The organism is Brachybacterium avium, from assembly GCF_002216795.1.
GTDB lineage: Bacteria > Actinomycetota > Actinomycetes > Actinomycetales > Dermabacteraceae > Brachybacterium > Brachybacterium avium.
The window spans coordinates 1254803-1483990 of sequence record NZ_CP022316.1; the positions used below are offsets into that span (position 1 = coordinate 1254803).

At 70.2% G+C, this 229188-nt stretch carries 192 protein-coding genes, 2 tRNA genes, 8 pseudogenes and 1 riboswitch (2 of these 203 only partly in view); of the genes and pseudogenes, 92 read left to right on the forward strand and 110 right to left on the reverse strand.

Features of this window, described 5'->3' with window-relative positions:
* On the reverse strand, positions 1-302 hold the 5' end (the start) of the coding sequence (gene tgt / locus CFK39_RS05755; RefSeq protein WP_420836213.1) for a tRNA guanosine(34) transglycosylase Tgt. Its footprint begins 1036 nt before the window's first position; 302 of the gene's 1338 nt are visible here — the first part of the coding sequence; its start codon is at positions 300-302; the stop codon falls past the left edge of the window.
* 96 nt (positions 303-398) lie between these two features.
* Between tgt and CFK39_RS05760 the strand changes: the two genes are divergently transcribed.
* From CFK39_RS05760 to CFK39_RS05780, 5 genes are all read left to right on the forward strand, one after another.
* Positions 399-1379 (forward strand): hypothetical protein, encoded by a 981-nt coding sequence (locus tag CFK39_RS05760; protein ID WP_089064661.1) that lies wholly within the window; start codon positions 399-401, stop codon positions 1377-1379.
* A 386-nt stretch (positions 1380-1765) separates the two neighbouring features.
* Positions 1766-3979 carry an acyltransferase family protein gene (locus CFK39_RS05765; RefSeq protein ID WP_245822938.1) on the forward strand — a complete coding sequence of 738 codons (2214 nt, stop codon included), beginning with the start codon at positions 1766-1768 and terminating at the stop codon, positions 3977-3979.
* Positions 3980-4105: 126 nt separating this feature from the next.
* Positions 4106-6118, forward strand: a complete 2013-nt coding sequence (locus CFK39_RS05770; RefSeq protein WP_172805643.1) for a DUF6541 family protein — start codon at positions 4106-4108, stop codon at positions 6116-6118.
* Positions 6115-7485 (forward strand): M18 family aminopeptidase, encoded by a 1371-nt coding sequence (locus CFK39_RS05775; protein ID WP_089064663.1) that lies wholly within the window; start codon positions 6115-6117, stop codon positions 7483-7485. Before CFK39_RS05770 ends, CFK39_RS05775 begins: the two co-directional genes overlap by 4 nt.
* Positions 7486-7502: 17 nt before the next feature.
* A complete protein-coding gene (locus CFK39_RS05780; RefSeq protein ID WP_089064664.1) occupies positions 7503-9656 on the forward strand; it encodes an acyltransferase family protein in 2154 nt (717 codons plus the stop codon).
* A 7-nt stretch (positions 9657-9663) separates the two neighbouring features.
* Here CFK39_RS05780 and CFK39_RS05785 read toward each other — a convergent pair whose 3' ends face one another.
* The gene (locus CFK39_RS05785; protein ID WP_089064665.1) at positions 9664-9963 is read right to left on the reverse strand and encodes a hypothetical protein; all 300 of its coding nucleotides are present in this window, start codon (positions 9961-9963) and stop codon (positions 9664-9666) included.
* Positions 9964-10077: 114 nt separating this feature from the next.
* On the opposite strand from CFK39_RS05785, the gene CFK39_RS05790 reads away from it, so the two are divergent.
* The gene (locus tag CFK39_RS05790; RefSeq protein ID WP_089064666.1) at positions 10078-10467 is read left to right on the forward strand and encodes a hypothetical protein; all 390 of its coding nucleotides are present in this window, start codon (positions 10078-10080) and stop codon (positions 10465-10467) included.
* 43 nt (positions 10468-10510) lie between these two features.
* On the opposite strand, the gene CFK39_RS05795 is transcribed toward CFK39_RS05790, so the two are convergent.
* On the reverse strand, positions 10511-11995 hold the full coding sequence (locus CFK39_RS05795; RefSeq protein ID WP_089064667.1) for a glutamyl-tRNA reductase: 1485 nt from the start codon (positions 11993-11995) through the stop codon (positions 10511-10513).
* A 276-nt stretch (positions 11996-12271) separates the two neighbouring features.
* Between CFK39_RS05795 and hemE the strand changes: the two are divergent.
* The 8 genes and pseudogenes from hemE (at position 12272) to hemL (ending at position 20955) form a co-directional block, all read left to right on the forward strand.
* Positions 12272-13326: pseudogene (gene hemE, locus CFK39_RS05800) on the forward strand (uroporphyrinogen decarboxylase).
* Complete coding sequence (hemG, locus tag CFK39_RS05805; RefSeq protein ID WP_089064668.1) at positions 13323-14735, forward strand: protoporphyrinogen oxidase; 1413 nt, start codon at positions 13323-13325, stop codon at positions 14733-14735. The pseudogene hemE and the gene hemG overlap by 4 nt, the downstream one beginning before the upstream one ends.
* Positions 14732-15466, forward strand: coding sequence for a hydrogen peroxide-dependent heme synthase (gene hemQ / locus CFK39_RS05810; RefSeq protein WP_089064669.1), 735 nt, complete (start codon positions 14732-14734; stop codon positions 15464-15466). The genes hemG and hemQ overlap by 4 nt, the downstream gene beginning before the upstream one ends.
* A gap of 28 nt (positions 15467-15494) precedes the next feature.
* A complete protein-coding gene (locus CFK39_RS05815) occupies positions 15495-16736 on the forward strand; it encodes a ferrochelatase (protein ID WP_157697080.1) in 1242 nt (413 codons plus the stop codon).
* Positions 16733-17764, forward strand: coding sequence for a hydroxymethylbilane synthase (gene hemC, locus CFK39_RS05820; RefSeq protein ID WP_089064670.1), 1032 nt, complete (start codon positions 16733-16735; stop codon positions 17762-17764). Before CFK39_RS05815 ends, hemC begins: the two co-directional genes overlap by 4 nt.
* The gene (locus tag CFK39_RS05825) at positions 17764-18546 is read left to right on the forward strand and encodes a uroporphyrinogen-III synthase (protein ID WP_089064671.1); all 783 of its coding nucleotides are present in this window, start codon (positions 17764-17766) and stop codon (positions 18544-18546) included. The genes hemC and CFK39_RS05825 overlap by 1 nt, the downstream gene beginning before the upstream one ends.
* Positions 18546-19582, forward strand: a pseudogene (hemB, locus tag CFK39_RS05830) (porphobilinogen synthase). Before CFK39_RS05825 ends, hemB begins: the two are co-directional and overlap by 1 nt.
* 38 nt (positions 19583-19620) lie before the next feature.
* A complete protein-coding gene (gene hemL / locus CFK39_RS05835) occupies positions 19621-20955 on the forward strand; it encodes a glutamate-1-semialdehyde 2,1-aminomutase (protein ID WP_089064672.1) in 1335 nt (444 codons plus the stop codon).
* A 16-nt stretch (positions 20956-20971) separates the two neighbouring features.
* Here hemL and CFK39_RS05840 read toward each other — a convergent pair whose 3' ends face one another.
* Positions 20972-22534 (reverse strand): HNH endonuclease signature motif containing protein, encoded by a 1563-nt coding sequence (locus CFK39_RS05840; protein ID WP_172805644.1) that lies wholly within the window; start codon positions 22532-22534, stop codon positions 20972-20974.
* Between the two features lie 423 nt (positions 22535-22957).
* Between CFK39_RS05840 and CFK39_RS05845 the strand changes: the two genes are divergently transcribed.
* Together CFK39_RS05845 and CFK39_RS05850 are read left to right on the forward strand one after the other, a co-directional pair.
* A tRNA-Met gene (locus CFK39_RS05845) sits at positions 22958-23031 on the forward strand.
* A 63-nt stretch (positions 23032-23094) separates the two neighbouring features.
* Positions 23095-23757: a pentapeptide repeat-containing protein gene (locus CFK39_RS05850; RefSeq protein ID WP_089064673.1), complete on the forward strand. Its 663-nt coding sequence runs from the start codon at positions 23095-23097 to the stop codon at positions 23755-23757.
* Between the two features lie 70 nt (positions 23758-23827).
* On the opposite strand, the gene CFK39_RS05855 is transcribed toward CFK39_RS05850, so the two are convergent.
* The 6 genes and pseudogenes from CFK39_RS05855 to CFK39_RS05880 form a co-directional block, all read right to left on the reverse strand.
* Positions 23828-24337 (reverse strand): CoA-binding protein, encoded by a 510-nt coding sequence (locus CFK39_RS05855; protein ID WP_089064674.1) that lies wholly within the window; start codon positions 24335-24337, stop codon positions 23828-23830.
* A complete protein-coding gene (locus CFK39_RS05860) occupies positions 24334-25737 on the reverse strand; it encodes an O-acetylhomoserine aminocarboxypropyltransferase/cysteine synthase family protein (RefSeq protein WP_089064675.1) in 1404 nt (467 codons plus the stop codon). Before CFK39_RS05860 ends, CFK39_RS05855 begins: the two co-directional genes overlap by 4 nt.
* Positions 25734-26971: pseudogene (gene sfnG, locus CFK39_RS05865) on the reverse strand (dimethylsulfone monooxygenase SfnG). Before sfnG ends, CFK39_RS05860 begins: the two are co-directional and overlap by 4 nt.
* A gap of 77 nt (positions 26972-27048) precedes the next feature.
* Positions 27049-27900: an ABC transporter permease gene (locus CFK39_RS05870; RefSeq protein ID WP_089064676.1), complete on the reverse strand. Its 852-nt coding sequence runs from the start codon at positions 27898-27900 to the stop codon at positions 27049-27051.
* The gene (locus CFK39_RS05875; RefSeq protein WP_089064677.1) at positions 27897-28934 is read right to left on the reverse strand and encodes an ABC transporter substrate-binding protein; all 1038 of its coding nucleotides are present in this window, start codon (positions 28932-28934) and stop codon (positions 27897-27899) included. The genes CFK39_RS05870 and CFK39_RS05875 overlap by 4 nt, the downstream gene beginning before the upstream one ends.
* Positions 28931-29833, reverse strand: coding sequence for an ABC transporter ATP-binding protein (locus CFK39_RS05880; protein ID WP_089064678.1), 903 nt, complete (start codon positions 29831-29833; stop codon positions 28931-28933). The genes CFK39_RS05875 and CFK39_RS05880 overlap by 4 nt, the downstream gene beginning before the upstream one ends.
* A gap of 256 nt (positions 29834-30089) precedes the next feature.
* On the opposite strand from CFK39_RS05880, the gene CFK39_RS05885 reads away from it, so the two are divergent.
* Positions 30090-30827, forward strand: coding sequence for an MgtC/SapB family protein (locus CFK39_RS05885; RefSeq protein WP_089066305.1), 738 nt, complete (start codon positions 30090-30092; stop codon positions 30825-30827).
* A gap of 58 nt (positions 30828-30885) precedes the next feature.
* On the opposite strand, the gene CFK39_RS05890 is transcribed toward CFK39_RS05885, so the two are convergent.
* The 3 genes from CFK39_RS05890 to CFK39_RS05900 all read right to left on the reverse strand — a co-directional run bounded on the left by CFK39_RS05890 (position 30886) and on the right by CFK39_RS05900 (position 34265).
* The gene (locus CFK39_RS05890) at positions 30886-31890 is read right to left on the reverse strand and encodes a GNAT family N-acetyltransferase (RefSeq protein ID WP_089064679.1); all 1005 of its coding nucleotides are present in this window, start codon (positions 31888-31890) and stop codon (positions 30886-30888) included.
* A gap of 97 nt (positions 31891-31987) precedes the next feature.
* Positions 31988-33106 carry a glycosyltransferase family 4 protein gene (locus CFK39_RS05895; protein ID WP_089064680.1) on the reverse strand — a complete coding sequence of 373 codons (1119 nt, stop codon included), beginning with the start codon at positions 33104-33106 and terminating at the stop codon, positions 31988-31990.
* A gap of 10 nt (positions 33107-33116) precedes the next feature.
* Positions 33117-34265: an NAD-dependent epimerase/dehydratase family protein gene (locus CFK39_RS05900; protein WP_089064681.1), complete on the reverse strand. Its 1149-nt coding sequence runs from the start codon at positions 34263-34265 to the stop codon at positions 33117-33119.
* Positions 34266-34411: 146 nt separating this feature from the next.
* Between CFK39_RS05900 and folP the strand changes: the two genes are divergently transcribed.
* Positions 34412-35386: a dihydropteroate synthase gene (gene folP, locus CFK39_RS05905; RefSeq protein WP_089064682.1), complete on the forward strand. Its 975-nt coding sequence runs from the start codon at positions 34412-34414 to the stop codon at positions 35384-35386.
* Positions 35387-35687: 301 nt separating this feature from the next.
* Here the strand turns inward: folP and CFK39_RS05910 are convergent, their stop codons facing one another.
* Positions 35688-36497, reverse strand: coding sequence for a serine hydrolase domain-containing protein (locus CFK39_RS05910; RefSeq protein WP_089064683.1), 810 nt, complete (start codon positions 36495-36497; stop codon positions 35688-35690).
* Positions 36494-37354, reverse strand: a complete 861-nt coding sequence (locus tag CFK39_RS05915) for a serine hydrolase domain-containing protein (protein WP_157697081.1) — start codon at positions 37352-37354, stop codon at positions 36494-36496. The genes CFK39_RS05910 and CFK39_RS05915 overlap by 4 nt, the downstream gene beginning before the upstream one ends.
* 226 nt (positions 37355-37580) lie before the next feature.
* On the opposite strand from CFK39_RS05915, the gene CFK39_RS05920 reads away from it, so the two are divergent.
* From CFK39_RS05920 to CFK39_RS05955, 8 genes are read left to right on the forward strand one after another with little or no spacing between them, the layout of a single operon-like run.
* Positions 37581-38294 (forward strand): FhaA domain-containing protein, encoded by a 714-nt coding sequence (locus CFK39_RS05920; RefSeq protein ID WP_089064684.1) that lies wholly within the window; start codon positions 37581-37583, stop codon positions 38292-38294.
* Positions 38295-38301: 7 nt separating this feature from the next.
* Positions 38302-38823 (forward strand): FHA domain-containing protein FhaB/FipA, encoded by a 522-nt coding sequence (locus CFK39_RS05925; protein WP_089064685.1) that lies wholly within the window; start codon positions 38302-38304, stop codon positions 38821-38823.
* Positions 38820-40211, forward strand: coding sequence for a Stp1/IreP family PP2C-type Ser/Thr phosphatase (locus CFK39_RS05930; protein ID WP_089064686.1), 1392 nt, complete (start codon positions 38820-38822; stop codon positions 40209-40211). Before CFK39_RS05925 ends, CFK39_RS05930 begins: the two co-directional genes overlap by 4 nt.
* The gene (locus CFK39_RS05935) at positions 40211-41602 is read left to right on the forward strand and encodes an FtsW/RodA/SpoVE family cell cycle protein (RefSeq protein ID WP_089064687.1); all 1392 of its coding nucleotides are present in this window, start codon (positions 40211-40213) and stop codon (positions 41600-41602) included. The genes CFK39_RS05930 and CFK39_RS05935 overlap by 1 nt, the downstream gene beginning before the upstream one ends.
* The gene (locus CFK39_RS05940) at positions 41599-43044 is read left to right on the forward strand and encodes a peptidoglycan D,D-transpeptidase FtsI family protein (protein WP_089064688.1); all 1446 of its coding nucleotides are present in this window, start codon (positions 41599-41601) and stop codon (positions 43042-43044) included. Before CFK39_RS05935 ends, CFK39_RS05940 begins: the two co-directional genes overlap by 4 nt.
* Positions 43041-44639, forward strand: coding sequence for a serine/threonine-protein kinase (locus tag CFK39_RS05945; RefSeq protein WP_089064689.1), 1599 nt, complete (start codon positions 43041-43043; stop codon positions 44637-44639). Before CFK39_RS05940 ends, CFK39_RS05945 begins: the two co-directional genes overlap by 4 nt.
* On the forward strand, positions 44636-46804 hold the full coding sequence (pknB, locus tag CFK39_RS05950; protein ID WP_089064690.1) for a Stk1 family PASTA domain-containing Ser/Thr kinase: 2169 nt from the start codon (positions 44636-44638) through the stop codon (positions 46802-46804). Before CFK39_RS05945 ends, pknB begins: the two co-directional genes overlap by 4 nt.
* The gene (locus CFK39_RS05955; RefSeq protein WP_089064691.1) at positions 46797-47489 is read left to right on the forward strand and encodes an anthranilate synthase component II; all 693 of its coding nucleotides are present in this window, start codon (positions 46797-46799) and stop codon (positions 47487-47489) included. The genes pknB and CFK39_RS05955 overlap by 8 nt, the downstream gene beginning before the upstream one ends.
* A 17-nt stretch (positions 47490-47506) precedes the next feature.
* Here the strand turns inward: CFK39_RS05955 and CFK39_RS05960 are convergent, their stop codons facing one another.
* Genes CFK39_RS05960 through CFK39_RS05970 form a run of 3 tightly spaced genes read right to left on the reverse strand, consistent with a single transcriptional unit; the run spans position 47507 to position 49181 of the window.
* Positions 47507-47695 carry a hypothetical protein gene (locus tag CFK39_RS05960; RefSeq protein ID WP_089064692.1) on the reverse strand — a complete coding sequence of 63 codons (189 nt, stop codon included), beginning with the start codon at positions 47693-47695 and terminating at the stop codon, positions 47507-47509.
* Positions 47695-48444 carry a class E sortase gene (locus CFK39_RS05965; RefSeq protein WP_089064693.1) on the reverse strand — a complete coding sequence of 250 codons (750 nt, stop codon included), beginning with the start codon at positions 48442-48444 and terminating at the stop codon, positions 47695-47697. The genes CFK39_RS05960 and CFK39_RS05965 overlap by 1 nt, the downstream gene beginning before the upstream one ends.
* Positions 48441-49181 (reverse strand): DUF881 domain-containing protein, encoded by a 741-nt coding sequence (locus tag CFK39_RS05970; protein WP_089064694.1) that lies wholly within the window; start codon positions 49179-49181, stop codon positions 48441-48443. Before CFK39_RS05970 ends, CFK39_RS05965 begins: the two co-directional genes overlap by 4 nt.
* A gap of 115 nt (positions 49182-49296) precedes the next feature.
* Here CFK39_RS05970 and CFK39_RS05975 point away from each other — a divergent pair, with 115 nt between their 5' ends.
* The 3 genes from CFK39_RS05975 to CFK39_RS05985 all read left to right on the forward strand — a co-directional run bounded on the left by CFK39_RS05975 (position 49297) and on the right by CFK39_RS05985 (position 51068).
* Positions 49297-49752, forward strand: a complete 456-nt coding sequence (locus CFK39_RS05975) for a cell division protein CrgA (RefSeq protein WP_089064695.1) — start codon at positions 49297-49299, stop codon at positions 49750-49752.
* Positions 49753-49912: 160 nt separating this feature from the next.
* Positions 49913-50887, forward strand: coding sequence for an LppM family (lipo)protein (locus CFK39_RS05980; protein WP_089064696.1), 975 nt, complete (start codon positions 49913-49915; stop codon positions 50885-50887).
* Positions 50888-50995: 108 nt separating this feature from the next.
* A tRNA-Arg gene (locus CFK39_RS05985) sits at positions 50996-51068 on the forward strand.
* Between the two features lie 120 nt (positions 51069-51188).
* On the opposite strand, the gene CFK39_RS05990 is transcribed toward CFK39_RS05985, so the two are convergent.
* The gene (locus CFK39_RS05990) at positions 51189-51536 is read right to left on the reverse strand and encodes an ArsR/SmtB family transcription factor (RefSeq protein WP_089064697.1); all 348 of its coding nucleotides are present in this window, start codon (positions 51534-51536) and stop codon (positions 51189-51191) included.
* A gap of 206 nt (positions 51537-51742) precedes the next feature.
* Between CFK39_RS05990 and CFK39_RS05995 the strand changes: the two genes are divergently transcribed.
* A complete protein-coding gene (locus tag CFK39_RS05995) occupies positions 51743-52666 on the forward strand; it encodes a cation diffusion facilitator family transporter (protein ID WP_245822939.1) in 924 nt (307 codons plus the stop codon).
* A gap of 1 nt (position 52667) precedes the next feature.
* Here CFK39_RS05995 and CFK39_RS06000 read toward each other — a convergent pair whose 3' ends face one another.
* The 7 genes from CFK39_RS06000 to CFK39_RS06030 all read right to left on the reverse strand — a co-directional run bounded on the left by CFK39_RS06000 (position 52668) and on the right by CFK39_RS06030 (position 59381).
* Entirely contained in the window at positions 52668-53882 is a 1215-nt protein-coding gene (locus CFK39_RS06000) for a Gfo/Idh/MocA family protein (protein WP_245822940.1), read from the reverse strand.
* Entirely contained in the window at positions 53872-54648 is a 777-nt protein-coding gene (locus tag CFK39_RS06005) for a ThuA domain-containing protein (RefSeq protein WP_245822941.1), read from the reverse strand. The genes CFK39_RS06000 and CFK39_RS06005 overlap by 11 nt, the downstream gene beginning before the upstream one ends.
* A 188-nt stretch (positions 54649-54836) precedes the next feature.
* Complete coding sequence (locus CFK39_RS06010; protein ID WP_089064701.1) at positions 54837-55268, reverse strand: hypothetical protein; 432 nt, start codon at positions 55266-55268, stop codon at positions 54837-54839.
* Between the two features lie 25 nt (positions 55269-55293).
* Positions 55294-55896 carry a histidine phosphatase family protein gene (locus tag CFK39_RS06015; RefSeq protein ID WP_089064702.1) on the reverse strand — a complete coding sequence of 201 codons (603 nt, stop codon included), beginning with the start codon at positions 55894-55896 and terminating at the stop codon, positions 55294-55296.
* An 8-nt stretch (positions 55897-55904) separates the two neighbouring features.
* Positions 55905-57611, reverse strand: coding sequence for an FAD-binding oxidoreductase (locus CFK39_RS06020; protein ID WP_089064703.1), 1707 nt, complete (start codon positions 57609-57611; stop codon positions 55905-55907).
* Entirely contained in the window at positions 57608-58600 is a 993-nt protein-coding gene (locus tag CFK39_RS06025; RefSeq protein ID WP_245822942.1) for a lysophospholipid acyltransferase family protein, read from the reverse strand. The genes CFK39_RS06020 and CFK39_RS06025 overlap by 4 nt, the downstream gene beginning before the upstream one ends.
* Before the next feature lie 4 nt (positions 58601-58604).
* The gene (locus CFK39_RS06030) at positions 58605-59381 is read right to left on the reverse strand and encodes an SDR family NAD(P)-dependent oxidoreductase (RefSeq protein ID WP_089064704.1); all 777 of its coding nucleotides are present in this window, start codon (positions 59379-59381) and stop codon (positions 58605-58607) included.
* Positions 59382-59526: 145 nt separating this feature from the next.
* Between CFK39_RS06030 and CFK39_RS06035 the strand changes: the two genes are divergently transcribed.
* Both CFK39_RS06035 and CFK39_RS06040 read left to right on the forward strand, forming a co-directional pair.
* Positions 59527-61830 carry an HAD-IB family hydrolase gene (locus CFK39_RS06035; RefSeq protein ID WP_089064705.1) on the forward strand — a complete coding sequence of 768 codons (2304 nt, stop codon included), beginning with the start codon at positions 59527-59529 and terminating at the stop codon, positions 61828-61830.
* Between the two features lie 241 nt (positions 61831-62071).
* On the forward strand, positions 62072-63025 hold the full coding sequence (locus CFK39_RS06040) for a PDDEXK family nuclease (RefSeq protein WP_089064706.1): 954 nt from the start codon (positions 62072-62074) through the stop codon (positions 63023-63025).
* Positions 63026-63227: 202 nt separating this feature from the next.
* On the opposite strand, the gene CFK39_RS06045 is transcribed toward CFK39_RS06040, so the two are convergent.
* The 5 genes and pseudogenes from CFK39_RS06045 to CFK39_RS06065 form a co-directional block, all read right to left on the reverse strand.
* A complete protein-coding gene (locus tag CFK39_RS06045) occupies positions 63228-64055 on the reverse strand; it encodes an amino acid ABC transporter ATP-binding protein (protein WP_089064707.1) in 828 nt (275 codons plus the stop codon).
* Positions 64055-65041: an amino acid ABC transporter permease gene (locus CFK39_RS06050; protein ID WP_089064708.1), complete on the reverse strand. Its 987-nt coding sequence runs from the start codon at positions 65039-65041 to the stop codon at positions 64055-64057. The genes CFK39_RS06045 and CFK39_RS06050 overlap by 1 nt, the downstream gene beginning before the upstream one ends.
* Positions 65038-65967 carry an ABC transporter substrate-binding protein gene (locus CFK39_RS06055; RefSeq protein WP_245822997.1) on the reverse strand — a complete coding sequence of 310 codons (930 nt, stop codon included), beginning with the start codon at positions 65965-65967 and terminating at the stop codon, positions 65038-65040. The genes CFK39_RS06050 and CFK39_RS06055 overlap by 4 nt, the downstream gene beginning before the upstream one ends.
* A gap of 81 nt (positions 65968-66048) precedes the next feature.
* Positions 66049-68144, reverse strand: a pseudogene (locus CFK39_RS06060) (ABC transporter ATP-binding protein).
* Complete coding sequence (locus tag CFK39_RS06065; RefSeq protein WP_089064710.1) at positions 68144-69880, reverse strand: ABC transporter ATP-binding protein; 1737 nt, start codon at positions 69878-69880, stop codon at positions 68144-68146. Before CFK39_RS06065 ends, CFK39_RS06060 begins: the two are co-directional and overlap by 1 nt.
* A gap of 209 nt (positions 69881-70089) precedes the next feature.
* Here CFK39_RS06065 and CFK39_RS06070 point away from each other — a divergent pair, with 209 nt between their 5' ends.
* Positions 70090-70803, forward strand: coding sequence for a DUF6318 family protein (locus CFK39_RS06070; protein WP_089064711.1), 714 nt, complete (start codon positions 70090-70092; stop codon positions 70801-70803).
* 319 nt (positions 70804-71122) lie between these two features.
* On the forward strand, positions 71123-72160 hold the full coding sequence (locus CFK39_RS06075; protein ID WP_177348987.1) for an endonuclease domain-containing protein: 1038 nt from the start codon (positions 71123-71125) through the stop codon (positions 72158-72160).
* Positions 72161-72280: 120 nt separating this feature from the next.
* On the opposite strand, the gene CFK39_RS06080 is transcribed toward CFK39_RS06075, so the two are convergent.
* The 6 genes from CFK39_RS06080 to CFK39_RS06105 all read right to left on the reverse strand — a co-directional run bounded on the left by CFK39_RS06080 (position 72281) and on the right by CFK39_RS06105 (position 78974).
* On the reverse strand, positions 72281-73219 hold the full coding sequence (locus CFK39_RS06080) for a class I SAM-dependent methyltransferase (protein ID WP_157697082.1): 939 nt from the start codon (positions 73217-73219) through the stop codon (positions 72281-72283).
* On the reverse strand, positions 73216-75108 hold the full coding sequence (locus CFK39_RS06085) for an ABC transporter ATP-binding protein (RefSeq protein ID WP_089064712.1): 1893 nt from the start codon (positions 75106-75108) through the stop codon (positions 73216-73218). The genes CFK39_RS06080 and CFK39_RS06085 overlap by 4 nt, the downstream gene beginning before the upstream one ends.
* Positions 75105-77207, reverse strand: coding sequence for an ABC transporter ATP-binding protein (locus CFK39_RS06090; protein ID WP_089064713.1), 2103 nt, complete (start codon positions 77205-77207; stop codon positions 75105-75107). The genes CFK39_RS06085 and CFK39_RS06090 overlap by 4 nt, the downstream gene beginning before the upstream one ends.
* A complete protein-coding gene (locus CFK39_RS06095; RefSeq protein ID WP_245822943.1) occupies positions 77204-77713 on the reverse strand; it encodes a DUF456 domain-containing protein in 510 nt (169 codons plus the stop codon). Before CFK39_RS06095 ends, CFK39_RS06090 begins: the two co-directional genes overlap by 4 nt.
* Positions 77714-77863: 150 nt before the next feature.
* Complete coding sequence (locus CFK39_RS06100) at positions 77864-78190, reverse strand: branched-chain amino acid transporter permease (RefSeq protein WP_089064715.1); 327 nt, start codon at positions 78188-78190, stop codon at positions 77864-77866.
* Positions 78183-78974: an AzlC family ABC transporter permease gene (locus CFK39_RS06105; RefSeq protein WP_275094138.1), complete on the reverse strand. Its 792-nt coding sequence runs from the start codon at positions 78972-78974 to the stop codon at positions 78183-78185. Before CFK39_RS06105 ends, CFK39_RS06100 begins: the two co-directional genes overlap by 8 nt.
* A gap of 74 nt (positions 78975-79048) precedes the next feature.
* Between CFK39_RS06105 and CFK39_RS06110 the strand changes: the two genes are divergently transcribed.
* The 3 genes from CFK39_RS06110 (at position 79049) to CFK39_RS06120 (ending at position 83763) form a co-directional block, all read left to right on the forward strand.
* A complete protein-coding gene (locus tag CFK39_RS06110) occupies positions 79049-79522 on the forward strand; it encodes an Lrp/AsnC family transcriptional regulator (protein WP_172805645.1) in 474 nt (157 codons plus the stop codon).
* A gap of 75 nt (positions 79523-79597) precedes the next feature.
* Positions 79598-80269: a VanZ family protein gene (locus CFK39_RS06115; protein WP_089064717.1), complete on the forward strand. Its 672-nt coding sequence runs from the start codon at positions 79598-79600 to the stop codon at positions 80267-80269.
* A gap of 293 nt (positions 80270-80562) precedes the next feature.
* Entirely contained in the window at positions 80563-83763 is a 3201-nt protein-coding gene (locus CFK39_RS06120) for a chondroitinase family polysaccharide lyase (RefSeq protein WP_172805646.1), read from the forward strand.
* A 60-nt stretch (positions 83764-83823) separates the two neighbouring features.
* On the opposite strand, the gene CFK39_RS06125 is transcribed toward CFK39_RS06120, so the two are convergent.
* The 3 genes from CFK39_RS06125 to CFK39_RS06135 form a co-directional block, all read right to left on the reverse strand.
* Entirely contained in the window at positions 83824-84714 is an 891-nt protein-coding gene (locus tag CFK39_RS06125) for a beta-ketoacyl-ACP synthase 3 (RefSeq protein ID WP_089066310.1), read from the reverse strand.
* A gap of 187 nt (positions 84715-84901) precedes the next feature.
* Positions 84902-87970 carry an AAA family ATPase gene (locus CFK39_RS06130; RefSeq protein WP_089064719.1) on the reverse strand — a complete coding sequence of 1023 codons (3069 nt, stop codon included), beginning with the start codon at positions 87968-87970 and terminating at the stop codon, positions 84902-84904.
* A complete protein-coding gene (locus tag CFK39_RS06135; protein WP_089064720.1) occupies positions 87967-89130 on the reverse strand; it encodes an exonuclease SbcCD subunit D in 1164 nt (387 codons plus the stop codon). Before CFK39_RS06135 ends, CFK39_RS06130 begins: the two co-directional genes overlap by 4 nt.
* An 89-nt stretch (positions 89131-89219) precedes the next feature.
* A riboswitch (TPP riboswitch) is annotated at positions 89220-89312 on the forward strand.
* On the opposite strand from CFK39_RS06135, the gene CFK39_RS06140 reads away from it, so the two are divergent.
* From CFK39_RS06140 to CFK39_RS16175, 6 genes are all read left to right on the forward strand, one after another.
* Positions 89303-90985: a bifunctional hydroxymethylpyrimidine kinase/phosphomethylpyrimidine kinase gene (locus CFK39_RS06140; RefSeq protein WP_089064721.1), complete on the forward strand. Its 1683-nt coding sequence runs from the start codon at positions 89303-89305 to the stop codon at positions 90983-90985. It overlaps the preceding riboswitch by 10 nt.
* The gene (locus tag CFK39_RS16740; protein WP_245822944.1) at positions 90982-91446 is read left to right on the forward strand and encodes an MFS transporter; all 465 of its coding nucleotides are present in this window, start codon (positions 90982-90984) and stop codon (positions 91444-91446) included. The genes CFK39_RS06140 and CFK39_RS16740 overlap by 4 nt, the downstream gene beginning before the upstream one ends.
* Positions 91446-92360: an MFS transporter gene (locus tag CFK39_RS06145; protein WP_245822945.1), complete on the forward strand. Its 915-nt coding sequence runs from the start codon at positions 91446-91448 to the stop codon at positions 92358-92360. The genes CFK39_RS16740 and CFK39_RS06145 overlap by 1 nt, the downstream gene beginning before the upstream one ends.
* Positions 92357-93154 carry a hydroxyethylthiazole kinase gene (thiM, locus tag CFK39_RS06150; protein ID WP_089064722.1) on the forward strand — a complete coding sequence of 266 codons (798 nt, stop codon included), beginning with the start codon at positions 92357-92359 and terminating at the stop codon, positions 93152-93154. The genes CFK39_RS06145 and thiM overlap by 4 nt, the downstream gene beginning before the upstream one ends.
* Positions 93151-93861, forward strand: a complete 711-nt coding sequence (locus CFK39_RS06155) for a thiamine phosphate synthase (RefSeq protein ID WP_089064723.1) — start codon at positions 93151-93153, stop codon at positions 93859-93861. The genes thiM and CFK39_RS06155 overlap by 4 nt, the downstream gene beginning before the upstream one ends.
* Positions 93862-94215: 354 nt before the next feature.
* The gene (locus tag CFK39_RS16175) at positions 94216-95976 is read left to right on the forward strand and encodes a hypothetical protein (protein WP_157697083.1); all 1761 of its coding nucleotides are present in this window, start codon (positions 94216-94218) and stop codon (positions 95974-95976) included.
* A gap of 12 nt (positions 95977-95988) precedes the next feature.
* Here CFK39_RS16175 and CFK39_RS06165 read toward each other — a convergent pair whose 3' ends face one another.
* From CFK39_RS06165 to CFK39_RS17440, 8 genes and pseudogenes are all read right to left on the reverse strand, one after another.
* On the reverse strand, positions 95989-96741 hold the full coding sequence (locus tag CFK39_RS06165) for an alpha/beta hydrolase family protein (protein ID WP_089064725.1): 753 nt from the start codon (positions 96739-96741) through the stop codon (positions 95989-95991).
* Positions 96742-96827: 86 nt separating this feature from the next.
* Complete coding sequence (locus CFK39_RS06170) at positions 96828-97667, reverse strand: HpcH/HpaI aldolase family protein (RefSeq protein WP_089064726.1); 840 nt, start codon at positions 97665-97667, stop codon at positions 96828-96830.
* A complete protein-coding gene (gene hpaH, locus CFK39_RS06175) occupies positions 97652-98440 on the reverse strand; it encodes a 2-oxo-hept-4-ene-1,7-dioate hydratase (protein WP_089064727.1) in 789 nt (262 codons plus the stop codon). The genes CFK39_RS06170 and hpaH overlap by 16 nt, the downstream gene beginning before the upstream one ends.
* Positions 98441-98452: 12 nt before the next feature.
* The gene (gene hpaD / locus CFK39_RS06180) at positions 98453-99574 is read right to left on the reverse strand and encodes a 3,4-dihydroxyphenylacetate 2,3-dioxygenase (RefSeq protein ID WP_089064728.1); all 1122 of its coding nucleotides are present in this window, start codon (positions 99572-99574) and stop codon (positions 98453-98455) included.
* A 43-nt stretch (positions 99575-99617) separates the two neighbouring features.
* Entirely contained in the window at positions 99618-101129 is a 1512-nt protein-coding gene (gene hpaE / locus CFK39_RS06185) for a 5-carboxymethyl-2-hydroxymuconate semialdehyde dehydrogenase (protein ID WP_089064729.1), read from the reverse strand.
* A 44-nt stretch (positions 101130-101173) separates the two neighbouring features.
* Positions 101174-101881: a GntR family transcriptional regulator gene (locus CFK39_RS06190; protein ID WP_089064730.1), complete on the reverse strand. Its 708-nt coding sequence runs from the start codon at positions 101879-101881 to the stop codon at positions 101174-101176.
* Positions 101863-102558, reverse strand: coding sequence for an RraA family protein (locus CFK39_RS17435; RefSeq protein WP_420836214.1), 696 nt, complete (start codon positions 102556-102558; stop codon positions 101863-101865). Before CFK39_RS17435 ends, CFK39_RS06190 begins: the two co-directional genes overlap by 19 nt.
* Positions 102559-102779: 221 nt before the next feature.
* Positions 102780-103457: pseudogene (locus CFK39_RS17440) on the reverse strand (fumarylacetoacetate hydrolase family protein); the annotation flags it as partial.
* A 102-nt stretch (positions 103458-103559) separates the two neighbouring features.
* On the opposite strand from CFK39_RS17440, the gene CFK39_RS06200 reads away from it, so the two are divergent.
* The 6 genes from CFK39_RS06200 to CFK39_RS06225 all read left to right on the forward strand — a co-directional run bounded on the left by CFK39_RS06200 (position 103560) and on the right by CFK39_RS06225 (position 112119).
* On the forward strand, positions 103560-104984 hold the full coding sequence (locus CFK39_RS06200; RefSeq protein WP_089064731.1) for an MFS transporter: 1425 nt from the start codon (positions 103560-103562) through the stop codon (positions 104982-104984).
* 153 nt (positions 104985-105137) lie between these two features.
* Positions 105138-107072, forward strand: coding sequence for an FAD-binding monooxygenase (locus tag CFK39_RS06205; RefSeq protein ID WP_089064732.1), 1935 nt, complete (start codon positions 105138-105140; stop codon positions 107070-107072).
* Positions 107073-107117: 45 nt separating this feature from the next.
* Positions 107118-108602 carry an NAD-dependent succinate-semialdehyde dehydrogenase gene (locus tag CFK39_RS06210; RefSeq protein WP_089064733.1) on the forward strand — a complete coding sequence of 495 codons (1485 nt, stop codon included), beginning with the start codon at positions 107118-107120 and terminating at the stop codon, positions 108600-108602.
* Between the two features lie 107 nt (positions 108603-108709).
* On the forward strand, positions 108710-110293 hold the full coding sequence (locus CFK39_RS06215) for an FAD-dependent oxidoreductase (RefSeq protein ID WP_089064734.1): 1584 nt from the start codon (positions 108710-108712) through the stop codon (positions 110291-110293).
* A gap of 255 nt (positions 110294-110548) precedes the next feature.
* Positions 110549-111241: a hypothetical protein gene (locus CFK39_RS06220; protein ID WP_089066311.1), complete on the forward strand. Its 693-nt coding sequence runs from the start codon at positions 110549-110551 to the stop codon at positions 111239-111241.
* A gap of 71 nt (positions 111242-111312) precedes the next feature.
* Positions 111313-112119 carry a class I SAM-dependent methyltransferase gene (locus CFK39_RS06225; protein ID WP_089064735.1) on the forward strand — a complete coding sequence of 269 codons (807 nt, stop codon included), beginning with the start codon at positions 111313-111315 and terminating at the stop codon, positions 112117-112119.
* A 349-nt stretch (positions 112120-112468) separates the two neighbouring features.
* On the opposite strand, the gene CFK39_RS06230 is transcribed toward CFK39_RS06225, so the two are convergent.
* Both CFK39_RS06230 and CFK39_RS06235 read right to left on the reverse strand, forming a co-directional pair.
* Positions 112469-113134: an SRPBCC domain-containing protein gene (locus tag CFK39_RS06230; protein ID WP_089064736.1), complete on the reverse strand. Its 666-nt coding sequence runs from the start codon at positions 113132-113134 to the stop codon at positions 112469-112471.
* Between the two features lie 238 nt (positions 113135-113372).
* Positions 113373-114983 (reverse strand): 5'-nucleotidase C-terminal domain-containing protein, encoded by a 1611-nt coding sequence (locus CFK39_RS06235; protein ID WP_245822946.1) that lies wholly within the window; start codon positions 114981-114983, stop codon positions 113373-113375.
* Positions 114984-115147: 164 nt separating this feature from the next.
* On the opposite strand from CFK39_RS06235, the gene CFK39_RS16745 reads away from it, so the two are divergent.
* Both CFK39_RS16745 and CFK39_RS06240 read left to right on the forward strand, forming a co-directional pair.
* Positions 115148-115831, forward strand: a complete 684-nt coding sequence (locus CFK39_RS16745; protein WP_245822947.1) for a hypothetical protein — start codon at positions 115148-115150, stop codon at positions 115829-115831.
* A 490-nt stretch (positions 115832-116321) separates the two neighbouring features.
* Complete coding sequence (locus CFK39_RS06240; RefSeq protein WP_157697233.1) at positions 116322-117743, forward strand: NAD(P)/FAD-dependent oxidoreductase; 1422 nt, start codon at positions 116322-116324, stop codon at positions 117741-117743.
* Positions 117744-117815: 72 nt separating this feature from the next.
* Here the strand turns inward: CFK39_RS06240 and CFK39_RS06245 are convergent, their stop codons facing one another.
* Genes CFK39_RS06245 through CFK39_RS06255 form a run of 3 tightly spaced genes read right to left on the reverse strand, consistent with a single transcriptional unit; the run spans position 117816 to position 122727 of the window.
* On the reverse strand, positions 117816-120326 hold the full coding sequence (locus tag CFK39_RS06245) for a transglutaminase TgpA family protein (protein ID WP_089064738.1): 2511 nt from the start codon (positions 120324-120326) through the stop codon (positions 117816-117818).
* Entirely contained in the window at positions 120323-121684 is a 1362-nt protein-coding gene (locus tag CFK39_RS06250) for a DUF58 domain-containing protein (RefSeq protein ID WP_089064739.1), read from the reverse strand. Before CFK39_RS06250 ends, CFK39_RS06245 begins: the two co-directional genes overlap by 4 nt.
* Positions 121681-122727 (reverse strand): AAA family ATPase, encoded by a 1047-nt coding sequence (locus tag CFK39_RS06255; RefSeq protein ID WP_089064740.1) that lies wholly within the window; start codon positions 122725-122727, stop codon positions 121681-121683. The genes CFK39_RS06250 and CFK39_RS06255 overlap by 4 nt, the downstream gene beginning before the upstream one ends.
* A gap of 135 nt (positions 122728-122862) precedes the next feature.
* Here CFK39_RS06255 and CFK39_RS06260 point away from each other — a divergent pair, with 135 nt between their 5' ends.
* Positions 122863-124062 carry an LPXTG cell wall anchor domain-containing protein gene (locus CFK39_RS06260; protein WP_089064741.1) on the forward strand — a complete coding sequence of 400 codons (1200 nt, stop codon included), beginning with the start codon at positions 122863-122865 and terminating at the stop codon, positions 124060-124062.
* A 21-nt stretch (positions 124063-124083) separates the two neighbouring features.
* Here the strand turns inward: CFK39_RS06260 and CFK39_RS06265 are convergent, their stop codons facing one another.
* From CFK39_RS06265 to CFK39_RS17290, 5 genes are all read right to left on the reverse strand, one after another.
* On the reverse strand, positions 124084-125247 hold the full coding sequence (locus CFK39_RS06265; RefSeq protein ID WP_245822948.1) for an MFS transporter: 1164 nt from the start codon (positions 125245-125247) through the stop codon (positions 124084-124086).
* Positions 125248-125423: 176 nt separating this feature from the next.
* Positions 125424-125759 (reverse strand): type II toxin-antitoxin system PemK/MazF family toxin, encoded by a 336-nt coding sequence (locus CFK39_RS06270; RefSeq protein ID WP_089064743.1) that lies wholly within the window; start codon positions 125757-125759, stop codon positions 125424-125426.
* Positions 125756-125992 carry a hypothetical protein gene (locus tag CFK39_RS06275; RefSeq protein ID WP_089064744.1) on the reverse strand — a complete coding sequence of 79 codons (237 nt, stop codon included), beginning with the start codon at positions 125990-125992 and terminating at the stop codon, positions 125756-125758. Before CFK39_RS06275 ends, CFK39_RS06270 begins: the two co-directional genes overlap by 4 nt.
* 51 nt (positions 125993-126043) lie before the next feature.
* The gene (locus tag CFK39_RS17285; RefSeq protein ID WP_338027715.1) at positions 126044-126364 is read right to left on the reverse strand and encodes a TetR family transcriptional regulator C-terminal domain-containing protein; all 321 of its coding nucleotides are present in this window, start codon (positions 126362-126364) and stop codon (positions 126044-126046) included.
* Positions 126364-126708 carry a TetR/AcrR family transcriptional regulator gene (locus tag CFK39_RS17290; RefSeq protein WP_338027704.1) on the reverse strand — a complete coding sequence of 115 codons (345 nt, stop codon included), beginning with the start codon at positions 126706-126708 and terminating at the stop codon, positions 126364-126366. Before CFK39_RS17290 ends, CFK39_RS17285 begins: the two co-directional genes overlap by 1 nt.
* A 137-nt stretch (positions 126709-126845) precedes the next feature.
* On the opposite strand from CFK39_RS17290, the gene CFK39_RS06285 reads away from it, so the two are divergent.
* The 4 genes from CFK39_RS06285 (at position 126846) to CFK39_RS06300 (ending at position 130426) form a co-directional block, all read left to right on the forward strand.
* Positions 126846-127670 (forward strand): sugar phosphate isomerase/epimerase family protein, encoded by an 825-nt coding sequence (locus CFK39_RS06285; protein ID WP_089064745.1) that lies wholly within the window; start codon positions 126846-126848, stop codon positions 127668-127670.
* On the forward strand, positions 127667-128809 hold the full coding sequence (locus CFK39_RS06290; RefSeq protein ID WP_089064746.1) for a Gfo/Idh/MocA family protein: 1143 nt from the start codon (positions 127667-127669) through the stop codon (positions 128807-128809). Before CFK39_RS06285 ends, CFK39_RS06290 begins: the two co-directional genes overlap by 4 nt.
* A gap of 399 nt (positions 128810-129208) precedes the next feature.
* Positions 129209-129622 carry a hypothetical protein gene (locus CFK39_RS06295; protein ID WP_245822949.1) on the forward strand — a complete coding sequence of 138 codons (414 nt, stop codon included), beginning with the start codon at positions 129209-129211 and terminating at the stop codon, positions 129620-129622.
* A gap of 213 nt (positions 129623-129835) precedes the next feature.
* The gene (locus CFK39_RS06300; RefSeq protein ID WP_157697084.1) at positions 129836-130426 is read left to right on the forward strand and encodes a hypothetical protein; all 591 of its coding nucleotides are present in this window, start codon (positions 129836-129838) and stop codon (positions 130424-130426) included.
* Here CFK39_RS06300 and CFK39_RS16180 read toward each other — a convergent pair.
* On the reverse strand, positions 130413-130556 hold the full coding sequence (locus tag CFK39_RS16180; protein ID WP_157697085.1) for a hypothetical protein: 144 nt from the start codon (positions 130554-130556) through the stop codon (positions 130413-130415). The genes CFK39_RS06300 and CFK39_RS16180 overlap by 14 nt on opposite strands.
* Before the next feature lie 48 nt (positions 130557-130604).
* On the opposite strand from CFK39_RS16180, the pseudogene CFK39_RS17445 reads away from it, so the two are divergent.
* Positions 130605-130800: pseudogene (locus CFK39_RS17445) on the forward strand (IS1634 family transposase); the annotation flags it as partial.
* A 345-nt stretch (positions 130801-131145) separates the two neighbouring features.
* On the opposite strand, the gene CFK39_RS06305 reads toward CFK39_RS17445, so the two are convergent.
* Complete coding sequence (locus CFK39_RS06305) at positions 131146-132348, reverse strand: acetyl-CoA C-acyltransferase (RefSeq protein WP_089064748.1); 1203 nt, start codon at positions 132346-132348, stop codon at positions 131146-131148.
* Between the two features lie 225 nt (positions 132349-132573).
* Between CFK39_RS06305 and CFK39_RS06310 the strand changes: the two genes are divergently transcribed.
* Both CFK39_RS06310 and CFK39_RS06315 read left to right on the forward strand, forming a co-directional pair.
* The gene (locus CFK39_RS06310; RefSeq protein WP_245822950.1) at positions 132574-133650 is read left to right on the forward strand and encodes a patatin-like phospholipase family protein; all 1077 of its coding nucleotides are present in this window, start codon (positions 132574-132576) and stop codon (positions 133648-133650) included.
* Between the two features lie 271 nt (positions 133651-133921).
* Positions 133922-134770 (forward strand): helix-turn-helix transcriptional regulator, encoded by an 849-nt coding sequence (locus CFK39_RS06315; RefSeq protein ID WP_089064749.1) that lies wholly within the window; start codon positions 133922-133924, stop codon positions 134768-134770.
* A gap of 61 nt (positions 134771-134831) precedes the next feature.
* On the opposite strand, the gene CFK39_RS06320 is transcribed toward CFK39_RS06315, so the two are convergent.
* A complete protein-coding gene (locus CFK39_RS06320; RefSeq protein WP_089064750.1) occupies positions 134832-135542 on the reverse strand; it encodes a signal peptidase I in 711 nt (236 codons plus the stop codon).
* Positions 135543-135666: 124 nt separating this feature from the next.
* Here CFK39_RS06320 and CFK39_RS06325 point away from each other — a divergent pair, with 124 nt between their 5' ends.
* Positions 135667-136023 (forward strand): hypothetical protein, encoded by a 357-nt coding sequence (locus CFK39_RS06325; RefSeq protein WP_089064751.1) that lies wholly within the window; start codon positions 135667-135669, stop codon positions 136021-136023.
* A gap of 362 nt (positions 136024-136385) precedes the next feature.
* On the opposite strand, the gene CFK39_RS06335 is transcribed toward CFK39_RS06325, so the two are convergent.
* Genes CFK39_RS06335 through CFK39_RS06345 form a run of 3 tightly spaced genes read right to left on the reverse strand, consistent with a single transcriptional unit; the run spans position 136386 to position 138562 of the window.
* Complete coding sequence (locus tag CFK39_RS06335) at positions 136386-137393, reverse strand: hypothetical protein (protein ID WP_089064753.1); 1008 nt, start codon at positions 137391-137393, stop codon at positions 136386-136388.
* The gene (locus tag CFK39_RS06340) at positions 137390-137962 is read right to left on the reverse strand and encodes a hypothetical protein (protein ID WP_089064754.1); all 573 of its coding nucleotides are present in this window, start codon (positions 137960-137962) and stop codon (positions 137390-137392) included. Before CFK39_RS06340 ends, CFK39_RS06335 begins: the two co-directional genes overlap by 4 nt.
* A 42-nt stretch (positions 137963-138004) precedes the next feature.
* A complete protein-coding gene (locus tag CFK39_RS06345; RefSeq protein ID WP_157697086.1) occupies positions 138005-138562 on the reverse strand; it encodes an alternate-type signal peptide domain-containing protein in 558 nt (185 codons plus the stop codon).
* 254 nt (positions 138563-138816) lie between these two features.
* Here CFK39_RS06345 and CFK39_RS06350 point away from each other — a divergent pair, with 254 nt between their 5' ends.
* The gene (locus tag CFK39_RS06350; protein ID WP_089064756.1) at positions 138817-139326 is read left to right on the forward strand and encodes an Hpt domain-containing protein; all 510 of its coding nucleotides are present in this window, start codon (positions 138817-138819) and stop codon (positions 139324-139326) included.
* On the opposite strand, the gene CFK39_RS17450 is transcribed toward CFK39_RS06350, so the two are convergent.
* Together CFK39_RS17450 and CFK39_RS17455 are read right to left on the reverse strand one after the other, a co-directional pair.
* The gene (locus CFK39_RS17450; RefSeq protein WP_420836215.1) at positions 139319-139933 is read right to left on the reverse strand and encodes a winged helix-turn-helix domain-containing protein; all 615 of its coding nucleotides are present in this window, start codon (positions 139931-139933) and stop codon (positions 139319-139321) included. The genes CFK39_RS06350 and CFK39_RS17450 overlap by 8 nt on opposite strands.
* Positions 139922-140281, reverse strand: a pseudogene (locus tag CFK39_RS17455) (response regulator transcription factor); the annotation flags it as partial. The pseudogene CFK39_RS17455 and the gene CFK39_RS17450, both read right to left, overlap by 12 nt.
* A gap of 228 nt (positions 140282-140509) precedes the next feature.
* Between CFK39_RS17455 and CFK39_RS06365 the strand changes: the two are divergent.
* Positions 140510-142099, forward strand: coding sequence for a sensor histidine kinase (locus CFK39_RS06365; RefSeq protein WP_089064759.1), 1590 nt, complete (start codon positions 140510-140512; stop codon positions 142097-142099).
* Between the two features lie 50 nt (positions 142100-142149).
* Positions 142150-143847 (forward strand): ATP-binding protein, encoded by a 1698-nt coding sequence (locus CFK39_RS06370; RefSeq protein ID WP_172805647.1) that lies wholly within the window; start codon positions 142150-142152, stop codon positions 143845-143847.
* On the opposite strand, the gene CFK39_RS06375 is transcribed toward CFK39_RS06370, so the two are convergent.
* Positions 143848-144225, reverse strand: coding sequence for a response regulator transcription factor (locus tag CFK39_RS06375; RefSeq protein ID WP_089064761.1), 378 nt, complete (start codon positions 144223-144225; stop codon positions 143848-143850).
* Between the two features lie 206 nt (positions 144226-144431).
* On the opposite strand from CFK39_RS06375, the gene CFK39_RS06380 reads away from it, so the two are divergent.
* Both CFK39_RS06380 and CFK39_RS06385 read left to right on the forward strand, forming a co-directional pair.
* On the forward strand, positions 144432-146480 hold the full coding sequence (locus CFK39_RS06380) for an acyltransferase family protein (protein WP_245822951.1): 2049 nt from the start codon (positions 144432-144434) through the stop codon (positions 146478-146480).
* 106 nt (positions 146481-146586) lie between these two features.
* Positions 146587-147033, forward strand: a complete 447-nt coding sequence (locus CFK39_RS06385) for a hypothetical protein (protein ID WP_089064762.1) — start codon at positions 146587-146589, stop codon at positions 147031-147033.
* 99 nt (positions 147034-147132) lie between these two features.
* On the opposite strand, the gene CFK39_RS06390 is transcribed toward CFK39_RS06385, so the two are convergent.
* The 9 genes from CFK39_RS06390 to CFK39_RS06430 all read right to left on the reverse strand — a co-directional run bounded on the left by CFK39_RS06390 (position 147133) and on the right by CFK39_RS06430 (position 159795).
* Positions 147133-148224, reverse strand: a complete 1092-nt coding sequence (locus CFK39_RS06390) for an HTTM domain-containing protein (RefSeq protein ID WP_089064763.1) — start codon at positions 148222-148224, stop codon at positions 147133-147135.
* A complete protein-coding gene (locus CFK39_RS06395; protein ID WP_089064764.1) occupies positions 148221-148973 on the reverse strand; it encodes a DUF5819 family protein in 753 nt (250 codons plus the stop codon). Before CFK39_RS06395 ends, CFK39_RS06390 begins: the two co-directional genes overlap by 4 nt.
* 139 nt (positions 148974-149112) lie before the next feature.
* A complete protein-coding gene (locus CFK39_RS06400; protein WP_172805648.1) occupies positions 149113-153663 on the reverse strand; it encodes a choice-of-anchor G family protein in 4551 nt (1516 codons plus the stop codon).
* A gap of 896 nt (positions 153664-154559) precedes the next feature.
* Positions 154560-155102 carry a SipW-dependent-type signal peptide-containing protein gene (locus CFK39_RS06405; RefSeq protein ID WP_157697088.1) on the reverse strand — a complete coding sequence of 181 codons (543 nt, stop codon included), beginning with the start codon at positions 155100-155102 and terminating at the stop codon, positions 154560-154562.
* A 492-nt stretch (positions 155103-155594) separates the two neighbouring features.
* The gene (locus CFK39_RS06410; RefSeq protein ID WP_089064767.1) at positions 155595-156038 is read right to left on the reverse strand and encodes a hypothetical protein; all 444 of its coding nucleotides are present in this window, start codon (positions 156036-156038) and stop codon (positions 155595-155597) included.
* A complete protein-coding gene (locus CFK39_RS16750; RefSeq protein ID WP_089064768.1) occupies positions 156035-157396 on the reverse strand; it encodes a signal peptidase I in 1362 nt (453 codons plus the stop codon). The genes CFK39_RS06410 and CFK39_RS16750 overlap by 4 nt, the downstream gene beginning before the upstream one ends.
* Before the next feature lie 5 nt (positions 157397-157401).
* On the reverse strand, positions 157402-158070 hold the full coding sequence (locus CFK39_RS06420) for a SipW-dependent-type signal peptide-containing protein (RefSeq protein WP_089064769.1): 669 nt from the start codon (positions 158068-158070) through the stop codon (positions 157402-157404).
* A complete protein-coding gene (locus CFK39_RS06425) occupies positions 158067-158690 on the reverse strand; it encodes a SipW-dependent-type signal peptide-containing protein (RefSeq protein ID WP_089064770.1) in 624 nt (207 codons plus the stop codon). Before CFK39_RS06425 ends, CFK39_RS06420 begins: the two co-directional genes overlap by 4 nt.
* A 322-nt stretch (positions 158691-159012) precedes the next feature.
* The gene (locus CFK39_RS06430; RefSeq protein WP_089064771.1) at positions 159013-159795 is read right to left on the reverse strand and encodes a DUF6270 domain-containing protein; all 783 of its coding nucleotides are present in this window, start codon (positions 159793-159795) and stop codon (positions 159013-159015) included.
* Positions 159796-160007: 212 nt separating this feature from the next.
* Here CFK39_RS06430 and CFK39_RS16755 point away from each other — a divergent pair, with 212 nt between their 5' ends.
* The 5 genes from CFK39_RS16755 to CFK39_RS06450 all read left to right on the forward strand — a co-directional run bounded on the left by CFK39_RS16755 (position 160008) and on the right by CFK39_RS06450 (position 167251).
* On the forward strand, positions 160008-160223 hold the full coding sequence (locus CFK39_RS16755) for a hypothetical protein (RefSeq protein WP_245822952.1): 216 nt from the start codon (positions 160008-160010) through the stop codon (positions 160221-160223).
* An 8-nt stretch (positions 160224-160231) separates the two neighbouring features.
* Positions 160232-161932 (forward strand): glycosyltransferase family protein, encoded by a 1701-nt coding sequence (locus CFK39_RS06435; RefSeq protein WP_245822953.1) that lies wholly within the window; start codon positions 160232-160234, stop codon positions 161930-161932.
* A gap of 38 nt (positions 161933-161970) precedes the next feature.
* Positions 161971-163635, forward strand: coding sequence for a hypothetical protein (locus CFK39_RS06440; RefSeq protein ID WP_245822954.1), 1665 nt, complete (start codon positions 161971-161973; stop codon positions 163633-163635).
* Positions 163636-163820: 185 nt separating this feature from the next.
* Positions 163821-165074 (forward strand): UDP-N-acetyl-D-mannosamine dehydrogenase, encoded by a 1254-nt coding sequence (gene wecC, locus CFK39_RS06445; RefSeq protein WP_089064773.1) that lies wholly within the window; start codon positions 163821-163823, stop codon positions 165072-165074.
* Between the two features lie 245 nt (positions 165075-165319).
* Positions 165320-167251 (forward strand): glycosyltransferase, encoded by a 1932-nt coding sequence (locus CFK39_RS06450; protein ID WP_157697089.1) that lies wholly within the window; start codon positions 165320-165322, stop codon positions 167249-167251.
* A 93-nt stretch (positions 167252-167344) separates the two neighbouring features.
* On the opposite strand, the gene CFK39_RS16185 is transcribed toward CFK39_RS06450, so the two are convergent.
* From CFK39_RS16185 to CFK39_RS06490, 8 genes are all read right to left on the reverse strand, one after another.
* On the reverse strand, positions 167345-169090 hold the full coding sequence (locus CFK39_RS16185) for an asparagine synthetase B family protein (RefSeq protein ID WP_157697090.1): 1746 nt from the start codon (positions 169088-169090) through the stop codon (positions 167345-167347).
* Positions 169091-169239: 149 nt separating this feature from the next.
* Entirely contained in the window at positions 169240-173076 is a 3837-nt protein-coding gene (locus CFK39_RS06455) for a glycosyltransferase (RefSeq protein WP_089064775.1), read from the reverse strand.
* A gap of 20 nt (positions 173077-173096) precedes the next feature.
* Positions 173097-174269 carry a non-hydrolyzing UDP-N-acetylglucosamine 2-epimerase gene (gene wecB / locus CFK39_RS06460; RefSeq protein ID WP_089064776.1) on the reverse strand — a complete coding sequence of 391 codons (1173 nt, stop codon included), beginning with the start codon at positions 174267-174269 and terminating at the stop codon, positions 173097-173099.
* A 46-nt stretch (positions 174270-174315) separates the two neighbouring features.
* Complete coding sequence (locus tag CFK39_RS06465; RefSeq protein WP_089064777.1) at positions 174316-175341, reverse strand: ABC transporter ATP-binding protein; 1026 nt, start codon at positions 175339-175341, stop codon at positions 174316-174318.
* Complete coding sequence (locus CFK39_RS06470; protein WP_157697091.1) at positions 175325-176224, reverse strand: ABC transporter permease; 900 nt, start codon at positions 176222-176224, stop codon at positions 175325-175327. The genes CFK39_RS06465 and CFK39_RS06470 overlap by 17 nt, the downstream gene beginning before the upstream one ends.
* Positions 176217-177806 carry a glycosyltransferase gene (locus tag CFK39_RS06475; protein WP_172805649.1) on the reverse strand — a complete coding sequence of 530 codons (1590 nt, stop codon included), beginning with the start codon at positions 177804-177806 and terminating at the stop codon, positions 176217-176219. Before CFK39_RS06475 ends, CFK39_RS06470 begins: the two co-directional genes overlap by 8 nt.
* 1220 nt (positions 177807-179026) lie before the next feature.
* On the reverse strand, positions 179027-180424 hold the full coding sequence (locus CFK39_RS06485; protein ID WP_089064780.1) for an alpha-L-fucosidase: 1398 nt from the start codon (positions 180422-180424) through the stop codon (positions 179027-179029).
* On the reverse strand, positions 180424-180759 hold the full coding sequence (locus CFK39_RS06490; protein ID WP_089064781.1) for an ABC transporter permease subunit: 336 nt from the start codon (positions 180757-180759) through the stop codon (positions 180424-180426). The genes CFK39_RS06485 and CFK39_RS06490 overlap by 1 nt, the downstream gene beginning before the upstream one ends.
* 182 nt (positions 180760-180941) lie before the next feature.
* Here CFK39_RS06490 and CFK39_RS06495 point away from each other — a divergent pair, with 182 nt between their 5' ends.
* From CFK39_RS06495 to CFK39_RS06510, 4 genes are all read left to right on the forward strand, one after another.
* Entirely contained in the window at positions 180942-181160 is a 219-nt protein-coding gene (locus tag CFK39_RS06495) for a hypothetical protein (RefSeq protein WP_089064782.1), read from the forward strand.
* Entirely contained in the window at positions 181157-181810 is a 654-nt protein-coding gene (locus tag CFK39_RS06500; protein ID WP_089064783.1) for a DUF6338 family protein, read from the forward strand. Before CFK39_RS06495 ends, CFK39_RS06500 begins: the two co-directional genes overlap by 4 nt.
* A gap of 660 nt (positions 181811-182470) precedes the next feature.
* Positions 182471-183310: an Ltp family lipoprotein gene (locus CFK39_RS06505; protein WP_089064784.1), complete on the forward strand. Its 840-nt coding sequence runs from the start codon at positions 182471-182473 to the stop codon at positions 183308-183310.
* A gap of 323 nt (positions 183311-183633) precedes the next feature.
* Complete coding sequence (locus tag CFK39_RS06510; protein ID WP_218192267.1) at positions 183634-184119, forward strand: hypothetical protein; 486 nt, start codon at positions 183634-183636, stop codon at positions 184117-184119.
* 50 nt (positions 184120-184169) lie between these two features.
* On the opposite strand, the gene CFK39_RS06515 is transcribed toward CFK39_RS06510, so the two are convergent.
* Positions 184170-185072 (reverse strand): LysR family transcriptional regulator, encoded by a 903-nt coding sequence (locus CFK39_RS06515; RefSeq protein WP_089064786.1) that lies wholly within the window; start codon positions 185070-185072, stop codon positions 184170-184172.
* A gap of 72 nt (positions 185073-185144) precedes the next feature.
* On the opposite strand from CFK39_RS06515, the gene CFK39_RS06520 reads away from it, so the two are divergent.
* Both CFK39_RS06520 and CFK39_RS06525 read left to right on the forward strand, forming a co-directional pair.
* On the forward strand, positions 185145-186185 hold the full coding sequence (locus CFK39_RS06520; protein WP_089064787.1) for a YeiH family protein: 1041 nt from the start codon (positions 185145-185147) through the stop codon (positions 186183-186185).
* A 69-nt stretch (positions 186186-186254) separates the two neighbouring features.
* A complete protein-coding gene (locus tag CFK39_RS06525; RefSeq protein ID WP_089064788.1) occupies positions 186255-186695 on the forward strand; it encodes a universal stress protein in 441 nt (146 codons plus the stop codon).
* Between the two features lie 64 nt (positions 186696-186759).
* Here CFK39_RS06525 and CFK39_RS06530 read toward each other — a convergent pair whose 3' ends face one another.
* Entirely contained in the window at positions 186760-187380 is a 621-nt protein-coding gene (locus CFK39_RS06530) for an RloB family protein (protein ID WP_089064789.1), read from the reverse strand.
* Complete coding sequence (locus CFK39_RS06535) at positions 187370-188695, reverse strand: AAA family ATPase (RefSeq protein WP_089064790.1); 1326 nt, start codon at positions 188693-188695, stop codon at positions 187370-187372. Before CFK39_RS06535 ends, CFK39_RS06530 begins: the two co-directional genes overlap by 11 nt.
* A gap of 612 nt (positions 188696-189307) precedes the next feature.
* Here CFK39_RS06535 and CFK39_RS17295 point away from each other — a divergent pair.
* The 3 genes from CFK39_RS17295 to CFK39_RS06550 are packed head-to-tail and all read left to right on the forward strand — an operon-like array spanning position 189308 to position 190481.
* Positions 189308-189667 (forward strand): rhodanese-like domain-containing protein, encoded by a 360-nt coding sequence (locus CFK39_RS17295; protein WP_338027716.1) that lies wholly within the window; start codon positions 189308-189310, stop codon positions 189665-189667.
* On the forward strand, positions 189604-190065 hold the full coding sequence (locus CFK39_RS06545) for a helix-turn-helix domain-containing protein (protein ID WP_089064792.1): 462 nt from the start codon (positions 189604-189606) through the stop codon (positions 190063-190065). The genes CFK39_RS17295 and CFK39_RS06545 overlap by 64 nt, the downstream gene beginning before the upstream one ends.
* Complete coding sequence (locus tag CFK39_RS06550) at positions 190062-190481, forward strand: ribonuclease HepT family protein (RefSeq protein ID WP_089064793.1); 420 nt, start codon at positions 190062-190064, stop codon at positions 190479-190481. The genes CFK39_RS06545 and CFK39_RS06550 overlap by 4 nt, the downstream gene beginning before the upstream one ends.
* Before the next feature lie 35 nt (positions 190482-190516).
* Here the strand turns inward: CFK39_RS06550 and CFK39_RS06555 are convergent, their stop codons facing one another.
* From CFK39_RS06555 to CFK39_RS16535, 3 genes are all read right to left on the reverse strand, one after another.
* A complete protein-coding gene (locus tag CFK39_RS06555) occupies positions 190517-192064 on the reverse strand; it encodes an ATP-binding protein (protein WP_172805650.1) in 1548 nt (515 codons plus the stop codon).
* Positions 192065-192478: 414 nt separating this feature from the next.
* Positions 192479-193522 carry a serine hydrolase domain-containing protein gene (locus tag CFK39_RS06560; RefSeq protein WP_245822955.1) on the reverse strand — a complete coding sequence of 348 codons (1044 nt, stop codon included), beginning with the start codon at positions 193520-193522 and terminating at the stop codon, positions 192479-192481.
* A gap of 266 nt (positions 193523-193788) precedes the next feature.
* A complete protein-coding gene (locus CFK39_RS16535; protein ID WP_089064795.1) occupies positions 193789-194247 on the reverse strand; it encodes a hypothetical protein in 459 nt (152 codons plus the stop codon).
* An 86-nt stretch (positions 194248-194333) separates the two neighbouring features.
* Here CFK39_RS16535 and CFK39_RS06570 point away from each other — a divergent pair, with 86 nt between their 5' ends.
* Positions 194334-195173 carry an NAD-dependent epimerase/dehydratase family protein gene (locus tag CFK39_RS06570; RefSeq protein ID WP_089064796.1) on the forward strand — a complete coding sequence of 280 codons (840 nt, stop codon included), beginning with the start codon at positions 194334-194336 and terminating at the stop codon, positions 195171-195173.
* Positions 195174-195229: 56 nt separating this feature from the next.
* Here CFK39_RS06570 and CFK39_RS06575 read toward each other — a convergent pair whose 3' ends face one another.
* Positions 195230-195487 (reverse strand): metal-sensitive transcriptional regulator, encoded by a 258-nt coding sequence (locus CFK39_RS06575; RefSeq protein ID WP_089064797.1) that lies wholly within the window; start codon positions 195485-195487, stop codon positions 195230-195232.
* Positions 195488-195759: 272 nt separating this feature from the next.
* On the opposite strand from CFK39_RS06575, the gene CFK39_RS06580 reads away from it, so the two are divergent.
* Positions 195760-197202, forward strand: a complete 1443-nt coding sequence (locus CFK39_RS06580; protein WP_089064798.1) for an MBL fold metallo-hydrolase — start codon at positions 195760-195762, stop codon at positions 197200-197202.
* A 43-nt stretch (positions 197203-197245) separates the two neighbouring features.
* On the forward strand, positions 197246-197410 hold the full coding sequence (locus CFK39_RS16420; RefSeq protein ID WP_089064799.1) for a hypothetical protein: 165 nt from the start codon (positions 197246-197248) through the stop codon (positions 197408-197410).
* Positions 197411-197465: 55 nt separating this feature from the next.
* Here the strand turns inward: CFK39_RS16420 and CFK39_RS06590 are convergent, their stop codons facing one another.
* The 6 genes from CFK39_RS06590 to CFK39_RS06615 all read right to left on the reverse strand — a co-directional run bounded on the left by CFK39_RS06590 (position 197466) and on the right by CFK39_RS06615 (position 202505).
* Positions 197466-198236 carry a MurR/RpiR family transcriptional regulator gene (locus tag CFK39_RS06590; protein ID WP_245822956.1) on the reverse strand — a complete coding sequence of 257 codons (771 nt, stop codon included), beginning with the start codon at positions 198234-198236 and terminating at the stop codon, positions 197466-197468.
* Positions 198237-198297: 61 nt separating this feature from the next.
* Positions 198298-199140: a phosphonate ABC transporter, permease protein PhnE gene (gene phnE / locus CFK39_RS06595; RefSeq protein WP_089064801.1), complete on the reverse strand. Its 843-nt coding sequence runs from the start codon at positions 199138-199140 to the stop codon at positions 198298-198300.
* Complete coding sequence (phnE, locus tag CFK39_RS06600; protein WP_218192268.1) at positions 199137-199949, reverse strand: phosphonate ABC transporter, permease protein PhnE; 813 nt, start codon at positions 199947-199949, stop codon at positions 199137-199139. Before phnE (CFK39_RS06600) ends, phnE (CFK39_RS06595) begins: the two co-directional genes overlap by 4 nt.
* A complete protein-coding gene (gene phnC, locus CFK39_RS06605) occupies positions 199946-200767 on the reverse strand; it encodes a phosphonate ABC transporter ATP-binding protein (RefSeq protein ID WP_089064802.1) in 822 nt (273 codons plus the stop codon). The genes phnE (CFK39_RS06600) and phnC overlap by 4 nt, the downstream gene beginning before the upstream one ends.
* Before the next feature lie 36 nt (positions 200768-200803).
* On the reverse strand, positions 200804-201799 hold the full coding sequence (locus tag CFK39_RS06610; RefSeq protein ID WP_089064803.1) for a phosphate/phosphite/phosphonate ABC transporter substrate-binding protein: 996 nt from the start codon (positions 201797-201799) through the stop codon (positions 200804-200806).
* 1 nt (position 201800) lies between these two features.
* On the reverse strand, positions 201801-202505 hold the full coding sequence (locus CFK39_RS06615; RefSeq protein WP_177348989.1) for an HAD family hydrolase: 705 nt from the start codon (positions 202503-202505) through the stop codon (positions 201801-201803).
* Between the two features lie 290 nt (positions 202506-202795).
* Here CFK39_RS06615 and CFK39_RS06620 point away from each other — a divergent pair, with 290 nt between their 5' ends.
* Complete coding sequence (locus CFK39_RS06620) at positions 202796-203263, forward strand: DUF4383 domain-containing protein (protein ID WP_089066317.1); 468 nt, start codon at positions 202796-202798, stop codon at positions 203261-203263.
* 30 nt (positions 203264-203293) lie between these two features.
* Here the strand turns inward: CFK39_RS06620 and CFK39_RS06625 are convergent, their stop codons facing one another.
* Together CFK39_RS06625 and CFK39_RS06630 are read right to left on the reverse strand one after the other, a co-directional pair.
* Positions 203294-204121: a sugar nucleotide-binding protein gene (locus CFK39_RS06625; RefSeq protein ID WP_245822957.1), complete on the reverse strand. Its 828-nt coding sequence runs from the start codon at positions 204119-204121 to the stop codon at positions 203294-203296.
* Positions 204118-205209 carry a hypothetical protein gene (locus CFK39_RS06630; RefSeq protein WP_089066319.1) on the reverse strand — a complete coding sequence of 364 codons (1092 nt, stop codon included), beginning with the start codon at positions 205207-205209 and terminating at the stop codon, positions 204118-204120. Before CFK39_RS06630 ends, CFK39_RS06625 begins: the two co-directional genes overlap by 4 nt.
* Before the next feature lie 205 nt (positions 205210-205414).
* Here CFK39_RS06630 and CFK39_RS06635 point away from each other — a divergent pair, with 205 nt between their 5' ends.
* From CFK39_RS06635 to CFK39_RS06655, 5 genes are all read left to right on the forward strand, one after another.
* On the forward strand, positions 205415-206863 hold the full coding sequence (locus CFK39_RS06635) for an AI-2E family transporter (RefSeq protein ID WP_089064804.1): 1449 nt from the start codon (positions 205415-205417) through the stop codon (positions 206861-206863).
* A gap of 80 nt (positions 206864-206943) precedes the next feature.
* Complete coding sequence (locus CFK39_RS06640; protein ID WP_089064805.1) at positions 206944-207675, forward strand: CoA transferase subunit A; 732 nt, start codon at positions 206944-206946, stop codon at positions 207673-207675.
* 1 nt (position 207676) lies between these two features.
* Complete coding sequence (locus CFK39_RS06645; protein ID WP_089064806.1) at positions 207677-208318, forward strand: CoA transferase subunit B; 642 nt, start codon at positions 207677-207679, stop codon at positions 208316-208318.
* A 111-nt stretch (positions 208319-208429) separates the two neighbouring features.
* A complete protein-coding gene (locus CFK39_RS06650; RefSeq protein WP_089064807.1) occupies positions 208430-208948 on the forward strand; it encodes a gamma carbonic anhydrase family protein in 519 nt (172 codons plus the stop codon).
* A gap of 23 nt (positions 208949-208971) precedes the next feature.
* Complete coding sequence (locus CFK39_RS06655; protein ID WP_089064808.1) at positions 208972-210189, forward strand: adenosine deaminase; 1218 nt, start codon at positions 208972-208974, stop codon at positions 210187-210189.
* Between the two features lie 46 nt (positions 210190-210235).
* Here CFK39_RS06655 and CFK39_RS06660 read toward each other — a convergent pair whose 3' ends face one another.
* The 4 genes from CFK39_RS06660 to CFK39_RS06675 form a co-directional block, all read right to left on the reverse strand.
* Positions 210236-211546: a GHMP family kinase ATP-binding protein gene (locus tag CFK39_RS06660; RefSeq protein ID WP_089064809.1), complete on the reverse strand. Its 1311-nt coding sequence runs from the start codon at positions 211544-211546 to the stop codon at positions 210236-210238.
* Positions 211543-212346: a sugar phosphate nucleotidyltransferase gene (locus CFK39_RS06665; protein WP_245822958.1), complete on the reverse strand. Its 804-nt coding sequence runs from the start codon at positions 212344-212346 to the stop codon at positions 211543-211545. Before CFK39_RS06665 ends, CFK39_RS06660 begins: the two co-directional genes overlap by 4 nt.
* Positions 212343-213761: a phosphoglucomutase/phosphomannomutase family protein gene (locus CFK39_RS06670; protein ID WP_089064811.1), complete on the reverse strand. Its 1419-nt coding sequence runs from the start codon at positions 213759-213761 to the stop codon at positions 212343-212345. The genes CFK39_RS06665 and CFK39_RS06670 overlap by 4 nt, the downstream gene beginning before the upstream one ends.
* Before the next feature lie 136 nt (positions 213762-213897).
* Entirely contained in the window at positions 213898-215202 is a 1305-nt protein-coding gene (locus CFK39_RS06675; RefSeq protein WP_089064812.1) for an ROK family transcriptional regulator, read from the reverse strand.
* Between the two features lie 159 nt (positions 215203-215361).
* Here CFK39_RS06675 and CFK39_RS06680 point away from each other — a divergent pair, with 159 nt between their 5' ends.
* Positions 215362-217548 carry a potassium transporter Kup gene (locus CFK39_RS06680; protein WP_218192269.1) on the forward strand — a complete coding sequence of 729 codons (2187 nt, stop codon included), beginning with the start codon at positions 215362-215364 and terminating at the stop codon, positions 217546-217548.
* A 61-nt stretch (positions 217549-217609) separates the two neighbouring features.
* On the opposite strand, the gene CFK39_RS06685 is transcribed toward CFK39_RS06680, so the two are convergent.
* From CFK39_RS06685 to CFK39_RS06705, 6 genes are all read right to left on the reverse strand, one after another.
* Positions 217610-218896: a glycosyltransferase family 4 protein gene (locus CFK39_RS06685; protein ID WP_089064813.1), complete on the reverse strand. Its 1287-nt coding sequence runs from the start codon at positions 218894-218896 to the stop codon at positions 217610-217612.
* A complete protein-coding gene (locus CFK39_RS06690) occupies positions 218893-219312 on the reverse strand; it encodes a PRC-barrel domain-containing protein (protein WP_089064814.1) in 420 nt (139 codons plus the stop codon). The genes CFK39_RS06685 and CFK39_RS06690 overlap by 4 nt, the downstream gene beginning before the upstream one ends.
* 355 nt (positions 219313-219667) lie before the next feature.
* A complete protein-coding gene (locus tag CFK39_RS16760; protein ID WP_157697092.1) occupies positions 219668-219964 on the reverse strand; it encodes a hypothetical protein in 297 nt (98 codons plus the stop codon).
* Positions 219928-220449, reverse strand: a complete 522-nt coding sequence (locus CFK39_RS16765) for a TetR/AcrR family transcriptional regulator (protein WP_245822959.1) — start codon at positions 220447-220449, stop codon at positions 219928-219930. Before CFK39_RS16765 ends, CFK39_RS16760 begins: the two co-directional genes overlap by 37 nt.
* Before the next feature lie 82 nt (positions 220450-220531).
* The gene (locus CFK39_RS06700) at positions 220532-221629 is read right to left on the reverse strand and encodes an aspartate-semialdehyde dehydrogenase (RefSeq protein ID WP_089064815.1); all 1098 of its coding nucleotides are present in this window, start codon (positions 221627-221629) and stop codon (positions 220532-220534) included.
* Positions 221626-222993: an aspartate kinase gene (locus CFK39_RS06705; RefSeq protein WP_089064816.1), complete on the reverse strand. Its 1368-nt coding sequence runs from the start codon at positions 222991-222993 to the stop codon at positions 221626-221628. The genes CFK39_RS06700 and CFK39_RS06705 overlap by 4 nt, the downstream gene beginning before the upstream one ends.
* 670 nt (positions 222994-223663) lie before the next feature.
* Here CFK39_RS06705 and CFK39_RS06710 point away from each other — a divergent pair.
* Genes CFK39_RS06710 through CFK39_RS06720 form a run of 3 tightly spaced genes read left to right on the forward strand, consistent with a single transcriptional unit; the run spans position 223664 to position 227266 of the window.
* On the forward strand, positions 223664-224614 hold the full coding sequence (locus tag CFK39_RS06710; RefSeq protein ID WP_218192270.1) for an ABC transporter permease: 951 nt from the start codon (positions 223664-223666) through the stop codon (positions 224612-224614).
* Complete coding sequence (locus tag CFK39_RS06715; protein WP_089064818.1) at positions 224611-225594, forward strand: carbohydrate ABC transporter permease; 984 nt, start codon at positions 224611-224613, stop codon at positions 225592-225594. The genes CFK39_RS06710 and CFK39_RS06715 overlap by 4 nt, the downstream gene beginning before the upstream one ends.
* A 22-nt stretch (positions 225595-225616) precedes the next feature.
* The gene (locus tag CFK39_RS06720) at positions 225617-227266 is read left to right on the forward strand and encodes an extracellular solute-binding protein (RefSeq protein ID WP_089064819.1); all 1650 of its coding nucleotides are present in this window, start codon (positions 225617-225619) and stop codon (positions 227264-227266) included.
* A 106-nt stretch (positions 227267-227372) separates the two neighbouring features.
* Here CFK39_RS06720 and CFK39_RS06725 read toward each other — a convergent pair.
* A pseudogene (locus CFK39_RS06725) lies at positions 227373-229188 on the reverse strand (NAD(+) synthase); it runs 385 nt beyond the window's last position.

A 229188-nucleotide genomic window follows, 5' to 3' on the forward strand; every position in this document is an offset into this window, starting at 1 on the left:
CCGGGCTGGAGGTAGAGGTGGTAGGCGTTGGCCAGCAGCGCCTGCGCCCCGAGGTCGCTCATCGACTCCGGCAGCACGGCTTTGACCGTCGCCTTGGTGCCGACGGGGATGAAGGCGGGGGTGGCGATCTGTCCGTGCGGCGTGGTGATGACCCCGGCGCGCGCCTTCTCGCCATGCCGGGCGAGGACCTCGAAACCAGTCTCCGCCGCGTGCGCCGCGGAGGCTGCGGACGGGGCGGGGGCGGGGGTCTCGGCGCTCGGTGAGGTCACCGCGTCATGATCCCACGAAGGCCCTCGTTCCATGGAACCGACGGCCACAGGGTCGCTCGGCCTCTAGGATCGACCTCCTGCCCACCTGCTGCGTTCCGTGTCCTCACCACCCCTCGAAGGGCTCCTGCGATGACCACGCCTGGCACGCCGTCCGTCCCCTCCGCTGCGCCCGCCCCGGTCTCGGACGGGCCGCGGCTGCGCCCGCTCGCCCTCACCGTCGCGGTCCTCGCGACGGCCGATGTGCTGGTCTCGATCGTGCGCTCGCCGTCGCTCCTGCCGACGGGGGCGTCGGAGGTGGCCGAGCTCGCCGTGCAGGCGTTCGTGCTCGCGAGCACCGTGGTCTCCGTGCTGCTGGCCATCGCCGTGATCCTGCTGGTGCAGCGCGCGACCTCGCGCGATGGCCGCACCCCGCTCCCCGCCCTGCTCGCCCTGGGCCTGCTGACCCTCGCGCTGCTGCTGGATCCGCTGTGGACCGCGTTCTCGGCATTCCTCGTCCCGACCTTCGGGTCGGTGGGGGGATCGAGCACCTCCGTGCAGCTCCTCGCCCTGGGGACGCACGGCCTCGACCTCCTGTGCACCCTGGCCCTGGGTCTGCTCGCACTGCTGCTGGGGATCCGGGGGACGGCGGCGCCGAGGACCGGCCGCGCCCACGCCCGTCCGCTGCACCTCGCCCTCGCGCTGTGCATCCTGGCCGTCGTGGCCGCGGTGCTCCTGCCCGTGAACCTGGTCAGCGGCCGGTTCCTCATCTCCGGCTCCTCGGTGGTCGCTGCCCTCGCTGCGGTCCCGGGGCTGCTGGCCGGTATCGCCCACGTGCTCCTGGTCCCGATCGGCGGGCTCCTCATCGCGCGGACCATGGGAGCCTCTCGGTGGCTGACCTGGGCGGTGCTGGCTGCGCTGTGGACGAGCGCCATCGCGGCGAACCTCTTCATCCGGCTGCTGATCGTGCAGCTCACCCTCGGCGCCGGCCCCGAGGTGTTCTCGCTGTGGAACGGGCTGTCCGTCGCGGTGCAGGTGATCGCCGCGCTCGCGATCCTGGTGCTCGCGGTCCTGGTGCTGGTGCGGGTGCGTCGCCCCCGGCAGGCCGGTGTCGAGGCCGGGCCCACCGCCTGAGAGCGACCGGTCGGATCCACTAGGATCCACGCAGCGCCGGGACGCGGGGAGCAGACCGCCCACGGCCCGTCGACACCTGCCCTGCGGAAGGGGATCACGATCAGCTCGCCCAGTGATCCGCCGCGCTCCCGTCACGGGAGCCACCCGCCCCGACCGGCCGACGAGGAGGGGCGCCCCGCCTCCGCGGCCGAGGCCTGGGAGCAGCCGGCGACCCCGCCGCTCGCCGACGCGCTCGAGGACTGGACCCAGGAGCCGGACCCCGCCCCCGCACCGGAGGCCGCTCCCGAACCCGCCGCGCCCCGCGCGCTGCGGTACGGCCGGGGTCGGACCTGACCAGCTGGCTCACCGGCCCGCTGCCCTCGCAGACCTCGTCCCTGGGGGACTGGGTGCAGGGTCCCGTCGAGCTGCACGCCGAGCGCGAGGCGGAGGACGCCTGGTCCACCTCCGGCTCCGTCTCCGGCACCTGGGGCCTGCGCGGTGAGGAGCTCCGCTCCCGCAGCCCGGAGCCCGTGGCCGGCACCGCCGCGGATCCGTCGGCCGCCGAGCCGCAGCGCTCCCGCCCCGCCTTCCGCCGCGAGCTGCACGGCCTGCGGGCGGTGGCACTGGGCCTGGTCGCCGTCTACCACATCTGGCTCGGCCGGGTCTCCGGCGGCGTGGACGTCTTCCTGTTCCTCTCCGCCTTCTTCCTCACCGGCACCTTCGTACGCCGCCTCGAAGGGGGCCGGCCGCTGGGGATCCCGCGCTACTGGCTGCACACCTTCAAGCGGCTGATGCCCCCTGCCGCGGTGACGATCCTGCTGGTCCTGGCCGGGACCGCCGCCTTCCTGCCCTCCTCGATGTGGCAGGTGATCATGCAGGAGGCGGTGGCTTCGGCCCTCTACCTGCAGAATCTGCTGCTGGTGCTGCTGCAGGTCGACTACCACGCCCGTGATGCGAGCGGCTCCTCCCCGCTGCAGCACTTCTGGTCCCTCAGCGTGCAGGGGCAGGCGTTCGTGGTGTGGCCGCTGCTGTTCCTGCTGGTGGCGCGGCGGGCCCGGGCCGGGAGGTCGGTGCGGCGCCCCCTCATCGCCCTGGTCGCGGTGATCGGTGCGGCGTCCCTGACCTGGTCGATCGTCTCCACCCAGTCCCAGCAGCAGATCGCCTACTTCGACACCGCCGCCCGGATGTGGGAGTTCGCCGCCGGGTCCCTGCTGGCGCTCGTCCTGCCGGTGCTGGACCGGCTCACCGGTGCCCGCCGCCCGGAGGAGGGTGCTCCCCCGCGCCTGCGCACCGCGCGCGCCCTCACCGGCTGGGCCGGCATCGCCGCACTGCTGGCCTGCGGGATCCTGGTGGATGTCTCGGCGCTCTTCCCCGGGTGGATCGCGCTCTGGCCGCTCGCCGCCGCGGGCGCGGTGGTCATCGCCGGGCACTCCGGCACCCGGTGGGGGGTGGATTCGGTGCTGTCCACGCGCCCCGCCGCGTTCATCGGCGACATCTCCTACGCCCTCTACCTGGTGCACTGGCCGATCCTGGTGATCTGGCTGCACCACAGCGGGCAGGCGCGCGCCGGGCTGGCGGACGGCCTGGCCGTGCTGGCCGGTTCGGTGCTGCTGGCCTGGCTGGTGACTCGGGCGGTGGACTCCCCGGTGCGCCGCTCACGCTGGCTCGAGGCACGCCCCTGGCGGGCGCTGACCGCGATCGCGCTGAGCTTCGCCCTGGTGGCCGGCGCGGCAGGCGGCTGGTGGACGGTCCTGCACCGCACCGCGGCACAGCCCCCGGTGGCGGCGGGGCCGAGCCTGGCGACCGATGAGGTCGCCACCATCGCCCCGCCCGATATCCGTCCCTACGGCTGGCAGCTGGGGTCCCAGTGGCCCGACCTGCCCGAGCGCTGCGGCGGCCCCTGGAAGCCGGAGCGGAGCTTCCGCCACGTGAACTGCCAGCAGCTGCTGCCGGGCGATGCCGACGCTTCCGAGACCATCGTGGTGGTGGGAAGCTCCCACGCCCGCCAGTTCATCCCTGCGCTCATCCCCTGGGCGGAGGAGAACGACCTGCAGATCGTGAACCTCTCGATGGACGGGTGCGGCTACCTCGCCGGCACCGAGCGGTACCCGTACTGCGCGGGCTACGACGACTACGTCCTGGAATATCTGGAGGCGGTCCAGCCCTCGACCGTGCTGACCACGGTGACCCTCACCGATGCCGACAGCCCTGCGGAGACTCTCCCCGAGGGCACGGAGGGGGCGATCCAGAAGCTGCTGGACCGCGGCATCGACGTGCTCGCCGTCCGCGACACCCCCCGCTGGGAGGTGGACCAGTACCAGTGCGCGGAGGCGGTGATCGATGACGGCGGCACCCCGGCCGAGGCGGACGACGCCTGCGGGGCCGATGTCGAGGACAAGCTGGCCCCCGCGAACCCGGCCGCTCCGCTCGCCGCGCTCGACGGTCCGGACGCTGCGGTGACCCTGCTCGATCTCACACCGCAGATCTGTCCCGCCGAACGCTGCTCCCCGGTGCTCGGCGAGGTCTACGTCTACATGGATGACAACCATATGACCAGGCTCTTCGTCGAGGAGACGCTGGCTGCAGCGGTCACGGAGGAGCTCGAGCCGGCGGCCGGCTGATCCGGGCCCGTCCGCGCCCCGGGCCGCTGCGCACCGCGTCCATGGTTCCTGTGCACCGCGACGGCTACGATGTGCCCGTTCCCGGGGCGCTCGCGCCCGCTCGAGCAGGAAGCAGGTGCACACCGCGTGGACATCCTGAGGATCCTCGCGACCCTGGGCGCGGCGCTGCTGGTGCTCGGTGCTCCCGGGCTGCCGTCGGTGCTCGCGCTCCGGCTGCGGCCGCTGACCGCCGTCGCCGCGGCCGTCCCGTTCTCGCTGCTGATGGCCGCGATCGCCGCCGAGGTCGGGCACCTGCTCGGGATCCCCTGGACGATCGTCTCCCCGCTGCTGCTGGGGCTGGCGGTGGGTGCGGCGCTGTGGCTGCCGGGCCGCCGCCGGGCACGGGCGACGCCGGCCGATGACCCCTCGCCCGCACCGAACAAGGAGGCGACGCACCCGGCCACGGGCCTCCTGTCCCGCCGTCGCGGCCGCGCCGGCGCGCTGCTGATCGGCGCGCTGCTCGGCGGTGGCCTGCTGCTGGCGCGGGTGCTGCCGATGATGGGCGGGGTCTTCGCGGTCAACCAGACCTACGACAACGTCTTCCACCTCAATGCGGTGCGCCACATCCTGCGGCTCCAGGACGCGTCCGCCTGGATCGTCGGCGGGATGACCGCCCTGCCGGGCGAGGAGACCTATTACCCCGCGGCCTGGCACCAGCTGGTCAGTCTCGTCGTGCAGATCTCCGGCCAGGGGATCCCGCTGGCCTCCAACGTGGTGATGCTGCTGCTGGCCGCCGTGGTGTGGCCGGTGGGGCTGATGGTCCTGATGCGCACCTGCACCACGGCCGGGCCGGTGGGATGGATCGCCGCGGGCACGCTGGCCGGTGTCACCGGGGCGTTCCCGGTGGCGCTGATGTACTGGGGCATCGTGCTGCCGTACTTCCTCTCCATGACGATGATGCCGCTGGTGGTGGTCGTGGTGGCCCATCTGGCGGGGCTGGCTCCGCGCTCCGGGCAGCAGCTGAGCGGCGTCCAGCTCGCCGTGCTGCTGCCGGTGATCTGCGGGGCCGTGACGCTCGCCCATCCGCAGGGGGTGTTCGTGGGCATGGTGCTGGGACTGCCGATCCTGGTCTGGGGGACTCTGGCCCGGGCTCGTGAACGGTTCTCCCCCTCCGCCGTGCCGGGCCACCGCCTGTGGCCGCTCACGGTGCTCACGGTCGTGGCGCTGGCCGGCTCGGCGATGATCTGGCTGCGGTTCCGGCCCCCGGAGTCCTCTGCGGTCTGGGAGCCGAACGCCTCGCGGAAGGAGGCGATCGGGCAGGCGATCTCGCTGGCCCCCAACGCCACCCCCACCTCCATCCCGCTGGGCCTGGTGATGCTGGGCTGCGCTGTCGCGGTGCTGCTGCTGTCCCGTTCCCGCTGGCTGCTGGCCCCCTGGCTCGCGGCCGCGGCGATGTCCGCTCTGACCCGCAGCACCCCGGTGGGCGATCTGCGATACCTCCTGTTCGGCAACTGGTACACGGACAACAACCGGACCACGGCCATCATCGCCGTCGCCGCGATCCCGGTGCTGGCCCTCGGCATCGAGAGCCTCCAGCGCTGGGCGGGGCACCATCGGCCAGCGCTCTCCGGGCCCCCGGGGCAGGTGGCCGCGGCGGCGGTCGCCGTGTCGGTGCTGGCGCTGGGGATGCTCTCCCCCGGGGCCCGCGTCAACCAGTGGTTCTTCGAGTCGGCCTGGCAGACCAGCGGGCTGCTCTCCGCCGACGAGCGCGCGCTGCTCGAACAGCTGCCCGAGGTGGTCCCCGAGGATGCGGTGATCGCCACCAACGCCTGGAACGGCAGCTCGCTCGCCTATGCCATCTCCGATCGGCCGGTGCTCAACACCTATATGGGCTTCCAGGCGGAGCCCGAGGTGCACCTGCTCAATGCCGAGCTCGACGAGGCCCGCACGAACCCCGAGGTCTGCGACGCCGCCGAGGAGCTGAACGTCGAATACGCCCTGGACTTCGGCCCGCAGGAGATCCATGGACGCTCCGCCAGCTACACCGGCCTCAACGAGATCTCCGAGACCGGCGCCGCCGAGGTGGTGCTGCAGGTGGGCGAGGCGAAGCTGCTGCGCATGCTCCCCTGCCGCGGCACCGATGGTTCAATGAACCCGTGACTCCCCACTCTGCCGCCGCACCGTCCGCCCGCGCCCGGGCCACCACCCTCGACCTGGGCGACTTCGTCTCCGCCTCCCCCTCCTCCTTCCACGCGGTGCAGGAGGCCGCCCGCCGGCTGCGCGCGGCCGGCTTCTCCCCGCTGCAGGAATCCGCCGACTGGGCGGCGGCGGATGTCGCCGGGGCCCGGTACGTGATCCGCGACGGGGCGCTGATCGCCTGGGTCACCCCGGAGGGGGCCGACGCCACGACGCCGTGGCGGATCGTCGGCTCCCACACGGACTCCCCCGCGCTGAAGCTGAAGCCGAATCCCGAGCTGGGCCGCGAGAACCTCTCGCAGGTGGGGGTCGAGGTCTACGGCGGGCCGCTGCTGAACTCCTGGCTGGACCGCGAGCTGCGTCTGGCCGGGCTGCTCACGCTGCGTGATGGTCGCCGCGCCCTGGTGTCCACGCCGCCGGTGCTGCGGGTGCCGCAGCTCGCGGTCCACCTGGACCGGGCAGTGAACAAGGAGGGCCTGCAGCTCGATCCGCAGCGGCACCTGCAGCCGATCCTGGGGATCGGGGAGGTGGACGTGCGGGAGCTGCTGGCCGCGCATGCCGTGCCGCTGGACGGGACCGGGCACCTGGTCGAGGACAGCGCCGGGACGGATCCGGTCGACCCCGGCGACATCGTCGGCTTCGACGTGCTCACGGTCGACGCCCAGGCGCCGGCGCTGTTCGGTGCGCACGAGGAGTTCCTGGCCTCCGCCCGGCTGGACAACCTCAGCTCCGTGCACGCCGAGGTCCAGGCGCTGATCACGGTCGCTGACGGCGACGGTCTTCCCGCGCCCGCCGGGCCCGAGCCGATCGCCATGATGATCGCCAACGACCACGAGGAGGTGGGCTCGGCCACCCGGTCCGGCGCCGCCGGGCCGTTCCTCGAGGACGTGCTGGTGCGGATGCACGCCGCGCTCGGCGGGGACGAGGCCTCGCGCCGTCGTGCCTTCACCTCCTCGATGGTGCTCTCGGCCGATGCCGGCCATGCCGCCCACCCGAACTACCCCGAGCGCCACGACCCGGTGACCCGTCCGCGACTGGGCGACGGGCCGATGCTGAAGATCAACGCGCAGCAGCGGTACGCGACCGATGCGGTGGGCATCGCGGCCTTCGCGGCGGCCTGCGAGCGCGCCGGGGTGCCGCATCAGCATTTCGTCTCGCACAATGCGATGCCGTGCGGCTCGACGATCGGGCCGCTGACCGCGACCCGGCTGGGGATGACCACGATCGATGTGGGCCTCACCCTGCTGTCGATGCATTCGGCGCGCGAGATGTGCGCGACCGCGGATCCGCTGCTGCTGCAGCAGGCCTGCGCCGCGTTCCTGCGCGGCTGAGGGAGCGCCCCGGACCCGTGACCTCCGCTCCTCCTGCTGTCGGCGCGCCCGCCGCCGCCTCCGACCCGGCCCCCACCACCGGCGCGGGCCGCTTCCGCCCCGAGCTGCACGGCGTGCGCGGCCTCGCGATCGGCCTCGTGGTGCTTTACCACGTCTGGTTCGACCGGGTCTCCGGCGGGGTGGACGTGTTCCTGTTCCTCTCCTCCTTCCTGCTGGTGGGCACGTTCCTGCGGCGCGTGGATGCCGGACGGCCGACGGCACCGGCGGCGTACTGGGGGCGCACCTTCAAGCGGCTGCTGCCGCCCACCGCAGTGGTGGTCCTGGCGACCCTCGCCGGGGTCCGCCTGGTGCTGCCGCCCGAGCGCTGGATGACCGCGATCACCGACGCGATCGGCTCCCTCCTGCACGTGGAGAACTGGGTGCTGATCAGACGGGGCGTGGACTACTACGCCGCGGAGGAGGCCGGGCCCTCCGCCTTCCAGCATTTCTGGTCCCTGTCGATCCAGGGGCAGGTGTTCCTGGCCTGGCCGCTGCTGATCGCGCTCGCGGTGCTCCTCGCGCGCCTGCTGCGCCTCCGTGCCCGTGCCGTGCTCGCGCTCCTCTTCGCCGCGGTGCTGGTGGTGTCCTTCGCCTGGTCGGTCGTCTCGACCGCGTCCCAGCAGGAGGTCGCCTACTTCGACACCCTCGCCCGACTGTGGGAGTTCGCGGCCGGCTCCCTGCTGGGCCTCGCGCTGCCGTGGTGGGAACAGTGGGCGCAAGGGAGAGCCCCACACCGCGCCCGCCGTGGACGACACCGGGCCAGCGGGTCCGCTGCCGGATCGCTCTCGCCGTTCCCCCTGCCCCTCCGCGTGGTCGGGGCCTGGGTGGGGATCCTCGCCCTGGTCTCCTGCGGTCTGCTGGTGGACGTCCAGGGCGCCTTCCCGGGCTGGATCGCCGCCTGGCCGCTCGCGGCGGCCGCACTGGTGCTGATCGCCGGCACGACCGGGCATCCGCTGAGCGTGGACCGGGTTCTCTCGACCCGCCCCGCGGTGGTGCTCGGGGACATCTCCTACGGGCTTTACCTCGTCCACTGGCCGCTGCTGATCCTCTACCTCGCGTGGACGGGGAAGGAGCGCGCCGGACCGTTCGACGGGCTGGCGCTGATCTCGCTCTCCCTGCTCCTGGCCTGGCTGCTGACACGCCTGGTCGACACCCCGGTGCGGCGCTGGCCGTGGGCGAGCGCGAAGCCCTGGCGGGCCGGGGCCGTGGCGCTGACCTGCCTGGTGCTGTCGCTCTCGCCGGTGATCGCCTCCCAGCAGCACCTGCTGGCCGCCGAGCGCGAGGCGGAGGCCCGCGCCGTGGCCGACAATCCCGGCGCCCGGGTGCTGGATCCCGAGTTCACCGTGCATCCCGACGCGGACCCCGATGCCGAGCCGCTGCCGTCCCTCGCCGCTCTCCCCGGCGACTGGGTGCTGGGCGATGGTCTGTGCTCGGGCGATCGGGAGCCTCGGGCCGAGGTCGAGCCGAAGCGGAACTCCTGCGGCGTCGTCGAGGGGGAACCGGGCGGCAAGGTCGTGGTCAGCGTCGGCAGCTCGCGGATGGAGCAGTTCACCGGTGCCCTCATCCCGCTCGCCGAGCAGAACGGCTGGACCCTGATCACGCTCTGGAAGGGCGGCTGCCTCTACGCCCCGGACGCGCAGGTCTCCGAGGAGTGCGATGCCTGGAGCGCGAAGGCGCAAACCTATCTCGAGCGGATCTCCCCCGACGCGGTGGTCGTGCACTCCACCTTCCTGACGCCGGAGCGCGCGGAGGTGATCACTCCGGGCCTGGATGCCACGCTGGCGGACCTCACTGCCACGGGCATCGACGTGATCGCGCTGCGGGACATGCCCCGGATGGACCTGCACCAGGGCACCTGTGTGCGGGAGAAGGGCGCGGACTCTCCCGAGTGCGCGCCCCCGATCCCCGAGGACCTGACCGCCGAGCGGCCCGATGCGGCCCTGCTCGCCGCTCAGACCGAGGGCGTCCACCCGATCGAGATCAACGACCTGGTATGCCCCGAGGGCGTGTGCACCCCGGTGATCGGCAACGTGAGGGTCTCCATCGATCCGGACCACATCTCGGCGACCTACGCCGAGTCGATGCAGGACCAGGTCGACGCGAGGCTCCGCGAGGCGGGCTGGCGGTGGTGAGCGGCGCTCAGCCGGCGGTGCCGGCCTCACCGGCCGCAGCCTGGGCACGCCTCCCGATCGCCCGCACCGCCTCGACGGCCTCGACCGCCCGGGCCACGGCCGGATGGTCGGGTCCGTGCTCGCGCCGCGCGTCCTTGAGCAGCTCCTCGACCTGGTAGTACGAATCGTCGAGGTGCCCGGCCTCCGCTGTGGCCTCGGCCAGCTCGCAGCGCAGCTCGATGGCCTCGGGGCTGAGCGATTCGCCGTGCTCGAGCAGGTCCAGCAGGCGGCGGGTGGCGTCATGGACTCGCTGCTGAGGGGTGCTCATCGGGGGCTCCTGGGGATCTCGCGGGACGGTGACGCGGTGGGGCCCCGATCCTACGTCGGAACCTGCTGCGGGCGCGTCGTCGGCGGCCGCCCGGCGCAGTACTCTGAGCAGGATATGGAGATCAATCCCCTCGAGTCGCGTCTGCGCATGCTGCAGCAGATCGACGGGGTCCAGATGCAGCGCGAGGCGACTCCCGACGAGGAGACCGCCGGCTGTCCCGGCTGCCCGTACTTCTGGACCTGCCCGGTGCCGCATCGCGGCGAAGAGGTCCGCGCCCCGGCGGAGATCGAGGTCGAGGACGTCCAGGAGGCGCTGGGCCCGCGCCGTGCGTACAGCCCGCGCGATGAGTCCGATATCGGCTGGACCGACGTCTGGGTGGACGAGGAGGGTCTCCCGATCGACCCGGAGGACCTGCCCGCCGAGCAGGACAGCGAGGACGAGCAGGTCGCCGCGGACGAGGCCCCCGCTCCCCGCCGCCGGCGCGGCCTGTTCCGCCGCCGCTGAGCTCACGCCCGGTCCGCGGTGACCGCCGTCCGTCCGTGCCCGGTCAGTCGGCCGGAGTCTGCGCTCCCGGCCCGTGGCCGACCGGGCAGCGGTCGCCGCGCAGCGCCACCCGGGCGAGGTCCGAGGCGGAGAGGCGGCTGACGGGCGCGAGCTCGGGTGCGGGCTCGTCCAGCAGCCCCTCGCTGCGCGGCGGCACCGTGCGATCCACCCGCATCCAGCCGGCGGGCATCGGCGCACTGACGTCCTCGTCGGGCTCCTGGGTGCCCGAGGTGAGCTGCTGACCGGCGGAGATGTCGATGCCGAAGATGGTGTGGAAGGCCTCGACGTAGGCATCGGCGAAGCCGGTCTCCGCGAGGTGCCGGGCGCGTTCGGCGGGCTGGTGCATCACCCGGGCGAGGATGCGGCGCACCGAGCGCTCGAGCTGGTCGGCGGTCTCACCGGCGACGTCGCGGCGCAGTCGGTCGATCTCCCCGTCGGCCGCATCGAAGACCTCCCGGCGCAGGGCGGCCATCGCCGGGTCGATCCGGCGCACCTCCTGCTGCAGGCGGAAGGCCTCGACGTTCTCGGCGACGATCGCGCCGGCGGTGCGCAGTGCCGGATCGGCCTGCGCGTCGGTGCCGAGCTTGAGGTCCTGGAGCCCGAGCACGGTGACGCCCTTCAGGTGCCGCACCAGGGGGTGCAGATCCGAGTGCAGCGCGAGGTCGAGCACCACGGTGCGGCCGGCGCTGAGGAACTGCTCGGGGAACAGGGAGGTGCCGCGCCCGGAGCAGGCGAGCACCAGATCGGCCGCGTGCAGGGAGCGCTCGAGGTCGGCCGGTTCGACGACCTGGACGCCGTGGCGCTCCGCGAAGCCGGCGGCCCGGCCCGAGGGGGAGAACACCCGCACGTCGCCCACCCCGCGGCGCGCCAGCTCCGCGAGCCCGAGGCGGGCATAGGCGCCGGTGCCGACGATCAGCACGCTGCGACCGGCGAAGCCGCCGAGCTCGATCTCGGCCCGGTCCACCGCGACGGTGGCGCCGCTGCGCCCGGCCGCGCCGACCGGCGCCTGGGTGGCGACGGACTTCGCACAGCGGAAGCCGTGCTGGAAGAGGTCGTGGAGCATCGAGGTGGTGCGGCCCGCGCGGCGCGCCGTCTCGTAGGACTGCCGCACCTGCCCCGCGATCTCGGCCTCGCCGAGCACCAGGGAGCGCAGCCCGGAGGTGACCTCGTAGAGATGCTGGGGGACGGGGGCATCCATCGCCGCTTCGAAGCAGAGGGAGACCACCTCGCGGTCCAGCCCGCTGGTGCGGGCGACCGCATCGACGACCAGGTCCACCCCCTCGTGGAAGCGGTCGGTGTCGAGGTAGATCTCCAGCCGGTTGCAGGTGCTGACCACGACCTCGCCGGCGATGACGGGGTCGGTGCCCGCGGTGACGCGCTCGTCCCGGATCTCGTCGATGACCGCCGGCAGGGAGTCCGCGCCCCGGGTCAGGGCGTCGAGCACCTCGAGGTCGAGGTGCTCATGGGAGGCACGGAGAGCAGCGAGCATGAGCGCCAGTCTAGGACGGCCCGCAGCCGCTCCGGCCGACTCTCGGAACGCTCTCGGAGTTCATGTGCACAATGGAGCGTCATGACACAGAACCCCACGTCAGAGCCCACTTTTGCCGACAAGGCGTCAGATCGATCGCGACACCTGTCAGCTCCCGGGAACGCCGCAGGCCCCGGGCTCGCCACCACTGCCGCCGCCCCCTCCGCACCCCCCGTCGGCCCCTCCGCCGAGCTGCCCGTCGAGCACCCGGCACAGCGCCCGACGGCCGAGGGCGGGGTGTCCGACGCCTCGGTGCTGCAGGAGCTGCGCGGAGTGAGGAGCCTCACCCCGAGCGTGTGGTTCATGCGACAGGCCGGCCGCTCCCTGCCGGAGTACCGCGCCCTGCGCGAGGGCACCACGATGCTCGACTCCTGCGTGCGTCCCGACATGGCCGCGGAGATCACCGTCCAGCCGGTGCGGCGCCACCGCGTGGATGCCGGCATCTTCTTCTCCGACATCGTGGTCCCGGCCCGCCAGGCGGGGCTCGCGGTCGAGATCCAGCCGGGCGTCGGCCCCGTCTTCGAGCATCCCGTGGCCACCGTCGCCGATATCGACGCCCTTCCCGTGCTCGGCGATGACTACGAGGCGGCGCTCGAGCCGATCCGCGAGGCGGTGCGCCTGACCGTCGCCGAGCTCGGCACCACGCCCCTGATCGGCTTCGCCGGCGCCCCCTTCACCGTGGCCAGCTACATGGTCGAGGGCGGTCCCAGCCGCGACCACCTGCGCACCCGTGCGCTGATGCGCTCCGAACCCGAGGCGTGGGCGCGCCTGGCCGCCTGGGTGGCGGAGCTGTCGGGCCGCTTCCTGCGCGCCCAGGTGCTCGCGGGCGCCTCCGCCGTGCAGCTGTTCGACTCCTGGGTGGGCGCCCTCAGCGCCGAGCAGTACCTCACCCATGTCCAGCCGCACTCCGCGGCGGCCCTCGCCCACGTCGCCGACCTGCCGGTGCCGCGCCTCCACTTCGGCGTCGGCGCCTCCCACCTGCTGCCGCAGATGCACGCCGCCGGGGCCACCGCGATGGGTGTGGACCACCGGCTGCGGCTGGACCAGGCGCTGGAGATGCTGCCGGCCGGCACCCCGGTCCAGGGCAACATCGACCCGGCCGTGCTGTTCACCTCCGAGCAGGCGCGCTTCGCGGAGGCGAGATCGGTGCTGGAGGCCGGGGCCGCTGCGAGCGGCCATGTGGTCAACCTCGGCCACGGCGTCCCCCGACCACCGATCCGCAGGTCCTCACCGATCTGGTGAGCTATCTCCATGAAGTGGCCGGCGCAGAGCAGGACGTCCGCCCGGCATGAGCACCCGTGTCCTCGTGGTCGGCGGCGGCCTGGCCGGGCTGCTGGCCGCCCGCCGCCAGCAGCACGCCGGGCACCGCGTGGTGCTGCTCGAGGCCTCCCGGGCCGTCGGCGGCGCGATCGCCGACACCGTCCTCCCGGACGCCGGCGGTCTCGCACTGAACACCGGCGCCGAGGCGTATGCGACCGGTTCCGGGGCGGTCGACGCACTGGTCGCCGAGCTGGGCCTCGAGCAGCGGATCGTGGCTCCGCGCGAGGGCCTGGGCAGCCGGGTGGTCTCCTCCGCAGGCGTACATCGCGCCCCCGGCGCGAGCCTGCTGGGGATCCCCGCGCATCCGCTCGCAGCCGATGTGCGCACGGTGCTGGGCACGGCCGGGGCGCTGCGCGCGAGCCTCGAGCGGTTCCTGCCCGCCTCGTACGCCGCCCGGCCCGGAGCGACCGTCGCCGAGGTGGTGCGTCGCCGACTGGGCCGGACCGTGCTCGAACGGCTGGTCGCTCCCGTGATCGGCGGGGTGCTCTCCGCCGATCCGGCGACCCTCGAGTTCGCGGCCGCCTCCCCGCAGCTGAGCCGGGGACTGGCCGAGCACGGCTCCCTCACCGCGACGGTGCGGCGGCTGCGGGGGCGCGCCACGGCCAGTGCGGGCACTCGCGTCCACTCCCTGTCCCCCACCATGGCGACGCTCCCTGCAGCACTGCAGGCGCAGATCCTCGCCGCCGGTGGGATCCTGCGCACCGGCATCGAGGTGGTCGGCGTCGAGCGGAGCGGCGACCGGTGGCGGGTCCGCACCGCTCGCGACGAGCACCTGGAGGCGGACCACCTGGTCCTCGCCTGCCCCCCGGATACCGCCCAGGACCTGCTGCGCGAGGCGGCGCCCACGATCGCCCGCGCGATCCCGCAGGCCCCGTCGGCCGCCGTGCGCCTGGTGGCGCTGGTGCTCGACGCCCCCGCGCTGGATCCCCACCCCTGCGGCACGGGCGCGCTGATCGCTCCCGGCACCGCCGGGATCCGGGCGAAGGCCCTCACCCATGCCAGCGCCAAGTGGGAGCACGTGCAGCAGGCGCTGGCCGCGGCCCTGCCCACGGCCGGGAGCCCGCACCTGCTGCGGCTGTCCTACGGGCGCCCGGGAGAGCAGCTGCCGCCCCGCGAGGAGATCGTCGACCTCGCCCTGGCCGACGCCTCCCGCATCCTGGGCATCCCGCTGTCCCGGGCGCAGCTGCTGGCCGCGGAGGTGATCGACTGGGACCGCGCCATGCGCCAGGCCCTGCCCGGTCACCGCGCGGGGCTCGACGCCCTCACCGAGCTGCTCGACCAGCAGCCCCGCCTCGAACTCGTCGGCTCCTGGAGGGCCGGCACCGGCATCGACGCGATCCTCCGCGCCGAGAACACCTATCGGGAAGGAACCTCTTCATGACCAGCACGCCCGCACAGTCGGCGCAGTCCCTCGAGGACATCGCACAGACCACCCGCTATACCAGCTACACCGTGTTCCGTCGGCTCTCGGGCCTGACCGAGGACGGCGAGCTCACCACCGAGCAGATCCGCGACTCCCTGGCCGAGGTCACCCAGCTGGTCGAAACCGCCTCCGAGGGCGGCGTTCAGATCCTGGGCTTCTACGACGTCTCCGGCTTCCGCGCCGAGGCGGATCTGATGCTGTGGCTCGCGGCCGACGAGCCCGTCGCCCTGCAGACCGCGCTGCGCGAGTTCGAGCGCTCCGTGGCAGGGACCTGGCTGCACCGCGAATGGGCGGGCGTGGGCGTGCACCGCGTGGCCGAGTTCGCCAAGAGCCACACCCCCTCGTTCATGGTGCCGGGCACCGCGCGCAAGCAGTGGATCACCGTCTACCCCTTCGTGCGCAGCTACGACTGGTACCTGCTGGCCGATGACGAGCGCAACCGCATGCTGCGCGAGCACGGGATGCTGGGCCGCGACTACCCGCAGGTCAACGCCAACACCGTCGCCGCCTTCGCGCTCGGTGACTACGAGTGGTTGCTCTCCTTCGAGGCGGATGACCTCCACGATCTGGTCGACATGATGCGCCACCTGCGCTACTCCGATGCCCGTCTGCACGTGCGCGACGAGCTGCCCTTCCACGCCGGCCGACGTCTCGAGGATCTCGAGGCCGTCGCCGCCCTGCTCGCCTGAGCCCGGACCCCACCACCGAGGACCCACCATGACTGACTCCACCCTGTCGATGCCGAGCCCGCGCATCGTCGATCCCGCCTCCGCGACCCACACCCGGCGCGGAGAGCTGAAGCCCTTCGACGCGATCCTGTTCTCGTCCTTCGGCGGCCCCGACGGCCAGGACGACGTGATCCCGTTCCTGCGCAATGTCACGCGGGGGCGCGGGATCCCCGACGAACGCCTCGAGGAGGTCGCCGGCCACTACCGCGCCCTCGGCGGTCGCAGCCCCATCACCGCCCAGAACCAGGCGATGATCACCGCGCTGGAGCAGGAGCTCGCCGGCCGCGGCATCGAGCTGCCGATCTACTTCGGCAACCGCAACTGGGCGCCGTACAACGCCGAGGCGGTGCGCGCCCTGCATGCGGACGGTCGACGCCACGCGCTGGGCCTGGTGACCAGCGCCTACTCCTCCTACTCCTCGTGCCGCCAGTACCGGGAGGACTTCGGGATGGTGCTCGAGGAGACCGGCCTGGCCGGCGAGGTCAGCATCGACAAGGTCCGCGTCTACTTCAACCACCCCGGCTTCCTCGAGCCCGTGGTCGACGGCGTGGCCGGCGCCCTGGCGAGCCTCGCCGCGGAGGGCCACGATCCGGAGCGGGTCACGGTGCTGTTCTCCACCCACTCGGTCCCGAACTCGATGGCCGAGGCCTCCGGCCCCGAGGAGACCCGGGTCGAGGGCTCCGGCGGCTGGTACGTGGCCCAGCACCTCGCGGCCTGCCGCTGGGTGATGGAGCAGCTGCACGACGATGCCCCCGAGCTGCCCGACTGGCAGCTGGTCTTCCAGTCCCGCTCCGGCTCACCGCAGACCCCGTGGCTCGAGCCGGACGTGAACGACGTGATCGAGCAGCTCGCGACCGATGAGGCGGCCGACGCGGTGGTCGTGGTCCCGATCGGCTTCGTCACCGATCACGTCGAGGTCGTATGGGACCTGGACACCGAGGCCAAGGAGACCGCCGAGGAGCAGGGGCTCGCCTTCCGCCGCGTCGCGACCTCCGGGGAGGACCCCCGCTTCATCGCGGCCCTCGCCGATCTGGTCCAGGAGCGGTTGGATGCGCAGTTCCCGCGCCGCGTGGTCACCGACTTCGGCGGCACCCCGGACGTGTGCGGGGCGAACTGCTGCGTCGGCCGCCAGTGCCGCCCCACCACCAGCGCCATCGACTCCGAGCAGGACGTCCTGAGCGCTCGCGCGGACGCGACGGGCTCCCCGGCGGCGGCAGGAGCGTCGTCATGACGCCCGCCGACGTCACCGCCACCGGGACCGCCGCCTTCGTCGGCTCCTCCCTGCGGATCGGCACCCGCGCTTCCGACCTCGCCCTGACCCAGTCGGGGCAGGTGGGCGAGGCGCTGGTGGCCGGGACGGACCATCCCGTCGAGCTGGTGCACGTGAGCACCCACGGCGACCGCGACCGCATCAGCCCGCTCGCCCAGATCGGTGGCACCGGCGTGTTCGTCACCGCGGTGCGCCAGGCGCTGCTGGACGGGACGGTCGACGTGGTCGTCCACTCCTGCAAGGACCTCCCCACCGCACCGCTGACGGAGATCACCCTGGCCTGCTACCCGGCCCGGGAGGATCCGCGCGATGCGCTCTGCGCCCGCGACGGGCTCACCCTCGCCGAGCTGCCGGCCGGGGCGAAGGTCGGCACCGGCTCCCCGCGCCGCGCCGCCCAGCTGCTGCGAGCCCGGCCCGATCTCGAGGTGCTGGGGATCCGCGGCAACGTCGAGACCCGCCTGAACCGAGCGCAGGGCCCGGACGCGGACCTCGACGCCGTCGTGCTCGCCGCCTCCGGGCTGCGCCGGGTGGGACGCGAGGCGGCGATCAGCGAGCTGCTGGACGTCTCGGTGATGCTGCCCGCCCCCGCCCAGGGAGCCCTCGCGGTCGAGGCGACCACCGCCGCGCTCGCGGAGCGGCCCTGGTTCGCCCAGCGCCTGGACGCGGTCGACGACCCCGCCACGCGTGCCGCGATCGCCGCGGAACGAGCGCTGCTGGCCACCCTCGAGGCGGGCTGCTCGGCGCCGGTCGCGGCCTTTGCGGAGCTCGAGGCCGATGGCCAGGCGACCGCTGGCGTGCTGCGGCTGCGCGCGCTCGCGATCCGCACCGACGGCAGCCATGCCGTCGAGGGCGAGGCCCGCGTGGCGCTCGACCTCACCGAGGACCGGCTCTCCGGTTCGGGCTCGGTGCCCGCCGAGCTGGGTGAGGAGCTCGCCGCGGATCTGCTCTCCCGGGGCGCCGGCGAGATCCTCGCGGAGGCCCGCGCCTGATGGGTGCGGCGAGCGCTCCGCGCCCCGTGCTGGTCACCCGACCGGCCGGGCGCGGAGCGACGCTGCTCGAGCTGCTGCACACAGCCGGGATCCAGGCGGAGCATCACCCGCTGATCCGGCTCGTGCCCGGAGCCGACGCGGAGCTCGCTGCGGCCCGGGCGCTGCTCGCCGCGGGCGACTGCACCCACCTCGTGGTCACCTCCCGCACCGTCGCCGAACTGCTGGCCCCGGTGGAGGTCGCACCGACGGTCGAGATCGTCGCCGTCGGGGAGGGCACCGCAGAGGCGCTCCGCACCATCGGGCTCACCCCCGATCTGGTCGCCGCGGGCTCCGGCGCGGACCTCGTCGCTCAGATGCCCGCGGCGGCCGACGCGGCCTCGGTGCTGTTCCCGGCCTCCTCCGCCGCGGCCCGCACCGTGCCCGAAGGGCTGCGGGCCAAGGGATACCTGGTCCGCGAGCTCACGGCCTACCGGCCCGAGCCGTTGGATCCGCCCGACGACGTCCGGGCGGGCCTCGCCGCCGGACACTACGGCGCTCTGGTCCTCACCAGCCCGATGATCGCGCGCCGCGCCGCCGCCCTGGGCGTCCATCCCTCGACCCCGATCGTCAGCATCGGGGCACCCACCTCGCGAGCCGCGAAGGCTGCCGGGCTGACCGTCTCCCGGCAGGCGGCCGAGACGACCGATGCGGCCCTGCTCACCGCGGTGCAGGAGGTGCTGACACCGGCACCCCCCACCCCCCACCTCTTCCACCCCCACTCCCCCTCTCCGAAGGAGTCCTGATGACCCTCCCCGCACAGCCCGGCCCGAGCCTCCCGGGCCCGCTGGACCGGCCCCGCCGCCTGCGCACCAGCAGCGCGATGCGCTCCCTGGTGCGCGAGCACTCCCTGCGGCCTGCCGACCTGGTGCTGCCGATGTTCGTGCGTGAGGGTGCGCAGGAGAACCGCCCCATCAGCTCGATGCCCGGCGTCGAGCAGCACACGATGGACTCCCTGGTCCGGGCCGCGACCGAGGCCGTCCAGCGGGGCGTGGGCGGGGTGATGCTGTTCGGGGTCCCCGAGCACAAGGACGCCGCCGGCTCGGGTGCCAGCGATCCCGACGGGATCCTGAACCAGGCGCTGGCCCGGCTGCGCCGCGAGCTGGGCGATGCGACCGTGATCATGGCCGATCTGTGCTTGGACGAGTTCACCGACCACGGCCACTGCGGGGTGCTCGACGCCGCGGGCCGGGTCGACAACGACGCCACCCTGGTGCGCTACCGGGAGATGGCGCTGGCCCAGGCCGAGGCGGGTGCCCATCTGCTGGGTCCCTCGGGATGATGGACGGCCAGATCGCCGCGGTCCGCGAGGCGCTGGACGGCGCCGGGCATCTGGACACCGGGATCTTCGCCTACACCGCGAAGTACGCCTCCGCCTTCTTCGGTCCGTTCCGCGAGGCGGTCGGCTCCTCGCTGCAGGGCGATCGTCGCAGCTACCAGCAGGATCCGGCGAACGGCCGCGAGGCCCTGCGCGAGCTGGCGCTGGACCTCGCCGAGGGCGCCGACATGGTGATGGTCAAGCCCGGCCTGCCCTACCTGGACGTGCTGCGCGAGGTCGCCGAGGCTTCCCCGGTCCCCGTCGGCGCCTATCAGGTCTCCGGCGAGTACGCGATGATCGAGGCGGCCGCGCAGAACGGCTGGCTCGACCGCGACCGCACCGTGCTGGAGTCCCTGCTGGCCTTCCGCCGCGCCGGCGCATCCACGGTGCTGACCTATCACGCGAGCGAGGTCGCCGGCTGGTACCGCGACGGCCTGCCCGCCCACCTGCACGAATTCCTCTGAACCCGCTCCCTCCCGACGACCTCCAGGAGACTTCTTCGATGACCGGCACGATCTCTTCCACCGACCTCTTCTCCCGCGCCCAGCAGGTGATCCCTTCGGGCGTGAACTCGCCGGTGCGGGCCTTCGGCTCGGTGGGCGGCACCCCGCCGTTCCTCACCTCGGCGAAGGGCGCCCTGCTGCACGACGCCGACGGCAACGAGTACGTGGACCTGGTCGGCTCCTGGGGCCCGATGATCCTCGGCCACGCGCACGACGCGGTGGTCGAGGCGGTGCGGGAGGCGGCCGGTCGCGGACTGTCCTTCGGCGCCCCGCAGCCGGGCGAGGTCTCCCTCGCCGAGGAGGTCGTGCACCGCATCCGCCCCGTCGAGCAGCTGCGCCTGGTCAACTCCGGCACCGAGGCGACGATGAGCGCGCTGCGCGTGGCCCGCGCGGCGACCGGCCGGGACGTGATCGTGAAGTTCGCCGGCTGCTACCACGGGCATGTGGACGCGCTGCTGGCCGAGGCCGGCAGCGGGGTCGCGACCTTCGCGATGCCGGGCTCCGCGGGTGTGACCGCCGCGACCGCCCGGGACACCGTGGTGCTGCCCTACGGGGACCGGGCGGCGGTGCAGGCGCTGTTCGCCGAGCGCGGCTCCGAGATCGCCGCGATCATCACCGAGGCCGCGCCCGCGAACATGGGCGTGGTCACGCCCCCGGAGCAGGACGGGATCGGCTTCAACCGCTTCCTGTCCGAGACCGCGCATGCCGCGGGCGCCCTGCTGATCAGCGACGAGGTGCTCACCGGGTTCCGGGCCAGCGCCGAGGGCTACTACGGGATCGACGGTCCCGGCGCAGCCGGCGTCACCGGCGCCGACTGGGCCCCGGACCTGATGACCTTCGGCAAAGTGATCGGCGGGGGTCTGCCGGTGGGTGCCTTCGGCGGCCGCGAGGACCTGATGGGGCTGCTCGCCCCGGCCGGACCCGTCTACCAGGCCGGCACGCTGTCCGGGAACCCGCTCGCGACGGCGGCGGGCCTGGCCACCCTCGCGGGCCTGGACGCGGCGGCGTACGAGATCCTCGGCAGCGCCTCCCGCACCCTCCAGCAGCTGGTGGCCGACGCGCTCACCACGGCCGGGGTGCCGCATACGATCCAGCGGGCCGGCACCCTGTTCTCGGTGTTCTTCCGTGAGGAGCCCGTGCTCGGCTACCAGGACGCGAAGGCACAGGACACGGAGGCGTTCACCCGCTTCTTCCACGCGATGCTCGAGGGCGGGGTCTACCTGCCGCCCTCAGCCTTCGAAGCCTGGTTCGTCTCGACCGCCCACACCCCGGAGGTCCTGGACCGGATCGCGTCGGTGCTGCCCGCCGCGGCCGCGGCCGCGGCGCGGGGATGACCCGGTTCGGGGGAGATCAGGCGGGAGTATCGGGTGATCGGGTCGAGGGCGGCCGACGCCTCCTCCGGTGGACGGGTCTCCTGCGCGACGGAGCCGCGGGGATCACGGGCCGAGGCGGTGCCTGGGGCCGGATGAGGGCTCGCGGGCGGGTGAGGCGCCGGGTGCCGGCGCGGCTGGTCCATTCCACGATGTGACCGTCCGCGCCGGTGCTCTCCACGCGCCGGACGCTGCGGGTCTGCTGCTCCTTGCCGTTGCAGTGGGCGCAGAGCCCCTGTCCGTTGTCGAGGCAGGTATGACCCCCGGAGGCGTGGGGCCGGATGTGGTCGATCTGCCGGATCGGCGCGTCGCAGTGGGGCCCGCGACATACCTGGTCCCGCCAGCGGATGAATTTCGCCAGCGCTGCCGGGAAGGCCCGGGCGCGGGACTCGACCGCGACCAGCTCACCGGTGCGCGGATGGGTGAAGAGGCGTCTCAGCACGGCGCCCAGCGCAGGACCGTCGGGGCCCATCGCGTTCTCGTCCTGCTGGGCGAGCGCCGCTCCGCACGGACCGCGCAGCTCTTCGCGCAGCACCTCCGCCGGGGCGGTGCCGTAGCCCTCGATCTGGGCGAGATCTCCTGTCCCGGGGTGCAGGAGCGCGCGGTCGGTGATCATGACGCCGATGTCGAGGGTGGTCGGCACCATCGCCTCCTCCTGGCCGAGCAGGGTGTCGACGAAGGTGTCGGCCTGGATCGCCTGGTGGCCGCGGCGATCTCCAGCGGCGCGCAGACGCTCGGCCTCGAGGGAGAGCCGTTTGCGGATCTTCGCCCCGTCCAGCGCGGAGACCCGGGCGGAGATGGTGGCCATACCGTGCTCGGCGCGCCGCAGGGTGACGTGACGCTCCTGCATCGCCCGCCGGTGGCGGCGTCCCTGGCCGGCGGGGTCGGCCGCCGCGATCGCCGCGGCGGTGGCACCGTTCCAGGTCTCCGAGCCGGCGCCGTCGAGATCGGGCAGCCGCTCGCAGAGATACCGATCCGCCGCGGTGCGCTGGGCCGGTGACAGCGGGGCGAAGGAGCGGGCTGTCCTGTGGGCGACCGTGCTGGTGATCTGGGCCGTGGCGAGAGCGGTGAGCATCTCGGGCATATCCGCGACCAATCGGCGCTGGGACGCCAGGGAATGGCTGGCCGAGGCCGGGGACTTCCTGGTCAGCATCGAGACCTCCCGCGCCGCCTCGTTCGCCGCCTCGCGCAAGAGCTTCTTCGGGGGTGGGGCCTGGTCGCTCTCGTGCGCGGTGTGGGCCCGTGCTTCCGCCTGCCTCTCGCGGATGAGCGACTCGGCGAGGGCGACGACGGCGCGCGCTTCGAGCGCATCCATCGCGCTGCGCAGCTCGTGGATCATGCCGACCACGTTCGTGTACGCGCCGCCGAGCGCCTCATCGGGGACGAACAGCTCTCGGGGTCGCAGGGCGAGCTCCCGCAGCATGAAGCCCTGATCTCCCAGCGCTGCGGCGAGCGCCGCGACACCACCGGCGTGCACGGCATCGACGAGCGCCTGGTGGGGATCACCAGGTGCTGCACCGTTCTCTCGCACGCTTTCGAACATGACTCCATGATTCCCCTTGCCCCTGACAGATGAAAGGCCCCGAGCGAAATGTGGATAACTTTCGCTGTGGAGGAGAAGTAGAGAGCGAGACAAACATAGAGCCAGACATCACCCCAGAACAGCGGCACCTCGGGTGCGACCAGGACAAAATCCTGAAAATGTCTGACACCTCTTCTGTAGGCGACTTCGCAAGCCCGTCGTCGAGAATGTGGATGAATGCCGACTGTGGAGGAACGGTCCACAGCCCAGCCTGCGCCTCACCCTGCGCCGCCCGGGGCTCCAACCTCTCCTCGAGGCACCACCCCCGCGTACCGACGTGACCCCCGGGGACGCTGCACGACGCTCTGCGTCGGCCGATGACGGACGGCTCGACAGCACCGCTCCCCTGCCCCAGGCTGGTCCTCGTCGGCCCCGCCGGAACCGCGCTTCGTAGCTCAGCCCGGCAGAGCAGCTCCCCCATAAGGAGTGGGTCGCAGGTTCGAATCCTGCCGAAGCGTCCGCCGTCCCCCGCACCCCGTAGGCTCGACCAGCCCCATCTGACCCACTCTCCGAGGAGCCCCGTGCGCCGGTCGACCGCCACCAAGAAGCCCGTGCTGAGCCGTCTGGTCCTTCCGGGTCTCGAGCCCGCAGCGGCCGACGACCTCGCTGCGCATGAGCACCATGAGGGGCTCTCCCTCGAGGGCGCCGACCTCAGCGGCTGCGACCTCTCCGGTGCGACGTTCACCGAGTGCGAGCTGCTCGGGGTCACCGCCCACGCCACGATCCTGCAGCACGCCCGGCTCATCGAGACCCGGATCGAGCGGCTGAATGCCCCTGTCTTGGATGCGACCCGGTCCACCTGGCGCGACGTGGAGCTGAGCGGTTCCCGGATCGGGGCGCTGGACATCTTCGACGCCGGGATGCGCTCAACTCGGATCACCGGGAGCAAGTTCGACTGGATCAACCTGCGCTCCAGCACCCTCGAGGACGTGCTCTTCGAGGACTGCACGATCGAGGAACTGGATCTCGCGGGGGTCACCGCCACCCGGGTCGCTTTCGTGAACTGCCGCGCCGGCAGCCTCGCACTCGCCCACGCCACGCTGAAAGACGTGGATCTGCGGGGCCTGGAAATCGGGGCGATCAGCAACCTCGAGGGCATGGCCGGCGCCACGCTCAATACGCAGCAGGTCACGACGCTCGCACCGGTCTTCGCAGGCCATCTGGGGATCCGCGTCGAGGGTTGAGAGCGGGTGCCCGGACAGCAGAACGTGGGCCGGAGGAGCTCCGACCCGCGCCTGAGGAGTGATCGTACGCTCAGCCGCGTCCGCTGAGGCGCTGCTTCCTGGCGCTGATCTCTCCGGTGTTGAACCCGGCCAGGTGCAGGCCGCCGTGGAAGCGGGCGTGCTCGATCTTCACGCAGCGGTCCATCACCACCTCCAGCCCCGCACTCTCAGCGATCGCCGCCGCCTCCTCGTTCCAGGAGCCCAGCTGCAGCCACAGCGACTTCGCGCCCACCGCCACCGACTCCTGCGCAACGCCCGGCAGGTCGGCGTCCCTGCGGAACACGTCCACCAGGTCCGGCACCACGGGCAGCTCGGCGAGCGAGCCGTAGGCCGGGCGGCCCAGGATCGTCGTGGCCCGAGGGTTCACGAAGAACACCTCGTAGGGGGAGCTGGAGAGCAGGTAGGTCGCCACGAAGTAGCTGGCCCGCGCGGGATTCGCGGAGGCGCCGACGATCGCGATGCTCTTCGCGCGGCGCAGGATCGCGAGCCGGTCCGGGGCCGATGGGCCCTGCCAGGTGCGCGGGATCGTCTGCTCGCTCATCGTGCCTCCCCCGTCGCTGCGGTGATCGCCTGGTCCAGGTCCCACAGGATGTCCTCGATGTCCTCCAGGCCCACCGAGATCCTGACCAGATCCGCCCGCACGCCGCCCGCGGCGAGCTGCTCCGGGGAGAGCTGGCGGTGAGTGGTCGAGGCGGGGTGGATGACGAGCGTGCGCGCATCGCCGATGTTCGCCAGATGCGAGGCGAGCTGCAGGTTCGCGATCACCTGCTCGCCGGTCGCGCGGGCCGCTGTGGCCTCCTCCTCGGGCGAGTCGAACTGCCCCGTCGGCCGCACTCCGAAGGCGAAGACGGAGCCGGGACCCAGCGGCAGGTACTTCTGCGCCCGGGCGTGATGGGGATGGGATTCGAGCCCGGCCCAGGTCACGTAGGAGATCCGGGGATCTGCCTCGAGCCAGCGCGCCACGGCCTCCGTCCCGGCGAGATGGGCGTCGATGCGCTGCGGGAGCGTCTCCACGCCCTGGAGGAGCTGGAATGCGGACTGCGCCGGCAGGGACGGGCCGATGTCGCGCAGCTGCTCCGAGCGCAGCTTGGTGAGGAAGCCGTACTCACCGAAGTTGTCCCACCAGCGGATCCCGCCGTAGGAGTCCACCGGCTCGGTCATGGTGGGGAAGTTCCCGTTGCCCCAGTCGAAGCGGCCGGATTCGACGACCACCCCGCCGAGGGTGGTGCCGTGCCCGCCCAGGAACTTGGTGGCCGAGTGGATGACGATGTCCGCGCCGTGTTCGAGCGGGCGCACCAGGTAGGGGGTGGCGAGGGTCGCGTCGACCACCAGCGGCACGCCGTGCTCATGGGCGAGGGCGGCGAGCCCCTCGAGATCGGCGATCTCGCCGGAGGGGTTGCCGATGACCTCGACATAGAGGGCCTTGGTCTCCGGGCGGAACGCGGCGCGGTACTCCTCCGGGTCGGAGGAGGGCACGAAGGTGGTCTCCACCCCGAAGCGGCGCAGGGTGACGTCGAGCTGGGTGATGGTGCCGCCGTACAGCTGCGCGGAGGCGACGAGGTGGTCCCCCGCCCCGGCGAGCGCGGCGAAGGTGAGGAACTCCGCGCTCATCCCGGACGCGGTCGCGACCGCGCCGATCCCGCCCTCGAGCGAGGCGATCCGCTCCTCGAAGGCGGCGACGGTGGGGTTGCCGATCCGGGAGTAGATGTTCCCGTACTTCTGCAGTGCGAAGAGGTTCGCGGCGTCGGCCGCATCGTCGAAGACGAACGAGGTGGTCTGGTAGATCGGGACCGCGCGGGCACCGTGCTGGGCGTCCGGGGTGCCGCCGGCGTGCAGGGCGCGGGTGCGGAACCCGAAGCTCCGCTCCGGGCTGGACGCGGGCGCCGGGGCGGCCGACGGGGCCTGCTGGGTCTGCTGGGCCTGCTGGGTCTGGGCAGTCATACGGCGGCTCCCTGCTTGGCCGGGTGATCGTCCGGGAGGGTGGAGAAGGCGGCCTGCGCGGCGTCCTCGGCGGAGACTCCGGGAACGACGGGCAGCAGGTCGGTGTTCAGCTCGGTGCCGCGGGCGCGGGCGAGGTCAGCTTCCTTCTCCCGCAGGATCGGCAGCACGTCCCGGCCGAAGGCGGCGACCTCCTCGGTGAAGTGGAGGTAGCAGGTCAGCATGAGATTCACGCCCACCTTCTTGAACTCGATGATGCGGTCGGCGATCTCCTCGGGGGTGCCGATGAGGCGGGTCTTGAAGCCGTCGTTGTACTGCACGAGGTCCTCGAAGGAGGAGCCGGCCCACATGCCCTTGCCGTCCTTGGTGGAGGCGCCGGCCTCCTGCACGGATCGGCGGAAGCCCTCGACGGCGGGGCGGTGGGCCTTGGCGACGATCTCGCGCAGGGTCTCCTCCGCCTCCTGCCGGGATTCGCGGGCGATGACGAAGCCGTTCAGCCCGAACTTGGGGCACGACCCGCTGCGGCGGCGGAGGCGAGCACCCCGGCGACGTTCTCCTCATAGCCCTCCAGGGTGCGGCCGTTGGAGAAGTACCAGTCGGCGACGCGGCCCGCGGCGGACTGCGCGGCGGTGGAGTTGCCGCCGAAGAAGATCTCCGGATGGGGGCGGCCGGGTACGTCCACCGGCTTCGGGTTCAGGGTGAAGTCGTCGATCACGTAGTGGTCCCCGAACTGCGAGAACCCGTTCTCGGTGAGCAGCCCGCGCAGGGCGGAGATGAACTCCTCGGTGCGCACGTAGCGCTCATCGTGCTCGAGCCAGGGCAGGCCGAACTTCACGAACTCGTCCTTCAGCCAGCCGGAGACGATGTTCACCGCGGCGCGACCGCCGGAGAGATGATCGGCGGTGATCAGCCATTTGGCGAGCACGCCGGGATGCCACATGCCGGGGTGGAAGGCCGCGATGACCTTGAGCCGCTCGGTGGCGCCGAGCAGGGCGAGGGAGAAGGCGGAGGCCTCGTGCTGCTTGTCCGCGCCGTAGCTGGCGGCGTAGCGGGTCTGGGTCAGGGCGTAGTCGAAGCCGGACGCCTCGGCGACCTGGGCCAGGCGCGAGTTGTAGGGCAGCTGCCAGTCGGTGCGCTGCTCGATGGTGGAGACGACGAGGCCGCCGGAGACGTTCGGCACCCAGTACGCGAACTTCAGCGGCGTCTCGAAAGTCGAGGCGGGGACGGTGATGGGCATGGGTCCTCCTGGGGCGGGTGGTGGGTCAGGGCCAGCTGGGCGGTGGGTCAGGGATGGATGGGCGGTGGGCGCGAGGGTCAGGCCCACCTCTTCAGCAGCTTCTTCTCGGCGAGGCCGAGCAGGGCATTGGTGAGGCTGCCCAGCAGGGCCAGCAGCACGATCGCCAGCAGGATCCGGTCCACGCGGCCGGTCTGCTGGGAGTCGTTGAGGATGAAGCCGAGGCCCATCGAGGAGGCGATCAGCTCGGCGGCGACCAGGAACAGCCAGGCCTGGGCCAGTGCCAGGCGCAGCCCGGAGACGACCGAAGGGATCACCGCGGGCAGCTGGACGGTGCGCAGCAGGGACCAGCCGCGCCGGCCGAAGCAGCGGCCCGCCTCCACCAGGTGCGGGTCGATGTGGCGCAGCGCGGCGGCGACGGTGGTGAACACGGGGAAGAAAGCGCCGATGGCGATCAGGGTGATCTTGGATTCCTCGCCGATCTGCAGCCAGAGGATCAGCAGCGGCACCCAGGCCAGCGAAGGCACGGCGCGCAGGGCGGCCAGGGTGGGGTTCAGCAGCGCCTCCCCCGCGCGGGACAGTCCCACGATCGCGGCGACGGCGAGGCCCACGAGGGAGCCGGCCGCGAAGCCCAGCAGCACGCGCTGCACGGAGATCGCGATGTGCACCGCCAGCTCGCCGCGCTCGATCAGTTCGATGCCGGCCTGGACCACGGCCAGCGGGCCGGGCAGGCGATAGGCGGGGACGAGGCCGGTGGCCGTGGCGAGCTGCCAGGCGATGAGGATCAGCGCCGGGAGCAGGGCGCCGGCGGCCAGGCGCACGGCGGTGCGGTCCCACAGCGCTGGGCGACTGCTGGCAGCGGCGGCCGACGGGGCGCCTGCGGCGCGCTCGGGGGCGGCGGGCCCGGGCGCTGCGGCGACCTGCGCGCTCACTGCTCCTCCACCGCGGTGAGGGCGAAGGCGTCGTGGAGGAGCGAGCCGCGGGCCTTCTCCAGCGCCTCCGCGCCGCCGAGCACGTCCCCGGACTCCGCCAGCATGGGGGAGATCGCCTCGAGCACCGCGAGCTGGTCCTCGCCGGGGATGCCGGAGACATCGAGGTTCGAGCGCTCGGTGATCACGGCGGTGGCGACCTCCAGATCGATGCTCGCCGCATCGGCCAGCAGCTGCGCTGTCCCCTCGAGGTTCTCCAGCGCCCAGCTGCGGGCCTGCTCATAGGCGTCGACCACCACCTGGGCGACATCGGCGTGGTGCTCGATGAAGTCCTCGGTGGCGTTGAGGACGCCGTAGGTGTTGAAGTCGACGTTGCGGTAGACCAGCTGCACTGCGGACTCGACCTCGGCGGCGGCCATGATCGGGTCCAGCCCCGACCAGGCCTCGACGCTGCCGCCCTCGAGGGCGGAGTAGCCGTCGGCGTGCTGAAGGGGCTGCAGCTCGATGTCGTCGATGCCGAGATCCGCCTCGGCGAGGGTCTGGACCAGGAAGAAGTAGGGGTCGGTGCCGGGGGTGGCGGCGACCGGGCGGCCGGCGAGGTCCGCGGGGCCGGTGATGTCGCTGTCGGCCCCGACCACCAGGGCGGACCATTCGGGCTGGGAGTAGATGTCGATGATCTTGATCGGGGAGCCGTTGGCGCGGGCCAGCAGCGCGGCCGATCCGGCGGTGGAGGCGATGTCAGCGGAGCCGGAGCGCAGGAACTCGTTGGCCTTGTTCGACCCGGCCGACTGCACCCACGTCACGGTCACGGAGTCTCCGAGCGCGTTCTCGATGAGCTGCTGCTCGCGCACGACCAGGCTGAGCGGGTTGTAGGTGGCCCAGTCGACCGTGAGCGCGCCGGTGCTCCACTGCCCGGCACCGCCTGTTGCTGCCGTGTTCTCCGAGCCCTCTCCGGGCACACAGGCGGCCAGTCCCATCCCGGCCGCGGCCGTCAGTCCGAGGGTGGTGGCGGTGCGGCGGCTGAGGCGGTGGGTCATGAGAGGTTCTCCGAGGTGAGGTCTGCGATGCGGGAGGCGGAAGGGGCGGTCTGGTGGGCATGCACGCCGAGGCCCTGGAGGAGCTCGACGCGCAGTGCTGCGAGGGCATGATCGGCGCGGTCGCGGGGCCGGGCGCCGGGCACCTCGACGGTGCGGGCGAGCGATCCGGAGTGCGGGTGCTGGCGGAGGGAGCGCAGCAGCAGCACCCGGTCCGCGAGATACAGCGCCTCCTCCACGTCGTGGGTGACGACCAGGACGGTGGTGGGCTCGGCGGCATGGACCTCCAGCAGCAGGTCCTGCATGCGCAGGCGGGTCAGGGCGTCGAGCGCCCCGAAGGGCTCGTCCAGCAGCAGCACCTCGGGGCCGCGGGCCAGCGCCCGGGCGAGCGAGGCGCGCTGGGCCATGCCGCCGGACACCTCGCGGGGCCGCAGCGCAGCGGCGTGCTCGAGACCGACCAGCGCCAGCAGCTCCTGCACCCGCTGACGGCCCTCGCGTCGGCCGAGGCCGCGGGGCAGGCCGAAGGCGACGTTCTGGGCCAGGGTGCGCCAGGGCAGCAGGCGCGGCTCCTGGAAGGCGACCGCGGTGCGCGGATCGGTGCCGCGCAGCGCGGTGCCGCCCAGACGGATCACCCCGGCGCTGGGCCGGTCCAGCCCCGCGATCAGGCGCAGCAGGGTCGATTTCCCGCAGCCCGAGGGGCCGACGACGGCGACGATCTCGCCGGAGCCGAGCTCGATATCGAGATCCCGCAGCACCTCGTGGCGGCCCTGCGGCGTCTCGAAGGAACGGGCGATGGCGTCCAGCCGCACCCCGTTCGGGCGCCCCCGGGCGGGAGACGGGTCGACGTCGGCCGGCCTCCCGGGGGCAGGGCGCAGAACGGGTGCAGTGGCGGTGCTGGTCATGCCGACGATGATGAGGGCGCGTGTCGCGAAGGGGCCAGCACGCTGTCATAAGCCGTCATAGTCATGGCCAGTAGAGAGCCTCATGCCCGCAGGGGTGTCGCCTAGGATGTGCCAGACGTCACCATCGATGGTGCGCCGGATCGACGAGGCCATCGACAGGGCGTGCTCCGGGAATCCGCACCGGGCCGGAGCCGGCATCGGGGGCGCTCCGGTGGAGCCTCCGCCGAGCCCCTTCCCCACCCTGAGGAGCTACACCATGGATGCCTTCGTCGGGCTCCTGCACGATTCGAGCCTCGTGGAGGCTCAGCTGCTGCTGATCACCTTCGTCCTCTGCTCGCTGATCGGGCTGGAGCGCCAGATCCGGCAGAAGAGCGCCGGGTTCCGCACCCATGTGCTCGTCGGCCTGGGCTCCTGCGCGTTCACCCTGGTCTCCGCCTACGGCTTCTCCGCCGTCCTCGCCGACGACGTCACGCTGGACCCCTCCCGCATCGCCGCGCAGATCGTCTCCGGGATCGGCTTCCTGGGAGCCGGGGTGATCTTCAAGGGCCACAACGTCGTCCGCGGCCTCACCACCGCCGCCACCATCTGGGTGGCGGCGGCCGTCGGGATGACCGCGGGTGCCGGGATGCTGTCCCTCGCGGTGCTGCTGACGTTCCTGCACCTGCTGACCCTCTTCGCGATCGCCCCGCTGGTGCATATGCTCCCGAGCCGGGACCGCTACCGGATCCTGCGGGTCCGCTACATCGACGGCGCCGGCGTGCTGCGGGACCTGCTGTCCTCCGCCACGGCCATGGGCTTCTCCTCGTCGGTCGTCAGGAGCCGACGGCTCGAGGAGGACGGGGAGCGGCAATCCGTCGAGGTGGACGTCCGCTTCCACGGTCGCATCCCGCTGCGGGACCTGATCCCGGAGTTCATGGAGATCCGCGGGGTCCAGCGCGTCTCGCTCCGGGTGGACCATGACGACAGCGACGACCAGGAGAGCGACGAGATCTGAGCGCTCCGCCTACCGGCCCGCTCCGGGGCCGGGGTGATCACGGCCTGCGGTCGTGCCCTCATCCCGCGTGCAGCGGACCCTCCAGGATGCTCAGCACGTCCGCCTCCCGGAAGCCGAGCGCCCGGTTCAGCGCGAGCATCGGCGCGTTGTCCAGCGCGGTGTAGGTCTGGATCCAGCGAGCGGATCCCGCCTCGGGCACGCCGGCGAGGTTCTCCAGGTTCGCCAGCTTGAGGGCGCGGCCGATGCCGCGGCCGCGATGGGCGCGCTCCACCAGGGTGTCGTCCTGAGTGAGGATCTGCGGGTCGTGACGGTTCAGAAAGATCTCGGTGTACCCCACAGCCGTTCCGTCGGCGTGGGCGAGGCCGCGCACCAGGGTCCAGCCCTGGGCATCCATCCGCTGTTCGTTGCGGCGGATCTCGCTGACCTCCGCGCGGGAGGCCGGACGGGTGAGGTCCCCCATCGGCACGTCGGCCTCCATCTGGGTGGTCAGACGTGCCCAGTCCTCCACCAGGTCCTCGGGGCAGGCGCCCCGCCAGGTGCGCACCTCGATCCCGGGGGTGGGGCGGGCCTCGGCGCGCAGCGCCTCGAGGTCGAGGGGCCGGTCGACGGGCAGATCGAGCAGCAGACGGTGCTCCTGGTTGCCGACCCGCATCCCCTGCGCGAGCGCGAAGGCCACGCCCGCCTCGCTGTAGGTCTCCGCCTGGACCACCTCGGCCTGGCCGGCGAGCGTCTCGCGCAGGGCGGCGGCGAGTGCGGTGCCGATGCCCCGGCGGCGATGGGCCGGGAGCACGGAGATCTCGATCTCGGCCGGGTCACCGGGGTCGACGTCGGCGCCCGCTGCTCCGACCATCTCACCGTCGAGGTGCGCGACCAGCAACACGGAGAGCCGTTCCGGCCTCGGATCCCCGAAGCGCGCGAGGATCGTCTCCTCGCTCGCCCACCAGGCCGCCTCGCGCCCGGCATTGAATCCCTCCCCCAGCACGGCGTTCCAGGCGAGCAGCGCCCGACGGTCGGTGGGGTCGACGGGAAGGATCTGGGCAGAACAGGACTGGGCGGCGCTCATCACGCCATCCCATCACGCCCGGCCCGCACCCTCCATCGAATATTCCGGGCCTCCGCCCAGCGGCGCCCGCAGCGCGCCGAGGGGGCACGGGCACAGCTCAGCCGTGCTGCTCGATCGCCATCTCGTAGTAGCGCAGCAGGTCATCCGAGGCGTTCTCCCAGGAGAACTTCTCGGCCTCGGCCCGCGCGGCCTCGCGGATGCGCCCGCGCAGCTCTCCGTCCCCGAGCCGGGTCAGCGCCGCGTCCAGGCTCGCCTCGTCCCCGGAGTCGAAGATCAGCCCGTTCACCCCGTCGGTGACCTGCTCCATCGTCGGCCCCGAGCGGGCCGCGACCACCGGGAGCCCAGAGGCCATCCCCTCGAGGATCACCAGCCCCAGCGTCTCGGTGACCGAGGGGAACACGAAGGCGTCAGCGCTGGCGAAGGCGCTCGCGAGCTCCTCGCCCCCCATGAAGCCGGGAAACAGCGTGGAGGTGCCGGCGAAATGCTGCTCGAGCTCGCGCCGGTAGGGCCCGTCGCCCACGATCGCGAGCGCCACGTCGTCACGGCGCTCCATCATCGGGCGCAGCCGATGGATCTCCTTCTCCGCGGCCAGGCGGCCCACGAACACCAGCAGCTTCTTCTCCGGATGCCCCTGAGTGAGGCGCTCGCGCATCGCCGTCGAGGCGAAGCGGGGATGGAAGGTCTGCGTGTCCACCCCGCGGCGCACCACATGGAGGTTCTCGATGCCCTTCTCCGCGAGCTCCGCCTTCATCGTCTCGGAGGTGGCGATGTTGATGTCGGCCAGGGCGTGGTTGCGCTTGATCTGCCACCACACGGGCCGCTTCCCCCAGCGGTAGGCGCGGTAGAGGTCCAGGTAGCGGGGGATGTGCGTGTGGTAGCTGGCCACCAGCGGGATCCGCTGGCGGTGCGCGGCGTAGGCCCCGGAGGAGGCCAGCAGGATCGGCTGGGCGGCGTGGACCACATCCGGATGGAAGCCGCGGATGATCCCGTCCACGGTGGGATTGGGCAGGGTGAAGCGACGGTGCTTGTAGAACGGCAGGGTCACCGGCTTGATGCCCACCACCCGGGCCCCGTGGTGCTCCGTGACCCCGAGATCGGGGGCGATCACCATGACCTCGTGCCCGAGGTCGGTGAACCGCTCGACGGCGTGGCGCAGGCGTGTCACCACGCCGTCGACCGACGGCAGGAAGGTCTCCGTGACGATCGCGATCTTCACGGGTGCGAGCTCACTTCCAGGTGACGGTCGGCAGGACCAGCTCGCGCTTGACCCGATCGGTGTTGTTCATCGCGACCTTGAGGACCTCCGTGAGGTGCTCTTCGGTCAGCAGGTGCGGCTGCAGGCCGAGGTCCAGCAGGTTGGTGTTGACCGCGTTGTAGTAGTGGTCGTACTTCTCCACGCGCGGGTTCTCGGTGGTCGCGAGCTCGACGTCGTTGCCCAGGTCGCGGGCGACCTTCTGCACCTTCTCGGCGAGCTCCTTGACGGAGAACTGCTCGGTGAACTGGTTGTAGACGCGGAACTCGCCGACGTCGGCGGGGTTCTCGCAGGCGATCTCGATGCAGCGCACGGTGTCCTGGATGTCCAGGTAGCCGCGGGTCTGGGAGCCGTTGCCGTAGACGGTGAGGTCGTGGCCGATGGCCGCCTGGACGATGAAGCGGTTCAGCGCGGTGCCGAACACGGCGTCGTAGTCGAAGCGGTTGACCAGGCGCGGATCCCGGCGAGTCTCGTCGGTCTCCAGCCCGTAGACCACGCCCTGGTTCAGATCGGTCGCGCGGATGCCCCAGATCTTGCAGGCGAACATGATGTTGTCGCTGTCGTGCACCTTGGTGAGGTGGTAGAACGAGCCGGGCTGCTTGGGGTAGGGCAGGCGGTCCTTGCGGCCCTTGTGCTCGACCTCGAGCCAGCCCTCCTCGATGTCGATGTTCGGCTGGCCGTACTCGCCCATGGTGCCGAGCTTGACCAGGTGGCAGTCGGGGGCGAAGTCCTTGATCGCCCACAGCACGTTCAAGGTGCCCTCGACGTTGTTGCGGTGGTTCTCGATCGCGTGCTCGCGGTCGATCATCGAATACGGCGCGGAGCGGTGCTCGGCGAAGTGCACGAAGGACTCCGGCTGAATCTCCTGGAAGATCGCGGAGACGGCGTCATAGTCGGTGAGGTCGGCGATCTTCACGGCGATGTCCTTGCCGGAGACCTCCTTCCACACCGCGACCCGCTCCTCGAGCTCGAGGATCGGGGTGACCGAGTTCGAGCCGAGCTCCTCGTCGATCTCACGACGCACCAGGTTGTCCACGATCGTGACGTCGTGGCCCTTCTGCGAGAGGTACAGGGCAGTGGGCCAGCCGCAGAATCCATCTCCGCCGGCGACGACGATCTTCATCTCGTGAGTTCTCCCTAAGGTCCTGTGCCGGCGTGCGAGGTCCGCCGCAGCCGGATTGTGCAAGTTCGGGTCCGCTCATAACGTAGTGCAGGCCGGACACGCCTCAAAGCGGCGTGGACCCGGCCTGAACAGCGGAGGAACGGATCGTGAACCAGGTGTACGACGAGTGTGCGGCAGGCCGGACCCCCTGGTCGGAATCCACTGTATCCCGCGCCCCCGAGCCCGTGCTGGATGCTCAGGCGCCCTCGGCGGAGCGTGCGCTGCGCACGCCCCGTCCGCTGCCGGAGAGCTCCCGCCGGGTGCTGGTGATGGCGATCGTCAACCGCACCCGCGACTCCTTCTTCGACGAGGGCCGCACCTGGGACCTGGAGGCCGCGGTCGCCGCCGGGCTCGCGGCCGCGGGCGACGGCGCGGACCTCATCGATGTGGGCGGTGTGAAGTTCGCCCCCGGCGACCCGGTGCCGGCGTCGGAGGAGATCGACCGGGTGGCGCCGGTCCTCGCCGCGCTGCGAGAACAGCTGCCGGACCGCGTGCTGCTGTCGGTCGACACCTTCCACGCCTCAGTGGCCCGGGCCGCGATCGCGGCCGGCGCCGACCTGATCAATGACACCACCGGGCTCTCGGATCCGCAGATGGCAGGTGCGGTCGCCGAGTCCGGTGCCTCGCTGATCCTCACCCACTCGGCCGCCGAGCCGCGACGCCCCCTCCCCCGCCCGCAGTACGACGATGTGGTCGCCGAGGTGCGGGACTTCCTCGCCGCCCGGCTCTACCGCGCCCTTTCCGCGGGGATCCCCCGGGAGCGGATCGTGCTGGACCCGGGCCCGGATCTGAACAAGTCCACGCCGCAGACCCTCGAGGTGATGCGGGGCCTGGACGAGTTCGCGGGCTTCGGGCTGCCGCTGCTGGCAGCGCTGAGCCGCAAGGACTTCGTGGGCGAATCCCTGGGACTGGAGAAGCAGGAGCGCCTGGAGGGGTCCCTGGCCGCTGCGGCCTGGGCGGTGCAGCACGGCGCGAGGATGCTGCGGGTCCACGACGTGCAGGCCACGGTGCGCCTGGTACGGATGCTCGAGGTGCTCGCCGGCTGGCGCGAACCCACCGGCCCACTGGTCCACAACGCCTGAGCTGCGGAGCCGCCCCGCGGCGTGGCGTGGCGTGCCCGGCCGCGCCTAGCCGCGCCCGGCGCACCCAGCCGTGCCCGCCGCCCCTGGCCTCACCCGCCGCCGCCAGTCGCCAGGCGCCAGGCGCCAGGCGCCAGTCGCCAGGCGCCACGACGAGAAAAGTACCGCCCTGGTGGAACCTTTCTCGCTGCCGCAGCGCGACCCCCGCGCCACGACGAGGAAAGTTCCACGTCAATGGAACCTTTCTCATCGTGGCACCCCGCGGCGGGCGCGGCCGGGCTGGGCGAGCCGCGGCGGGCACCGCTCAGCCGGCGTGCTCGGCCAGCACCGCATCGGCCAGGCGGGGCATGACCTCGCGGTGGGCGTCGCAGAAGTCGTGCGAGGTGCCGATCACCAGCGCCAGGTCGGCCTCGGGGTCGACCCAGAAGGCGGTGCCGCGCATCCCGAAGTGGCCGACGGTCGCCGGGCTGTTGTCGCCGCCGGTCCAGTGCGGTGACTTGGTACCGCGCACCTCGATCCCCAGCCCGAAGGGGTTGGGGCTCTGCTTGCCGAAGCCGGGCATGATGCCCACCAGCTCGGGGAACTGCACGCAGGTCATCTCCGCGGACCATCGCGCCTCCAGCAGGGTCGGCCGCAGCAGCTCGGCGGCGAAGAGCGCGAGGTCGGTGAGCGGGCCGTGGGCGCCGACGGAGGCCGAGCCGCTCCACTCCAGCCCCGTCATGCCCAGCGGCTGCGCGATCCGCTCCTGCACCCAGTCGCCGAAGTCGCCTCCGATGCCCCGCTCCACGTGGCGGGCGGCTTCGTCGATGCCGAAGTTCGAGTAGTGGCGGCGCAGCCCCGGGGCCTGCAGCGTGTTCGCGGACTCGTAGAAGTATCCCGAGGCATGGGAGAGCAGATGGCGCAGCGTCGCCCCGGGCGGGCCCGCCGCGTCCTCGAGATCCACGTGGCCCTCCTGGATGGCGAGGGTCGCTCCGCAGCCGGTGAAGGTCTTGGTGACCGAGCGCCAGGGACGGACCAGGTCGACGTCCCCGCGCCGCGCCCGCTCGCCCTCGGGGCCGAGCACGATGGCGGCGGCCTCGAACCCGAACTCCTCCAGGACGTCCAGTGAGCTCACCGCGCGCCCCCGCTGCTGTGCTCCCGGCTGCTGTGCCCCGCGTCGCCGAAGCGCTCCAGCAGCGCATCGGTGAGGCCGGGCCAGACGCGCACGTGCTCCGGTCCGAAGGGCTGCTCGCCGAGGAATGCGGCGGCGAGCCCCGCCACCGGGTCCACCCAGAGGAAGGAGCCGGACTGGCCGAAGTGCCCGAAGGTCTCCGGGGAGGAGCCGGCACCGGTCCAGTGCGGCTGCTTCCCGTCGCGGATCTCGAATCCGAGCCCCCAGTCGTTGGGCTTCTGGCGCCCGTAGCCGGGCAGGATCCCGGCCAGTCCCGGGAACTGGACGGTCCTCGCCTCGCGCCAGAGCTCCTCGGGGATCAGGGTGGGCGCGAGCAGCTCGCGACCGAAGGTCAGCAGGTCGCGGAGCGAGCCGCGGTAGCCGGCGGCCGGGGAGCCCGTCACCTCGAGGTCGACGAGGTCCAGGCCGGCGACGACGGTCTGCTCCATCCAGTCGACGAAGTCGAAGCCGGTGGCCTCCTCGACATGCGCGGCGAGCACCTCGAAGCCGGTGTTGGAGTAGATGCGGCGGGCCCCGACGCCCCCCACCACCTCGTCGCCGTCGAAGGCGTAGCCGGCGGTATGGGCGAGCAGGTGTCGCACCGTCGCACCCTCCGGCCCGGCGGGCTCCTCGAGGTCGACCAGGCCGCGGTCCACGGCGATCAGGACGCCCAGCGCGGTCAGGGGCTTGGAGACGCTGGCGAGGTCCCACACCCTGGTCTGTTCGCCCTGGGTGTGCAGGGTGGTCTCCGCATCCGTCACCCCCAGTGCATGGGCGAAGTCCACGTCGACGGGGATCTCGGGCGCTCTGTCGGTCTCCACGCCCTCAATATCGCATACGGGTCCTCCGTCCCGGAGCGCCCGCCTCTTCACGAGGCCTGCACGAATCCCTCGCCGCCTCCCCGCTCGGCGGTATCGGTATCGACCTGCTCTCGCGATACGATCAGTGGGCGAGCAGCCGCGCCGCACGCCACTGATCGGTACTGATCGGCGGGGTCGGCCGACGGCCCGCCGCACCTGTCAGCCACAGCGAGAGCGAAGGACCACCGTGGGGATCTTGGATCGGATCGAGCGCGGCCTCGATCGCGGCGTGACGAGCGTCTTCTCAGGCCGTCGCGGCCAGCTGAAGCCGCTCGACCTCGCACAGGGGCTCAAGCGCGAGTGCGACGATCAGATCCAGGTGCTCGACCGCACGCGGACCCTGGCCCCGAACATCTTCGCGATCTACCTCCACTCCCAGGACTACGACCGTTTCAGCTCCTGGCAGGACACCCTGCTCGACGAGCTCCAGCGGGTGGTGACGGAGCATGCGGACAAGCAGCGGTACATGTTCGTCGGCGGTGTCACGGTGACCCTCGAACGCGATGACGAGGTGCGGGTGGGCCGGTTCGAGACCGAGTCCCGCACCGAGCGCGGCAGCGTCGCCCCGGCGACCGGCGCCGCCCAGGCCGGCTCCGGCGGCAGCCCGATCGTCGAGATCGACGGCCAGCAGTACCTGCTGACCGGCCCGGTCACCGTGATCGGTCGCGGCGGCGACGCCGACATCATCCTCGAGGACACCGGGGTCTCCCGCCACCATCTCGAGCTGCGCACCGACGCCGATTCGACCCTGGTCGCCACCGATCTCGGCTCCACCAACGGCACCTTCGTCGACGGGGAGCGGATCCGCACCCCGGTGGCCCTGCAGGACCGCTCGCTGCTGAAGATCGGCCGCACCCGGCTGACCGTGCTGCTCCCCACCGCCGGTCCGGCCGACTGGTGAGCCCCCGATGAGCGAACTGACCCTGGTCGCGCTGCGCCTCGGCTTCGTGCTGGCGCTGTGGATCTTCGTGATCGTCGTGATGCTGGTGCTGCGCAACGACCTCTTCGGCACCACCGTGGTCACCCGCTCCAGCCGCGACCCGCGCCGGGAGCAGCGCCCCGCCTCGGGCCCGCTCAGCGGGTCCTCCCCCGACGTCGATCCGGCGCAGCTGCGCACGGATCCCGAGGTCACCCAGGCGGCGATGGTGGTCACCGCCGGGCCGTTGCGCGGGACCTCCCTGTCCCTGGGCTCGACCCCGATCCTGATCGGGCGCGCCCCGGAGTGCACCCTGGTGCTCGACGACGACTACGCCTCCAACCGCCACGCCCGCGTGTTCCAGCGCGAGGGCGAGTGGATGGTGGAGGATCTGGGCTCGACCAACGGCACCCTGGTGTCGGGCAAGCGGATCGAGGGCTCCGTCCCGTTCCGTCCCGGGGCCCAGGTGCGGATCGGCCGCACCGAGATCGAACTGAGACGAGGTCCGCGATGAGCATCGCCCTGCGGTATGCCGCCCGCTCCGACGTCGGCCTCGTGCGGTCCAACAACCAGGACTCCGCCTATGCCGGCAGCCACCTGCTGGTGGTGGCCGACGGGATGGGCGGGCACGCCGGCGGCGACGTCGCCTCCTCCGTCGCGATCGGCCACCTGGCCCAGCTGGACTCCGAGACCCCGGCCTCCGACATCGTGGCCACCCTCGAGGAGAGCGTGCTCGAGGCCAATCAGGAGATCCTGCGCCGGGCCCGCGACGAGCCGCAGCTGCGCGGCCTGGGCACCACGATCACCGCCATGCTGCGGGCCGAGGGCAAGTTCGCCCTCGCCCATATCGGCGACTCCCGTGCCTATCTGCTCCGCGGCGGCGAGACCACCCAGGTCACCAAGGACCACACCTTCGTCCAGCGTCTGCTGGACGAGGGCCGCCTCACCGAGGAGGAAGCCGAGCGCCACCCCCAGCGCTCCGTGCTGATGCGCGTCCTCGGTGACGTCGACGCCGACCCCGAGCTGGATCTCTCCCTGCGACCGGCCCACCCCGGCGATCGCTGGATGCTCTGCTCCGACGGGCTGTCGGGCCTGGTCTCCCTGGACACCATCGACTCCGCCCTGACGGGCTTCGAGGATCCCGGAGAGTGCGCCGAGGAGCTGATCCAGCTCGCCCTCAAGGGCGGCGGCCCGGACAACATCACCTGCATCGTCGCCGACGTGGTGGATCTCGAGAAGCTGCCCCGCGGTGAGGAGGCCCCCTCCACCAGCCCGCAGATCGTCGGCTCCGCGGCACGCAACCGCCATGCCCCCACCGCCGCCTCCGGGCCCGCCGCGAAGGCGGCCGCGCTCACCCGTGAGGAGCCGGAGGCCCCCTACGAGGACGAGGACTTCTCCGCGGAGGAGCCCCCGCGTCGCAGCCCCTGGCCGGCGCTGGTCGCGCTGATGCTCCTGCTCGCGCTGCTCGGCGGTGCGCTGTGGGCCGGCTACGCCTGGTCGCAGCGACAGTTCTATGTCGGCACCGATGGCACCAATGTGGTGCTCTACCAGGGCCTGACCCAGGATCTGGGACCGATCTCGATGTCCGAGCCGGTGGAGGTCACCGATATCGCCCTCGAGGACCTGCCCGAGGTGACGCGCCAGCAGGTCCGGAACACGATCACGGCCTCCGACCGGGCTGGTGCCGAGCAGATCATCGACCGGCTCGAGCAGGTCGCGATCTCGAACCGGCCCCTACCCGTGGTCACCCCCGCGCCGTCCGACGGCGGCGGGGCGTCCGATGCGGGCGGTGACACCAGTCAGGAGACCGCCGTCGAGGAGAGCGCCGCCGAGGAGGCGAGCCCGCTGCCCTCCAGCACCGACGGCGCGATGCAGTCCCCCGCTGCGGGTGAGGGGACGTAGTGGCCACGATCGTGTCGTACACCGCGCGGCCGCGCAGGCTCACCCAGGCGCTGCTGCTGTCGTTCGCGGTGGTCACCGGTGTGGGCGCCTACGCCCTGGTGGGGCTCGGCCGGTTCCATGAGCTGCCGGAGAACCTGCTGGCGTACGGGGTCGGTGCCGCTGTGCTCGCGCTCGTGCTGCAGATCGCGGTGATGTGGCGGGCCCCCTACGCGGATCCCGTGATCCTGCCGCTGGTGGTGCTGCTGAACCTGCTGGGCATCGCGATGATCGAGTCCGTCCACTCCGCGAACCAGATCTTCGGGATCCGCAGCTCGGCGAGCGCGGACCGGCAGATGCTGTGGGCGGTGCTCGGCGTGCTGCTGTGCGTCGCGGTGCTGGTGATGCTGCGGGACCACCGCCGCCTGCGCCGCTTCACCTGGATCAGCGCCGTCGCCGGTGCGGTGCTGCTGCTGCTGCCGCTCGCGCCGGTGATCGGTTCGGCCCGCAACGGCTCGAAGATCTGGATCGATCTCGCGGGCTACAGCTTCCAGCCCGCCGAGCTGGCGAAGATCGCCTTCGCGATCTTCTTCGCCGGCTACCTGGTCTCCCGCCGGGACACGCTCGCCCTCGCCGGCCCGAAGGTGCTGGGCATCCACCTGCCGCGCTGGTCCGACTTCGGCCCGATCCTGGTGGCCTGGGGCTTCGCGATGGCGGTGCTGGTCTTCCAGACCGATCTCGGCACCTCGCTGATGTTCTTCGGCCTGTTCGTCGCGATGCTGTACGTGGCCACGGACCGGCTGAGCTGGCTGGTGATCGGGGCCGTGATGTTCCTGCCCCCGGCGATCTTCGCCGCCACCCAGATGAGCCACGTCCGCACCCGCCTCACCTGCTGGCTGGATCCGCTCTCGAGCGCGAACTACTCCACCTGCGAGCAGATCGCCCAGGGCCTGTTCGGCCTCTCCAACGGCGGCATCACCGGCGCCGGCCTCGGGGAGGGGCGGCCCGACGTGGTCCCCCATGCCGAGTCCGACTTCATCTTCGCCTCCTTCGCGGAGGAGCTCGGGATGGTCGGGGCCTTCGCCCTGCTGCTGCTGTACCTGCTGCTGGTGCAGCGGGCGCTGCGCGCCGCCGTCGGCATCTCCGACGGCTTCGGCACCCTGCTCGCGGGCGGTCTCGGCTTCGTGATGGCGCTGCAGGTCTTCGTGGTCGTCGGCGGGGTCACCCGGGTGATCCCGCTGACCGGCCTCACCCTCCCCTTCCTGGCCGCCGGCGGCAGCTCCCTGGTGTGCAACTGGATCATCGCGGGCATCCTGGTGCGCCTGTCCGACGCGGCCCGTCGGCCCGCCGCCCGGCAGGTCCCGGGCACAGGGTCGGCCGCTGCGCCGCGCCCCGCCCAGGAGGTGGGCGCATGAACCGGCCGCTGCGCCATGTCTGGCTCGTGATCAGCGTGCTGTTCGTGCTGCTGTTCACCTCGACCACCTATTTCCAGGTGATCGCCAAGGATCGGCTCAACGCCCACGGGCAGAACGACCGCACCCTCTACAACGAGTACGGGCGCCATCGCGGCCCGATCGTGGTGGACGGGCATCCGATCGCGGTCTCGCAGTCCTCGGACGACACCTACGGCTACCTGCGCACCTACGACCCCGGCGCCATGTACGCCCCGGTGACCGGGTACTACTCGGTGGTGTACGGCTTCACCGGCATCGAGCGGTCGCTGAACGACACCCTCTCCGGCGAGGCCGATGCGCTGTTCTACCACCGCATCTCCGACATCCTCTCCGGTCGGCAGGGACGGGGGGCGACCGTCGAGCTCACCCTCGACTCCGCGGCCCAGGAGGCCGCCTGGAACGCGCTGGACGGACGCCGCGGTGCGGTGGTCGCCCTGGACCCGGAGACCGGAGCCGTGCTGGCTATGGTCTCCGCCCCCAGCTATGACCCCAACCAGCTCGCCTCCCATGACCGGGCGTCCGTGCGCACGGCGTGGCAGGAGCTCAACGAGGACCCGGAGCGGCCGCTGGCCAACCGGGCGATCGGCGGGGATCTCTACCCGCCCGGCTCCGCGTTCAAGCTCGTGGTCGCCGCCTCCGCCCTCGAGTCCGGCAGCTATACCGCTGAGACGGAGATCCCCGGACCGGGCACCTGGGAGCTGCCGAACTCCACCGCCGTGATGAACAACCACGCCGGCGGCGGCACCGAGGCCTGCGGGCCCGACGACACCTCGACCCTGGCCGATGCGCTGCGTCAGTCCTGCAACACCTCCTTCGCGATGCTCGGCGTGGATCTGGGCGAGGAGCAGCTGCGCGAGACCGCCGAGGGCTTCGGCTTCGGGCAGCGGCTGGAGATCCCGCTGTCGGTGACCCCCTCGAGGATCGGCGAGGATCTGGACGACTCCCAGCTCGCGACCACCTCGATCGGGCAGTACGAGACCCGGGTGACGCCGCTGCAGATGGCGATGGTGGCCGGGACGTTCGCGAACGACGGGGTGGTCATGCAGCCGCAGCTGGTCAAGGCGGTGCGCACGAGCGACCTGACCACGGTCGCCGCCCTCACGCCGAAGGAGCTGGGACAGCCGCTGACCGCCGCGAACGCCGCCCAGATGCGCCAGATGATGGTGGGCGTGGTCGAGGACGGCACCGGCACCGCGGCGGCGATCGACGGCGTCGAGGTGGGCGGCAAGACCGGAACCGCGGAGTGGGGCGAGGGCCGCCAGGCCCACTCCTGGTTCGTGGGATATGCACAGCAGGGAGACCAGAAGATCGCCGTGGCGGTCGTGGTCGAGGAAGGCGGATACGGCTCGCGCACCGCGGCGCCGATCGCCCAGGACGTGATGGAGGCGGTGATCCGGCCATGAAGACCGAACCGGGGCTCGTGCTCGAAGGACGCTACGAACTGACGTCCCTGATCGCCACCGGCGGGATGGGGCAGGTCTGGAAGGGTCGCGATCGAGAACTCGATCGCGAGGTCGCGATCAAGGTGCTGCGAGAGGAGTACGCCGGCGACGACGGCTTCCTCAAGCGCTTCCGCGCCGAGGCCCGCCATACCGCCGCCCTCTCGCACGACGGCATCGCCGCGCTGTACGACTACGGCGAGCTCGACGGCCGCGCCTACATCGTCATGGAGCTGTGCCCGGGCCGCCCGCTCTCGGAGATCATCGAGGAGAATTCCGGCGGGCTGCCGGAGAAGCGCGTGGTCTCGCTGCTCATCGAGCTCGCCCGAGCGCTGGATGCCGCCCATTCCAAGGGCGTGGTCCACCGCGATGTGAAGCCCGAGAACGTGCTGGTCGACGAGAAGAACGACTGGTCCATGAAGATCACCGACTTCGGGATCGCCCGCAGCAAGGACCAGGCCCGGCTGACCAAGACCGGCCTGGTGATGGGCACCGCCCAGTACCTCTCCCCGGAGCAGGCGATGGGCAAGCAGGCCACCTCGCTCTCGGATATCTATGCGCTGGGCATCGTGGGCTACGAGATGCTGGTGGGTCGCCGGCCCTTCACCGGCTCCAGCCAGGTCGAGATCGCGATGGCGCAGGTCAAGCAGCAGCCTCCGGCGCTGCCCGAGATGATCTCGGCGGATCTGCGGCGGCTGATGATGATGATGCTCGCCAAGGCCCCGGCGAATCGTCCCCGCTCCGCGGCCGCGGTGTCCCGGATCCTTGAGGCGGTCCAGCGCGGCGTCGAGCCGCGCTTCAGCACCGGCGCGATCCCGGTGACCAAGGTTGCCGACCATGACTGGACCGGGGAGAACCAGGTCCGGCCCGGATCTGCGGCGGAGAGCTCCGGTGCCTCCCCGGCCTCATCCGACGGCCATCGCCCCGGGGCCTCGCCCACGGGGACCCGCACGGCCGCGATGCCGTTGCCGCTGTCCGGTCGCGGTCGCGGGATCCGGCACCGTTCGGGCACCTCGGGACCGTCGGCGCTGTCGGCCGCCTCCGCCGGTTCCGCGCCGCGCCGCGCCGCCCGCCCGACCCGGTCGGCGAACTCCGCGCTGTCGGCGAGCTCAGCGCTGTCGGCGAGCTCGGCACGATCGGCGAACTCGGCAAACTCAGCGAACTCCGGCCGGTCGGCGTCCTCTCCGTCGGCGGGGCCCCGCAAAGGCGCGGGAGCGACCGGTGCCGGGGCCGACCGGCCTGCGGCGTCGCGTCGGACCGGCGCCTTCGACGATGTCGACACCCCCACCTCCTCGCGGACGGTGCGCGGCACCTCCACCACCGGCCGGAAGCTCGCGGGCATGTCGTTCCCGGGACTGGTCCTGGTGGTCCTGGTGATCCTCGCGATCATCGCGGCGATCGCGGGCGGGCTCGGCCTGCTCCCGCTGGGGGCGATGGACGCGCTGGGGACACCGGGCGGTGCGGAGATGGCTCACGTCGCCTCAGCCGACCCGGTCTCAGCAACTACGATGGTCGGATCGGTCGGTGTCGACCACGGCACGAGGACAGGTGTGGAGTGAGCGAAGAGAACGTGGTCCTGGGCGGGCGCTACCGTCTGGGACGGATCCTCGGCACCGGCGGTATGGCGGAGGTGTTCCTCGCGGAGGACACCCGGCTGCATCGCACCGTCGCCGTCAAGGTGCTGCGCTCCGACCTGGCCCGGGACTCCAGCTTCCAGGAGCGGTTCCGTCGTGAGGCGCACAGCGCCGCCTCCCTGAACCATCCCTCGATCGTCGCCGTGTACGACACCGGCGAGGAGCAGCAGACCACCATCACCGGGGCGGAAGTCACCATCCCCTACATCGTGATGGAGTACGTCCAGGGCAAGACCCTGCGCGAGTACATCGACCCCGAGCATCCGATGCCCGCCGCGCAGGCCGGCGAGATCATGGCGGCGCTGCTGAGCGCCCTGGAGTACTCCCACCGCGCCGGGATCGTGCACCGGGACATCAAGCCCGGCAACATCATGATCAACGAGGCCGGCGCGGTGAAGGTGATGGACTTCGGCATCGCCCGTGCGATCGCCGATGCCACCAGTGCGATGACCGCGACCCAAGCCGTGATGGGCACCGCCCAGTACCTCTCCCCCGAGCAGGCCCGCGGCCAGCTCGTCGACGCCCGCTCCGATATCTACTCCGCCGCCTGCGTGATGTTCGAGATGCTGACCGGGCGTCCCCCGTTCACCGGCGACACCCCGGTCTCGATCGCCTACCAGCACGTGCGCGAGGAGCCGCATCCGCCCTCGGCCTACAACCCGGCGATCACCCCGGCCCTGGACGCCGTGATCCTCACCGGCCTGACCAAGGATCGCGAGCAGCGCTACCCGAGCGCGGTCGCCTTCTCGCGCGATATCGCTGCAGTGGTGTCCGGGCGGGCCCCGGCCCTGGTGGGGGGCGCCGTCCCGACGGGCGATGACGCCGCGGCCACCACCGTGCTCGGCCCGGTCGACGATGCCACCGAGGCGCTGCCGGCCATGAGCGCGGTCGGTGCCGCGACCGCCGGCGGGCTGCGCGCCCAGAGCTGGAACGGGGTCTCCGCCCCGACGCCCAGCACGGGCCCCCTCGCCCTGCACACGATCGACGAGCCCGAGACGGTCGAGGAGAACGAGGATCGCCGCAAGCCCTGGTGGCTGATCATCCTGGTGGTCCTCGCGGTGCTCGGGCTGGTCGCTGCGGCCCTCGCCGTCCTCCAGCCCTGGGACCAGGGCCCCGAGACGGTCGCCGTGCCGTCGATCGTGGGAGAGACCGAGGAGGACGCCGGCGCGCTCCTGGACGATGCCGGGCTGAAGGGCGATTTCGTCCAGGCGGAGTCCATGGAGGTCGAGGCGGGGACCGTCATCTCCGCCGAGCCCGGGGAAGGGGAGGACGTCGCCGTCGGCTCCACCGTCGAGGTGACCGTCTCCACCGGTCCGGAGGCGGTCGATGTCCCCGACGTCACGGACAAACCCCGCGATGAGGCGGAGAAGCTGCTCGAGGACGCCGGATTCGTCCCCAAGCACGTCGACAGCGAGGACAAGCAGAAGACCGAGCGCGGGATCGTCACTCGCACGAACCCGTCGGCCGGCAGTTCCGCCCAGCGCGGCAGCGAAGTCCAGTTCTGGGACGCGACCGGCAGCTACCCGGTGCCGGATCTGGTCGGGACCGACCTCGACAAGGCCACCGAGATCCTCAAGAGCATCGGGTTCGAGGTCGAGAGCACCGAGCGCCCGGACGGCGAGCACGCCCCGGGCACGGTGCTCGAGCAGACGCCCCCGGGCGGGAAGTCCGAGACGATCGGTGCCACGATCCAGCTGGTCGTCGCAGCGCCCGAGGGCCCCGTCTCCGTTCCCAACGTGACCGGGCAGCCGCTTGCGGATGCCCAGAAGACTCTCGGTGATGCGGGCTTCGGCCACACCGACACCGATGAGCATTCGGACAGTGTCGAGAAGGGCCGGGTGATCCGCACCGAGCCCGGCGCGAACGAACAGGTCGACCGGAGCTCCACGATCACGATCGTGGTCTCCTCCGGGCCGAAGGCGACCCCCACCGAAGAGCCCAGCGAGAAGCCCAGCGACAAGCCGAAGGAGACTCCCTCGGAGTCGGAGTCCGCCTCGCCGACCGAGGACGACGATCCGTCCGCCGACCCGCCGAGCGACGAGCCGGGCACTGGTGAGAACAACGCCGGGAAGGGAGACGGGAATGGCTGAGGGCACACCGGGAGGTGGCGCCGAGATCGCCGCGGAGTCCCCGGCCGCGCGGATCCTGGTGGTCGACAACTACGACAGCTTCGTCTTCACGATCGTCGGCTACCTGCAGCAGCTGGGCGCCGAGACGGTCGTGGTCCGCAACGACGAGGTGCCGGCGACCCCTGGGGGCGAGGTGGACCTCTCCGGATTCGACGGCGTGCTGATCTCCCCCGGCCCGGGCAATCCCACCACCGCCGGCCGCTCCCTCGAGGTCATCGGCGCCTGCGCCGCACGTGAGCTGCCGATGCTGGGCGTGTGCCTGGGCCATCAGGCGCTGGGGCAGTACTTCGGCGCCACCGTGGATCATGCCCCGCAGCTGATGCACGGACGCACCAGCGAGCTCACCCACCAGGGCACGAGCGTGTTCGCCGGAGCGCCGTCCCCGATGACCGCCACCCGCTATCACTCGCTGACCGTGGTGCCGGAGACGATCCCCGCGCAGCTCGAGGTGACCGCCCGCACGGCCGACGGCATGGTGATGGGGCTGGCGCATCGCGAGCTGCCGCTGCACGGGGTCCAGTTCCATCCGGAGTCGGTGCTCACCGAGAACGGGCACCTGATGCTGGCCCGCTTCCTGCAGCTGTGCGACGGCCGCGATGCGATCGAGCGCGCAGCCGGGCTCGAGCCCCTGATGACCGCCGGCTGATCTCGTCTCCCGCCCGGTCAGGGCGCGATGTGCGCGGTCCCGCCGGACAGTGCGCCGACCATGCCGTCGTTGAAGGGCAAGGACGGCGCGATCGCCGGGAAGACCCAGGCGAACAGCACCACGACGACCGCCGCCACCAGGACCGCCGCGATCAGCACCCGCAGCCATAACGGTCCGGGCAGGGCCCGGAACAGCCATCCGTACATCAGCTCTCCTCCGTCGTCTCGGGGCTCGTCGCATCCTCGTCCGCGAGGGCTTCCGGGATCCCGTCGGACCGCTTCGTCCAGTACGCGAACTGCGCGTGGACGATGATCCGCTCGCGGGCGGAGAACATCGGATGGCAGGCGGTCAGGGTGAGCATCCGTTCCGTCGGGTCGACGCCGGGCCGGCCGGGCGTCGGCGCGATCACCTCGACGTCCTCGGGCTGGACGATGAGCGTCTCGGTCACCTCGTACACGTAGAAGGCGTCGGCCGTCTCCACCACGATCGGATCCCTGGCCCCGAGCCGGCCGATGTCCTCGAAGACGCGGCCGTAGGTGTTGCGGTGACCGGCGATCGCAACGTTCCCGACCTCTCCGGGCAGTGCGGTTCCCGGATAGTGCCCGGCCCCCTTGACGTTGAGCACCTGCTCGAGGCTGACGCCCTCGGCGAGCGGGAACTGCGGGCGATCGAAGTCCGGCACGTGCATGGTGGCCCAGACCTTCGTGTCCTGGGGGGTCTCGGGCACCGGCGGCGGGCCCTCCTGCCGCGGGGCGATGGTCTGCTCATCGACCTCGCCCCACTCCTGCTCCAGGCCCGCGAGGATCCCGGACTGCTCCCGATCGGCGACCACATCGGTCCACCACAGCTGCCAGACGAGGAACAGCAGCAGCAGGGCACCGAGGGTCAGCAGCAGCTCTCCCAGGACCCCGATCAGCACGCCCCCGCGGCCATGACCGCGGTGGGACGGTCTCACCCGGTCACCTCCGCATCGATCGTGAGGGAGCCGACGAAACCGGGCAGGGTGGTCTCCTCCAGGGTCTCGACCTTCTCACCGAGCCCCACATGATCGACCCATTGGCGATACACCTGGACGCCCGGCGAGGCCTCGAGCGAGGCGGTCATCTCCTCGATCGGCCCGATGACGGTGATGACGAACGGCGGGGAGTAGACCCGCCCCTCGAGCAGGAGGGTGTTGCCGGCGCACCGGAAGGCGCTGCCGTTGATGACCCGCTGATCCTGGAGCATCATCGCCTCGGCCCCGCCCGCCCACAGCGCATTGACATAGGCCTCCAGATCCTGCTGGTGGACCACGAGATCATCGGGCTCCGCGTCGGGGATGGTGCCCAGCGCGCTGCCGGGGGCGTCGGTGAGGGTGATCCGCAGAGCGGGACCACTGACCTCGCTGAGCCCGACGGCATCGCCGACCTGCTGGGTCAGTGCGGCGGCCGGTGCGCGCTCGTCCGTGTCGCGGAGAGACTCGATCTCGGCACGCTTGGCCGCGTTCTCCTCCGTGAGGTCCTCGATCACCCGCCCCCGCTCCTCGAGCACACCGGCGACATCGCTGCTCTCGTCGCGGATGGAGCTGCCGTCGGAGAGCCGCGCGGTGGTGGCGAACAGCACTCCGCACAGCACCATCACCAGCGCCACGCCGATCCGCCCGCGGCGGCGTGCGCTGCGAGCCGGGCTGCGGCCGGTGCCCTCTGCGTCCATGGCAACTCCTGACTTCGCACCCTCGGTCGACGACCATTACCCTAGGCCACAGTCCGCACCCGCGGGCACGCGCGGCATGCCCGCGCTGACAGGCGCGTCGAGGGAGCACCGTTTCATGGCCAGGAGCAGGAAGAAGTCGTCCCAGCGGCCGACATCGAGCGCGAAGGCCACGGCCGCGGCGAAGCCCGTGGAGGATGCCACCGAGGATGCCGCCGAGAAGTCCTCGAAGAACGCGGCCCCGGTCAAGCGCTCTGCGGCAGGCAAGGACCCGGTCAAGCCCAAGGGCGGCGAGGTCGCCGAGAAGGCGAAGGACTCCACCCGGTCCACGTCGGTGAAGAAGGCCGCCGCCGCCGAGAGCTCCCGCAGCACCGGCCGCCGGGTCGCTGCCGCGACCCAGAACCCGGCCTGGCTCGCACCCACCGCCGTGGTGCTGCTGGTGGTGGGCTTGGCCTACCTGGTCACCTATTACATTTCCGCAGGTCAGCTCCCCCTGCCCATCGGCGACTGGAATCTCGCCGCAGGCTTCGGTGTGCTGATGGTCGGCGGCGGCATGCTGATGTTCTGGAAGTAGATGGTCGGGACCCAGATGGTCGGGGTGTAGCGGACGAGCCTTCCGCCCGATGGGGAGTTCTCCCCAAGGCGGCGGCGCTCCTGCGCCGGTAGGCTGACGGGGACACGCGCTCAGCACGGCGCTGTCCACAGATTTCAGCGCACTACCCGACGGGAATCCCATGAAAAGCACCTCGACGCGGCAGAGACTCATCGCCGTCCTCCTCCTGCCCTTCCTGATGGTGCTCGCCGGGTGCGGGAAGCTCCACGCAGATTTCGACATCCAGGACGTCGACACGATCAATGTGTCCTACGACCTCGGGATCGACAAGGAGTTCACCGACGGCGTCTACGCCACCGCTGACGAGATGTGCTCCGAGATGGCCGGGGAGCTGTCCGTCGGCGGGGAGCTCGCTCCCGACGTCGAACCCTATGAGGAGGACGGCCAGCTCGGCTGCCTCGTCACCGGCGTCATGACCCGCGACAACTTCGGCAGCGACATGTCCCTGACCAAGGAGGGCGGCGAATACCATCTGATCCTCCACGGCGACGAGTCCATGACGTCGGATCTCGAGGATCCGTCGATCGCGAGCCTCGACTTCGATTTCCGGATGACCTTCACCTTCCCCGGCAAGGTCATCGAGTCCAACGGGGGTGAGGTCGACGGGAACTCCGTGACCTACACCGATCTCAACGAGGTGGCGCAGGGCATCGACATCCGGGCCGACGCCGGCGGCTTCCCCTGGGTGATCGTCATCGTGATCGTGCTCGTGCTCGGGTTCCTGCTCCTGCTGCTCATCGCGGTGGTCGCCTTCTTCCTGATCCGTGCCCGCAAGAACAAGGGCGGCGGCTCGACCCCGTCCGGCATGCCCGGCAGCTACGGCTCGGCGGCAGCAGCGGGCGCCGCCGCCCCGGCAGCCCCGCAGGGCCAGCCGGGTCAGCCCGGTCAGCCGGGCCAGCAGTGGGGCCAGGCCTCACCCCCAGCGGCCCCGCAGGGCCAGCCGGGTCAGCCCGGTCAGCAGGGTCAGCAGTGGGGCCAGGCCTCACCCCCAGCGGCCCCGCAGGGCGAGCAGCCGTGGTCCCACCCGCCGCAGGACGGGCAGCAGTGGGGCCAGCCCGGTCAGGGCCAGCAGCCGCCGCAGAATCCGGGCTGGTGACGCTGTTCAGGTGAGCCATCCGGGAGCCGTGTGAGCAGGGTCATGACTCCCGGATTGGCGCCGGCCGGACGTGACCGCTAGAGTTGATCAGGTCAGTTCAGCTGGCAAGCGCCCGTAGCTTAACGGATAGAGCATCTGACTACGGATCAGAAGGTTGGGGGTTCGAATCCCTCCGGGCGCACTTTTTTGCAGAAGCCCCTCGCAGCACCGAAACGGTGCGGCGAGGGGCTTCTTCGTGCCCCGGGTGCGTTCGGTGGCATCCGGGGACAGCGCGGACGCAGCGGATGCCCGCGGCGGCGGCTCAGTAGCCGTGGGGGTCATCCCCTGCCGCTGCCCCGGTGACGTGCTCGGCGTGCGAGAGGGTTTCCGCCAGGAGCCGGTGCACATGGGAGTCCGAGGCGCGATAGAAGGCGAAGGTACCCTCCTTGCGGCTCTGCACCAAGCCCGCCATCCGCAGCTTGGACAGGTGCTGACTCACTGCGGCAGGTGTCGCCCCGATCGCCTCGGCGAGTGCATTCACGCTGGACTCCTGCTGGAAGAGCGCCCAGAGGATCTTCACCCGGGTCGGATCGGCGAGCATGCGGAAGGTGTCCGAGGCGATCCGGGCATGCTCCTCGTCGGGGACCGGATGCAGAGGTGCGGGGTGCATCCCGTCATCCTACGCAAACCTTGCTACCTGCATGCCTACGCAGATACATTGATGCGATGTCTCGAGCTCCCTCCCCCGACCACTCGCACGGCCCTCACCCCGTGCCGCAGCGCACTCCACACCCCCCGCACGATCAGCACCCCGCGCACGCAGGCGACCGGCACGAACACGCGCACGGACACGAGCACGCCGGGCTCTGGTCCCGCGTGCGCCACGCGCTGACCCCGCACAGCCACGACCACGGCGACGCGATCCGCACCGCCGAGGAGTCCAGTGCGATCGGCATCCGGGCGGCCTGGGTGAGCCTCGCCGGGATGGGGGCGACCGCACTGCTGCAGATCGGTATCGTCGCGCTCAGCGGTTCGGTCGCCCTGCTCGCCGACACCCTCCACAACCTCGGCCATCTGGCCACCACGATCCCGTTGATCATCGCCTTCCGCCTCGGGCTGCGCGCTCCCACCCGTCGCTTCAGCTACGGCTTCCGCCGCGCCGAGGATCTGGTGGGCCTCCTGATCGGGGCCGTGATCGCGGTGTCTGCGGGTCTGATCGTGTGGGAGTCGGTGCGCGCACTCACGACGGCCCGGGACATGACTCATCTGGTCTGGGTGCTCGCCGCCGCCCTCATCGGTGCCGCTGGGAACGAGCTGGTCGCGCGGTATCGGATCCGCGCCGGCCGGAGGATCGGCTCCGCAGCGCTGATCGCGGAGGGCCAGCATGCCCGCACCGATGCGCTCACCTCCTTGGCCGTGGTGGTCGGGGTGGTCGGTGCCTGGCTCGGCGCGACCTGGATCGACCCGCTCATCGGCCTGCTCATCGCCGTGATGGTGGTGCTGGTGCTGATCAGCTCGATGCGCACCGTGATCCATCGCCTGATGGATGGCGTCGGACCCGACACCCTGGACACCGTCGAGACGGCCGCCGCGGTGCCCGGCGTGCTCGAGGTGCGTGAGGCCCGGGCCCGCTGGATCGGGCATCGGCTCGAGGCCGAGGTCACGGTAGTCGTGGACCCGGGCCTCAGCGTCGGCCGCTCACAGCTGCTCATGGAGGAGGTGGAGACGCAGCTGCATCGCGCCCTGCCGCACCTGGACCGTGCCGGAGTACGGATCACCGCCGGCGCTGCTCGACCGTGAATCAGCCGGCGGTGAGCACCTCGCGCACCGAGGTCCAGGACTGCAGCAGCTCTCGCGCCGCAGGGTCGGCCTCGGCGGCGATCGCCTCGCGGCGGGCATGGTCGAGCAGCTCGTCGATCTCGACCCGCGCCCCGCGCTCCACGGACGCCACCGCCGCCTCGACCATCGCGAAGCTCAGCAGGTTCTCGTGCACCTCGCACATCGGGGTGCGGCCCTCGCGCAGAGCGCTGACGCACTCCACCAGGGAGGCGGCGATCTGGTCCCGCTCCGGCACCGTCTCCTCCGCTACCTCGGCCTGCAGCCGAGCGGTGGACTCCTCGTCCTCGGTCCCGAGCACCGGCGCGCCGGTGCCGTCCCAGGTGGCCGAGCCGTGCTGGGCGGCGATCCGCCACTCCCCGTTCCACCAGGTCGGCAGGCCGCGCGCGTTCCAGGTGCCGTGATAGGCGAACAGCGAGTCGTCGTCCATCTCGAAGGTCGCCGTCACGGTGGCGTCGTGCGCGTACACGCTCCAGTCCGGCCGCGCACCGCGCGCGGTCACCGCGACCGGGTCCGCACCGGTGATGTACCGGGCGGCGTCGAAGGCGTGGATCCCCATGTCCCGCAGCAGCGGATGATCCTGGCTGCGCCGGAACCCGTCGTGCTCGACGAAAAGGGAGAAGAAGGCGCTGGTCAGCACCGTCGGCCCGTGGGCGGCGACGAAGCCGCGCAGCTGCCGCACCTGGCGGAAGAACCGCCTCGACTGGGAGACCATGAACGGCACCCCGGTCAGTTCGGCGTGCGCCACCAGGCTCAGCGCCTCGGGCAGGGTCTCGGTGACCGGCTTCTCGCCGAGCACCGGGATCCCGGCATGCAGCGCCTTCACCGTCACCGGATGGTGCGCGACCGGCACGGTCGGGTCGACCAGCAGGTCAGCGCCGGTCGCGAGGGCGAGGTCCACCCCGTCGGCCCCGATCGCCACGGCCGACGGGTCCGACGCCCCCGACTGCTCGATGACCCGCTGGGGCGCACCTTCGACCAGGTCGGCGACGCCCACCAGCTCGGCGACATCGCTGGCCACGATCTCCCGGGCCCACCAGCTGCCCATCCCGCCCGCGCCGACGACCACCACCCGGGCCGGACGGTCGGCCGGCAGGCGCGGGAAGCCCGTGCGTGCGGGCACCGGGGCCGGGGCGGCGGCGAGGCCGGCCGGCGCTGCAGTCAGCCGCTCAGATGACACGCGTGATCTCCTCGCCGCGGAACCAGTCGCGCGGCGCATTGGCGATCTTCACCGGAGCGGTCTCGCGCTCCTCGGGCCGGGCCCAGACCACGGCGTTGGCCAGCACCCGCTGGATCTCGGCCTGGCGGTAGACGGGGTACTCCTGGTCGCCGGGGCTGAAGTAGAAGACCTTGCCCTTGCCGCGCCGGAACACGGCACCGGAGCGGAACACCTCTCCCCCGGCGAAGGAGGAGAGGAACACCAGCTCATCAGGGGCCGGGATGTCGAACATCTCGCCGTACATCTCCTGCTGCGGGATGAGGATCGGATGCGGGACGCCGCGGGCGATCGGATGGGAGCCGCTGACGGTCCACACCCGTTCCTCCTCGCCGTCATTGCGCCACAGCAGGTTGCAGGTGGTGCCCATCAGCGCCCTGAACGGCTTGGAGTAGTGGGCCGAGTGCAGTGGGATCAGGCCCATGCCCTCGTGCACGCGACGCACCACGCGCTCGGCGATCTCGTCGGGCACGTCCTGATGCGCCATGTGCCCCCACCAGGTCAGCACGTCGGTCTCGGCGAGCGCCTCCTCGGAGAGGGACTCCTCGATGTCATCGAGCAGCGCGATGCGCACCTCGGCGTCCACACCGTCGGCCGCGAGCAGCCTGCGCAGGGCCTCCGCGATGACGGTGTGCATCCCCTCGGGGTAGATCTCCTGCACTGTCGGATCGACCTTCTCATGCCGGTTCTCTCCGAAGACGGCGATGCGCAGAGTCATGGTGTCGTTCATCCTGTCGGTGGTGGGTCCCGGGCCGTCCGGAGGGACGGCCAGTCCATCGTAGGGCGCGCCTCGGCCAGAACCGTGACCGGGATGTGATCTGCTTCTCACCGCTTCGGGGCTATGGTCATGGGCAGGCTCCTTCAATGGCGAGGGAGCCTCTTCTTCGTCCGGGCCCGGGATTTCGTCCGGGCCCGGGATCAGAGCGGTCGCGCGTGCACCGAGTGCCCAGCCGCCCCGAGATACCGCTCGAGCGCGAGGGACGTCTCCCGATGCCTCCGTGCCGCCCGAGCCCTGCCGATCGAGCCTCCCAGGGCCCGCCCGGCTCCAGCCCCCCATCGATAGCGCACCTCGACCGTCTCCGGGGCGTCCGCTCCGCGAGGCGGCTGCAGCGGCTCGAGCAGCTCGATCAGTGCGGTGAGGCGGAAGCGTGAGCCGGCGAAGGCGCCCAGCAGCACCGTGCGCCGCAGGCTGCCGGTCTCGACGATGAACCGCCCCGACCCCCGCTCATGCGCGCTCCAGCCGCGCTCGGCGAAGAACCGGGCGACCAGAGGATCGATGGTGCGCCGCCCGCCGACGACGGTGAGCGCCGTCCCCTCGGGGACCGGGTCCACGGAGCGGGTGCCGTTCACGGGGCGATGTTCACGGGTGTGACGTTCATGGATCGAGGTCCCCGTCGGCAGCTCCTCGGCCCTCGCCGATCCGGCGCAGTTCTGCGTTGCCCAGGTGCGACACCTCGCGGTGGTCGTGGGGGTCCCTCCCGGCCGTGACGGCGAGCGCGATCTGCAGCACGTCGCCGTGGGCGACCAGCACCACCGGTGCCTCCCTCGCGAGCGCATCGGCCTCGTGGAGCACGGCGGTCACGCGAGCGGCGACGGCAGCGACCTGCTCCACCCCGCCCTCGTGGGTGCCGCGCTCGCGATCGACCTGCCAGATCTGCTCATAGGCGCTCGCGGGGCCCTCGTCGTACCGCCCGAAGCTGCGCTCCCGCAGCCGCACCTCCACGCGCGGCGGCGCGGCGCCGAGCCCGGCGGCGAACTCCTGGGCGGTCTGCAGGGCACGCGCGAAATCGCTCGAGACGATCACGGTCTGCGGCCCCAGACCCTGGGCGAGGCCCTCGGCGGCCGCCGCCCGGGCCTGCTCGCGACCGCGCGCGGTGAGCCCCACCTCGGTGAGCGCCCGCGGCCCGGGGGCCGAGACGATCAGCCCCTGGACGTTCGCAGTGGATTCGCCGTGGCGCAGCACCCAGAGCGGGTTCATCGCGGCGCTCAGGGGGTGGTGACCTTGCCGGGGTTCAGGTTCCGGCCCGGGTCGTTGTCCGCGAACAGCCCCTTGACCATGCGCACCCCGACCTCGCCGATGTCCTCGGTGATCCACGGCTGGTGCTCGGTGCCCACCGCATGGTGGTGGCTGACCGTGGACCCCAGGTCCACGAACGTCTGCTGCACCGCGGACTTGGCCGCGTAGTACTGCTCCAGCGCCTGCTCCTTCGAGGAGTAGGGGAAGGCGAAGGTGAAGTACAGGCAGGCCCCGGCGTGGTAGCTGTGCGACATGTGGCAGAACATGAAGCCGGGCAGGCCCTGCTCCTCCTGCACCGCATAGAAGGCCTCGTAGGCCTTGGTGTGGAGCTCGTTGAGCATCGACCAGGTCGCGCCGGTGTCGCAGACATCGCCGAACACCTGGTAGTCCATCAGGAAGTCGCGCAGGTAGGGGGTGTCGAACTTCTTCTGGTCGTAGATCGCGCCCGGCCCCGCCCCGAGGGTGATGCCCCCGTTGCGCTTGACGATCTTCTTCACCAGCGCCTTCTGCTGCTCGACCGCCGCCTTGGAACCCTCGAAGCACACGTAGGAGATCGACATCTCCTCGGTGGTGTCCCAGCCCTGTGAGCGCAGATAGGCGAACAGGCCGTCCTGCACCTTCGCGGCGATCCGGCCCTTGGTGGAGCTGGGCTCCTTGACCATCGACAGGCTGAACTCGGTCTCCGGACCGTCGGAGAGACGGGTGAAGGTCGGGGTGACATCGGTGGAGCGGGCGATCGCGTGCATCCCGCGGATGCCGTGCTCCCAGTCCGGGTACATATAGGCGATGACCTGGCGGACCGGGGCGAGGCGATGCACCTGCACGGTGGCCTCGGTGATCACGCCCAGCCGGCCCTCGCTGCCCAGGATCATCTCGTGCACGCTGGGGCCGGAGTCGCGGCCCGGGATCGGCTTGGTGACCGCGACGCCGTCAGGGTGGATCAGGCGCAGCCCGCGCACGATGTCCTCGATGTCGCCGTACTTGTCCGACTGCATGCCGGAGGACCGGGTCGCGGCCCAGCCGCCGAGGGTCGAGTAGGTGAAGGAGTCCGGGAAGTGGCCGACGGTCCAGCCCTCGGCGTTGAGCTGCTCCTCGAGATCGGGGCCGTACGCACCGGCCTCCACCCGGGCCAGGCCCGCGGTGTCGTCGATCTCCAGGACGTCGCGCATCCGGCCGAGGTTCAACGAGATCACGGGGCGCTGCTCGGAGAGGTCGGGCGTGACGGAGCCGGAGATGCTGGAGCCGCCGCCGTAGGGGATCAGCACCAGGTCGTGCTCGAGCACGAGCCTCAGCACCGCGGCGACCTCCTCCTCGGAGGCGGGATACACGATCGCGTCGACCAGTCGCGCGAAGTCACCGGAGCGGACCCGGAACAGGTCCGGCAGCGAGCGGCCGAAGGAATGGACGACGCGGTATTCGTCATCCGCCAGCACGTTCTCCTCGCCGACCACGGCGGCCAGCTCGCCCTTCAGCTCCTGCGGCAGGCGGCTGGGCGGGACCTCGAACTCCGAGAGCTCGGGCTCGACCGGCTGCTGGGAATCCAGATCCACGCCGACCTTGTTCTTCGCCAATGGGGGGAAGGCCGGCTTGTTGTCGTAGCGGAAGGTGACGGAGTCCAGTCCCCAGCCCCACCACTTGTGCCGCTTGACCTCCCGTGCGCTCAGCCGTTCGCTCATGCGGATCCCTCCTCGTCCTCGGCGGCGCCGCCCAGGACCTCGTCGTGATGCTCGTCGTACAAGTCTTTCACCCGGGCCCGGATCCGCGTCGAGAACTCGACGGCGGATTCGTCCACATGGGAGATCATCGGTTCGCCGAAGACGACGCGGACCGGAGGACGGCCCTTCGGCCAGCTTCGACCCTTGGGCATCGCCTCGTAGCCTCCGACGATCGCCGCGGGGATGACGGGCACGCCGACGCTGATCGCGAGAGCCGCCCCGCCGGGCTTGAAGCTGGACATCTGGCCGCTGCTCTGGCGTCCGCCCTCCGGGAAGACCAGGATCGGCACGCCGACGCGGAGCAGCTTGCGGGACGTGCCGGAGTGCTTGCGGCCGCCGCCCCGGTCGATCGGGAAAGCGTTGAGCATGGTGCGCACGAAGAATCGACGGGGCCATCCGTGCTCGAACCAGTAGTCGGTCGCCACCCCGGTGGACAGCAGGCGGCCCTGGGCCCACGGCAGGCTGAGCGCCAGCAGGGGCCCGTCGACATGACTGGTGTGGTTCGCGACCAGCACGAACGGCCCCCTGACGCTCTTGACGCGGCGGTGCATCACGACCTGCGGGTTCACCGCGGACCTCACGACCATCCGGAAGATCACCCGCTGCAACACGAAACGGAGGCCCGAGCGCCATCGCGAGCGGTACTTCGCGAGCTCTCCCTCGGGCTTCTCCCAGCCCTCGCCGCGCGAGCGGGCCGAGAGGGACTGCATCAGGCGTCGGCCGGCGCTGGGATGCTTCGACTCGCCGGCCGGGCCCACAGGGGCGTCGCTGTCGGCATCGTCGCCGGGCTCCCCGTCGGCGTCGGCGAGGTCGTCGGCCACAGCGTCGGCATCCTCGCCAGAGCCGGCCGGGTGCAGGTGACCCGCAGCGTCGCCAGCTCGCGTCGGGAAGGCGGCACCGGCAGGATCGACGGTGTCCTCAGGGTCCTGCGCGGAGTACTGCGGGGTCATGCGATCACTTCTCCCGGCTGCGGCGGTGGCTGAGCAGTGCGCTCAGTCGTGCCACGATCCCACGAGGCGTCGTGCGCAGCACACCGGCGATCCCCTTCCAGCGCAGCGAGGGGATCGAGACCGGCTTGCCGCGGGCCACATCCCGAAGGCACTCCTCGACGAGACGGTCGGCGTCGAGCCACAGCACACCGGGGATCGAGGAGCCCTTGATCCCTGCGCGATCGTGGAACTCGGTGCGCACCCAGCCCGGCATGAGCGCAGTGACCTGCACGCCGGTGCCCGCCAGCTGCACCCCGAGCGACTCGGAGTAGTTGCCCACCCAGGCCTTGATCGCGGAGTAGTTGTTCTGGGTCACCAGGGCGCTCACGGAGCCCACGTTGATGATCCAGCCGCGACCGCGCTCGCGCATCCCCCGACCGGCCGCACCACCGAGCTTCAGCACGGCGCGGATCATCACCTCGAAGCCGAGGTCATGAGCGGAGATGTCCTCCTCGAGCAGGCTCGCCCTCACGGAGAAGCCGGCGTTGTTGACAAGCACGTCGACCGGTTCCGTCGCGGCTTCGAGGCGGTCGGCGACGCGCTGCTGCGCCGCGCGGTCGGCGAGATCGGCGATGAGGGTCTCGACCTCGACGCCGTACTCCCGGCGGAGCTGTGCGGCAGTCTCGTCCAGGCGGGAGGCGTCTCGCGCGACCAGCACCAGGGACGCCCCACGAGCAGCGAAAGCTCTCGCGAAAGCGGCCCCGATGCCCGCGGTGCCACCGGTGATCAGGGCCCTATGCATGGCGGCTACGATACACTAGCGCCGCCCTGATCAGCGCGGGAAGCACCCCTGGTGAGGCGGTCCCGAGACGCGTCGAACGCGAGGGGATCGCGACACGGGCCCCACATCCTCCACGTCCTTCCGTACCCGTCCATAGAGGGAATCCATGTCGAACAGCACACCGTCCGCCGACCAGTCCGCCAGCAGCGGCGGGCACCGCGACGGGGATCGTCGGATCCTGCTGACCGGCGTCACCGGGTTCCTGGGCCAGGCGGTCCTGCGGTCCCTCCTGGAGACCACCGAGAACACCCGGATCACGGCCGTCGTGCGCCCCAAGGGCTCCCTCAGCGGGCTCAAGCGTCTCGAGCAGCTGCTGCGCAAGCCGGTCTTCTCCTCCTGGGCCGACGCGATCAGCGAGAACGCACAGGACAGCCAGGACGGACTGGACGGGAAGGCGGTCGTGAAGGCCGCGTTCGACGCCCGTGTCTCCGTGATCGAGGGCGACCTCACGGACATGCCCGCGATCGAGGACCCCTTCGACGTGGTCATCCACTCCGCGTCGTCGGTCTCCTTCGACCCGCCGATCGACGTCGCCTTCCGCACCAACGTCGGCGGGGCGCAGAACCTCTACGAGGCACTGCTCGCCTCCGGCCAGGACCCGCACGTCATCCACGTCTCGACCGCCTATGTCGGCGGCATCGCCAAGGGCCTCCGCCAGGAGGGGTCGCTCCGGACCGACGTCGACTGGCGCGCCGAGTACCAGGCCGCGCTCGACGCTCGCACCCGCGTCGATGCCGAGTCCCGTCGGCCCGAGACGCTGCGCTCCCAGATCCGCGGTGCGACGCTGCGCACCGGCCGCATGGGCCCCAAGGCCGTCGCCTCCGCGTCCGAGGAGGCCCGCCGCAACTGGGTCGACGAGCGCCTGGTCGACTTCGGCCGCACCCGCGCCCAGTCCGTGGGCTGGACCGACATCTACACCTTCACCAAGGCGATGGCGGAGCAGGTCGCCGAGGAGCTGTGGGCGGCGGGCGGCCACCGCGTCTCCTTCGTGCGGCCGTCGATCATCGAATCCGCCGTGCAGAACCCGTACCCGGGCTGGATCGACGGCTACAAGGTCGCCGACCCGCTGATCATGGCCTACGGCCGCGGCGCGCTGCCCGAGTTCCCGGGCCTCGCGGACTCGATCCTCGACGTCATCCCCGTGGATTTCGTGGTGAACGTGATCGTGGCCCTGGCCACCCAGGACGTCTCCCGTCGCGGCGATGACGCCTACTACCAGGTGGTCTCCGGCGCCTCGAACCCGCTGCCCTTCCACGAGATGTTCACCGCCGTGCGCGAGTACTTCGTGGAGCACCCGCTCGAGGACGACGAGGGCAAGGCCATCGAGGTCCCCGCCTGGACCTTCCCGGCCGTGGAGATGGTCGAGCAGCGCTTCCGCGCCAAGGAGCTCGCCGCGAAGGCCGGGGCCACCGCCGTCGCCTACCTCCCCGCCACCAAGCGCACCCGGGCGTGGACGTCGGACCTGCACAAGGCGACGTCGGGCCTGACCACCCTGCGCATGTACATCGAGCTGTACCGCCAGTACACGAAGACGGAGATGGTCTTCGACGACGCCAACACGCGCGCCCTGCGCGACGAATTGTCGGCCGATTTCCTCGCGAACCACGACTTCGACGTCACCGGCATCGACTGGAGCGAGTACTTCACGAAACAGCACCTCCCAGCCGTCACCGACCTCACCAAGGCGTACTCGCGGGCGAAGTCCGCCCAGCGCAAGCGCTCCGCGCGCCCCGCGCCGGAGCTCAAGCAGAACGAGAACGCTCTGGCCGTCTTCGACCTCGACGGCACCGTGCTCGCCACGAACATCGTCCAGCAGTACTTCGCGGTGGTCCGCGCGACGCGTCCGCGCCGGTCCTGGCCCGGTGAGATCGGTGGCCTGCTCGCCGCCGTCCCCGGGTATCTGCGGGCGGAGAAGCGGGACCGCTCCGAGCTGATCCGCACGGTCAACCGCCGTTACAAGGGCTACCGCGGCGACGAGCTGCGCTCCCTCATGCAGGGTGAGGCCGGGCGCCGCATCCGCGCGTCGGTCCGCCCCGAGGCCCTCGAGACGATCGAGCGCCACCGCGCCGCCGGGCACCGGACCGTGCTCGTCAGCGGCGCGCTCGACGTGCTCGTGGAGCCGCTCGCGGACCTGTTCGACGAGGTCGTCGCCACCCACATGGACGAGGACTCCTCCGGGGTCATGACCGGCTACCTGGCCACTCCCCCGCTGGTCGACGAGGCCCGCGCGAACTGGCTGAGCAAGTACGCCGATCTGCACAGCGCGGACCTCGCCGCCTCCTACGGCTACGGCGACTCCCACGCCGACGCCTCCTGGCTCGAGCTGGTCGGCACCCCCGCTGCCGTGTCCCCGGACCTGGGCCTGTACGGCGTGGCGAAGAAGAAGCGCTGGCAGATCCTGGAGTGGTGACGCTGCGCAGCCGCTGAAGCCCGGGTGGCCGGGCCGGATAGTCGCCTGGCCCGGGGTGGTGACCTGGCCCGGGGTGGTGGCCACCAGAACTTTGACGTATACGGGCGTTGAACGGCGTATATGCGTTCAACACTGATATACGTCAGTCTCCTGGTGGTCGACCGTTCCTCCCCACCCCTGGGCTGTCCACATCAGCAACGCTCTCCTCCCGCCGCGTTCCGTCCGCGCCGAGACTCGGAGCATGTACGGCCCCAGTCACGTGATCCTGCCGGCGAGCGCGGACCGCCCTTACCGCCCGTCCAGTCAACCGACCCGCCGACCGCCCGGCGCCCTCCATCTCACCCCTGAGCAGCTCGGCGTCGCCCGGCGCCACGAGATCTCCGCCCTCGGCTTGACGCAGTGGACCATGCGCGGCGCCCTGGAGCGCGGCGAGCTGCGGCGCATCGCCCGCGGCTGGACCGCACTGCCCACCGCCGACGCTGCCGTGGTTCGGGCCCTGACCGCCGGGTATCGGCTCACCTGCGTGGACGCGGCGCGGCTGCATGGTCTTTGGATCCCGGAGGACACCTCCCCCGAGCGTCACCATCTGCACGTCTATCGCGGCGGCAGCGGAGGCTCCCTTCCGCCGCGGATGAAACAGCACTCCCCGCGCGGCAGATCCTGGCCGGAGACGGACGCAGTCGCCTCGCTTCCGCTCGCGCTCGCCCACTCCCTCCGGTGCTGCAGCGGCGAGACCTCCGCGATCCTGCTCGAGTCCGCGATGCAACGCGGGCTCCTCTCCCCTGCCGAGGTGCAGCAGATCCTGGAGGCTGCCCCCGCCGCGGTCCGCTCCCGGATCGGCACGGTCTCCTCCGCGAGCGACTCCGGCTCGGAGACGAGGGTGGTCCGGTGGCTGCGACGCCGGAAGTTCCATGTCGAGCAGCAGGTGCATGTGGAGGGCGTGGGGTTCCTCGACGCCTACGTCGGCGGGCTCTTCCTGGAGATCGACGGCAAGGAGTTCCATTCCGGCGAGAGCGCCTTCGGCCGGGACCGTCGCAGGGATCTGCACGCCATCCGGCACGGGCTGCAGGTGCTCCGCATCAGCTATGACCAGGTCTGGCACCACTGGCCCGCCACCCAGCAGAACATCCTCCGCACCATCGCGGAGGTCGGCGGATTCGGCCGGCGGAAAGTGGCACAGCTGGCCGCCGCCTGAGCAGCCCCGAGGGCACCTCACGGTTTCGACGCCACCAGAACTTTGAAGCAGGTGAGGTCTGAACGCTCCACAGCCGTTCAAACGTCGTAGACGGCAGGAATCTGGTGGGCAAGCGCGAGCATGCGGGGTCAGGGCAGGGCAGGGCAGGAGCGCTTTGGGGTCGAGCACGCTGCGGCCGGGCGGGTGCACTGCCACCCCGGGATCACAGCACTGAGGCGAGGAAGCCTTGCAGCCGCTCGGACTCGGGGTGGTCGATGACCTGCTCGGGGGTGCCGCGTTCGAGGATGCGGCCCTCGTCCATGAACACCACCTGGTCGGCGACCTCGCGGGCGAAGCCCATCTCATGGGTGACCACGACCATGGTCATGCCGTCGGCCGCGAGGTCCTTGAGCACGGCGAGCACCTCGGAGACCAGCTCCGGGTCCAGGGCGCTGGTCGGCTCATCGAAGAGCATCAGCTCGGGGTCCATCGCCAGCGCCCGCGCGATCGCGACCCGCTGCTGCTGCCCGCCGGAGAGCTCCGAGGGGTAGTGGTCTGCGCGTTCGGCCAGGCCCACCCGTTCCAGCAGGGTGCGTGCCTTCTGCTCAGCGGCGGCCTTGGGCAGCCCGCGCACCTGCACAGGCGCCTCCATCACGTTGCCGAGCGCCGTGAGGTGCGGGAACAGGTGGAAGCGCTGGAAGACCATGCCGATGCGGGAGCGCTGGGCGGCGATCTGGGCGGAGGGAAGCTTCTGCCAGCGACCGTCGGGCAGCGGATCGCTCTGGTAGCCCTGCACCTCGCCGTCGATGAGGACGCGCCCGGCAGTGGGCTCCTCGAGCTGATTGATGCAGCGCAGCAGGGTGGACTTGCCGGAGCCGGAGGGACCCACCAGCACGGCCACCTCGCCGGCGCGCACGGTGAGGTCGCAGGCCTTCAGCACGTGCAGGTCACCGAAGGACTTGTGGACCGCCTCGACCTCGATGACGGGACGGGGCGGGGTGGCGGGAGTCCAGTCGGTGCCGGGCACGGGGTTCTCAGGGGTCTGGGTCATCACAGCTCCACCTCGGGGAGCGGGTCGTTCGGGGTGGTGCCGGCGCGGTTCACGGCGGCCTGGCGGGAGCGTCCGCCACGGCCGGTGGTCGGGGTGCGGGCGTCGAAGCCGCGCCCGAAGTACTTCTCGAGGTAGTACTGGCCCACCATCAGCACGCTGGTGATCGCGAGGTACCACAGCGCCGCGACGATCAGCAGCGGGATGGGGGTGAACAGCTTGTTGGCGATGCCGTTGGTGGCGAAGGTGAGGTCGAGGGTGAAGGGCACCGCGAGCACCAGCGAGGTGGTCTTCAGCATGCCGATGGTCTCGTTGCCCAGCGGCGGCACGATCACCCGCATGGCCTGCGGGACGATGATGCGGCGCAGGATCGTCCCGTTGCTCATGCCCAGTGCCTTCGACGCCTCGGACTGGCCCCGGTCCACGGAGTTCAGCCCGGAACGGATGATCTCGGCGAGGTAGGCGCCCTCGTTCAGGCCCAGGCCGATCACTGCGGCCCAGAACGCGGTGAGCAGGTCACGGGTGGAGAAGCTCAGCAGCTCGGGCCCAAAGGGCACGCCGATCACGATCTTGGGGACGATCACGGTGAACAGCCCCCAGAACACCAGCTGGGTGTACACCGGGATGCCGCGGAACACGAAGATGTACGCCCAGCTCACGCCGCGCAGCACCGGGTTGTCGCTGCGGCGCATGATCGCGGCGGTCAGCGCCACGGCGGTGCCCAGCACCATCGACAGCACCGTCAGCAGCAGCGTCCAGCCGACACCCTGGATCACCTTGACGTCCAGCAGGTAGGTGGCCACGGTGCCCCACTCCAGCACCGGGTTGGTCACCAGGAACCAGACCAGGCCGAGGGCCAGCACGGCCACGACGACGGCGGAGATCCAGGTGCCCGGGCGGGAGGCGGCCCGGGCGCGGATGGGGGTGAATCCGTCCGCGGGAGGCGGCGGTCCCGTCGGCGCGGGGGCGGGGGTCTGGGTGGTGCTCACGGCTGGGGGTTCACTTCCGAGGTCGGGATCATGCCGGCGTCATTGCCCCATGCAGCGAGGATGCGCTCCATGTGGCCGGAGTCGATGAGGTGCTGGAGGGCGGCGCGCAGCGCCTCGGCCAGCTCGGGCTGGTCCTTGGCGACGACGATGCCGTTCAGGGCGGATTCCTCGATCTCGCCGATCGCCTCGAGGGTGCCGCGGGAGCGGGCGATGGCGTAGGCGGTGACCGGGGAGTCGGCCATCAGGATGTCGCCCTTGCCGCCGGCGACGTTGGTGGCGGCGTCGGAGTTCGAGGTGTAGGCGAGCAGGTCGTAGGCGGACTGGTCGATCTCGCGGCACTCCGCCGAGCGCTCGATCGACAGCTCCTCCTGGTACGTGCCCACCTGCAGGGCGACCCGCTTGCCGCAGAGGTCCCCGGGATCGATGTCATAGGGATTGCCCGTCTTGACGGCGTAGGAGATCCCGGCCTGGAAGTAGGAGACCATGCTGACGGCCTCGAGCCGCTCCTCGTTGACGGTGAAGCTCGAGATGCCGAGGTCATAGGTGGAGCCGACGGCGGGGATGATCTGCGCGAACACCGCCGCCTCGGTGCGGGTGGCCAGCCCCAGCACCGCACCGATCGCGGCGAGGATGTCGATGTCGTAACCGACTGCCTCGCCGCTGGAGCCGACGAACTCGCCCGGCGCGTAGTTCAGAGCGGCACCGTTGATCAGCTCTCCGCGCTCGCGGATCGCTGCGGGGACCAGGGCAGCGATCTCCGGGACCTCGGCGATATCCGACAGGTCCACCTCGGGCACGGTGTTCGACTCGGCATCCAGGCGCTCGGAGGCGCGGGTGCACGAAGCGAGCGACGGGGCGAGCAGCCCCGTGGCCAGGGCCAGAGGTGCGGCCCGCAGCAGGGTGCGGCGGCGAGGGCGATACGACATCACCGATGAATACTATTCACGGCCTTGCATGGAAACAAGTTGCTGTCGTGTGCTTCACCGACGGCCCCGTCGCGCCCGGCCTCAGCCGTCCAGCGCGATCCCGCCGGTCGTCGTCGCCGCCTCTTCCTCAGCGTCGATGTCCACCGCCGCGCCCTCGAACTGCGAGCGGTACAGCCGGGCATAGGCCCCGCCGAGCGCGAGCAGCTCGTCGTGATCGCCCTGCTCGACGATGTCCCCGTCCTCCATCACCAGGATCAGATCCGCATCGCGGATGGTGGACAGGCGGTGGGCGATGACGAAGCTGGTGCGGCCCGCACGCAGGCGGTTCATCGCGTTCTGGACCAGCACCTCGGTACGGGTGTCCACGCTCGAGGTGGCCTCGTCGAGGATCAGCAGGTTGGGCTGGGCGAGGAAGGCGCGAGCGATGGTCATCAGCTGCTTCTCACCGGCGGACAGCGAGGACTCGTCGTCGTCCACGATCGTGTCGTAACCATCAGGCAGCTGGCGGGCGAAGTCGTCGACGTGGGTGGCGCGGGCCGCCTCGATGACCTCCTCGTCGGTCGCATCCAGGCGGCCGTAGCGGATGTTCTCCATGAGGCTGCCCTTGAACAGCCAGGTGTCCTGGAGGACCATCCCGGTGCGCTCGCGCAGCTGGGCGCGGGTCAGGTCGCGGATGTCGATCCCGTCGATCGTGATCCGGCCGCCGTCGACCTCGTAGAACCGCATCACCAGGTTCACCAGAGTGGTCTTGCCGGCCCCGTCGGCCCCACGATCGCGACGGTGTGGCCGGGGTCCGCGACCAGCGAGAGATCGCGGATCAGCTCGCGCTCGGGAGTGTAGGAGAAGCGCACGTGCTCGAACTCGACGCGGCCCTCGCGGATGCCCGCCGCGGCGGTGTCGACGGTGGTCTCGGGCTCCTGCTCCTCGGCGTCCAGCAGCTCGAAGACCCGCTCGGCGCTGGCCACGCCGGACTGCAGCATGGTCGCCATCGAGGCGACCTGGGACAGCGGCTGGGTGAACTGGCGGGAGTACTGGATGAAGGCCTGCACGTCGCCGAGGGTGAGCTGGCCGGAGACGATCCGCAGCCCGCCCACGATCGCGACGGCGACGTAGGACAGGTTCCCCACGAACATCATCAGCGGCATGATCAGGGAGGAGACGAACTGGGCACCGAAGGTGGCGCGGAACAGGGTCTCGTTGCGCTCCTCGAAGCGGGCGGCGACCTCGTCGCGGCGGCCGAAGACGGTCACCAGGGCGTGGCCGGTGTACGCCTCCTCCACCTCGGAGTTCACCACGCCGGTGGCGTCCCACTGCTGGGCGAACAGCTTCTGCGCGCGCTTGCCGACGAAGCCCGTGACCACCAGCGCCACCGGGATCACGGCGAGCGCGATCAGGGACAGCTGCCAGGAGATCGTCAGCATCATGACCAGCACGCCGAACACCATCAGGATCGAGTTCACCAGGCCCGTGACGGTGTTCATCAGCGTGTTCTGGATGTTGTCGATGTCGTTGGTGACACGGGAGAGGATCTCCCCGCGCTTCATCCGGTCGAAGTAGGCCAGCGGCAGCCGGTGCAGCTTCTCCTCCACCTCGCGGCGCAGGCGCGAGACCATGCGGTAGATGATGCGGTTCAGTGCGACGCCCTGGATCCACATCAGCAGCGCGGAGACGGCGAAGAGGCCGACGGCCAGGGCCAGGGTCTGGTGCAGCGCGGTGAAGTCGATGCCCTGGCCGGGGGTGAGGACCATCCCCGAGAGCATGTCCGCGAACTGGTCCTTGCCCTCTGCCCGCAGCTGCGCGATGACTGCGTCCGGGGAGGCGTCCGCCGGCAGGCTCTTCGAGATCAGACCGGTGAAGATGATGTCGGTGGCACGGCCGAGGATGCGCGGGCCCACCACGCTGAACGCCACCGAGACGACGCCGACCAGGATCGCGGCCAGCAGGTAGAAGCGCTCGGGACCGATCTCGCGCACCAGGCGCTTGGTGGAGGGCCAGAAATTGCGCGCGCTCTGGCCAGGGCGCAGCCCGCGGGCGGCGTCCTTCTCGGCGGCGATCTCCGAGGCGGTCGAGGCCTCGTCCCCGGCGGGGGTCGCGGGGGTCTGGGAGCCGATCGGCGGCGCCTGCTCCTCCGGGCCCTGGACGTCGGGGCCGGGGGCGTCGTTCTTCGCAGCATTCATCACGCCACCTCCTCCTCGACGCCCTGCGAGCGGACGATCTCCTGATACGTCTCCGAGCTCTCGAGCAGCTCGGCATGGGTGCCCTGGGCGACGACGCGACCGTTGTCCAGCACCAGGATCAGGTCCGCCCCGGTGATGGTCGAGACCCGCTGGGCGACGATCAGCATCAGCGCTTCGCGGGTCTCCGGGACCAGCGCCGCGCGCAGCCGCGCATCGGTGGTGAGGTCCAGTGCGCTGAAGGAGTCGTCGAACAGGTACAGCGAGGGCTTCGCGGCCAGGGCCCGGGCGATGCACAGCCGCTGCCGCTGACCGCCGGAGACGTTGGTGCCGCCCTGGGCGATCGGGGACTCCAGCTCGGTGGGCATCGCGGCGACGAAGTCACGGCCCTGGGCGACGGTCAGCGCATGCCACAGCTCCTGCTCGTCGGCCGAGGGGTTGCCGAACCGCAGGTTCGAGGCGATGGTGCCGGAGAACAGGTAGGGCCGCTGCGGGACCAGGCCCACCCGGTCCCAGAGCACCCGGGCGTCGAGGTCGCGCACATCGTGCCCGTTCAGCAGCACCCTCCCCTCGCTCGCGTCCATCAGACGCGGCACCAGGTTGATCAGGGTGGTCTTGCCGGCGCCGGTGCCGCCGATGATCGCGACACTCTGCCCGGCGCGGGCGGAGAAGGAGATGTTCTCCAGCACCGGGCGCTCGGCGCCCGGATAGGTGAAGGACACGTCCTCGAAGGTGAGCTCGATCGGTCCCTCGAGGTCGCGGACGCCGTCGGTGCGCTGGTGGACGCTGGTCTCGGTGTCGAGCACCTCCCAGATGCGCTCGGCGGAGACCATCGCGCGGGGGATCATCATCGTCATGAAGGTCGCCATCATCACCGCGATGAGGATCTGCATCAGGTAGGCGATGAAGGCGGTGATCGAGCCGATCTCCATCTGGCCCGCATCGATGCGGGGCGCGGCCACCAGCAGCACCATCACGCTGGAGACGTTCAGGATGAACATGATGATCGGGTTGATGAGGATCATCAGCAGGCCGATGCGGCGGTTGAGATCCGTGAGCTGGCCGTTGACCACCGCGTACCGCTCGCGCTCGCGGTCCTCGCGCACGAAGGCGCGCAGCACGCGGATGCCGGTGATCTGCTCGCGCAGCACGGAGTTGATGTCGTCGATCTTCCCCTGCATCTGCTTGAACAGCGGTGCCGCCCGAACGATCAGGATGCCGACGGCCACCAGCATCACCGGCACCATCACGGCGATCAGCCAAGCCATCCCCGGCTCCACCCGCAGCGCCAGGATCACCCCGCCGATCCCGGTCACCGGAGCCTGGACCAGCATGTTCAGCGAGAAGAAGACCAGCATCTGCACCTGCTGGACGTCATTCGTGGAGCGGGTGATCAGCGAGGGGGTGCCGAACTCGGCGAGCTCGCGCGGGGAGAAGGAGGCGACCTGGGAGAACACGGTGGAGCGCAGGTCCTTGCCGACCCGCATCGCGGAACGGGCTGCGAAGAAGTTCGCCGCGACCAGCGCGATGATGTTGCCGAAGGAGATGACCAGCATCAGCCGGCCCAACTGCCAGATCACCGGGATGTCGGCCTTGGCGACGCCGTCGTCGATGATGTCGGCGTTCAGGGTGGGCAGGTAGAGAGCGGCCAGCACGCCGACGATCTGGAAGAGCACCACCAGGAGCACCCAGATCCAGTACGGCTTGAGGGCTCTGAGCACCAGGCGCAGCAGGGTCACGAGCTTCCTTCCGAGAGGCCGCCGACCGGGACTCGGCCGAGCGACCCGGGAAGCATAGACTTCCGGACCCCTGTTCGGCATCCGACTTCGGTCTGATCCGCGCACGGCAGAACCCGTCGGCGGCGCGTGGCGGCAGTGCTCGGCGGCAGCGCGTGGCGGTGACCACGTCCGCCGGGGCTCCCCAGAGCTCGTCGTCTACCGTGGGCCGGGTGAACCGTCCCGTCCAACGCCTCGTCGTCATCGCGCTCGCGCTCCTGCTGGTGGTCCCCCTCGGGGTGATGGGGATCGGTCAGCTGCTGGGCCCGCGCGGCGGGGACCAGGCCACGGAGAGCTCGGCGGTCGAGAACCCGGAGAACCGGCCGACGGCGGACCCCGCCGAGCAGCCGCCCCGCCCCGAGCTGCCCCGGCCGGAGGAACCGGCAGGTCTCACCACGCAGAGCGCCGAGGGCGCCCAGGCGACGCTCACGTATCTGCTGGACTCCTACGACTTCATGATGAGCAGCGGCGACACCTCCGTGTGGGAGGACTCCGTGGACCCCAACTGCCAGGTGTGCATGCGCTTCCTGGACAACGCCCAGGTGCTCGGTGAGCAGGGCGGCTATCTGGTCGGCGGGGCCTTCGAGGTGCATTCGACGACGTTCTCCGGCAACGGTGAGCCGCCGGCGACCGGCACCGTGGTCGCCCAGTTCACGCAGGAGGAGTCCATCCTGGTGGATGACCCGCACCTGCAGGCGAACCAGCTGGCCTCCGTCACCGGCCAACTGATCGCCACTGTCGCCTGGGACGGCGAGCGCTGGCGCGTCACCGACATGACCATCGCCCCGCCGGAGGGCGCGGCTCCCTCCGACGGCGGCGGCGCAGGCGACGCAGGTGGCGCGGGCGACGGGGGCAGCGCGGGCGACGGGGGCAGCGCGACGGGCTGAGGAAGCCCCGCTCCTCCCACCCTGTCTCAGCTGTCGCCACGCCCTGCTGATCGCGACAGTTGAAGCAGTCTCGATCTGCGCGGCCCAGCTCATCCTGTCTCAGCTGTCGCCACGCCGGTCGCGCCACGACAGCTGAAGCAGTCTCGCTCCGCCCCTCCCGCCGACGCGACGCTCGGGATCGCTCGTCCATACCTCCAGCGAGTTCAGCATCCGCAGCCGGCCTCGCTCAGCCCGGGCATGGATCCGCGACTGCTCCTCCCCAATCAGCTGTTGTGGATGGCGACGGTGCGATGGTCGGGGGCGGCAGCATCCTGAGCACATGCCCTCTCCACCAGCCCCGCTCCCGGACACCGTGCCGTGGCGTGTCTTCACTCGGGCCGAGGCGCTTCGGGCGGGAGTGTCTGCCGAGCGTCTGCGCCGCAGTGATCTCAGGAGACTCCGCCCCGGGCTGCTCGCGCGCACGGGATGGGGGTTCACCGAGAGCGACATCGCCGCAGCGATCTGCCGGACTGATCCGGGCGCTGTCGTGGTCGGCGCCTCCGCAGCCAGGATGCAGCGCATCCCTCTTCCCCAGGACGAGGATTCCTGGACCCCGGAGGTCCCAGTGCAGATCGCGATCCCGGGCGGGCGCCGGGGCTCCGATGACGTGGTGCGGTGGCGCGGCCCGGTCCTGCATGACGGTGAGGTCCGCTCCACCCGGTACCGGCTCCCTGTCACCCCCGACGGTGCAGCGCTTCCCCTCGCTCCCATGCGGCTGACCACCCGTGCCCGGACCTGGCGCGATCTGGCACCGTCGCTCTCACACAGCTGGCTGGTCGTGGTCGCGGATCATCTGGTGCGCCGGCCGCGCCCGCAGCTCGAGCACGGCCGGGACGCGCCCTGGTGCACTCTCGAGGAGCTCGACCGCGCATGCACCGGACGTCGCGCGGGAGCACTGCGCCGCGCCCTCGAGCAGGTGCGCATCGGTGCCGACTCCCCGCAGGAGACCCTGCTGCGCCTGGCCCTCGTCAAGGCAGGACTGCCCGAGCCCGCCCTCAACGTGCCGCTGATCGGGGCGGACGGTCTCCCCCGCCACGAGCCGGACTTCCTCTGGCCCCAGTACCGGGTGTGCGCCGAATACGAGGGCAAGCACCATAACGAGCCCGCCCAGATCGAGCGAGACATCGCGCGGGCCCGCCGGGTGGCAAGTGCCGGTTGGACGGAGGTGCGGCTGTCGGCACGGGACACCCGTCACGACTGCGCCGACGCCGTCCGCGTCGTCCGCGAAGCTCTGAGCGCACGAGGCTGGGGCTCCTCGGCCGACGCCCCGCCGCACCTGCGCCCGCTCGGGACCGATGACGCGCCCCGGCGCCCGTGACACCGCGCCTCCGCTCGAGACGCAGCAGGATGCATCGAGAGCCTTCGAGACGGTCTGAGCTGTCGCCATGAGCCGGGCATGCCGACAGCTCAGACCGCCTGCCCAGCCCACGGCCAGCAATCAGCAGCCTCGCAACCCGACCAGGCTCTGGCGCGCGGCGCGGTACAGGAACAGGTCCGTGCGGTACGGGACCCCGACGAGGTCGCCGGGCGCATGGCCGAGGTGCTCATGGAGGTACCAGTCGAGGTTCGCGAGCACCTTCGCGCGGCGCTCCTCGGGCGCGGTGATGACATAGCTGCGGGTGCGGGCGAGGTCGATGAGGTCGCCGGTGGGCATCGGGTCCTCCCACTGGTGCACGCTGCGTGCGGTGAGCTCGAGCTCGGGGCCGACGGTGGGGGTGAAGTCCTCACGGTGGATGTCCCCGGCGTGCATGATCCGGGAGAGGCGGTGCACCCACGGGATCGTCACGTCCAGCATGTTCCACACCAGCGCGAGCACCCCGCCCGGCGCCAGCAGCCGCGCCGCTTCGGCCGAGGCCGTGGCCGCGTCGAACCAGTGCCAGGCCTGAGCGACGGTGACCAGCTCGGCGGAGCCGGCGGGCAGCCCGGTCGCCTCGGCCGGCGCGAGGTGGGTGGCGAGCGCTGCGGCCGGCGAGGTGGCGAGCGCGGCGGCCGGCGAGGCGGTGCCCGATGGGGTGGGGAGCGACGCCCCACCCCGCCGCGCGGTCTCGAGCATCGCGGCGCTGGTGTCCACCGCGGTGACGGACAAGCCCCGCTCGGCGAGCGCCCAGGACAGCTTCCCCGTCCCCGCCCCGAGGTCGATCGCCCGACCCTCGCCACCGGCCGCCCTCGCCGGCATCTGCGCGAGCATCGCCTCGAGCACGGCGCCCGGATACCCCGGCCGCAGCCGGTCGTAGTCCTCGCCCTGCTCCTGGAAGGCGGCGGCGAGGGCGTTCTTGCGCTCACGGTCGCGGAACCGCGGCTCATCGCGCGAGGAGATCGGAGGGACCGGTGGGTGCAGGGGGTCGGCGGCCCCGCTCGCCCCGTCCGTGCCGTTCACCGTGCGCTGCGGTGGGCGACCCAGGAGCGGTGCAGCCCGGCGTAGATGCCGCCGGCGAGGTCGACCAGCTCGTCGTGGGTGCCGTGCTCGACCAGGTCGCCGCCGTCCAGCACCATGATCCGGTCGGCCCGTTCGGCGGTGGAGAGCCGGTGGGCGATGGTGATCGTGGTGCGCCCGCGGGCGAGGCCGTCGATCGCCTGCTGCAGGCGCACATCTGCGGCGGGGTCCACGGCGCTGGTGGCCTCGTCGAGCACGATGATGTCCGGGTCGGCGAGGTAGGCGCGGGCCAGCGCCACCAGCTGCCGCTCCCCCGCGCTGAGGGATTCGCCGCGCTGGCCGACGGGGGTGTCCAGGCCCTCGGGCAGCTCCTGGACCCAGGTGCCCAGGCCCAGCTCGTCGAGGGCCCGGCTCATCTCCGCCTCGCTCGCGCCGGGCTCTCCGTAGTCCAGGTTCCCGCCGATGGTGGTGTCGAAGAGGAAGCCCTCCTGCGGCACCATGATCACCCGCGAGCGCAGGGACTCGTAGGGGATCAGGTGCAGCGGGATCCCGCCGATGAGGATCTCGCCGGAGGCGGGATCCATCATGCGGGTCAGCAGCTTGGCGAAGGTGGTCTTGCCGCTGCCGGTCTCGCCCACGATCGCGATGCGGGAGCGGGCGGGCAGGTCCACGCTGAGGCCGTGCAGCACCTCGGGGCCGGTCGGGTAGGAGTAGCGCAGCTCGCGGATCTCGATGTCCAGCAGACCCTCGGGCAGGTCCCTCGCGCCGGGGACCGGATCGTCCCGTCGGCCGGTGTGGGGGTCGATGGCGCCGGCGGGGTCGGCGACGTCGGCCGGGGTGTCGAGCACGCCGAGCACGCGCCGCCAGCCGGCCACTGCGTTCTGGGCCTGCATCAGCATCTCGATGCCCATCCGCACCGGCTGGCTGAACAGGGAGACGAGGAAGACGAAGGCGATCACGCCGCCGGCGGTGAGGTCGCTGCCGGGCAGGGAGATGCCCAGTGCTCCGGTGCCCAGCACGATGCCGACCACGACCACGATGGCGGTGGCGAGCCCGTCGGCCGTCTCCGAGAGGAAGAAGGAGGCGGATTGCGGCTTCAGCACGGAGAACTGGGCGTCGCGCACGTCGCGGACGCGGGCGGTCTGGGTGCCGCGGGTGCGGGCCTCGATGCCGTAGGCGCGCACGGTCGCGGAGCCGACGAGGGCCTCGGAGACGGAGCCGAGCATACGGCCCACCTCGGTGCGCACCAGCTGGAACCGGGCCCGGATCCGGCGCTGCAGCGTGCCCATGACCAGGAGGATCGGGATGTAGCAGAGCCACACCACGATCGCCAGCGGCCAGGAGTAGAAGAGCATCACGGCGGTGGCGAGGACGAGCTGCATGCTCATCACCACCAGCATGATGCCGCCGAAGCTCATGAACTGGCTGACGGTGTCGACATCGCTGGTCACGCGCGAGACGAGCGCGCCGCGCTGCTCGGTGCCCTGGGTGAGCAGGGACAGGTCGTGGATGTGGCGGAAGGCGCGCTTGCGCAGGGTAGCCAGGGACGTCTCGGCCAGGCGGAACAGGCGCCGGTTCATGACGATGTTGCACACCGCGGTGCTCAGCAGCACCAGCGCGGCGAGCCCTGCGGCCGCGGCGACGAAGGCGATGTCGGGGGTCTCGGGCTCGATGATGCCGCGGTCGAGGATGGCCTGGACCGAGATCGGGACCACCACCTTGCCGGCGGTGGCGATGACCGCGAGCAGGATCGTGATCCACAGGCCCTGCAGGGCGTTCGGGGTGAGCGCGAGGCCGCGCCGCACGGTGTGCAGCGCGGATTCCTCGGTGGTGGCCTCGGCGCCGAGGGCCGAGGACTCGGTCTTCGCGGGGGCGGCGGGGGCGGCGGTCATCGGTCCTCCTCCTGGTCGTCCTGCGGGCTGTCGTCCTGGCAGTGGTCGACCATGCCGTTGTCGTCCTCGTAGCGGAAGCGGCTGGAGCTGTGGTGCTCGCGCGCATCGGCGACGGTGCGGGCGCGCGCGGCGGGCACGGCGACCGACGGGTCGGGGCCGTCGCTGGGCTGCGGCCCGGAGGACTCCAGCAGGTTGTGGCTGATCGCGGCCTCGTCGTAGGCGTCGACCAGCGAGCGGTAGCCCTCGCTGCGCCCGCGCAGCTCCTCATGCGTGCCGGCGGCTTCGACGCGGCCGTGGTCGAGGAAGACGACCTGGTCGGCGAGCGAGATGGTGGATTTGCGGTAGGCGATCAGCAGCAGCGTGGAGGCGGTCATCTCGCGGCGGATCCCGTCGAGGATCGCCAGCTCCACGCTGGGGTCGCAGGCGCTGGTGGCGTCGTCCAGGATCAGCAGCCGTGGCCGACGGGCGAGCGCCCGGGCGAGCGCGATGCGCTGGCGCTGGCCGCCGGAGAGCGAGCCGCCCCGCTCCCCCAGCTCGGTGTCCAGGCCGTCCGGCAGGGCGTCGACGAAGTCCTCGGCCTGGGCGACGCGCAGCGCCCAGCGGACGGTGGCCTCGTCGATGTCGTCCCCGAGGGTGACGTTCCAGCGCACCGTCTCGTCGAACACGAAGGCCTGCTGCAGCACCAGGGCGACGTCGTCGGTGAGGGCGTCGGCCGTGAGGGAGCGCAGGTCCGCGCCGTCCAGGCGCACCGCGCCGGAGGTGGGGTGGACGAGACCCGCGGCGACCAGGGCGAGGGTGGACTTGCCGGAGCCGGTGGCGCCGACGACGGCGAGCACCCGGGTGCCGGTGCGCGGGTCGGCCCGCAGGCTGACGCCGTGCAGGGCGTGCCCTTCGCGCACCTGCAGGTCGGTGCTGCGGGTCTCGCGGCCGAGGATCACCTGGGCGGGGTCGTCGAGGTAGACGAAGGTGACCTCGTCCAGGGTGAGCACCCCGGGGCCCTCGGGCAGCGGGTCGGGGCCGTAGGTGCGCTCCTCGGTGACGTCGAGGATCTGCTGGACGCGGCCGCCGCCGACGACGGTCCGGGAGAGGTCGCCGAGCACCCAGCCGAAGGAGCGGATCGGCAGGGACATCAGCGTGAACAGGTAGGCGACCTCGACCAGCTGGCCGGTGGTGAGGTGGCCGTCGCCGATGCGCCAGGCGCCGAGCACGGCGACGGCGAGGATGCCGAGGTTGGGCAGGGCGTCGATCAGCGGGTCGAACCAGCCGCGCACATAGCCGAAGCGGATGCCCGCCTCGCGCAGATCATCTGCCGCGCGGTTGAAGCGCTCCTCCTCGATGTCCTCGCGGCCCAGGGACTTCACCACGTTGGCGCCGTCGAAGGACTCGTGGGCGATCTCGGCGACCTCGGCGCGCAGCTGCTGGGAGCGCATGGCGATCGGGGTCGCGAAGCGCTGCAGCAGCACGTTGAGGATGATCAGCAGCACGATCAGCGCGAGCATGACCAGCAGGATCACCGGGTCGATGCGGGCCACGACCACGGTCGCGTAGACCAGCATCACGATGGTGGACAGCGCGAAGGGGAAGGGCGCCATCGCGAAGAATGTCGCCTCGACGTCGGCGTAGACGGAGCTGAGCAGGGTGCCGGTGGCCTGGCGGCGGTGCCACAGCAGCGGCACCTTCGCGTAGACCGCGGCGATCCGTTCGCGATACAGGCCGAACAGCTCGAACTGGGTGGCGGCGGCGAACACGCGGCGGGCCATCACGGTGACGGCGCGGGCCACGGCGATGCCGAGGATCGCCAGGCCGCCGCCGATCAGCAGTGCCGGGGTCGCCTCGCCACGCTGGAAGGACGGCACGATCACCTGTTCGGTGACCCGGCCGATCACGGCGGAGGTCGCGATCTGCAGCAGCGCGAAAGCGGTCGCCCCGAGCACCGCGAGGGCGAACCATCGCCGCTGCTCCCAGGAGCCCTTCAGCAGGCGCTTCAGGCCCGGCACCAGCACGGCGGGGTGCTGGCGCGCGGACAGTGCCGGAGCGGCGGGGGCGGCGGCCGGTGCGGTGGAGCGGCGGGGACGGGAGGGGGCGGCGGTGCGGGTCATGCGGTCACGAAGTGGACGAGGACGGCGACCGCGAAGGTGATCGTGGAGAGCATAGCGAGGGAGAACTCGATGAGGATGCCCGTGCCGAGGGCCTTCATCGCGATCCAGGCGGAGGTGAAGCCCTTCCTCCAGTCCTGCTGCCGCAGCGCTTCACAGATGTACAGGCCCAGCAGGAACCCGAGCGGCAGGCCCACGAACGGGATCACGAAGATGCCGACGATGCCGGAGGCGATCGCGACATAGATCGGCCACATCGGCACCTCGGCCGCATGCAGCCGACGGCCGGTGAGGACATAGCTGGTGGTCATGCCGATCGCGCCGAGGAGCAGCACGATCGAGAACATCACCCAGCCGGTCCAGCCGCCGATCACGATCGCCCACACCAGAGAGGCGATGACGATGGTGATGGTGCCGGGCAGCACCGGGACCACGATCCCGCTCAGGCCCACCGCATAGGCGAGGCCGACCAGGACGGTCACGATGATCTGGACGGTGAGTGAGTCCACGGGTCCTCCGGGAGGCGCGGGGTGGGCGGTGGCCGGCGCGCCTCGGCAGGCGGCGTGAGCGTTCACGACGAGGATGCAGGGCGGCGGCAGTGCAGGGCGACGACCCCGGATCGGGGCCGGGTCCATCCTATCGGGCGGGTGGCGGGGAGGTCAGAGCAGGTTGACCAGCACCACGAAGGTGGCGGTGCCCAGGCCCACGCTGAGCACGGTGCGCCGCCCGCCCAGCAGGTGCACCACGGCCGTCACCACGGTGGCGATGGCGGCGGGGACCAGTCGGTCGGGGCCCGCCTCGAGCGAGGTGCGCAGGGTGGAGACGGTGAGGATCGCGAGGATCCCCACGGGCATCCACAGCGCCATGGTCGCCACGGCGCGGGAGTCCCGCAGCGGCTGCAGGATGACGAAGGGCGCCGCCCGCAGCGCGAAGGTGATGGCGAAGCCGATGCCCATGACGGCCAGGAGGTACCCGGTCTCAGGCATGACGGCGCTCCCGGTGGCGCTGGAGCTGGTAGCGGCCCAGCAGCAGCGCCACGAAGACCAGCAGGCCCAGGAACAGCGCCGAGCCCGGGGCCACCACGGCGGCGGAGGCGTACGCGAGCCCGGCCAGCAGCAGCGAGGGGATCTGCCGGCGGGAGCGGCAGGCGTCCAGGGTGAGGGTGATGAACAGTGCGCACAGCGCGTACTCGAGGCCCTCGATCCGGCCGGGCAGGAAGGAGGCGATCGCGACGCCGACGATCCCGCCGCCCACCCAGTAGCTGTGGAACGAGGCCTGCAGCGCCAGCAGGCGGAAGCGGTTCCAGGTGCCCGGGCTCGCGGCCGTGACCGCGTAGGCCTCGTCGATCAGGGCGTAGAGGGAGTAGAAGCGGGCCAGCGGATGGCGCACCACCCGCAGCGGGAAGGAGAAGGCGTAGAAGACGTGGCGGAAGTTCACCAGCAGGATCGTCAGCGCGATCGTGGCCAGCGGCGTCCCCACCACCATCAGCCCCACCAGCAGCAGCTCGACGGAGCCGGCGAACAGGGCGATCGACAGCCCCGGCGCGACCCACCACGGCAGGCCCGTCTGCATGACCAGCACACCGAAGGCGACGCCGAGCGGGAACATGCCCAGACCCGCCGCGAAGGACAGGCGCACGCCGGTGGCGATCTCGGTGCGGGGCGTCGAGTCGGCGGGAAGGGCGGGATGGGCGGGAAGGTCTCCGACCGGCGGGGCCGGCACGGGCATCGCGGCGGCATCCGTCGCAGCAGCACTCCTCAGATCAGTCACGACCGCAATCATTCCAGGTTGCGCTCCATTCGCGATTGCGCAGCTCCCCGCCGTGAACACCTATGATGCAACATATGGACCTTGACGACATCGATCGCGCAATAATCGACCACCTCCGCACAGACGGACGGCTCTCGAACGTCGCCCTCGCCGAGAAGGTGCACCTCACGCCCGGTCCCTGCCTGCGCCGCGTCCAGCGCCTCGAGGCCGAGGGAGTGATCCTGGGATACACCGCGCAGGTGGATCCCGCAGCCCTCGACCAGGGCTTCGCGGTGTTCCTCGATGTGGAGCTGACCGCCTACGACCGGGGCACCGTGGAGGGGTTCGAGTCCTCGATGCGGGCCTTCACCGAGGTGGTCGAGCTGTATCGGCTGTTCGGTGCGCCGGACTACTTCGTGCGCGTCGCCGTCGCGGATCTCGAGGCGTACGAGCACTTCCTCACCGAGCAGGTGATCACCCTGCCCGGGGTCTCGCGCGTCGCCTCGCGCTTCGCGATGAAGGTGCTTAAGAGCCAGGGCCCGGCGCCGGTCACTGCGCGGAGGCGCTGAACCGCCGGAGACACTGCGAGGCACTGCGCCAGCGGGGCACTGGTCGCATCCAGCCCGGAACCGTACGGTACCGGTGTGAATGAGCTGCTGCGGCTGGCCCTGGTGGGCATCGCGGGCGGCCTCGGCCTGTTCGCGGTGATCCTGCTGCCCGCGATGTGGCTGCAGCGTCGCCGCTTCGGCCGGGCGCGCCCGTCGCGGCTGGCGGGCGTAGCGGCGATCTGCGTGTATACGATGTCGCTGGCGGGGCTCACCATCGCCCCGGCCTACGACGTGGCGGTGACCTGCCGCAGCCGCTCGGGCGGGGCGCTGCGGCTGGACCCCTTCCATACGGCGGCCGAGGTGCTGGGCATGCAGCGCGGCGGAGCCGGTCTGCTGGAGCTGGCCACGAGCTTCCCGGTGCTGCAGCTCCTGCTGAACATGGCGCTGTTCCTGCCGCTGGGGCTGATCCTGCGCGGGGTGTTCCGACTGGACGCCACGACCTCGCTGGCGCTGGCGGTGCTGCTGTCGGCGCTGATCGAGATCACGCAGTTCACCGGCGCGTTCGGGCTCTATCCGTGCGGGGTGCGGATCGCAGATATCGAGGACCTGCTGGCCAATTCGCTCGGCGCCTGGATCGGGGCGCTGCTCGCCCCGCTGCTGGCCCGCTGGGGTGTGCCGCTGTTCGCCCGGGAGGACCATCACCGCGGACCCGGGGGCGGGCCCGAGAGCCGCAGCGGGGTCGAGGACCTGTTCCGTCGGTGGTTCTGAGGCGGAGCAGTCACCCTCGGCGCGGCCGCGATATTCCCGCGAAGAATCCCTCGACAGAATCGCGTCACACAAAAGCAAAAATGCGACATTCCATCGCATTGACCCACGCAACCGATAAATAGTGACGATCGCGCCATAACGCACATATTTTCTGCATCAACCGCCATCGAGAACTGGGCGTCGGCACCCCAGCCTGCAATTCCGACCTCGCCCCGACTCTCCGAAGTAAGTCTTGATTACTTCTTTCGATGCCTGATCTTCTGACGGGGTTCACCCCTAAGGAGAATCTGTCAATGAAGACACCATCCATCGGCCGTCGCGGTTTCCTCGCCGGCGGAACCCTCGCCGCCGCAGCCGGCACCCTGCCCTTCACCCTGCCCGGAGCGACGCCCGCAGCCATGGCGGCGCCGCAGGACGGCCTCGAGGAGGAGCTCGCCTCCCTCGATGCGCCCATCTACCTGCTCGAGACCTTCGTGCCGGACTCCTTCAGCACCGATGCGGGCAGCAGCCTGGAGATCTCGGCCACCCATGGCAAGGTCGGCTCCCACTCGCTGCAGTGGGACCACGAGCCCGGGGCGCGGATGCGCATCAACGGGGACATCGGGTACACCCCGCGCAGCAGCGGCAATATGGACCACTTCTCGGCGTGGGTATACAACGAGACCCCGACCGATGACGTCCTGCGGTTCGAGTTCGGCCGCGGCGCGGAGGTCGATGCCTATCTCGACTTCCATCTGGACTTCACCGGATGGCGCACCTTCTGGCTCCGGTACGACAAGGACGTGCAGGGCGAGGCGCAGGCCGGCCTGGATCGGATCTCGCTCCGCGCCCCGTCGACGGCCGGGACGCTCTGGATCGATCAGGTGGTCACGAACATGACCATGCGCGGCGACCTCGGCCACTCGGATATGCAGGTCCCGGACACCTACCCCGAGCTCGAGTCCAACAGCAACTTCCACTGGATGGGGGTGCTGGAGTTCTGGCACCAGCGCACGGATCCGGGCTTCGACAGCAGCGACGTCACCCCGGCCGAGATCGAGGACGCCAAGCTGGTGTACGACCGGCTGCTGGAGCGTCAGCGCGAGAACCGCGACTACGACTCGGCCGCCCTGGACGTCTTTGAGGCGAACCTGGACGGGTATGACATCCCCGAGCTCGCCGACCCCGACGCCATGGGCGCCGCTCTGCGGCCGGCCCGCCCCGGCGCGTTCATCCTGGACAAGCAGACGGAGATCATCCCCAGCTCCTACCGGGCCGCGGTCGAGGAGTTCGCCGACACCATCCAGCTGCGGAAGGTGTGGGACGAGACCGGCCAGCCGCTCGCCCAGGCCTACGACTGCGCGCGACGCGCCGGCGATGAGGACGCGGCCGAGCGCGCCGGCGGGCTGCTCCTGCGCATCCTGGCGCACCTGGATGACCAGGGCTGGGCCGCCGGGTCCGGGCAGGGATCGCTGCACCACGTCGGCTACCAGTTCCGTTCATGGGTGAAGTCGCTGCTGATGATGGAGCCTCTGCTGCGAGAGCGCGAGCTCTGGGGCCAGGTCGGCTCGACGCTGGAATGGATCGCCGGCACCGGTCGACTGCTGAACGACTTCACGCGGAAGCGCGACCGGTCCGGCATGGCGGACGTCATGAACACGTACACGGAGGGCCTGCTCTCGACGTGCTTCGCCCCCGGGTCGTGGGAGGAGCGGGTGGGCCGCCTGCGGGCGTTCAAGAGCTGGAACGACCACGTCTTCAGCTACTCCCACGGCACCAACGGCGGCTTCAAGCCCGACGGGTCGCTGTACCACCACGTCGGCCCCTATCCGCTGTACGGCCGGGACGGCCTGGTCGGCACCACCCCGGTCGCCACGGACGTCGCGGGCACCGCCTTCGCGCTGGACCCCTCCGCCCAGGAGGTGCTCAAGCAGGGGCTGCACCACCAGCTGATCCTGGCGAACGTGCTGGACTACCCGCTGAGCCAGACCGGGCGCCAGCAGACCGGCACCAACGGCATCGCCGCCCTGATCGAACCCTTCGCACGCACCGGGCTGACCCGGCTCGACGGCGCTCCCGGGTACGACGAGGAGCAGGCGGCGCTGTTCCTGTACCTGCTGCCGCCGGACCCCGCGGACTGGTCGGCCTTCCAGACCGAGACGCGTCAGCTGTTCCTGGAGGCGGGGATCGAGGAGGCCTCACCCCCGAACGGGTACTGGGCGCTGCCCTACGCCTCCACCGGCCTGCGGCGCGAGGGCAGCTGGTCGGTCACCATGCGCACCCACAACCGGTACATCTGGGCGACGGAGATCTACACGAACAACAACTCCTACGGCCGGTACCAGACCTACGGCCAGCTCACCGTCTTCGCGGACACCGATGACGAGGACTACGTCACGATGCTCGAGAACGGGGTGACCCAGCCGGGCTACGACTGGCGCTTCATCCCCGGCGCCACCACCAAGACCATCCCCTTCGAGCAGCTGAAGCAGCCGCTGTCGGGCAGGACCACGAGCCTGGCGCTGACCGACTCGCGCTTCGGCGGCTCCGGTGTGCTGCAGGACAAGGCGGTCGTGGTCGGGATGGAGCTGCGCGAGCACCCGTACTACGACTACTCGCACACCGCACGGATCTCGGCGCTGATGGTCGGTGACCGGGTGATCGCGCTCGGCTCGGGGATCAACAACGACGATGCCGACTTCCCCACCCGGACCACGCTGTACCAGGCCTCCCCGGAGCTGATGAGCGCTCCTCAGGAGGTGCGGTCAGGGAAGAACTGGGTCACCGATCCGACGGGCAACGGGTACGTCGTGCTCGAGGGGCCGGGCATCACGCACACCCTGGCCGAGCAGACCACTCCGGACCAGACCAGCAAGAAGGAGGGAACTTTGCTGATGGCCCTGGGGTACCTGGACCACGGCACCTCTCCGGATGATGCGGGGTACGCCTACACCCTGCTGGTCCAGGGTGGTGCGGAGGCGACCGAGGCGCTGGCGCAGTCGATGAGCGGCGAGGACGCCCCGGTCTCGATCCTGCAGCGGGACCGCACCGCGCATGTGGTGACCGATGCCGCCTCGCAGATCACCGCGCATGTGGTGTTCGAGCCGGAGACCGCGCTGGCCGACGGCTCGGTGGTGCGTTCCATCGACCGCCAGGCGATGGTGCTGACCCACCCCTCCGGTGACGGCCGGGCCACCGAGTTCTCCGTGACCGACCCCGACCTGCACCTGTACGAGGGGCGGGACGAGTCGGCGTACGACGAGGACGGCACCTTCCTGGGCAACCAGAACCCCTACGAGGCTGAGTGGAGGTATCAGGAGAGCCTGAAGACCGAGACCACTCTCGTGCTCGAGGGCCGCTGGCGAGTCCGCCACGCCCGTGTAGCACGGGAGCTGGGCCTGTCGCTCACGATGCTCTCCTCCGGCGATACCGCGGTCACTCTCAGCACCCAGCACGGCAAGAGCGTGGAGTTCTCGCTCATCCAGACGGCGAACCCGCCGGGCAACGACAAGTGAGAAGCATCGGCTCCAGCGGCTGAGGCTGGTGCAGTCGCCGAGCGAGGATGAAGGGCCGGTTCAGGGCAGGCGCACCACCTGACCGGCCCAGGCGAAGCCGCCTCCGAAGCCGATCAGCAGCGCTGTCGCCCCCGCGGGGATGCGCCCGGCCTCGCGCAGCCGCGAGATGGCCAGCGGGATGGTCGCCGCCGAGGTATTGCCCGAGGTGATGATGTCGTCCGCGACGACCGCGTCCCCGCGCAGACCGAGCGCGGCGGCGAGCGGCTCGATCATCCGCAGGTTCGCCTGGTGCGGGACGAAGACGTCGATGTCCTCGATGTCCAGGCCCGCCGCCTCGACGATCCGTCGGCTGATCCTCGGCGCCTCGCGCAGTGCCCAGCCGAGCACCTGACGGCCCTGCTGGGAGAAGCAGGGGCCCTCGCCGTTGATGGTGACCGCGTCGGCGAGCTCGGGCTCGGTGCCCCACTGCACGGGGGCGATGCCGGGCTCCTCGCTCGCGCGCAGGACCATGGCGCCCGCCCCGTCGGCCGTGAGGATGCAGGTGGTGCGGTCGCTGTAGTCGGTGAAGGCGGAGAGCTTCTCGGCGCCGATCACGAGGGAGACGGTCGACGCGCCGGTGCGGATCGACATGTCCGCGACGGCGAGGGCGTGCTCGAAGCCGGAGCAGGCCGCGCCCACGTCGAAGGCGGCGGGGGCGGGGATGGCGAGCATCTCGGCGACCCTGCCGGCAGCGCTCGGGGAGCGCTCCTCGTTCGAGCAGGTCGCGACGATGATCTGGGTGACCTCCGAGGGGTCGACGCCCGCGTCGGCGAGCGCGGCGCGGGCGGCCGCGGTCGCCATCTCGGGCACGCCCTCGCCGTCGGCGGCGATGCGTCGGGACTCGATGCCGGTGCGCTGGCGGATCCACTCATCGCTGGTCTCGACCAGCTGCTCGAGATCCTGGTTCGTCATCACACGCGCGGGCCGGTAGTGGCCGGTGCCCACGATCCGGGAGCCGGGGCTCGTGGGTGCCGTACGGAAGGCGGGACTCGGGGGCTTCGAGGTGTCGAAGATGTCGGCTCCTGCGGGATCGTGGCGGACCGGTGCGGACCGCGCCAGGCGTAGACCCTACGGGGCTTCGCTGGACGGGCAGACGTGTTCACGCGGTGACGGTCAGGGTGGAGCGGGCGTCGGCGCCGCGGCGCACGTGGATCTGCTCGGCGATCTGCGCTTTCATGTCGCCGACGTGGCTGACGATCCCGATCACGCGGCCGCTCTCGGCGAGCCGTCCGATCTCGCGGACCACGGTCTCGAGCGTCTCGGGGTCCAGCGAGCCGAAGCCCTCGTCGATGAAGAGGGTCTCCATCTGCACTCCCCCGGCCTCGCCCATGACGATGTCGGCGAGGCCGAGGGCGAGCGCGAGGGAGACGAAGAAGGTCTCGCCGCCGGAGAGGGTCTCGGGCACGCGCACCTGGTCGGTGCGGCGGTCCAGCACCAGCAGGTCCAGGCCGGTCTTCCTCGCGCCGCGGGCACCGGTGTCGCGCAGCAGCTCGAGGTCGGAGCCGGAGAACAGGGCCAGGCGCACGTTCGCCGCCTCGATGACGGCGTCGAGCCGCCACATCAGCACGTAGGTGGACAGCTGCACCCGCTCCCCGTCGCTCGAGCGGCCGGTGGCGAGGTCGGCGACGCGCACGGTGATGCCCGCGTCCTCGCTGACGCTGCGCACCTGGGCCGATGCGGTCCGCAGTGCGGTCCGGGCGGCGGCGGCGCGTTCAGCGATGCCCCGCAGCCGGGCGGCGATACCGGCGGCCTCCTGCACCGCGGCACGGGCGGCTTTGAGCTTCTCGGCGGTCGCGACCACTACGGCCTCCGCCTGCTCCCGGGCCTCCGGCGTCGCGACGACCTCGGCGATGCCCTCCTCGGCCAGGCCGTCGGCGAGCCGGGACTCGTCGACCGCGCGGGTCTGGACGAGCTTCTGCAGCCGCCCGCGCTCCTCGGCGGCGAGGACGGCGGCACGGACCGCCTCGACGGTGGCGAGCCCGCTGGCAGCCAGGGACGTCTCCGCCTCCTCGACGAGCTCCGCCACCCGCTGCTCGGCCTCGGTCCGGCTGCGCAGCGCCTCCCGCAGGGCGGTCGCGGCCCGGGCGCGGGCGAGGTGGGCGCGGCGGCGGTCGGCGATGGAGTCGTCCTCCCCGCGAGCCTCGGCGATCCTGCTGCGGTCGGTCTCCAGTGCCTCGGCCGCGGCGGCGATCGCGGTGCGTTCGCGCTCGACGCCGAGAGCATCGGCCTCCCTGCGCCGGGTGAGGCGCTCGGTCTCCTCGTCGAAGGCGGTCAGCGCGGTCTCGAGCTCTGCGGCCTCCTTCTCGGCCGTGCGGGCGGCAGTGACCTGCGTCTTCACCGCCTCGACGGCGGTCGTCGCGGTCTCGGGGGTGAGGTCTCCGGCGGCCTCGTGGAGCCGGGCGAGCTCCTGGCCCGCCAGGGCGTGCTGCTGCTCAGCGCGGGAGTGCGCGGCCTCGGCGGCCCGGCGCTCCTCCTCCGCGGCCTCGACCTGCTCGGGGCCGACGGCGTCCTCGGCGGTGCTCGCCGGGTGCGGATGCTCGAGCGCGCCGCAGACGGGGCAGGCGTCCCCGGCCTCGAGGTCGACGGCGAGCTCGGCGGCGATCCCGGCGAAGCGGCGGCGGCGCAGCTGGTTCTCCGTCGCCGCCCGTTCCTGCGCGGTGCGCAGGCTGGCTGCGGCCTGTTCGCGGGCGGTCTCGACCTGTTTCTGCTGGGCCGCGGCAGCGGTGGTGGCCTGTTGGCGCTCCTCGGCGGTGCGCAGCGCGAGCCGGGCGTCACCGAGAGCGGCGGCATCCTTGCGCGCGGCATCCCGGGCGGTGACCTGCTCGGTGCGTCGGGTCGGCCGTGCCTCGAGCTGCTCGGTGAGCGCGGCGAGGGCGGTCGTCGACGCGGTGAGCTGCTCGCGTCGCCCGGCGAGCTGCTGCTCCCGCGCGGGCAGCCCGGCCTCGAGCTCGACGAGGTCCTTCAGCGTGCCGGCGGCGGTCGTGGCCTCGTCGGCCGTTGCGGCCAGCTGGGCAGCAGCGTCCTCCTCCTCCAGCAGGTCCACCACCGACTTCTGCCGCTCCGCGGTGGTGCTCGCGAGCTGTGCGAGGGCCTCGACCACGGTGGCGGCCTTCGTGGTGGCGCCGTCGCGGCGACGCAGCACCTCGACGACGGGGCGAGCGGTCTCGTCGCGCTGCAGGGCGGTCTGCGCGCTCTCGAGGGCGGTCTTCTCCTTCTCGAGCCGATCGGCGAGCTCGTCGAGCTCCCGCCGGCGGTCGATGCGCGTGCGGGCGGTGGTCGCGGCCTCGGCCGCGGTGCGGGCGGCCTGTTCGGCGGTCCCGGCCTGCTCCGCCGCGCCACCGGCCTCGTCGGCCCGGGCGGTCACCGCCGCGAGGTGCTCCTCGGCGAGCCCGGCCAGCGGCTCCAGGCGCAGTGCAGCGGCGTGCTCCTCGAGCACGCCGACCGGTTCCTCCTCCAGAGCGGCGGCTTCGGTGAAGCGGGCCAGCGCGGTGCCGAGGGTCTGCTGGGCGGCGTCGACCTCGCGCCTGGCCTGCTTGCGCATCTCCTCGAGCTGCTTCTCGACGGCGGCGTAGGTCTCGGTGCCGAACACGCGCTGCAGCACCGTCTGGCGTTCCCCGGTGCCGGCGCGCAGGAAGCGGGCGAACTCGTTCTGCGGCAGCAGGACGGTCTGCGTGAACTGCTCGCGGGTCAGTCCCACGGCGCGCTGGATCTCGCGGCCCACTTCGTCGATCCGGGCGGCGATCGCTTCGACGCCGCTGCCCCCGCCTGCGGTGTCGGCGATGACGTCCTCGATCAGCTGCGGGGAGCCGATCCGCCAGAGCACGGCCTTGGCCTGCTCCTTCGTGGTGCCGGTGCCACGCAGTTTGGGGCGGTGGAACTCGGGTTGGCGGCGCACCCGGAAGATGCCGGAGGCGGTCTCGAACACCAGGTCCACCACGCTCGCCTCGGTGGGCGGCGCGAACTGCGAACGGATCCGGTCGCCGCTGCTGACGCTGCCGGCGACCTGCCCGTACAGGGCGTAGACGATGGCATCGAGGATCGTGGACTTGCCGGAGCCGGTGGGGCCCTCGAGCAGGAACATGCCGCTCGCGCCGAGAGCGGCGAGGTCGATCTGCACGGTGCCGGCGAAGGGGCCGATCCCGGTCAGGCGCAGGTGGTGAAGCTTCACGAGGCCTCCTGCTGGCGGCGCACCGCGGTATAGGCGCGGTCCAGGACCTCGTGCTCGGCGGCGGTGGGAGCCGCGCCGGTGACGTGGGCGAGGAAGTCGTCCATCACGTCCAACGGATTCTGCTCCCGCCGCACCACCGGGGTGCCCGCTCTCGCCTCCCGCCCCTCGGGCGCGTATTCGGTCAGCAGCAGTTGCGGGAAGGCCTCGCGCAGCTGTTCCTGCAGGTGGGCGGGGCGGGCCGGGTCGGTGACGACGGCCTTGATCCAGTCGCCGCCGTGCTCGGGGGCGCGGGCGAGGATCTCCTCGAGGGAGCCGCGCAGCTCGGTGAGCGGGCGCGGCACCGGGGTGTGGATCCGTCGGACCTCTGCCGCGGTCCCGGGGGCGCCGAGCTCGACCAGCAGCACCGACTTGCGGTGGTTCTTCTCGGAGAAGGAGAAGGCCAGCGGCGAGCCGGAGTACCAGGCGGGGGCGCCGACGAGGCGGGTGAGGTCCTGGCAGCCGTGCAGGTGGCCCAGCGCCAGGTAGTCGAGGCCTCCCAGCACACCGGCGGGCACCGAGTCGACGCCGCCGACGGAGAGGTCCCGCTCGGAGTCGCTGGCATCGCCGCCGGTGACGAAGGTGTGGGCGAGGACGACGGTGCGCGCTCCCGGATGCGCGGCGGCGCGCTCATGCACACGCTCCAGCGCGGCGCGGGTGACGGCCTCGTGGCTGCGAGCCAGCGGCGGCTCCCCCTCCGCGACCAGCTCGGTGCGGGCCCGGTCGGGTTCGAGGTAGGGCAGGCCGAAGAAGAGCACCTCGCCGTGCTCATCGGCCACGGAGACGGGGTGTTCGATGCCGGGAACGTCGGTGAGCAGGTGGATGCCGGCGCGCATCAGGGAACGGCCGAAGCCGAGCCGCTCCGGGGAGTCATGGTTCCCGGAGGTCAGCACCACGGTGGCGCCGGTGTCGGCCAGGCGCGCCAGGGCGCTGTCCAGCAGGGTCACGCTGGACACGGCGGGCACGGCGCGGTCGTAGACGTCGCCGGGGATGACGACCACGTCGACCCGCTCGGTCTCGACCAGCGCGACCAGCCAGTCGAGGAAGGCGGCCTGGTGGGCATGCAGGTCGACCTTGTGCAGGGTGCGGCCCAGGTGCCAGTCCGAGGTGTGCAGGATCTTCATGCCCTGAGCCTACGAGCGGGGGCCGACAGCCGGTGACGTCTCACCGTCGTGGACGGCGGGCCCCGCTGCGAGCTCGTGCTCTAGGGTGGTCGGCGGACACGGGGTGCGTGAGACGCGCTGAGATGACACCCGTGGAACCTGATCTAGTTCGTACTAGCGAAGGGATGTCCGCATGAGTTCGGATCCTTGCACCCAGTCCCCCTCTGCCCTCCTCCCCGTCCGGCCGACGGTGCCGCGCGTGGTCTCGATCGCGGGGACGGACCCCACCGGCGGCGCCGGCACCGCCGCGGATCTCAAGTCGATCACCGCCGCGGGCGGGTTCGGCATGGCCGTCGTCACCGCGGTGGTCGCCCAGAACACCCACGGCGTGCGCGACATCCATGTGCCGCCGGCCGAGTTCCTCGCCGCCCAACTGGCCGCGGTCAGCGATGACGTCACCCTCGAGGCCGTCAAGACCGGCATGCTCGGCACCGTCGAGGTCATCGAGACGGTCGCGGCCTGGCTCGACGCGCACCCACCGCGGGTGCTCGTGGTGGACCCGGTGATGGTCGCCACCAGCGGGCATCGCCTCCTGGAACCCGCGGCCGAGCAGGCGATGATCCGCTTCTGCCGTCGCGCGAGCGTGGTCACCCCCAACATCGACGAGCTCGCGGTGCTCACCGGTGCGCCGCGCGCGAGGAGCGAAGGGGAGGCGCTCGCGCAGGCCGGCCGCTGGGCGGCGGAGACCGGGGTCGCCGTCGTCGTCAAGACGGGTCACCTCGAGGACCGCGAGGTGAGCAACACCTGGGTGGAGGCCGACGGCGCGCAGCACCGGGCGAGCTCGGCCCGGGTGGAGACCACGAGCACGCACGGCACCGGCTGCTCCCTCGCCTCCGCCCTCGCCACCCGCCTCGGGGCCGGTCACAGCCCCGCCGCGGCCCTGGCCTGGGCGACCCAGTGGCTGCATGAGGCGATCGTGCACGGCGGGGCGCTGCACGTCGGGACGGGGCACGGCCCCGTTGACCACGCCCACCAGGGCCGACGGCTGGCAGCGGCCGGTTCCGCCGCGCCCTGGCTGCGGGTGGGCGAGGTCCCCGCCCGGCTCGAGACGCCCGAGGACCTGATCGATGCCTGCGCGGGAGCTGCCGGGACGGAGGCCGGGACCGCCCCGGTGCTCCCGGTCGTCGCCCCCGCCGGCCCGTGGACCGCCGCGCTCTGGGCCGCCGGCTCCTCCCTGGCTGCGCAGGTGGCGGGCTCCGGATTCGTCCGGGCGCTGGTGGAGGGGAGCCTGACCGGCCCGGCCTTCGAGTTCTATCTCGCCCAGGATGCGCTCTACCTCGCCCGCTACTCCCGCGCCCTGGCCGCCCTCGCGGAGGCGTCCACCACCGCCTCGGGCCGCACGTTCTGGGCGGAGTCCCCCCGGACCTGTCTGACGGTCGAGGCGGAGCTGCATCGTTCGTGGCTCTCCGCGGAACCGGCCGAGGATGGCACCGCCATCAGCCCGGTGACCAGCGCGTACACCGACTTCCTGCTCGCCCATGCGCTCGGCTCCGCCGCCCCGGTGACGGCCGCCGCGGTGCTGCCGTGCTTCTGGCTCTACGCGCAGGTGGGCGGTGATCTGGCCGAGATCGCGCCGGGCCATCCGTACGCCGCCTGGTTGGAGACCTATCGCGATCCCGGGTTCGTCGAGGGCGTGCAGGGGGCGCTGGGCGAGGTCGAGCGGGAGGTCGCTGCGGCCACCCCCGCCCAGCGGGCCGCGGCGACGCGAGCGTTCCTCCTGGCGTGCCGCCACGAGCTGGAGTTCTTCGAGCAGGCCCGTCGGCTCGAGCCGCACGCCGCCCAGGCGGAGGCCGTTCTCAGCGGGGCGACCCGATGACCGCTGCCGCCTCGACGCTCACCGAACCCCAGCAGCTGCCCCCGGCGGGGCGAGCCGCCCTGCGGGCCGGGGTGGTCGGCAACTTCATCGACAACATCCATGTGTTCCTGCCCGTGACGGCCCTCGCCCCCGCGATGCTGGTGCTCGCAGGGCCCGGTGCGACCGCCTCCACCGGGGCGCTGATCATCATCGCGATGCTCATGGGCCGTCCCGTCGGCGGGGTCGTGTTCGGCCGGATCTCGGACCGCCTCGGCCGCACCCGCACCACGCGGATCGCGATCGGCGGCACGGCCGCATGTGCGCTGGCGATCGCCCTGGTCCCCACCCATCAGCTGCTGGGCATCGGGACGGTGACGCTGATCCTGCTGCTGCGCTTCCTCGGCGGCATCTTCGTGGCCGGGAGTACTCGGCCGCGATCCCGCTGGCGATGGAATGGTCGGCGCCGCGTCGGCGCGGGCTGATGAGCGGGCTGATCCTGTCGATGGCCCCTTGGGCGCAGGCGGCGGTGGCCTTCGCCGTCGCCATGCTTCTGACGCTGCTCGGGCCGCAGCAGTACGCGGCCTGGGGGTGGCGGGTGCTGTTCGCGGCCGGGGCTCTGCTCTCCGTGGGCATGCTGCTGTACTACCGCCGGCAGGTGAGCGATGCCCCGCTGTTCACGCAGCAGCAGGAGGCACTTCCCGCGACCGGCCCGGGCACCGCGCCTGCGCCCGTGCCCGCGCCCGCACCGGCCCCGACCCTGCGCAGCCTGCTCACCGGTTCCTGGTCGCGCGCGTTCTGGCAGGTGTTCGCGATGATGACGGGGCTGTGGCTGCTGACCTACACCACCGTGCTGCTGCTCACCGAGCGGCTGTCCACCGATGCTCCGCTGGAGCCGATCGCGGTGCCCATCGTCATGGGGCTGGCCTCGGTGGCGCAGGCGGTGGCGATGGCGCTGGCCGGGCACCTGTCCACCCTGGTGGGGCGGCGCCGGCTGCTGATGATCTGGGGAGCGGCCGCGACGGTGACGGGACCGCTGCTGTGGTGGCTCGCGGTCACCTCCCCCACGCTGGCGATGGCCGCCGCCTGCGCCGCGCTGCTGCAGATCGCCACCGTCGCCGCCTACGGGCCGATCGCCGCCTATCTCTCCGAGCGCTTCCCCACCTCGATCCGCTCGACCGGGTACGGCGCCGGGTACAGCCTGTCGTTGGTGCTGCCGGCGCTCTACCCCTTCTATGTGCCCGCGCTGGAGCCGGTGCTGGGCCGTCACGGCACCGTCCTGGCCCTGATCGTGCTCGGCGGTCTGCTGCTGGTGATCGGTGCCGCGCGCGGACCGCGCCTGCGACCGCGTGAGCTGGACGCGGACCTCGACACCGTGGCCACCGGGAGCCTCCAATGACCGCCCGGCCCGGCACCGACCCGGATCTGGGCCCGGTCGCCCCGGTCCTGGCCGCGGTGCGCGAGCGGGCGCCGCTGGTGCACTGCCTCACTGCGACCGTCTCGATGTCGCTGGTCGCCGATGGCCTGCTGGCCGCCGGGGCCCGGCCGATGATGACCGAGACCGCAGCCGAGGCCCCGGTGGTGACCACCCTCGCCGAGGCCCTGTCGATCAACCTCGGCACGCTCAGCACCGACGCCATGGACGGGATCCCGGCCACGGTCGAGGTGGCGGTGCGGGAGGGACGCCCCTGGGTGCTCGACCCCACCGCGATCGGGATCGCCCCCGTCCGCACTCCGCTCGCCCGGCAGCTGCTGGACTCCCGGCCCGCCGTGGTGCGCGGCAACGCCTCCGAGATCCTTGCCCTGACCGGGGTGGGACGGGGCGGGCGTGGCCCGGACGCTTCCCCCGCGAGCGGTCGCGCCGGCGATGCTGTCGAGGACGCCGCCCGGCAGGTGGCGGCGCGGACCGGCGGAGCGGTCTCGGTCTCCGGGGAGGTGGACCTCGTGCTGGATTCCGCGCGCAGCCTGCGGGTGGCGCGCGGCACCGCGCTGCTGACACGGGTCACGGGCACCGGCTGCCTGCTGGGGGCGCTGACGGCGGCCTGCACCGCCGTGCATCCCGATCCGTTCGAGGCCGCGGTGGCCGCGACCGTCTGGCTCGACCTGGCCGGGGAGCTCGCCGCCGAGCGGGCCACCGGCCCGGGCAGCTTCCGCATGCATCTATTGGACGCACTCGATGAGGTAGGACGATGAATACACAGCCCACGCACATCACGCAGCCCGTGCAGCCCATCGGCACTCAGGGCGGTCCTCTCCCGGGCCTCGATCTGCGCTGCTATCTCGTCACCTCGGGGACCGGGCGGCGGACCGTCGAGGTCGCGGCCGCGGCGGCGTCCGCCGGGGCCGGGGTGGTGCAGGTGCGGGCGAAGGAGGCCACGGCGGCGGAGCTGCTGAAGCTGGTCCTCGCCGTGGCCGGGGCGGTCCACACCGCGAATCCGGGGACGCGGGTGCTGGTCGATGACCGGGCCGACGTCGCGGCCGTCGCCCGGCAGCGCGGGGCGGCGGTGCACGGCGTGCATCTGGGTCAGGACGATCTGCCGGTGGCCGATGCGCGAGGGCTGCTGGGGCCGGAGGCGATCATCGGGCTGACCACGGGGACGCTCGAGCTGGTCCGCGCGGCCGAGGTAGTGCGCGACCAGGTCGACTACCTGGGTGCCGGCCCGTTCCGGCGCACGCCCACGAAGGAGTCCGGCCGTCCTCCGCTGGGGGTCGAGGGGTATGCACCGCTGGTCGCGGCCTCGTCGCTGCCGATCGTGGCGATCGGTGACGTCACGCCCGCTGATGCCGCTCCGCTCGCGTGCACCGGGGTGGCGGGGGTGGCGGTGGTCCGGGCGGTCATGGGCGCCGCGGATCCGGCTGCGGCGGTGCGCGAGGTGCTCGCCGGCCTCGCCGCGGGCTGAGGCCCTGGAGCACACGACGGTGCGCCGGGTCCGGCGAGGAGCAAGGACGGTCCAGTCAGAAGGGTGGCGGGCCCAGATCTTTCCAGGGTTCCGGGGATTCTCCGGCTCCTTCGGTGGGCGAGGGCATCCCCGTCGCAGCAAGGGTGGTTCCCAGCAGAAGTACTCGGGCAGCGGCTTCCCTGTGAGCTCCGTCGGTTCTTCGGGAGTGGGCACCTGACCTGGGTCGCTGGGGCCAGGGGGTTCGGGTCCGGCTGCTTCGAGGTCTGCTGATTCGCGCTCTGCCGGCACCGGTTCTGTGACTGGCTCGGTGACCGGATCCCCGGCGTGGGTGCCGCGCAGGTAGCAGGTCCAGGCGTGTTCGAGGTCCTCGACGATCTGGAGGCTCGCGGTGTCGAGATCGTCGATCACGGTGACGATGTCGCCGTCACGGCCGACGGCCCAGCGGGTGCGGCCGGGCTCGGTGACGGCAGTCGGGAGCCGGGTGGGATCCAGCAGGCCGGCTGTCTTGTCCAGATGATGCTGCCAGCACAGCAGGTGGAGGTTCTCGATCTCGGTGAGGGCTCCCGCATCGGCGCTGCCGCGCCGGCATTCCTCGATGTGATCGCACTCAGAGGCCCAAGAGGTGAGCCGGGTGCATCCCGGCACCGCGCACATGCTGTTGCGCAGCCGGAGATGTTCGAGCATCGCCGCGGAGGGCTGGTACTTCTGGGCAGGCAGCGGCAGGAAAGCACCGCTGGTGGGATCGGTGAGCACGCGGTACCAGGCCTCGCTGCTGCCGGCGAGGGAGCGGGCTATCGACGGCGGCAGCGGGATGGTGCCCTCGAGGTTGCCCGGTTCATCCGAGGCACCGAGGAGGGTGAGGGCGGGGACCGTGATGTTCAGCCGGAACCTTCCGGTAGGGACGGAGACCCCATCGAGGTCCAGCGCCGCCGAGCTCATCAGCGCGAAGCGCAGCTCGGTCAGGGGCGTGGCCTTCCCCGAGGCCAGGACGAGTCCGTCCGGGTCGTGCGGAATCGGGGTGCCCTCGCGCAGTGCGGTGCGCTGGGCGGTCTGGACCGCCCGGGCGGACTCGTCCACCTGCTTCCACTGCGCGAGGATGACGGGGATCGGACCGCTGATCTGCATGGTCCCCATCCCGGGCTCGATACTCGGCAACAGCTCGACGCTGCGGGTGAGACTGTCGAGGGGATCCGGGCGATCCTCTCGCTGCTGGAGCAGGGCGAGGAGCTTCTTCAACAGGGTGAAGAAACGTTCCGGACTGATATCCGGGGACCAGGCGGCAACGGCGATATCCAGATCCTTGCGAGAATCATCCGTCAACGATCGCGAGGATTTCAGCATCTTCTGGAACCAGGTGGACGGCAGGGCCCCGGACTCCAGCGCAGCGAGGCAGCGAGGGAACAGGTGCACGGCCTGATAGGCATCACGGAGATGCCAGCGGGCGGCACCGGTGGTTACCCGCAGGGCGAGACCGGCACGGGTGGCATCGACGGCTTCGACCTCGGCGGCCTCCTCGTACTCCCCGTCATGGTCGTAGAGCTCGGCCAGGGCGCGATGCTTCTCGGCCAGGCAGCGGGCCTCCTGCTTCTCCACATCCCACACACGCTGGGTCGCGGCGCTGAGCTGGGGATTGTCCATGCTGTGGCCGCGCAGGGAAGGCTGCTGCGGGTGAGTTCCCGGCGCGCGGTGACGTCCCGCAGATGCGGGGGCAGGGAGGCGAGGAACGCCGCCTCGGCAGCCTCGTCGCGATCGCCCGCGTCGAACGGCGGCGGCTGCTCCTCGATCGCGCTCACGCCCCGCCACCTCCCGACAACCACTCGCGGGCCCACCGTCCGAACGGACCATGGACGACGGGCTCCTTCGCCCGTCCGATACCTCGATTTTAGCGAGATACCCCGACAGTCGAAAGAGATGGCGCCGATTGTGGATAACAGGGACTGCGTCATGCACAAAGGCTCTCGACAAGGCCTCAGAGACGTTCTTTCCTCCACACAGAATGGTTATCCACAATGCACAGGTCGCGGCGGAAAGATAGGGGTGCGAGGCACGGCGAACCACACGGCGAGGAGACAAGAGTGCGAGGCGCGGCGAACCGCACGGCGATCTGCGTGGTGATCCGCGAGGCGGCTACAGGTACTGATCCGCCCAGGCGCTGATGATCCGGGCGGCGCGGTCGGCCTGCCCGTCGGCGGTGAGGAGGTGATCGGAGCCTTCGAGGGCGATGAAGCTGCGGGGGTGCACGGCGGCACGGAAGATCTCGCTCGCATTGTCGATGCTCACCGTCGCGTCGGTCGGGGAGTGCATGACCAGCAGCGGCCGCTCCAGCGTGTGCACCCGGGCGATCAGCTCGGCTCCGCGCACATCCTGGACGAAGTCCCGCTTCAGCGTCATCTCGCGCCCGCCGACCAGCCAGGGCGCGGTCCCCTCGTCCATCACGCGGTGGACCACGGAGTCGTAGTGGCGCTCGACCTCGGCCGGGTCCGCAGGGGCACCGATCGTCACCACGGCCTTGACGCTCGGGATCCGCTGAGCGGCGACGATGGCCGCGGCCCCGCCCCAGGAATGACCGATGAGGAGGGTCGGAGGGGTGCCGCGCTGGGCAAGGAACTGCGCTGCGCGCACCGTGTCGTCCACTTTCACGGTGAAGGATCCGTCGCCCCACTCCCCCTCGGACTCACCGAGCCCGAGACAGTCGAAGCGGAGCATGCCGATGCCGTGCGCCGCCAGGCTGCGGGCGATCCGGAACGCTGCCGGGGAGTCCTTGCCCAGGGTGAACCCGTGCACCAGCACTCCCCACCCGCGGGCGCTCTCCTCGGGTGCATCCAGCACGCCCGCGAGGTCGGGGCCCACGGAGCTCGGGAAGCGGACATCATCGGCCATCGCTCAGCACCTCTTCTCCTGCAGTCGATCCGCGCTGCCGTCGCAGCGCCGGGAGCGCCGGGAGGGCCCGGCACCTCAGCGGCACCTCAGTATGACGCCCGACCGGACTCGTCCTGCTCCGTCGGCACCCACTGGGCCGCGAGCGCCTCCGAGCCGCGGGCGAGCAGCGAGACGTCGGCCCCGACCAGCAGGAAGTCGACGCCGTCCTCGGCGTAGCCGCGGGCGACGTCGGGGTCGAAGGCGTTGACCCCTGCGGGGATGCCTGCGGCTCCGGCCGCCGCGACGCAGTGGCGCACGGCGGCGACCACGTCGGGGTGGGACTGCTGGCCGAGCAGCCCCATCGAGGCGGAGAGGTCGGAGGGGCCCACGAAGATGCCGTCGATCCCGTCGACCGCGAGGATCTCCTCGATGTTCTCCACCGCCTCGGCCGACTCGATCTGCACGAACAGCGACACGTGCTGGGCGGCATCGCCCAGATAGCCCTCGACCCGGTTCCAGCGCGCCGAGCGGGACAGCGCCGAGCCCACCCCGCGACGCCCGCGCGGCGGGTAGTGCACGGCCTCGACCATCGACCGGGCGTGCTCGGCGGTGGAGACCATCGGCACCAGCAGGTTCTGGGCGCCGAGGTCGAGCACCTGCTTGATGATGACGGTGTCCCCGACGGGGATCCGCACCATCGGGGTGATCGGGTAGGCGGCGATCGCCTGCAGCTGGGCGAGCAGCGAGCTCAGGGTGACCGGGGAGTGCTCCATGTCCAGCAGCAGCCAGTCCAGGCCCGAGCCGGCGGCGATCTCGGCGGCCACCGGGCTGCCGCTGCACAGCCACATCCCGGCCAGCGGTCGGGCCTGCGCGGCCCCGCGCTGCTCTTCCGGCCCGCGCTGCTGTGCGAGGTCCTCGCGGAAGGTCTGCTTCAGATGAAGCGGCATGAGATGCTCCCCAGTTCTCCGTAGTCGGCCAGGACGGTGTCCCCCCGCTCGATCCATACCGGGCGGGTGAAGGAGCCGGAGAGGATGATCTCCCCGGCCTCGAGCCGCTCGCCGTGCTGGGCGAGCTTGTTCGCGAGCCAGGCGACGCCGCGGCCCGGGTGGCCGAGCACCCCGGCGGCGACGCCGGTCTCCTCGATGGTCTCATTGCGGTGCAGCAGCGCCGAGGCCCAGCGCAGGTCCGTATCGTGCGGTCGCACCGGGTTCCCGCCGAGCACCATCGCCCCGTAGGCGGCGTTGTCGGCGATGGTGTCCACGATGGTGCGGCCCTCGAGCTCGACGTGCGCGTCGAGCACCTCGAGGGCGGGGGTGACGTACTCCGTCGCCCGCAGCACGTCGAAGAGCGTGCAGCCCGGGCCCTCCAGCGGCGCCGAGAGCACGAAGGCGAGCTCGACCTCGATGCGCACATTGGTGAAGCGGTCGAACTCGAGCACCGCGCCGGTGTCGACCACGGTGTCGTCGAACATGACCCCGTAGTCCGGTTCGGTGATGCCGGTCGCGGCCTGCATCGCCTTCGAGGTGAGGCCGATCTTGCGGCCCACGAGGCGGCGCCCGCGGGCGAGCTCGCGGTCCCGCCAGCGGCCCTGGATCGCGTAGGAGTCCTCGATCGTGGCCTCGGGGTGGCGCGCCGTGATCCGCGGGATCAGGGTGCGGGTGCGTCCGGCCTCGGCGAGCTCGTCCGCCAGGGCGTCCAGGGTGGTCTCCGGGAGCGTCATGTCCTCAGCCTCTCAGAGCTGGTGGCCCAGCTTGTACTCGCCCTGCTTCCATTCGGGCAGCTCCGCCGCCGGATCACCCTCGCGGGTGTAGGAGAAGCCGTCGGCCCCGATGGTCTGGGCCATCTCCGAGGCGTCGGTGCGCGCGATGACGGGCTGGGGGTTGCCGTCGAGGTCCAGGACCAGCGAGGCGTCGGTGTACCAGGAGGGGACCACCGGGGTGCCCCACCAGTCGCGGCGCTGGTTGTCGTGGACGTCCCAGGTGACGACGGGGTTGTCGGGGTCGCCGGTGTAGTAGTCCTGGGTGTAGATCTCGACCCGGTGGCCGTCGGGGTCGCGCAGGTAGAGGTAGAAGGCGTTGGAGACGCCGTGACGGCCGGGGCCGCGCTCGATGTGGTCGCTGCGGCGCAGTGCGCCGAGCTTGTCGCAGATGGCGAGGATGTTGTGCTTCTCGTGGGTGGCGAAGGCGACGTGGTGCATCCGCGGGCCGTCGCCGCCGGTCATGGCGGTGTCGTGCACGGTGGGCTTGCGCCGCATCCAGGCGGCGTAGGTGGTGCCGGCCTGGTCCTGGATGTCCTCGGTGACCCGGAAGCCGAGGTCCTCCATGTACGCGACCGCCTTGGGCACGTCGGGGGTGACCTGGTTGAAGTGGTCCAGGCGCACCAGCGCCCCGGGGCCCTGCAGGTCATAGCGCCAGGCGAGGCGCTCCACGTGCCGGACGTCGAAGAAGAACTCGTAGGGGAAGCCCAGCGGGTCCTGGACCCGCACCGAGTCGCCGATGCCCTTGGTGAAGCCCTCCGCACGGCGCTCGACGCGGCAGCCCAGCTCCTCGTAGAAGGCGACGGCGACGTCCAGCTCCTGCGGGGAGCGGACCCGGTAGGAGAAGGCGGCGACCGCAGCCACGTCCCCCTGGCGCAGCACCAGGTTGTGGTGGATGAACTCCTCGAAGCTGCGCAGGTAGACGGTGGAATCGTCCTCCTCGGTGACGACCAGGCCCAGCACGTCCACGTAGAAGTCACGGGAGACGGCCAGGTCGGTGACCACGAGCTCCATGTAGGCGCAGCGCAGGATGTCCGGCGGCGGGGACTTCGGGGTGGGGATCCGGTCGGTGGCGGTGGGGGTCGACGGGGTGGTCATGATGGCGTCCTTGCCTCTCAGGAGTGGGTGGGGCGGTGCGAGGTCAGTCGGCCTGGCCGAAGACGGGGTTGTGGACCTCGCCGAGGTTGATGTGCACGGCCTGCTGGTCGGTGTAGAAGTCGATCGAGCGGTAGCCGCCCTCGTGACCCAGCCCGGAGGCCTTCACGCCGCCGAAGGGGGTGCGCAGGTCGCGCACGTTGTTCGAGTTCAGCCAGACCATCCCGGCCTCGACGCCCTGCGAGAAGTTGTGGGCGCGCTTGAGGTCGTTGGTCCAGATGTAGGCGGCGAGCCCGTACTTGGTGTCATTGGCGAGCTCGAGCGCCTCCTCGTCGGAGTCGAAGGGGGTGATCGCCACGACCGGGCCGAAGATCTCCTCCTGGAAGATCCGCGCGTCCGGCGCGACGTCGGCGAAGACGGTGGGCCGCACGAAGTTGCCCTCGGGGAACTCCTCGGGGCGGCCGCCGCCGGCGGTCAGGCGCGCCTCCTGCTTCCCGATCTCCACGTAGCTCATGACCTTCTCGTAGTGCTCGGGATGCACGATCGCGCCGACCTCGGTGGCCGGGTCCTCGGGCAGGCCCACCTTCACGCGGTCGGCCTGGGCGGAGTAGCGCTCGACGAACTCGTCGTAGATGCTGCGCTCGACGAGGATCCGCGAGCCGGCGGTGCAGCGCTCACCGTTCAGGGAGAAGACCCCGAAGACGGTCGCATCGATCGCGGTGTCCAGATCCGCATCGGCGAAGACCACGGCCGGGGACTTCCCGCCCAGCTCCATCGAGAGGCCCTTCAGCCAGGGTGCGGCGTTGGCGAAGATCAGCTTCCCGGTGCCGGATTCGCCGGTGAAGGAGATCAGCGGGACATCGGGATGCTTGACCAGCGAGTCGCCGGCATACCCCTCCTCGCCGAAGCCGTGGACGATGTTGACCACGCCCGCCGGGACCCCGGCCTCCTCGAAGATGCCGGGCCACAGCGAGGCCGACAGCGGCGTGAACTCCGCGGGCTTGAGCACCAGGGTGTTGCCGGTGGCGAGCGCGGGCGCCAGCTTCCAGGACTCGAGCATGAACGGGGTGTTCCACGGCGTGATCAGGCCCGCGACGCCGATCGGCTTGCGGTTGACGTAGTTGGCCTGCCGGCCGGGGACCTTGAAGGCATCGTCGTGCTGGGCCACGATCAGGTCCGCGAAGAAGCGGAAGTTCTCGGCGGCGCGGCGTGCCTGGCCGAGCGCCTGGGTGATCGGCAGCCCGGTGTCGAAGCACTCCATCGCGGCGAGCTCCTCGCCGCGGGACTCGACGACGTCGGCGATCCGGTTCAGGATCCGCGAGCGCTCCCGCGGCAGCAGGTGCGGCCAGGGACCGGTCTCGAAGGCATCCTTCGCGGCCGTGACGGCAGCGTCGATATCGGCGACCTTGCCGGAAGCCGCTTTCAGATAGGGCTGATTGGAGACGGGGTCGAGCACGTCGAAGGTGTCGCCGTCGAGGGAGTCGACGTGCGCGCCGCCGATGAAGTGCTGGATCTTCGCGGGCAGGTTCGCGGGCTTGGTGGCGGTGGGGATGGCCATGATGCTCCTTGCGCGGTGGGTGGGATATTCGGGTGCCGACGGGGTCACGGGGCCGACGGGGAGGTCGGGGCGCCGGGCTCCCCCAGGTCGAGGTAGGCGGACAGGGTGCGGCCCCGGTGCATGCGGCAGGCGTGCTCGACGCCGTCCGGCGTCGCCCCGGCCTCGATGAGGTCGAGGATGTGCTCGTGCTCGCGGACGGACTCCGGGGCCCGGCCGGGGATGAAGGTGAAGGTGGAGTCGCGCAGGTGGCCGAGCCGTGACCATTCGGCCTCGGTGAGGTCGACCAGGTGCTGGTTGGGGCAGGCGCGGTAGAGCAGGGCGTGGAACTGCTGGTTCAGCGCCGTGAACATGTGCGCGTCGAAGTGCTCGAGGCTGCCCCGCATCACCTCGTTCAGCTCGCGGGCGCGGCGCAGGGTCTCGGCGTCGAGGTGGGCGGCGGCCCGGCTGATCGCGGCGGATTCGAGGACCGCCAGGGCGTCCATCGCCTCCTCGTAGCCGGTGCGGTCGATCATGCCGACCCGGGCACCGATGTTGCGCTCGAACACCACCAGCCCCTCGGCCTCGAGCCGGCGCACCGCCTCGCGGACCGGGACCACGCTCATGCCGAGCTCCTTCCCGATCGCAGACAGCACCAGGCGGTAGCCCGGGGTGAACTCCTGGCGCAGGATCCGCTCCCGCACCCAGTCGTAGGCCTGCTGCGACTTGCTCACCGCCGAGGCGGCGGGCCGCTCGCTCAGCGCTCGCGTCGCCATGCCGCGTACCGCGCCTTCCATGCCTCGTTCATCGGGAACAGCCCCTCGATGGCCTCGCCCTCGGCGATGCGCGCGGCGATCCACTCATCGCGCTCCTCGTTCTCGAGGGTCGCCTCGACGATCTCGTCGAGCACGGCCGAGGGGATGACGACCAGTCCGTCGGAGTCGCCGACGATCACATCGCCCGGCAGCACGGTCGCGCCGCCGCAGGCGACGGCGACGTCGCTGTCCCAGGGGACGTGCTTGCGGCCCAGCACCGAGGGGTGGGCCCCGGCGGAGAAGGCGGTCAGGCCGATCTCGGCGACCGCCTCGTAGTCGCGGATGGCGCCGTCGGTGACGACCCCGGCGGCGCCGCGCTGCCTGGCGCGCAGCGCGAGGATGTCGCCGAGGGTGCCGGCGCCGGCGTCGCCCCGGGCCTCGATGACGATGACCTCGCCCTCGCCGACGCTGTCGAAGACCTGCTTCTGCATGTTGAACCCGCCGCCGTGGGAGGCGAACAGGTCCTCGCGGGTGGGGACGAAGCGGAGGGTCTTCGCGGTGCCGACGAGCTTGCGCTCGGGATGCATCGGCCGGAGCCCGTCCAGGAGGCAGTGGTGCAGGCCGCGATTGCGCAGGGCGGCGCTGAGCCCGGCGACCGGGGCCGCCTCGAGCTTCTCCCGCTGAGCGGGGCTGAGCACGAAGCGCTCGGGGCTGCCGGCAGCGGTGGCATCGGCGGCGCCCTCCCCGCGACCGGCGGCAGACCCGCCGCCTCGCGGGATCCCCAGGCCTCCTCCCGCTGGGTGTCGTCGACCGCGGGCAGCGAACCGAGCGCCGGGTCGAAGGGCACATGGCTCTGCGCGATCGTGGTGCGCAGCCGGCCCGAGGTGGGGGCGCCGGGGGCGGTGGGGGCGTCGACCTCGACCTCCACCACAGCGCCGGGGCCGACGACGGAGGAGCCGGCCGGGGTGCCGGTGAGGATCACGTCGCCCCGCTCGAGGGTGAGGTGCTGGGAGAGGTCGGCGACGAACTGGGCCAGCGGGAACAGCAGGGTGTCCGTCGTGTCGTCCTGCGCGAGCTCGCCGTCGACCCAGGTGCGCACGCGCAGGGCGGCGGGGTCGATCGTGCGGGCATCGAGCAGCTCCGGCCCGAGCGGGGTGAAGCCGTCCACCCCCTTGTTGCGCAGGTTCGAGCCCTTGTCGTTCTTGCGCAGGTCGTAGACCCCGAAGTCGTTGGCGGCGGTCACCCAGCCCACGTGGTCCCAGGCCTCCTCGAGGCTCACGTGGCGGGCGGGGGTGCCGATCACCAGCGCGATCTCGCCCTCGAAGGCGAGCAGCTCAGTGCCGGCGGGGCGCTCGAGAGTGCCTCCGGTGCCCGCCACGGAGCTGCCGGGCTTGAGGAAGTAGGAGGGGGCGGCGGGGCGGCGGCCGCGCTGATCGGCGCGCGAAGCGTAGGCCAGGTGCACCGCGATGATCTTCCCGGGGCTCTCCGGCAGGGCGGCGAACCGACGGTCGGCGGGGTCGAGAGGGTGGGTCATCATGCTCCTCGCTGGCGACATTGCTCTTGCGGAATATTTGAAAGCGTATACGATGTTCCACATTGCGGCAAGGGCCCGGGGATCAGCACAGGCCCCTCCCCACCGGAGCTCCCGCCGAGCCGCACCGCACAAGACATCGTCGTCTGAGGTTCCTGGAGAACAGCAATGCAGAGCACCAACTCCCGCCCACCCGGCACCCCCTCCGCCGGCCTCGGCAGTGCGTCCCCGACCGAGCACGCCACCACCGCCGCCGAGCGCCGCCGCGTCACCATGGCGACCGTCATCGGCACCACGGTCGAGTGGTACGACTACTTCATCTACGCCTCCGCCGTGGGCATCGTCTTCGGAGAGCTCTTCTTCTCCGGGCTCGGCGAGAACTCGGTGATCCTCGGCTTCGCCACCGTGGGCGTGAGCTTCCTGTTCCGCCCGCTGGGCGCCTTCCTCGCCGGCCACTACGGCGACAGGATCGGGCGCAAGGCGATCCTGATGATCACGCTGATCATGATGGGCGCGGGCACGGCCCTGATCGGCCTGCTGCCCACCTACGACACGATCGGCATGGCGGCGCCGATCATCCTGGTGATCCTGCGCTGCATCCAGGGCATCTCCGCCGGTGGCGAATGGGGCGGGGCCGCCCTGCTCTCCGTCGAGCACGCCCCCACGAACAAGCGCGGGATCATGGGCTCCGCACCGCAGATCGGGGTGCCGCTGGGGCTGCTGGCCGCCTCCGGCGTGATGGCCCTGATGACCCAGATCGCGCCGGGAGAGGCCTTCCTGGCCTGGGGCTGGCGGGTGCCCTTCCTGCTCTCGGTGGTGCTGATCGGGGTGGGCTACTACGTGCGCCGCAACGTCGAGGAGAGCCCGGTCTTCGCCGAGATCGCCGAGCGCAAGCAGGAGACGAAGACCCCGATCGTCGTGCTGTTCCAGAAGTACGGCCTGGTGGTGCTCGTCGCCGCACTGGTGTTCGCCGGCAACAACGCCGTGGGCTACATGACCACCGGCGGGTTCATCCAGCGCTACACCACCGACCCCGACGGACCGATCGCCATGGAGGCCGGTCCGGTGCTGTGGATCGTCACCGCCTCGGCCGTGTTCTGGCTGTTCTCGACCCTCGCCGCCGGAGCGATCTGCGACCGGCTGGGCCGCCGCACCACGTACATCCTGGGCTGGGCGCTGCTCGGCATCGGCGTGCTGGCCCTGTTCCCGCTGGTCAACCAGGCCTCCCTGGGCACCCTCTTCGTGGCGCTGGCCTTCCTCAGCATCGGGCTGGGCTTCACCTACGGCCCGCAGGCGGCGCTGTACACCGAGCTGTTCCCGGCCTCGGTGCGCTTCTCCGGGGTCTCGATCTCCTACGCCCTGGGCTCGATCGTCGGCGGCGCCTTCGCCCCCACCATCGCGGCCGCACTGGTCTCCGCGACCGGCTCGACCGAATCCGTGACCATCTACCTGCTGGGCATGGTGCTCATCGGCCTGGTCGCCACCCTGGTCCTGCGGGATCGCAGCGGGATCCCGCTGGGCCCCGAGCACGAGGCCGAGCAGCGGGTCAATCCGCTGCGCGGCACCTCCACCGCGGTCCCCGTGCTCGAGTGACCCGCCCCCGAAGCGGCGCCGACGGGACCCTCACCACCGCCCGTCGGCACCGCTTCGGTAATCCGATGTCGTATACGACCCATGCAGGGTGTGTCGGCACCGCCGCCCCACTCCCCCTCCACGTCACTCTCCAGCTCCAGGAAAGGCAGAACGATGCAGTTCCACCACCACGGGTACCTCTCGACCGAGCCGCGGGTCGCCGCGGCCGCCGGCACCGGGACGGAGCGGCCCGCTGAGCTCCCCGACACCATGGACGTGCTGATCGTCGGCTCCGGACCGGCCGGCGTGATCGCCGCCGCGCAGCTCTCCCAGTACCCGGACGTCCACACCCGCATCATCGAGCGCCGGCCGGGCCGGCTCGAGCTCGGCCAGGCCGACGGCATCCAGGCCCGCTCGGTGGAGACCTTCCAGGCCTTCGGCTTCGCCGAGCGGATCACCGCCGAGGCCTACCGGATCACCGAGATGAACTTCTGGGCCCCGGATCCGCAGAATCCGCAGAACATCATCCGCACCTCCCGCACCGATGACGACGTCCGCGGGGTCAGCGAGTTCCCGCATCTGATCGTCAACCAGGCACGGGTGCTGGACTACTACCTCGAGGCCGCGCAGCGCGGCCCGGCCCGCATCGAACCCGACTACGGCTGGGAGTTCACCGGCGAGCTCACCGTCACCGAGGGCGCGGAGCACCCGGTCGCGGTGACCCTGCGCCGCACCGCGGGTCCGGACGAGGGCGCCGAGCGGACCGTGCGTGCGAAGTACGTCTACGGCTGCGACGGCGCCCACTCGCGGGTGCGCAAGGCGCTGGGCTGCACGATGAAGGGTGACAAGGCGCTGCACGCCTGGGGCGTCATGGACGTCCTGTACGACACGGACTTCCCCGACATCCGCACCAAGTGCGCGATCCAGTCCCACGACGGCGGCAGCATCCTGCTGATCCCCCGCGAGGGCGGCTACCTGATCCGGCTGTACGTGGATCTCGGCACGGTCGCGGAGGACGACGGCGGTCAGGTGCGTCAGACCCCGATGGAGACCGTGGTCGCGAAGGCCAACGAGATCCTCCACCCGTACACGATCGAGGTGCGGGACGTGGCCTGGAGCAGCATCTACGAGGTGGGCCACCGGCTCACCGACCGCTTCGACGACGTGCTGCCCGAGGACCGCGGCACCCGCACCCCGCGGGTGTTCATCGCGGGCGACGCCTGCCACACCCACTCCGCCAAGGCGGGCCAAGGCATGAACGTGTCCATGCAGGACGGCTTCAACCTGGCCTGGAAGCTGGGCCAGGTGCTCACCGGGCGCAGCCCCGCCTCGCTGCTGGACACCTACTCCGCCGAGCGCCAGGTGGTCGCGAAGGACCTCATCGACTTCGACCGCGAGTGGTCCTCGCTGATGGCCAAGAAGCCCGAGGAACTCGGCTCCCCGGACGAGGTCGCCGAGTACTACGTGCGCACCAGCGAGTTCCCGGCCGGCTTCATGACCGAGTACGCCGACTCGATGATCACCCGCGAAGGGGTCGGCCAGGAGCTCGCCACCGGCTACCCGATCGGCAAGCGGTTCAAGTCCGAGCGGGTGGTGCGGGTCAGCGACGCCAACCCCCTCCACCTCGGGCACCATGCGCGGGCCGACGGCCGCTGGCGCATCTACGCCTTCGCCGACTCTGCCGCGCCATCGGCGGCCGACTCCCCGCTGCGCCGCTGGGCGCAGTGGATGCTGGAGGCGCTCGACTCCCCCGTCGCGGTGCACACCCCGACGGGCGCCGACCTCGATGCACTGTTCGACATCAAGGTGATCTATCAGCAGGGACACCACGAGTTCGAGGTCACCGACGCCCCGGAGATCTTCCGCTCGCGCAGCGGGCCGTTCCAGCTCACCGACTACGAGCGGGTCTTCGCCACCGACCGTCGTGACCCCGAGCTCTTCGATCCGGTGGACATCTTCGCCACCCGCGGCATCTCGCGGGACGGCGCCGTGGTGGTGGTGCGTCCCGACCAGTACGTCGCCGGGATCTTCCCCTTGACCGACACCGCAGGACTGGCAGAGTTCTTCCGTGGGCACCTGCTGCCGGCCGACGGGGCGACCGCGCCATGAGCACCATCTCGACCACCACCCGAGCACGACACCGCGAGGAGAGCCATGACTGACAAGCGCGAGACCGATCAGCGCGAGCAGGAGCTGCTGGCCGCAGTCCCCCAGGAGCTGTTCATCGACGGGAGCTGGCGCGCCGCCGAGGGCGGGGAGACCCTGGAGGTCCGCGACCCCGCCACCGGCGAGGTGATCCGCACCATCGCCTCCGCCTCGAGCGCCGATGCGCAGGCCGCGATGGACGCGGCGGCGGAGGCCTTCCCCGCCTGGGCCCGGACCCCGGCCCGGGAGCGGGGCGAGCTGCTGCGGCGGGCCTTCGACCTGCTCACCGAGCGCGCCGAGGAGTTCGCGCTGCTGATGACGCTGGAGATGGGCAAGCCCCTGGCCGAGTCCCGCGGCGAGGTGAAGTACGGCGGCGAGTTCCTGCGCTGGTTCAGCGAGGAGGCGGTGCGGGTCCAGGGCCGCTACGGCGCGGTTCCCGAGGGCACCGGGCGGGCGATCGTCACCCAGCACCCGGTGGGGCCCTGCTTCCTCATCACCCCGTGGAACTTCCCGCTGGCGATGGCGACCCGCAAGATCGCCCCGGCCCTCGCGGCCGGCTGCACGGTGGTCATCAAGCCGGCGCAGCTGACCCCGCTGACCACCCTCGCGTTCGTGAAGCTGCTGGAGGAGGCGGGGCTGCCCGCGGGCGTGGTCAACGTGGTCACCTCCCGCTCCTCCCGCGCCGTCTCCGAGCCGATCCTCGCCGATCCGCGGCTGCGCAAGCTCTCCTTCACCGGCTCCACCGAGGTGGGGCAGAAGCTGCTGTCCCAGGCGGCGCCGGGCGTGCTGCGCACCTCGATGGAGCTGGGCGGCAATGCCCCCTTCGTGATCTTCGAGGACGCGGACCTGGATGCCGCGGTCGAGGGCGCGATGCTCGCGAAGTTCCGCAACATCGGCCAGGCCTGCACCGCCGCGAACCGCTTCATCGTCCACCGCTCCCTGGCTGACGAGTTCGCCCGCCGGGTCACCGAGCGGGTCGAGGACTTCGGCATGGGCCGCGGCACCGAGGAGGGTGTGACCATCGGCCCGCTGATCGACGAGGACGCGGTCCAGAAGGCCGGCACGCTGGTCTCCGACGCCGTCGAGCGCGGCGCGACGCTCGTCACGGGCGGGAAGAAGGTCGACGGTCGCGGCACCTTCTTCGAGGCGACGGTGCTCACGGACGTCCCCGAGGGCAGCGCCCTGCTGCGCGAGGAGATCTTCGGGCCGGTGCTCGCGATCGTCCCCTTCGACACCGAGGAGGAGGCGGTGCGCCTGGCGAACGGCACCGAGTTCGGGCTGGTCTCCTACGTCTATACGCAGGACCTCGCCCGGGGCCAGCGGATGATCGAGCTGCTGGAGGCCGGGATGCTGGGCCTGAACATGGGCGTGGTCTCCAACGCCGCGGCACCGTTCGGCGGCTGGAAGATGTCGGGCCTGGGCCGTGAGGGCGGCGCGGAGGGCATCCACGAGTACCTGCAGTCGAAGTACACGCTGACCCCGAACCCCTTCTGAGCAGGCCCCGGCGCCGCCACCGGAAACCTGCCGTATATGGGCTTTGAACGCCTCTGCAGCGTTCAGCGCTCACTGACAACAGATTTCTGGTGGCGTAGCGTGCGGATATGGCCACCGACGCTCCGTCCAAGTCCGCCTCCTCCCCCGCTCCTCAGCCCGCTGACCTCACCGTCGACGTCGTCGTGCTCGGCGGCGGCCCGGTCGGTGAGAACGTCGCCCAGTACGCGATCGAGGGCACCGACCTCACCGCGGTGATCGTCGAGTCCGAGCTGCTGGGCGGCGAATGCTCCTACTACGCGTGCATACCGTCCAAGGCGCTGCTGCGCCCCCTCGCCATCGCGGACACCGCCGCCCACCTGCCGGGGATCACCGCCCCGGAAGTCGACCGCGAGGCCCTGCTCGCCAGCCGCGACAGCTGGGTCTCCCACTACGACGATGCCGGGCAGGTGAAGTGGGCCGAGGGCGCGGGCATGCAGGTGGTGCGCGGGCACGGCCGGATCGTCGGCGAGCGGGAGGTGCTGGTGGAGCCGGCCGCCGCACCGGATGGTCCCACTCCCGCCGACCTGGCCGACGGCACCACCCGGGCGCCCGCGGCCTCGTCCACGCCGAGCGCCCCCGCCGTCCCCACCCGGATCCATGCCCGTCGGGCGGTGGTGGTGGCAACTGGGTCCGAGGCCGTGGTGCCTGGGCCGCTGAGGGAGCTGGCGCCGTGGACCTCCCGGGATGTGACCGGGGTGCGCGAGGTGCCGGAGGAGCTGGTGATCGTCGGCGGCGGGGTGGTTGCGGTCGAGGCCGCGACATGGATGGCGGGGCTCGGCTCCCGGGTGCGCCTGCTGGTGCGCGGCACCTCCCTGCTGACCGGCTTCGAGCCCTTCGCCGGCACGCACGTGCGCGATGCCCTGCGCGCTCTCCGGGTGGACGTCCAGTTCGGAGCCTCGGTCCTCAGCGGCGAGCGCGAGCACGCCCGGAGCACCGGGCTCGGCCGGCTCCACGGCGGGCGGGTCACGCTGCAGGTCGAGGACGCCGGCGGGCGCCGCGAGGTCAGCGCCGACGAGGTGCTCGCCGCGACCGGTCGTCGGCCCCGGCTGGCGGAGGTGGGGCTGGAGGCTGTCGGCCTCACTCCCCAGGACGTCACCGGCGCGGAAACCACCGTCTCCGATGATGCGACCGGTGCCCCGTTGCCGAAGTGGCTGCAGGTGGTGGGCGACGCCAGCGGGGACGTGCCGCTGACCCACTGGGGCAAGTACCGGGCCCGAGTGATCGGGCAGGCGATCCGTGCCGGCGCGACCGGTGAGGCGCTCGAACCGGTGCCCGAGCGAGTGCCGGTCCCCCAGGTGGTGTTCACCGATCCCCAGGTCACCGCGGTCGGGCTCACCGAGGCGGAGGCCCGCGAGGCGGGCCATGACGTGGTCACGGCGCAGGTGCCCTTCGGCGGGGCGGCCGGCTCCGCGCTGCTGCGCGACGACGTCACCGGCACCGCCCAGCTGGTGGTCGACCGGGCGGCACGGACCCTGGTCGGCGCCACGTTCGTGGGTCCCGAGGCCTCCGAGATGATCCATGCCGCGACCATCGCGATCGTCGGCCAGGTGCCGGTGCACGTGCTGCGCCATGCGGTGCCGAGCTTCCCCGCCGTCTCCGAGCTGTGGCTGCGGCTGCTCGAGGAGCTGCCGCGGGAGCTGCGGAGCACCTGAGCGGCGTGAGCGGGTCCCGCGGTGCGGGCCTTGCGGTGTGTGGACCGGTGGCGCTCAGCCAGCACGCACCCGTCCATAGGGGCGCCGTGTGCTGGCTGAGCGCCAGTGGGTGCAGCTGCCCACTCACCGGGCGAAGGCGCGGCCTCCTCCCTTGGGAGGAGATGACAGATGGCACTGGTCGCGGCGGCGGAGGATCGGCTGGAATGGGGGTGTGCCGCGATCGCGCGGGCCCGCCTCGTCCCCTCCAGGAGATCCATGTTCACGCAGCTGCAGCACTCCCGTCTGCTCCGCCGCGCCAAGCCCGGTGACGGCAGCGCACTGCAGGATCTGCGCTGGTGGCAGCTGCTCACCCGCACCCAGTTCTTCCTCGACCCCGACGAGCACACCGGCCGCACCGCCCCGTTCACCGTCGACGTCCGCTTCCTCGCCGCCGAGCTCGAGGGCGGGAAGATCGCCGCGGGGGCCCACCACGCGCCGGTCGCGCTCTATCGCGATGGCCGGCAGCTGCAGATCGCGAATCCTCCCGTCGCCTTCGCGGTGCCGGGCGGGGCGATCGAGGTCGCGACCAGCATGTACGGCCTGACCCGGATGCATCATGTGCCCGACAGTGGCCAGCCGCGGGCGCTGCGCCCTCACCCGCGCTCCCTGGAGGGCCGACGGGCCCGCTTCAGCAAAGACCACCCCCGCACGAGCAGGGCGATCGGCGCGGCCGCGATCCTCGTGCTGCTGGCGGGCCTGGTGGTGATGCTCCCGCAGCTCGCCGAGATGATCACCACCGTGGAGGTCGTCGCGGCACGGGTCGGGACATTCACTTCCCCGATCCAGCTGCCCACCTGGGCCAACACCGCACTGCTGATCGCCGGGGCGCTGGCGGCGACCGAGCGGGCGCTGACCCTGCGCAACCACTGGCTGATCGACGCCGACACCACCTGGGCCTCGCTCCTCTGATCTGCCGGCCGCGGGTCGCAGCCACGAAAACCGCTGGTCGGCGCCGGTTCGGCCACCGTACGCTCACGCCCATGCCCAAGCCCAAGCCCACTGACCCCACGCCCGCCGAAGCCGCGCTGTCCGATACTGCGACGACCTCGCGCGTCCAGCCCCTCGGCCCCGATGCCATCTACGCCGAGCCGCGGCTGGCCGCCTGCTACGACACCTTCGACGGGGAGCGCGACGACCTCGACCACTACCAGCGGATCCTCGCCGAGCTCGGTGCCCGCTCCGTGATCGACGTGGGCTGCGGGACCGGATCGCTCGCCGCGCGCCTCGCGGCCGACGGACTCCGCGTGACCGGAGTGGACCCGGCGCGCGCCTCCCTCGACATCGCCCGCGCCAAGCCGCATGCGGACGCGGTGCGCTGGATCCACGGCACCGCGTCAGACCTCCCCGCACTGGAGGCAGATGCCGCGGTGATGACCGGGAACGTCGCGCAGGTGTTCGTCACCGACGAGGCCTGGGAGGAGACGCTGCGCGCGATCCGAGCCGCGCTGCGCCGGGGTGGGGCGCTGGTGTTCGAGGCGCGTCGGCCGGAGCGCCGCGCCTGGGAGGACTGGCAGGCGGATGCCGAGGACCAGGTGCACGAGGTGCCGGGCCTGGGCCGGGTGATCACCCGGCCCCGGGCGTTCGAGGTGGCGCTGCCGCTGGTCACCTTCACCGACGAGTTCAGCTTCGCGGACGGCACCACCCTCACCTCGACATCCACGCTGCGGTGGCGGGACGAGGCCGAGCTGCGCGCTGCGCTCACCGTGACCGGCTTCGCGGTCGAGGAGGTCCGGGACGCCCCGGACCGGCCCGGGCGGGAGTTCGTGGTGATCGCCCGAGCCGTGTGAGCAGAGTTCCGTGGCGGGCGCGACGGCGGCTGGCGACGGCGACGGCGGCGGCTGCGGCTGCGGCTGCGGCTGCGGCTGCGGCTGCGGCTGCGGCTGCGGCTGCGGCTGCGGCTGCGGCTGCGGCTGCGGCTGCGGCTGCGGCTGCGGCTGCGGCTGGTAACGGTGACGGCGGCTGGCATGCAGTGGCGCTCAGCCAGCATGCATCGCCTAAATGGGCGTCGTGTGCTGGCTGAGCGCCACTGGGTGCAACGGCCCGACGCCCCGGGCCGTGGCACCGAGGTGCCGGGGTGCTGGGGTGCCGTGGTGCTGGCTCGGGCGCCGGGCAGGCGGGCGCCGGGCAGCCGGGTGCTCAGCCCTCCTGGTCGGTGCCGGTGTAGAAGCCGTAGGTGGCGTCGGCCCGCTGCTGGGCGACCTCGGCGTCCTCGCCGGAGGCGGTGTGGGCCACGGCCCAGCCGTCGGCCGCACCGCGGTAGAAGGAGCGGCCCTCGTCCGTCAGCGTCCAGGCCTCGGCCTCGGACGGGGCCAGCGAGCCCTCGGTCGCCCCGAGGTGCAGGCCCAGGCCCAGCAGGCCGCCGTCCCAGCCGACGCCGGTCGCGCCGGGGCCGAAGGTCTCCCACATCTCGGCGGGGATGTCGGCGACGTTCGAGAGGTGCTCGAGCTCGACGCGGGTGGCCTGCTCGCCGTCTGCGGCCAGGCGGAGCGTCACCCAGGACACGGCGCCCATCATCTCCCAGGTCACGGAGAATTCGGCCGCGCCGTCCTCGGGCGGCTCGCAGGTGAGGATCTCCCCGCCGGCGTTGCCCTCGAACTGATAACGGCGCCCGAGCCGGAGGTCACCGCTGATCGGCAGGAACCAGCGCTGGATGCGCTCGGCGGTAGTGAGGGCGTCCCAGACGTCGGCGAGGGCCGCGGGGTAGGTCTGCTCGAGCGACTGCACGTGCACCGCCTGGCCGTCGCGCTCCTCGAGGCGATAGGTGCGCGTCACGGACTGCAGCTGGGTGGGGACATCGACCATGTCAGGTCTCCTTCACGGTAGGTGCCGTGCCGGGCGGCATGCCCGGCGCGGGGGTGATGGCGGCTCATCCACCAGGTGCTCCTCAGTCATGTGGGCCTCGGAACCACCGATGGTTCCAGTGTGCACACGACTCGCGGGCATCGCCCCGCACCGGGCCAGGATCGAGGGGACGGGAATTCCGAGCTGACGGAGGGGCCGGGCCCGGGTGGGGCCCGGCCCCTCCGTCGTCAGGGATGGGTCAGCGCTGCGACATCCGGCGGCGCAGTGCCAGTGCACCGGCTCCGGCGAGGGTGACGACGCTGATCGTCGCGATCAGCGAGCCGAGGCTCACGCCGGTGCGGGCCAGATCGGAGCGGTCGGAGCCGCCCGCCGTGGTGTCGCCGGAGGTGCTGTCGCCGACCGGGGTGGCGACGGTGCTGCCATCCTGGGCATTGTCACCATCCTGGCCGTCACCGCCGGCCGGAGGCGGGGTGGTGGCGTCGTCATCGCCATCACCCGCAGGCGGGGTGGTGGCATCGTCATCGCCGTCGCTCGGGGGCGGGGTGGTGTCGTCGTCACCGTCGTCGGTGTCGCACTCGTCCGGAGTGCCGCCCTCGGTCCAGGTGAAGGAGCCGATCTCGGTGACGATCTCGGTCCCGGTCTCGGGGATCGCTGTGATCGTCAGCGGCACCACGGTGCCCTCGGGGACGCACATCCAGTCGGTGAGGGTGACGTCGGCGAAGAGCCGGCCCGCGTCCTCGACGTAGGCGTAGGGCGCCTCGAAGGTGCCGTACTCGCCGGCGTCGACGACCACGGTGGCGATCTCGGGGGCGCCGAGGCTCTGGGACTCGACGTTGCCGAGCCGCAGCACCGGGTCGCGGTCGATGCCGGCCTCGGAGTCGTACTCGCCGCCGTCGAGGATCTGCATCTCGAGCTGGCGCTGCGCGAAGTCCGGAGTGAGATCCGGGGTGGCCTCCAGGTACTGGATGAACGCGTCCCGGTCCAGCACGCCGGAGTCGCGCACATCCTCCGCCTCGGAAAGGGCCCACATGTTGTCGCCGCCCTCGAAGAGGAAGCTCGCGGCGACGATCGTGTAGGTCGCGTCGGGGTCGATCGGCTCGCCGCCGATCCGGATGTCGACGATGCGGTCGTCCAGCGCGCGGCTGGAGTCGAAGACGTACTCGACGTTGTGCGAGACCGCGAAGGCGAGGAAGGCCTCATCGCCCGCATCGACCGAGCCGCCGTCGGCCGTGCGCTGCCACTGCTCCTCGAGCATCTGCACGAACTGCGCACCGGTGACCTCACCGGAGTTCAGGGTGTTGCCGAAGGGCACCATCGAGTTGGCCTCGGCGTAGGTGACCACGCCATCGCCCTCGTCGGCGTCCGACTGGTCGTACCAGAGCTCGGCGCGGATGCCGCCGGGGTTCATGAACCCGATGACCTCGTGCTCGCCGTCCAGGCCGGCGTCCTCGAGGTACCACTTCATCGAATCCGCGAGCATGTCGCCCGCGGCGGAGTGGCGCGTGCGGTCATCGCCCTTGGTGATGGCCTGGTTCCCGACCTCGGTGTTCGGGGTGCGGATGCCGTCGACGTAGGAGGCCTTGGAATCGGCCCATGAGGTGGTGACGTCCCCGGCCACGGAGCCGACGGGCTCGGTGCCGATGACGGCGGCCTCGTCGATCGCGGTCCGCGCGATCTCGGTGACCTCGCGGACCACCTCGGTGTCGACGGCGCATTCCGTGCCTTCGGGCAGGGCGGTGGCGCGGTTCTCGGGCTCGCCGAGCACGTCCCAGTCGCCGTCCTCGCCGAGCTGGAGGGTGACCACGCCGAGGTTCTCGGCGCTGGCGCCGGTCTGGATGATCGGGCGCACCTCGCCGTCCTGGCCGGGGACGGGGGCGTTGAAGTTGTAGATGCGGTGGGAGTCGCCGTTGAAGATCGCATCGACCTCGGGGAGGTCTCTTCGACGATCTTGTCGAAGATCGGGTCGGTGTTCTGCGGGGCGATGCCCGGCTCGGCGCTCACGCTCGCGCCCTCGTGGTAGCTGGCCACCAGCACGTCGTACTGCTCACCGGAGGCGTCGAGCTCCTCGATCGCGGCGTTGACGCCGTCGACCGGGTCGCCGAACCTCAGGCCCTCGATCGCGGCCGGGCTCACCTTGCCGACGGTCTTGGTGGTGACCGCGCCGACCACCGCGACCCGCACCCCGTCGCGCTCGACGATCGCGTACGCGTCGTGGACCAGCTCGCCGGTGCCCTCATAGAAGACGTTCGCGGCGAGATCCGGGAAGTCCGTGCGCGGCGCGATGCGGTCCAGCAGGTCGTCGAGGCCCTGGTCGTACTCGTGGTTCCCGATCGCGGCGGCATCGACACCCATCGCATTCATCACGTCGATGGTGGGCTCGTCGTTCTGGACGGCGGAAGCGAAGGCGGAGCCGCCGACGTTGTCCCCGGCGGAGAAGAGGAAGGAGCTATCGGCCTCGGCGCGCACCGTCTCGACGGCGCAGACCATGCCGGCGGCGCCACCGAGGGCGCCGTGGAAGTCGTTGAAGGTCATCAGGCTGACCTGGTCGTCGGGTTCAGCAGCGGCGGCAGCACCGATCGGCATCACGGCCGATGCGAAGGCGACCGCGGCAGCGCTGAGGCCGACGCTCACACCGCGCCCGATGCGGCGCGCGGGGTTGTCCATCATGAATGCTCCTGGGGGCAGGGAGGGGGATGACTCGACACGAGCTGCTCCATCACACCCCATCGACGCCGTCTCCGCCCCGGTTTTCGCCGACCTGGTCCCCGCTCGTCATCGACAGTTCACCTCGGTGGTGGTCAGACGCTCGCCGGGCGCCGCCAGCAGGAATATCGTGATCTCCCCGTGACCCGGTGGTGGGGGCGGATCGGGGCGCCTGCGAGCGGGCTGGAAGGGTCGAGATCTCCGGTGACCGCTTTCCGTGTGTGACCTCGTACCCGCGGCCGGGCTGCTCGTAGCCCTGCCGGAGCCGAGTGGGTACCATCGGCGAGGACTTCGGATGGTCCACTCGACCCCCGCCCGTGACGTCTTCTCGATGTTCTCGGCACCGGCTCGGGTCGGTTCCGGCACCGTCCCCAGCCCCTCACTCCGACGCTCCCTCCCTCTTCCAGACGCGGACCGCGACCCGCTCGGCCACCAGCCCCGGCCGGGCCGCCCATGCGCCGCTCAAGGAGTCCTCCTCATGGTCATGCCGATGCCCTTCTTCACCCGTCGCCCCACCGTCCCCGCGAAGGACGGCGCGAGCTGGCCGCACGTGGTCATCCTGGGAGGGGGGTTCGCCGGTGCGCACGCCGTGGAGGCGCTGCGCGATGCGCGGGTGCGCGTGACCCTCATCGACCGCAACGTCTACAAGACGTTCCAGCCGCTGCTGTACCAGGTCGCCACCGCCGGCCTGAACCCGGGGGACGTCACCATGTTCCTGCGCGGCCTGTCCCTGAAGGTGCCGAACATGCGCTACCGCCAGGGCGAAGTCGAGGGCGTGGATCCGACGCGGAAGGTCGTGAGCCTGGACGAGGGCCAGAAGGGCCAGCACGAGATCTCCTACGACTACCTGATCATCGCCAACGGTGCGACCACCACCTACTTCGGCACCCCCGGTGCCGAGGAGCACGCGATGCCGATGTACACCCGCGCCCAGGCCCTGGCGATCCGCGACCGCGTCTTCTCCGAGCTGGAGCGCTCGAGCCGCGAGGCCGGGGACAGCCACGACAAGCTGCACGTGTGCATCGTCGGCGGCGGGCCGACGGGCGTGGAGATCGCCGGCGCGCTGGCGGATTTCCGGATGCAGGAGCTGGACATCCTCTATCCGGAGATGGATCCGGGCACCCTCCAGGTCACGGTGCTGCAGCGCGGCGACGAGCTGCTCAAGGAGTTCTCCACCAAGTACCGCCAGTACGCGGCCGACGAGCTGCGCGACCGCGGCGTCACCCTGCGGCTGGGCCACGGGGTCAAGGAGGTCGGCTACGACCACGTGGTGCTCGATGACGACTCGATCCTCGAATCCGACATCACCATCTGGGCCGCCGGCGTCGCGATCCCCCAGGCGATCTCCGAGTGGGGCTTCCCGCAGGACAGGCGCGGCCGCCTCTCGGTGGACGACTACCTGCAGGTCAAGGGCTTCCCCGGGGTCTATGCCGCCGGTGACATCGCCGGCCAGGACGAGGCTCTCCCCCAGCTCGCGCAGCCCGCGATCCAGATGGGCCAGGCCGCGGCCCGCGCGATCTCCGCAGAGGTCGACGGCAAACCGCGCAAGAAGTTCACGTACACCGATCTGGGCACCATGGCCACCATCGGCCGCCATGCCGCGATCGCGGAGATCCCGTTCCTGGGCGGGCTCTCGGGCTCGCTCGGCTGGGCCGCCTGGCTCGGCGTGCACATCACCAAGATGATCGGCCACCGCAACCAGCGTGCGGTCGCGATGAACCTGGTCTCGCTATACGGCGGCTCCCGCGCCACGCACCAGCCGAACCCCGTCGTGGGCGAGGTGGACTCGCTGCGGGCGGCGAAGATCTTCGAAGAGCAGGCCCCGCGCCGCATGTTCGGCAAGGACGCCGGGGCGACCGCCGGCATCCGGGCGGCCGAGGGCACCGGGGGTACCGGACGGGACTGAATCCCGCAGCTGCTCCGGAATGATGAGCGCCCTGCTTCCGCGTGTGGAAGTGGGGCGCTCATGACTGTGCGGTCAGCGGGTGCGGCGGATGAGGTCGATGAGCTGGTCCGCGTCCTGGCGGAGCGGGTGTGATGCCCGGGCGGCGCAATCTGGTGAAGGCTGGGACGGCCGCGACGGCTGGGGGCTCACCGCTGGCGAAGCGGCGCCCTCACCCGGCAGCGGCGCCGCGTAGCGGGCGGTGGTGAAGGCATCGGCGATGCGGGCCGCGGCGGCGTGGTGCTCGTCGGTGATCTCGAGGCCGGCGGCCTCGATGTGGGCGAGCAGATCCTCGAGGGCGCGGTGCGGCGCCAGTGCGGCGTCCAGCGCGAGGGGGGTGGGGTCGCTGCCCCAGGCCCCGGTGATCCGGAGCCAGCGGATCGCGAACGCGCGCACCGAGAGCTCGCGGGTGATCTCGGACCAGGCGAGCTCTCCTGCCCCGCGATATCGCCGCTCCACGGCGAGTGCGGAGGCGAGCCCGCCATCACCGTCGCCGCTGTCCAGCAGGGCGGCCCAGCGTGCGTCGCGAGCGCGGAGACGGCGGCGGCGGATGCCGAGCACGGCCGCAGCGGCGACAGCGGCGAGCAGCCCGCCCAGCGCCATCGTGATCACCACCCCCCACTTCACGCGCTGCACGGTGGCGGCGGAGGGGCCGAGGTCACCGCCGTCGGAGTCCTGGGCGGTGGCGGGGTCCTCGGTGGTCTCCTCCTCGGAGGTGCCCTGCTCGTCGGGCGTCTCCTCGGCGGGCTCGTCCTGCGTAGTCGGGGTCTCCGGGGCGGGGGCCTGCTCCTGATCGGAGGGGTCGGTCCGTTCCGGCGGGCTCACCCCGTTGGCGGCCGCGGCCGGTGTCGGTTCGAAGCGCACCCAGCCGTACTCGGGACCGAACCACACCTCGGGCCAGGCGTGCGCATTCGTGGAGCTGACGGACCATTCGTCCCCGTCCTGCTCGCCGGGGGTGAAGCCGATGACCACCCGGGAGGGATACCCCTGCGAGGTCATCATCAGCGCGAACGAGGCGGCGAACTGCTCGCAGTAGCCCACGCGATCGTCCAGGAAGGACTCCAGCGGATCCTCGCCCGGTGGGGAGTTGACGGTGAGCGAGTAGGCGAAGGAGTTGCGGAAGTAGTCCTGGAAGGTGACGGCGGTGTCGTAGGCGTTGTCGGCGCCATCCCTCTCGACCAGCTGGTCGGCGAGCGCGGTCGCGGTCTCGGGCACGTCGTCCCGGGAGGTGTAGCCCGCGTCGAAGGGCTGCGCGAACACGGCCGGGTCCACTCCGCGCAGCTGCTCGGCGGTGGCGGTGGCCGGTTCGGATTGGACGCTGTACCGCTGCCCGAGCAGGCCGGAGCGCACGTAGGACAGCGCCACCTCGCCGTTGGAGGGCTGCAGCGTCATCGCCCGGTTCAGCACAGGGTCGGCCCCTCGGACGGAGCGCACGTTATCCGGCACGGGCAGGCGCTGGCCCGCGAGGTTGGTGATCTCGACGTCGGTCTCGATGAAGTCGTCGGCGCTGCCGTGCACGGCCACGCCGTCGTCGCGGGCATCGCTGAACGCGGCCACCCCCATCACCAGGGCGTCGCCTTCCGCGGTGCCGCGGAAGGTCTCGCCGTCGAAGGTGTTCAGAGTGCGCAGGCGCAGGTAGGAGGGGTCTTCCGCGGTGGTGGTGTAGCGCAGCACCTCGGTGTCCTCCCGCTGCAGCAGCGAGCGGCGCACGGAGACGTCGTCATCGATCATCACCGGTCCGAGCGCGGGGGCGTCGGGATCCTGCCAGCGCTCGAGCAGGTCGATGTTCAGGGCGAGCCGGGCCGGGGCCAGCTGCGGCAGAGCGGGGCCCAGCAGCGGGCTCAGCACCGCGACCAGCGCCACGCAGACTGTCACCGCGGCGAGGGTGCGGCCGCGATGCGCGGGAGGCCCCGCCTGCGGCCGACGGTCCCCGCGCAGGTAGCGGGGATCGGCGTGGACGGTGCGGGTCGCGAAGAGCGCCGCCCCGGCCAGCACCGGGGCAGCGACCTGCCACCACTGGCCGCCGGCCGGGTGCTGCAGCGCCGGGATCAGCACCGCGCTGCTCACCAGCAGAGCGGTGGGGGTGTGCCAGCCCAGGTCCAGGAACATCAGGTCCAGCAGCAGGGTCACCAGCCCGATCAGCGCCACCATGAGCACGGCGCCGGGCGCGCCGAGGGCCAGCGGGGGCACCCCCGAGGCCAGCTCGTTCACGCCGCGGGTGGCGATCTCCGCCTGGTCGCGGACCACGGCGAGCGGTCCGTCCTGCCAGGGGGCCAGGCCCAGCACCGTCTCGACCACCAGCACCAGCAGGATCAGCAGTCCAGCCTGGGCCAGCGGCACCAGCATCTGGCGTCGCACCACGGTGCGCAGCACCACCCCGCCGAGGATCACGGGCGCCGCGGCGACCAGGGTCAGCACCAACCAGGACGAGCCGGCCAGGAGCTGGGAGGCGGGGGCCGAGGCCAGCAGGATGGCGACCAGCAGCAGCAGTGCCCGGCCGGTGAGGTGGCTGCCCTCGAGCGCGGGCCGGCCCATCAGCGGGCTCATCGGCTCTGCTCCTCGTCGGCGGTGAGCAGGTCGGTGAGGGTGTCGGCGGCGGTGCCGCGCACCAGGGTCCAGCGGCCCAGCGGGGAGCGGGTGGGGGCGTGCCGCTCGCGGACCGCCGCCAGCTCCGCGGCGTGCTGCAGGTGGGCGTGACCGAAGTCGTCCCCGTCGGCCGGGCCGATCCGGCGGGCCCGGTGCGGGGGCTGCGCGGGATGGGCAGCATCCGGCTCCTCGAGGGCGGGGCCGAGCGCGATCGCGGTGCGGTGGGCGGCGCGGCCGGCGAAGCGGTCCAGCTGGAGTCCGGAGAAGGGGTCGCCGTCGTCGGGCCCCAGCGCGATCGCGAGGGCGGTGTGCCCGGCGGCGTGATCCCGGCCGATGCCACCGGAGGCGTCGTCGTCGAAGTCGACGTCGGCGAGCGCGAGCAGGGAGGCGCGCTGGGCGACGGCGTCCGCCTCGCGGCCCAGCGGGGACGGGCCGGAGAGGCCGCGGCGGCGGCCGGTGCGGGTGATCTCGTCCCCGGAGGCGTCGACGATGCGCACCTCCCAGCCGCTGCGGCCCAGGGCGTCCAGCACGGTCGCGGCGTGCGAGACCAGGGCGTCCTCCACCTCGGCGGAGGGGTTCTCGCGCCGGGTGGTGTCGAGCACGATCACGGCGCTCTGCCCGGCGGCGGGCTCCTCCTCGCGGGTCATCAGCTGGCCGGTTCGGGCGCTGGCGCGCCAGTTGATGCGGCGGATGTCGTCCCCGCTGGCGTAGGGGCGGGCGATGGGGCCGATCTCGCCGATGCCCGGGGCGGGGGCGGCGCTGCGGGCCCCCTCGCGGCTGATGCCGGTGGCGCGCTCGGCGGCCGGCTCCATCACACCGACCACCGGCAGGCCGGTCAGGTGCAGGCCGTCCTCCACGGTGCGGCGCAGGTGGAACAGCCCCAGCAGGTCGCGGACGATCAGCGAGTAGGGGCCCAGCTCGTGCCCGCCTCGTCGGCCGACGTGCAGCACATGCGGCATCCGCGCAGCCAGTGGCAGGTCTCCTTGACCGCCGAGCGACTCCGGCAGGTGCTCGCGCACGATCCCGCGCCCCAGCGGCACCACGGTGATCCAGGCGGGGCCCTCCAGCTCGAGCATCACCCTCGCAGAGGCGCCGACGGGCACCGCGTCGTCGACCAGGTATCGCCGCGCGCGCAGCCCGACGCCGCTGACCGCGATCCCGACCGCCCCGACGACCAGCATGAGCAGCAGCGCGGCGGCCAGCTGCCGGGCGGGGGTGACCCGGGCCAGGTCCCCCAGCAGCCACAGGCCCAGGCACAGCCCGAGCACCGCGAGGCCCCGCCCGGTGGGGCGCAGGATCCTGCCCGGGCGCGGGGTCATTGCTGCGCGGTGCTGCGCAGCACCTGATCGACCAGCTCCTCCGCGCTCGCTCCGCGGGAGAGGGCCTGCGGGGTCAGGTGCATGCGGTGGCGCCATACCGGCATGATCACGTCGGAGATGTCCTGCGGGGTGACGAAGGTGCGCGCGGTGAGCGCGGCCTTCGCCTTCGCGGCACGCACCAGGTGCACGGCGGCGCGCGGGGAGGCGCCGAGGGTGACCTGGGGGTGGCTGCGGGTGGCCTGCGCCAGGCGCACCGCGTAGTCGAGGATCACCGGGGAGGCGTACACGCTGCGCACCAGGGAGATGTGGGCGGCGATGCGTTCGGGGCTGGTGCGGGTGATGACGGCATCGATCACGTCATGATCGCCCTCGGGGACGGGTCCGGTCTGGGTGGCGAGCATCCGCGCCTCAGCGCTGGGCACCGGATATCCCATCGTGGTCTGGGCCAGGAAGCGGTCGCGCTGGGCTTCGGGCAGGCGGTAGGTGCCCTCCATCTCGACCGGGTTGGCGGTGGCGACCACCATGAACGGCTCGGCGAGGGCGTAGGTGGTGCCGTCGACGGTGACCTGTCGCTCCTCCATCGCCTCCAGCAGGGCGGACTGGGTCTTCGGGGAGGCGCGGTTGATCTCGTCGGCCAGCAGGATCTGGGTGAACACCGCGCCGCGGCGGAACTCGAACTCGCTGGTGGCCTGGTTGAACACGCTCGCACCGGTGACATCGCCCGGCAGCAGGTCGGGGGTGAACTGGATGCGGTGGCGCTCGGCCCCGAGCGAGGCGGCCAGGGACTTGGCGAGCATCGTCTTGCCCACCCCGGGAATGTCCTCGATGAGCAGGTGCCCTCCGGCCAGCAGCACCAGCACCGCGATGCGGGCCACCTCGTCCTTGCCCTCGACGACGGTCGCGATCTCCGCGACCACGCTCTCGGCCTCGGCGGCGATCTCGCGGGCCTGCGCTTCGGAGAGGGGTCCCCCGGCCTCGCGGGAGTGGCTGCGGGAGTCTTGGGGGTCGCTGGGAGCCTGGACAGCGATGTCATCCTGAGTCATGTCGAACTCCTTTGAGTCATCGCTGGCACTGTTGTTCATGAAGAATTTGCCACCTGATGAACAGCCCAGGTGATTATTCGTGGCGATGCCTCATACAGTATGACTGGTCCAAACCGTCGTGCCCGAGGAGTTCCGATGTTCGTCCCACGCGGCCGAGCCCTCGTGAGGCTCGGCGCCGGGCTCCTGCTCGCGATGGCATGCGCTGCGGCGCCCGCTCTCGCACTGGCCCCGCCGGTGGCGGGTGCGCCGACAGGGCACGGGGACTGCGTCGAGGCCGCACCGAGCGCGACGGCGACCTCGACACAGCTCGGCGGGCCCGTCGAGGTCTCCGGCGACTGCTTCCCGACGCGCTCGGAGGGCACGGTCGAGATCTTCATCCAGGGCAACGGCGACTCGCAAGATTCGAAGACAGTGCGGACCGACGGCGGACAGTCTGTCTACGCCTCATTCACGCCGGGCGCAGTCGGCGACTATCAAGCCGTCATCAAGGTCGGAAGCGCTACCGCGAGCACCACGTTCACCGTGGAGGACGCCGCGGAGCCGGAACCGACGGATCCACCCACGGAGGAACCCACCGAGGAGCCCACCGAGGAGCCGACGGAGGAGCCCACAGATCCGCCGACGACCGCGGAGCCGACGGACCCGCCGACGTCGGAACAGCCGACCGAACCGGCTCCCACCGATCCCGAACCGACGGACGAGCCGAGCACCCCGGCCCCGACCGACGAGCCGTCGACCCCGGCGCCCACCGCACCGGCCTCCACGAACAACCCATCGACCCCGGCACCGACCGGGGGCCCGACCAGCTCGGCGCCTGAGCCCGGTGGTCAGGACAGTGAGGACTCGCAGGGCACGCCCTCGACACCCGCGAGCCCCGCCCCGAGCACCTCGCAGGATGAGGAGCAGAATTCTGCGCCGCCATCGGCCGCCGACCGGCCGGGCGCCTCCTCGCCGTCCCCCGACTCTTCCACCCCGACGGACCCCGGCTCGGCAACCGACGACGCCCCGCCCTCGACGCCCGAGTACAGCGCCGATCAGAAGCAGGCGGCCGCACTCGCAGTGCTGATGACCTCCCTGTTCGCGCATGGGGTCTCCGAGGGCGAGGTGGGTCTCTCCCCTGCCGAGGTCCAGGCGGAGGTCGAAGCCTCCGGGGCGGACGGGAACAGCGACGGGGCGGACGGGAACAGTTCCGGCGACAGCGACGAGGCCTCTGACAGCGGCGGTGAGGAGCTCGCCGAGACCGGGATGGAGGCCTCCACACCCGCGGCTCTCGCCGGGCTCGCGCTGCTCAGCGGTGCCGGTCTGCTCTGGCATCAGCGGCGTCGGCGGGACTGACCTCCGACGCGGCTCCCCAGCTCAGGCGCGGAGCTCCCGTCGGGCCTGCAGCGCGATCAGCGCCGCGATCAGCAGGGCCCCGACCACCAGTGCGGCCCCGCCCACGGCGACCGCGCCGCTGACGCCGAGCAGCGCACCGAGCCAGCCGAGGGTGATCCCATTGCCGGTGCGCATGCCGCTGCCGATCATCGAGTAGACCCCCACCACGCGTCCGCGCTGGTGCTCCGGGGCGCGCAGCTGCACCAGCGCCTGACCGATCGCGGTCGCGGCGAGGTTCGCGATGCCACCGATCACCAGGGCGATCAGCGCCACCGCGTAGTGGCCGGTGGTGGCCACGATCAGGGAGGTGAGCCCGAACATCACCGCGGCGATCACGGCGCCGCGCACGTCGACCTTGAGGATCCCGGTGGCCTCGAGCAGGATCCCGCCCACCACTCCCCCGATGCCGTTGGCGAACAGCAGCGCGCCGTACCCGATCCCGGCCTTGTCCCCGGCACCGAGATTCTGGGCGAAGTTCGGCATCGCCACCTGCAATGAGGCGCCCACGCACACCGCGATCAGGCCTGCCAGCGCGATCATCCCCACCAGCACCCGGTCATTGCTGACGGTGCGCAGCACCCGCGGGGTGTCCAGGATCGAGATCCGCTCCCTGTGGACATGGCCGCTGCGCACGTGCCCGGTGAAGGGGGTGCGGATCATCAGCAAATTCATCGGCAGATAGAACAGGATGTTGACGAAGATGCCGTACGTCGGCCCGAGCGCCAGCAGCAGCGCCGAGCCGACCACCGGACCGGCCAGGACGCCGAGGCTCTTGAAGGTCGCGTTCAGCCGCACGGCGCTGGGCAGCTCAGGGGGCTCGGCGAAGTCGTGGAGCATCAGCTGCTCGGCCGGGCCCCACAGCGCGCCCGCCAGGCCGTGCAGCACCAGCAGCACGCAGGCGCTCCACATCTCCAGCGTCCCGGTGAGGAAAAGCAGACCCCAGCTGAGCGAGACGAGGGCGAACAGGATCTGGGCGGCCTGGATGATGCGCCGGCAGTCGTACTTCTCGGCCAGGCCCCCGAACAGCACGGAGAACAGCAGGAACGGCAGCCAGTGGCTGATCACCTGGAAGCCCACCAGCCAGGGCGAGGCGAACACCTCCCACAGCGCCCAGTAGGTGATGACGTGCTCGATGTTGTCGGCCATCATCGAGAGCCCGGCGGTGACCAGGTAGGGGCGGGAGTGCTTGTCGCGCAGAGGGCCGAAGCGGCGCGTGACGGGCAGGTTCAGCGGGGTTCAGCCTTTCTCGGGCGCAAGGGCGGGCGACGGAGGAATTCGACGTGCTGCTCCGCCGGGCGCCCGGCGGTGACGGCCGCGCCCCGTCAGAGGTCGAGCACGAAGCGCAGCGCCTGGTCGACCTCGCTCAGCTCCTCGGGGCCCACGTTGCCTCGGCGGGTCATGAGCCGTTCAGTGGAGACGGCCCGCAGCTGGTCGCACCGGGCATAGGAGACGTGTCCCAGGCCGCTGGTGCCCGGTTCCACCTCGACGTGACTGCGCAGACCGTAGGCGGCAGAGGCGACAGGTACGACCATGACCAGCCCGCCAGGTCCGTTGTTCAGGATGTCGACGGACACCACGACGGCCGGGCGCCGGAACGCCGGCTCATGACCGATCGGCTGACCGAGATCGACGTCGTAGACCTCTCCCCGCCAGATCACGAGAGCGTGTCCCACTCCTGTCGCTCGGCCACATACTGCTCCCAGCGCTCGGGGTCGTCGCGGAGCCGCTCGTAATCCGCAGCGAGCCCCTCGAGGAACTCCTTCCGCTCGAGCGCGTCGATCGCCACATGCACAACATCGATGACCGAAGTCCCACGGGACTTGGCGAGCACTTGAAGACGCTCTGAATCGGGTCGTCGAACTCGAACGGTCGTGGTCTCCGTAGCAGCCATGCCCCAATTGTAGACGAAACGTCTACATTTGGGAAGGGCGTGGCGGTCGCCTCACGGCGCGAGCAGCACAGCGAAGGTCTCCAGCGTCTCCTGCAGCGCGATCGAGGGCTCCAGCAGCCACTGGATCTGCAGGCCGTCGCTCGCGGCGATGACGAGGGCGGCGGTGCGGGCGGGGTCGATATCGGACCGGACCAGCCCGGTCTCCTGGTCCTCGCGCAGCTTGCGCTCGAGGTTGTCGCGCACTCGCTCGAAGCGGGCGGTGAAATACTCCTTGGCGGGCCCGGAGTCGACCTCGAGCGCGGTCGCGACCAGAGTGGAGTAGAGCTGGACCAGGCCCGGGACCTTCAGGTTCGACAGCGCCGCATTGGCCATCACCTCCACCGAGCGCTCCTGGCTGGGGTCCCCCGCTCCGGATCGGGGCGGTTCTCGGCATGCTCGTAGACGGCGACCAGCAGCTCCTCGCGGGAGGAGAAGTAGTGCAGCAGCGCGCCGTGCGAGATGCCGATGGATTCAGCGATGCGGCGCAGGGAGGTGCCGTCGGCCCCGCGCTCGCGGAACACCTCGATGGCGCGGTCGAGGATCTCCTGCCTCCGGGCGATCCCCTTGGAGTAGGAGCCCGCCCGGCCGATGCGGCGCGCGGCGCCGGAGGGCGCGGGATCGGGCGCGGCCGACGGGGTCTCCTCAGTGGTGCCGCTGGCGGGATCCTCGGTGCTCATGACGCCAATGTACCCACCCTGGGGAGCGCTCGCCAGCAAAAACCTCCACCTGGTGGTTTGATGGTAGGGTGACCCTCGCGCGTCCTTCGACGGCGCCGCCCCGCCCTCTGACAACGACGCATGAAAGCAGGTTCGACGTGGCACTGCCCCTCGCCTCCGTCCAGCTGTACACGCTGGCCACGGAGTTCTCCGCCGACATGAACGGCTCCCTCGACAAGCTCGCGCAGATCGGTCTGAAGAACGTCGAGGCGTTCGACTTCGTGCGCCGCCCCAAGGAGATCCGGGCCGCGCTGGACGCCTCGGGCCTCGCCTCCCCCACCGGGCACGCGCCGCTGCTGTCCGATGAGCTGTGGACGCCGGACGGCTCCATCCCCACCCCGGCGAACGAGGTCGTGTTCGAGGCCGCCGCCGAGATCGGCATGAAGACCGTCATCGATCCGATGGTCCCCACCGAGCGCTGGCTCACCGAGGACGGCGTGAAGGACATCGCCGAGCGCCTCAACGCCGCCTCCGAGACCGCGAAGCAGTTCGGGCTCACCGTCGGCTACCACAACCACGCCCAGGAGTTCCTCGCGGACTTCGACGGCCAGAGCGCCTACCAGCGCTTCCTGTCGCTGGTGGAGCCGTCGGTCGCGATCGAGCTGGACCTGTACTGGGCGCTGGTCGGCGGTCAGGACGTCGTGGCACTGGTCAAGGAGCTCGGCGATCGCCTCGTCGCGATCCACGTCAAGGACGGCATCAAGCCCGAGACCAACCCCTTCGCCCCCGAGGCCCCGAAGTTCAGCTCCTCGAGCCTGGACCAGCGCCACGCCGGCGAGGGCGAGGTCCCCACCATCGAGGCGATGCAGGCCGCGACCGGCGTCAAGTACGCGGTCATCGAGTACGACAACGCCCCCGGCGAGGTCTTCTCGGACATCGAGAACAGCTACCGCTTCCTGATCGACGGAGGACTCGCCGCATGACCACCCTCTCCCCCTTCTCCTCCCCGGTGGGCATCGGCTTCATCGGCGTCGGCGTCATCTCCGACACCTACCTGGAGAACCTCAACTCCTTCCCGGACGTCGAGGTGCTGATCCTCGGCGACATCAACACCGAGCGCGCCGCGGCCCAGGCGGCGAAGCACCACGTGCCGGCGTCCGGCACCGCGCAGGACGTGCTGGATCATCCGGGCGTGCAGGTCGTGGTGAACCTGACCCTGCCCGCCACCCATGTCGAGATCTCCTCCGCCGCGATCGCGGCGGGCAAGCACGTGTGGACCGAGAAGCCGCTGGGCCTGGACCGCGAGTCCACCGCCGCGCTGCTGGCACAGGCCGACGAGGCCGGGCTGCGCATCGGCTGCGCTCCGGACACCGTGCTCGGGGCGGGCGTGCAGACCGCCAAGCGGGCGGTGCTGGACGGGCTGATCGGTCGGCCGCTGTTCGCGCAGACCTCCATGCAGTGGCAGGGCCCCGAGGTGTTCCACCCCAACCCCGGCTTCCTGTTCGCCCAGGGTGCGGGCCCGCTGCTGGACATGGGCCCGTACTACTTCACCACCCTGGTGAGCCTGTTCGGCACCGTCGAGAAGGTCGCCGCAGTCGGGCTGAAGGCGAGCGAGGAGCGCGAGATCCGCGTGGGCGAGAAGGCCGGGACCACCTTCCCGGTCGAGGTGCCCTCGACGATCTCGGTGCTCACCCAGTTCGCGGGCGGCCAGACCGGCACCTCGCTGCTGAGCTTCGACTCGCCGCTGGCCCGCCAGGGCATCGTGGAGATCCACGGCACCGAGGGTTCGCTGATCGTGCCCGATCCGAACATGTTCGAGGGCCGCATCGCCTACGTGCGCCCCTTCGAGTCCTTCGGCGAGCGCCCGCCGGAGCAGGAATGGATCGAGGTGACGCAGAAGGGTCCCGCCACCGGCCGCGGCCTGGGCCTGCTGGACATGGTCCGCGCCATTCACACCGGTCGCCCGCACATCGCCACCGGCGAGGTGGGCTACCACGTGCTGGACGTGATGCTCTCGGCCGAGGAGTCCGCAGCCAGCGGCGAGTTCGTCACCGTGGAGTCGTCGGTCTCCGAGATCCCGGCCGTCCCGGCGGACTTCGACCCGCTGGCCCGCACCGTCTGAGCCCCGCCGGCCCGGGCAGGCCGGCTCACTGGTGCCCCGCCGCTGGCTGATACCGACAGATGCGCGCTGAGGACCTATGTGACGTGGTCACATGAGTCCTCAGCGCGCATTTGCATGCTCCGGCGCCTCTGCCCGGTTCGACCCGCATACGTTCCATCGGATCGGCGCGACGGTGGTCGACGACCAGGCGCGCGGGGCAGCGCGCGATCGATGCGGCCGGCCACCACGAACACTCACAGCCGATTCAGGAGATCTCTTCGCGGTCGGTGGAATCGAGCGCGGCATCCTGTGCTCGTCCGCTCCTGGAAGGGCGGAGGTGTAATTTGGGTGGCAAGAAGGTAGCTACAGCGAGGAAAGAAGCGGTAAGATGCGTTGACACCCCTTGGAAGGGAGGCACCCATGGTTCCCACGACTTCCTCAGGCACCTCGGCAGATGCTCGCCCGAACCAGAACTTGGCCTACCGGCGTGCGATCACCCTCGACGTTCGCGAGGTCACCCGGCGTCTGAACGCATCGCTCGGAGGGACGCTGGTCTCGGCTCTCGCCGGCTCTTCGGACACGAAGTCCTCCCACAAGTGGGCGAAGTCCACCGGGCCCAACCCTCGACCGGAGACCGTCAAGCGCCTCTACTTCGCCTACGAGCAGTGGCAGAAGGTCTCCGAGGCCGAAGGCGAGCACACCGCCCGTGTGTGGTTCATTGGAGCGAACCCCTGGCTGGGATATGACACTCCGGTGAACGCCATCCGTGAAGGTCGCCTCCCCGAGGTCGCGACGGCCGCTCAGGCCCTGGTCGACGACTCGTTCAGCGGCTGACCCACGGCGATGGCATCGCTCGATCAGCGGATCTGCTCGCGGACCGGGCTCGCCCTCGTGGCGGGCCCGGTCTCCGCGCTACGCATCGCCCGCGAGTCCTATGGCCCCCTCAGCCCAGTCCCTCGTCCAGCGGGGGAGAGCCCACAGGCCTGGAGCCGGTACGACACCCTTGGGCGGACGATCTACGCGTGCGCCGACCGGGTCACGGCCTACATGGAGCTGCTGGCCCCGTACCGCACCGACGTCAGCGCTCAGCGCCGCGCGCTCCAGCCGATCGCCGACGCCATGGGGAAGAACCTCGATGCGCTCTGGTACGACATCGTCGCCGAATGGGACGAGGCCGGAACCATGAAGGCCAGCTGGCTGCCCCGCGCCTTCCGGGAGGGCAGGGGGCTCTACACCCTCAGCTTCCCCACCGGCTGGTGGATTGACATCACGGCCACCGAGACGATCACCGCGCTCGAGGATCTCCTGCCTCACCCGTGGCCCACAGCCGAGGGGCCCCTGGAGGAGCCCTTGACGCTCGCCCACCTCACCGGTGATGACAGGGTGCTGACGACGGCGATCGCCACCGCGCTGCGCGAAGAAGTCACGCTCGACGACGGCACCCTGCCGCTGGGGATCAGGTTCCTGTCCAAGCACGGGCACCCGGCACAGGGCACCGGGATCTGCTGGGCCTACTGGATGCGGTACGTCGATCGCGGTCTCGACGAGCCGGCGACCATCCCGCACCGGACGAGGATTCGCGAGGACGACGCCGACCTGGTCGCCGTCCAGACCTACTGCAAGATCAAGAGCCGCTGAGCTTGCCGCAGTGAGAGCTCCGGGAGAACTTCTCGCTCGGCTGCGCGGGGTCTGGCGGCAGGATCATGTCCCGGGCCTCCGGTCGGCCGGCTGCGCGGGCGATCGTCAGGGCATTGATGTCGGTCAGCACGCGGTCGGCCACGATTGTGGGTCACTGACGTGGTGGTAGGAGCTTGGGATGGCGCCGTTCTTGCGGACGGTGAAGACAGCCTCTGGCGCGGCAGCTGTTCAGGTCGTGGCCACGTACGGTCGCCGTCACAGGGCTCTCGGAGCATCTCGGCTCCGCGCATTCCGAGGCGGAGCCGGCAGCGTTGATGCATCTGGGCAGCGAACGCCTGCGAATGGGGCAGGAAGCGCTCGATCACGATCTGACCAGCACTGCTGCTCCCTCTGCGAGTGAATTGACCATGCAGGACCGCCACAGTCCGGCTACCAGCACCAACCCTGCCAGCCAGCCCCAGGCCGGCCACCACGAGCACTTATGGCCGGTTCACGCCGACAGATGCGCGCTGAGGACTCATGCGACCACCTCGCATAGGTCCTCAGCGCGCATCTGCACGCGTCCGCACGCGACGGCACGCGCCGGCGCCCGACGGCACCCGGCACCCGGCGCCCGGCACCCGGCGCCCGACGGCACCCGGCGCCCGACGGCACCCGGCGCCCGACGGCACCCGGCGCTCGGTGGGCTGGGCGCGGCGGAGCGGGGCGTCCGCTCCGGGTCAGGCGCTGAGCAGGAGGGCCTCGCCCTGGCCGCCGCCTCCGCACAGGCTCACCCCGGCGCGGCCGCCGCCGCGGCGGGCCAGCTCGAGCGCGGCGGTCAGGGCCAGCCGGGCACCCGAGGCCCCGATCGGGTGGCCGAGGGCGATGGCGCCGCCGTGGATGTTGGTCTGCTCCAGCGGAAAGTCGAGGTCTGCGAGCGACTGGACCACGACTGCCCCGAAGGCCTCGTTGATCTCGAGCAGGTCCAGGTCCCGCGCCTGCCAGTCGGCGCGGGTCAGCGCCGCCCGCAGCGCGCCGGAGGGCTGGGAGTGCAGGGAGGAGTCGCGGGGGCCCGCCACCTGGCCGGGCGCCCCGATCGCGGCGAGGATCCTGAGGCCCTGCTCCTCGGCGAAGGCGCGCGAGGTGATCACCAGCGCCGCTGCTCCGTCGGACAGCGGTGAGGAGTTGCCGGCGGTGATGGTGCCGTCCTCCGCGAAGGCGGGGCGCAGCCCGGCGAGGGATTCGGCGGTGGTGTCCGGGCGGACACCCTCGTCGCGGTCCACCCGCAGCGGGTCGCTCTTGCGCTGGGGGATCTCGACGGGCGCGATCTCCTCGGCAAGGATCCCGGCCTCGGTCGCGGCGGCGGCCCGCTGGTGGGAGGCAGCGGCGACCTCGTCCTGTGCACGGCGGTCGATCCCGCGCTCGGCGTTGCCGCGTTCGGTGAGGTCGCCCATCGACTCGTGGCTGAGGGTGTCGGTGAGCCCGTCGTGCGCGACGGAGTCGAGCATGGTCGCCGGGCCGTACTTGAAGCCCTTCCGGGAGCCGCTGAGCAGGTGGGGGCCGTTGCTCATCGACTCCTGGCCGCCGGCGATCACGGCGGTGGCCTCGCCGGTGCGGATCAGCCGGGCCGCGTCGATCACGGCGGTGAGCCCGGACAGGCACACCTTGTTCAGCGTCACGGCCGGGACGTCCCAGGCCAGGCCTGCGGCGAGCGCGGACTGCCGGGCGGGGTTCTGGCCCTGACCGGCCTGGACCACATGGCCCATGATCACGGTGTCCACCGCGGCGGCGTCGAGCCCGGACCGGGACAGGGCGTGGCGGATGGCGTGCGCGCCGAGGTCCACGGCGGTCAGTGCCGCCTGCTGCGAGAGCAGCCGGGTGAACGGGGTGCGGGCGCCGCCGACGATGACGGGCTCGTGGGCGGAGGTGTCGGTTCGGGTCATGGCGTGCTCCTTTGACGGATGCGGCCCTCGGGGTGCGGCCGCGGGGGCCGGACGAGAGGCGGCTGCCGGCGGATCGGGGCAGGCAGCGGGGAGAGGTCCAGTGGTGTCCATCATCCTCCTCCCGTCGCCGACGGGGAAGGACAACGACGAGGGCAGCTGGTGCGGCCGGGGAGACCACCTGCACCGGCCCTTCCGGTGTCGGACCCCCGGGCCTACTCTTGACCTATGAGCATCCCCCGCTCGACCTCCCCCGCACCCGCGGCCGACGGCGCGGGACAGAGCACGGCCGCGGCCGACGGCACCCAGCGCATGGACCTGGTGCTGGAGGGCGGCGGGGTCAAGGGCATCGCCCTGGCCGGTGCGCTCGAGGTGCTCGAGGAGCGCGGGTACCGGGTGAACCGGGTGGCGGGCTCCTCGGCCGGCTCGATCGCCGGGGCCCTGGCGACCGCCGGGATCCCGGTGGACCAGATCGTGCGGATCCTGCGGGAAACGGACTACCGCCGCTTCGAGGACGGACCATGGTGGACCCGCACCCTGCCCGGCAAGGCGCTGAGCATCCTGCTGCACAACGGGATCCACCCCGGCACCTACCTCTGCGACTGGCTCGAGGAGCAGCTCTCCCTCCACGGCGCACCGGACCGCACCGGCACCTTCGCCGATCTGCACTACCGGGACCCCGACCCCGGGGTCGAGCCCGGGGGTCCGCACGCCTATCGCCTGATCGTCACCGTCTCGGACCTGTCCGCCGGGCGGCTGCGCTACCTGCCGCTGGACGCGGGCATCATCGGCTCCACCCCTGACGCACTGCGGGTGGTCGATGCGGTGCGGGCCTCGACCTCGATCCCGCTGTTCTTCCGCCCGGTGCGGCGCAAGAACCTGCGCGGGAAGCCGACGGTACTGGTGGACGGCGGCATGCTCTCGAACTTCCCGGTCTCCGTGTTCGACCGGCCCGGCGGCAAGGAGCCGCGCTGGCCCACCTTCGGCATCAAGCTCTCCGCCAAGCCGGACCCGGATCGCGGAGTGCAGAACCGGATCACGGGGCCACTGAGCTTCGGCAAGGCCGTGGCGGACACCGTCACCGGCTTCTTCGACCGCCTGCACGTCGACTCCTCCCACGCCGTGGCCCGCACGATCTTCATCGACACCTCCGCCGTGCGCTCCACCCAGTTCCATCTCAGCGAAGCGGAGCAGGAGCTGCTGTACCGCACGGGACGCAGCGCCGCGACCGAGTTCCTGGACGGCACGGGCACACGGGAGGCATGGGACTTCGAAACGTACAAGGCGCGGTTCCGGCAGACGTGAGCGTGAGGCCCGGCAGCAGGTCGGACCGGGCAGGTTGCCGCCAGGGATCGACAGCATCGGGTCCGGGATCGGTCACGCAGCACCGGGAGGGTGTCAGGTCGTTCACGAAGTTGCGGATCCGCAATTCCTTGAACGCGTGGGAGGTACGCTCCGGACCACCAGAGGCACTCTCCGGAACACCAGAGGCACTCTCCGGAACACCACAGGGAGAGAGCCAGCTGACGAAGCGTTGCCCACCGACGGGCTGTACCACGAGGAGGCGGGAGGTCCTATGGACGCGTCGCAGATCCTCGGCGGGATCAGGCATCAGGTCGGTATCACCCGTGCGGATCTTGCACGGCTGTGCGGGGTGAGCCCCTCGACCGTCGGCCGGATCGAGAAGGGCGAGCTGGATCCCACCTGGGGGACCTTCACGCGCATCCTGGAGTCTTCCGGATTCATGCTCCACGGAGAGTGGATCGTCCCGACGGGTGATGCGTCGGCCGCCGTCGCTGCACGCTTCGTGCTCGACCGCGTGCTCGACCACGTGCTCGCTCGCGGGAGCAGCACTCCGACGGAGACGTCAGCACCGACGGGGCCAGCGATCCTTGCGGCTCTGGACGGTCCGGCGGAGCTGCAGGCGTGGTGGCAGCGTTGGCATCGTGCTGGGTGGCTCTCGGACGCGCCCACGACGATGGGCATCAAATTCCTCTCGCATCACGCGAGCGTCGTCTCGAGGGAGGGCCGTGCGGCGATGCCTCGTCTCGTCGTCGGCGAGGGGCGCCGTTGGCGGGATCTCGTTCTGCGGATCGACGAGGCCGGATTCACCTACGCCGTGTCGGACCTGACGACTGCTCTCGAGAGTCCGAGTGCCGGGCTCACCGACTCTCCGAGGATCTACGTCTCCGACCTCTCGATGGTCGCCTCCGTGCTGCGCCTCGAGAGCTCCCCGTCTGGTCGAGGCATCCACCTTGTGAGCGCGGAGTGGCCGGAGCTGGAGGACATCGTGGTCGGTGACGGCATCTGCTTCACCTCTGTCGGTCAAGCCATCATGGACAACCTGACCGGGGACGAGGCGGAGAGGCGGAACTCCGACCGCACCCTTTCTCAACTCATGGCGGGCATCCTCCCCGTCGGCTGAACTGTCCACGGGACGCGGAGCCATCCGCAGCCTTGATCCGATGTCGGCGGCTCGGTGGGTATCAGGTCCTCGGCGGAGGCGACGACGATTCGCGCGAGGACGCGTCGCGCTCGACCCGCTCGCGCTTCGCGCGCCTCCGGTCCCGCACCCCGGAGCCGACGGTCCACGCCGCATAGAGGAACAGCACTCCGGCGAGCACGGGGATGGCCCAGGAGCGGGTCTGTCCGTCCACGGCCTGATTCACCCAGCCCAGGTAGGGCACGGCGTACCAGACCTTCCCGCGCACCTGCGCGGGCCGCACCGGCTCGGGATCGGGGGTGTTGTTGGCATCGCCCTGGGTGGTGAAGCGGACCTCGCCGCTGGCGCTGTCGACGCTGCGGGCGATCACGCGATGGGTCACGACAGCGGGCTTCCCGGATTCGATCTGGAAGGTGATCACGTCCCCCACCCCGATCTCCTCGACCGGGACGGGCTTGACCACCACGAGAGTGCCGGGCGGCAGGGTCGGGCGCATGGAGCCGGTGAGCACCGACAGCGGCATCCCGCCGACGAGGGCGGGCAGGGCGACGGTGATGACGCCGAGGCCCAGTATCAGCAGGAGCACGCCGACGCTGAGCCCGTTCAGCAGGGCCCCGGCCACCTCGCGCGTGCGACCTGGGCGCGGAGCGCTCTGGGAGGGTGCGGGCTCGACGGGTTCGACACTCTCGTCGGCCCTCGGCTCGGCCCGCTCGCCGCTGTCCTCGCCCCTCGGCCCGGGGCTCTGGGCGCTCATTCCTCGGGTCCCGTCGGCGCCGGCTGATGAGCAGGAGCAGCCCTCCCATGAGCGTCACTCCCAGGGCCGCGACGATCAGACCGCGGGCGATGCCGGTGGCCGCGAGGCGGCCGCGCTGGTCGGCGTGCGATCCGGTCGTGCCGGCCTCGCGCGGCTGCTCGGCTGGCGGTTCCTGTTCCGTCGGCGGAGCCTCTCCGCCCGGATCGCCGCCGGCCGACGGGAACGCAGGGATGATCTGCTCCTTCTGCTGCTCCGGCCCGGAGCCCGTGCCCTCGTCTCCGGCGGCAGCGGCGTCCTGGAAGACGATGGACAGGTCCAGGGCAATGGAACTGTTCTGAGCCCCGGTCCCGTCGGGGTGGGCGGCCAGGTCGAGGGTCAGGGTGAACAGCGCGCTCTGCCCGGGGTCGAGTTCGAGCGGAGGGCTCACCCGGGTGCGTTCGCCGAGCTCCGCGAGCGGGGTGCGGGGCAGGCCGACGCCTGAGGCGTCCACACCGATCCCGGCAGCGGTGGTCGCGCTGATCCCGAAGGCCTCTGCGGCCTCCTCCTCCGAGACCCGCACGTTGGTGAGCGCCACGTCCAGCATTCCGGTGCTCGGAGCATTGCTGCGCAGGTGGAGAGCGACGCTGGTGGATCCTCCGGGCACCATCACGAGGTCGGTGTCGAAGAGCAGGCCCTGGGGCGTCGACGTCCAGGTGATGCCGTCCGTGGAGTACTCGAGGGGACCGGAATCTCCACGGGCCGACGGCGCAGGGGCCAGCAGGAGCAGCAGCGCGAGCGCGAGCACGGTGGTCGCAGTCGCCTGCAGGTGAGGACGTCGTCGCATGAAGTCGATCATCGGTGACGTCAACTGCCTTTCACCTTGATGCCGCCATTGCCCTTGCTCGAGATATGCAATTGCGCGTAGGCCGTCAAGGACCAGGTCTGCCCGCCATCCTTGCTCGTCTCGATGTACAGCCGGACAAGGCCGTCCCCGTCCTCGTCGGAGTCCACGAACTCCTGAAGCAAATCCTTGTGAGTCTCGCCGTGGACGACGATCTGCGCCACCGAGATCTGCGAATCCGCCTCGGAGGGGAACGGGACACGATCTCTCGGAGTGCTCTCATGCGCCATGGACAGGCGGTACAGGTCGCCCTTGTCCACGGCCTTCCATTTCACCGTGGGATCATTGCCGCTATTGCCGAATTCGATCCTGGGGAGGTCCTCGAAACGATCCTTCTCGATGCTCTGCGAGACGGTCAGCGGCTCGGCCTGGACCGTCCACTGCTCACCGTCGGCATAGCGGAGCGAGGAGCTGATCGTGAATTCGAACTGCTTCCCGGCGTGCACGGCGAGGTCGCCCGCAGCGAGGGACGTCTGCACGCACACCACGACAGTCTGCCCCGGATCGACCTGAACCTTGTCCAGGGTCACGCCGGAGGCGGGGGTCCCTCGCACCGAGGTCGACATCGCCCGCTGAGGGGTGCACTCCGTGGCGTTGCCGACCGGAGCGACTGCGACCTGGACGGCCTCGCTCAGCGTCGGATCCATGACGGCCCCTCCGCGCGCAGCGACGGTGAGCGTCGCGGTCGCCGCGCGGCTGCCCGTGTTGCTCAGCGAGACGACACCGGCGAGTGCGGGAGCTCGGGCTGTATAGGTGCCGGAGAGGGAGGGCGCGTCGCCGACGGGTCCGAGCTCTTGGACCAGCCCCACGGTCGAGGCCTCCACCGTGCCCTGCACCTGCGCGGACGCTACCCAGTACGCGGCGGCCGTGGCAGTGCCCAGCAGGAGCAGCGCTCCGACCAGGACGGCAACCCGGCGTGCTCTTCCCCGCAGCGCGGTCAGGACGCGATGCGGGGTCTCGGCGCTCCTCACCTCTGCACCCCCTCGAACAGCAGCGTGATGTCCATCGTCTCACCGGGCAGGAGGGAGTCGGGCGCGATGACGATCAGGGAGAGTGTCCGGGAGGCCTCGGTGCCCGGTTCCAGCAGGAGTGCCGAGTCGGCGTCGTCGAGGACGACGTCCACCGGCTGCGTGACACCCGCGATCGTGCCGGTCGCCGTCACGGAGATCTCCAGCCGGACGTCGCCGGTGTTCTCCAGGGTGACCGTCCACGGCACCTCGTCGCCGGGCAGCAGGCCCTCTTCGCCGGGCTTCAGGCCGCTGACCGGACCGGGTTCGCCGTGGGCGGTGAGGGCAGCGGTCCCTGTGGTGAGGGTGCCGGCATCGACCGTCGCCTCCTCGGACCAGTACGCATAGGTGCCGCCCATCTGGGAGAGCACGACCGTGAGCACCAGGGCTGTGAGCGCGGCGACCAGGAGCCGCTCGGCGATCCGCCGCCGGGTGGAGGCTCCGGGCCGACGAGGGGAGGTGCCTCGCGTGCGGGCACGCCGCCCCGCCACAGCGGTGACCAGGTCACGGGAGTGCGGGGCGGTGGGCGACATGCGGGGCTCCTCGCGGCAGTCGGGGTGGTGGCGGGCTGCGGATCAGCCGGCGGGGGCGATGACCGGGGACTGCTCGGCGGTGAAGGACATGCCGGACACATCGACGTCGATGTCGCTGGAGTCATTGGTCGCCGTGTCGCCGTACGGGAGCTCCACGGTGACGGTCACGGGGATCTCGTAGACGCCGCTGCCGGTGAAGATGAGGCCTCCCTCGCCATCCGACTCGAGTTCGCCGTCTCCGGTGATCTCCACGTGGTCCAGGTCGAACGAGGTCTGGATCTCGAACTCATCGGCGCCCGGGGTGTCCCCGATGATCGAGCTCTCTTCCAGCGCGATCGTGCCCTGGATGTTGGTGCCGTCGGCGGTGAGGGTGAGGGACGTGGCGAAGGCACGCTCATCACCCGGGACCCAGAGGTCGGACTGACTCTCGATGGACTCTGTGAGCATGTCCTGGTCGGCATCCAGCTCGAGCTTTCCGGTATTGATCGTCCCACCGGTCAGCTCCGCGGTGTCGTTCCAGTAGGCGAGCGTTCCCGCTCCGCCCAGCAGCAGGACGAGACCGGCTCCAGCGGCGACGGATCCCTTGGCGAACTTGTTCATCTGTGTGCTCCTGAGTCTGTGGAGAGGCGCTCCGGCGAGGTGTCCGGTCGGGGCCTCTTGTCCCGATGACTCCATTCAAGGCGAGGCCCCTCAAGCGATCCGCAGGGAGCGAGTGGGCGTCTGCGCAAAATTTGCCGCAGATTCTCCAGGGCCGCCTTGAGCGGTTCTTGCGGCGGCGGCGCTGCCGCGAGACTTGAGGGAATCTTTGGCGCCTACGGGCCGAGGATCTGCGGTATGCGACAGAAGATGGGGCCATGCCCACCGCACCCGTTCTCGATGACGACGTGCTGCATCGGCTCGGCGAACAGCTGGGGAGCTCCGACGCCCTCTGCGGATTCCTCCGCCGCTATCTCGCCCTCCTGGAGCAGCGCATCGCCCGGCTCGAACGCGCTCTGGACTGCGCCGATCAGGACGACTGGAAGGATGCGGTGCTCAGCCTGAAGACGTCCTCGGTCATGGCCGGGGCGCAGGCCCTCGCCGAGCAGGCCGCCGACCTCGAGCAGGAGTCCGCAGGCTGTCCGTCCTGGCTGGCACCTGCCGGCGCCGTCGAAGGCCAGGCCCTCGCCCCGGCACCCGGGAAGAGGGACCCTGCCCTCACCCGACGGGCCGAGCGCATGGCATGCCTGCGCCGTCTCGCTGCGGAGACCGCCCGGCAGCTGCGCGCCTTCCTGCGCCGAGTGGGCGGCGCTCCCGGCACCGCGATCGCGGCACCCTGCACTGCGACAGATGCGCCCCCTGCGAGAAGACCCGCACCACCTAGCTGACGGCGACCGGCCGCCCGGCCATGCGGTAGCCGACCCCGCGCACGGTCTGGATCCAGCGGGGCTCGTTCGGGTCGTCGGCGAGCTTGCGACGCAGGTTCCCCACATGCACCTCGACCGAGCGCTCGTCCGCCTTGGGGACGTAGGTGCCGGCATCGGCATCGTCCCCCCGCACGGTGCGGGCGAGCTGCGCCTTCGAGCGCACCACCTGGCCGCTGCGCAGCAGCGTCTCCAGCAACAGGAACTCGGTGGGCGTCAGCGGGACCTCGCGCCCGGCGGCGTCGACGCGATGCAGCTGCGGATACAGCGCGAGGCCGTCCAGCTCCAGACGGGCATCGACGGCGGGCTCTGCGTGCGGGGCCGGTGCGGCAGAGCCCGGCAGCGGGGACGGGACGGCGGGAGTCTGCGCGGGCACCGGCGCCGACCACCCACTGGGTGCCGATCCCGCCGGGACCCCCGAGCTCGGAGGCGGCACGGGTGCGGGCGCAGCTGAGTCGGCCGGTTCGAGAGTGGCGTCCGGTGCATCCGCCGCCGGCGCGGCGGCCGGCTCTGCTGCCGCGGCGCCCGGGACCACCGGGAGGGAGCCGCTGGTGCGGGGCCGACGGAGCATCGCCTCGATGCGCGCGCGCAGCTCCCGGGGCCGGAAGGGCTTGGTGACGTAGTCGTCCGCCCCGGCCTCGAGCCCCAGCAGGGTGTCGATCTCCTCGGTGCGGGCCGTCAGCATCACCACGTAGGCGTCGGAGAACCGCCGCACCTGGCGGGTGACCTCGTAGCCGTCGAAATCCGGCAGCCCCAGATCGACGGTGACCACCGCCGGAGCGTGCTCGCGCACGGCCGCCACCCCCGCGGCGCCGGTGCCCGCCTGGTGCACGGTGAATCCGGACTGCCCCAGCAGCTCGGCCATCAGTCCCCTGATATCCGCGTCGTCCTCGACGACGACCGCGACACGCCTCTCCATCTCTCACACCCCTCAGAACTCCTGGACACGGCCACGATACCGTGGACAGGTGTCGAAGGAAGAGCCAGGTCACACCTGGAAGCGGGGCGAAACAGGAAAAATGACCAAGGCGTCGAGCAGAACTGCCACGGCGGCGCCGTCGAGCCGCCCTGCCCCGCATTTCGCCCACCTCCCCTGCGGCGGCGGATCCTGCTCTCCCAGCTGCCGCTGACGCTCTCCGCGCTCCTGGTGACCCTCGCCGTGCTGGTGGTCGCGCCGCACATCGCCACCTCCTCGCCGCACCTCCTCGGCGGTCTCGGCGGGATCCTGCTGCTGACCGCGGTGGCCGGGACGGTGCCGTGGCAGAAGTTCCCGCCGATGGTCTACTGGGCGATCCCGCTGCTGGACTTCGTGGCGATCGCCCCGTTCTGGAGCGCCGCCCGCCATGCACTGGACGGCATGACCCTGCTCTCCGCCTTCCCGGTGGTGTGGCTGGCCTGGTCCGGGATCCGCCCCGTGCTCGCCATCACCCTGGGCGTCCTCGGCAGCGCGGCCGTGGCCTGGGCGCCCTCTCTCGGTGGGCCCGCGCTGTTCCCGCAGGCCCTGGTGCAGGAGAACGTTGCCCGTCCGGCCGTGATCCCCTTCCTCATGCTGGCGCTCGCGATCGCCGCCAGCGTCCTCACCCGCAGCATGGACCGCACCAGCAGCGAGCTGGCCGCCTCGCTGGAGAACGCCGCCGCCCAGAACCGGATGCTGCACACGGTGGTGGAGACCTCCGAGGTGGGGATCCTGGTGGTGGACGGCGAGGGTCACGACGTGCTGATGAACTCCGCCCAGCGGCGCACCCACTTCCTGGGCCTGCCGGCCGGGCAGGCCGACGGCGCGGAAGCGGAGCTGCTGGTGTTCGAGTCCGACGGGACGACGCCGATCCCGGCCGAGGACCGCCCGGTGGCCTGCGCCCTGCGGGGCGAGAGCTTCCAGGGACGGATCGTCGCGATCGGCACGGACGGCAGCCAGCAGCAGCTGGCCATCTCCGCCACCCCCATGCTCGACGCCGACGGGGGCTGGGACGGGAGCGTCGTGGTCTTCCAGAACGTCACCGATCTGGTGGGGGCGATCCGCTCCCGGGAGCAGTTCGTCGCGGAGGTCTCCCACGAGTTCCGCACCCCGCTCACCTCGATCATCGGCTACCTCGACCTGGCCCTGGACTCCCACCCCGATCCGGTGCTCGAGCGGTATCTGAGCACCTCCATCCGCAACGCCGAGCGGCTGCTGACCCTGGTGAGCAACCTGCTCGACGTCAGCGCGAGCACCTCGACGATCTCGGTGCAGGACGTGGACCTGGTGCGGCTGACCCTGCACAGCGTGGAGTCCGTCGAGGTGCGGTCGCGCCGCAACGGGGTCCACCTGACCTCCGAGCTGCCGACCCGCCTGCGGGTGCGGGCCGATGCCGTGAAGCTGGGCCAGGTGATCGACAACCTGCTCTCCAACGCCGTGAAGTACACGCGGCAGGGAGGCAGCGTCACCGTCTCGTTGCGCAGGGCGCAGGATCCCACCGGGCCGGAGCGGTCCGAGGGTGGTGACTGGGCCGAGCTGCGGGTGCGGGACACCGGCATCGGGATGACCGAGGACGAGCTCGCCGGGCTCTTCCAGAACTTCTACCGCACCGAGCATGTGCGCAAGGCCGCGATCCCCGGCACCGGGCTCGGGCTGGCGATCTCCCGCGGCTACGTCCGCGCGCACGGCGGGGAGATCCTGGTGTCCTCACAGGAGGGCGTCGGCTCGACCTTCACGGTGCGCCTGCCGGTGCAGGGTCCGGCCGAGGAGGGCACCGCATGACGGACCGAGCGCGGCCTGCTGCTCGCCCGTCCTCGTCGAGGAGGCGTCTGATGGAGTCGTTGAACAGATGGACCGAGCGGGCCGGCTGGGTGGTCTCCCCCACCCGCGGCACCACCTCGAAGCAGCTGTACTTCACGGCGTTCATGCTGGGCACGACGCTGCTGATCGCCATCTCGCATCCCGAGCTGGTGCTCGCGCCCCCGTACCTGGTGGCGCTCGGCGTGCTCGCGGGAACGACGGTCCTCGCCGTCGTGATCGAGTGGGATGCGCGTCCACCGGCGTGGAGCGTCCTGGTGCCGGTGCTGGACATCCTCTCGGTCGCCCTGATGCGGGACATGCTGCGGGACAGCTCCATCGCGGTCTCGCTGCTGGTCCTGCTCCCCGTGCTGTGGCTGGCCGCTCGCGCGCGCCTGCTGGGCGTGGTGATCTCGGTGGTGGCGGTCACTGCGCTGATCGCCCTGCCGGCCCTGGTGCGGGCCCCGCACATCGACTCGCTGGTGATCGTGCATTCGCTCCTGCTGCCGTTCATCGTGCTGCAGATGGGGCTGCTGACGGTCGGGGCTCTCTCGCTGCTCGACGGTCAGAACCATCGGCTGGCCTCGGCGCTGCAGGAGCAGGAGTCGCTGCTGGACGCGGCGGCGACCTCGGAGAAGCTGCTGCACAACATCATCGACAGCGTGGATGTGGGGATCGTGGTCGTGGACCGCGACGGCAACGACCTGCTGATGAACCGGGCTCAGCACCGGATCCACGCCCTGGCCACCCCCGAGGAGGACCACGATCCGGACGAGGCGCGGCTGCTGGTGCGCTACCCGGGCACCAGCACCCCGATCCCTCCCCCGCAGCGGCCGGTGCGTCGTGCCGTGATGCAGGAGACCTTCGACAACTACGTCGTCGACATCGGGCCGCCGGGTCGCGGGGCCGTCGCCTTCTCGACCTCGGCGCGGCAGATCCTGGACCGCCAGGGCGCGCGCTCCGGTGCGGTGGTGGTGTTCTCGGACGTCACCACGTACATCGAGACGGTCCGGTCCCAGGAGCGGTTCGTCGCCGCGGTCTCGCATGAGCTGCGCACCCCGCTCACCTCGGTGATCGGGTACCTCGAGCTGGCCCGGGACGATCTGGATCTGTCGAAGGAGACGGCCTCGTATCTCCAGGTGGCGAACCGCAACGCCGAGCAGCTGCTGCTGATCGTGCAGGATCTGCTGGCCGATCAGGTGGCCCGCTCGGGCACCCAGGAGCTGGTGCTGCGGCCGCGGCGGCTCTCGGAGATCGCGCAGCAGGCGGCGGAGTCCTTCGCGCTGCGGGCCGAGGAGCAGGGGATCGCGCTCGAGCTCGACCTGGAGGAGACCCCGGAGCTGCCGCTGGATGAGCAGCGGCTCCAGCAGGCGGTGGGGAATCTCCTCTCCAATGCGCTGAAGTACACCGCCCGCGGCGGCACCGTGCTGATGCGCACCGGGGTGCGCGGCACCCAGGTGGAGCTGAACGTGATCGATTCGGGGATGGGAATGTCCGATCAGGAGCAGACGAACCTGTTCACCCCGTACTACCGCACCCGCACGGCCCGGGACAGCGCGATCGCCGGGCACGGCATCGGCCTGTCCCTGACCCGACAGATCGTGGTGGGCCACGGCGGGCAGATCAGTGTGCGCTCGCGCCCGGGCGAGGGGTCGGCGTTCACGCTCCACTTCGCACTGGACGGCACCGAGCGGGCCGGCGGCGCGACGGCCCGCTCCGAGGCGCCCGAGTAGTCACCGCGGGTCGCGGCCGACGGCCCCGGCGACGATCCCGGCCAGCTGTGCGCGCAGGTCCCGGGGGCGGAACGGTTTGGTGAGGTACTCATCGGCGCCCGCCTCGAGCCCCAGCTGGGCGTCGGACTCCTGGGAGCGGGCGCTGAGCATCACGATGTGGCCGCTGATCAGCGGGCGAGCCTGCCGCACCAGGTCATAGCCCTCCACATCGGGCAGCCCGACGTCCACCAGCATGAGGTCCGGTTCCTGCACAGCGAGCGCCTGCATCCCGGCGGCGCCGGTGGCTGCCGCGGCGACGGCGTAGCCGGCCTGTTCCAGCACCACCTCGAGCAGACCTCGGATGTCGTCGTCGTCCTCGATGACGAGTGCTGTCGCCATGTCGCTCCCCCGCTGTCTGACAGTTTTCGAACAGTGGTCAGAGTATCGGGGCCTGCCGACACTCCACCGGGACCATCGGGCCGATCCACCGCGGGAGTCGCCCTCGCCGGGCACTCCTGCGGCCGACGGCGTGCCCGCACCGCACGGGACATCGCCCTCCGTGACCTTTTCGTTATACTCATGGGTTCCGACCGACGAGGAGACCCGTGCCCGCCCCCACCGTGAGCGAGACGCGCCCCGGCACCGCCGCGAAGCCCGGCTTCCGCCCCGACATCCAGGGGCTGCGGGCGATCGCGGTGATGCTCGTGGTGCTGTTCCACTCCGGGGTGCAGGCGCTGTCCGGCGGGTACGTGGGCGTGGACGTGTTCTTCGTGATCTCCGGCTTCCTCATCACCACCCACCTGCTGGAGACCCTCGAGCGGGACGGACGGATCAGCTTCGCCAGCTTCTACGCCAAGCGAGCCCGCCGCATCCTGCCGGCGGCGCTGCTGGTCGCGGTGCTCACGCTGGTCGCGGCCTGGATCTGGATGTCCCCGCTGCTGATGCGCAGCGTGGTGGACGGCGCGATCGCCACCGCGCTGTACGTGCCGAACTACTTCTTCGCCCTCCAGGACACCGACTACCTCGCCGAGACCACCCCGTCGGTGTTCCAGCACTTCTGGTCCCTCGGCATCGAGGAGCAGTTCTACCTGTTCTGGCCCGCGCTGCTGGCGGTGGGGTTCTGGCTGCGCCGGCGCCGCGAGCGACGGGTGATGGTGCTGATCGCCGTGGTCACCGCGTCCTCGTTCCTCGCCTGCGTGCTGCTGATGGACATCTCCCAGCCGTGGGCCTTCTTCTCCCTGCCCACCCGGGCCTGGGAGCTGGGCGCGGGCGGGCTGGTCGCGTTCCTGCTGCGCTCCGGGGCGCGGTGGCTGCGTGCACCGCTGACCGGGCTGCTGGCCTGGGCGGGCCTGGCAGGGCTGGCGGCGGTGGCCCTCACCTTCGACGGGAACACGGTGTTCCCCGGGTGGAGCGCGGCACTGCCGGTGCTCGCGGCCGCGGCGCTGATCATCGGCGGCGCCGCGCCCGGACCCCTCAATGCCACGCGTCTGCTGGCGGTGGCGCCGCTGCAGTTCCTGGGCGCGATCTCCTACTCGCTGTACCTGGTGCACTGGCCGCTGCAGGTGATCCCGCAGGCCGCGACCTTCTCCGACGCTCCCCTGCCGCTGGAGCAGAGCCTGGCGCTCGGCGCGGTGGCGGTGCCGCTGGCATGGCTGCTGTACCGGTGCGTGGAGCGCCCCGTGATCGGCTGGCGGATGCTGCGGCAGCGACGGCAAGGGCTCACCGGACTGGTCGCGGCGGGCGCCTCGCTCGTGGTGGTGCTCGCCTCCGGCGGGGTGGCCGCCGTCAGCGCGCAGCAGCCGCTGTCCAGCGACCGCACCGCAGCGCCGGCCACGGCGACCCCCGATCCCGCCGGCACCAGCTTCGTGCCCGCCAATATCGCTCCCTCGCTCGACGCCGTGGCCGAGGACAACGCGGCCGTCTACGACACCGGCTGCCACAACTCGACCCACGACGCCGATCCCGCCGGCTGCCGGGTGGGGGACGACCCCGAGGCGCCGCTGGTGTTCCTGGTCGGGGATTCCCACGCCGCCAGCTGGTTCCCGGCGCTGGAGGAGCTCGCGGAGGAGGGCCGGATCCGCCTGGACAGCAACAGCAAGAGCTCCTGCCTCCCGCTGGAGACCGACCAGCAGTACCTCGCGAAGGAGTACACCTCCTGCGAGCAGTGGCGGGACGGGGTGCTGGAACGCATCGACGAGGAGCAGCCCGACCTGGTGCTGCTGGCGATGTACGACAGCCCGGGCCGACTCCAGGATGAACCGGGCACCTCCACGCCCGCGCAGTGGCGGGAGGGGCTCGCCGCGACCCTCGCGCAGATCGACGGCCCGCGGGTGGCGGTGATGAAGGATGTCCCCACCCAGCACCTCAACCCCGATGAATGCCTCTCGACGCACCTCGAGGAGGCGCAGGCCTGTGCCGTGCCGCGAGAGGAGGCCTTCGAGGAGGACCTCGTCGAGGCCGAGGACCAGGCCATCGAGGAGGCCGGGGACGAGGTGGAGCGGGTGGACCTCACCCGGTTCTTCTGCAATGCGCAGACCTGCCCGATCGTCATCGGCAACACCGTGGTGTTCCGCGACACCCACCATCTCACCACGACGTTCAGCCGGCAGATGGCCGAGCCCATGTGGGAGGAGATCGAGCCGCTGACAGTGTGAGCGGCACCTGCTGCCGGCACGGCGCAGGCCAATGGTCCGATATCGTTCCGACACGGCACGCATGCCGCCCCGAGCACGCTTCCAGCGACCCGAAGGAGCACCCAGCATGGCCGGAAAGAAGCTGGTCCCGGGCTCAGGCCGAGCCTCCACCGCGATGAACGCCGCGAAATGGGCGATCCCGCTGCTGGCGGCCGGCGCCCGCTGGATCTCCGCGCACCCGGAGGTGTGGGAGAGCGTCAAGGAGCAGGCCGCGAAGCTGCAGCGCACCACCACGAGCAAGCCCGACGGGGTGCTCGCCACCGTCGCGATCCTGCGCGAGCAGGTGGACTACCTGGAAGGCTCCGCCGACGACGCCGGGGAGACCCGACGCGCGCAGGAGTGGGCGAAGCGGCTGGATTCCTGCGAGCGCGCGGCCCAGCTGCTGAAGGCCCCCGGCGCGACCCGCAAGGACCGCAAGGCGCTCAAGGAGCGCACCGAGGCGCTGCGCTCGGAGATCTTCGAGGCGTACATCGAGGAGATGGGTGAGGACGCGGAGGAACGCACAGGCGCGTAGCCCAGCCAGCTGAACAGCCTGTGTCGGGCCTGCTGCCCGACGCGGTCATCGGCCGGCCTCGATGGTGGGATCCGCTGACTGCGTCGTGGCCGGGGCCGCTCAGACGTTCACATGCGCCTCGGAATCTTCCGTCGTCGCCTCCACAGGCTCGACAGACTGCGACCGGTCGGTACCGCCCGTTCCAGACCGCATCACGCGGAACCGTTCGACGACGCCGCGGGTGAGACGGCCCTCGGTGAGCGCGGTGCGGAACCAGGTCACGATGGCGACCCAAGTCGCGCCGGAGACGAGAACGGCATCGGCCGAGGCCATGATCCCGGAGAAGAACGGCAGCCCCATCAGCACGGCGATGCTGAGGTGCATGCCCAGCAGGATGACCAGGGCGATACGCCGGGTGATCCGGTGGAACAGCAGGAAGGGGAAGGCGATCTGGGCGAGCACTGTCATGTAGGTCGCGATCACCACGGGCAGCGCCCAATAGGTCAGAACGTCCGCCACCGGCGGGAAGGCGCCGTAGGCCACGGACTGGAGCGGATAGTAGACGGCCGTCCCGCTCTGCCAGAGGCTGCCCTGGACCTTGTAGAGCCCGGCCTCCAAGTACACGGTGCAGATCTGCGCAACCACCAGGCAGAGGCCGATGTTGTGCAGCACGGAGCCGGTCTGGGTCTCGGAACTCTCGGTGCGGGCGCGACGCCGGGCATCGAGCGACCAGCGGCGCGAGACGTCCATCAGGATCAGGTAGATGAGCATGATCCGGATGAAGTAGTTGCCGCCGTCGGAGATCGGCGTGTTCTGTCCGTTCAGCGTGGTGTACGCGATGAACAGCAGGGGCGTGACGAGCCGGGTGCGCCATCCGAGCAGGAACGCGACCACCAGCACGATGGTCACCAGGTACCACAGCCAGAACAGCCCGGGGCCGGCGTGCTGCAGAGCGTTGAAGGGAGCGTCGTAGCCGAGGATCTCGCGGTAGGGCTGCCAGTACTGCGAGCCGGGCCCCCAGATGCGGGAGGCGACCGGCAGGTTCAGCACCAGCCAGCCCAGCAGGAACGCTCCTGTGGCGATGCGCATGACGGCTATGCCGTAGTCGGAGTGGCGGTCCGCGATGAACCAGGTGACGACGCGGTCCAGGAGGCGCCCGGGCAGATCCCGCTGACCTCGCATCCAGCTGCGGATGGGGGTGGATGTGTTCATGACCAGGCCCGCTTCACGTCGTCATCGAACTCCATCGCAGGGCGCCAGCCGATGGTGGTCCAGTGCTGGGCAGGTTCCTCAGGTGGGTCGTGCCGCTGCTTGAACGCGGGGACGGGCTCGCGCAGCATCCGCACCTCGACCAGGGTCACGGCGTCCCCGTGCTCCTGCTGCAGGTAGAGGGTCGCGAGGCCCACTGCCGTGTCCTCGAGCCGCTGGTAGGTGCGGAGGTTGTTCAGCTGGCCCGGGGAGAAGGCCTGTTCGGCCTCTGTGGAGTAGAGGTCCACGCCGAACACCGGGTCGCCGTCGATGTGGTTGGCCTCGGCCATCGCCTGCTGCTCATCGGTGAGGCGGTTGGCGACGGGCCAGAGGCGGCCGTGGACCACCTTCGACTGCCGCGTCTCGCGGTTGGCGAAGATGTTGTAGTCGAGCGCTTCCTGCTCCTCGGCGGTGATGTTGCGCCACTCCGTGAACTCGGCGCCGGCGTCGGCTCCCCCGGCGCAGGCGTCGAAGTCGCTGATGCAGGCGCGCACGAGCATGAACTCGTCCTGTGAGTACGGGCCTGGGGCGAAGAGGTTCCAACCCTGGTCGAGCGGGCCGAGGAAGTACCGGTTCAGCGCGGGCTGCAGCGCAGCGCGCACAGGCGTGTCGGGGCCGGTGTAGGCGAGGGTCGCGCCGATGTGTCCAGCGGCGAGGAGTCCGACGGTGGCCAGTACCACGGCGGGCAGGCGGCGGATTCGGGGCGAAGCCATGGGGGTGGGGTCCGATCTGCAGGGCTGTGCGGGGAGAGCAGGCGTCGGGGTCAGGGTAAGAAGTCGGGCAAGGCCGATGGCCGCCGGGCTGGGCACCGAGGTGCCGGCCCGACGGCCATCAGCGAAAATCCCGCGTCACTCAGGAACGGGAGCGACGGGAATGCAGCACTCCTGCAGCGCCGCCGATGAGCAGCAGGGCAGCGAGCCCCACCATCGCGGCGGTGCCGGCAGCACCGGTATGGGCAAGATTGCCCGCACCGGGGCCTGAGTTGCTGGAGCCACCGTTGCTGGAGCCACCCGAGCCGTTGCCGGCCGAGCCGTTCCCACCGGTGGAGCCCCCGCCGGTGTTGCCACCGGGGTTGACCGCACCGTTATCGGAGGTGTTGTCGCCCGCGTTGTCGGAGGCGTTGTCCGCACCGTTGTCACCGTTGCCGTCGGCGCCGTTGGTCACGGCGAGGTCCGCGGTAGCGGTCTCTCCGGTCTCGGCAGCGGCCTCAACGGTGTAGTCACCGGCGGCAGAGCCTCCGGGAACCGTGACGTCAGCGGTGAAGGCACCGTCGGCGTCGGTGGTGACGATGACCGGATCGCCGACGGGGTTGCCCGCCGGGTCCACCAGCTGCACGGTCACCTCGGAGTCGGCGGGGTACCCCTCGCCGGTCACCGTGGTGGTCGCGCCGTCCTCAACCGTCGCCGGGTCGACCGAGACGGTCGGATCCTCGACGGCGTTGTCAGCGGTGTTGTCGGCCGTGTTGACCTCGGTGTTCACGTCAGCGTTGTCGGCAGTGTTCTCCGCGGTGTTGACCTCGGAGTTGTCAGCGACGTTGTCTGTCGTGTTGACCTCGGTGTTCGCCGCCGTGTTGTCGGCAGTGTTCACCTCAGTGTTGTCGGCCGTGTTCTCCGCAGCGTTGTCATCGACGTTGTCCGCCGTGTTCACTGCAGTGTTCTCACCGGTGTTGTCGGCCGTGTTATCGGCCGCGCTGTCCGTCACGACAGTGAACGACTCCGAGTCCCCGAGCGTGGGGTCCTCATCGTCGATGACCGTCACGACGTAGTCACCGAGGTCGAGCTCCGAGGAATTCACGCGGAAGGTGATCTCCCCGTTCGCATCCACGTCGACAGTGCCAATGGACTCTCCGGGCACGGCGATGGCCGCGAAGGTCGACACCAGACCCCGCTCGAACGGCCCGTCAGCGGCAAGCACACCGCCGTCAACGGCCTTCAAGTACGCCTCCGCGGTCCCGTCTGCGGTGTAGCCCGTACCGAGAACCAGGACGTCATCCACGCCCTGCACCGCGCGAGCCGGAGTCAGGTGGATCTCCGCCCCGGCGGTGTTGTCGGCGGTGTTGTCACCGGTGTTATCCGCCGTGTTCTCAGTCGAGTTCACGTCGGTGTTGTCTGCCGTGTTGACCTCGGAGTTCACCTCGGTGTTGTCGCCGGTGTTCTCTGCCGCGTTGTCGGCCGTGTTCACGTCGGTGTTCACGCCGGTGTTGTCCGCCGCGTTCACCTCAGTGTTGACCTCGGTGTTGTCACTGGTGTTCACCTCGGTGTTCTCGGCCGTGTTCACGTCGGTATTGACCTCGGTGTTGTCGCCGGTGTTCTCTGCCGCGTTGTCGGCCGTGTTCACGTCGGTGTTCACGCCGGTGTTGTCCGCCGCGTTCACCTCAGTGTTGACCTCGGTGTTGTCACTGGTGTTCACCTCGGTGTTCTCGGCCGTGTTCACGTCGGTATTGACCTCGGTGTTGTCGCCGGTGTTCTCTGCCGCGTTGTCGGCCGTGTTCACGTCGGTGTTCACGTCGGTGTTGTCCGCCGCGTTCACCTCAGTGTTGACCTCGGTGTTGTCTGCCGCGTTGTCGGCCGTGTTCACGTCGGTGTTCACGTCGGTGTTGTCCGCCGCGTTCACCTCAGTGTTGACCTCGGTGTTGTCACCGGTGTTCACCTCGGTGTTCTCGGCCGTGTTCACGTCGGTATTGACCTCGGTGTTGTCGCCGGTGTTCTCTGCCGCGTTGTCGGCCGTGTTCACGTCGGTGTTCACGCCGGTGTTGTCCGCCGCGTTCACCTCAGTGTTGTCACCGGTGTTCACCTCGGTGTTCTCGGCCGTGTTCACGTCGGTATTGACCTCGGTGTTGTCGCCGGTGTTCTCTGCCGCGTTGTCGGCCGTGTTCACGTCGGTGTTCACGTCGGTGTTGTCCGCCGCGTTCACCTCAGTGTTGACCTCGGTGTTGTCTGCCGCGTTGTCGGCCGTGTTCACGTCGGTATTGACCTCGGTGTTGTCGCCGGTGTTGTCCGCCGCGTTCACCTCAGTGTTGACCTCGGTGTTCTCGGCCGTGTTCACGTCGGTATTGACCTCGGTGTTGTCACCGGTGTTCTCTGCCGCGTTGTCGGCCGTGTTCACGTCGGTGTTCTCGGCCGTGTTCACGTCAGTGTTGTCCGCCGTGTTATCCGCTGTTCCGTCGTTCGTGACGGCGAGAGGAGCCGTCGCCGACTCATCAGTGACTGCGGTTCCCACCACCTGGAAGTCTCCTGCCGGGGTTCCGACTGGCACGGTCAGCTCGGCAGTGAAGGCACCAGTCTCGTCCGTGGTCACCGTCATCGGCTCACCGACCGGGGTGCCCTCGGGGTCCTGAAGCTGGATCACAACGTCTGTTGCAGCCGGGTAGTCAGCGCCCGTGACAGTGGTTGTACCTCCGTCGTTGACGCTCGCCGGAGCGGCCGAGAGCGTGGCCGCCTCATTGACGACTGCCAGCGGCGCGCTGTTCGATTCTGCCGCCGGTGTCGTAGCAGTGCCGACGACCTGGAAATCACCCGCAGGCGTCTCCGCCGGCACGGTCAGATCCGTGGTGAAGGCCCCATCACCGTCTGTCGCCACGGTCACCGGGTCGCCTACCGGGTCTCCGGCGGCGTCCTGAAGCTGCACCACGATATCGGTCAGCGCCGGATAGCCCGACCCCGTTACCGAAGTCGTCCCGCCATCAATCACCGTTCCCGGGTCGACCTCGATCACCGGGGCAAGCACAGCGGCTCGCACGGTCGAGGATGCGAGGCTCACGTTGATGGCGTCGCCTTCCGTGAGAATCCCAGGCAGAACGCCGAGCGTGAGTGCGCTAACGGTGAAGGAGCCGGTGACGGACTCGGAGTCCAGCAGACCCTCACTCCCATTCGAGACGTCAGCTGCAGGACTTCCATCCACGGTGAGTCCCGAGTTCGTCGTCGCCTGTTCATTGATCGTCAGCGAAATGACCGAGCTCGTCACAGTCTGGAGGGTGGGAGCGAGCGAGGTGATGACAGGATCGACAGCAGCTCCGAAGATGTCTGCCACCGGCCTGGTCAGGCCGTCGATCGCGCCGTCGCCGACAGTCTGCAGTGCACCGACCACTGCCGATGTGACTGGGCTGAGCAATGAGTTGAGCAGCTGATTGAGCGCGCCGTCCGGATTCAGGAGACTGATCGCCACTACCGGGTCGCCATCCGTGGTCCCGAGGAACTGACCCAGCGTGCCGGAGACTCGCACCTCCGCCGGAACGGCGACCGCACCCAGGAGTTTCACCTTTGCCGCCACAACTGCGGTGACATCAGCGCTGTTGATCGCCTCGGTGACGCCGGTGGTGACGGTCTCGAGCACGTCGTCCACAGCATCCGCGACGAGGCCGTCGGCCGCAGTCACGCACTCGAGGAATTCGGCGGAGAGCACCTGCGTGTTCGGGGCCAGACTGCTCAGGTCACTGCCGGGCTCGTTGCAGGCGACGACCTGATCGAGGTTGATGATGACCTCGCCGGTCGAGAGATCCAGGGTGACCCCGTTCTCATTCGCGATAGGCCCCTCGAGCAGGCTCGCGCTCAGACCCTCAAGGGCCGTATCCAAACCGTCGACATTGACTTCCGTGCCATCGAAAGAGATCGACCCGAGGAGGACGTTGATCTCCGGCAACCCCGCGAAGGCTTCGCCGAGCACACCATCAGGACCCCCGATCCCCTTGGCCGCGACGCCGACTCCGGTCACGGTCTCGTCCAGCGCCGCAGAGAGGTCGCTGACGAGAGGCGATTTGACGACCAGATTCCCATCGACGATGACGTAGTCAGTAGAGACCTCCGCGCCCTCGATGTCGGCGCGGGATGCAGCAGCACCCACCTCGAGCTGAAGATCATCGATAACACCGCTGGTGACCGGCGTCAGGCCCGCCTGGTCGAACAGGGTGGTCAAATCGACGGTGGCACTGCCGTAGTCACCACCGTTGGTCGGGTCGATGGCAATCGCCCCGTCTTGGCCGACCGCGCCTGCTGCAGCGGTCGCGGTCGAGGGCTGGCCAGCTTCAGCGAAACCGGTGACGGCGCCGACCTGACCGATCTCCAGGAGGCCCCCGGAGTCAGTTTCACTGATCAGCGGGAGTGAGACTCCCCCGCCGAGGTCGAGGGACACCAGGCCGTTCAGGGCCTCGGCGTTGAGTGAGCCCGTGTCGGGGCCGACGTCGCTGGGGAATCCGGCGCGGCTGGTACCGACGTCCGCGACGTCGAGCCCGAGCGCATCGGTACTGATGACCTGCCCGAGTGCTTCGGACTGATCCGACTCGGCCGCAAGCGCGGAGGGTAACCCTAGGAAGGTAAGGCTCGCCGTTGCGACCGACGCGATGACACCCTTTACCAGGGGTGACCGACGCCGACTCAGCAAGGGCGGTGGTGTCTGCAGACGTTCCACATTCGCTCCATCGTCAAGAGGGGGTGGGGGAGAGTCCGCGTGCGGCCGCACTGGAGGAAGGCCTACACGGTGGACGTGTGCCACAGAAGTGACCTCTTCACCCTTTCAGTCAACCCTTCAGAAAGGAATGAAACTCCTGCTGGACCGCCGGGTCGTTGTCGGATAGTTACCATCGGTCTCAAATTCGTCTCGGCGACAACGAAATGACTTATGAGTAACTTGCTGGTCTCTCAAAACTCTGGTATTGGCCAACCTTCTGCATTCCTACTTGCGGAGCGACCTCACTTCGGAAGTAATTCGCAAAACGTATGAAGCGACAATTTTGGACATATGGCACCTGCGTTTGCGCACCGAACGACGCGCAGGCCGGCAGAGTCGCGAGCGTGGCCGCACGGGGCCCCGTGCCTCGATGCGGGCACCATCGGGACTGGCCGCAGCGATACACGGAGCTGCGGGGTTCCCGCCATGGGGACCGCCACGAGAGGTCGAGCTCCGCCGGGGAGCTGGCCACCATGGACTGCATAGCGCCCTACTGGGCTTCGGGCAGTCCCGGCCAGAAGGGGCGATAGGCGCGATTCCCGGCAGTGTATTAGCCCAAGGTGCAAGCCGGTCGCACACAATGGTCGACGCCGAAGATTTGGGGTCAGACCCGGCAAACAGCGCAGCCTTCACACTCATTCTTGCGCGACATGAAGGACATTATCGAATCGGACATATCTGCGCATATCGAACATTCCGTCCGTCTTCCCATGGGATGCCGACGGATCTCGGAGCCGACCCGGCTCTCGACTTCTTGCGCCCGCCCGCTCGTCAGCCGGCAGTGCGTCGAGCTGCAGCCCTCGCCGGGCTCGTGACGACCATCGTGATGCTCCCCTCTGCTCATCGGAGCTGAGCGCTCACGTCAGATTGCGGCACTTCCCGCCGATGCCGGCGACGAGCCCGGCGTTACTCGCCACTGAGGCGGATTTCGATACCCAACCCCCGACATCGTCGGGCGCGACGACGAGGGCAAGCTCCAGCTCCGCGCCGAGGCCGAGGAGCCCTCCCAGAAGATTCGCCGGCACATCAGTGCGATAGGTTCCATCGCTCTGCCGCACCGTGTTCCCGGTGAGGCTGAACCCGGTCAACGGGGCGAGCACCGACCCCAGACCGCGCGTGGAGGCCTGGACCTCGACGTCACTGAGCGCGTACCCCGAGGGCAGCCTCCAATAGATGCGCACTCGGGCACCGAGGCCGAGCAGGCCCGGCTTGAATTCGCACGCCCGTGTCAAGGTCGGGGCCGGGATCACATCGGCGATGAACGTGGCCGTCACCTTCTCCTGATCGGTCCAGTCTGCGAGCGTCCCGGTGGCGCCGATGCCGAGAAGAAGGCCAGCGGCGAGCGCAAGACGCAGACGGATCCACCAGCGCCTTGCCGATGCCTCGCTTTGTGCGGACATTCCGCGCCGTCTCATCTGATCACCTCTGCGGCGCGGTCGCATCGGACGGGACAGCACCCGCGACCAGGCCCGAACCCTGCAATATCAGACATGGTGGCCTCTCGGGATCGTCAGAGACGCCAAGTTGGCGTCGATCCCATCGTTCGCCGTGCGTCGCCTTCTTCCCCTCAGAGTAGTGCCGCGGTTCTGACCAGGATGTCCATGATGCGAATGCCAGGCCTGGCCGCGATGTGACTGCGCATCCCTGCGGGACGCCACCCGCGCCAGAGTGATCGCCCCGCCGGCGGGGCTGCCTGAAGCAGCTGTACTGCGCGGGCGATGGACCTCGTCGCGGTCGCTGTGCTGCGCGATGGCCTGCGCGACAGCTCCACCGCCGTATCACTGCTGGTGAGGTTCCCCGCGGTGCGGCTCGCGGCCTGCCTGCGCCCGGCACCCTCACGCAGGCTCCGGGCGAGGTCGCTGTCGGGCGCTCTGTTCGAGCGCTGGCAACGCTCAGGGGCAGCGCATGCCGACCAGGGGCGCCGCCTCCAGGATCATCGTTCGGGTGGGGCCGGTCCACTGCTCGATCACGGGCTGGACCGTGAGCGTCACGTCATCGAAGTTCAATGCCGGCCTGCGGTAGGTGAAGGTCGTCGCCGCCTGGGTGGTGGTCTCGGTCTTTCCCGCTCTCCGCACCGTGACCTGGTAGCTCACCACGCCGCCTGGGGTTCCCGTGGGCCGCGCCCAGTTCACGGTCGCTGCGGACCACACACCGGCCGTGCAGACGAAGTTCTGCACACCACCGAGCTGCAGCGCGGTGAAGGTGCCGCTCCCAGCCTTGCCATCCGTCCACATCGCCTCGGAATCCGTTCCGCTCGCGAATGCGGCCGTGAGCATCAAGGCAGCGATGCACACCATCGCCACACGTGTGCGCAAGGCGCGAGACCAGGCGCTCATCGGCACGCTCCTTCACTCCGCGGACGCCGTAGCGCGATGCCGAGCGCCACGGCCAGCAGCCCTGTGGCCAGCAGAGGCAAGGCGCCGGAGACACCCGTGCGGGCGAGCCCGCCCCCCTCCGGCGCGTCCCCACTGACCGATGGCTCCTCCCCCGGCGTCTCACCGCCTGGTGGCTCGTTGCCCGGGCTATCACCGCCTGGCGGGTCGTCCCCCGAAGTGATCTCTTCCCCGGCGCCGGCGGCGTGGATGAGCACGTCGCCCTCGGCACCGCTGGTCGCGCTGCCCTGCGTCTCGGCGAGGACCGCCTCGACACGGAGCCAGCGCACTTCGTCACTGGGCATCGTGGTGAGGTGAAGGGTGTCGCCTGCCTCGGCGATGCGGTCCAGACCCTCTGCGGCCAAGAGTTCGACGGCGCCGGAGGGGCAACGGTCCCCGGTCCACCGTTCAGAGCACCCCTGCACAGAGACCAGGAGGCCGTCTTCCAGGCTCGCCAGCTCACCGCGGCCGGTGATCCCCAGTCGGATCTCCCCGGGCACCGGCGCCTCCGCCCAGACGCCGACGTCCCAGATCACGGGCTGACCGGGGGCGAGGTTCTGCATCTGTGCGGGATCGCCGACAGTCTGGAGGCGCAGATGCTCGCCGGCGATGAGCGTCGTCTCCGCGTGGCCGGTGCCGGGGGCCATGAGCATCACGGCGACGATGAGAGGGAGGGCAAGGACGCGGAGAGCCGGGCCTCCCCGGGGTGGCGCGTCGGTACCGGACACCGCATCCGAGTCTCCGGAGCCCTCGATCTCGGGGTGATCGCGGCCGGAGTCATCGCCTCCGTGCTGGTCTTCCTCGGGGTCGCGTGGCCAGAAGGCCCAGATCACCAGGGTGGTGGCGCCGAGGGTGAGAGCGCCGAGGACATACGGGTTTCCGAACCACTGGATGACGCGGGCGGCGCCGGGCACGGAGAACATCACCCGGCGCACCTCGGTGGCCGTGTAGGGCTCAGGGTCGTTGACATCGTTCGCATCGCCCCGCATCTCGAAGGTGATCGAGCCGGAGGCGTCATCGGTATCGGTGATCTCCACGACGCGGTGGGTCACCGGCAGGATGCCCTCGCCTCGGTCGACGGTGACCACGTCCCCCTCCGCCATTTCCGTCGCGGGGACTTCACGCACGAGAGCGATGGATCCGGCGGTGATGGTGGGGCTCATGGAGCCGGTGCGGAACATGATGATCGAGATGTTGAAGGCCCAGCCCATGAGCACCAGCAGGATGCAGGCCGTGCCGGCGAGCGCCAGGACGCTCAGCAGGTGATCGCCCAGCGCGGCCAGAGTCCTGCCGCGGCGCGGGATTCTCGCTGCTGTGCCCATGGTTCTCATCCGGGGGTGACGGAGGTGGCGTCCCAGGTCCAGGTGTATCCGGCCCGGGTGCCCTGTGCCGTGTTGGGAGCATTGGTGCGCAAACGCACCGCGAAGCAGTACTGCAGGGTGCTGCTCTGCGCCGGCTCCAGGTGCTGGGTGCTCGGTGAGGTCACGCCTTTGGCCATCGGCTGCCAGCTGGAGGAGCTGCCGAAGGCGTAGGTCGCCGAAGCGGTGAACGCACCTGCATCACAGGTGGGCGGGGTGCCGCCCGCAGCCGGTCGGACCACCGTGCGGTACTCCAGAGAATCGGCGATCACGCCGCTGCCGGTGGTGCGGCCGGTGCCGGTGAGCGTGAGGTTGCCCGCGACGGTGGTATCCGGCGTCGTGCGCAGACGCACCGGGGCATAGGTGATCGCGCCCGGGTACATGGCTCCGGTAGTGAAAGTCATCTGCCCCGTGGAAGCCCAGCTGCCGTTGATGTTCGCCTCCAGTAAGAACGCGCCAGCCTGGAACTCTCCGGTACCCGCCTCGGTATCGGTCCAGGCCGCCATGGTCGCCGATGCGCCGAACCCGAAGACCAGCCCGCCGGCGAGCAGAGCACGGATCTGCTTCCAGCGCCGGCGCCTCGGTGTCGAGACGCTGTTCGGCGCTCGGTCCTGCGCGGCCGAGTGCCAGCGGATCACTCGGCGGAGGTGGCCGTGAACTCCCAGGTGGCAGTGCCGGCCCCACCCTGAACAAGGCCCTCCGCCGCCGTCACCTCGAAGCAGAGCACCACCGGCGCACCTGCAGCGGCATCAGCTCCGGCCTCAAGGGTGAAGCCGGTGGCTCCGGTGATATCGCTCAGGGCGGTGCCAGCCGGGACGATCTGGGTGCCGGTGGCTCCCTCGACGCAGTCCCCAACAGCACCGACCTCGGTGATCTCGTAGCTGAGGAACTCCGCGTTGGCGCCCGCCCCGACCGCATTCGTCAGCTCGACGGTCGCGCCGTAGGTGGTCTCGGCGTCGGTGCGCAGCACGAAGGGTGCGGCGACGGTATCGCCGGGGCTGAGATTCTCTGCGGCAGGCAGCTCGAAAGCGAGGGTCGCAGCCCCGCCCTCGGATGCGTGGTCGGTGAAGTCACCCTCGTCACCGGTGGTGCTGCCCTGAATGTTGAAGGAGCCGGCCCCGAACGTGCCGGTGGCCCATTCCTCGTCGGTCCAGGCAGCGAGCGTGACGGCGGCACCGACGCCCAGCACGAGCCCGCCTGCGAGGATCGCGCGGACCTTGCGACTCTTGGTGGTCGGAGTGGTGGTGGTCGTGTTCATGCGGGTGCTCCCCTTTTCCCTTCGATGTGATGCGTCCCCTGTTCCCATGCTAATCAGAGAAAACTCCCAGCGCACGGGCAGGAATCAACCCGTCTTAATTGCCCGGATATCGTGGGGAAGCGCAATTTGTCGTTTTCTTGGCGGCCTGCCGTCCATGCTCGAACACGTCCGCGGCGGCGGCCGAGGGCCAGTGCACAGGACAGCCCGCTGTGGCCGGCCGTTCCCTCGGCTCGCGCCGGGATCGCGGCGAAGCAGGGCTGCAAAGGAAGTGTTCACGGGGTACGAGCCCGCAGCGTCGCCGCGAGGTGGCGGAGTGCGGGGCTTACTCGCCGTCGCCGCCGGCAGGGCGCTGCAGCTGAGCCAGCACCCGCTCGACGATCTCCTCGTACACGTCCTGCGTGTAGTGGAACGGCGCCAGGCCCCAGCGATGCTCGGGATCGGCGAGCACCCCCAGCGGCTGCAGCTCCAGGATGCGGAAGCCGAGCTCGTCGAGCAGCTCGTAGTAGCGGTGGTAGGCGGCGTTCGCCTCCCGGGCGGAGGTGCCCATGCTCCAGGGGGTGGACTTGCCCTCGGAGGTGACCAGCGCCCACGGCACGCGCAGCACCACGGTCTTGGTGAACAGCCCGAGCGTCGTGAGCAGGTCGCGCAGCCGCTCGGCCTGGGGAGCCCACAGCGCGAAGTGCTCGTCCGTCCCGAACGGGATGTGGCGGGCTTCGTCGATGACGGAGAGCACCTCGGGGGTGCGCACGATGTCGATGCTGCGGGTGACGACGCTGCCGTCCTCGAACAGATGCACCCCGTGGCGTTCATCGGCGAGGTCCCAGAGGAGCACGTCGGTCTCGGGAGCCGCCTCCGCCAGGCGCTCCTCGAGGTTGCCGGCGAAGTCGCCGGTCATCATGCGGCGTTGGAACTCGGAGTCGATCTCGACATCGGCGGGGAACAGCTCGGAGGCGTCATGGCCTGCGGAGAGCAGGGATTGCCGGGCAATGTACGCGACGACGTCGACGCGTGCGGAGCCGGCGAGGTCCATGGTATCCCGCGCGACGCAGCTGCCGTAGACGGTCGCGCGCACCGTCGGCGCGGGATCTGCGGGCTGCTCGGTCACGATTCTCCTCCGGAGGGTTCTGGGCCGCGCCCGCCGGTGGGCCCCGAATGGGGCGGTGAGGCGAGCGACTGCGGACACAATACTCAGCGCCCCCGTGAAGAACGTCCACCTGCGGTGAGTGTGGTGGGGAACGCAACGCAGAGCACATGTCGTCGATGAGCAGGTAGAGGCTCATAGGATGGCCCGGTCCTGTCCCAATTTTGGAGGTGCCGATGCCCGCGCAGTCCTCGTCGTCCCCGCTCCAGACCCTGCGCACGGGCCTGTGGCATCTGCGCACCGGCGGCATCTCGCAGCTGCGCACCTGGCGGCGGAGGCGTCGCACCGTGCATTACGGCGTCCGGGACGGGATCGGCTCCTTCAACGGCGAGGGCCAGCTCTCCTTCCCCCGGCGAAGCAGCCGGATCGCCTTCCTCACCTTCTTGGTCTGAGAGTCGCGGTGATCCTGGATGACTTCTCGATGCTCGCCTGGTCCTACGAGTTCGAGACCGTCGCTGTCACGCCGGGATCCTGGCGTGAGCAGCTGGCTGAGGAGCCGGTGGATCTGCTGCTGGTGGAGTCCGCCTGGCACGGGAACAAGGATGCCTGGCAGTACCAGCTCACCGGCTCCAAGGCACCCAGCGCGCCGCTGCGGGAACTGGTCGCGCATTGCCGGGAGCACGGGATCCCCACCGCGTTCTGGAACAAGGAGGATCCCCCGCACTTCGAGGACTTCCTGGACACCGCGAAGCTGTTCGATCAGGTCTTCACCACCGACGTCACACTGCTGCCCCGTTACCGCGAGGAGCTCGGCCACGACCGCATCGCGGTGCTGCCGTTCGCGGCGCAGTCCGCGGTGCACAATCCGATCCGGCCCCAGCACGGTCACCAGGTTCGGGACGTCGCCTTCGCGGGCATGTACTTCGCGCACAAGTTCCCGGAGCGGCGCGAGCAGATGGACATGCTGCTGGGTGGAGCGCTCGACGCCTCGGGCCGCATGGAGACGGGCCTGGAGATCTTCTCGAGGTTCCTCGGCGATGACGAGCGCTACCAGTTCCCCGGTGAGCTGGCCGATCGCGTGGTGGGTTCGCTCTCCTACGATCGGATGCTCACCGCCTATAAGGCGTACAAGGTGTTCCTCAACGTGAACTCCGTGGTGACGAGCCCGTCGATGTGCGCACGGAGGATCTTCGAGATCACCGCCTCCGGCACACCCGTGGTCTCGGCCCCCTCCCCCGCGATCGAGCAGTTCTTCACGGCCGAGGAGGTCCCGCAGGCCGCCTCCCGCGAGGACGCGGCGCACCTGGTGCGGGCGCTCGTCCGCTCCCCGGAGCTGCGGGACCGCACCGTGCACCTGGCCCAGCGCCGGATCTGGCACGAGCACACCTACACCCATCGCGCCCGGCAGGTGCTGGATGCCGTCGATCTCGGCGAGAAGGCCGGCTCCTCCGGCCTGGCGGGCGGGGCCGGGTTGCCGGCGGTGAGCATCATGGCCGCGACCAATCGCCCTGGTCAGCTGGACCACCTCGTGGATCAGGTCGCACGGCAGGCAGGCGTGGAGCGGCAGCTGCTGCTGATCACCCACGGCTTCGAATCCCCGACGGCGACGGCGGAGCGCGCCCGTGAGCTCGGTGTCGAGAACGTGGTGGTCCTCGAGGCACCGAGCAGCTGGAGCCTCGGCACCTGCCTGAACGCAGCCGTCGACCGGGCCGATGGCGAGGTGTGCGCCAAGATGGACGACGACGACCTCTATGGCGAGTTCTACCTGCACGATCTGCTGCGCGCCCGAGAGTTCTCCGGCGCCGATGTGGTCGGCAAGCACGCCCATTACATGTACCTCGCCGGCACCGACGCCACGCTGCTGCGCTTCCCCTGGATGGAGCACCGCTTCACCGACCGGGTGATGGGCCCGACCCTCACCGCCGGACGGGACGTGTTCCGGTCGCATCCCTTCGAGGACCGGAACCGCGGGGAGGATTCCGCGTTCCTGGAGTCCGTGGCGCAGAGCGAGGGGCGGATCTACTCGGCGGACCGGTTCAACTTCACCCAGATGCGCCACGGCGATCACGGTGGCCATGCCTGGTCGGTGGACGACCGGGAGCTGCTGTCAACGGCCGACGTCGCATGGTTCGGCCGCAATGACGGCCACGTGATGATCTGAGCGGTGCCCGCCGACGACACCACCGGAACGGAGTCACCGTGACGAGACAGCACTGGATGCTGCTCGGCGCCGCCCTCATCGCGGTCGCCCTGGTCATCACCGGCACCTTCGCCCTGCGCCCGCTGCTGACCGAGTCCGATCCGGTCGCCGATCCTGGCGCATCTGCTTCACCGACCACCCCGCCTCCTCCCCCGCCGTGGGAGTCCACCACGCTGCCCGGCTATAACCCGGACCCCGGCAAGCTCGAGCTCACACCGCTCGACCAGGCCGAAGGAGAGACCATCACCGTCTCCCTCTCCCTGGAACCGGACGCGGTCACGACCGGCGGCAGCGTGGGATTGAGCTTCGATGCGATCGAGCTGGCGAACCCGATGTGGGACGCCGACCGCTCCAACCTGACCCTGACCCTGCAGGAGCTGGACCGACCGGTGCTGCGGTTCGGCGGCAACGGAGTGGATCGCCGCATGTGGTGGACCTCGAGCGGGGAACCGGCACCCGACTGGGCGGAAGCGACTGTCACCCCGGACGATCTGGAGCGCGTGGCCGCGGTCGCCGATGACGTCGACGCCGAGGTCACGATCGCCCTGGACCTGGGACACGACGACCCCGCCCGCGCCGCAGACATGGCCGCCCACGCCCAGAAGGCGTTCGGCGACCGGCTGCTGGCGGTCGCAATCGGCAACGAGCCCAACGGCTTCTTCCATCCGAACCAGCCGCAGCTCGCCGTGCGCGACGAGTCCTGGAGCCCGGACGCCTATCAGGACTCCCTGCGCGAGTACTCGCAGGCCCTCCAGGAGAAGGCACCTGGCCTCCCGGTCGCCGGGCCGGGCGCCTATGACGCGACCTGGTGGCGCGCTTTTGCGGAGTCGGGCATCCCTGATCAGCGGGCCCTGTCGATGCACTGGTATCCGCTGTGGGACTGCGGGGGCCCGCCCTCCTCGATCGCGAACCCGACGGTGGAGGACCTGACGTCTCCGGCACTGCGTGAACAAGCCCATCACATCATCGGTATGGGCGCCGACGTCGCCGCCGAGCACGACCTGCCGCTATGGATCGAGGAGACCGGGCCGACCTCCTGCCCCGGCACGAATGACACCTCTCGCACTCACGCCCAGGCGCTGTGGACGATCGACTACGCGATGACCGCGGCCGAGCTGGGCGTGGAGCGCATGGCGTTCCACTCCACGCTGCAGGCCTGCCAGGGCGGTGCCCCGATGAGCCCCCTCTGTGCGAGCGGAGATCTCGCGGATCCCGGCCTGATCGTCCAGGGCCGCACCAGTTACCTCGCGCTCATGCTGCTCGGCCAGTTGCCGGACGGGCAGGTCTTCTCCCCGGCAGTCAGCGGGGACGGGATGGTGATGGTCCACGGTGTGCTCGCCGGGGATGGCTCACTGGCATTGATGATCGTGGACATGCGCGAGCCCGCGACAGCGGATGCGGCGCCGGTGGAGATCAGCGCACCGAGCGGACTCCCTGCCGATGTACCCGACCTGTGGGAACTCACCGAGGGGAGTCGCCTCTCCGGTGACGAGCTCGACGGGCAGGAGAGTCTGCTCGCCGCTCCGGCGGAGGTCTCGGGCGAGTTCGCGGGAGCTCGCCTGGGCAGTGCGGTACCGCTCACCGTCACCAGCACGCCCGGAGCCGTCACCGTTCTTCACCTAGATCCGCCGGATACCGCACCTCCTTCGGACGGCGGCGATTAGCCTGCGCCTGATGGACGGCCATCGAGGTGGATTCTGCGCAGAAGTGGCGCACCATCGTGAGGCGGGACACACACTCCCTGTTGTTCCGGCGACAACTAGCGAGAGCATCACTACGAGATGTCGTCGCGGAAGTTACCCTGAATCGCCCCCACCCTTTCCCCTCCGCGATCCTCCAGGAGCGTTTGATGAGCCCTAATGTCCCCCTCGACACGGTCGGAGTCATCGGCCTCGGCTACATCGGTCTACCGACGGCCGCCGTACTCGCCCAGGCCGGCAAGACCGTGATCGGCGTCGACGTCAAGCAGTCGAGCGTGGATGCGATCAACGCCGGGCAGGTCCCATTCGTCGAGGAGGGACTCGAGTCCGTGCTGGCCGGCGTGGTGGCTCAGGGCAAGCTGAGCGCTCAGCTGGAGACCCCGGAGGCCGACTCCTACATCGTCTCGGTCCCCACCCCGTTCAAGGGCGACCACGACGCCGACCTCTCCTTTATCGAGGCGGCGGCGAAGGGCATCGCCCCCAAGCTCTCCGGTGGCGAGCTGATCGTCCTGGAGTCGACGGCTCCCCCCGGCGCCACCGAGCACATGGCGAAGGTCATCCTCGAGGCGCGCCCCGAATTCACGGAGGAGCCGAACCTCCCGAATTCGCTGTACTTCTCCCATGCACCCGAGCGCGTGCTCCCCGGCCGCATCATGATCGAGATGGTCGAGAACGACCGGATCATCGGCGGTACCACTCCCGAGGCCGCGGAGCTGAACCGCGATCTCTACGGGAGCTTCTGCCGCGGCGACCTGCTGCTCACCGACGCGAAGACCGCCGAGATGGCCAAGCTCACCGAGAACGCCTTCCGCGACGTGAACATCGCGTTCGCCAACGAGCTGTCGATCATCGCCGATCGCCAGGGCATCGACGTGTGGGAGCTCATCGAGCTCGCGAACCACCACCCGCGCGTGAACATCCTCCAGCCCGGCCCGGGCGTCGGCGGCCACTGCATCGCGGTGGATCCGTGGTTCATCGTATCCGCTGAGCGCGAGCACTCCAACCTGATCCGCACCGCCCGCGAGGTCAACGACTCCAAGCCCGAGCTCGTCGTCGAGAACGTGCTCAAGCGCGCGGATCGTTTCAAGGACCCGACCGTCGCGGCCCTGGGCATCGCTTTCAAGGCCAACATCGACGACCTGCGCGAGTCCCCCAGCCGCAACATCGCCGGCTCCCTCGCCGAGAAGCTCACCGACGGCACGGTCCTAGTCGTCGAGCCGAACGTCGATGAGCTGCCCAAAGAGCTCGCAGAGCGTGACAACGTCGAGCTCGCCGAGCTGGGTTCCGCCATCGAGCGCGCAGACATCGTGCTGCTGATGGTCGATCACGATCCGTTCAAGGAGATCGACCGCGAGCTGCTCCAGGAGAAGATCATCATCGACACCAAGGGGCTCTGGCGGTGATCCAGCGGCTCGGCGCCCTGCTCCGCCGAGCTGGCCATCGGCCACCACAGGCCCCGGACGCGCCCGTTCCTCGCGGTCGAGAGGCGTCCGCAGGCGACCCTCGCCGGAGCGACGAGCAGCGCCTGGTCCTGGCGGACTCCACGGACACGGACGATCCAGCTGCACTCGCGGCCGATCCCGCCCGCTACGAGGAGGCGCTGGCGCGCCATCGCGAGTTCGTCGCTCAGAGCTTCGAGCCGACGGCCATGCTGGACCACGCGAGGTTCCTCATCTCGAGGTCCCGAGGTTCCGCCGCCGAGGAGGTGCTCGCGCTGGCGCTTGCCCGGAACGGTGCGTTGATCGACGCGCTGGAGCTGTACTTCGAGCTGGTCCGCGAGCTCGACATCCCGCGCGCTCGCACGGCGTGGGCGATGGACCGACTCCGGGCAGACATCGATTCCCACCCCGAGTCACGGCGGGGCGCGCTCGACTTCGCGATCCCTCACCGGCTGGACGATGTCCTCTCCGGGATCGGGGCCCACGGGAACCCGGTCGACCAGACGATCGTGCAGATCGACCGCGCGTACGAGGAAGAGCGATTCACCTCCGCTTCCGATGTCCCCGGCTGCCGCGCTCTCGGGGAGAACGACGTCATCCGAGCGCATCTGACCGCCGTACTGGGTCGCGGGCTCACCTCGACAGCTCTCGCGCTCCTCAACACGGCGGATGAGCGCGCAGTGCCGTTCAATGCGCTTCGCAGGGCGATCCGTCGCGCGCGCGGGGATGGCGACCTAGAGTCCGCCATCGCCTACCTCCAGGCATATCTGCGTTTCGCACCACAGGATGACTGGGCCCACGGCATGCTCGAGACGTGCAGGAAAAGCGAGTTCAGCAATGCTCAGCTGGCCCGCAAAGGATTCCCTCTACCGACGAAACGTACGAGCCCGGCCGTCGACCGGCGCGCCAGTCGCGTCCTTTACTTCCTGCACAATTCGCTTCCCTTCAACTCCGCGGGCTACGCGACGCGCAGCCACGGACTCCTCGCGGCCCTCGGCGAACTCGGGTGGGACGTCGACGGCGTCACCCGTCTGGGCTACCCTTACGACCTTCCGGCCAATGCGGAGATCCCCGACGTCCCCGTCGTCGAGTCTATCGACGACGTCGTCTACCGGCGACTCCTCGCCGGTCGCGAGGTCGAGAAGAAGAACCCTCTCTACGACTACACCGAGCGGTACTCAGCGGCCATCAAAGACCTGGTGGCGATCGAACGGCCCGCGATCCTCCACGCCGCCTCGAATCACGTCAATGGCCTGGCCGCTGTGACGGCTGCGAACCGTCTGGGCCTCCCGGCGGTGTACGAGGTGCGAGGACTGTGGGAAGTGACCCGAGCGTCCCGTGCTCCCGAATGGGCAGACAGCGAGGAGTTCCGCTTCCTCTCACGCATGGAAGCAGACGCTGCACGCGGCGCGACGCGGGTGATCGCCCTGACCGCTGCCCTGCGGGACGAGCTGATCGTTCGTGGCGTCGACAGGGAGAAGATCCATGTCGTCCCCAACGGCGTGGACACCTCACGCTTCACACCGGCTCCCCGGGACGCCGCTCTTGCGGCCCAGCTCGGGCTGTCTGAGAAGACCGTCATCGGGTATGTCGGGTCGATCGTGGACTACGAGGGCCTCGACGTGCTGCTGGCCGCGGTGGGATCGCTGAATCGAGGGCGCGAGGACTTCCATGTTCTGATCGTCGGGGACGGCGCAGGACTCTCGGAGTTGCAGGGACTGGTTCGCGAGCTCGAACTCGACCACGTGGTGACGTTCACCGGCCGGGTGCCGCACGGGGACGTGGAACGGTACTACTCGCTCATCGACATCACTCCGTTCCCTCGACTCCCGCTCCCTGTCACCGAGATGGTGTCGCCGCTCAAGCCCTTCGAGGCGATGGCCATGGGTAAGGCCGTGGTCGCCTCGGATGTCACCGCTCTCGAAGAATTCATAAAGCCCGGCATAAATGGCCTACTCCATCGCAAGGGCGACGCCGAGTCGTTGACCGCCCAGCTGGCATTCCTCCTCGACGAACCGGAGCAGTTGCTGGCCCTCGGGCGAAGCGCTCGCGAATGGGTGGTCGGGCACCGCGACTGGCGGCACATTGCTGGCTTGGTCGCCGAGGTCTATGCGGATCTTCAACGCGACGTCACGCACTGATCAGAAACTATACCGATCATTCGCAGCACCGCGAGCAACCCACGTGCCAGAGTCGACGCTGCTACGACGATACTCTCGATCCACTACTTCCGCTTAAAATCCCTCTTCTAATTCCCACCAATCTCGCCTGAGACGCCTAATATGAGCATAGGTCTCATCAACCCATATAGCGCGCAGTAGCCACGACTCAAACATCTCAGTCATTTCGCCAGAATCAATACGGCGGCGCGCTTCATTAATGGTATCTTCGCGAATATAATCGACCCACTCGTGAGGACGATCGAAGTACGAAAAGAACTGCTCAGCATCGGTTTGCCACGTCCGGACGCTAGTCTTAGCTACCGAACTGGTTTCTTCTCTTGTCGGCTTATACGCAGGAACGCTCCCCCAACCGGGAACAGATGTTTCAGCAATCCCTATAGGTGCAGCGTGGGCAACCTGTTGCTCAATGGTCAGTCGAAACGCCATTTGCTGGTAGCCGATAGTGCATAGCGGTACGGGGCTCGAAGTACTGAGACTCTGCGGTGACATCCTGCGCATCTTCTCCTCTAAGAAAAAGTAATCGAGCATGGCGAACTTGGAAAGTCCCATGCTGCGGTACTTGACATCTTTCTGTTCGAAGAACCCGTCTAGAGACCTGCGGACGTCCGGCGTAAAGTACTTTGGTCGACCGAAGGCGTCTTCGATTCGCTGCATCGAGGAGTCCATTTTCTCGATGCGCTCTACCGCGCCGGGGCGATTGTAAAAGTATCCATGAGCTATCTCGCCGCCAATACCACTAACAGAGTAGCGCCGACCTTTTAGCGGGCGTACGTTCCCGCGAAGTTTTACCGGCCCCGCATCGCCGTCCCACATCAGGAATGCCGATCGGATCCGCTCATCCAAAGACATTGTCACACGCGAAGCTGATCGTTCACGGATATCATGTGTAACGTGTTCCGAACTACTTGGAAAGCCCGCGCGGTAAATATCGATCAGCTCACTTGCGACCTCCGCCTCCCTAGGCAGGTCCCCGTAGGTAATCACGCTGGCCCGCCCACCCCCGCCAATCCATGTCCCACAGGTCATGCGAGAATCGCGCCCGCCGCTAAGAAAGACAGTGGGCGGCACTTCAGACATCCTACTAAGGTTCGCGTTCAAATTCATCATCTCGGACGCGGCATGGCCGATGTCGGCAGGCTCACCGTCAGATACGTAAATATCTTCCAGACTAAGATACTTGGACTCAGTTTTCACGCCATTCGAGTTAACCCGAATGTGACTAGCACCAGGAACACGCCGGACGCCCCGAATGGGCGAAGATTCTTCCGGATACCAACCGAAAGCAACGAATTTGGCAAGCGCATCTTCATCGACTTCTGGAGGCAGGTTAAGGAACTTAGTCAGTGATCCAATGTGGTTAGAAACGGCAACATAATCCTCAGTTTCGACGATGTAGCATCTACCCATCCCCATATGGTCGGTCCAAGCATCGACTCCTTCTGGAGAAATTCGTGCTCCGAAATAATTCGGCGCAAATTCCTGGGGACGAAACGAGTGCACTAAATTCTGTTTTACATATGCTGGCCAGCCGCCATACGGAAGCTCTTCACGCATTGGCGCTGGAGGCATTGAAAACGAAACAACGGTGTCTTGTTCCTGAACCACAGATTCTACGGACCAAACGGGCGTAGATGGCTGGGTGCAAAATAGTCGGGAACGACCTTCCCGAAACTGTGCGATGCTATCCATTTCAACATCGCTACCATGTGCCGCCAACGCTACCGATGAACTGAATCTCCGATCAAGCTCCCTCTCTCCCTTCGGGCTTCTCGCAAAAACGACAAAATTAATATTCATAGCTCCTCTTTAATGTTGACAATTCCAATATAGGGCAAATTGATGCGCAATGTTGCAGGTGCCTCCTGCCAGACTTTAGATAATTCTGATCATTAAAGGCCTTGTGAATTAAACGGCACCGTTGTGCTGCCACCTGATTTGTGCGGACTCTACAGCAGTCGAAGGCTAGTAGCGACGGTTGCACGGGTATCGAATATGAACGTGTAGCCTACCGACCAGACGGGCTCCAGGCTCCCATCCTTTCGGGAACGCCATCCTCGGAGAGGCTCCTCCTGGCCGCACACTGGCGCAATAGAAGAAGCTTCGCTCTCGATCGTTAATCGAACACCAGTCTGTGGATCCACGAATTCGATCAAATCCTCTGTGTTGACGAGATCAAAACGACCATCGATGTTAAACCACAAAGTGCCTTCCCGATTTTCGGTGGATTGGGAAAACACCGAATCAATGAAGGATAGTTGGCTACCAGGTGTATAAAGTAAACGCCGTCGATGAATGTAATCGGCGTGATAGACCCGCGCAGAGAGATCGAACTGGCCCTCTTCGGTGCGCAAGCACTCTCCGAGAGCGCTTCCGTATGGTTCCCGGGTGCGCCGTTCCTGGTCCCGACCGTCCATCATCAGTGTGTTGTGGGCCATCGTGCCTTCGATGTACTGACGCTCGGGCGCGGCGTAGTAGAAACCTTCGCGACGCAGCGGCGAATCTGCAGGCAGCAGATCGCCGTACCCGAAGCGCCCGCCGTCGGTGAGGATTTGCTGCCCCCTGTCATACCAGACCACGTTGAGGTCGTCTGCGTGCTTGTGCGCGCGCGAGTGGAAGGCCGCACTGAAGGCGAGGTACCCGCTGTCGGCGAGTGTTCCGGGGCCATCCGGCTGTGGGGAGCGGACAAAGGCGTACCCGCCGTGGTGGTACGCAGCCAGCTCCCGTCCGGGCCGCTCACCGACGGTCCCGTCGGAGAGAATATATTGGGTCTGCGGGTCGATCGACTGCGCATCGGGCTTCACCACCGTCGTCTCGGGAGAATCTCCGAACTGCACGAGAGTGCCGTCGGGCTGGACCATCCAGCCGAGCACGTGCGCGGCGCGTTCCACACGGCTCTTGACCTCCTCGTCTTCGATGAGTGAGTCGTTGACCGCCAGTTCAAAGGAGTTCAAGAGCATTCGATGGTAGTCCGGCGAGTGCTCCAGATGGACGCCGTCCTCCGCGAACTGGGAGTGTGCCATCTGCGCGAGACGGGCGCCGCCCTCGACCGCCGTCAGCCTCGCATCCGGGAACATCCATGCGTACTTCGCCGCATGCACCTGGGAGACCGCGGTATAGAAGCCGTGGTTGTTGTGGGGATTGTAGGCGCGGTCCTGGTGGAGTTCATCCAGATGCCAGACGACGGCCTGGGCCAGGACGATCGCGTCATCACGCATCTCGGGGACGCGGGCAGCCCGCAGCGCCAGAGCGATCAGCCGTGGCATGCGCAAGGATTGCGACATGTCGTACCAAGCCATCGGATCGTCCTCCTCGTCTGCATCGCGGTGGACCCCGACCCACGACACGGCGATCCTCACGGCCTGACGCAACCACTCGAGGCACCCGGTCTCGTCGAAGGCCCGTAGCAGCGGATCCATGAACTCCCACGCGTGCAGATGGAAGCCCCAGGAGCGATGCTCCTTGCCAAAGCGAGTCCAGTCCTTGAGGGTCGCGACGGGCACTGGGTCGAAGCCCGCGAAGCGCCACCCAGTCTCCAGGATCGACTCCGGGCTCTGCCGGATCTCCTGGATGGTGAACCACCCCTTGAGCGCGGGGAGGTCTGCGGTGGCGAGCTTCTCAAGCAGTTCGCCGGAGTTGATTCCCCGCCCATCGAGGGCGAGGTCGGACTCCAGGGGGAGGTTAGTTGGCCCTTCGAAGCCGAGCTTCCGATAGATGCGGTAGTACTCGTTCATGTTCCGGTCCCAGGAACGATGGTTGCGGACCCATCGCGCAGCCTTTTCGCCGAGATCTTGGCGCCGTGCGGGGTCGTCGATCAGCGCAGTCATCGTCGCCGCGAGATCATCTGCAGAGCCGGCGCGGAAGGATTCCACTGCTCCGGACTGCCGGGCGATCTCCTGCAGCGCGCCGACGTCTGAGAGGATCACGCAGCGCCCGGTGGAGAAGGCCTCGAAGGGCTTCAACGGCGTCACGAGGTCCGCTACCCGCGATTTCTTCCGGGGAACCACGAAAAGATCGATGAGACCGTAGTAACGGAGCACGTCCTCATGCGGCACGCGCCCGGTGAAGTAGACGTTCTCAATGCCGTGACGCTCCACATGCTGTTTGAGCGTCTCGAGATAGTCTCCATCACCCACCAGCAGCAGGCAGAGCGGCGTGCTCGACTGCGCTGCAGCGAGGTGATACCCGTCGATGAGCGTGTCGATGCCCTCGTACTCGACGATCGAGGAGATGTAGCCGACCACCACGGCGCCCTCGGGGAGACCGATCTCGGTTGCCAGAGCCCTGTCGGCCTCCTGCACCGGGAAGTTCGCGGAGTCGACCGCGTTGGGCACGATCGACACATTATCGGCGCCGATGCCTCCGTGTGACGAGTCGAGGATGTGATCGCGCATCACCTCGGCAAGGGTGAAGACGTGATCGGGCAGCAGGCGAGCGACCTCCTCCGCATGCTTGCGAAGACGGTACGCCGCAGGCATGCCGTACATGCTGAAGATCGTCGCGGCGTCCTCTTTCCACCCGTTCGCGACGATCGTGCGGGAGAGCCAGGACTCCTCCCAGAACCCACGCGATTCGTAGATCGTCGGAATCCCGTACTTCCGGCCCACCGCACTCACGATGAGCGCATTGAAGAAGTCCGACTGCGCGTGCAGCACGCTCGGTCGCACCCGCTGCACGAGCTCGGCGAGGCCGAGCATGTTCATGCGGAGCCAGTCGTCGACGAGCATTTCGTTGCGTGCGGGGCCCGGCAGGAGGAAGGTGTCGATCCCCTGGTGCGTGTAGTGCTCGATCCCGTCGACGTCATGCTCGGTGATGCCGGCTTGGCCGACGATCGCTACCGGCAGGCCGCGGCGCGCCTGCGCAACTGCGGTGTACTGCGTGCGGAGCGTGTACCCCGTCTGCGTCTCGGGCAGCACGCGCCCGACCATGTGGAGGATCGGCCCTTCAGGGTCGTAGGCGGTCCCGTCCTCGAGCTCGGCGGTGACGAGTGCGGGCTGGGAGAACAGTTGGATCTCGTGCTGGATCTTCGCCAGGGCACTGGCGTCCTTCTCCCGCCCGGACTTGCCCGCGATCGCTGAGATCACGTGCTCGGCGAGATCCCAATAGCCAGCCGACCTAAACTCTCGATAGATCCGACGAAGAGTGGTCAACGACTGTTTCTCGAGAACGGCGTATTCTTCGATGAGGGGGCGAGTCTGGAGATACTCGCCTCGCTTAATATAGTCAGCGAACAGCTGAGAGGCCTGTCCCTCGCTCAGGATGGAACGCGGATCTCGTCCAAGCTGGACTGCCGCCTCGAAGGTGGCTCGCATCGTGGTTCGAGCGGTGGCGCGGAGCGTTCTCAGATCTGTCTCGACAGGCTCGAGGAAATTGGCCGGAACTCGCGAGCGGAGAGTCCGGACATCCCTCTGCACAGAGAGGAGTCGCGCCTTCGCGAACTCGAGGTGGCCAGCGGCGTCCGCTACAGCGTCCTCGGCGGCCGCGAGACGTTCGTCGGTGGACTCGATGTGCTGCGCGACCCTCGTTTCGAGATTGTTGACCTGTGTCGCACCCCGGTCGTTCGCCGACGAGACACGCTCAGCGACGGTCAGAAGCGCCACACAGAGGCCGGCGATCAGAAGGGTCCCGAGCACACAGGCTACGAGCGCCGCAACCGCGGATCCTGTGGTGGCCGCCACGGCGAGCAGAGCCAGCACAAGAACCAGAACCACAGCGCCTGAGATGACGAACCCACGTACTTTGCTTCTCATCGAACCTTCCCCGGACGTCGTCTTATCCTTCATCATGTCTCAGAACTCCCGGCGGGTCAGGCCGGCTCCCCGACGAAATCCTCGGGCTGCTTTGCGCCGTCGAACTTCCAGCGGATCGCCTCGATGGTTCTGCGCGCAGCGTCTCCATCGCCGTACGGGTTCACCGCATTCGCCATCGCGCCGTAGGCCTCCCGGGAATCGAGGAGCAACGACACTTCATCGATGAGGCGCTGGCGGCGGGTGCCGATGAGCTTCACGGTGCCGGCCACCACTGCTTCCGGTCGTTCAGTGTTCTCGCGCATCACGAGCACCGGCTTACCGAGGCTCGGGGCCTCCTCCTGCACCCCGCCAGAGTCGGTGAGCACGATGTCGGCGAGGCTGAGCGCGCGGGTGAACTGCGCGTAGGCGAGCGGCTCGATGAGCAAGACGTTCCCGAGATTCTCGACCGCAGGAGCGATCGCAGAGCGGACCTTCGGATTCTTGTGGATCGGAAAGACGATAGTCAGAGCCGGGTACTTCCGGGCCAGATCGGCAACTGCATTGCCGATGTCCTCCATGGCAGAACCCAGGTTCTCCCGGCGGTGCGCGGTGACCAGGAGGATCTTGTCCACACCGCCGTCCGCCTTCGCCTGCTGCAGCGCTTGAAGGCGCGGATCGTCGAAGGGCACCTCGAGGTGGGAGGTGGCGAAGAGGAGCGTGTCGATCACGCTGTTGCCCGTGACGACGATGTCGTTCTCGCTGATGTCCTCCCGGGTCAGATTCGCCTTGCTGGTCGACGTGGGCGCCAGGTGAAGAGCCGCAATCTGGCTGGTGAGCTTACGGTTCGCCTCCTCGGGAAAGGGCGAGTTGATATCGCCCGAGCGCAGTCCTGCTTCGAGATGGATGACCGGGATCTGGCGGTTGAAGGCCGCCACGGCGGCGCCCATGACCGTCGACGTGTCGCCCTGGACGAGCACCGCATCGGGCTTCTCCTGCTCCAGGGCCGCGTCGACCCCGGAGATCACCTTCGCGACGATGCCGTTGAGGCTCTGCCCCGCGCTCATGATGTTCAGATCATGATCGGGGACGATCCCGAACATCATGTTGACCTGATCCAGCATCTCGCGGTGCTGGCCGGTGACCACGATGGTGTTCACCAGATCATGTGACTTCTCGATCGCCTTGATAATTGGGGCGACCTTGATCGCCTCGGGTCGGGTGCCGTAGATCGTCATGACGTTCTTGGGCATTGTCGGCTCCTTGGAGTAGGGGGGGGAGGGGCCAGGGTGCTGCGTGTCAGGCTGTCTGGTCCGGGTGGACGTTCGGAGGGAAGGTCTTGCGGGGTGGGTGACGGGATCGGTCGAAGACGCGGCTGAACGGATCGGGCTCGAAGTCGAGCGTCTCGGGGCGAGTGCCGGCCGGGGCCGGTCCCGGATCCTCGCCGGAGGCGGGGAAGAGCTGCTCCGAGCGACGCTGTTCAGCACCTTCTTCGATCGCATCGCGGAGCAGCCCTGCGGCCTTCTCCTCCTCGCCCTGGGCGAGGTTGTGGGCGAACCATCGGTACTTGCGGGCCACCTCCACGGCGTCGCCGTCGAGCACCACCTGCCCGCGTTCCATCCAGATGGCGCGGGAGCACATGGTCTCGATCGTCTGGGCCGCGTGGTTGACCAGGAAGACGGTGCCGGCTCGCTCGAGCATGGAGTCCGTCGCCTTCTTCGAGCGTTCGGCGAAGGTGGCATCGCCGGTGGAGAGCGCCTCGTCGATCATCAGGATCGACGGATCCGCCGCAAGGGAGATCGCGAACTTCAGTCGCGATCCCATGCCGGAGGAGTACGTGCGCATCGGAAGATCGATCGCGTCCCCCAATGCGGAGAGCTCCACGACGTCATCGAACACCTCCTCGGCCTGCTGCGGACTGAGGCCCATGGCGAGGGCCCCGAGCGTGATGTTCTGCGCGCCCGTGAGGTCCGGGATCAGCGCGGCATTGACGCCGAGGAGCATCGGGGCCGCTGACGTCATCACCGTGCCGGAGCTGGGCGGCTCGAGCCCGGCGAGGACCCGCAGCAGCGTCGACTTCCCCGAGCCGTTGCGCCCGATAATGCCGATGAACTCACCGGAGCGCGCGGTGAGGGAGATTCCGCGCAGCGCGCCGACTGAGACCTTCCGCTTGCCGCGGAGTTTGCCGGCCAGACCTTTCCGAGGCGTACGTTCTGTTCGCACCACCTTGTACCGCACCCTCAGGTTCTCGGCCACGACGGTCAGCGGCGACTCCTCCGGAGCGACCCAGCGTTCGGTCTCTTCGCTCTCAGCGCTGTTCGGCACCGTAGGTCTCCTCTCCCTGCCAGAAGAACAGCAGTCCGAAGAGAGTCAGGCCTATTGCCCAGGCCCCGAGGATCATCCAGTGCTCGAGCGCGGGCACGGTGCCGTCCATGAGCACCTCTCGATACATCGCCAGCATGTGATAGATCGGGTTGGCCTGGATGAGTGTTGCGATAAGCGGGTTGTTCTCGACGAACCTGTCGATCGGGAAGATCACACCGGAGCCGTACATGAACAGGCGTCCGGTCAGCGCCATGAAGTTGGACGTGTCCGGGAAGATAAAGCCGATCCGTGCCAGGACGAGCGAGATCCCGAGGTTCAGGAAGAACTGGAACGCGAAGATGACTGGCACCAGCAGCCACGTGAACTCGGGGAACTCGTGATACGGCACCACGACGATCATGACGACCACGGTGATGGTCGTGTACACCATCTGCATCGACTCGCGAAGCTGGGCCGACACCGCCAGCGCAGCCCGAGGGAACACGAATGCCCTGATCATCGCTCTGTTCGAGGAGAGAAGTCCGGGACTGGAGGTGATCGCGCGCATCGTGGAGCGGAACATCAGGACGCCGATGATGATGAAGGCCGGGAAGTTCTCCATTCCGCGGTCGACCCCGAGGATCACCGCGAAGATGACGTAGTACATCGCCGCTTCCAGCATCGGCCGCAACACCAGCCAGAACCTGCCCAGCAGATTCCGGCTGTTCGAGGTCGCTACCCGATGCCCGGCATCCATCCAGATGAAATGGCGCCGTTCCCAGATCGCGCCGAGATACTCTGCAAGCGACGGACGCACGCCGGTCGGTGTGAGCCCGGACGGATCCAGCCCACGGTCACGGAGCGCCTGCACCAGGGTGGCCGTCGCCTTCGCTTCCTCAGCCACGTGCGCTCTCCCCCTGTGTGATGACATCGGCATACATCGCCCTGTAGCGGCGAACCAGCGCCGGCCACGTGCGCTCCGCCGCCGCTCCGAGGCCCTGTTCGACCAGCGCGCTCGCGCGCGAGGGATCCGCGGCCAGAGCTTGGATCGCCCTGGCCAGTTCCTCGACTGACCCGGCCTCGTGCGTGAGAGCGCACAGCACACCGTCCGCCCGAGTGGCGGTCTCCCGCAGAGCCGGAAGATCCGAGATGATCACTGGCCGGCGCAGTGCCATCGCCTCGATCGGTTTCTGCGGTGTCACTGTACGCGCTACGTCCACGTCAAGACGAGGAACCGCGACGACGTCCAGTGCCTGCACCCAGTCGGGCGCGATGTGCCGAGACACCCTTCCCGGCATGATCACCCGGTCTGCAATGCCGAGTTCCTCGGCAAGGGCGCGGAGGCTGGGTGCGGCCTCGCCGTCCCCGGCGATCATCACGCGCAGCCGTTCGCGCAGCTCTGAGGGCACGGACGGATCGCCGAGGAGCTGGGCGACCGCACGCAGTAGCACATCCAGCCCCTCGTACTCGACGAGCGCGCTGACCGCGCCGACGAGGAACGCGCCCTCCTCGACGATCCCGAGCGCCGAGCGCGCCTCGGCCGGGGTCCGGCGACGGGCCAGCAGCGCTTCCTCGACGCCGTTGGGCACCACGGTGACCGCGCGGCCGAGGACTTCCCGGCCCATGAGCTCCGTCCTCATCAGGTCGCTCAGGGTGACGACCGCACTCGCGGAGGCGGCCAGCGCCCCCTCGCGCGCTGCGACCAACCGCACCTTCTCCGAGGTCAGCGCCTCCTGTCGGCTCTGCGGCGAGGTGTGCAGCGCGATCCAGGTCTTCTCCATCATTCCGCGGACCTCGAACACCCAGGGGATGCCCGTCGCCGTGGAGACCGCCTGCGCGACCAAGGCGTTGTAATAGTTCGTGGTGGCGTGGAGGACATGGGGGCGGAACTCCTCCACGAGCTCCAGTGCCCGTGCGACCTGCTCTTCCAGGCGGCCTTCCTGTGTCAGTGGCAGCCATGCGGGCAGTGTCCGCACGTAGCGGATGCCATCGATGGTGTCCTCGTCCGCAGCGGTGGGCACCCCCACCATGACCGGGTACCCGGTCCGTGTCAGCGCGACGGACTCGATGCCCTGGTCTCGCAGTGCCGTGAGGATTCGATGGGTCCGCAACGAGTACCCGGACTGCGTGTGCGGCAGGGAGTTCGTCAGGAGATGGAGGACACGAAGCTTTTCGCCCTCCGCTGGGATCGCTGCGGACCAGGCCCCGCGCGGCACGGGCAAGCGGTAGTCCGGACGCAGCAACCTGAGCTCGCTCTGCAGACGCTGTGCGTACCACGTGTCTCCGCGGTCGGCGGAGTGCAGAATACGCAGCGCATGCGACAGATTCCCGCGCGCCCACGCCGCGCGGGCGCGGGTATGCGGGGGTGAGGTCTTGGCCAGCAGCTCATAGCGACCGAGCAGCACCGCCACCTCACCTCCCATCCGGGATCCGGAGTGCGACGCCTTCGCCACCTCGCGGTGGGCTGAGGGCTCATCTCCCGCCATGAAGGCTCCGAGCGCGGCCGCACCGGCGGCGCGGGGTAGCTTTCCTGCGACGGTATGCAGGACCTCACCCGCTACCACTCGAGTCCGGAACGGAAGCCGACGACTCACCTGCACGACGAGAAGGGCAGGATCGTCCATGAGATGCTGGGCGGCGGATTGCAGGAGGAGGCACGCATTGCGCACGACATGGCGTCGGCTCGGCACGATCCTCCTTCAGCTGGCGCCCGTCGGTGAGGGCGTAGCGAAATCTTACTCATTGGATTCACCGACGATTCGATGAAGCCGAGCTGGATGCCGATTCGACACCTCGTCGGAACCTGCGCCGTGACTCCACTCACGTGCAGGCTGAGCGCGCACGCTCGCACTGTGGGCCGTGAGTGCACTCGAAGGTCCCGCTCACGCCGGGTCTGCTCAGGCGGGCCCCGGGTCTGACGCGAAAAATTTGCCACCGGTCACCCAAAAGTGACCAATTCGAGCATCAATTGTCCGACCGGCCGTCGATGATAGAACTACTCGGCACTCCTGCTCACGACGGGAGCGTCGGCGCCCGATCACCACGGTATCGCTCAGCGATGAAGCAGAGTATGCGCTGCGGCGACTCTGGCCCATTCCTTCCTTCGGGCCCATGCATCGGAACCTCTGAATCGGGAGCAACCTGCGACCCCATAGATCCGCAGGCGCAGATCCAGCCCCCGTACGACCCCTCGTCCCACAGCCCCAGGGCGCCCGGCGCCATGCCGGGACAGCCCGCACCCGCCACGCCGAAGAAGGGCGGCAACGGCAGGTTCATCGCTCTGGGCTGCGGCATCCTCGCACTGATCTTCGTCCTCGTCATCGGCGCGTGCACCGTGCTGATCGCCAGCAGCGGAGACGACCCCGAGGGCGTCGCCCCGGAGACGACCGCCACCGAGACGGAGGAGGCTACCACCGAGGAAGACCCTGCAGAGGACTCTGACGTGCCAGCCGATGACAGGACGGCGCTGACGTCCGCGGAGACCTACTCCGAGAGGATGAACCTGTCCAAGCAGGGCATCTTCAACCAGCTCACCTCCGACTACGGAGACCAATTCACCGAGCAGCAGGCCGGTACGCGATCGAGAACCTCAACGGCTGACGTTTCCGCTCACGCCCGCAGCGCTGAGCGAGGGGCTCACCGGATCCGTACCGCCGAGCCCCTTGCTCATGCCACGAGAACGATCGCGACCATCGATGCGTTCGCGTCAGAGTTCAACGGCCAGGCCCACCGCATGCGCGGTCGGCGACTCGGCCAGCATGACCGTGGGGTTGCTGTCGGCGTCGGCGCGGATCGCGAGCTCTTCCCCACCGAGCAGACGCGCTGTCTTCGCGCCGGCCGGGAGCGTGAGCGTCACGGCAGCGGACTCATCGCCGTCCGCACGGGAGCGCTCCCCGTGCGTCAGCGGCCCGTCCTGAAGCAGCGCGAAGGCGTACAGCGTCGAGTCCTTCCGGGTGTGGAACCACTCGAGCCCGCCGCCCGCGACCCCGGACACCTCCGACGCGCCGCGGGTGCCGTAGATGCCTTCCCCGCATACCTGCATCCAGCTGCCGAACTCCTCGAGCCGCTCTCGCACGGAGCTGGACATCCGCCCCTCGGCGTCGGGGCCGATGCCGATCAGGTAGTTGCCGCCGCGGGAGACGATCTTCAGCAGGTTCCCGAGGATCTCCTCGATGGGCTTGGCGGGATCGTCGCGCTCCAGGGAGCACCAGGACCGGGTCATGGTGATGCAGGATTCCCAGGGATGGCCGGGGTCGTCCTCGGGCAGGGTCTGCTCCGGGGTGCGGTAGTTCTCGTGGGGGCCGTGCACCTCACGGTCCACCACCAGGATGTCGGGCTGCAGCTCCCGGGCCCGATCCGCGATGCGGTCGATGTCGATCGGTTCGACCGGCTCGCGCACCCATCCGGCGTCCAGCCACAGCACGTTCATCTTGCCGTAGCGGGTCAGCAGCTCGTCGATCTGGGCGTGGGTGAACTCCACGAACTGCTCCCAGGCGCGGGGGCGCTCGGCGATGTCGAAGTTGTGGAAGCGATCGGTCACCGGCAGTGCGCGGTCCCAGTACCCGGGGTGGGCCCAGTCCGCTTTGGAAAAGTAGGCGCCGGTCTCCAGTCCTGCGCCCTGGAACGCCTCGACCGTCTCGCCGAAGATGTCGCGGCCCAGCGCGCTGTCCTCCGCGGTCGACTTCAGGTTCGAGTAGGCGGTGTCGTACATGGCGAAGCCGTCGTGGTGCTTGGTGGTGAACACCAGGTAGCGCATCCCTGCCTCGGCGCAGGAGCGGGCCCAGTCCTGCGGGTCGAACTCCTTGCCGTGGAAGGTGCGCCGCTGGTCGTAGTACCAGTCGTGGTACTCGGCGTCGGTCCCGGTGAAGTCGGCCGGCGGATCGGTGAAGTCACCCAGGCGCTCGCGGTGCAGGGACCAGGACCCGCCCTGTCCGATCGCGGAGTAGAGGCCCCAGTGGATGATCACGCCCACCTTGAGGTCCTGCCAGTGCTCGAGCGCGGCCAGCGTACGCGGAGCCTCGGGGCGGATATAGCCGGGGTCCGGGGAGCCGCCCAGGGCGCCGGCCGCCTCGAGGTTGTCGGCGGTGAAATCGTGTGCTGCCATCAGAACTTCAGTCCTCCCTCTTCGATGCCGCGGAAGAAGTAGCGTTGGGTGAAGAAGAAGGTGATCACGACCGGCAGCATCGCAGTGATCGCGCCGGCCAGCACCACCCGGTAGTCGGTGCCGAAGGAGCCCTCGAGCCGGGAGATGCCCAGCATCATGGTCATGTTGTCATCGGACTGGATCACCAGCAGCGGCCACAGGAAATCCTGCCAGGCGAAGATGAACGCCGTCAGGCCCACCACCACGAGCGAACCCTTGACCTGCGGCAGGAAGATCTTCCCGAAGCGCTGCGTCTCGCTCGCGCCGGTCGAGGGAGGGCCCGGCGCTCTCGCCACGGCTGCCGCTACCGCCCGTCCGGAGGCCGTCGCACCTCTGGGCGGCTGCGGCGTCGAACCATAGACGGGTGCCCGATTTGCGGCTTATGCTCTGCGCTACCGGCCCCTCTGCCGTGCCTGCATGCCTGTCTGCTCTGCGGCCGTGCAGCGGTCACATCGCCGGTCACCCCGAGGAGGGGGCAATGGTCGACAACGCTCCGCAGCCCGACAAGTCCGAGCCCGATCCCGAGTCCAGATCAGACTCCGGCCCTGAGCCTGAACCCGACGTCATTCCCGAGACCCCGTTCATGGTCACTACTGCGCCGGTGGAGCACTGGGGCATCGAGGTCACTCACGCGGTCGAGGCCGGGGGGACCGTGACCACGGACGACGGTCCCCTCAGTCCGCTTGAGCCCGAATGATCCCCGACAGTGTGGAGACGGTCGCGGCCTTCCTCCTCCTCATCGCCCCCGGTTACGTCTGGCAGACGAGGGCCGCGAAGTATCTCCCCGAGCTGAAGGCCTCGGCCCTGCGGGAAGCGACGCGGATCGTCTTCGCTTCACTGATCCCCAGCATTCTCGCCGCGCTTCTGGTGCTCACTCTGCTCAGGGACCAGCTCCCGGTGCTCCGTGCAGACCCCGATCCCCTTCACGTGGTCATCGCCAGCATCACCATCAGCGCTGTCGCGTGTCTCTTCGCGTATCTCGGAGCCCTGTTCCATTTCCGCAAGGAACGCCGATGGGCAAGCCAGATCAGCGGTGGCTCCGCCCTGTACAAGGCCCTGACGCAGTACCCGGAGAACTCGAAGGTCGCCCAGGTGCTGGTCACCGCCCGCCTCAAGGACGGCACCGTCTGGCGCGGTGCACACATGGCCCACGACGTCGAGGCTGAGGTCCCGTTCAGAACGCTCTTCCTGGCCCCACCTCTCGTCCGCAGGAACGCCACCACGGGCACCGTCGCCGAGTACGGGACGGGGAACTACGTCGTGATACCGCTGGACCAGGTGAGCTCACTGCAGCTGAAGTACCGCTCGGGGAAGGAGTCCGGGAAGGCAGAGGCTGCCGCGAGCTGACGTCCCGCGATCGCGCGTCGGGCGCTGCCTCCCTGTCAGGGATGCGTCGACCGACCCAGCCGAGCACGATCTCGGCGGTGAATGTCACGACGAGCATGTCAGCGGCGATGCCGCCCCTCTCCCACTCTCTCGCTCCGCTCCCACTGGATTGCCCGTGCACCACGATCTGCCCCGCCCAAGCACGCACCGTCGTCCATCAGCTTCGGCGGATCCGGCCGATGCCAGCTGCCATGCCTCGACCCGTTGCGGGGCGGTTCCCGTGTCGCTGCAGTCCACCGGCCCGGCCCCGCGGTCGTGTGTGATGAGCTCGTCGGTGACGGTCACCGATCGCGATCCACCCGATATCAGCGCATCCTCACCCGATCACCCGTCGTAGAGCTTCTCCGATAGACCGGGATATTGGTCCCGGTCAGCACACTCCGGCCTCCGAAAATCGACAGATGTCACGAGGGACACAATCGATTCGCGCTTCAACTGTCCCACCGGTAGTTGAGGATAGGAGTACTCGACGTTCCACAGCATGACAGGGGCGGCGATGCCCGAGAGTCATCGTGCAGCTCAGCAGAACGACCGAATCTGCACAGTGGGTCACGGGCGCATCCCTCCCCTCCCCTCTTCGGGCCTCGTTCAAGCGCCCGAACTCAGCATCAGGAGCAGCCTGTGTCCTCCACGGATCCTCAGGGGCAGAACCAGCCCCCGTACGACCCCTCGTCCGCTCAGCCTCAGTTCGGCGCGCCCTACGGCACGGCGCCCGGCCAGAACACACCTGGCACGCCGAAGAAGGGCGGCAAGGGCAAGTTCATCGCCCTGGGCTGCGGCATCCTCGCCCTCCTCGTGCTCGTCCTGCTCGGCGGATGCGCCGCCCTCATCGCGACCAGCGGCGGCGACTCCGAGGACGACGCCCCCGCGACCTCGCAGCAGAGCGAGGCCCCTGCCGCGGACGAGGCCGATGCCGAGCCGGCCGAGCAGGAGGAACCCGCCGAGGACGAGGCCGAGGAGGACGCCCCTGCCGAGGAGGACGCTCCTGCCGAGGATTCCGGCGTCCCGGCCGACCACACGTCGGCGCTGACCTCGGCCGAGAGCTACTCCGAGCTGATGCACATGTCCAAGCAGGGCATCTTCGACCAGCTCACCTCCGAATACGGCGACCAGTTCTCCGACGAGGCCGCGCAGTACGCGATCGACACCATCGACGCGGACTGGAACGAGAACGCGCTCGGCTCGGCAGAGACCTACTCGGACCTGATGTACATGTCCAAGCAGGGCATCTTCGAGCAGCTCACCTCCGAGCACGGTGACCAGTTCACCGAGGAGCAGGCCCAGTACGCGATCGACAACATCGACGCCGACTGGAACGAGAACGCACTGGAGTCGGCGCGCGTCTACCAGGACGACATGGCCATGTCCCCCGACGCGATCCGCGATCAGCTGACCTCCGAGTACGGAGACCAATTCACCGCCGAGCAGGCCGACTACGCGGTCGAGAACCTCGACAGCTGACGGTCACGCACGCAGCCCTCAGGGCTGCTCGAGGGGCTCGCCGAGATCCGTCTCGGCGAGCCCCTCGTCCCCTGCCATGACGGAGGGTGCAGGAGAGCTGGGCGAGCCTGCCGGCGCCCCGAGCGCGAGACGGTCGAACGCGAGCGGGAAGAGCTTCGTGACTTCGTCCGGACCCTGTCCACCGGCGACATCAGATCCGGGAGCTGGTTCGAGAAGCTCCTGGTCTTCTCGCTGAGGAACTACACCGAGAAGGTCGATGCCCGGTACTTCTGGTCAAGGGGTCCATCGCCGGCCCGACCCTGACAGCGGCCAAAGCTCTGCCGGTGGTGGGGAAGTTCCTGCTCCAGAGGAACATCATCAAGATCGGGATCCCGCTGGTCGGGGTTCCCCTCTTCGTCGGCCTCAACTACTACTCGACGCGGGCGGTCGGCGCCCATGCACGCGAGATCTTCCGCGACGACGCCCGCATCATCGAGCTCGCCGGGAAGCTCTCCGAGCGCACCCGTCACCCGCATCTCCTGCCCTGGGTCGCGATGATCATCATCCTGGCCGACGGCAGGTCCACGGATCAGGAGACCTTCCTGCTCAAGCACCTGGTGCAGCAGCTGCGCGAACGTCATCAGGTCGAGGACGAGGAATTCGCCGCCGCCATCGCCTTCGATCCCCTCGAGGTGTGGCGTCGCGTGCAGGCCGAGCCCGGGGACAAGAGCGACCTCGTCGACGCCGCCGAGGCCGTCGCCGCCGTCGACGGCGTCTCGAACCGGAAGGAACAGCGGGCGATCGCCGACCTGACGGCCCGGTGCTGGTGACCCCGCGATCGTGAACCCCACCAGCGGAGGTTCACGGACGCACTGCTCTCTCAGGTCGCGGCGGCCACCGCGACCAGCTCACCGGCCAGGCCCGTCAGCCGGCGCGGCCCGGACCACACCGCGGTCAGCGGCCGCGTGATCCCGCGGCCCTCGAAGGGCACCCGCAGCAGATGGCCGCGCGCGAGATGATCACGCAGGGCCAGCTCGCTCAGCACGGCTGGCCCCACGCCCGCCGCCACTGCGACCCGCACCGCCGCATTGCTGCTGAGCACCTGCGCCGGCTCGACCGGCACATGATCGGCGAGCAGCTCCTGCAGCGCCTCCCGGGTCCCCGAGCCCGGTTCGCGCACCACGAGAGGCGTCGCGGCCAGCTCGCGCAGCGAGATCTGGCCCGTGCGCGAGGCCCACTCGTGGTGCGGGCCGATCGCGACGAGGAGCTCGTCCTCCTGCACCACCCGCACCTGCAGCCGGACGGGCACGTGGGGCGTCTCGACAAAGCCGAGCTGGAGATGACCCTGCTGCACCTGGTCGATGACCTGCGCCGAGTTCAGCACCGAGACGTCGATCCGTGCATCCTGCACCCGAGCACGGACCGCGGCGAGCCACGCCGGCAACAGGGTCTCCGCGATCGTCATGCTGGCCCCCACCCGCAGCCGGGCGGGCGGCGCATCGCTCGTCTGGATCGCCCAGTCCCGCAATCCCTCCGCCGACTCGAGCACCTCCCGCGCGTGCCCGGCGAGCGCACGGCCGGACGGTGTGGGCACCGCTCCGGCCGGGTACCGCTCGAGCAGTGTGAGGCCGACGGACGCCTCGAGCTCCGCCACGGTCCGGCTCGCATTCGACTGCGCCATGCCCACCCGACGCGCGCCTGCGCCGACGCTGCCCTCCTCCACCACCGCGACGAACAGCGCGAGCGTGCGGAGATTCGGCCACCAGTCCTTGGACACTCCCATATCGAAACCGTATGCCCCGGCATGGTGATTGACAACTGCCGGTCATGCCATGGCCGTTGAAAGACTCCTCGCATGCTCCAACGCACCACCGCCCCCTCCCCCACCGCACCGCCCGCCCCCGCAGGGCGAGTGCAGAAGTACATCCCCGGGCTCCTGCTCTGCGCGGGCGCGACCCTCATCGCGATGACCGTCAACGCCTTCCTGCCCGGGGTGAGCCCGCTCATCGTCGCGATCATCGCCGGGATCGCGCTGACGAATGTGGTCCAGCTGCCTGCATCGACCTCCCCCGGGATCACGCTGGCCGCCAAGAAGCTGCTGCGTCTGGGCATCGTCTTCCTCGGGCTGCAGCTGGTGATCTCCGACATCCTCTCGCTCGGCGCACCGATGCTCGTGGTGATCGTGTGCATCGTCGGCGGCGGCCTGCTCGGCACGGTCGCGATGGGCCGGCTGCTGAAGATGCGCTCCGGGCAGGCCCTGCTCATCGCCTGCGGGTTCTCGATCTGCGGAGCCGCCGCGGTCGCCGGCGTCGAAGGGGTGACCGAGTCCGACGAGGAGGACGTGGTCACCGCGGTCGCGCTCGTGGTCATCTTCGGGACGCTGATGATCCCGCTCATCCCCTTCGCCGGCCAGCTGCTCGGCATGGACCCGTATCTCAACGGGATGTGGGCCGGTGGGTCGATCCACGAGATCGCCCAGGTGGTCGCCGCCGGAGGCATCATCGGCGGCGGCGCACTGGGCGTCGCGGTCATCGTGAAGCTCGCGCGCGTGCTCATGCTGGCGCCCATCGTCGCGATCCTCAGCCTCCGTCAGCGCCGTCTCGGACACACCTCCGCCGAGGGCACGAAGCCGCCGCTGGTGCCGCTGTTCATCATCGGGTTCCTGGCCATGGTCATCCTGCGCTCCACCCTCCCCCTGCCCACCGCCGTGCTGGACATCGGCGGCCTGCTGCAGACCGCGCTGCTGTCCGCGGCGATGTTCGGACTCGGCTGCGGGGTGAAGATCCGCAACCTCGTCCACGTCGGGGCCCGCCCGTTCATCCTGGCCGCCTGCTCGACGGTCCTGGTCGCCGGGATCGCTTTCACCGGGGTCCAGATCAGCAGCCTCCTGGCCTGAGCACGCCGCTCCCCCGCCGGAGAGTCCTCTCCCGGCCGACCCACACCCGACAGACGCAAGGACGCTCCTATGACCTCCACCCCACCAGCCCGCGTGATCGCCGCCGTCGACGGCTCCGAGTCATCCATCAAGGCGCTGCGCACCGCCGCCGAGTACGCCGCGACCCTGCAGGGGGAACTGCTCATCATCACCTGCTGGAAGGCCCCGGATTTCTACACCGGGGCCATCGCCGGTGACGCCGAGATCTTCCGGACCGAGGCCGCTCAGCAGCAGGAGGCCGCGATCGAGCGGGCGTTCCCCGGCGGCTGCCCGGTCACCGCCACGCGCCGCATCACCCACGGCCGCCCGGCACCCGCACTGGTCGCCGCGTCCAAGAACGCACAGCTACTCGTGCTCGGCACCCGTGGCCACGGCGAATTCGCGGCGCTGATCCTGGGTTCGGTCAGCCTGGAGTGCCTCACCCACGCCCACTGCCCCGTTCTGACCGTGCGTGTCTCCTCGCAGTCCTGAGGCGCCGCTCCTGCGGTGTCGACATACAGCGTTCACCTCCCACGATGACTGCTCCACGCGCCGCTCACACCTTCGGAACGAGCCCCAGACGTTGGACGAGGTGCGGCATCCCCGTACCGGGCATGGGAGGGAGCTCCTCGAGTGGCGGCTGCGGCGTGCCGTCCAGATGAGAGCGCGGCACGGCATCGCCCACGGCGTCGTAAGGGAAGTCCGACGGGATCTCCTTCGCCCCGAGCGCGTCCGGGATCAGACGGCGATAGTGCGTCTGCGCGTCTTTCTGGTCCGCATAGCGCCGCACCTGTTCGTAGTGCGCGATGAGCCACACCTCGAAGCAGGGCCGGGAGACGACGCCGTACCAGCTCCGCGCCTTCGTCGTCTGACGTGTGCAGTTGTCGAGGAAGGGGTGGCGGTCGCGTCCGTCCTCGTCGACCACGAGCCATACCTCGTCGTAACTCTTCGTATCACCGTGCGGGCTGCTGAGCTTCTTGATGAGCGTGTCGGTCTCCCCGTTGATAAACACGACCTTCACAGCAAAATTCTGCTCCGTCGCCGCCTCGGAACGCAGTGCGCGCCTCTTTAGCTCTTCCAGATAGATCTTCTCCGTCAGAGCCCCGTTGGTGACGAGCAGAATCGATGTCTTCTCGGTCCGCGGCGCCCGACGGCGCCGCCTGCGGTCAGCGGCCATCACTCTCGCCCTGGTGAATAGGTGAGGCGATGAAGCGCATCAGGAGCCCGTCGTCGATGTCGGGGACCGCCCCGAACTTGCCTGCCAGGTATCGGCGCTCGCTGTTGTTGCCGGCGCGGTTCTCGAAGTCCGCCTGGGAGAAGAGCTCGGAGCGACCGTCCTCTGCCTTCTCCACGAACCACACGTGCTGGGGCTCGAGCATCCGGGCCGGGGAGTTGCCGAGGAGCGAGACGTCGTGACTCGTGAACAGCAACTGCGCGCCGTGCGGGTTGAGGTGGGGATTGAGGAACAGGCTGACCACGTACCTTGCGAGATCCGGGTGCAGGCTCGCGTCGAGTTCGTCGATCAACAGCACGCTGCCCTGCCGCAGCGCATCCAGAGCATGCCAAGCGGTGGTGAGCCACGTGATCGTCCCGGAACTCTCCCGATGGAGCGGGAGCTCGAAGATATCCCCGCCGCTTCCCTGATGCCGGAACGTGATGATGTCGCGGAGCGTGGGTACACGGTCCTCCTCGACCTCCTCCCCGTCGTCCAAAGCCTTCAGAACCCGGAGCAGTCGTACCCGGTCCTCCTCCGAGACCTCCTCGGAGCGCACCTCGATGGCTTCGACTCCGAGATCGGCGGTGCGCACCAGCGCTTTGAGGAGGTTCACCTGGGTGTCCGGCGCAGCCACCATCTCCATCACGACGCGGTGGAGGACATCCTCGCTCTGCCGATCTCGGAAGGTGATGTGGTCGATGCCCACGTCGGCAAGGAGGGTCGAGGCGATCGGGGCCAGCACCGGGTGCCCATACTTGTGTGCCGTAGCCAGGAAGAGCATGCCGGGCTTCGTCACCCGCCGCACTTCGGCAGTCGGACCGGTCAGGGACGCCCCGGCTTTCACCACGACCTCGGACTCCTCCTCACCCTGTGTGCGGGTGAAAAGTTTCCGTGCCGTGCCCTTAGGGTATGCGGAGAGGATCTCCCGCACGATCCCTGACGGCCCGGCCTCGACCTCGTAGCGGTGACGCACCCCTCGGGCGATGAACTCCACGTCGAACAGCACGGGTTCTTCACGGAGGTCGCCGCTCAGCGAAGGCTGGTGGATCCTCCCACTGCCCGGACTTCTCAGCGCGAGGGACAGTGCGAGAATCGCTTCGAGCACAGTCGTCTTGCCGGCCGCGTTAGGGCCGTAGATGGCCGCGACACGCTCGGTGACGTCCGACCAGGACTGGCCCGCGCGGGGAACGTTGGTGCGGAAAGTGGGCGAGGCCAGGGTCAGCTCGGCGTAGTCGGCGAAGCTGCGGAAGTTCTGGAAGCCGAAGGAAAGCAACACGCCGTCAACCTACCGCGCTAAGGTACATATAGGAAGTTATTTCCCGATCTGCTCACAACTCGACGTGTTCGCGGTGAGGCGCAGGCTGCCGTTGAGCCGGTGGTGTCCACGAGCCGCGTCGCGACACAGAGGCACCCTGCGGTCGTCGTCCCCCGCCACGCGCGTCGGCGGTGCGGCGATCCCGCGCGGGCACGTCGTCCTGCAGCGCCTGGACCCTGGCCTGCAGGGCATCGAGGCGCGGCGCTAATCTGCGGGATTAGGCCAGCGGGATCGCCGACGTCCCCACGGGGAGGGCGTTCAGGCAGGCGTGCATGCGCGATCCGATGAGCAGCCGCGCCCCGGCGATGGTCTTCCGCTTCTTGAGCTCCTTGCGGCCCAGACACCTCTCTGGGTCGCCCAGGCACTGCTCCCTGCCCCTGGCGATGATCGCGAAGCCGGCACGGTTCAGCCCCTCGGAGACGGCGGAATGCTGGGTGACCGCGCCTTGCCGTCCGCGCCCTCCTCGAGGGGCATATATGCGATGCCCGACGTGCACTCCCCGAGAGCCCCGGCCCACAGCGGCCAGCAGCACCGGGCGGACTCGAGGGGCTGTGCGACGTGCCGCTGGCGGATGTGTGCACCCGCAACGACTTCGCCGGCGGCTCCATCCCTGGCGCCCAACAGCTCTCCTGCGGGAAGGTGCTGTTCCATCAGAGCGAGCTGTCGGAACCGGATTTCGGTCAGATCGTGACCTTCTGTCAGTCCGGGTTGCGCAACACCGTGGCATCCTCCGCCCTGCGTCGCGCCGGCTTCGACGTCAGAGAATCCAGCTCGAGCCGCCGACGTGGGCTGTCGTCCGAACGCGCTGGAGTCGTCGTGCGCGCACCATCGAGCCGCTACGCACATACCATTGCAGGTATAATCGCTCCATGTCTCTCCCCGTCTCAGATGCGCCCGGTCTCGTCAGAGCCGCGCGCCGGGACGCCGGCATGACTCAGCGGGACCTCGCCGAGGCTGTGGGGGCACAGCAGCCACACATCGCCGGTATCGAGTCGGGCCGCCGCCCTGTCTCCCCTGAACTGCTCGAGCGGCTGCTGGCGGCAGCCGACTACCGACCGTCTCTGGCCCTGGCCGCACTTCGCGACGAGCTCATCGCACTCGGCGCGCGTCGCGGCATAATGAACATCCGGGTCTTCGGATCCGTCGCACGCGGCTCCGATCACCACACCTCGGACATCGATCTGCTCGTCGATGTCCCTCAGGAGGCTGACCCCCTGGGGTTCGCGATGTTCGTGGCCGAGGCGACCGATCTGCTCGGCTTCCCCGTGGAGGCCGTCGTCGACGCACCGGAGGTCCATCCGCACCTCCGCCGATCAGCGGTGCCGCTATGACCATGCCCGGTGACCACTCGGCCGATGCACCCCGATGGTCCGTGCGACCGCGCACTGCGGCGTCGGCCCAGGGCGCTCCCACCGTCGTCCAGAGCCTGCGCGATGAGCTGGTGAAGATCGAACGGCGTCTCGAGGTTGTGATCCACCAGGGTCGGGAGGCATTCACGGAGGGCTCCGGCTCCTATGACCGCGCGACCGTCGCAGTGCTGCGTCTCGCCGCTCTGTTCGAGGACTCGAGCCGGTTTGCCCCGTATCTCACCGTCGTCACGCTGGACGAGCGCCGCGGGATCGTGACCACCCGGAACATCGCCTCGCACAGCGGCTGCGGCGCGCTGAACACCGAGATCTTCTGGCGCACCGTCACCGAACGCCTCCCCGAGGTGATCGCCAGGATCCGCGCGGCGATCGATTCCTGAGCCCACCTTGCCTGCGCTGCCAGGCGATCCCGACCTCACTGTGGGTCTCCCGTGAAGCGATAGTAGAAACCAGGACCACGACGGCTCTCACGTGACGGCGCGAGATCACCCTGGTGCTCCAGTGCTCGCAGCACGCCGCCGACGTTCGTGCGAGCAGCACCCGCGATGCTCCCGAGTTCCGTCGTGCTGATGCGCCCCCGCGCCTGCGCATACGAGCGCGCGATCTGCTCGCGCGAGGGTGGCCGACTCGTGACTCCCGACGACCGGCGGAGAGCAGCGAGAGCCTCGACGCTCTCGACATCCATCGCGACGGACGGCACTGGCGCCGATGGTGGGATGCCGTCGATCTCTTGACACACCGGCCGTTCGGCACGGCGGTGATCCAAGAGCCTCTCCACCGCCTGGCGAGACTCCTCGACCGTCAGCTGAAGCAGAGGGTGGAGATCGACCGGATCAGTCCACCTCTGCGCAGACAGGTGATGGAGAGTCATCAGGACCCTGAGGTCTCGACGCGGGTCGGGCTCGATGCTCGAGATCCACTCGATCCATCCCAGATCCGGGCGCTCACCCGCAAGCACCGTTCGTACGGCGACCCCGTCGAGCTCTTCGATCACGGGCGACGGGTGCCCATGGCGGATCATGTCTGCGAACATGCGGTCCACCCCGACCCCCTGCCGTTCGGCGATCCTCAACGTGGCCAGCAGCTGACTGAGGTCCTTGTTCCGGGAGACCGGTGGGTGATTGATGATGTTGTCTCTGCGCACGCCGCCATAGAACCCGCCCGGGCTCGTGACCCGCAGCGTCCTGCCGATGTGCTCCACCGTCGTCGGTCTCTCGTCTGTCCATTCCCGATGGGCGACGCCATTGACGATCGCTTCTCGCACGGCGCGTTCCGGGAGCGCTCGGACGCGCCCGATCACCAGGCCCCGTTCGACATGCACTTCGGGGTTGTATGCCCGCACCACGGCGAAGACCTCCGCGAGCTCCTCGAGCACCGATCGTCCCGGGTCGTGGACCCGTTCCTCGCTGTCCGCACCTGCGCCAGGGCGTCGGATGAGGTCCAGTGCCGCAGTCCGGCGCCCAGCGAAGAGCAGCGCACCGGCGTTGGTGAGCGTGCCGTCATCCTTGAGGACGGCCAACCGCCGCAGCAGGTCATCTTCCGAGGCCTCGGCGAGGTCCTCCGCGCGTGGGTCTCCCGAGAGCTGCAGGAAGTCGCGGGCGATCTGCACCGCCTGGGCACGGACCTGAGAGGGCTGCAGGCCACTGCTCTGCGCCGACCAGTCGTAGCCCCAGGCGCGCGAACGTCGTTCGTGCCATGCGGCAGGGTCGACGTCTTGGCACTGGTCGCCGACGCGCCAGGTGATCCTGTTCTGCCATCGGATCGGTTCGACGGCCGGCGGACAGCGGATGATGAGTACGCGCGCACCGCGCACCTGTGCTTCCGTGACGACCGTCGTGTACGCCTGCTGGAGCAGTTGGTAGAGGCGGACCTGCAGCCAGTCGACGTCGAGCTCCGCCCCGATCGGGGTCGCATCGGCGGCGACCCCGACGATCAGCGCTCCGCCGCCGGGGGAGTTCGCCATGCACGCGACCTCGCCTGCGAGCTTCTTCGCTGCGGACTCGTTGCGAGGCCCTCCTGGACGGAGAACTCCTCCCGCGTCCCGTCGTCCTGCCTCCTCCTTGAAGTCAAACAGGCGTCGCTCGCCGGGTTTCTCACCTCGCTCGAGGGCTCGGAGAGCATCATGGACGGCGTCGGCGACCGGATCGATCCCGAAAAGTGTCATGAGGCGGCGCCCTCTCCGTCAGCCATACTTTTCTCTGCATAAAAGTATACAGACAGCGCGATCCGGGACATGCTCATACTTTTTCACTCCTCAAAGTATGGCTGCTCCGTTCCGCACGATCTCCCCATACTTCTGCAGCCACATCCTCATCCTGATCGCGTGACGCAGAGCCGGGATCGCCGTACGCAGCAGAGGCATCGACGCTACGGTGCCTCACTCCCCGTCGGTCGCCACCACCACGGGCCACGCCCCGTCGGAGTGGTTCGCCAGCACCGAGGCGGTGATCCCGGTCGCGGGATCGTGCCAGGTGCGCGCGGAGACTCCCGCGTCATAGCCCTCGAGGATCAGCAGCTCGGAGTCCAGGCCGCGCCAGAAGCCGCGCCCGTAGCGCATCTCCTCGTCCTCGACCACGACGCGCGGGGCCGTGAGCGCCTCGAGCGTGGAGGGGGAGACGATGCGCCCCTCGAGCAGCGCGGGCCAGAACGCAGCGAGGTCGGCGGCGGTGGTGACCGCGCCGCCGTCGCCGCTGCCCCGCACCGGGAGGTGCAGCGCATTGGTGCGCAGCCCCTCCTCCTCGAGATAGCTGCGCGCCACGTCCCCGCCGAGCTCATCCATCCGCGGATAGTCCGTCGCGGTCATGCCGGCCGGGGCGAGCACACGGGTGCGGACGAGCTCGTGGAAATCGCAGCCGGCGACCCGCTGGGCGAGCAGGGCGAGCAGCACGTACCCGGCGTTGTTGTACTCGAAATGGTCACCGGGGATGCTCACCTGCGGGTGGCCGTCGAGGACACTCAGGAAGTCCTCCGTGTCCACGAGGGTGTGGACGGGGACCTCGAGCACGTGGTCGGTGATCTCCGCCGCGCTCTCGTCGAGGTAGTCGCCGATCCCCGAGGTGTGGGCCAGCAGGTGCTGGACCGTGACCGCGTCGTCGACCTCGGGCAGGTCCTCGCCGAGCAGCGGGCGCACCGGGGCGTCCAGGGCGAGGGCGCCATCATCGATCAGCGCACCGATCGCGAGGGCGGTGAAGCCCTTGGAGATGCTGGCGACCCCCAGGCGGTGCCCGGGGGTCATCGCGATCTCATAGGCGCGATCGGCGAGGCCGTAGCCCTGCTCGAGCACGGTGGTGCCGCCGTGGTCCACGCGGATCACGCCGCTGAAGGCGCTGTCCTCGACGGCGGTATGGAGGGTGGCGGCGAGCTCGGCAGCAGAGCGGCGCGCCGCGTCCGGGGCGGGGTCGTCAGCGTTGTCGGTCATCATGCGGGCACCGTATCGAAGAGTTCCGGCCGGTCACAGCGATTTATCGGCGGATTCCGAGATCCGGCGATGATCGGGCCGAAGCCGCTCCGAACATTTCCGGTGGGCGGGGCGTCATCGCACCGCGAAGCTTCTGGTCACTCTCCGTACACACCACGAGGCTCCGGCTCCGCGGGTATGCGGGATCCGGAGCCTCCTGGTCGCTGCGAGCTGTCAGCTCCTCGAGCTGCGAGCGCGGCGGATGAGCAGGGCGCCACCGATGACCAGCATCAGCGCCAGTCCGAGGAGGCCTGCGGTCTCGAAGCCGGTGCGAGCGAGGTCGCCGTCCTTCTTCTCCGCGGGCTTCTTCTCGGTCTCGGGCTGCTGCTCACCCTCCGGCTGCTCGCCGTCCTCCGGAGCGGGCTCCGGCTGGGGCTGCGGCTCGGGGTCGGCTCCGGGTCCGGAGTCGGTTCCGGGTCCGGCGTGGGCTCCGGGTCGGCCTGCAGGATGAAACCGAAGTCGAGCGTGTCATCACGCTGGCCGTCCTCGGTCAGGCCCTGCGACGAGGCGGTCCAGGTCGAGGAGTCGCCGTCACGGCTGCCCTCGTTCTCGATCGTCGGCAGGTAGGGCTCGAGAGCCTCCGCCGAGCTGTCGCGGTCGACGCTCACCGTGTAGGACTGGCCCTCCTCGAGCACCGGAAGGTTCTCGAAGGTGTAGTAGCCGTTCGCGTCGGTGGTGGTCGGGCGCACGGGCTCGCCGTTCCCGTCGGTGACGGGCTCGCCGTCCGGGCCGGAAAAGAGGAGCGCCGCACCGCCCGAGGGTGCACGATGGCCCCATGAGAATCGCAGTGACAGGTGGCTCGGGAAAGCTCGGGCGAACGGTGGTCCGGCATCTGCGGGACCACGGGCACCAGGTGGTGAACCTGGACCGCTCCGGCGAGCGCGGCGAAGGTTTCGTGCAGATCGATCTGACCGATGCCGGCCAGGTGCTCGATGCGCTCACGGGCATCGATGAGCAGGCGCCGCAGGGTTTCGATGCCGTCGTGCATCTGAGCGCGATCCCGGCCCCGGGCCTGGCGACCAACACCGCGACGTTCCACAACAACCTGCTGGGCACCTACAACGTGTTCACCGCCGCGCTCAAGGCAGGGATCCGGAACATCGTCACAGCCTCCAGCGAGACCGTCCTCGGGCTCCCCTTCGACACCCCGCCGCCGTACATCCCGGTGGATGAGGAGTACCCCGCCCGCCCGGAGTCCACCTACTCGCTGTCCAAGCATCTCGAGGAGCAGCTGGCGATCGAGCTCACGCGGTGGCATCCGGAGCTGAAGATCATCGCGCTGCGGTTCTCGAACGTCATGGACGAGGAGGACTACGCCGCCTTCCCCTCCTTCGACGCCGATGCGCAGCTGCGCCGCTGGAACCTCTGGGGCTATGTCGACGGCCGCGACGGCGCCGCGGCCGTGCGCCTGGCGCTGGAACACCCGGCCACCGGCTTCGACCGCTTCATCATCGCCGCCGCGGATACCGTCATGTCCCGCGACAACACCGAGCTCGTCGCCGAGGTGTTCCCCGGCACGCCGGTGCGCGGCGACATCTCGGGCCATGGCACGCTGCTGTCGATCGACAAGGCCCGCACCGTGCTGGGCTACGGCCCCAAGCACAGCTGGCGCTGAGGCACCCCCGGCAGCTCAGGGCGCCGGTGGCATCGCCGACATCGCCCGCCTCCCCCTCATGCCAGGGAGAGGAAGAGCTTCTCCAGCTCCTTGCGGTCCAGCTCCTGGTCAGGGCTGTTCATGCACTGCTCCATGCCGCTGGCGATGATCGCGAAGCCGGCGCGGTCCAGCGCCTTGGAGACGGCTGCGAGCTGGGTGACGACGTCCTTGCATTCACGCCCCTCCTCGATCATGCGGGTGACGGCGGCGAGCTGGCCCTGGGCGCGCTTGAGGCGGTTGATGACCGGGGTCATGTCGGCGGGGTCGAGTTCCATGGCGATCTCCTGACGGCATCTGCTGGCGGCGACGACTCCCCGATCGTATACCCCCAGGGGTGTTGCTCATATCCCACGGGTGCGCGCCGACCCACCAAAGCGGGCTGCATCCACCATCCCTGGCCAGAACACTCACCTGGGCGAGAGAATGAACGCGTCACCACTGGGCCGCGACCCGTCCGCCCCGACCTTGTATACCCCCAGGGGTACTTGATACCCTTGGGGGTATGCGCGGTCTCATGATCGCAGGATGCAGCACTTCAGGAGGATCCATGCTTCTCGAACGCATTTATGACGAAGACCTGTCCCAGGCCAGCTACTTCATCGGCTGCCAGGCCGAGAACGTCGCACTGGTGGTCGACCCGCGCCGCGACATCCAGATGTACCGCGACCTCGCCGCGCAGCACGGGATGACCATCACTGCCGTCACCGAGACCCACATCCACGCCGATTTCCTCTCCGGGACCCGGGAACTGGCCGCCGCGACCGGCGCCTCCACATACGTCTCCGGCGAGGGCGGGGAGGACTGGAGCTACGGCTTCGATGCCGAGCTCCTGCGCGATGGCGACACCCTCACGCTCGGCAACCTCACCATCACCGCCCGCCACACCCCGGGCCACACTCCCGAGCACCTCTCCTATCTGGTGACCGACGGCGCCTTCGCCGACGAGCCCGGCTACTACCTCACCGGGGACTTCGTCTTCTCCGGCGACCTGGGCCGGCCCGACCTGCTGGACGAGGCCGCCGGTATGGAGAACACCCGCTTCGAGGGAGCGAAGCAGCTGTTCGCCTCGCTCAAGAGCGGCTTCCTCACCCTGCCCGACCATGTGCAGGTCTTCCCCGGCCACGGCGCCGGCTCCGCCTGCGGCAAGGCGCTGGGTGCCCTGCCGTCCACCACCGTCGGCTACGAGCGCAGGTTCGCCTGGTGGGCGCCCTACCTCGAGCGCGATGATGAGCAGGGCTTCATCGACGAGCTGCTCGACGGTCAGCCCGACGCCCACGCCTACTTCGCGCGGATGAAGCGCCAGAACAAGGCGGGCCCGGCGCTGCTGGGCGAGCGCCCCGCACCCCGCCCCATGGGCACCGATGTGCTCGTCCGCGGCCTCGAGGACGGCACCTTCGCCCTGGTCGACACGCGCCCCGTGGACGAGGTCCACACCGGGACCGTGCCGGGCGCCCTGAGCATCCCCTCCCTCGGCAAGGCCGCGACCCACATCGCCTGGGCCTTCGATCCCGAGAGCGATGCGGCCCAGCTGGTCGTCCTCGCCGAGGACGCCGACGTCGCCGCGGACTACGGCGACCACTTCGTGCGCGTCGGGGTGGACTCCCTGACGGGGTACGTCTCCTCCCTCGACGGCCTGCCCAGCACGGTCCCGGCGACGGTCTCGCCGGCTGATCTCCAGCAGCTGCAGGCCGAGGACTCCACCGCCTTGCTGCTGGATGTGCGGGGTCGCAGCGAGCACACGAACGGCACCATCTCCGGCGCCGAGCAGCTCTCGGCCGGCAAGGTGCTGTTCCACCAGGACGAGCTGCCCGCCCGGGAGGCCGGGCGCCTGATCACCTTCTGCCAGTCCGGGCTGCGCAATTCCGTGGCCGCCGCCTCCCTGCGCCGCGCCGGATACGACGTGGTAGAGCTCGAGGGCAGCTATGCCGGATGGTCCCGCTGGACCGCCGACCAGCACGATCTCGCGGCCGCCGGGGAGGACGCCCGCTGACCGTCCCCCACCCCTGAACCCTCACACCTCCAAGGAGAGCACCATGTGCAGAGCAGTCACCTGCCGCAGCTGCGGCAAGACCACCTGGGCCGGCTGCGGCCAGCACGTCGACCAGGTGATGAAGAACGTCCCGCAGGCCGAGCGCTGCCCGGGACACGCCGAGGAACCGAAGCGCCCCGGCTTCTTCGCCCGACTCCTCGGGCGCTGACCCGCGACGCGCACGCGGACGCGGTCAGCAGTCGTGGTGACAGGCGAAGCGCCGCTCATGCCTTGAGACGTTTCTCCACGAGTGACAGGGCCGCCTCCCGCGCCTCCCGACCTCGGTCACCTCGGTACACCAGGAGCACCTGCACGAGGGACTCGATCACCAGCGCGAGAGCTGCCCGCGAGGTGTGGAGCAATTCGTCGGGAAAGGACTCACTGACGGGCGGGATCACCATGACCGCATCGGCGAGGGCGACCAGGGGCGCTCGCGCGAACGAGGTCATCACCAATACTTTTGCTCCCGCAGCCCGGGCGGTGCTGGCAGCGGCCAGACTATCTTTCGTGGCACCTGATCCGGAGATCACCAGGCACACCGAATCAGGCTCCAGGCTGCCCGCTGCAATCTGCTGAGCGAGTGAATCCTGGAGGAACTCAGCCGGCCGACCGGCAGAGCTGAGCCGCATGGCAGCATCGAGTCCGAGCGGCGCTGACAGTCCGGCGGCCACGATGACCACGCGGCGGGCCTCGTGAAGAGCCGCCACGAAATCGGTCACTGCCTCCTCCGTCAAGGCCTCGGTCAGTCGCGGCAGACTATGGCCGAACTTCTCGATCGTGCCACGCAGCAGCCCTACGGAGTTGTCGTCATCCGAGCGCGAGGGAAGGAACGACAGTTCCCGAGCCAGCGCAACCCGCATCTGAGGGAAACCGTCGTAGCCGAGGCTCTTCGCCGTGCGGATCACACTCGCCCGGCCGACTCCGACCCGATTGGCGAGTTCCTGGGCCGTGCACTCCACGGCTGCGGCGAGGTCAGCCGCGATCGTGTCCACCACCCGGCGTTCGCTCGGCTGCAGTGAGGGGGTCAGAGTGGCGATCCGCGCGGATACCGGCGTCTCAGTGGGACCTGTCCATGCCACGGGGGCGGGCTCCTTCCATGATGCGGCGACGGATCGACCCGGAGATCAGATCGAAGCACATCGTGATGGCCACCACGACGATCAACAGCATCCCGACAGTGTCCCACTCGCGGAAGTTCGCGTAATTGGCCAGCATGCTCCCGATGCCGCCCGCCCCGACGAGTCCCAGCACGGCCGACATGCGAATGTTCAGCTCGAACCGGTACAGCGCGAACGACATCAGGGCCGGGGCAGCCGCGGGCCAGAGCGCCCAACGAGTCGTCTCGAGGGTGTTGCCGCCGGCGGCACGAACTGCTTCGGATGCTCCCTCCTGCGCGGACTCGATCGTCTCGTACACCCACTTGCCCTGCGTGCCGATCCCGGCGATCCCCAGCGCCAGGGCCCCCGTGAATGGGGTCAGTCCGGTGACGGTGAGGAGGATCAGCGCGATGATCACCTCGGGCACGGCCCGGATGATCGCGAAGACGCCCCGCAGCAGGTACCGCAACCAGGTCGGCCCGACGCCCCGAGCGGCGAGCATTCCCAGAGGGATCGATGCCACCACGCAGCCGATGGCCCCGAGCCACGCCATCGAGACCGATCGCCAGGTCTCGAACAGTGCACGTGGCAGCTTGTCCCAGTTCGGATCGGCGAACATCAGCTGCAGGTAGTTGACCACCCGGCTGGGCACGTCGCCCAGCTTGGTCCACTCGATGTCGAGGCCGGCGGTGGCGATCAGGATGATCACCCCGACCACCACGGCGAGGATCGTTGCCGGCGCCCGGGACGGCGGCACGGGCAGGGTCGCCGATGCGCGCCGCGGCGTAGAGGTGAGGGTCATCGCAGCCTCCTCCGCAGCGCGGTGGAGCAGGCCTCGATGAGGACGATGACCACGAGGATCTCGAGGATGATCACGGAGACGTCGCCGTACATGTAGAAGCCGCGCCGCTCATCCAGGAGCCGCCCGATCCCGCCGGCACCGACGATCCCGAGGATCGCTGAGATGCGGACGTTCAGCTCGAGTGAATACAGCCACTGGTTCGCGAACAGCGTCCATGACTGTGGCAGCAGTGTGACCTTGTTGATCTGCGCCTGGGTGCCTCCGGCGGCTTGACCGGACTCGAGATATGGATGGTCGGAGGAGTCGATCGCTTCGGAGACGAGTTTGACCACCACACCCAGGTCGAACAGGAAGAGGGTGACGAACCCGGGCAGGGTGCCGACCCCGAGCATCGCTACGAGAACGGTCGCGTACACCAGGTCAGGTACCGCACGGTTGACGTTGATGATGAACCGCACGAGTTGGCGGGTCACGGGGTTCGGATTGCTCGGTCGTGCCGCCCACAGGGTCAACGGGATCGAGACGATGGCCGCGAACGCCGCGCCGGCGACGGCCATCGCGAGCGTCTCCAGCATCGGGCTCACGGTGCGGGGCAGGAACGCGAAGTTGGGATGCAGGAGCTGGTTCACCTTCGTGGCGCCATTGCTCCAGTTGCGCACCAGTGCCGAGAAGTCGACGTCGACGCCGCCGATGGCCGGCAGGCAGGTCAGCACCGTGAAGATACCGATCGCTGCGGTGGCACCCACGGCCGGCCAACGCCTGCGTGAACGCTCGGGCAGCTGCAGCGGAGCGGTGGCGCGCTCGGTCACCTCTGACTCCCCAAATGGTCATCGGTCTGCACCGGTCGACCATAGATCTGCGCGAAGTCGGCGTCGGTGGCGGTGCCCGCGGGACCGTCGTAGACGACCTCGCCGTCGCGCAGCCCGATCATGCGGTTCGCGTATTGGCGGGCCAGATCCATCATATGGATGTTGATGAGCACGGTCAGCCCGCGGTCGGCGTTGATGCGGGCCAGGTCGCCCATCACGGCATGTGCAGTCGGCGGGTCGAGGCTGGCGACCGGTTCGTCGGCGAGCATGATCGATGGTTCCTGGGCCAGTGCCCGGGCAATCGCTACCCGTTGCTTCTGGCCGCCGGAGAGGGAACTGGCCCGGGTCCAGACCTTCTCGAGCATCCCGACCGAATCGAGTGCCTGCAGTGCAAGGTCCTTATCGGCGGCCGTGGTGAGCCCGAGCAGTGTGCGATAGGTCGGCGTGTGAGCGAACCGGCCGACGAGCACATTGTTGAGCACGTTCACCCGGTCGGCCAGATTGAAACCCTGGAAGATCATTCCGATATGGCCGCGCAGTTCGCGCAGGCGTCGCCCGCGCAAGCTGGTGACGTCGTGTCCGCCGACCGTCACGGTGCCCGAGGTGGCGGTCACCAGACCGTTGATGGTGCGGATGAGGGTGGATTTCCCGGATCCTGACAAGCCGACCACCGAGACGATCTCCCCGGCGCCGATGTCTACGGAGACGTTCCGCAGGGCCCTGGTGCCGTTCGGGTAGGTGACGCTGACATCGTCCAGGGAGATGGACCACGGCGCTGAGCTCTCCGAGGACTGGGCCGGTGGGGACTGTTCCGTCATGTGATTCGGCCTATCGGTGAGGGGGCAGACGGGACGTCAGTTGGTGAACTGTTCGAGCACTTCGCCGTAACGATCGATCTCGTCCTCGGCGGTCTCGTCGGTCCAGTCCGATAGTCCGACGAGGTCGAACATGACCGTGGCGGCCTCATCGGACGAGGAGGCGTAGTCATCCATCAGTTCGGTCAGCTCAGCGACCAGGTCGTCGGGCAAGGAGTCGGCGACGGCGACGCCACCGTTGGGGATCATGTCGGTATAGGCGAAGGCGACCGTCTTCTCAGCCACGTCGGGTGCCTCGTCGAGCACGTCCACGCGGGCGTCCCAGTACGCGAAGCCGACCTCGGCATCACCGTTGTAGACGGCCAGGATGGCGTTGTTGTTGCCCTCGACGGGGATCTGGTCGATGTCCTGATCGGTGTCGATCCCCTGTTCCTTGATGCTCACGATCGGGTACTGGTACCCGGCGGGGGAGGTGGCTGCCTGCAGCGCGACGGGAGTGTCGGCGTCGATCTTGGCGAGAGCCTCGAGACCACCGGGGCCCTCGCCGGTCGCCTCGGACCCGGGCTCGATTCCGTTGCAGTAGGAGAATTCGTCGTCGGAGGCCTCGTAACTGGCGGTCACGACCTCCCCGTCGCAGTACTTGTCGGGGTTGTTCGTCACGGCCATCGAGGCATAGGACGTGGCTCCGAACCGGACATCGCGCAGGATCAGTTCGGCGTCGAACTGCGTTGTGGCGTGGTAGAGGGAGCCGGCGTCGGTGATGATGACCTGGGACTGGCCTGCGCCGAGAGCCTCGACGGTGGCCGCGTAGTCCGTGGCCACCACGCCATTGACCTCGATTCCGAGCCCGTCGGAGAGGTATTCGGTCAGCGGGTCGAGCGCTTCGGCGAGATCCTCTCCCTGGACGGAGGGGACCAGCGAGATGGTGAGTTCTTCCGGCCACTCGCCGTCGTCGGCTCCGTCGGGGGAGCTGCAGCCGGCGAGTGCGAGGGCGGCTACGGCCAGCACGGCAGGTATTGCTGAGGAGATTCGCATGTCAGAGGGCCCTTCCGGGAGCTTGGCCGGTGCTCAACGGCACCGGAGTCGGGGTAGGCGATTGAGTGGCCCAAGTCAGGATGTCGTCGTACAGGTCGGTGAGGGTGGCGCCGCGCATGGTCACCGTTCCGGCAGGGTCGGTGACCCCGACCAGGGCCGTGTCCGCTCCCAGGAGTTGGGCGGGGGCGAGGTCGTTCTCCCAGATATCGCCGACGGCGAGCGTCGGTCCGTGGGCGAGATGGGCGGCGATGATCGGTCCCAGTCCCGCCGGCTTACCGACGGCGCAGTGCACACCGGCGAGCGCATCTGTGACTCCGAGGACGGACAGGGCGCGGTCGATTCCCACCTCGGGGGCGTTCGTGGCGAGCACGCAGACCGCACTGCGCGCGAGCTCTGCCATGAAGTCCCCCAACCCATCGGGTGCGTGGATAGGCGCGGCGCCGGTTGCCAGGAGCTCCCGGCTGTGCAGGTAGGCAGCGGAGAGCTGGTCGTCGGTGGCCCCGTGCTCGAGGGCAGCGACCCGGACGGCATCGTAGGCGTCCTTGAACGGAGTGCCACCCGCGTCGAAGCGCCCGATCGCCTCCTGGCAGGCCGTGACGACATGTTCCCCGACCAACGGGCCGAGGCTGGCGGCGTAAGCATCGAGTGGGCCGCGACCCAGAGCGAGGGTGCCGTCGAAGTCGAAGACGACGGTGCGACGTTGCATGGTCGATCCGATCTGGAGTGGACGTTACGGCCAGACTTTAACTGCAATCGGGCCCGTTCGTCCAGAGCTTGCGTCGACTCGTCACGAACGCCCACGAAACGGTGCCGTTGCCGCATCGGGTGGATGTCGGGGCCACCCGCCCGATCGCCGCTTGTGCACAACTCGCGTACAGGCATAGGGTGTGTTATAAGCGGAACGTACCCGCTCCGTGGTGAACCAGCTCGACGCGAACCCCGTGCCGGGCGTGACGTCGAAGCTCCTCAGTGGAGCTCACGATCGGAGAGTCGTCGATGATCACCGACCCCACCACTCCCAACGCCGCACAGATGAGAATGCGCTCCCCGGTGCAGAGGGCCGCCCTGTTCTGCGGCCTCGGCTTCCTCGCCCTCGGCTTCGCCGGCTTCGTCCCCGTCCTGACGATGAACTTCAATGCGATCGAGATGGGTTCCGGCTCGGACGCGATGTTGCTGGGCATCTTCCAGGTGTCTGTGATGCACAACGTCATCTTCCTGCTGCTCGGCCTCGGCGGTCTCGGCCTGTCCAGGCTCTCCAGCACGGCGCGGTGGTATCTCCGTGTCGGCGGGATCGTCAACGTGCTGCTGTGGATCTTCGGGCTGCTGGTCGACAAGGGCTCGATGGCGAACTTCGTCTCGATCAACCTCTTCGACGACTGGCTGTACTTCGTCCTGGCGCTGACCATGATCGGCCTGTCGTTCCTTCCCCATCACGAGGATCGGTTGAACCTGCGCGGCTCCTGATCCGGCGCGGTGAGCGCCGCCGGCGAACGGTCAGCGCCGCAGGTCTGCCAGCATCGCGTCGTATCCGGAGCGGAAGTCCGGATGGCGCAGCCGGCCGAATAGCTGCTTCCGCAGCGCTCCGCTCATCACCGTGCCGTGACCGGGGTCAGGCTCGACAGTGGGCGGGACAGGCAGTGCGAGCCGATCAGCGATATGCGTGACCACCTCGCCGAGACGCGCTGGTGCCTCATCGACGGCATGCAGCAGCGTCGGCGGATCCGGGTGCTCGAGCAGTGCGACCAGGATGCGTGCGAGATCCTCCTCGTGGATCCGGTTGGTGCGTCGCCGGTGCGCGATGGGCCGCCCCTCCCGCACCGTGCGGAGCATCCGGTCCCGGCCGGGACCGTAGATCCCCGCCGGCCTCACCACGAGCGCGCCGAAGAGGTCCCGCGCCGCCTGCTCGCCGTCCAGGAGGCTGCGGGCCCGTTCGCCGAGCGGCTGCGGGGCATCGTCCTCGGTGAGCACGGGGGCGGGGTCGGCTCGGCCTGCGTACCCCTCGAACACCCGGGTGGAGGAGACGAACACGGTGCGTGCCGGGAGCTGCGGGAGGGCGGCGGCCAGGTGGCGCAGCACCGTCGTGTACCCGCCGGCGGCCTCGGGCGGCGGCAGGGTGATGACCATCGCGTCGACCTCGGGGAGCATCCGGTCCGCGCGCTTCGCCAGATCCGCCGGCACGGCGTAGAACCCCTCGGGCAGGCCGCTCACGTCGCGGCGCAGCGCGTGCACCTCTCCCCCAGCTCCCACCAGCGCCGCGCCGGCGCGGCGTCCGAGCCGGCCGCAGCCCACCCACAGGGTGCGCGCCGGGACGAGATCGCTCACGCGTCCTTCTCCTCGGTGTACATCCGCTGCCGCTCGCGCTGGCCGTGGGTGAGGCTGCGCAGATCGGTCTCCTTGTCGAAGCTCGATCCCAGCGCCCCGGCGACGATCCCCATCGCCGCACTCAGCCAGGCGATGTCCAGATATCGCACCACCTCGGCATCACGCCCGATGACCTCGGACAGGTACTGCGGGGCGATCACGATGAGCCCTCCGGCGAAGATCAGCACCACGAGGGTCAGATACAGCAGGCCGACGATCATCAGCAGGGTGAGCACGGTGGAGAGGTTGTAGAGCAGCACCACCCGGGCGAGGCCCTGATTCCTCGGTGCATCCCAGAGCTTGTTGCCGACGATCAGCCAGGCCGTGATCGCGAGCATCGCGAGCACCCCGATGCCCACCAGACGCGTGGTGCTCAGGTACATCGACATCGACCAGATCGAGCTGTAGAAGATGCCGAAGGCCCCGGTCGCGGCAGCGGCCGCCAGAGCGCTGGAGAGCCTCGGCGCGGTGCGCAGCGGCTCGTTGCCCATCACCATGCCGGTCACCGTCCGGGCGCCGCCGAAGAACCGCGACCCCAGCAGGAGCGGATGCTCCTCCGCGCCGTCCCCCTCCCGCCACGTCGTCCACCAGCGCTCGTAGCGCGAGATGTCGCGGGCGCCGCGCATCGGCTTCAGCCGCACCGTGCAGCTCATCATCACATCGAGGATCCGGCGGCCCGTGGTGATCACCCCCAGGGTGGGGCAGGAGATCACCGCGATGCTCTGCTCCGGGAAGATCTCCGCGATCAGCGGGTGGCCGTCCTGCAGGCGCGGGATCTCGGTCAGCAGCAGCACCACGTCCGGATCGCCGAAGGATTCCGACAGCTCCACGGCCCGGGAGAGGTCCAGCGTCTCGTCCGCCCGCAGGCGCAGCATCGCCGTGCTCACCTCGAGGCTGATCGGCGGGCTGTAGGCGTCGTCGAGCATCTGCTGCAGCTGGCTCTCGATGGAGCGGGCCCTCACCGTGGGCAGGCCGGGGTCCGCCACGAGCAGCACCCGGGCTCCTGTCGGCGGCTCCTCGGAGGGCGATGCGCCATGAGTGTCGTCCATGATGCTCACCATTGCAGATCAGGCGGCCGGAGGCACGTCCGCCCGCCGCAGTCGACCGGACGGTCGCGACAGCGTATCCAGCGTGATCGGGCCGGCAGTGCAGCGGCAGGGGTCACCACGTGCCCGACGGTTCTAGACTCGGGCCCATCCGACGGCGTGGGCTGCACGAGCATTCCGCGAGGTCCGCCCCCTGAGGAGGAGCATCATGACAGCACCGCCGAGCAGCGGTTCCCCGGAACCCTCCGGCGCATGGGCCGGGCCGCTGGGCAGGGCCGGCGCTCGTGCTGCGCAGATCCTCCTCGTCGCCGCGGTCATCGTCGGTGCGGTGTGGCTCCTGCGGCGCGTGATCCTGGTGGTCGTCGCCGTGCTGGTGGCGTGGATCCTCGCCGCCGCGGTCACGCCCCTGGTGCGCTGGCTGCTGGGCAAGGGATGGCCGCCGCTGGCCGCGACCCTCCTGGCCTTCCTCGGCATCGTAATCATGGTCGCCGCCGTGGTCAGCGGTGTGGTCCTCGCGATCCGCGCCGAGTGGGACACGCTGGTGGCCGAAGCCGGCGACAGCTGGCAGGAGCTGCAGGACTGGCTCTCCTCGGATCGCTTGCCGTTCGAGGTCCCGGACCTCGGAGCGGCTGCGGAAGGGGTCGGCGACTACCTCTCCAGCAGCGACGTGGCCAGCAGCACCCTCACCGGCGTCTCGGCCGTGACCGAGGTGTTCACCGGGCTGCTGCTGATCGCCGTGCTGCTGTTCTTCTTCCTCAAGGACGGCAGCCGGATCGCGAACTTCACGCTGCGCTGGTTCCACGGCGAGACCCGCGCCAAGCTCGCAGAATCCATCGATCGCTCCACCTTCGTGCTCGGCGGCTATGTGCGCGGCACCGCCACCGTCGCCCTGGTCGATGCGGTCCTGATCGGCATCGGCCTGGCGGTGCTCGGGGTCCCGCTGGCGATCCCGCTGGCCGTGATCGTCTTCGTCGGCGCGTTCATCCCCGTCGTCGGCGCCACGGTCACCGGCATCCTGGCCGCAGGGATCACCGCGGTGACCAACGGACCGCTCGATGCGCTGATCGTCATCGTCATCGTCATCGCGGTCAACCAGCTGGAGAGCGCCCTGCTCCAGCCCGTGGTCATGGGGCGGGCGATGAGCCTGCATCCGCTGATCGTGCTGCTGGCACTGACGATCGGCACGATCGTGGGAGGGATCCTCGGCGCGATCCTCGCGGTCCCCTACACCGCCCTGGCGTGGACGCTGATCCAGATCTGGACAGATCGCTACCAGGCCGGGGATGACCCCCTCCTGGGCAAGGACCCCGTGGACCCGCGCACCCGTGCGGAGAACCGGGCCACCGCCTCCGAACGGGTGAAGTACCAGCTCCTGAGCCTGAACCGGCGCCGTCGTCGTACAGACCCCGGCACCGCCGAGCAGGCCGCAGCCCTGGCGGGCGAGAGCACCACGGCAGCGGCGGAGAGCCCGGGGCACGCCGACGGCAGGACAGGGCAGGACGGCGGCGAGCCCGAGGCCGGGCAGGATCCACCGACCGTTTCACAACGCCCGTCAGGTGCCGCCTTCTCCTCGCGCCTGCCGCTTCGTAGATCCGCACAACCACCGCCCATCGAAGCTGTTCCTCGCTCCGAGGCGCAGGTCACCCGGCAGGGATAGGCTCGATGGTGACCGCCCTCCGCCGCCGGCACCGCCGCCGACAGCTGCGAGGGCCGACCCACTCGTTAGGAGGGACAGCGATGTCCAAGGTCACGGACGACGCCGCCGCCCAGCTCACCGCAGTGCTGCGCGACGGCATGACCATCGCGGTGGGAGGGTTCGGCCTGTGCGGGATCCCCACCGATCTGATCACCATCGTGCGCGACAGCGGGGTCACGAACCTCACCGTCGCCTCGAACAACCTCGGCGTCGATGGCAAGGGCCTGGGCCTGCTGCTGGAGAACGGGCAGATCACCAAGGTGCTCTCCAGCTACGTCGGGGAGAACAAGCTGTTCATGAAGCAGTACATCGACGGACAGCTGGACGTCGAGTTCGTCCCCCAGGGCACCCTCGCCGAGCGGATGCGCGCCGGCGGCTCCGGCATCCCCGCGTTCTACACGCCCACCGGGTACGGCACCCCGATCGCCGAGGGCAAGCCCACCGCCGAGTTCGACGGCCGCACCCATGTGCTCGAGCGAGCGATCAACGCCGACCTCGCACTGGTCCACGCCCACACCGCCGACCACTACGGCAACCTCCGGTACCGGCTCACCGCCCGGAACTTCAACCCGCTGGCAGCGATGTGCGGCGAGGTCACCTTCGCCGAGGCCGAGCACATCGTGGAACCCGGCGGCATCGAGCCCGACGACATCCACACCCCGGGCGTGTTCGTGCACCACCTGATGCAGGCCACCGCCGAGAAGGACATCGAGCAGCGCACCGTGCACCCCCGACCCGAGACGCCGGATTCCGAGACGCAGGAGGTGGCCTGAGATGGCCTGGACCCGTGACGAGATGGCCGCGATCGCGGCGGCCGAGCTGCGCGATGGCGACTACGTGAACCTCGGCATCGGCATGCCGACCCTGGTCGCCAACAACCTGCCCGAGGGTGTGAACATCACCCTGCAGTCCGAGAACGGCGTGATGGGTATGGGCCCCTGGCCGTACGAGGGCGAGGAGGACCCGGACCTCATCAACGCCGGCAAGCAGACCATCACCCTGCTGCCCGGGGCGACCATCTTCGACTCCGCCACCAGCTTCGGCATGATCCGCGGCGGGAAGATGGGCATCGCGATCCTGGGCGCCATGCAGGTCACCGGCACCGGCGATATCGCCAACTGGCAGATCCCCGGCAAGCTCGTCAAGGGCATGGGCGGGGCGATGGACCTGGTCGCCGGCGCGAGGCGGGTGGTGGTGATGATGCAGCACGCCGCCAAGGACGGCTCGGCGAAGATCGTCCACGAGTGCTCCCTGCCGCTGACCGGTATGGGCGTGGTGGGCCGGATCATCACCGAGCTGGCCGTCTTCGACGTCACCGATGGCGGCCTGGTGCTGACCCAGCTCGCTCCCGAGGTCACCGAGGACCAGGTCCGCTCCCTCACCGAGCCCGACTTCACCGTCTCCCTCACCGACTGACCCGCGGCCGCCGAGGGGCGTCGCCTCCCCGGTGGGACGGCGCCCGCCCGGCGTGCGGAGCACGTACCGTCACTATCGAGGACCCATCCGTCGGACGAAGGAGTACCCGCCGTGACCATCATCGATTTCGAGGGCGCCGCGCCCCAGGTTCCCGAGACCGCCTGGGTGGCGCCGAACGCCACCCTGATCGGGAAGGTGACGCTCTCCGAGAGCTCGAGCGTGTTCTATACCGCCGTGCTGCGCGGGGATATGGACTCGATCAGCATCGGCGCCGGCAGCAACATCCAGGACGGCTGCGTCGTCCACACCGACGAGGGGTTCCCGGCGGTGGTGGGGGCCGGGGTCTCGGTGGGCCACCGGGCCGTGCTGCACGGCTGCACCGTCGAGGACGACTCGCTGATCGGCATGGGGGCCGTGGTGCTCAACGGCGCCGTGGTCGGGGCCGGCAGCCTGGTCGCCGCGGGCGCCGTGGTCACCGAGGGGATGCAGATCCCGCCTGGCTCGCTGGTGGCCGGGGTGCCGGCGAAGGTCCGCAAGCAGCTGGACGAGGACGGTCTCGAGGCGCTGCGGAAGAACGCTCGCGTCTACGTCGACCTCGCCGCGAAGCATCGTGGAGTGAGCGCGGGCTGAGGCCCGCCGCGTATCCTGGGCAGATGGAACTCTCTCCTGCCCTCGTCGCGGCGCTGCCGAAGGTCGCGCTCCACGATCACCTCGACGGGGGGCTGCGCCCCGGCACCGTGCTCGAGCTGAGCCGTGAACTGGGGCTCGAAGTGCCTGGATTGGAGGACCCGGCCGGCGCGACCCGTGCGGCCGACGGCTCCGACGGGGCTCAGCCGGTCGGCGATGCCGAGGACGTCCGGAAGGTCGCGGACTGGTTCCACGCCGCCGCCGATTCCGGCTCGCTGCCCGAGTACCTCTCCACCTTCGAGCACACGGTCGCCCTCATGCAGACGGCCCCGCAGCTGCGGCGCATCGCGCGCGAGTTCGTCGAGGACATGGTCGCCGACGGAGTGGTCTACGCCGAGACCCGCTGGGGCCCGCACCAGCACACCGCCGGCGGGCTCAGCCTGGACGAGGCCGTGCAGGCGGTCCAGGACGGGCTCGACGAGGGGGTCGCCGCGGCCGCGGAGTCCGGGCGACGGATCGTGGTGGGCCAGCTGCTGTGCTATCTGCGTCATCGCGAACCCACCGAGGACCTGGTCGACATCGCGATCGCTCGCCGCGGCACCGGTGTGCTGGGCCTGGACCTGGCCGGTCCGGAGGCCGGGTTCCCGGCCTCCTGGTTCCGTGCCCAGTTCGAGCGCGCCCGCGAGCATGGCGTGCGGGTGACGATCCACGCGGGCGAGGCCGAGGGCCCCTCCTCGATCGCCGACGCCCTGGACTGCGGCGCCGAGCGGATCGGGCACGGCGTTCGGCTGCTGGAGGACCTCGAGGAGGAGACGGGCCCGGCCTCCCCGCAGCTCGGGCACACCGCCGCGCGGGTGCACGAGGCGCAGATCTGCCTGGAGGTGTGTCCCAGCTCGAATCTGCAGACCGGCGCCGCTGCGGACTACCCCTCCCATCCCGTCGGCCCCTTGCACCGCCTGGGCTTCGCGATCGCGCTCAGCAGCGACAACCGCCTGATGAGCCGCACCCGCACCTCCCGGGAGATGCTGCTGGTGGCGCAGACCTTCGACTGGAGCCTGACGGACCTCGAACAGGTCGTGCTCACCGGGCTCGATGCGGGATTCGCCCCGACGGAGCAGCGCCAGGCGCTGCGGGACGAGGTGGTGCTGCCGGCCTTCCGTGCCGTGCACGAGGCGGATCAGCACCAGGCCGAGCACCCGGATCCGGGTGCCGGCCCGAATCCGGACGAGAAGCTGGAGATCTGACCGCGCCCGGGTGCGCCGGCTCGGACCGGCGCACCCGTCCGGGCGCTCAGACCGTGGCCGGGTCCATCCTCCGGCCCGGCGCTCCCGGCCGGGTCACCAGGGTGCTGGCCGTCTCCGGTGCACCCTCGGTGCGCAGGTAGCGCTCCCGCCAGGCGGCGGCGAAACCGTCCGCGTCGGCCGTCGGGACCAGTGCCCAGACGCTCCCGCCGAAGCCCGCGCCGAAGGCGGAGGCAGTGCGGGCACCGAGCTGCTCGGCGCTGCGCGCCAGCTCGATGGTCTGCGGGACCTGATTGCGCAGGTGCGTTTCGGCCAGGCGCTGCGAGGTGGTCGCCGCGGCGGCGAAGGCCTCGAGGTCCCCGTCCCGCAGCGCCGCCTGGGCGCGCGGCACCAGCACCGCGGATTCGAGCAGGAACTGGTCCAGCCGGTCCCGCTCCACGCCCTCGGCGGCGAGGCGGCGCAGCGGCGCGAGCCGCTCATCGCGCGCCAGCGGCGAGGCCTCGCCGCCCGCGGGCAGCGGAGCGGTCAGCTCCGTCCCCGGCAGCAGCGGGGAGTCCAGATCCGGCCCCACCAGGCAGCGCAGCGCCGCCTGCAGGGTGGCGTCGCTGCGGCCCGTCTCGCGGTTCCACCGTGCGGTGAGGTCGGCCAGCAGCGCCGGTCCCCGGTTGTAGAGCTCCTGGGCGCCGCCGGTCTTCTCCGCGAGCACGCCGCTGACGGCGACCACGAAGGACCATCCGCTCGGCAGCGCGACCCGGTCGATGACCCGCATCGGGTCGAACTCCGCGTAGGAGATCAGCCCCTCCTCGCTCGCGAGCATCCCGGTGTGGTCCAGGGAGCCGCCGCTGGTGCCCACGCCGGGCCGGCCCGCCAGGGTGCCGAAGCTCTTGCCGTTCTCGATCGAGGCGGCATACCCGGCCAGTGCCATCCGATCCGGCAGCTGGGAAGTCCAGGCCGCGGTCTCGGGCAGGCCGTTCAGATCCGCGAGTGCCATCGCGGCGCCGGTGATCATCGCCGAGGAGCTGGACATGCCCGAGGCCGGCGGCAGGTCGGAGGAGACCGTGAGCCGGGCCGGGCGCAGCGGGCCGAAGTTGTCGGTCAGCCGGGCCAGGACGGTGTGGACGTAGCGCCCCCAGTGTCCTGCCGGGAGCGCCGGCAGTGCGTCGGCTTCGAGGTGGAGCGCGCCCGGATAGGCGTCGCTGACCGCCTCGAGGGTGCCGGGAAGTCCCGTGGTCTCCTCCGCGCGGACGGTGATCCCGCGGTCCACCGCGCAGACCAGCACCCGCCCGCCGCCGTAATCGGTGTGCTTGCCGAGCACCTCGATCCGCCCGGGCATCGCCCAGGTGACGGGGGTGGGCGTCACAGGGAGACCTCGACGCCGGCCAGGCGGCGCTGGACCTCATCGATGTCGTCGCGGCGCGAGAGGTCCATGACACCGCCGGCGAAGGGCAGCACCTGGACCGTCCCCAGCTCCCGCACGGCGTCGACGATCTCCAGCTCCCCGCGGGGCGAGGGCTCGATCCGGGCGCAGGCCGCGAAGATCTCCGCGGTGAAGGCGAAGCAGTTCATGCTCACCAGGGCGTCCGGGCCCGCGGCCTCGATGGCCTCGGCGTCGGGCTTCTCCACGATCTGCTCGAGCCGGCCGTCGGTCTGCTCGATGAGGGCGAAGGCGGCGATGCGGTCGGCGGCGATGTTGCTGCCCGTGACCAGGGCGGAGCGCTCGAAGCCGAGCAGGGCGTTGCCCTCCGCCTGCAGCAGGTGGCCGATGCCCTCGCCGGGGTAGAGGTTGTCGCCGTTGACCATGATGAACGGCTCCGCCCCCACGGCCTCGCGGGCGGAGGAGACGGCGTCGGCTGTGCCCAGCGGCTCCTCCTGGACGGCGAGGACCACCTCCAGGCGGGTCGGGGCGAGCTCGGCGAGGTGACGGGTGAAGTCCTCGTGCTCGGGGGCGACGACGAGAACCGCCTTGCGGATCCCGGCGTCGGCGAGGGCGCTGAGCGAGTAGTCGATCAGGCGGTGCTCGCCGATCGGCATCAGTGCCTTGTGGCCCGAGGCCGCAGCCGCGGCCTGCTCGGCGCTCAGGCTGCTCTGGCCCTCGGCCCGCATGCGGGTCCCGAGGCCACGGGCGAGGACGACTGCAGTGGTGATGGTGGGGGTCATCATGCTCCCAGGTCGTAGTGGTCGGCGATGGTGCGGGAGAGCTGCTGCGCCTCCTCGGCGGTCTCCGCCTCGGAGAACACCCGGATCACGGGCTCGGTGCCCGAGAAGCGGATCGTCAGCCAGGAATCGTCGGCGAAGTAGACCTTGCAGCCGTCCTCCCAGGAGATCCGGTCGATCTCGCGGTCGAAGCCCGGCAGCTCGTGCTCGACGAAGATCCGCTTCTGCAGCTCCTCGCGGCGCTCGGGGGTGTAGCCGTAGGCGGCCTCCTCCATCACCAGCGAGCCGTGGCGCTCCACCAGCTCCGCATAGAGCTGGGAGAGCTTCTTGCCGGAGCGGGCGACCATCTCCACCAGCAGACCGGCCGCCTGGATGCCGTCCTTGCCGGGGATGTGGCCACGCACCGTCAGGCCGCCGGAGGACTCGCCGCCGATGACCGCATCGGTCTCGATCATCTTCGCGCTGATCCACTTGAAGCCGACGGGCACCTCATGGCAGACCTCGCCGTGCGCGGCCGCGACCCGATCCAGCAGATGGGTGGTGGAGAGGTTGCGGACCACGGGCCCGCGCCACCCCTTCCCGGTGAGCAGGTACTCGTACAGCAGCACCAGCACCTGGTTGGGACTGAGGTAGTTCCCCTGGTCGTCGATGATGCCCAGGCGGTCGGCGTCGCCGTCGGTGGCGATGCCGAGATCCGCGCCCTGCTCGAGGACGGCCTGGCGCAGCGGCGTCATGCTGCCCTCGGCCGGGGAGGGCATGCGGCCGCCGAACAGCGGGTCGTGGCGAGCGTTGATCACCTCGACCTGGCAGCGGGCGCTGACCAGGATGGTCTGCAGGCTGGTCTGGGCCACGCCGAACATCGGATCCAACACGATGTTCAGGTGCGCGTGGCGGATCGCCTCGAGGTCCAGCTGGTCGATGATCGCATCGAGGTACCAGTTGATCGAGCTCTGCTCGGTCACCAGCTCGCTGTCGTGCACCTCGTGCGGGGCCAGGGAGCGCACGTCCTTCGCGCTCAGGGTCGCCACGTGCTCGGTGAGCGCGTCGGTCACCCCGAGATCGGCGTCGCGCCCGCCCTCGGTGAAGATCTTCAGCCCGTTGTACAGGGCCGGGTTGTGGGAGGCGGTGACGGCGATGCCGTAGGCGGCGCCGGTCTGCTGCACCGTCCACATGCACATCGGGGTGGGCACCGGGCGGGTGATCACCCGCACCGGGATGCCGTTGCCGGCGAGCACCTCGATCGCCCACCAAGCGGAGACGTCGGAGAGGAACCGGCGGTCGTAGCTGATCACCAGTCCCCGCTCGACGACGTCCTCGGCGTGCATCCGATCGGCGAGCGCCTGGGCCAGCAGGCGCACGTTCTCGCGGGTGTACTCGTCCCCGATGATGGCCCTCCAGCCACCGGTGCCGAACTTGATCATGCTCGCTCCTTCGTCGAGGGCGGCAGGGGTGCGCTCATCGCGCGGGAGCCCCGACACCTAAACGTTCACGTTCAGAACAAACTAGGGCCAGCGGCCGCCGGTGTCAAGGGATCGGGGCGAGGAATCGGGGCTCGGATCAGGCTGTGGCGTCGGTGCTCAGGGGCGGGGCGAGCAGCGGATCCTCGAGCACCCGCTCCAGCGCCGCCGCAGCGCCGCCGATGGCGGCGGCCTCCAGGCCGAGCGCGGAACCGCTGACCTCGACCCGTCCGTCGGCGGCGAGCAGCCGCGCATCCAGGCCGGACTGCACCGGACCCACCAGCAGGTCCGCGAAGTACCCGAAGTAGCCGCCGAGCACGATCGCCTGCGGGTTCAGCACGTCCACCAGCACGCCGGCGCCGCGCACCAGATCGTCCACCAGCAGCGTGAAGCGCTCGTCCAGGCGCGGATCACCCGCTTCCAGCCGCACCCGCAGATGCTCGAGCCGTTCGAGCATCGGCAGGCGTCCGGACCGGGCGGGGTCGCCCTCGTCGAGGACGGCGAGCACGGTGTCGAAGCCGACCATCGTCTCCCAGCAGCCGCGGCGCCCGCAGCGACAGGCCACCCCCGCCGGGTCCAGGCCGATGTGCCCCACCTCGCCGGAGAACCCGGACCAGCCGCGGATCAGCCGGCCCTCGGCGATGATGCCCGCGCCGACGCCCATGTCGCCGGTGAGATAGACCAGATCCGAGATGCCGCGCCGGGCCAGTCGCGGCGCCTCCGCGAGCGCCGAGAGCTTCGCGTCGTTCTCCAGGGCGAGCACCGGATGGTCGGGGCCGAGCCGGGCGGTGAGCTCCTCGCCGAGCGGCACATCCGTCCAGCCCAGGTTCGAGGCGACGCGCACGCTGACGCCCTCGTAGTCGATCGGGCCGGGCGGTGCGATGGTGATCCCGGCGACCCAGAGCCCCTCCCGGGCGGCGCGCTCGAAGCTCTCGGTCAGCTGCTGCGCGACGTGGTCCAGGACCAGGCCGGGCGGATAGGACCGACCATCCGCCACCCCGTCGTCCCGGACGTACGGCATCGGGACCGAGGAGGTGAAGCGGACCTCCCCCGCGAGATCCCGCAGGCAGACGGCGAGGTAGTCGACATTCAGCTCGAGCCCGATCCCGGCCACGTGCTGGGGCGAGATGCGCACCTCGGTGCCCGGCCGGCCCACCGTGCCCCGGCGCTCCACCCGACCCTCCTGCACCAGCCCGCGCTCGGCCAGATCGCTGACCAGCGAGGTCACCGAGGCCTTGGACAGCCCCGTCTCCTGGGCGAGGGTCGCGCGGGAGCGGCCGCCGCGGGTGTGCAGGTGGCGCAGCAGCAGGCTGAGGTTGGCCGAGCGCATCGCGGCATGACCCACCGGCACCGCCCGGCGGCTCCCGCGCCCCGCCCCGCGCGAAGAACTGCCTGACACCGTCATGGGCTCATCGTAGACGGGCGCCGACGAGCACCCGCTTCCCGGCCCGTCCGAAGGCCCGCCGTCGGGCTGCGTCCAGGCCGTCGCGGCGCCCTCGCGCGACATCGAACTGTTGCCCAGGAAGAGGGTGCATCCGGCCCGATCGATGGCAGGATCTAAGATGTGCCCGAGGACACCTCGCGCTCGCCCCGCTCCGACGAGCCCCACCCCACGCAGGAGGAGCGCCCCGATCCGGCCGACGGCCACGCGCCGTCGGCCCCGTCGCCCGCCTCCGCGTCGGCCGTCTCCCCGACGACCCCACCGGGCCCGGTCGCGCAATCGACCCGCCGACGCGCGCGTCAGCGCCCCCAGCAGCACTCCCACGAGCACCGGCGCCTCGACCATCGGGGCGTGCCGCGGCCTCGTCAGCCGGTGCCGCTGATGATGCTCGGTGCACTCGGCGTGGTGTTCGGCGACATCGGCACCAGCCCCCTGTACGCGATGCAGACGGTCTTCTCCTCCCACCACAACGCGGTCGCGCCCACGCAGTCCGATGTGCTCGGGGTGGTCTCGATGGTCACCTGGTGCCTGATCACCATCATCACCGTGACCTACATCGGGCTGATCATGACCGCGAACAACCAGGGCGAGGGCGGAATCCTGGCGCTGACCGCGCTGGTGCTGCGCAAGCTCGGCCCGGAGGCGAGCCCCCGGGAGGCGGGCATCGCGCTGGTGCTGGGGGTCCTCGGCGCCGCCCTGTTCCTCGGCGACTCGCTGATCACACCCGCGATCTCGGTGCTCTCCGCCTTCGAGGGCATCGAGGTCACCGGCACCGTCCCGAACGCGGTGATCCTGCCCGCTGCGCTGATCGTGCTCACCGCCCTGTTCGCCGTGCAGCGCTGGGGCACCGGCCGCATCGGCCGCTCCTTCGGCGTGGTCATGGCGGTCTGGTTCCTGACCCTCGCCGCGATGGGGCTGCCGCACGTGCTCGCCCAGCCCACGATCCTGCGCGCCCTGTCCCCCACCTACGCGGTCGCGTTCATGGTGGACCGGCCGCTGGTCGCCTTCATCGCGATGGGCGCGGTGGTGCTGACCATCACCGGCGCCGAGGCGCTGTACGCGGACATGGGCCACTTCGGCCACCACCCCATCGCGCTGGCCTGGGGCTGCCTGGTGCTGCCGGCGCTGCTGCTGAACTACTTCGGGCAGGGGGCGCTGGTCCTCTCCGATCCGGACACGATCGCGAACCCCTTCTTCTCGCTGGTGCCCGAGGGGCTGCGGATCCCGCTGGTGATCCTCGCGACGATGGCCACCGTGATCGCCTCCCAGGCCGTCATCGCCGGAGCGTTCTCCGTGGCCCGCCAGGCCATGCGGCTCTCCCTGCTGCCGCGGCTGAAGATCACCCAGACCTCCTCCATCCACGGCGGACAGATCTACGTGGGCACCGTGAATCTGCTGCTGTTCCTCGGAGTGGTCACCCTGGTGCTGGTGTTCCAGCACTCCTCCGCCCTCGCCGCCGCCTACGGCGTCGCGGTCACCACGACGATCATCCTGGTGCTGGCGCTGTTCCTGCTCTATGCGCGCCAGATCCTGCGCCGGCCGCTGTGGCAGGTGGCGCTGCTCGCCGTGATCGTGGGCGGGCTCGAGCTGGTGCTGCTGGCCGCGACCCTGATCAAGATCCCCGACGGCGGCTGGCTGCCACTGCTGATCGCCGCGATGCTGACCACGATCATGCTCACCTGGCGGCGCGGGGCCCGCCTGGTGGCCGAGCGGCGCAAGGAGATGGAGGGCCCGCTGGAGGACTTCATCACCCGCTGCGCCCGCACCGTGCCGAGGGTGCCGGGGCTGGCCGTCTACCCGCACGCCGAGCCCACCACGGTGCCGCTCGCGCTGCGCACCGGGGTCCAGATGCACCACGTCCTCCACGAGCACGTGGTGATCCTGACCCTCGAGCACCACGGAGTCCCGCACGTGCACCGCGACGACCGGGTGCATGTGAACGTGCTGGGCGACGGCTCCGACGGACTGGTGCAGGTCATATACCAGGTCGGCTTCCACGACTCGCAGGATGTCCCCGCCGCGCTGCGCGCCGCCGTGGAACAGCACGGCAGGCGCGGCCATGACCGCCCCGCGGACGGCCTCGCCTACATCCCCGAGCTCGACCTCGACCTCGACGACGCGATCTACGTGCTCTCGATGCTGCGCCTGGAGAAGGCGCCGGGCGGCGGCACCGCCGCCCAGGCAGGTGGGATGCCGCGCTGGCAGCGGGCGCTGTTCCGGCAGCTGAACCGGACCTCGGCCCAGCGCACCCTGGTGCTGCACCTGCCCACCACGCGCACCGTGGTGCTGGGAGCGGAGACCGAGCTGTGAGGGCCCCGCGGGCGGTGCGGCGAGCGCGGCTCGGCGGTCGCCCGGGTCGCGCAGTGGTGGTTCAGTCCTGCGTGACCCGCTGGAGGATCTCCAGGTAACGACGGGCCAGCACCTCATCATCGGCATGGTCTGCGACCCAGGCACGGCCGCTGGCCCGCACCGCCGTGCGGGCCCGATCTGCCGCCAGCTCCCGCCACAGCCCGACCAGTGCGGGCATGTCCTCGGGCGGGAGCACATCGCCCGCCTGCGCCTCCCGCACCACATCCGCCGCCTCCCCGTCCAGGAGCGCGGTGATGTGCCGCCCGGTCGCGAGGATCTCGTAGAGCTTCGAGGGGACGGTCCAGGCGAAGGGCTGCCAGTCGCGCAGCGAGACGATGACGGTGTCGGCCCAGGCGTACTGCGCGCCGACCTCGCGGTGCGGGATCCGCGGGATCACCTCGACGGGCGCGTCGAGCTCGTAGGCCAGTGCCGCCAGCGCGGGTGCCTCCACGCCGTGGCCCACCATCCTCACCTGCACGTCCACGCCCTCCCGGCGCAGTGCGGCAGCGGCTCGGATCACCGTGTCCAGGCCCTGCGAGCGGCCCATGTTCCCCAGGTACAGGCAGCGCAGCTCGGGATGGTCGCCGCGAAGATGATCATGCTGGCGCTGCACCAGGGAGAGGTCGGTGCCGTTGCGCACCACTTCCACCGGCTCCACCCCGCGCTCGCGCAGCACCTCGGCGAACCGCCCGGTGGTGGTGACCACGCCCCGGGCGCCGCTCTGCCAGCCGGTCACCTCCCGGTGCACCCTGCCCTTGACCAGCGCCACCACCCAGGACAGCGCCCGTCGCGCCGCACCGCGCCGCAGCGCATGCACCGCCTCGGGGTCCAGCGCACCGGCGGGACCGACATGGGTGACCAGATCCGGCCAGGCATCACGCATCTCCACCACCAGCGGCACGTCCCACAGCAGTGACAGCGCCCGGCCCACCATCAGGGTGGGGATCGCCGGGGCGGTGGCGATGATGACATCGGGCCGGGTGCCGGGCCGGGCGAAGCGGCGTCGCAGCCGTCGCAGCGCATCGGCGGCCGCGACCAGGTGGTCCGCGGTGCGGGAGGCGATGTCCGCGCTGTGCCGGAGGTAGGCGGTGCGCAGGATGACCTCGCCGTGCCGCCCCCGCTCGACCGAGCCCACCCGGTGGCTGCGACGCTGGGTGGGGGTGGGGCGACCGGCCGGGTAGTGAGGCACCGGCGCAGCGACCGTGACCGGGTGCCCCGCGGCGATGAAGCGCTTGATCAGGGCCGACCAGCGGCGCTGAGGGGCCCCGAACTCCGGCCCGTAGTAGTGGGTGAGCAGCAGCAGTCTCATGCGCCGGCCGGCCCGTCCTCGAGGCGCAGTGCCGCTGCGGCCTCCTGCAGGTCCTCCGGTGTGGTGTGCAGGGTCAGCGGAGGTGGCGTGCCCGCCTTCGCGGTGGCGGCGTCCACGCGCAGCTGCAGGATGTCGCCGGTGCCCTTCCCGGGGGCCTCCTCGGCAGCGGGGCGGTGCGGGGCGGCGAGCTCCTCGAGCGTCCCCGGCAGTGCCGCGATCGCGGCGGCCGGGATCAGCACGCTGCGGGTGCTGAGCTGCCGCGGCATCACGGAGATCGCCGCCAGCTCACCGGTGGCGTCGCGGAGGTAGACGTCCCGCACCCGGCCCACGGTCTTCCCGTCGCTGCCGTGCACGGTCACCCCGGCCAGGCCCTGCATCCGGCGCCGCTGCGCCCGGGCGCGGAGCTCAGGATCCATCACGGCCGGTGCTTCATCGGCCCGCGCTTCCTCGGCGGCGGTCCCTGCCGGGCTCGCTCCCTCGGTGGCTGCCCCAGGGGGCGTCGTCGTCCCGTCGACTCCGGCGCCATCGGGCGTCGACGGGCGCTCGGCGCCACCCGATCCATCGGGCATCGCACCGGGGCTCATCGAGTTCTTCCGCAGGCGATCACAACCGGGGAGTCTACCGACCAGTTCCCTCCCGGGGCACAAGAAGTCCGGCTCCGCCGGGATCGATACCGAAACGTTCCGCGACGCCCGCCGCGGCGCCGGGGCATCCGGCCAGCGGGTCCGCAGGCCGACGGGCCGGCGCATCCGGCCGGCGTCGGCCGGGAGCTCAGCCGGCGACCACCTGCTGCACGAAGGCCTGCACATCGCTGATCGGGTCGCCGTCGGCGGTCTTCTGCAGCTCACGCACGGTGTGCTCGCGCACCGTCAGGCTCAGCAGCAGCGAGAACAGTGTGCGTGCCAGGAACTTCGGATCCGCACCCTCGATCAGCCGGCCGTTGGCGGCCAGGCCCGCCAGCACCTGCTCCAGCACGTGCTCGTGCACCAGGCGCAGCCGGGCGATGCGGAAACGCCCCGGATGATCCGGGTTCACCACCTCAGCGCTGAGCGTGGACAGCAGCGCCATCGAGTGCTCCCGCGGATCCCACGGCCCGGCCAGCGCTGCGACCAGGGACTGGGGGAGGACTGCAGCACCTCGACGGAGTCCAGCAGCCCCTGCGCATGCGCCTCGAGCCGATCGACCACCGCTCCCAGCAGCGCCTCCTTGGAGGCGAAGTGGTGCAGCATCCCCGGATGGGAGATGCCCACCCGACGGGAGATGTCGCGCAGGCTCGCGCCGTGGTAGCCGCGCTCGGCGAACAGGGCGGCGGCGGCGTCGAGGATCTCCTCGCGGCGGCTGGAGGACGCGGGCCTGCCGACCGTGCGCTCCCCCTGCAACGGCTCGGCGACCTCCGGGGCCACAGCCCCGGCCACTGCACCCGGCGGGCCGTCGATCTCCAGCTCCGAGGCCGTGATCGCGTCCAGGGTGCGCAGGGCGCGGGACAGCGGCCCCGCGCCCATCTCCACGGATCCGCCGTCCGCGAGCTCCTCGCCGACGCGGTCGGAGAACAACGATGACAACGGTGACGGGCCGGTCCCGGGCCCGGGGGGACCACTGGCAGCAGCGAGTGTCATCGGGGTTCTCCTTCGAGGGTCAATTCTGTGCGATGAGCTCGGCGATCTGGATCGCGTTCAGGGCGGCGCCCTTGCGCAGATTATCCGCCACGACGAAGAACACCAGTCCTCTGTCGTCCGGCACGGACTGGTCCTTGCGGATCCGGCCGACGAATGTCCCGTCGCGGCCGGCGGCCTCGAGCGGGTTCGGCACGTCCACGACCTGCACGCCGGGCGCCGCCTCGAGCAGCTCGCGGGCATGCTCGGCGGTGATCGCCTCATCGAACTCGGCGTGGACCACCAGCGCGTGGCCGCTCATCACCGGCACTCGCACGCAGGTGCCTGCGACCGGCAGGTCCGGCATGCCCAGGATCTTGCGCGACTCGTTGCGGAGCTTCTGCTCCTCGTCGGTCTCGTCGCTGCCGTCGTCCATCAGGTTGCCGGCCACGGCCACCACGTTGAACGCGATCGGCTTGACGTAGACCTCCGGCTCGCCGAGGTCGACGGCGGATCCGTCGATCGCCAGCTTCTCGATCTCGTCGACGCCGCTGCGCACCTGACCGGCCAGTTCCGCCACCCCGGCGACGCCGGAGCCGGAGACGGCCTGGTAGGTGGCGATCTTCAGCCGCGCCAGCCCCGCTTCGTCGTGGAGGGCCTTCAGCGAGGGCATCGCCGCCATCGTGGTGCAGTTGGGGTTCGCGATGATCCCGCGGGGCGGGTTCACCAGCGCCTCCGGGTTCACCTCGGAGACCACCAGCGGCACCTCGCCGTCGCGGCGGTAGGCCGAGGAGTTGTCCACCACGGTCGCGCCCGCCTCGACGAAGCGGGGGGCCAGCGCCTTCGAGGTGGAGCCGCCGGCGGAGAAGATCGCGATGTCGACCCGCCGGCCGTCGGAGGAGATGTCCGCCGTCTCGGCGTTCTCGATGGTCAGGGACCGGCCGGCGTACTGGACGGTCTTCCCGGCGCTGCGGGCCGAGGCGAACACGCGGATCTGCGAGTGCCTGACCGCCCGGTCGGCGAGGAGGGCCAGCATCACACGGCCCACCTGCCCGGTGGCGCCGACCACGCCGATGACGGGGCCGTCGGCCGCGTACCCGGGGGTCTGCGAGAAGTCGATGGTGGGGGTGCTGGTGCTCATCGTCCGGTCCCTCCGTAGACCACGGCCTCGGTCTGCTCGGCGTCGAGGCCGAACGCCGTGTGGATCACGCGCACCGCGTCATCGAGCCTGCTCTGCTCGGTGACCACGGAGATGCGGATCTCCGAGGTGGAGATCATGTCGATGTTGATGCCCGCCTCGCCGAGGGAGCGGAACAGCAGCGCCGAGACGCCCGGATGCGAGCGCATCCCGGCGCCGACGATGCTGACCTTGCCGATCTGGTCGTTGTAGCGGACCTCGGTGAAGCCGATCTGCTCATGGGCGTCCTCGATGGCCTTCAGCGCGGCGGGGACGTCCGCCTCCGGCAGGGTCAGCGAGATCGCGACCGTGTCGTCGACGGTCGAGGAGTTCTGCACGATCATGTCGATGTTCGCGCCGGTGCCGGCGACCACGTCGAACAGCAGGGCGGCACGACCGGGGATGTCCGGCACCTCGACCACGGTGATCTTGCCTTCGCTGCGGTCGTGGGCGACGCCCGAGATGATCGGCGCCTCGAGGCCCGGTGCGGTGATGTCCTGCATGGGGAGCTCCTTGCTCGGGTCGGCGGCGTCGCGTCGGACGACGTCCGCCGTGGGGAGGGTGATGTCGGGGTCGATGGGGATCTCGCGCCCGGGCTCGTCGGCGACGATCGTGCCCACGCGGCCGGAGTACGAGGAGCGCACATGCAGCGGCACCCCGTAGCGGCGCGCGTATTCGACGCTGCGCGCCATCAGGATCTTCGAACCGTTCGCGGCCATCTCCAGCATCTCCTCGCTGGAGATGAGCGGCACCCGGCGCGCGGCGGAGGCGATGCGCGGATCCGCGGTGAACACGCCGTCGACGTCGGAGTAGATCTCGCAGACGTCCGCGTCCAGCGCCGCGGCGAGCGCGACCGCGGTCACGTCCGAGCCGCCGCGGCCCAGCGTGGTGATCTCCTTGGAGTCGTGGGAGACGCCCTGGAAGCCGGCGACGATCGCGACGGCGCCGGTGTCCACGGCTTCCTGGATGCGGCCCGGGGTGACGTCGCGGATCTGCGCGTTGCCGTGGTCGCCGTCCGTGATCAGCCCGGCCTGCGAACCGGTGTAGGCCCGAGCGGTGACGCCGACCTCGTTCAGCGCCATCGACAGCACCGCCATCGAGATGCGCTCACCGGCCGTGATCAGCATGTCCATCTCGCGCGGCGGCGGGTTCGGGGTCACCTGCTCGGCGAGATCGATCAGATCATCGGTGGTATCTCCCATCGCGGAGACCACTACGACCACCTTGTGGCCGGCCTTCGAATACAGGGAGATGCGCTTCGCGACGCGCTTGACGGAGTCGGCGTCAGCGACGGAGGATCCTCCGAATTTCTGGACGACCAGGCTCATGAGGCGGTTTCCTTCGCGGTTGAGGGCAGACGGGGTGGAGCAGGCAGGGCCGCCGGGGCAGGCCGTGCACGGGACCGCTGGTGCGGGCCCGGGGTGGGCCTGCCGTGAGTCGGCGGGCCCGGGGTCGGAATCCGCCGGAGCGGGTCCTGGCGGGGCTGCGCGAGGCAGGTCCCGGGCTGGATCGGTGCCGCAGAGCTGCGCTCGTCCGGCCGCACCAGCAGGCGGTCGTCCCGCTCGCCCGGCACGGCTCCGGGCGCCCTGCGACCGGGCACCAGCCAGCGTCCAGTCTACGAAAATGCCTGGTCCTGGCCACAGTGGCGTCGACATCCGAGACAGGCGCCCTGGTCACGGCGATTCAGCGGCGTGACCAGCACAACATCTCTCCTGGCGCGGCGGGCGGCCGGTCAGGACGCGCCGCGCCGCGGGTCGCGGGTCGCGGATCCCATGTCGCGGGTCGCGGGTCGCGGCCCCCAGGCCGCGGACAGGGGTTCACCGTCAGCGTCTGAGGTTCGCGTCGACGTGTGCCAGATCACATAGATCGGAAGCTTGTGGGTAAGCGCTCACCCTCAATGTGGGTATACGCTTACCGCCACACATGGGACGTTTGGCGGTTTCCGAGACCGCCAGTCCCCGGCAACGAAGCCCAGCCACCACGCCACGAGGACACTTCATGAGCTCGACCACGACGCCGCGAGCGGTACGGCGCACCCCCTTCGCGGTCAAACTGCGCAGGGACTACCCGCTGCTCCTCATGGCGGTGCCCGCGGTGGTGCTGCTGCTGCTGTTCACCTACATCCCGCTGCTCGGGAACGTCATCGCGTTCATGGACTACGTCCCGTTCATCCCGATCCACCAGAGCCCCTGGGTGGGACTGGAGAACTTCCAGCGCCTGTTCAGCGATCCGCGCTTCTGGTCCGCCCTGGTCAACACGCTGCAGATCACCACCTTGAACCTGGTGCTCTACTTCCCCGTCCCGATCCTGCTGGCAGTGCTGCTGTACTCGGTCACCCGTCCGTACCTGCGCACCGTCGTGCAGTCGGTGCTCTACCTCCCCCACTTCCTGTCGTGGGTGATCGTGGTGGGGCTGTTCCAGCAGATCCTCGGCTCGACCGGCGTGGTCAACCGGATGATCCTGGAGAACGGTGGGAGCACCATCGACTTCCTCACCAACCCCACCACGTTCAAGCTGCTGGTGACCTCCCAGGTGATCTGGAAGGACGCGGGCTGGGGAACCATCATCTTCATCGCCGCCCTCGCCGCGATCGACAACAGTCTCTACGAGGCCGCCGCGATCGACGGCGCCGGTGCGTGGTCCCGGTTCTGGCACGTCACGCTCCCCGGCATTCGTCCCATCATCATCCTGCTGCTGATCCTGCGCCTCGGTGAGGCGCTGAACGTCGGCTTCGAGCAGATCCTGCTGCAGCGGGACGCGGTCGGGCCGGCCGCCGCCGAGGTCCTCGACACCTACGTCTATTACAACGGCGTGGTCGCCAGCGACTGGAGCCTCGGCATCGCCGCCGGCCTGCTGAAGGGCGTCATCGGCCTGGTCCTCGTGCTGGCCGCCAACAAGGCCGCGCACATGTTCGGCGAATCAGGCATCTACGAGAGGAGCCCGCGATGACCGCCGGGAAGACCGCCCCCGCAGCACCCGCCACCGACGCCGCCTCCGATGCGACCATCGCTCTCGAGCGCCACGGCAGCCGCGCGCCCCGCGCAGCGAAGTACCAGCGGCCGCCGTGGCAGGGCCGTCCCTCAGCCTTCGCCGTCTTCGCCAAGGGCCTGACCATGGTGATGGTCTGCGCAGCGATCCTGGTACCGCTGCTCATCGTGGTCTCGACCAGCCTTGCGAGCCCCGAGCAGCTCGCCCGCAGCGGCGGCTACGTCATCATCCCCACGGACATCTCCTTCCGGGCCTACGAGGCGATCCTCTCCGGGGGCGTGGTCACCCGGTCGGTGCTGGTCAGCATCGGGGTCACGGTCGTCGGCACCGCCCTGAGCCTGATCTCCACGACGCTCATCGCCTACGCGCTCTCGCGCCCGGGCTCGCTGTTCCACGGGCCGATCCTGGGCTTCATCCTGCTGACGTTCCTGTTCAGCCCGGGCATCATTCCCGTCTACCTCATGGTCAAGGAGCTCGGGCTGCTCAACCAGTACGCCTCGCTGATCCTGCCGGTCGCGGTGAACGCGTTCAACATCGTCATCGTCCGCGGCTTCTTCATGAACGTGCCCGCCGAGCTGCTGGACGCCGCCCGGATCGACGGCGCCTCGGAGTGGCGGATCTTCAGCCGCATCATGCTGCCCCTGTCGCGGGCGGTCATCGCGGTGGTGGGCCTGTTCTACGCGGTCAGCTACTGGAACGCGTTCTTCCAGGCCCTGCTCTACCTGCAGGACAGCGCCAAGTGGCCGCTGCAGCTGGTCCTGCGCACCTACGTGCTGCAGGGCGCGCCCCTGGTCGTCGACACCGGCTCGACGACCCCGCCGCCCGCAGCCTCCGTCCAGATGGCGGTGATCGTGATCGCCGTGATCCCGATCCTCTGCGTCTACCCGTTCCTCCAGCGACACATGACCAAGGGCGTCCTCACCGGCGCCGTCAAGGGTTGATCCCACAACAAGGAGTTCCACCATGTCCCTCACACCCACGCGTCGCCATCTCCTGGTCTCCGCCGCTCTGGGCGGTGTCGCCCTCGGGGGAGGTCTGACCGCCTGCTCCAGCGACGGCTCCGGCGGCGGAAGTGCCGCGAGCAACGGCGAGGTCGCCGACTGGCCCACGTACACCGAGCGCACGGACGTGCCCGAACCCGATATCCCCGGCACCGCCGACGGCGTCGCCCCCGCGTACTTCACCTATCCGGAGAACGCCACCACCTCCGTCGAGGGAGAGATCGGCGACGGCTCGGAGGTCAAGGCGCTCGCGCTGACCTACGGCCAGCCGCCGGTGCCGATGGACTCGAACGACTACTGGCAGATGATCAACGAGAAGACGAATCTGACGTACACGCCGCAGATCGTCCCGGCGAACGACTTCTCCACCAAGTTCCCGACGATCATGGCCGGCGGCGACCTGCCGGACCTCATGCAGGTGCCCGTCTTCATGGGCCTGCCGAAGCTGCCGCAGCTGTCCCAGTCGCAGTGGACGGACCTGTCCGATCACCTCTCCGGCGACGCCGTCAACGACTATCCGAACATCGCCAACCTGCCCGCGTACGCGTGGAAGACCTGCCGCATCGGCGGCCGCCTGATCGGAACCCCGCTGCCGCGCCCGCCGTTCGGCAACGTCCTGTTCCAGCGGCTGGATCTCATCGAGGAGATGGGCCTGGATCCCGAGCCCACCACCAAGGACGACTTCGTCGCGCTGTGCGAGGACCTGACCGACGCGAAGGCAGGCAGGTACGCCCTGACCGGGTACTCCGTCGCGACCGGCGTGGACTGGCTCGACAACATCATCGGCCCGATGTTCGGGGTGCCCAACAACTGGGAGCTCGACGGCGGCGCACTGACCGCCAGCCACGAGACCGACCAGTTCTTCGAGGCCCTCGACTTCAAGAAGATGCTCTGGGACGCCGGCCTGTTCCACCCGGACTCCCCCTCCATACAGTCCGCGGAGACAGCTGCGAAGTTCATCTCCGGCGACGTCGTCATGCGCACGGACGGTCTGGCGTGGTGGGCCGCCAACCAGGCCGATCACCAGGATCTGTCCTTCGGCGCCATGACCCCGTTCTCGGCCAACGGCGGCGAGCCGATCAACTACCAGGGCGCCGGTGCGTTCTCGTTCACGGCGATCAAGAAGGGTCTGGACGAGGAGCGCGTGAAGATGCTGCTGCGCTTCATCAACTACTGCGCCGCCCCCTTCGGCTCCACGGAGTACTTCGACCAGAACTTCGGTGTCAAGGACACGGACTACACCGTGGACTCCAAGGGCCAGCCCGAGCTGACCTCGCAGGGGACCAATGAGCTGGGGATCAACCTCAAGTACCTCGGCGCCCCGCCGGCCGTCCTGTTCTGGCCCAAGCGCGTCGACGACGCCCTGAAGGCCCAGAGCGAGCTGCAGAAGAAGCTCGTCCCGATGCTGATGGAGGATCCGACCCTCGGGTTCTATTCCGAGACCGATGAGCGGTCCACGACCATCAACCAGCCGATCACGGATGCCTCGACGGGGTACATCCTCGGCCGCAACAGCCTGGACGACGTCAAGTCCGCCATCGAGCGCTGGAAGAGCGCCGGCGGCGACAAGATCCGCGAGGAGTTCGAACAGGCCATCGCCGACGGCTCCTGAGCCGTCACCCTGTCTCGGACGGGCCGTTGGTGAGGTGAGCTGGCTATATAGCCGGTTCATCTCACCAGCGGCCCATTGCCGACAGCGCGCCCCGGGGCGCGCGGCGTCAGTCCCCCGGCACCTCGCGCTCGATCTCGGCGAGCCAGGCCTTCGAGGTGACCTCCGAGGGCATCCGCCAGTCGCCGCGCGGTGAGAGCGAGCCGCCGGCCAGCACCTTCGGGGCGTTCGGCATGGCGGAGCGCTTGAACTGGTTGGAGAAGAAGCGCCGGGTGAACACCGTCAGCCAATGCTTGATCTCAGCGCGGGAGTAGGCCCGCTTGTCATCGTCGACGTATCCGGCGGGCCACTGCCCGGTGGCCGCATCGCCCCAGGCCTGGTGGGCGAGATAGGCGATCTTCGCGGGGCCGTAGCCACGGCGCAGCTGGTGGTAGAGCGTGAAGTCATGCAGCGCGTAGGGGCCGATCGAGTCCTCGGTGGACTGCGCCTTCTCCCCCGTCTTCGTGGGGATCAGCTCCGGGGAGATCTCGGTGTCCAGCACCGCCTGCAGCAGGGCTGCGGTCTCCTGGTCGAACAGCCCCTCGGCGATCACCCAGCGGATCAGGTGCTGGATCAGGGTCTTGGGCACCCCGGCGTTCACGCCGTAGTGGGCCATCTGGTCGCCCACCCCGTAGGTGCACCAGCCCAGGGCCAGCTCGGAGAGGTCGCCGGTGCCCACCACGATCCCGCCGTGGTGGTTGGCCAGGCGGAACAGGTAGTCGTAGCGCATCCCGGCCTGGACGTTCTCGAAGGTGACGTCAAAGACCTCCTCGCCGCTGCCGGCGGGATGGCCCATGTCCTTCAGCATCTGGGTGGAGGCGGGGCGGATGTCGATCGTCTCGAAGCTTGCGCCGATCGCCCGCGAGAGCAGCTCCGCATTGGAGCGGGTGTGCTCGGTGGTGGCGAAGCCGGGCATCGTGAACGCCAGGATCTCGGAGCGGTCGCGGCCCAGCTGATCCATCGCCCGCGCGCAGACCAGCAGCGCATGGGTGGAGTCCAGCCCGCCGGAGACCCGAGCACGGGCCGGGTCCCGCCGGGCCTGCCGCCGCCGATCGCGGAGAGCCGGCGCACCAGCCCCGCGACCTGGATGGAGAAGGCCTCGTAGCTGTCCTGCGCTAAGCGAGCGGGGTCATCGGGCACGAAGGGGAAGCGGTGCAGGTCTCGACGCAGCGGGCCGGTCGCGGGGCGCCGCACCTCGGCCACGGGTGCCATCTCCTCGGCGTCGTCGTCGGCGGAGGCCTCGACCACGTCCTCGTCGAACACCAGGTACGGCTCGGGCTCGAACAGCTGCGTGGCGGCCCATGAGCTGTACTTCTCGAGCGAGGCGGCGTGGGTGCGGCGATTGTCGTCGACCGTGTTCTGGCGGCGGCGCTCGGCGACGATCCGGTCCAGGTCCACGTCCACGATCGTGGCGCGCGGCCCCTGCGGGAAGCGTTCGGACTCGCCCAGCAGGTCACCGCACTCGTACACGAAGGTCTGGCCGTCCCAGGCGAGGTCCGTGGTGGATTCTCCCTCCCCCGCGGCGGCGTAGAGGTATGCGGCCTGGCAGCGGGCGGAGGCGGAGCGGGCCATCAGCTTGCGGTCCTCCGCCCGGCCGACGGTGATCGGCGAACCCGAGAGGTTGGCGATCACGGTGGCGCCGGCGAGCGCGGCCTCGGCCGACGGGGGGATCGGCACCCACATGTCCTCGCAGATCTCCACGAACAGCGTCAGCCCCGGCAGATCCGGCACGGTGATCAGCGAGTGCGGGGTCAGCACGTGCTCACCGCCGAGCACGCTGACGCCCACTCCGTCGGCGTCATCGCCCGGGGCGTACCAGCGGCGCTCGTAGAACTCGCGGTAGGTGGCGAGGTTCTGCTTGGGGTGGATGGCGAGGATTTCGCCGC

What these genes read in the sequence shown, in the direction of transcription:
- CFK39_RS06675 (WP_089064812.1), bottom strand. Translation starts at nt 215,202, where the DNA reads ATGACGGTGTCAGGCAGTTCTTCGCGCGGGGCGGGGCGCGGGAGCCGC.
- CFK39_RS06030 (WP_089064704.1), bottom strand. Translation starts at nt 59,381, where the DNA reads ATGCATAGGGCCCTGATCACCGGTGGCACCGCGGGCATCGGGGCCGCT.
- CFK39_RS06670 (WP_089064811.1), bottom strand. Translation starts at nt 213,761, where the DNA reads ATGATCAAGTTCGGCACCGGTGGCTGGAGGGCCATCATCGGGGACGAG.
- CFK39_RS06040 (WP_089064706.1), top strand. Translation starts at nt 62,072, where the DNA reads ATGTACGGCCCCAGTCACGTGATCCTGCCGGCGAGCGCGGACCGCCCT.
- CFK39_RS06265 (WP_245822948.1), bottom strand. Translation starts at nt 125,247, where the DNA reads ATGGCCGACAACATCGAGCACGTCATCACCTACTGGGCGCTGTGGGAG.
- wecC (WP_089064773.1), top strand. Translation starts at nt 163,821, where the DNA reads ATGAGCCCTAATGTCCCCCTCGACACGGTCGGAGTCATCGGCCTCGGC.
- CFK39_RS06275 (WP_089064744.1), bottom strand. Translation starts at nt 125,992, where the DNA reads ATGGCTGCTACGGAGACCACGACCGTTCGAGTTCGACGACCCGATTCA.
- CFK39_RS06005 (WP_245822941.1), bottom strand. Translation starts at nt 54,648, where the DNA reads ATGAACGACACCATGACTCTGCGCATCGCCGTCTTCGGAGAGAACCGG.
- CFK39_RS06635 (WP_089064804.1), top strand. Translation starts at nt 205,415, where the DNA reads ATGACAGCACCGCCGAGCAGCGGTTCCCCGGAACCCTCCGGCGCATGG.
- CFK39_RS06310 (WP_245822950.1), top strand. Translation starts at nt 132,574, where the DNA reads ATGAGCATCCCCCGCTCGACCTCCCCCGCACCCGCGGCCGACGGCGCG.
- thiM (WP_089064722.1), top strand. Translation starts at nt 92,357, where the DNA reads ATGACCGCCCGGCCCGGCACCGACCCGGATCTGGGCCCGGTCGCCCCG.
- CFK39_RS06145 (WP_245822945.1), top strand. Translation starts at nt 91,446, where the DNA reads ATGAGCGGGCTGATCCTGTCGATGGCCCCTTGGGCGCAGGCGGCGGTG.
- CFK39_RS06525 (WP_089064788.1), top strand. Translation starts at nt 186,255, where the DNA reads ATGACCTCCACCCCACCAGCCCGCGTGATCGCCGCCGTCGACGGCTCC.
- CFK39_RS06530 (WP_089064789.1), bottom strand. Translation starts at nt 187,380, where the DNA reads ATGGCCGCTGACCGCAGGCGGCGCCGTCGGGCGCCGCGGACCGAGAAG.
- CFK39_RS06450 (WP_157697089.1), top strand. Translation starts at nt 165,320, where the DNA reads ATGCTGGACCACGCGAGGTTCCTCATCTCGAGGTCCCGAGGTTCCGCC.
- CFK39_RS06405 (WP_157697088.1), bottom strand. Translation starts at nt 155,102, where the DNA reads ATGTCCGCACAAAGCGAGGCATCGGCAAGGCGCTGGTGGATCCGTCTG.
- CFK39_RS06140 (WP_089064721.1), top strand. Translation starts at nt 89,303, where the DNA reads ATGAGTTCGGATCCTTGCACCCAGTCCCCCTCTGCCCTCCTCCCCGTC.
- CFK39_RS06655 (WP_089064808.1), top strand. Translation starts at nt 208,972, where the DNA reads ATGGAACTCTCTCCTGCCCTCGTCGCGGCGCTGCCGAAGGTCGCGCTC.
- CFK39_RS05930 (WP_089064686.1), top strand. Translation starts at nt 38,820, where the DNA reads ATGAGCATCGCCCTGCGGTATGCCGCCCGCTCCGACGTCGGCCTCGTG.
- CFK39_RS05900 (WP_089064681.1), bottom strand. Translation starts at nt 34,265, where the DNA reads ATGAAGATCGTCGTCGCCGGCGGAGATGGATTCTGCGGCTGGCCCACT.
- CFK39_RS05955 (WP_089064691.1), top strand. Translation starts at nt 46,797, where the DNA reads ATGGCTGAGGGCACACCGGGAGGTGGCGCCGAGATCGCCGCGGAGTCC.
- CFK39_RS05825 (WP_089064671.1), top strand. Translation starts at nt 17,764, where the DNA reads ATGGGTGCGGCGAGCGCTCCGCGCCCCGTGCTGGTCACCCGACCGGCC.
- hemC (WP_089064670.1), top strand. Translation starts at nt 16,733, where the DNA reads ATGACGCCCGCCGACGTCACCGCCACCGGGACCGCCGCCTTCGTCGGC.
- CFK39_RS05840 (WP_172805644.1), bottom strand. Translation starts at nt 22,534, where the DNA reads ATGTTCGAAAGCGTGCGAGAGAACGGTGCAGCACCTGGTGATCCCCAC.
- CFK39_RS06025 (WP_245822942.1), bottom strand. Translation starts at nt 58,600, where the DNA reads ATGACCCCGCAGTACTCCGCGCAGGACCCTGAGGACACCGTCGATCCT.
- CFK39_RS05970 (WP_089064694.1), bottom strand. Translation starts at nt 49,181, where the DNA reads ATGGACGCAGAGGGCACCGGCCGCAGCCCGGCTCGCAGCGCACGCCGC.
- CFK39_RS06120 (WP_172805646.1), top strand. Translation starts at nt 80,563, where the DNA reads ATGAAGACACCATCCATCGGCCGTCGCGGTTTCCTCGCCGGCGGAACC.
- CFK39_RS06225 (WP_089064735.1), top strand. Translation starts at nt 111,313, where the DNA reads ATGCCCAAGCCCAAGCCCACTGACCCCACGCCCGCCGAAGCCGCGCTG.
- CFK39_RS17290 (WP_338027704.1), bottom strand. Translation starts at nt 126,708, where the DNA reads ATGAGCACCGAGGATCCCGCCAGCGGCACCACTGAGGAGACCCCGTCG.
- CFK39_RS05890 (WP_089064679.1), bottom strand. Translation starts at nt 31,890, where the DNA reads ATGAGCGCCGCCCAGTCCTGTTCTGCCCAGATCCTTCCCGTCGACCCC.
- CFK39_RS06720 (WP_089064819.1), top strand. Translation starts at nt 225,617, where the DNA reads ATGTCCCTCACACCCACGCGTCGCCATCTCCTGGTCTCCGCCGCTCTG.
- CFK39_RS05940 (WP_089064688.1), top strand. Translation starts at nt 41,599, where the DNA reads ATGAACCGGCCGCTGCGCCATGTCTGGCTCGTGATCAGCGTGCTGTTC.
- CFK39_RS06425 (WP_089064770.1), bottom strand. Translation starts at nt 158,690, where the DNA reads ATGAACACGACCACCACCACTCCGACCACCAAGAGTCGCAAGGTCCGC.
- CFK39_RS06690 (WP_089064814.1), bottom strand. Translation starts at nt 219,312, where the DNA reads ATGGATCCTGAGCTCCGCGCCCGGGCGCAGCGGCGCCGGATGCAGGGC.
- CFK39_RS06135 (WP_089064720.1), bottom strand. Translation starts at nt 89,130, where the DNA reads ATGAAGATCCTGCACACCTCGGACTGGCACCTGGGCCGCACCCTGCAC.
- CFK39_RS06375 (WP_089064761.1), bottom strand. Translation starts at nt 144,225, where the DNA reads ATGGCGACAGCACTCGTCATCGAGGACGACGACGACATCCGAGGTCTG.
- CFK39_RS06035 (WP_089064705.1), top strand. Translation starts at nt 59,527, where the DNA reads ATGTCGAACAGCACACCGTCCGCCGACCAGTCCGCCAGCAGCGGCGGG.
- CFK39_RS06515 (WP_089064786.1), bottom strand. Translation starts at nt 185,072, where the DNA reads ATGGGAGTGTCCAAGGACTGGTGGCCGAATCTCCGCACGCTCGCGCTG.
- CFK39_RS06570 (WP_089064796.1), top strand. Translation starts at nt 194,334, where the DNA reads ATGAGAATCGCAGTGACAGGTGGCTCGGGAAAGCTCGGGCGAACGGTG.
- hemQ (WP_089064669.1), top strand. Translation starts at nt 14,732, where the DNA reads ATGACCAGCACGCCCGCACAGTCGGCGCAGTCCCTCGAGGACATCGCA.
- CFK39_RS06255 (WP_089064740.1), bottom strand. Translation starts at nt 122,727, where the DNA reads ATGACTCAGGATGACATCGCTGTCCAGGCTCCCAGCGACCCCCAAGAC.
- CFK39_RS06610 (WP_089064803.1), bottom strand. Translation starts at nt 201,799, where the DNA reads ATGCGAATCTCCTCAGCAATACCTGCCGTGCTGGCCGTAGCCGCCCTC.
- CFK39_RS06385 (WP_089064762.1), top strand. Translation starts at nt 146,587, where the DNA reads ATGGCCGGAAAGAAGCTGGTCCCGGGCTCAGGCCGAGCCTCCACCGCG.
- CFK39_RS06665 (WP_245822958.1), bottom strand. Translation starts at nt 212,346, where the DNA reads ATGATGACCCCCACCATCACCACTGCAGTCGTCCTCGCCCGTGGCCTC.
- CFK39_RS05790 (WP_089064666.1), top strand. Translation starts at nt 10,078, where the DNA reads ATGGAGATCAATCCCCTCGAGTCGCGTCTGCGCATGCTGCAGCAGATC.
- wecB (WP_089064776.1), bottom strand. Translation starts at nt 174,269, where the DNA reads ATGCCCAAGAACGTCATGACGATCTACGGCACCCGACCCGAGGCGATC.
- CFK39_RS06155 (WP_089064723.1), top strand. Translation starts at nt 93,151, where the DNA reads ATGAATACACAGCCCACGCACATCACGCAGCCCGTGCAGCCCATCGGC.
- CFK39_RS05785 (WP_089064665.1), bottom strand. Translation starts at nt 9,963, where the DNA reads ATGAGCACCCCTCAGCAGCGAGTCCATGACGCCACCCGCCGCCTGCTG.
- CFK39_RS06630 (WP_089066319.1), bottom strand. Translation starts at nt 205,209, where the DNA reads ATGGACGACACTCATGGCGCATCGCCCTCCGAGGAGCCGCCGACAGGA.
- CFK39_RS06165 (WP_089064725.1), bottom strand. Translation starts at nt 96,741, where the DNA reads ATGGCCGATGATGTCCGCTTCCCGAGCTCCGTGGGCCCCGACCTCGCG.
- CFK39_RS17450 (WP_420836215.1), bottom strand. Translation starts at nt 139,933, where the DNA reads ATGCTCCGTCGGCCCCGCACCAGCGGCTCCCTCCCGGTGGTCCCGGGC.
- CFK39_RS06200 (WP_089064731.1), top strand. Translation starts at nt 103,560, where the DNA reads ATGCAGAGCACCAACTCCCGCCCACCCGGCACCCCCTCCGCCGGCCTC.
- CFK39_RS06015 (WP_089064702.1), bottom strand. Translation starts at nt 55,896, where the DNA reads ATGAACCCGCTCTGGGTGCTGCGCCACGGCGAATCCACTGCGAACGTC.
- CFK39_RS06580 (WP_089064798.1), top strand. Translation starts at nt 195,760, where the DNA reads ATGCTTCTCGAACGCATTTATGACGAAGACCTGTCCCAGGCCAGCTAC.
- CFK39_RS06075 (WP_177348987.1), top strand. Translation starts at nt 71,123, where the DNA reads ATGCCCTCTCCACCAGCCCCGCTCCCGGACACCGTGCCGTGGCGTGTC.
- CFK39_RS06350 (WP_089064756.1), top strand. Translation starts at nt 138,817, where the DNA reads ATGCCCACCGCACCCGTTCTCGATGACGACGTGCTGCATCGGCTCGGC.
- CFK39_RS06345 (WP_157697086.1), bottom strand. Translation starts at nt 138,562, where the DNA reads ATGAACAAGTTCGCCAAGGGATCCGTCGCCGCTGGAGCCGGTCTCGTC.
- CFK39_RS06340 (WP_089064754.1), bottom strand. Translation starts at nt 137,962, where the DNA reads ATGTCGCCCACCGCCCCGCACTCCCGTGACCTGGTCACCGCTGTGGCG.
- CFK39_RS06620 (WP_089066317.1), top strand. Translation starts at nt 202,796, where the DNA reads ATGATCACCGACCCCACCACTCCCAACGCCGCACAGATGAGAATGCGC.
- CFK39_RS05795 (WP_089064667.1), bottom strand. Translation starts at nt 11,995, where the DNA reads ATGCTCGCTGCTCTCCGTGCCTCCCATGAGCACCTCGACCTCGAGGTG.
- CFK39_RS06020 (WP_089064703.1), bottom strand. Translation starts at nt 57,611, where the DNA reads ATGAGCGAACGGCTGAGCGCACGGGAGGTCAAGCGGCACAAGTGGTGG.
- CFK39_RS06685 (WP_089064813.1), bottom strand. Translation starts at nt 218,896, where the DNA reads ATGAGACTGCTGCTGCTCACCCACTACTACGGGCCGGAGTTCGGGGCC.
- CFK39_RS06125 (WP_089066310.1), bottom strand. Translation starts at nt 84,714, where the DNA reads ATGACGAACCAGGATCTCGAGCAGCTGGTCGAGACCAGCGATGAGTGG.
- CFK39_RS06575 (WP_089064797.1), bottom strand. Translation starts at nt 195,487, where the DNA reads ATGGAACTCGACCCCGCCGACATGACCCCGGTCATCAACCGCCTCAAG.
- CFK39_RS06395 (WP_089064764.1), bottom strand. Translation starts at nt 148,973, where the DNA reads ATGGCTTCGCCCCGAATCCGCCGCCTGCCCGCCGTGGTACTGGCCACC.
- CFK39_RS06220 (WP_089066311.1), top strand. Translation starts at nt 110,549, where the DNA reads ATGTTCACGCAGCTGCAGCACTCCCGTCTGCTCCGCCGCGCCAAGCCC.
- CFK39_RS06700 (WP_089064815.1), bottom strand. Translation starts at nt 221,629, where the DNA reads ATGAGCACCAGCACCCCCACCATCGACTTCTCGCAGACCCCCGGGTAC.
- CFK39_RS06410 (WP_089064767.1), bottom strand. Translation starts at nt 156,038, where the DNA reads ATGAGCGCCTGGTCTCGCGCCTTGCGCACACGTGTGGCGATGGTGTGC.
- CFK39_RS06640 (WP_089064805.1), top strand. Translation starts at nt 206,944, where the DNA reads ATGTCCAAGGTCACGGACGACGCCGCCGCCCAGCTCACCGCAGTGCTG.
- hpaD (WP_089064728.1), bottom strand. Translation starts at nt 99,574, where the DNA reads ATGACCACCCCGTCGACCCCCACCGCCACCGACCGGATCCCCACCCCG.
- CFK39_RS05925 (WP_089064685.1), top strand. Translation starts at nt 38,302, where the DNA reads ATGAGCGAACTGACCCTGGTCGCGCTGCGCCTCGGCTTCGTGCTGGCG.
- hemG (WP_089064668.1), top strand. Translation starts at nt 13,323, where the DNA reads ATGAGCACCCGTGTCCTCGTGGTCGGCGGCGGCCTGGCCGGGCTGCTG.
- CFK39_RS05875 (WP_089064677.1), bottom strand. Translation starts at nt 28,934, where the DNA reads ATGACCCACCGCCTCAGCCGCCGCACCGCCACCACCCTCGGACTGACG.
- CFK39_RS16740 (WP_245822944.1), top strand. Translation starts at nt 90,982, where the DNA reads ATGACCGCTGCCGCCTCGACGCTCACCGAACCCCAGCAGCTGCCCCCG.
- CFK39_RS06260 (WP_089064741.1), top strand. Translation starts at nt 122,863, where the DNA reads ATGTTCGTCCCACGCGGCCGAGCCCTCGTGAGGCTCGGCGCCGGGCTC.
- CFK39_RS06555 (WP_172805650.1), bottom strand. Translation starts at nt 192,064, where the DNA reads ATGGCGAACTCCCCCGGCGGCGGAGCGCTGATCGTCGGGGTCGCCGCC.
- CFK39_RS05855 (WP_089064674.1), bottom strand. Translation starts at nt 24,337, where the DNA reads ATGAGCGAGCAGACGATCCCGCGCACCTGGCAGGGCCCATCGGCCCCG.
- CFK39_RS06215 (WP_089064734.1), top strand. Translation starts at nt 108,710, where the DNA reads ATGGCCACCGACGCTCCGTCCAAGTCCGCCTCCTCCCCCGCTCCTCAG.
- CFK39_RS16420 (WP_089064799.1), top strand. Translation starts at nt 197,246, where the DNA reads ATGTGCAGAGCAGTCACCTGCCGCAGCTGCGGCAAGACCACCTGGGCC.
- CFK39_RS05980 (WP_089064696.1), top strand. Translation starts at nt 49,913, where the DNA reads ATGAAAAGCACCTCGACGCGGCAGAGACTCATCGCCGTCCTCCTCCTG.
- CFK39_RS06705 (WP_089064816.1), bottom strand. Translation starts at nt 222,993, where the DNA reads ATGAGCCTGGTCGTCCAGAAATTCGGAGGATCCTCCGTCGCTGACGCC.
- CFK39_RS17285 (WP_338027715.1), bottom strand. Translation starts at nt 126,364, where the DNA reads ATGGCCAATGCGGCGCTGTCGAACCTGAAGGTCCCGGGCCTGGTCCAG.
- CFK39_RS06245 (WP_089064738.1), bottom strand. Translation starts at nt 120,326, where the DNA reads ATGAGCCCGCTGATGGGCCGGCCCGCGCTCGAGGGCAGCCACCTCACC.
- CFK39_RS06545 (WP_089064792.1), top strand. Translation starts at nt 189,604, where the DNA reads ATGTCTCTCCCCGTCTCAGATGCGCCCGGTCTCGTCAGAGCCGCGCGC.
- CFK39_RS05885 (WP_089066305.1), top strand. Translation starts at nt 30,090, where the DNA reads ATGGATGCCTTCGTCGGGCTCCTGCACGATTCGAGCCTCGTGGAGGCT.
- hpaE (WP_089064729.1), bottom strand. Translation starts at nt 101,129, where the DNA reads ATGGCCATCCCCACCGCCACCAAGCCCGCGAACCTGCCCGCGAAGATC.
- CFK39_RS05960 (WP_089064692.1), bottom strand. Translation starts at nt 47,695, where the DNA reads ATGTACGGATGGCTGTTCCGGGCCCTGCCCGGACCGTTATGGCTGCGG.
- CFK39_RS06485 (WP_089064780.1), bottom strand. Translation starts at nt 180,424, where the DNA reads ATGGCAGCACACGATTTCACCGCCGACAACCTCGAGGCGGCCGGCGCC.
- CFK39_RS16760 (WP_157697092.1), bottom strand. Translation starts at nt 219,964, where the DNA reads ATGGCGCTGCTGTCCACGCTCAGCGCTGAGGTGGTGAACCCGGATCAT.
- CFK39_RS16750 (WP_089064768.1), bottom strand. Translation starts at nt 157,396, where the DNA reads ATGGGCACAGCAGCGAGAATCCCGCGCCGCGGCAGGACTCTGGCCGCG.
- CFK39_RS16185 (WP_157697090.1), bottom strand. Translation starts at nt 169,090, where the DNA reads ATGAATATTAATTTTGTCGTTTTTGCGAGAAGCCCGAAGGGAGAGAGG.
- CFK39_RS05815 (WP_157697080.1), top strand. Translation starts at nt 15,495, where the DNA reads ATGACTGACTCCACCCTGTCGATGCCGAGCCCGCGCATCGTCGATCCC.
- phnC (WP_089064802.1), bottom strand. Translation starts at nt 200,767, where the DNA reads ATGACGGAACAGTCCCCACCGGCCCAGTCCTCGGAGAGCTCAGCGCCG.
- CFK39_RS06250 (WP_089064739.1), bottom strand. Translation starts at nt 121,684, where the DNA reads ATGACCCCGCGCCCGGGCAGGATCCTGCGCCCCACCGGGCGGGGCCTC.
- CFK39_RS06560 (WP_245822955.1), bottom strand. Translation starts at nt 193,522, where the DNA reads ATGATGACCGACAACGCTGACGACCCCGCCCCGGACGCGGCGCGCCGC.
- CFK39_RS06045 (WP_089064707.1), bottom strand. Translation starts at nt 64,055, where the DNA reads ATGACCCAGACCCCTGAGAACCCCGTGCCCGGCACCGACTGGACTCCC.
- CFK39_RS06615 (WP_177348989.1), bottom strand. Translation starts at nt 202,505, where the DNA reads ATGCAACGTCGCACCGTCGTCTTCGACTTCGACGGCACCCTCGCTCTG.
- hemL (WP_089064672.1), top strand. Translation starts at nt 19,621, where the DNA reads ATGACCGGCACGATCTCTTCCACCGACCTCTTCTCCCGCGCCCAGCAG.
- CFK39_RS06305 (WP_089064748.1), bottom strand. Translation starts at nt 132,348, where the DNA reads ATGACCCGAACCGACACCTCCGCCCACGAGCCCGTCATCGTCGGCGGC.
- CFK39_RS05880 (WP_089064678.1), bottom strand. Translation starts at nt 29,833, where the DNA reads ATGACCAGCACCGCCACTGCACCCGTTCTGCGCCCTGCCCCCGGGAGG.
- CFK39_RS06500 (WP_089064783.1), top strand. Translation starts at nt 181,157, where the DNA reads ATGATCCCCGACAGTGTGGAGACGGTCGCGGCCTTCCTCCTCCTCATC.
- CFK39_RS05945 (WP_089064689.1), top strand. Translation starts at nt 43,041, where the DNA reads ATGAAGACCGAACCGGGGCTCGTGCTCGAAGGACGCTACGAACTGACG.
- CFK39_RS06495 (WP_089064782.1), top strand. Translation starts at nt 180,942, where the DNA reads ATGGTCGACAACGCTCCGCAGCCCGACAAGTCCGAGCCCGATCCCGAG.
- CFK39_RS06230 (WP_089064736.1), bottom strand. Translation starts at nt 113,134, where the DNA reads ATGGTCGATGTCCCCACCCAGCTGCAGTCCGTGACGCGCACCTATCGC.
- CFK39_RS06715 (WP_089064818.1), top strand. Translation starts at nt 224,611, where the DNA reads ATGACCGCCGGGAAGACCGCCCCCGCAGCACCCGCCACCGACGCCGCC.
- CFK39_RS06205 (WP_089064732.1), top strand. Translation starts at nt 105,138, where the DNA reads ATGCAGTTCCACCACCACGGGTACCTCTCGACCGAGCCGCGGGTCGCC.
- phnE (WP_089064801.1), bottom strand. Translation starts at nt 199,140, where the DNA reads ATGACCCTCACCTCTACGCCGCGGCGCGCATCGGCGACCCTGCCCGTG.
- CFK39_RS06315 (WP_089064749.1), top strand. Translation starts at nt 133,922, where the DNA reads ATGGACGCGTCGCAGATCCTCGGCGGGATCAGGCATCAGGTCGGTATC.
- hpaH (WP_089064727.1), bottom strand. Translation starts at nt 98,440, where the DNA reads ATGACGCTCCCGGAGACCACCCTGGACGCCCTGGCGGACGAGCTCGCC.
- CFK39_RS06290 (WP_089064746.1), top strand. Translation starts at nt 127,667, where the DNA reads ATGACCACCCTCTCCCCCTTCTCCTCCCCGGTGGGCATCGGCTTCATC.
- CFK39_RS05860 (WP_089064675.1), bottom strand. Translation starts at nt 25,737, where the DNA reads ATGACTGCCCAGACCCAGCAGGCCCAGCAGACCCAGCAGGCCCCGTCG.
- CFK39_RS06320 (WP_089064750.1), bottom strand. Translation starts at nt 135,542, where the DNA reads ATGAGCGCCCAGAGCCCCGGGCCGAGGGGCGAGGACAGCGGCGAGCGG.
- CFK39_RS06210 (WP_089064733.1), top strand. Translation starts at nt 107,118, where the DNA reads ATGACTGACAAGCGCGAGACCGATCAGCGCGAGCAGGAGCTGCTGGCC.
- CFK39_RS06455 (WP_089064775.1), bottom strand. Translation starts at nt 173,076, where the DNA reads ATGATGAAGGATAAGACGACGTCCGGGGAAGGTTCGATGAGAAGCAAA.
- CFK39_RS06055 (WP_245822997.1), bottom strand. Translation starts at nt 65,967, where the DNA reads ATGTCGTATCGCCCTCGCCGCCGCACCCTGCTGCGGGCCGCACCTCTG.
- CFK39_RS16755 (WP_245822952.1), top strand. Translation starts at nt 160,008, where the DNA reads ATGCCCGCGCAGTCCTCGTCGTCCCCGCTCCAGACCCTGCGCACGGGC.
- CFK39_RS06090 (WP_089064713.1), bottom strand. Translation starts at nt 77,207, where the DNA reads ATGACCCGCACCGCCGCCCCCTCCCGTCCCCGCCGCTCCACCGCACCG.
- CFK39_RS06110 (WP_172805645.1), top strand. Translation starts at nt 79,049, where the DNA reads ATGGACCTTGACGACATCGATCGCGCAATAATCGACCACCTCCGCACA.
- CFK39_RS06170 (WP_089064726.1), bottom strand. Translation starts at nt 97,667, where the DNA reads ATGCCGCTTCATCTGAAGCAGACCTTCCGCGAGGACCTCGCACAGCAG.
- CFK39_RS05990 (WP_089064697.1), bottom strand. Translation starts at nt 51,536, where the DNA reads ATGCACCCCGCACCTCTGCATCCGGTCCCCGACGAGGAGCATGCCCGG.
- CFK39_RS06475 (WP_172805649.1), bottom strand. Translation starts at nt 177,806, where the DNA reads ATGGCGGGAGATGAGCCCTCAGCCCACCGCGAGGTGGCGAAGGCGTCG.
- CFK39_RS06520 (WP_089064787.1), top strand. Translation starts at nt 185,145, where the DNA reads ATGCTCCAACGCACCACCGCCCCCTCCCCCACCGCACCGCCCGCCCCC.
- CFK39_RS06300 (WP_157697084.1), top strand. Translation starts at nt 129,836, where the DNA reads ATGGAGCTGCTGGCCCCGTACCGCACCGACGTCAGCGCTCAGCGCCGC.
- CFK39_RS06645 (WP_089064806.1), top strand. Translation starts at nt 207,677, where the DNA reads ATGGCCTGGACCCGTGACGAGATGGCCGCGATCGCGGCGGCCGAGCTG.
- CFK39_RS06295 (WP_245822949.1), top strand. Translation starts at nt 129,209, where the DNA reads ATGGTTCCCACGACTTCCTCAGGCACCTCGGCAGATGCTCGCCCGAAC.
- CFK39_RS06390 (WP_089064763.1), bottom strand. Translation starts at nt 148,224, where the DNA reads ATGAACACATCCACCCCCATCCGCAGCTGGATGCGAGGTCAGCGGGAT.
- CFK39_RS06085 (WP_089064712.1), bottom strand. Translation starts at nt 75,108, where the DNA reads ATGACCGCCGCCCCCGCCGCCCCCGCGAAGACCGAGTCCTCGGCCCTC.
- CFK39_RS06100 (WP_089064715.1), bottom strand. Translation starts at nt 78,190, where the DNA reads ATGCCTGAGACCGGGTACCTCCTGGCCGTCATGGGCATCGGCTTCGCC.
- CFK39_RS06190 (WP_089064730.1), bottom strand. Translation starts at nt 101,881, where the DNA reads ATGGCGACGCGAGCGCTGAGCGAGCGGCCCGCCGCCTCGGCGGTGAGC.
- CFK39_RS06240 (WP_157697233.1), top strand. Translation starts at nt 116,322, where the DNA reads ATGCCGATGCCCTTCTTCACCCGTCGCCCCACCGTCCCCGCGAAGGAC.
- CFK39_RS05975 (WP_089064695.1), top strand. Translation starts at nt 49,297, where the DNA reads ATGGCCAGGAGCAGGAAGAAGTCGTCCCAGCGGCCGACATCGAGCGCG.
- CFK39_RS06550 (WP_089064793.1), top strand. Translation starts at nt 190,062, where the DNA reads ATGACCATGCCCGGTGACCACTCGGCCGATGCACCCCGATGGTCCGTG.
- CFK39_RS06710 (WP_218192270.1), top strand. Translation starts at nt 223,664, where the DNA reads ATGAGCTCGACCACGACGCCGCGAGCGGTACGGCGCACCCCCTTCGCG.
- CFK39_RS05760 (WP_089064661.1), top strand. Translation starts at nt 399, where the DNA reads ATGACCACGCCTGGCACGCCGTCCGTCCCCTCCGCTGCGCCCGCCCCG.
- CFK39_RS06370 (WP_172805647.1), top strand. Translation starts at nt 142,150, where the DNA reads ATGGAGTCGTTGAACAGATGGACCGAGCGGGCCGGCTGGGTGGTCTCC.